Source organism: Ruegeria atlantica (assembly GCF_013032005.1).
GTDB classification, from domain to species: Bacteria; Pseudomonadota; Alphaproteobacteria; order Rhodobacterales; family Rhodobacteraceae; genus Ruegeria; species Ruegeria atlantica_A.
Genome location: NZ_WQBE01000004.1, coordinates 1 through 226,398 on the forward strand (window position 1 = coordinate 1; position 226,398 = coordinate 226,398).

General features: G+C 58.2%; 219 protein-coding genes, 4 tRNA genes, 1 other RNA gene and 1 pseudogene (1 of these 225 only partly in view). 104 read left to right on the forward strand and 121 right to left on the reverse strand.

Annotation, left to right across the window (positions count from 1 at the left end):
* Together GOX21_RS09170 and GOX21_RS09175 are read right to left on the reverse strand one after the other, a co-directional pair.
* A partial coding sequence (locus GOX21_RS09170) for a Re/Si-specific NAD(P)(+) transhydrogenase subunit alpha (RefSeq protein ID WP_170485394.1) occupies nucleotides 1-859 on the reverse strand: 859 nt, incomplete at its 3' end.
* 129 nt (nucleotides 860-988) lie between these two features.
* Nucleotides 989-1,438, reverse strand: coding sequence for a methyltransferase family protein (locus tag GOX21_RS09175; protein WP_170348100.1), 450 nt, complete (start codon nucleotides 1,436-1,438; stop codon nucleotides 989-991).
* 166 nt (nucleotides 1,439-1,604) lie between these two features.
* On the opposite strand from GOX21_RS09175, the gene kynU reads away from it, so the two are divergent.
* Nucleotides 1,605-2,798 carry a kynureninase gene (gene kynU, locus GOX21_RS09180; protein ID WP_170374576.1) on the forward strand — a complete coding sequence of 398 codons (1,194 nt, stop codon included), beginning with the start codon at nucleotides 1,605-1,607 and terminating at the stop codon, nucleotides 2,796-2,798.
* On the opposite strand, the gene GOX21_RS09185 is transcribed toward kynU, so the two are convergent.
* A complete protein-coding gene (locus GOX21_RS09185; protein ID WP_170374575.1) occupies nucleotides 2,791-3,369 on the reverse strand; it encodes a TetR/AcrR family transcriptional regulator in 579 nt (192 codons plus the stop codon). The two genes, kynU and GOX21_RS09185, sit on opposite strands and share 8 nt — an antisense overlap.
* A 99-nt stretch (nucleotides 3,370-3,468) precedes the next feature.
* Between GOX21_RS09185 and GOX21_RS09190 the strand changes: the two genes are divergently transcribed.
* Both GOX21_RS09190 and GOX21_RS09195 read left to right on the forward strand, forming a co-directional pair.
* Complete coding sequence (locus GOX21_RS09190) at nucleotides 3,469-3,933, forward strand: (2Fe-2S)-binding protein (RefSeq protein WP_170348095.1); 465 nt, start codon at nucleotides 3,469-3,471, stop codon at nucleotides 3,931-3,933.
* A gap of 3 nt (nucleotides 3,934-3,936) precedes the next feature.
* Nucleotides 3,937-6,177: a xanthine dehydrogenase family protein molybdopterin-binding subunit gene (locus GOX21_RS09195; protein WP_170374573.1), complete on the forward strand. Its 2,241-nt coding sequence runs from the start codon at nucleotides 3,937-3,939 to the stop codon at nucleotides 6,175-6,177.
* Nucleotides 6,178-6,216: 39 nt separating this feature from the next.
* Here GOX21_RS09195 and GOX21_RS09200 read toward each other — a convergent pair whose 3' ends face one another.
* From GOX21_RS09200 to GOX21_RS09210, 3 genes are all read right to left on the reverse strand, one after another.
* Nucleotides 6,217-6,996 (reverse strand): gamma-glutamyl-gamma-aminobutyrate hydrolase family protein, encoded by a 780-nt coding sequence (locus tag GOX21_RS09200; protein ID WP_170348090.1) that lies wholly within the window; start codon nucleotides 6,994-6,996, stop codon nucleotides 6,217-6,219.
* A gap of 220 nt (nucleotides 6,997-7,216) precedes the next feature.
* Nucleotides 7,217-7,642 carry a GlcG/HbpS family heme-binding protein gene (locus tag GOX21_RS09205; protein ID WP_170348089.1) on the reverse strand — a complete coding sequence of 142 codons (426 nt, stop codon included), beginning with the start codon at nucleotides 7,640-7,642 and terminating at the stop codon, nucleotides 7,217-7,219.
* A gap of 25 nt (nucleotides 7,643-7,667) precedes the next feature.
* Nucleotides 7,668-9,800, reverse strand: coding sequence for a malate synthase G (locus GOX21_RS09210; RefSeq protein ID WP_170374571.1), 2,133 nt, complete (start codon nucleotides 9,798-9,800; stop codon nucleotides 7,668-7,670).
* Between the two features lie 206 nt (nucleotides 9,801-10,006).
* Between GOX21_RS09210 and pepN the strand changes: the two genes are divergently transcribed.
* From pepN to GOX21_RS09235, 5 genes are all read left to right on the forward strand, one after another.
* Nucleotides 10,007-12,559 (forward strand): aminopeptidase N, encoded by a 2,553-nt coding sequence (gene pepN, locus GOX21_RS09215; RefSeq protein WP_170374569.1) that lies wholly within the window; start codon nucleotides 10,007-10,009, stop codon nucleotides 12,557-12,559.
* Nucleotides 12,556-12,984, forward strand: coding sequence for a hypothetical protein (locus tag GOX21_RS09220; RefSeq protein ID WP_170374568.1), 429 nt, complete (start codon nucleotides 12,556-12,558; stop codon nucleotides 12,982-12,984). Before pepN ends, GOX21_RS09220 begins: the two co-directional genes overlap by 4 nt.
* Nucleotides 12,985-13,232: 248 nt before the next feature.
* Nucleotides 13,233-14,375, forward strand: coding sequence for a hypothetical protein (locus GOX21_RS09225; RefSeq protein WP_254428515.1), 1,143 nt, complete (start codon nucleotides 13,233-13,235; stop codon nucleotides 14,373-14,375).
* 70 nt (nucleotides 14,376-14,445) lie between these two features.
* Nucleotides 14,446-15,957, forward strand: a complete 1,512-nt coding sequence (gatB, locus tag GOX21_RS09230) for an Asp-tRNA(Asn)/Glu-tRNA(Gln) amidotransferase subunit GatB (RefSeq protein WP_170374566.1) — start codon at nucleotides 14,446-14,448, stop codon at nucleotides 15,955-15,957.
* A 140-nt stretch (nucleotides 15,958-16,097) separates the two neighbouring features.
* Nucleotides 16,098-16,508 carry a DUF4177 domain-containing protein gene (locus GOX21_RS09235; RefSeq protein WP_170374564.1) on the forward strand — a complete coding sequence of 137 codons (411 nt, stop codon included), beginning with the start codon at nucleotides 16,098-16,100 and terminating at the stop codon, nucleotides 16,506-16,508.
* 16 nt (nucleotides 16,509-16,524) lie between these two features.
* Here GOX21_RS09235 and GOX21_RS21505 read toward each other — a convergent pair whose 3' ends face one another.
* Complete coding sequence (locus tag GOX21_RS21505; protein WP_226688691.1) at nucleotides 16,525-16,749, reverse strand: GDCCVxC domain-containing (seleno)protein; 225 nt, start codon at nucleotides 16,747-16,749, stop codon at nucleotides 16,525-16,527.
* 32 nt (nucleotides 16,750-16,781) lie between these two features.
* A complete protein-coding gene (locus tag GOX21_RS09240; protein ID WP_170374562.1) occupies nucleotides 16,782-17,036 on the reverse strand; it encodes a BolA family protein in 255 nt (84 codons plus the stop codon).
* Between the two features lie 108 nt (nucleotides 17,037-17,144).
* Here GOX21_RS09240 and GOX21_RS09245 point away from each other — a divergent pair, with 108 nt between their 5' ends.
* Nucleotides 17,145-17,768, forward strand: a complete 624-nt coding sequence (locus GOX21_RS09245; protein WP_170348074.1) for a J domain-containing protein — start codon at nucleotides 17,145-17,147, stop codon at nucleotides 17,766-17,768.
* A gap of 6 nt (nucleotides 17,769-17,774) precedes the next feature.
* On the opposite strand, the gene GOX21_RS09250 is transcribed toward GOX21_RS09245, so the two are convergent.
* Nucleotides 17,775-18,503, reverse strand: a complete 729-nt coding sequence (locus tag GOX21_RS09250; RefSeq protein WP_170374561.1) for a Hint domain-containing protein — start codon at nucleotides 18,501-18,503, stop codon at nucleotides 17,775-17,777.
* Between the two features lie 550 nt (nucleotides 18,504-19,053).
* Here GOX21_RS09250 and cobS point away from each other — a divergent pair.
* From cobS to GOX21_RS09275, 5 genes are all read left to right on the forward strand, one after another.
* Nucleotides 19,054-20,040, forward strand: coding sequence for a cobaltochelatase subunit CobS (gene cobS, locus GOX21_RS09255; protein ID WP_170360236.1), 987 nt, complete (start codon nucleotides 19,054-19,056; stop codon nucleotides 20,038-20,040).
* A 4-nt stretch (nucleotides 20,041-20,044) separates the two neighbouring features.
* Nucleotides 20,045-20,764 carry a sulfotransferase family 2 domain-containing protein gene (locus tag GOX21_RS09260; RefSeq protein WP_170374559.1) on the forward strand — a complete coding sequence of 240 codons (720 nt, stop codon included), beginning with the start codon at nucleotides 20,045-20,047 and terminating at the stop codon, nucleotides 20,762-20,764.
* Between the two features lie 210 nt (nucleotides 20,765-20,974).
* Nucleotides 20,975-22,852: a cobaltochelatase subunit CobT gene (gene cobT, locus GOX21_RS09265; protein ID WP_170348067.1), complete on the forward strand. Its 1,878-nt coding sequence runs from the start codon at nucleotides 20,975-20,977 to the stop codon at nucleotides 22,850-22,852.
* Nucleotides 22,853-22,925: 73 nt separating this feature from the next.
* Entirely contained in the window at nucleotides 22,926-24,707 is a 1,782-nt protein-coding gene (locus GOX21_RS09270) for an aminopeptidase P family protein (RefSeq protein ID WP_170374557.1), read from the forward strand.
* A gap of 60 nt (nucleotides 24,708-24,767) precedes the next feature.
* A complete protein-coding gene (locus GOX21_RS09275) occupies nucleotides 24,768-25,109 on the forward strand; it encodes a DUF427 domain-containing protein (RefSeq protein WP_170374555.1) in 342 nt (113 codons plus the stop codon).
* 57 nt (nucleotides 25,110-25,166) lie between these two features.
* On the opposite strand, the gene GOX21_RS09280 is transcribed toward GOX21_RS09275, so the two are convergent.
* Nucleotides 25,167-25,787, reverse strand: a complete 621-nt coding sequence (locus tag GOX21_RS09280) for a hypothetical protein (protein WP_170374554.1) — start codon at nucleotides 25,785-25,787, stop codon at nucleotides 25,167-25,169.
* Between the two features lie 219 nt (nucleotides 25,788-26,006).
* On the opposite strand from GOX21_RS09280, the gene GOX21_RS09285 reads away from it, so the two are divergent.
* The gene (locus GOX21_RS09285; protein ID WP_170374552.1) at nucleotides 26,007-27,371 is read left to right on the forward strand and encodes a DUF3179 domain-containing protein; all 1,365 of its coding nucleotides are present in this window, start codon (nucleotides 26,007-26,009) and stop codon (nucleotides 27,369-27,371) included.
* Here the strand turns inward: GOX21_RS09285 and GOX21_RS09290 are convergent.
* The 16 genes from GOX21_RS09290 to GOX21_RS09365 all read right to left on the reverse strand — a co-directional run bounded on the left by GOX21_RS09290 (nucleotide 27,368) and on the right by GOX21_RS09365 (nucleotide 45,170).
* Nucleotides 27,368-29,053 (reverse strand): chloride channel protein, encoded by a 1,686-nt coding sequence (locus GOX21_RS09290; protein ID WP_170360248.1) that lies wholly within the window; start codon nucleotides 29,051-29,053, stop codon nucleotides 27,368-27,370. The two genes, GOX21_RS09285 and GOX21_RS09290, sit on opposite strands and share 4 nt — an antisense overlap.
* A 100-nt stretch (nucleotides 29,054-29,153) precedes the next feature.
* On the reverse strand, nucleotides 29,154-30,803 hold the full coding sequence (gene recN / locus GOX21_RS09295) for a DNA repair protein RecN (RefSeq protein WP_170374550.1): 1,650 nt from the start codon (nucleotides 30,801-30,803) through the stop codon (nucleotides 29,154-29,156).
* 35 nt (nucleotides 30,804-30,838) lie between these two features.
* On the reverse strand, nucleotides 30,839-31,681 hold the full coding sequence (locus tag GOX21_RS09300) for an outer membrane protein assembly factor BamD (protein WP_170360251.1): 843 nt from the start codon (nucleotides 31,679-31,681) through the stop codon (nucleotides 30,839-30,841).
* 127 nt (nucleotides 31,682-31,808) lie between these two features.
* A complete protein-coding gene (gene lpxC, locus GOX21_RS09305) occupies nucleotides 31,809-32,729 on the reverse strand; it encodes a UDP-3-O-acyl-N-acetylglucosamine deacetylase (protein WP_170374548.1) in 921 nt (306 codons plus the stop codon).
* Between the two features lie 213 nt (nucleotides 32,730-32,942).
* Complete coding sequence (ftsZ, locus tag GOX21_RS09310) at nucleotides 32,943-34,553, reverse strand: cell division protein FtsZ (RefSeq protein WP_170374546.1); 1,611 nt, start codon at nucleotides 34,551-34,553, stop codon at nucleotides 32,943-32,945.
* 349 nt (nucleotides 34,554-34,902) lie between these two features.
* Entirely contained in the window at nucleotides 34,903-35,319 is a 417-nt protein-coding gene (locus GOX21_RS09315; RefSeq protein WP_368040003.1) for a hypothetical protein, read from the reverse strand.
* On the reverse strand, nucleotides 35,306-36,640 hold the full coding sequence (ftsA, locus tag GOX21_RS09320) for a cell division protein FtsA (RefSeq protein WP_170360645.1): 1,335 nt from the start codon (nucleotides 36,638-36,640) through the stop codon (nucleotides 35,306-35,308). The genes GOX21_RS09315 and ftsA overlap by 14 nt, the downstream gene beginning before the upstream one ends.
* 8 nt (nucleotides 36,641-36,648) lie before the next feature.
* On the reverse strand, nucleotides 36,649-37,650 hold the full coding sequence (locus GOX21_RS09325; protein WP_170348048.1) for a cell division protein FtsQ/DivIB: 1,002 nt from the start codon (nucleotides 37,648-37,650) through the stop codon (nucleotides 36,649-36,651).
* Nucleotides 37,638-38,561, reverse strand: a complete 924-nt coding sequence (locus GOX21_RS09330; protein WP_170374543.1) for a D-alanine--D-alanine ligase — start codon at nucleotides 38,559-38,561, stop codon at nucleotides 37,638-37,640. Before GOX21_RS09330 ends, GOX21_RS09325 begins: the two co-directional genes overlap by 13 nt.
* A gap of 101 nt (nucleotides 38,562-38,662) precedes the next feature.
* Nucleotides 38,663-39,592, reverse strand: coding sequence for a UDP-N-acetylmuramate dehydrogenase (gene murB / locus GOX21_RS09335; RefSeq protein WP_170374541.1), 930 nt, complete (start codon nucleotides 39,590-39,592; stop codon nucleotides 38,663-38,665).
* A 792-nt stretch (nucleotides 39,593-40,384) separates the two neighbouring features.
* The gene (locus tag GOX21_RS09340; RefSeq protein WP_170348045.1) at nucleotides 40,385-40,633 is read right to left on the reverse strand and encodes a DUF2484 family protein; all 249 of its coding nucleotides are present in this window, start codon (nucleotides 40,631-40,633) and stop codon (nucleotides 40,385-40,387) included.
* Nucleotides 40,630-40,878, reverse strand: coding sequence for a DUF2484 family protein (locus GOX21_RS09345; protein ID WP_170374539.1), 249 nt, complete (start codon nucleotides 40,876-40,878; stop codon nucleotides 40,630-40,632). Before GOX21_RS09345 ends, GOX21_RS09340 begins: the two co-directional genes overlap by 4 nt.
* 75 nt (nucleotides 40,879-40,953) lie before the next feature.
* On the reverse strand, nucleotides 40,954-42,363 hold the full coding sequence (gene murC / locus GOX21_RS09350; protein ID WP_170374538.1) for a UDP-N-acetylmuramate--L-alanine ligase: 1,410 nt from the start codon (nucleotides 42,361-42,363) through the stop codon (nucleotides 40,954-40,956).
* Nucleotides 42,360-43,457: a UDP-N-acetylglucosamine--N-acetylmuramyl-(pentapeptide) pyrophosphoryl-undecaprenol N-acetylglucosamine transferase gene (locus GOX21_RS09355; RefSeq protein ID WP_170360268.1), complete on the reverse strand. Its 1,098-nt coding sequence runs from the start codon at nucleotides 43,455-43,457 to the stop codon at nucleotides 42,360-42,362. Before GOX21_RS09355 ends, murC begins: the two co-directional genes overlap by 4 nt.
* The gene (ftsW, locus tag GOX21_RS09360; protein WP_170348041.1) at nucleotides 43,457-44,620 is read right to left on the reverse strand and encodes a putative lipid II flippase FtsW; all 1,164 of its coding nucleotides are present in this window, start codon (nucleotides 44,618-44,620) and stop codon (nucleotides 43,457-43,459) included. Before ftsW ends, GOX21_RS09355 begins: the two co-directional genes overlap by 1 nt.
* Nucleotides 44,621-44,834: 214 nt before the next feature.
* Nucleotides 44,835-45,170, reverse strand: coding sequence for a cupin domain-containing protein (locus tag GOX21_RS09365; RefSeq protein ID WP_170374536.1), 336 nt, complete (start codon nucleotides 45,168-45,170; stop codon nucleotides 44,835-44,837).
* 182 nt (nucleotides 45,171-45,352) lie between these two features.
* On the opposite strand from GOX21_RS09365, the gene GOX21_RS09370 reads away from it, so the two are divergent.
* Nucleotides 45,353-46,531 carry an NAD(P)/FAD-dependent oxidoreductase gene (locus GOX21_RS09370; RefSeq protein WP_170374534.1) on the forward strand — a complete coding sequence of 393 codons (1,179 nt, stop codon included), beginning with the start codon at nucleotides 45,353-45,355 and terminating at the stop codon, nucleotides 46,529-46,531.
* Here GOX21_RS09370 and GOX21_RS09375 read toward each other — a convergent pair.
* From GOX21_RS09375 to mraZ, 9 genes are all read right to left on the reverse strand, one after another.
* Nucleotides 46,528-46,902, reverse strand: a complete 375-nt coding sequence (locus GOX21_RS09375; protein ID WP_254428516.1) for a glycine zipper family protein — start codon at nucleotides 46,900-46,902, stop codon at nucleotides 46,528-46,530. The two genes, GOX21_RS09370 and GOX21_RS09375, sit on opposite strands and share 4 nt — an antisense overlap.
* Nucleotides 46,903-47,007: 105 nt before the next feature.
* Entirely contained in the window at nucleotides 47,008-48,408 is a 1,401-nt protein-coding gene (murD, locus tag GOX21_RS09380) for a UDP-N-acetylmuramoyl-L-alanine--D-glutamate ligase (protein ID WP_170374527.1), read from the reverse strand.
* 150 nt (nucleotides 48,409-48,558) lie between these two features.
* Nucleotides 48,559-49,641: a phospho-N-acetylmuramoyl-pentapeptide-transferase gene (gene mraY / locus GOX21_RS09385; RefSeq protein ID WP_170360278.1), complete on the reverse strand. Its 1,083-nt coding sequence runs from the start codon at nucleotides 49,639-49,641 to the stop codon at nucleotides 48,559-48,561.
* Between the two features lie 24 nt (nucleotides 49,642-49,665).
* Nucleotides 49,666-51,060, reverse strand: a complete 1,395-nt coding sequence (locus GOX21_RS09390) for a UDP-N-acetylmuramoyl-tripeptide--D-alanyl-D-alanine ligase (protein ID WP_170374524.1) — start codon at nucleotides 51,058-51,060, stop codon at nucleotides 49,666-49,668.
* The gene (locus tag GOX21_RS09395; protein ID WP_170374521.1) at nucleotides 51,057-52,538 is read right to left on the reverse strand and encodes a UDP-N-acetylmuramoyl-L-alanyl-D-glutamate--2,6-diaminopimelate ligase; all 1,482 of its coding nucleotides are present in this window, start codon (nucleotides 52,536-52,538) and stop codon (nucleotides 51,057-51,059) included. Before GOX21_RS09395 ends, GOX21_RS09390 begins: the two co-directional genes overlap by 4 nt.
* A 21-nt stretch (nucleotides 52,539-52,559) precedes the next feature.
* Nucleotides 52,560-54,347: a peptidoglycan D,D-transpeptidase FtsI family protein gene (locus tag GOX21_RS09400; protein WP_170374518.1), complete on the reverse strand. Its 1,788-nt coding sequence runs from the start codon at nucleotides 54,345-54,347 to the stop codon at nucleotides 52,560-52,562.
* The gene (ftsL, locus tag GOX21_RS09405; RefSeq protein ID WP_170348029.1) at nucleotides 54,344-54,712 is read right to left on the reverse strand and encodes a cell division protein FtsL; all 369 of its coding nucleotides are present in this window, start codon (nucleotides 54,710-54,712) and stop codon (nucleotides 54,344-54,346) included. The genes GOX21_RS09400 and ftsL overlap by 4 nt, the downstream gene beginning before the upstream one ends.
* Nucleotides 54,709-55,701, reverse strand: coding sequence for a 16S rRNA (cytosine(1402)-N(4))-methyltransferase RsmH (rsmH, locus tag GOX21_RS09410; RefSeq protein WP_170376081.1), 993 nt, complete (start codon nucleotides 55,699-55,701; stop codon nucleotides 54,709-54,711). Before rsmH ends, ftsL begins: the two co-directional genes overlap by 4 nt.
* Before the next feature lie 4 nt (nucleotides 55,702-55,705).
* Complete coding sequence (gene mraZ, locus GOX21_RS09415) at nucleotides 55,706-56,209, reverse strand: division/cell wall cluster transcriptional repressor MraZ (RefSeq protein WP_170348028.1); 504 nt, start codon at nucleotides 56,207-56,209, stop codon at nucleotides 55,706-55,708.
* 908 nt (nucleotides 56,210-57,117) lie between these two features.
* Between mraZ and GOX21_RS09420 the strand changes: the two genes are divergently transcribed.
* Nucleotides 57,118-57,342, forward strand: coding sequence for a DUF1127 domain-containing protein (locus tag GOX21_RS09420; protein ID WP_170374516.1), 225 nt, complete (start codon nucleotides 57,118-57,120; stop codon nucleotides 57,340-57,342).
* A gap of 522 nt (nucleotides 57,343-57,864) precedes the next feature.
* On the opposite strand, the gene GOX21_RS09425 is transcribed toward GOX21_RS09420, so the two are convergent.
* Entirely contained in the window at nucleotides 57,865-60,411 is a 2,547-nt protein-coding gene (locus GOX21_RS09425; RefSeq protein ID WP_170374513.1) for an ATP-dependent helicase, read from the reverse strand.
* A gap of 190 nt (nucleotides 60,412-60,601) precedes the next feature.
* Here GOX21_RS09425 and GOX21_RS09430 point away from each other — a divergent pair, with 190 nt between their 5' ends.
* The 4 genes from GOX21_RS09430 (at nucleotide 60,602) to GOX21_RS09445 (ending at nucleotide 67,607) form a co-directional block, all read left to right on the forward strand.
* Nucleotides 60,602-62,389 carry a sensor domain-containing diguanylate cyclase gene (locus GOX21_RS09430; RefSeq protein ID WP_170374511.1) on the forward strand — a complete coding sequence of 596 codons (1,788 nt, stop codon included), beginning with the start codon at nucleotides 60,602-60,604 and terminating at the stop codon, nucleotides 62,387-62,389.
* A gap of 39 nt (nucleotides 62,390-62,428) precedes the next feature.
* Nucleotides 62,429-63,565, forward strand: coding sequence for an alpha-hydroxy acid oxidase (locus GOX21_RS09435; protein WP_170374509.1), 1,137 nt, complete (start codon nucleotides 62,429-62,431; stop codon nucleotides 63,563-63,565).
* Nucleotides 63,566-63,711: 146 nt separating this feature from the next.
* On the forward strand, nucleotides 63,712-67,149 hold the full coding sequence (locus GOX21_RS09440; RefSeq protein ID WP_170374506.1) for a pyruvate carboxylase: 3,438 nt from the start codon (nucleotides 63,712-63,714) through the stop codon (nucleotides 67,147-67,149).
* 74 nt (nucleotides 67,150-67,223) lie between these two features.
* Nucleotides 67,224-67,607: an MAPEG family protein gene (locus tag GOX21_RS09445; protein WP_170374503.1), complete on the forward strand. Its 384-nt coding sequence runs from the start codon at nucleotides 67,224-67,226 to the stop codon at nucleotides 67,605-67,607.
* 16 nt (nucleotides 67,608-67,623) lie between these two features.
* Here the strand turns inward: GOX21_RS09445 and GOX21_RS09450 are convergent, their stop codons facing one another.
* Entirely contained in the window at nucleotides 67,624-67,776 is a 153-nt protein-coding gene (locus GOX21_RS09450; protein ID WP_170374500.1) for a hypothetical protein, read from the reverse strand.
* A gap of 148 nt (nucleotides 67,777-67,924) precedes the next feature.
* Here GOX21_RS09450 and GOX21_RS09455 point away from each other — a divergent pair.
* The 3 genes from GOX21_RS09455 (at nucleotide 67,925) to GOX21_RS09465 (ending at nucleotide 69,060) form a co-directional block, all read left to right on the forward strand.
* A tRNA-Gly gene (locus GOX21_RS09455) sits at nucleotides 67,925-67,999 on the forward strand.
* Nucleotides 68,000-68,033: 34 nt separating this feature from the next.
* Nucleotides 68,034-68,108 (forward strand) — tRNA-Gly (locus GOX21_RS09460).
* An 85-nt stretch (nucleotides 68,109-68,193) separates the two neighbouring features.
* Nucleotides 68,194-69,060, forward strand: a complete 867-nt coding sequence (locus GOX21_RS09465) for a GNAT family N-acetyltransferase (protein WP_170374497.1) — start codon at nucleotides 68,194-68,196, stop codon at nucleotides 69,058-69,060.
* On the opposite strand, the gene GOX21_RS09470 is transcribed toward GOX21_RS09465, so the two are convergent.
* Entirely contained in the window at nucleotides 69,057-69,296 is a 240-nt protein-coding gene (locus tag GOX21_RS09470; protein ID WP_058280212.1) for an Lrp/AsnC ligand binding domain-containing protein, read from the reverse strand. The genes GOX21_RS09465 and GOX21_RS09470 overlap by 4 nt on opposite strands.
* A gap of 154 nt (nucleotides 69,297-69,450) precedes the next feature.
* Here GOX21_RS09470 and hisB point away from each other — a divergent pair, with 154 nt between their 5' ends.
* Together hisB and hisH are read left to right on the forward strand one after the other, a co-directional pair.
* On the forward strand, nucleotides 69,451-70,038 hold the full coding sequence (gene hisB, locus GOX21_RS09475) for an imidazoleglycerol-phosphate dehydratase HisB (RefSeq protein ID WP_170348018.1): 588 nt from the start codon (nucleotides 69,451-69,453) through the stop codon (nucleotides 70,036-70,038).
* Nucleotides 70,039-70,677, forward strand: a complete 639-nt coding sequence (gene hisH, locus GOX21_RS09480; RefSeq protein ID WP_170374495.1) for an imidazole glycerol phosphate synthase subunit HisH — start codon at nucleotides 70,039-70,041, stop codon at nucleotides 70,675-70,677.
* A 4-nt stretch (nucleotides 70,678-70,681) separates the two neighbouring features.
* On the opposite strand, the gene GOX21_RS09485 is transcribed toward hisH, so the two are convergent.
* The gene (locus tag GOX21_RS09485) at nucleotides 70,682-71,083 is read right to left on the reverse strand and encodes a DUF2147 domain-containing protein (RefSeq protein WP_170374492.1); all 402 of its coding nucleotides are present in this window, start codon (nucleotides 71,081-71,083) and stop codon (nucleotides 70,682-70,684) included.
* A gap of 134 nt (nucleotides 71,084-71,217) precedes the next feature.
* On the opposite strand from GOX21_RS09485, the gene hisA reads away from it, so the two are divergent.
* A complete protein-coding gene (gene hisA, locus GOX21_RS09490) occupies nucleotides 71,218-71,940 on the forward strand; it encodes a 1-(5-phosphoribosyl)-5-[(5-phosphoribosylamino)methylideneamino]imidazole-4-carboxamide isomerase (RefSeq protein ID WP_170360311.1) in 723 nt (240 codons plus the stop codon).
* Nucleotides 71,941-71,989: 49 nt separating this feature from the next.
* Here the strand turns inward: hisA and GOX21_RS09495 are convergent, their stop codons facing one another.
* Entirely contained in the window at nucleotides 71,990-72,436 is a 447-nt protein-coding gene (locus GOX21_RS09495; protein WP_254428517.1) for a DUF302 domain-containing protein, read from the reverse strand.
* 416 nt (nucleotides 72,437-72,852) lie between these two features.
* On the opposite strand from GOX21_RS09495, the gene GOX21_RS09500 reads away from it, so the two are divergent.
* From GOX21_RS09500 to GOX21_RS09515, 4 genes are all read left to right on the forward strand, one after another.
* Nucleotides 72,853-74,895, forward strand: a complete 2,043-nt coding sequence (locus GOX21_RS09500; protein ID WP_254428518.1) for a fused MFS/spermidine synthase — start codon at nucleotides 72,853-72,855, stop codon at nucleotides 74,893-74,895.
* 99 nt (nucleotides 74,896-74,994) lie between these two features.
* On the forward strand, nucleotides 74,995-75,756 hold the full coding sequence (hisF, locus tag GOX21_RS09505; protein ID WP_170374487.1) for an imidazole glycerol phosphate synthase subunit HisF: 762 nt from the start codon (nucleotides 74,995-74,997) through the stop codon (nucleotides 75,754-75,756).
* A complete protein-coding gene (locus tag GOX21_RS09510; RefSeq protein WP_170348012.1) occupies nucleotides 75,753-76,070 on the forward strand; it encodes a phosphoribosyl-ATP diphosphatase in 318 nt (105 codons plus the stop codon). Before hisF ends, GOX21_RS09510 begins: the two co-directional genes overlap by 4 nt.
* 73 nt (nucleotides 76,071-76,143) lie before the next feature.
* Nucleotides 76,144-76,710 (forward strand): hypothetical protein, encoded by a 567-nt coding sequence (locus GOX21_RS09515; protein ID WP_170374485.1) that lies wholly within the window; start codon nucleotides 76,144-76,146, stop codon nucleotides 76,708-76,710.
* On the opposite strand, the gene GOX21_RS09520 is transcribed toward GOX21_RS09515, so the two are convergent.
* From GOX21_RS09520 to rlmB, 4 genes are all read right to left on the reverse strand, one after another.
* Nucleotides 76,707-77,177 (reverse strand): CoA-binding protein, encoded by a 471-nt coding sequence (locus GOX21_RS09520; protein ID WP_170374482.1) that lies wholly within the window; start codon nucleotides 77,175-77,177, stop codon nucleotides 76,707-76,709. The genes GOX21_RS09515 and GOX21_RS09520 overlap by 4 nt on opposite strands.
* Before the next feature lie 198 nt (nucleotides 77,178-77,375).
* On the reverse strand, nucleotides 77,376-77,828 hold the full coding sequence (locus GOX21_RS09525; protein ID WP_170374480.1) for a YHS domain-containing (seleno)protein: 453 nt from the start codon (nucleotides 77,826-77,828) through the stop codon (nucleotides 77,376-77,378).
* Between the two features lie 106 nt (nucleotides 77,829-77,934).
* Nucleotides 77,935-78,249: a hypothetical protein gene (locus GOX21_RS09530; protein ID WP_174818751.1), complete on the reverse strand. Its 315-nt coding sequence runs from the start codon at nucleotides 78,247-78,249 to the stop codon at nucleotides 77,935-77,937.
* Complete coding sequence (rlmB, locus tag GOX21_RS09535; protein ID WP_170374477.1) at nucleotides 78,230-79,003, reverse strand: 23S rRNA (guanosine(2251)-2'-O)-methyltransferase RlmB; 774 nt, start codon at nucleotides 79,001-79,003, stop codon at nucleotides 78,230-78,232. Before rlmB ends, GOX21_RS09530 begins: the two co-directional genes overlap by 20 nt.
* A 116-nt stretch (nucleotides 79,004-79,119) precedes the next feature.
* Here rlmB and GOX21_RS09540 point away from each other — a divergent pair.
* Nucleotides 79,120-79,203 (forward strand) — tRNA-Tyr (locus GOX21_RS09540).
* A gap of 34 nt (nucleotides 79,204-79,237) precedes the next feature.
* Here GOX21_RS09540 and GOX21_RS09545 read toward each other — a convergent pair.
* The 4 genes from GOX21_RS09545 to GOX21_RS09560 all read right to left on the reverse strand — a co-directional run bounded on the left by GOX21_RS09545 (nucleotide 79,238) and on the right by GOX21_RS09560 (nucleotide 82,947).
* A complete protein-coding gene (locus GOX21_RS09545; protein WP_170374476.1) occupies nucleotides 79,238-80,356 on the reverse strand; it encodes an alanine racemase in 1,119 nt (372 codons plus the stop codon).
* Nucleotides 80,353-81,600 (reverse strand): D-arabinono-1,4-lactone oxidase, encoded by a 1,248-nt coding sequence (locus GOX21_RS09550; RefSeq protein WP_170374473.1) that lies wholly within the window; start codon nucleotides 81,598-81,600, stop codon nucleotides 80,353-80,355. Before GOX21_RS09550 ends, GOX21_RS09545 begins: the two co-directional genes overlap by 4 nt.
* 87 nt (nucleotides 81,601-81,687) lie before the next feature.
* Nucleotides 81,688-82,209: a DUF2478 domain-containing protein gene (locus GOX21_RS09555; protein ID WP_170374471.1), complete on the reverse strand. Its 522-nt coding sequence runs from the start codon at nucleotides 82,207-82,209 to the stop codon at nucleotides 81,688-81,690.
* A 72-nt stretch (nucleotides 82,210-82,281) separates the two neighbouring features.
* A complete protein-coding gene (locus GOX21_RS09560) occupies nucleotides 82,282-82,947 on the reverse strand; it encodes an NnrU family protein (RefSeq protein ID WP_170374468.1) in 666 nt (221 codons plus the stop codon).
* 168 nt (nucleotides 82,948-83,115) lie between these two features.
* Here GOX21_RS09560 and GOX21_RS09565 point away from each other — a divergent pair, with 168 nt between their 5' ends.
* The gene (locus GOX21_RS09565) at nucleotides 83,116-83,778 is read left to right on the forward strand and encodes a DNA-3-methyladenine glycosylase I (RefSeq protein ID WP_170374465.1); all 663 of its coding nucleotides are present in this window, start codon (nucleotides 83,116-83,118) and stop codon (nucleotides 83,776-83,778) included.
* Between the two features lie 40 nt (nucleotides 83,779-83,818).
* Nucleotides 83,819-84,505, forward strand: a complete 687-nt coding sequence (locus GOX21_RS09570) for a hypothetical protein (RefSeq protein WP_170348002.1) — start codon at nucleotides 83,819-83,821, stop codon at nucleotides 84,503-84,505.
* A 3-nt stretch (nucleotides 84,506-84,508) separates the two neighbouring features.
* Here the strand turns inward: GOX21_RS09570 and GOX21_RS09575 are convergent, their stop codons facing one another.
* Nucleotides 84,509-84,913, reverse strand: coding sequence for a c-type cytochrome (locus GOX21_RS09575; RefSeq protein ID WP_170374463.1), 405 nt, complete (start codon nucleotides 84,911-84,913; stop codon nucleotides 84,509-84,511).
* A gap of 92 nt (nucleotides 84,914-85,005) precedes the next feature.
* On the opposite strand from GOX21_RS09575, the gene GOX21_RS09580 reads away from it, so the two are divergent.
* Nucleotides 85,006-85,443, forward strand: coding sequence for a DMT family transporter (locus GOX21_RS09580; protein ID WP_170374460.1), 438 nt, complete (start codon nucleotides 85,006-85,008; stop codon nucleotides 85,441-85,443).
* Here GOX21_RS09580 and GOX21_RS09585 read toward each other — a convergent pair.
* Together GOX21_RS09585 and GOX21_RS09590 are read right to left on the reverse strand one after the other, a co-directional pair.
* A complete protein-coding gene (locus GOX21_RS09585; RefSeq protein ID WP_170374457.1) occupies nucleotides 85,427-86,113 on the reverse strand; it encodes an ABC transporter ATP-binding protein in 687 nt (228 codons plus the stop codon). The two genes, GOX21_RS09580 and GOX21_RS09585, sit on opposite strands and share 17 nt — an antisense overlap.
* Nucleotides 86,106-87,401, reverse strand: a complete 1,296-nt coding sequence (locus tag GOX21_RS09590; protein ID WP_170374454.1) for a lipoprotein-releasing ABC transporter permease subunit — start codon at nucleotides 87,399-87,401, stop codon at nucleotides 86,106-86,108. The genes GOX21_RS09585 and GOX21_RS09590 overlap by 8 nt, the downstream gene beginning before the upstream one ends.
* A gap of 377 nt (nucleotides 87,402-87,778) precedes the next feature.
* Between GOX21_RS09590 and GOX21_RS09595 the strand changes: the two genes are divergently transcribed.
* Nucleotides 87,779-88,132 (forward strand): hypothetical protein, encoded by a 354-nt coding sequence (locus GOX21_RS09595; protein ID WP_170347997.1) that lies wholly within the window; start codon nucleotides 87,779-87,781, stop codon nucleotides 88,130-88,132.
* Between the two features lie 2 nt (nucleotides 88,133-88,134).
* Here the strand turns inward: GOX21_RS09595 and GOX21_RS09600 are convergent, their stop codons facing one another.
* Both GOX21_RS09600 and proS read right to left on the reverse strand, forming a co-directional pair.
* Nucleotides 88,135-89,046: a glycosyltransferase family 2 protein gene (locus GOX21_RS09600; RefSeq protein WP_170374451.1), complete on the reverse strand. Its 912-nt coding sequence runs from the start codon at nucleotides 89,044-89,046 to the stop codon at nucleotides 88,135-88,137.
* Entirely contained in the window at nucleotides 89,030-90,370 is a 1,341-nt protein-coding gene (gene proS / locus GOX21_RS09605) for a proline--tRNA ligase (RefSeq protein WP_170374449.1), read from the reverse strand. The genes GOX21_RS09600 and proS overlap by 17 nt, the downstream gene beginning before the upstream one ends.
* 168 nt (nucleotides 90,371-90,538) lie before the next feature.
* Here proS and GOX21_RS09610 point away from each other — a divergent pair, with 168 nt between their 5' ends.
* From GOX21_RS09610 to GOX21_RS09630, 5 genes are all read left to right on the forward strand, one after another.
* On the forward strand, nucleotides 90,539-91,903 hold the full coding sequence (locus tag GOX21_RS09610) for an FAD-dependent oxidoreductase (RefSeq protein ID WP_170376077.1): 1,365 nt from the start codon (nucleotides 90,539-90,541) through the stop codon (nucleotides 91,901-91,903).
* Entirely contained in the window at nucleotides 91,903-92,877 is a 975-nt protein-coding gene (locus tag GOX21_RS09615; protein WP_170374446.1) for an isopenicillin N synthase family dioxygenase, read from the forward strand. Before GOX21_RS09610 ends, GOX21_RS09615 begins: the two co-directional genes overlap by 1 nt.
* A 91-nt stretch (nucleotides 92,878-92,968) precedes the next feature.
* Nucleotides 92,969-94,042: an AI-2E family transporter gene (locus GOX21_RS09620; protein WP_170374443.1), complete on the forward strand. Its 1,074-nt coding sequence runs from the start codon at nucleotides 92,969-92,971 to the stop codon at nucleotides 94,040-94,042.
* Nucleotides 94,043-94,732, forward strand: a complete 690-nt coding sequence (locus GOX21_RS09625; RefSeq protein WP_170374440.1) for an HdaA/DnaA family protein — start codon at nucleotides 94,043-94,045, stop codon at nucleotides 94,730-94,732.
* A 49-nt stretch (nucleotides 94,733-94,781) separates the two neighbouring features.
* On the forward strand, nucleotides 94,782-96,326 hold the full coding sequence (locus GOX21_RS09630; RefSeq protein ID WP_170374437.1) for a Ppx/GppA family phosphatase: 1,545 nt from the start codon (nucleotides 94,782-94,784) through the stop codon (nucleotides 96,324-96,326).
* On the opposite strand, the gene GOX21_RS09635 is transcribed toward GOX21_RS09630, so the two are convergent.
* From GOX21_RS09635 to scpA, 6 genes are all read right to left on the reverse strand, one after another.
* Nucleotides 96,323-96,694, reverse strand: coding sequence for a hypothetical protein (locus tag GOX21_RS09635; protein WP_170374435.1), 372 nt, complete (start codon nucleotides 96,692-96,694; stop codon nucleotides 96,323-96,325). The genes GOX21_RS09630 and GOX21_RS09635 overlap by 4 nt on opposite strands.
* A gap of 38 nt (nucleotides 96,695-96,732) precedes the next feature.
* On the reverse strand, nucleotides 96,733-97,710 hold the full coding sequence (locus tag GOX21_RS09640) for an endonuclease/exonuclease/phosphatase family protein (RefSeq protein WP_170374434.1): 978 nt from the start codon (nucleotides 97,708-97,710) through the stop codon (nucleotides 96,733-96,735).
* Between the two features lie 4 nt (nucleotides 97,711-97,714).
* A complete protein-coding gene (locus GOX21_RS09645; RefSeq protein ID WP_170347988.1) occupies nucleotides 97,715-98,395 on the reverse strand; it encodes a molecular chaperone DjiA in 681 nt (226 codons plus the stop codon).
* 9 nt (nucleotides 98,396-98,404) lie between these two features.
* On the reverse strand, nucleotides 98,405-98,929 hold the full coding sequence (locus GOX21_RS09650; RefSeq protein ID WP_170374433.1) for a GNAT family N-acetyltransferase: 525 nt from the start codon (nucleotides 98,927-98,929) through the stop codon (nucleotides 98,405-98,407).
* Nucleotides 98,926-99,528 (reverse strand): VOC family protein, encoded by a 603-nt coding sequence (locus tag GOX21_RS09655; protein ID WP_170374431.1) that lies wholly within the window; start codon nucleotides 99,526-99,528, stop codon nucleotides 98,926-98,928. The genes GOX21_RS09650 and GOX21_RS09655 overlap by 4 nt, the downstream gene beginning before the upstream one ends.
* A 107-nt stretch (nucleotides 99,529-99,635) precedes the next feature.
* A complete protein-coding gene (scpA, locus tag GOX21_RS09660; RefSeq protein WP_170374428.1) occupies nucleotides 99,636-101,762 on the reverse strand; it encodes a methylmalonyl-CoA mutase in 2,127 nt (708 codons plus the stop codon).
* A gap of 168 nt (nucleotides 101,763-101,930) precedes the next feature.
* Between scpA and GOX21_RS09665 the strand changes: the two genes are divergently transcribed.
* Nucleotides 101,931-102,377: a DUF4174 domain-containing protein gene (locus tag GOX21_RS09665; RefSeq protein ID WP_170360357.1), complete on the forward strand. Its 447-nt coding sequence runs from the start codon at nucleotides 101,931-101,933 to the stop codon at nucleotides 102,375-102,377.
* Nucleotides 102,378-102,453: 76 nt separating this feature from the next.
* Here the strand turns inward: GOX21_RS09665 and GOX21_RS09670 are convergent, their stop codons facing one another.
* Together GOX21_RS09670 and GOX21_RS09675 are read right to left on the reverse strand one after the other, a co-directional pair.
* The gene (locus GOX21_RS09670) at nucleotides 102,454-104,499 is read right to left on the reverse strand and encodes an acetyl-CoA carboxylase biotin carboxylase subunit (RefSeq protein ID WP_170374427.1); all 2,046 of its coding nucleotides are present in this window, start codon (nucleotides 104,497-104,499) and stop codon (nucleotides 102,454-102,456) included.
* Between the two features lie 114 nt (nucleotides 104,500-104,613).
* Nucleotides 104,614-104,817, reverse strand: a complete 204-nt coding sequence (locus tag GOX21_RS09675) for a hypothetical protein (protein WP_170347982.1) — start codon at nucleotides 104,815-104,817, stop codon at nucleotides 104,614-104,616.
* 650 nt (nucleotides 104,818-105,467) lie between these two features.
* Here GOX21_RS09675 and GOX21_RS09680 point away from each other — a divergent pair.
* Entirely contained in the window at nucleotides 105,468-106,631 is a 1,164-nt protein-coding gene (locus GOX21_RS09680; RefSeq protein ID WP_170347981.1) for a DcaP family trimeric outer membrane transporter, read from the forward strand.
* Between the two features lie 87 nt (nucleotides 106,632-106,718).
* On the opposite strand, the gene GOX21_RS09685 is transcribed toward GOX21_RS09680, so the two are convergent.
* The 3 genes from GOX21_RS09685 to GOX21_RS09695 form a co-directional block, all read right to left on the reverse strand.
* Nucleotides 106,719-107,072 (reverse strand): hypothetical protein, encoded by a 354-nt coding sequence (locus GOX21_RS09685; protein ID WP_170374424.1) that lies wholly within the window; start codon nucleotides 107,070-107,072, stop codon nucleotides 106,719-106,721.
* A gap of 133 nt (nucleotides 107,073-107,205) precedes the next feature.
* Nucleotides 107,206-107,688 (reverse strand): DUF6497 family protein, encoded by a 483-nt coding sequence (locus tag GOX21_RS09690; protein WP_254428519.1) that lies wholly within the window; start codon nucleotides 107,686-107,688, stop codon nucleotides 107,206-107,208.
* A gap of 100 nt (nucleotides 107,689-107,788) precedes the next feature.
* The gene (locus GOX21_RS09695; protein ID WP_170347979.1) at nucleotides 107,789-109,321 is read right to left on the reverse strand and encodes an acyl-CoA carboxylase subunit beta; all 1,533 of its coding nucleotides are present in this window, start codon (nucleotides 109,319-109,321) and stop codon (nucleotides 107,789-107,791) included.
* Between the two features lie 183 nt (nucleotides 109,322-109,504).
* On the opposite strand from GOX21_RS09695, the gene GOX21_RS09700 reads away from it, so the two are divergent.
* Together GOX21_RS09700 and GOX21_RS09705 are read left to right on the forward strand one after the other, a co-directional pair.
* Nucleotides 109,505-110,710: a multidrug effflux MFS transporter gene (locus tag GOX21_RS09700; protein ID WP_170347978.1), complete on the forward strand. Its 1,206-nt coding sequence runs from the start codon at nucleotides 109,505-109,507 to the stop codon at nucleotides 110,708-110,710.
* Nucleotides 110,711-110,775: 65 nt separating this feature from the next.
* Complete coding sequence (locus tag GOX21_RS09705; RefSeq protein WP_170347977.1) at nucleotides 110,776-112,176, forward strand: helix-turn-helix domain-containing protein; 1,401 nt, start codon at nucleotides 110,776-110,778, stop codon at nucleotides 112,174-112,176.
* 76 nt (nucleotides 112,177-112,252) lie between these two features.
* On the opposite strand, the gene GOX21_RS09710 is transcribed toward GOX21_RS09705, so the two are convergent.
* The 6 genes from GOX21_RS09710 to GOX21_RS09735 all read right to left on the reverse strand — a co-directional run bounded on the left by GOX21_RS09710 (nucleotide 112,253) and on the right by GOX21_RS09735 (nucleotide 118,018).
* Nucleotides 112,253-112,492, reverse strand: coding sequence for a YdcH family protein (locus GOX21_RS09710; RefSeq protein WP_170374421.1), 240 nt, complete (start codon nucleotides 112,490-112,492; stop codon nucleotides 112,253-112,255).
* Between the two features lie 79 nt (nucleotides 112,493-112,571).
* Complete coding sequence (betA, locus tag GOX21_RS09715; protein WP_170347975.1) at nucleotides 112,572-114,230, reverse strand: choline dehydrogenase; 1,659 nt, start codon at nucleotides 114,228-114,230, stop codon at nucleotides 112,572-112,574.
* A 72-nt stretch (nucleotides 114,231-114,302) separates the two neighbouring features.
* Nucleotides 114,303-115,811 carry a choline-sulfatase gene (gene betC, locus GOX21_RS09720; protein ID WP_170374418.1) on the reverse strand — a complete coding sequence of 503 codons (1,509 nt, stop codon included), beginning with the start codon at nucleotides 115,809-115,811 and terminating at the stop codon, nucleotides 114,303-114,305.
* Complete coding sequence (gene betI / locus GOX21_RS09725; protein ID WP_170347973.1) at nucleotides 115,808-116,380, reverse strand: choline-binding transcriptional repressor BetI; 573 nt, start codon at nucleotides 116,378-116,380, stop codon at nucleotides 115,808-115,810. Before betI ends, betC begins: the two co-directional genes overlap by 4 nt.
* 89 nt (nucleotides 116,381-116,469) lie before the next feature.
* Nucleotides 116,470-117,378, reverse strand: a complete 909-nt coding sequence (locus GOX21_RS09730) for a DMT family transporter (protein ID WP_170374416.1) — start codon at nucleotides 117,376-117,378, stop codon at nucleotides 116,470-116,472.
* A 40-nt stretch (nucleotides 117,379-117,418) separates the two neighbouring features.
* Entirely contained in the window at nucleotides 117,419-118,018 is a 600-nt protein-coding gene (locus GOX21_RS09735; RefSeq protein ID WP_170347971.1) for a LysE/ArgO family amino acid transporter, read from the reverse strand.
* Nucleotides 118,019-118,106: 88 nt separating this feature from the next.
* On the opposite strand from GOX21_RS09735, the gene GOX21_RS09740 reads away from it, so the two are divergent.
* Nucleotides 118,107-118,997, forward strand: coding sequence for a LysR family transcriptional regulator ArgP (locus GOX21_RS09740; protein WP_170374414.1), 891 nt, complete (start codon nucleotides 118,107-118,109; stop codon nucleotides 118,995-118,997).
* Here GOX21_RS09740 and GOX21_RS09745 read toward each other — a convergent pair.
* Nucleotides 118,992-120,281 carry a permease gene (locus tag GOX21_RS09745; RefSeq protein WP_170374411.1) on the reverse strand — a complete coding sequence of 430 codons (1,290 nt, stop codon included), beginning with the start codon at nucleotides 120,279-120,281 and terminating at the stop codon, nucleotides 118,992-118,994. The genes GOX21_RS09740 and GOX21_RS09745 overlap by 6 nt on opposite strands.
* Nucleotides 120,282-120,416: 135 nt before the next feature.
* Entirely contained in the window at nucleotides 120,417-121,157 is a 741-nt protein-coding gene (locus GOX21_RS09750) for a YebC/PmpR family DNA-binding transcriptional regulator (protein WP_170347968.1), read from the reverse strand.
* A gap of 110 nt (nucleotides 121,158-121,267) precedes the next feature.
* Here GOX21_RS09750 and GOX21_RS09755 point away from each other — a divergent pair, with 110 nt between their 5' ends.
* The 4 genes from GOX21_RS09755 (at nucleotide 121,268) to GOX21_RS09770 (ending at nucleotide 126,394) form a co-directional block, all read left to right on the forward strand.
* Nucleotides 121,268-123,040 (forward strand): SLC13 family permease, encoded by a 1,773-nt coding sequence (locus tag GOX21_RS09755; RefSeq protein WP_170347967.1) that lies wholly within the window; start codon nucleotides 121,268-121,270, stop codon nucleotides 123,038-123,040.
* Between the two features lie 16 nt (nucleotides 123,041-123,056).
* The gene (locus GOX21_RS09760; RefSeq protein ID WP_170374408.1) at nucleotides 123,057-123,791 is read left to right on the forward strand and encodes a glutamine amidotransferase; all 735 of its coding nucleotides are present in this window, start codon (nucleotides 123,057-123,059) and stop codon (nucleotides 123,789-123,791) included.
* 72 nt (nucleotides 123,792-123,863) lie between these two features.
* Nucleotides 123,864-124,721: a bile acid:sodium symporter family protein gene (locus GOX21_RS09765; RefSeq protein WP_170374406.1), complete on the forward strand. Its 858-nt coding sequence runs from the start codon at nucleotides 123,864-123,866 to the stop codon at nucleotides 124,719-124,721.
* 11 nt (nucleotides 124,722-124,732) lie between these two features.
* The gene (locus tag GOX21_RS09770; protein ID WP_170374403.1) at nucleotides 124,733-126,394 is read left to right on the forward strand and encodes an FAD-binding dehydrogenase; all 1,662 of its coding nucleotides are present in this window, start codon (nucleotides 124,733-124,735) and stop codon (nucleotides 126,392-126,394) included.
* A gap of 10 nt (nucleotides 126,395-126,404) precedes the next feature.
* Here the strand turns inward: GOX21_RS09770 and GOX21_RS09775 are convergent, their stop codons facing one another.
* From GOX21_RS09775 to GOX21_RS09785, 3 genes are all read right to left on the reverse strand, one after another.
* Nucleotides 126,405-127,145: a YbaY family lipoprotein gene (locus GOX21_RS09775; RefSeq protein ID WP_170374401.1), complete on the reverse strand. Its 741-nt coding sequence runs from the start codon at nucleotides 127,143-127,145 to the stop codon at nucleotides 126,405-126,407.
* Nucleotides 127,146-127,240: 95 nt separating this feature from the next.
* A complete protein-coding gene (locus tag GOX21_RS09780; protein WP_170374398.1) occupies nucleotides 127,241-129,019 on the reverse strand; it encodes an SLC13 family permease in 1,779 nt (592 codons plus the stop codon).
* 90 nt (nucleotides 129,020-129,109) lie between these two features.
* Nucleotides 129,110-129,925 (reverse strand): TIGR00282 family metallophosphoesterase, encoded by an 816-nt coding sequence (locus GOX21_RS09785; protein WP_170374396.1) that lies wholly within the window; start codon nucleotides 129,923-129,925, stop codon nucleotides 129,110-129,112.
* Nucleotides 129,926-130,014: 89 nt separating this feature from the next.
* On the opposite strand from GOX21_RS09785, the gene GOX21_RS09790 reads away from it, so the two are divergent.
* Nucleotides 130,015-130,248 carry a putative hemolysin gene (locus tag GOX21_RS09790; RefSeq protein WP_170347960.1) on the forward strand — a complete coding sequence of 78 codons (234 nt, stop codon included), beginning with the start codon at nucleotides 130,015-130,017 and terminating at the stop codon, nucleotides 130,246-130,248.
* A 5-nt stretch (nucleotides 130,249-130,253) separates the two neighbouring features.
* On the opposite strand, the gene GOX21_RS09795 is transcribed toward GOX21_RS09790, so the two are convergent.
* Nucleotides 130,254-130,817, reverse strand: a complete 564-nt coding sequence (locus GOX21_RS09795) for a 5-formyltetrahydrofolate cyclo-ligase (RefSeq protein ID WP_170347959.1) — start codon at nucleotides 130,815-130,817, stop codon at nucleotides 130,254-130,256.
* Nucleotides 130,814-132,208 carry a magnesium transporter gene (gene mgtE / locus GOX21_RS09800; RefSeq protein WP_170347958.1) on the reverse strand — a complete coding sequence of 465 codons (1,395 nt, stop codon included), beginning with the start codon at nucleotides 132,206-132,208 and terminating at the stop codon, nucleotides 130,814-130,816. Before mgtE ends, GOX21_RS09795 begins: the two co-directional genes overlap by 4 nt.
* Nucleotides 132,209-132,348: 140 nt before the next feature.
* On the opposite strand from mgtE, the gene guaD reads away from it, so the two are divergent.
* The gene (gene guaD / locus GOX21_RS09805) at nucleotides 132,349-133,638 is read left to right on the forward strand and encodes a guanine deaminase (RefSeq protein WP_170374394.1); all 1,290 of its coding nucleotides are present in this window, start codon (nucleotides 132,349-132,351) and stop codon (nucleotides 133,636-133,638) included.
* Here the strand turns inward: guaD and GOX21_RS09810 are convergent.
* The 3 genes from GOX21_RS09810 to GOX21_RS09820 all read right to left on the reverse strand — a co-directional run bounded on the left by GOX21_RS09810 (nucleotide 133,635) and on the right by GOX21_RS09820 (nucleotide 136,293).
* Nucleotides 133,635-134,969: an 8-oxoguanine deaminase gene (locus GOX21_RS09810; RefSeq protein WP_170374391.1), complete on the reverse strand. Its 1,335-nt coding sequence runs from the start codon at nucleotides 134,967-134,969 to the stop codon at nucleotides 133,635-133,637. The two genes, guaD and GOX21_RS09810, sit on opposite strands and share 4 nt — an antisense overlap.
* Nucleotides 134,970-135,083: 114 nt before the next feature.
* Entirely contained in the window at nucleotides 135,084-135,875 is a 792-nt protein-coding gene (hisN, locus tag GOX21_RS09815; protein WP_170374388.1) for a histidinol-phosphatase, read from the reverse strand.
* A 46-nt stretch (nucleotides 135,876-135,921) separates the two neighbouring features.
* Nucleotides 135,922-136,293: a helix-turn-helix domain-containing protein gene (locus GOX21_RS09820; protein WP_170347955.1), complete on the reverse strand. Its 372-nt coding sequence runs from the start codon at nucleotides 136,291-136,293 to the stop codon at nucleotides 135,922-135,924.
* 338 nt (nucleotides 136,294-136,631) lie between these two features.
* On the opposite strand from GOX21_RS09820, the gene GOX21_RS09825 reads away from it, so the two are divergent.
* Nucleotides 136,632-137,588, forward strand: a complete 957-nt coding sequence (locus GOX21_RS09825; protein ID WP_170374386.1) for an NADPH:quinone oxidoreductase family protein — start codon at nucleotides 136,632-136,634, stop codon at nucleotides 137,586-137,588.
* Here GOX21_RS09825 and GOX21_RS09830 read toward each other — a convergent pair.
* Nucleotides 137,585-138,466 carry a LysR family transcriptional regulator gene (locus GOX21_RS09830; protein ID WP_170347953.1) on the reverse strand — a complete coding sequence of 294 codons (882 nt, stop codon included), beginning with the start codon at nucleotides 138,464-138,466 and terminating at the stop codon, nucleotides 137,585-137,587. The two genes, GOX21_RS09825 and GOX21_RS09830, sit on opposite strands and share 4 nt — an antisense overlap.
* A gap of 127 nt (nucleotides 138,467-138,593) precedes the next feature.
* Between GOX21_RS09830 and GOX21_RS09835 the strand changes: the two genes are divergently transcribed.
* Both GOX21_RS09835 and GOX21_RS09840 read left to right on the forward strand, forming a co-directional pair.
* Entirely contained in the window at nucleotides 138,594-138,803 is a 210-nt protein-coding gene (locus GOX21_RS09835; protein WP_170347952.1) for a DUF1127 domain-containing protein, read from the forward strand.
* A gap of 182 nt (nucleotides 138,804-138,985) precedes the next feature.
* Nucleotides 138,986-139,765: a Bax inhibitor-1/YccA family protein gene (locus GOX21_RS09840; protein WP_170347951.1), complete on the forward strand. Its 780-nt coding sequence runs from the start codon at nucleotides 138,986-138,988 to the stop codon at nucleotides 139,763-139,765.
* A 167-nt stretch (nucleotides 139,766-139,932) separates the two neighbouring features.
* Here the strand turns inward: GOX21_RS09840 and GOX21_RS09845 are convergent, their stop codons facing one another.
* Nucleotides 139,933-140,439 carry a hypothetical protein gene (locus GOX21_RS09845; RefSeq protein ID WP_170347950.1) on the reverse strand — a complete coding sequence of 169 codons (507 nt, stop codon included), beginning with the start codon at nucleotides 140,437-140,439 and terminating at the stop codon, nucleotides 139,933-139,935.
* Between the two features lie 206 nt (nucleotides 140,440-140,645).
* On the reverse strand, nucleotides 140,646-140,813 hold the full coding sequence (gene rpmG / locus GOX21_RS09850) for a 50S ribosomal protein L33 (RefSeq protein WP_037309480.1): 168 nt from the start codon (nucleotides 140,811-140,813) through the stop codon (nucleotides 140,646-140,648).
* A 280-nt stretch (nucleotides 140,814-141,093) separates the two neighbouring features.
* On the opposite strand from rpmG, the gene GOX21_RS09855 reads away from it, so the two are divergent.
* The 3 genes from GOX21_RS09855 (at nucleotide 141,094) to GOX21_RS09865 (ending at nucleotide 142,980) form a co-directional block, all read left to right on the forward strand.
* Nucleotides 141,094-141,729 (forward strand): DUF1326 domain-containing protein, encoded by a 636-nt coding sequence (locus GOX21_RS09855; protein WP_170374383.1) that lies wholly within the window; start codon nucleotides 141,094-141,096, stop codon nucleotides 141,727-141,729.
* Nucleotides 141,730-141,740: 11 nt separating this feature from the next.
* Nucleotides 141,741-142,562 (forward strand): DUF2182 domain-containing protein, encoded by an 822-nt coding sequence (locus GOX21_RS09860; RefSeq protein WP_170374382.1) that lies wholly within the window; start codon nucleotides 141,741-141,743, stop codon nucleotides 142,560-142,562.
* An 85-nt stretch (nucleotides 142,563-142,647) separates the two neighbouring features.
* Nucleotides 142,648-142,980 (forward strand): GYD domain-containing protein, encoded by a 333-nt coding sequence (locus tag GOX21_RS09865; protein ID WP_170347947.1) that lies wholly within the window; start codon nucleotides 142,648-142,650, stop codon nucleotides 142,978-142,980.
* A 9-nt stretch (nucleotides 142,981-142,989) separates the two neighbouring features.
* On the opposite strand, the gene rnpB is transcribed toward GOX21_RS09865, so the two are convergent.
* The 5 genes from rnpB to gatC all read right to left on the reverse strand — a co-directional run bounded on the left by rnpB (nucleotide 142,990) and on the right by gatC (nucleotide 146,640).
* Nucleotides 142,990-143,405, reverse strand: an RNA gene (rnpB, locus tag GOX21_RS09870) — RNase P RNA component class A.
* 44 nt (nucleotides 143,406-143,449) lie between these two features.
* Complete coding sequence (locus GOX21_RS09875; protein WP_368040005.1) at nucleotides 143,450-144,124, reverse strand: N-acetylmuramoyl-L-alanine amidase; 675 nt, start codon at nucleotides 144,122-144,124, stop codon at nucleotides 143,450-143,452.
* On the reverse strand, nucleotides 144,108-144,821 hold the full coding sequence (locus tag GOX21_RS09880) for a hypothetical protein (protein WP_170374378.1): 714 nt from the start codon (nucleotides 144,819-144,821) through the stop codon (nucleotides 144,108-144,110). The genes GOX21_RS09875 and GOX21_RS09880 overlap by 17 nt, the downstream gene beginning before the upstream one ends.
* Nucleotides 144,822-144,861: 40 nt before the next feature.
* Nucleotides 144,862-146,349 (reverse strand): Asp-tRNA(Asn)/Glu-tRNA(Gln) amidotransferase subunit GatA, encoded by a 1,488-nt coding sequence (gatA, locus tag GOX21_RS09885; protein WP_170360408.1) that lies wholly within the window; start codon nucleotides 146,347-146,349, stop codon nucleotides 144,862-144,864.
* 3 nt (nucleotides 146,350-146,352) lie between these two features.
* Nucleotides 146,353-146,640, reverse strand: a complete 288-nt coding sequence (gene gatC, locus GOX21_RS09890; protein ID WP_058280141.1) for an Asp-tRNA(Asn)/Glu-tRNA(Gln) amidotransferase subunit GatC — start codon at nucleotides 146,638-146,640, stop codon at nucleotides 146,353-146,355.
* 228 nt (nucleotides 146,641-146,868) lie between these two features.
* On the opposite strand from gatC, the gene GOX21_RS09895 reads away from it, so the two are divergent.
* A complete protein-coding gene (locus tag GOX21_RS09895; protein WP_170374376.1) occupies nucleotides 146,869-147,027 on the forward strand; it encodes a hypothetical protein in 159 nt (52 codons plus the stop codon).
* Nucleotides 147,028-147,176: 149 nt separating this feature from the next.
* Nucleotides 147,177-147,740: a DUF4202 domain-containing protein gene (locus GOX21_RS09900; RefSeq protein WP_170374374.1), complete on the forward strand. Its 564-nt coding sequence runs from the start codon at nucleotides 147,177-147,179 to the stop codon at nucleotides 147,738-147,740.
* Here GOX21_RS09900 and GOX21_RS09905 read toward each other — a convergent pair.
* Nucleotides 147,731-148,387 carry a ceramidase domain-containing protein gene (locus tag GOX21_RS09905; RefSeq protein ID WP_170374370.1) on the reverse strand — a complete coding sequence of 219 codons (657 nt, stop codon included), beginning with the start codon at nucleotides 148,385-148,387 and terminating at the stop codon, nucleotides 147,731-147,733. The two genes, GOX21_RS09900 and GOX21_RS09905, sit on opposite strands and share 10 nt — an antisense overlap.
* 60 nt (nucleotides 148,388-148,447) lie before the next feature.
* On the opposite strand from GOX21_RS09905, the gene GOX21_RS09910 reads away from it, so the two are divergent.
* Nucleotides 148,448-149,140, forward strand: coding sequence for a metal-dependent hydrolase (locus tag GOX21_RS09910; protein ID WP_170374368.1), 693 nt, complete (start codon nucleotides 148,448-148,450; stop codon nucleotides 149,138-149,140).
* Here GOX21_RS09910 and GOX21_RS09915 read toward each other — a convergent pair.
* Entirely contained in the window at nucleotides 149,130-149,591 is a 462-nt protein-coding gene (locus GOX21_RS09915; RefSeq protein ID WP_170347939.1) for a nucleoside deaminase, read from the reverse strand. The genes GOX21_RS09910 and GOX21_RS09915 overlap by 11 nt on opposite strands.
* A gap of 61 nt (nucleotides 149,592-149,652) precedes the next feature.
* Between GOX21_RS09915 and GOX21_RS09920 the strand changes: the two are divergent.
* The 15 genes and pseudogenes from GOX21_RS09920 to GOX21_RS09990 all read left to right on the forward strand — a co-directional run.
* Nucleotides 149,653-150,459, forward strand: a pseudogene (locus tag GOX21_RS09920) (pseudouridine synthase); the annotation flags it as partial.
* A gap of 177 nt (nucleotides 150,460-150,636) precedes the next feature.
* Nucleotides 150,637-151,551 (forward strand): 5-bromo-4-chloroindolyl phosphate hydrolysis family protein, encoded by a 915-nt coding sequence (locus tag GOX21_RS09925; RefSeq protein WP_170374364.1) that lies wholly within the window; start codon nucleotides 150,637-150,639, stop codon nucleotides 151,549-151,551.
* Nucleotides 151,552-151,581: 30 nt separating this feature from the next.
* Nucleotides 151,582-152,772: a toxic anion resistance protein gene (locus tag GOX21_RS09930; RefSeq protein ID WP_170347936.1), complete on the forward strand. Its 1,191-nt coding sequence runs from the start codon at nucleotides 151,582-151,584 to the stop codon at nucleotides 152,770-152,772.
* Nucleotides 152,773-152,815: 43 nt separating this feature from the next.
* Nucleotides 152,816-153,742, forward strand: coding sequence for a DUF2927 domain-containing protein (locus tag GOX21_RS09935; RefSeq protein ID WP_170349340.1), 927 nt, complete (start codon nucleotides 152,816-152,818; stop codon nucleotides 153,740-153,742).
* 22 nt (nucleotides 153,743-153,764) lie between these two features.
* Nucleotides 153,765-154,913 (forward strand): SPFH domain-containing protein, encoded by a 1,149-nt coding sequence (locus GOX21_RS09940; RefSeq protein WP_170360424.1) that lies wholly within the window; start codon nucleotides 153,765-153,767, stop codon nucleotides 154,911-154,913.
* A 35-nt stretch (nucleotides 154,914-154,948) separates the two neighbouring features.
* Nucleotides 154,949-156,037, forward strand: coding sequence for a TFIIB-type zinc finger domain-containing protein (locus GOX21_RS09945; RefSeq protein ID WP_170374362.1), 1,089 nt, complete (start codon nucleotides 154,949-154,951; stop codon nucleotides 156,035-156,037).
* Between the two features lie 103 nt (nucleotides 156,038-156,140).
* A complete protein-coding gene (locus GOX21_RS09950; protein WP_170374360.1) occupies nucleotides 156,141-156,809 on the forward strand; it encodes a nitroreductase in 669 nt (222 codons plus the stop codon).
* Nucleotides 156,810-156,834: 25 nt separating this feature from the next.
* Nucleotides 156,835-157,272, forward strand: coding sequence for a D-aminoacyl-tRNA deacylase (gene dtd / locus GOX21_RS09955; RefSeq protein ID WP_170347932.1), 438 nt, complete (start codon nucleotides 156,835-156,837; stop codon nucleotides 157,270-157,272).
* Nucleotides 157,272-158,375: a glycerate kinase type-2 family protein gene (locus GOX21_RS09960; protein WP_170347931.1), complete on the forward strand. Its 1,104-nt coding sequence runs from the start codon at nucleotides 157,272-157,274 to the stop codon at nucleotides 158,373-158,375. Before dtd ends, GOX21_RS09960 begins: the two co-directional genes overlap by 1 nt.
* A 51-nt stretch (nucleotides 158,376-158,426) precedes the next feature.
* Nucleotides 158,427-158,828 carry a hypothetical protein gene (locus GOX21_RS09965; RefSeq protein ID WP_170374358.1) on the forward strand — a complete coding sequence of 134 codons (402 nt, stop codon included), beginning with the start codon at nucleotides 158,427-158,429 and terminating at the stop codon, nucleotides 158,826-158,828.
* Between the two features lie 259 nt (nucleotides 158,829-159,087).
* A complete protein-coding gene (locus GOX21_RS09970; RefSeq protein WP_170360434.1) occupies nucleotides 159,088-160,674 on the forward strand; it encodes an ABC transporter substrate-binding protein in 1,587 nt (528 codons plus the stop codon).
* Between the two features lie 15 nt (nucleotides 160,675-160,689).
* Entirely contained in the window at nucleotides 160,690-161,646 is a 957-nt protein-coding gene (locus tag GOX21_RS09975; RefSeq protein ID WP_170347928.1) for an ABC transporter permease, read from the forward strand.
* On the forward strand, nucleotides 161,643-162,458 hold the full coding sequence (locus GOX21_RS09980) for an ABC transporter permease (protein WP_170347927.1): 816 nt from the start codon (nucleotides 161,643-161,645) through the stop codon (nucleotides 162,456-162,458). The genes GOX21_RS09975 and GOX21_RS09980 overlap by 4 nt, the downstream gene beginning before the upstream one ends.
* Complete coding sequence (locus GOX21_RS09985; RefSeq protein WP_170347926.1) at nucleotides 162,455-164,092, forward strand: ABC transporter ATP-binding protein; 1,638 nt, start codon at nucleotides 162,455-162,457, stop codon at nucleotides 164,090-164,092. The genes GOX21_RS09980 and GOX21_RS09985 overlap by 4 nt, the downstream gene beginning before the upstream one ends.
* 150 nt (nucleotides 164,093-164,242) lie before the next feature.
* On the forward strand, nucleotides 164,243-165,079 hold the full coding sequence (locus tag GOX21_RS09990; RefSeq protein WP_170374356.1) for an alkaline phosphatase family protein: 837 nt from the start codon (nucleotides 164,243-164,245) through the stop codon (nucleotides 165,077-165,079).
* 4 nt (nucleotides 165,080-165,083) lie between these two features.
* Here GOX21_RS09990 and GOX21_RS09995 read toward each other — a convergent pair whose 3' ends face one another.
* The 8 genes from GOX21_RS09995 to GOX21_RS10030 form a co-directional block, all read right to left on the reverse strand.
* Nucleotides 165,084-166,007: an alpha/beta hydrolase gene (locus tag GOX21_RS09995; RefSeq protein WP_170347924.1), complete on the reverse strand. Its 924-nt coding sequence runs from the start codon at nucleotides 166,005-166,007 to the stop codon at nucleotides 165,084-165,086.
* A gap of 12 nt (nucleotides 166,008-166,019) precedes the next feature.
* Nucleotides 166,020-167,909 carry an acyl-CoA synthetase gene (locus GOX21_RS10000; RefSeq protein WP_170374354.1) on the reverse strand — a complete coding sequence of 630 codons (1,890 nt, stop codon included), beginning with the start codon at nucleotides 167,907-167,909 and terminating at the stop codon, nucleotides 166,020-166,022.
* A gap of 157 nt (nucleotides 167,910-168,066) precedes the next feature.
* Nucleotides 168,067-169,887 (reverse strand): ABC transporter transmembrane domain-containing protein, encoded by a 1,821-nt coding sequence (locus tag GOX21_RS10005; protein ID WP_170374352.1) that lies wholly within the window; start codon nucleotides 169,885-169,887, stop codon nucleotides 168,067-168,069.
* A gap of 128 nt (nucleotides 169,888-170,015) precedes the next feature.
* A tRNA-Gly gene (locus GOX21_RS10010) sits at nucleotides 170,016-170,090 on the reverse strand.
* Between the two features lie 108 nt (nucleotides 170,091-170,198).
* On the reverse strand, nucleotides 170,199-171,335 hold the full coding sequence (gene nagA, locus GOX21_RS10015) for an N-acetylglucosamine-6-phosphate deacetylase (protein WP_170374350.1): 1,137 nt from the start codon (nucleotides 171,333-171,335) through the stop codon (nucleotides 170,199-170,201).
* A complete protein-coding gene (locus GOX21_RS10020; protein ID WP_170374348.1) occupies nucleotides 171,332-172,360 on the reverse strand; it encodes an SIS domain-containing protein in 1,029 nt (342 codons plus the stop codon). Before GOX21_RS10020 ends, nagA begins: the two co-directional genes overlap by 4 nt.
* Before the next feature lie 18 nt (nucleotides 172,361-172,378).
* Nucleotides 172,379-173,128, reverse strand: coding sequence for a GntR family transcriptional regulator (locus tag GOX21_RS10025; protein ID WP_170360450.1), 750 nt, complete (start codon nucleotides 173,126-173,128; stop codon nucleotides 172,379-172,381).
* A complete protein-coding gene (locus GOX21_RS10030) occupies nucleotides 173,115-173,990 on the reverse strand; it encodes a BadF/BadG/BcrA/BcrD ATPase family protein (protein ID WP_170374346.1) in 876 nt (291 codons plus the stop codon). The genes GOX21_RS10025 and GOX21_RS10030 overlap by 14 nt, the downstream gene beginning before the upstream one ends.
* A 170-nt stretch (nucleotides 173,991-174,160) precedes the next feature.
* On the opposite strand from GOX21_RS10030, the gene GOX21_RS10035 reads away from it, so the two are divergent.
* The 7 genes from GOX21_RS10035 to GOX21_RS10065 all read left to right on the forward strand — a co-directional run bounded on the left by GOX21_RS10035 (nucleotide 174,161) and on the right by GOX21_RS10065 (nucleotide 182,268).
* Complete coding sequence (locus tag GOX21_RS10035; RefSeq protein ID WP_170374344.1) at nucleotides 174,161-175,045, forward strand: N-acetylmuramic acid 6-phosphate etherase; 885 nt, start codon at nucleotides 174,161-174,163, stop codon at nucleotides 175,043-175,045.
* Nucleotides 175,046-175,068: 23 nt separating this feature from the next.
* On the forward strand, nucleotides 175,069-176,322 hold the full coding sequence (locus GOX21_RS10040; RefSeq protein WP_170374342.1) for an ABC transporter substrate-binding protein: 1,254 nt from the start codon (nucleotides 175,069-175,071) through the stop codon (nucleotides 176,320-176,322).
* A 65-nt stretch (nucleotides 176,323-176,387) separates the two neighbouring features.
* Nucleotides 176,388-177,302, forward strand: coding sequence for a carbohydrate ABC transporter permease (locus GOX21_RS10045; protein WP_170347915.1), 915 nt, complete (start codon nucleotides 176,388-176,390; stop codon nucleotides 177,300-177,302).
* A 10-nt stretch (nucleotides 177,303-177,312) separates the two neighbouring features.
* Nucleotides 177,313-178,152, forward strand: coding sequence for a carbohydrate ABC transporter permease (locus GOX21_RS10050; protein WP_170360456.1), 840 nt, complete (start codon nucleotides 177,313-177,315; stop codon nucleotides 178,150-178,152).
* Nucleotides 178,149-179,183: a Gfo/Idh/MocA family protein gene (locus GOX21_RS10055; protein WP_170374340.1), complete on the forward strand. Its 1,035-nt coding sequence runs from the start codon at nucleotides 178,149-178,151 to the stop codon at nucleotides 179,181-179,183. Before GOX21_RS10050 ends, GOX21_RS10055 begins: the two co-directional genes overlap by 4 nt.
* Nucleotides 179,180-180,175 (forward strand): ABC transporter ATP-binding protein, encoded by a 996-nt coding sequence (locus GOX21_RS10060; protein WP_170347912.1) that lies wholly within the window; start codon nucleotides 179,180-179,182, stop codon nucleotides 180,173-180,175. The genes GOX21_RS10055 and GOX21_RS10060 overlap by 4 nt, the downstream gene beginning before the upstream one ends.
* 203 nt (nucleotides 180,176-180,378) lie before the next feature.
* Nucleotides 180,379-182,268 carry a PhoX family protein gene (locus GOX21_RS10065; protein WP_170374338.1) on the forward strand — a complete coding sequence of 630 codons (1,890 nt, stop codon included), beginning with the start codon at nucleotides 180,379-180,381 and terminating at the stop codon, nucleotides 182,266-182,268.
* Nucleotides 182,269-182,307: 39 nt separating this feature from the next.
* Here the strand turns inward: GOX21_RS10065 and GOX21_RS10070 are convergent, their stop codons facing one another.
* Nucleotides 182,308-182,871 (reverse strand): tetratricopeptide repeat protein, encoded by a 564-nt coding sequence (locus GOX21_RS10070; RefSeq protein WP_170374336.1) that lies wholly within the window; start codon nucleotides 182,869-182,871, stop codon nucleotides 182,308-182,310.
* Between the two features lie 30 nt (nucleotides 182,872-182,901).
* Entirely contained in the window at nucleotides 182,902-183,390 is a 489-nt protein-coding gene (locus tag GOX21_RS10075) for an Lrp/AsnC family transcriptional regulator (RefSeq protein WP_170374334.1), read from the reverse strand.
* A 102-nt stretch (nucleotides 183,391-183,492) separates the two neighbouring features.
* Here GOX21_RS10075 and putA point away from each other — a divergent pair, with 102 nt between their 5' ends.
* Both putA and GOX21_RS10085 read left to right on the forward strand, forming a co-directional pair.
* Nucleotides 183,493-186,894, forward strand: coding sequence for a bifunctional proline dehydrogenase/L-glutamate gamma-semialdehyde dehydrogenase PutA (putA, locus tag GOX21_RS10080; RefSeq protein WP_170374332.1), 3,402 nt, complete (start codon nucleotides 183,493-183,495; stop codon nucleotides 186,892-186,894).
* Between the two features lie 42 nt (nucleotides 186,895-186,936).
* A complete protein-coding gene (locus tag GOX21_RS10085; RefSeq protein ID WP_170374330.1) occupies nucleotides 186,937-187,680 on the forward strand; it encodes a rhomboid family intramembrane serine protease in 744 nt (247 codons plus the stop codon).
* A gap of 3 nt (nucleotides 187,681-187,683) precedes the next feature.
* Here GOX21_RS10085 and GOX21_RS10090 read toward each other — a convergent pair whose 3' ends face one another.
* Nucleotides 187,684-188,514, reverse strand: coding sequence for an IclR family transcriptional regulator (locus tag GOX21_RS10090; RefSeq protein ID WP_170374328.1), 831 nt, complete (start codon nucleotides 188,512-188,514; stop codon nucleotides 187,684-187,686).
* 186 nt (nucleotides 188,515-188,700) lie between these two features.
* On the opposite strand from GOX21_RS10090, the gene bhcA reads away from it, so the two are divergent.
* The 4 genes from bhcA (at nucleotide 188,701) to bhcD (ending at nucleotide 193,120) form a co-directional block, all read left to right on the forward strand.
* A complete protein-coding gene (gene bhcA / locus GOX21_RS10095) occupies nucleotides 188,701-189,891 on the forward strand; it encodes an L-aspartate--glyoxylate aminotransferase BhcA (protein ID WP_170360466.1) in 1,191 nt (396 codons plus the stop codon).
* Between the two features lie 11 nt (nucleotides 189,892-189,902).
* Nucleotides 189,903-190,877: a beta-hydroxyaspartate dehydratase BhcB gene (gene bhcB, locus GOX21_RS10100; protein ID WP_170360468.1), complete on the forward strand. Its 975-nt coding sequence runs from the start codon at nucleotides 189,903-189,905 to the stop codon at nucleotides 190,875-190,877.
* Between the two features lie 12 nt (nucleotides 190,878-190,889).
* Nucleotides 190,890-192,053, forward strand: coding sequence for a 3-hydroxy-D-aspartate aldolase BhcC (gene bhcC / locus GOX21_RS10105; RefSeq protein WP_170374326.1), 1,164 nt, complete (start codon nucleotides 190,890-190,892; stop codon nucleotides 192,051-192,053).
* A gap of 77 nt (nucleotides 192,054-192,130) precedes the next feature.
* On the forward strand, nucleotides 192,131-193,120 hold the full coding sequence (gene bhcD / locus GOX21_RS10110) for an iminosuccinate reductase BhcD (RefSeq protein WP_170347902.1): 990 nt from the start codon (nucleotides 192,131-192,133) through the stop codon (nucleotides 193,118-193,120).
* A gap of 71 nt (nucleotides 193,121-193,191) precedes the next feature.
* On the opposite strand, the gene GOX21_RS10115 is transcribed toward bhcD, so the two are convergent.
* Together GOX21_RS10115 and GOX21_RS10120 are read right to left on the reverse strand one after the other, a co-directional pair.
* Nucleotides 193,192-193,977: an inositol monophosphatase family protein gene (locus GOX21_RS10115; protein ID WP_170347901.1), complete on the reverse strand. Its 786-nt coding sequence runs from the start codon at nucleotides 193,975-193,977 to the stop codon at nucleotides 193,192-193,194.
* A 96-nt stretch (nucleotides 193,978-194,073) separates the two neighbouring features.
* Entirely contained in the window at nucleotides 194,074-194,979 is a 906-nt protein-coding gene (locus GOX21_RS10120; RefSeq protein ID WP_170376074.1) for a LysR family transcriptional regulator, read from the reverse strand.
* A gap of 94 nt (nucleotides 194,980-195,073) precedes the next feature.
* On the opposite strand from GOX21_RS10120, the gene metF reads away from it, so the two are divergent.
* Together metF and GOX21_RS10130 are read left to right on the forward strand one after the other, a co-directional pair.
* Complete coding sequence (gene metF / locus GOX21_RS10125; RefSeq protein WP_170374323.1) at nucleotides 195,074-195,940, forward strand: methylenetetrahydrofolate reductase [NAD(P)H]; 867 nt, start codon at nucleotides 195,074-195,076, stop codon at nucleotides 195,938-195,940.
* Between the two features lie 189 nt (nucleotides 195,941-196,129).
* Nucleotides 196,130-196,792, forward strand: coding sequence for a DnaJ domain-containing protein (locus GOX21_RS10130; RefSeq protein WP_254428521.1), 663 nt, complete (start codon nucleotides 196,130-196,132; stop codon nucleotides 196,790-196,792).
* A gap of 52 nt (nucleotides 196,793-196,844) precedes the next feature.
* On the opposite strand, the gene GOX21_RS10135 is transcribed toward GOX21_RS10130, so the two are convergent.
* A complete protein-coding gene (locus GOX21_RS10135; RefSeq protein ID WP_170374321.1) occupies nucleotides 196,845-197,363 on the reverse strand; it encodes a YHS domain-containing (seleno)protein in 519 nt (172 codons plus the stop codon).
* Nucleotides 197,364-197,594: 231 nt separating this feature from the next.
* Here GOX21_RS10135 and yghU point away from each other — a divergent pair, with 231 nt between their 5' ends.
* On the forward strand, nucleotides 197,595-198,473 hold the full coding sequence (gene yghU, locus GOX21_RS10140; protein WP_170347897.1) for a glutathione-dependent disulfide-bond oxidoreductase: 879 nt from the start codon (nucleotides 197,595-197,597) through the stop codon (nucleotides 198,471-198,473).
* A gap of 46 nt (nucleotides 198,474-198,519) precedes the next feature.
* Here yghU and GOX21_RS10145 read toward each other — a convergent pair whose 3' ends face one another.
* Together GOX21_RS10145 and GOX21_RS10150 are read right to left on the reverse strand one after the other, a co-directional pair.
* Complete coding sequence (locus GOX21_RS10145; RefSeq protein WP_170347896.1) at nucleotides 198,520-199,308, reverse strand: SseB family protein; 789 nt, start codon at nucleotides 199,306-199,308, stop codon at nucleotides 198,520-198,522.
* Nucleotides 199,301-199,888, reverse strand: a complete 588-nt coding sequence (locus tag GOX21_RS10150; RefSeq protein WP_170347895.1) for a uracil-DNA glycosylase family protein — start codon at nucleotides 199,886-199,888, stop codon at nucleotides 199,301-199,303. The genes GOX21_RS10145 and GOX21_RS10150 overlap by 8 nt, the downstream gene beginning before the upstream one ends.
* A 233-nt stretch (nucleotides 199,889-200,121) precedes the next feature.
* Here GOX21_RS10150 and GOX21_RS10155 point away from each other — a divergent pair, with 233 nt between their 5' ends.
* From GOX21_RS10155 to GOX21_RS10170, 4 genes are read left to right on the forward strand one after another with little or no spacing between them, the layout of a single operon-like run.
* Nucleotides 200,122-200,781, forward strand: coding sequence for an ABC transporter ATP-binding protein (locus GOX21_RS10155; protein ID WP_170347894.1), 660 nt, complete (start codon nucleotides 200,122-200,124; stop codon nucleotides 200,779-200,781).
* Nucleotides 200,759-202,333: a capsule biosynthesis protein gene (locus GOX21_RS10160; RefSeq protein ID WP_170374319.1), complete on the forward strand. Its 1,575-nt coding sequence runs from the start codon at nucleotides 200,759-200,761 to the stop codon at nucleotides 202,331-202,333. The genes GOX21_RS10155 and GOX21_RS10160 overlap by 23 nt, the downstream gene beginning before the upstream one ends.
* A gap of 5 nt (nucleotides 202,334-202,338) precedes the next feature.
* Nucleotides 202,339-203,172 (forward strand): 3-deoxy-8-phosphooctulonate synthase, encoded by an 834-nt coding sequence (kdsA, locus tag GOX21_RS10165; protein WP_170374317.1) that lies wholly within the window; start codon nucleotides 202,339-202,341, stop codon nucleotides 203,170-203,172.
* Between the two features lie 14 nt (nucleotides 203,173-203,186).
* Nucleotides 203,187-204,683 carry a phosphomannomutase/phosphoglucomutase gene (locus tag GOX21_RS10170; RefSeq protein WP_170374315.1) on the forward strand — a complete coding sequence of 499 codons (1,497 nt, stop codon included), beginning with the start codon at nucleotides 203,187-203,189 and terminating at the stop codon, nucleotides 204,681-204,683.
* Between the two features lie 33 nt (nucleotides 204,684-204,716).
* On the opposite strand, the gene GOX21_RS10175 is transcribed toward GOX21_RS10170, so the two are convergent.
* A complete protein-coding gene (locus GOX21_RS10175; RefSeq protein WP_170374313.1) occupies nucleotides 204,717-206,675 on the reverse strand; it encodes an AsmA family protein in 1,959 nt (652 codons plus the stop codon).
* A 96-nt stretch (nucleotides 206,676-206,771) separates the two neighbouring features.
* Here GOX21_RS10175 and rimO point away from each other — a divergent pair, with 96 nt between their 5' ends.
* Nucleotides 206,772-208,160 carry a 30S ribosomal protein S12 methylthiotransferase RimO gene (gene rimO, locus GOX21_RS10180; protein ID WP_170374311.1) on the forward strand — a complete coding sequence of 463 codons (1,389 nt, stop codon included), beginning with the start codon at nucleotides 206,772-206,774 and terminating at the stop codon, nucleotides 208,158-208,160.
* Nucleotides 208,161-208,668: 508 nt separating this feature from the next.
* Here rimO and GOX21_RS10185 read toward each other — a convergent pair.
* Complete coding sequence (locus GOX21_RS10185) at nucleotides 208,669-209,025, reverse strand: diacylglycerol kinase (RefSeq protein ID WP_170374309.1); 357 nt, start codon at nucleotides 209,023-209,025, stop codon at nucleotides 208,669-208,671.
* A gap of 132 nt (nucleotides 209,026-209,157) precedes the next feature.
* On the reverse strand, nucleotides 209,158-209,346 hold the full coding sequence (locus GOX21_RS10190) for a hypothetical protein (RefSeq protein ID WP_170347886.1): 189 nt from the start codon (nucleotides 209,344-209,346) through the stop codon (nucleotides 209,158-209,160).
* Nucleotides 209,347-209,575: 229 nt separating this feature from the next.
* On the opposite strand from GOX21_RS10190, the gene GOX21_RS10195 reads away from it, so the two are divergent.
* Nucleotides 209,576-209,818 carry a CDGSH iron-sulfur domain-containing protein gene (locus GOX21_RS10195; protein ID WP_170374307.1) on the forward strand — a complete coding sequence of 81 codons (243 nt, stop codon included), beginning with the start codon at nucleotides 209,576-209,578 and terminating at the stop codon, nucleotides 209,816-209,818.
* On the opposite strand, the gene GOX21_RS10200 is transcribed toward GOX21_RS10195, so the two are convergent.
* The 4 genes from GOX21_RS10200 to GOX21_RS10215 form a co-directional block, all read right to left on the reverse strand.
* Nucleotides 209,819-210,079, reverse strand: a complete 261-nt coding sequence (locus tag GOX21_RS10200; RefSeq protein WP_170347884.1) for a DUF6455 family protein — start codon at nucleotides 210,077-210,079, stop codon at nucleotides 209,819-209,821.
* Between the two features lie 118 nt (nucleotides 210,080-210,197).
* Nucleotides 210,198-210,449, reverse strand: a complete 252-nt coding sequence (locus GOX21_RS10205) for a DUF6455 family protein (RefSeq protein ID WP_170374306.1) — start codon at nucleotides 210,447-210,449, stop codon at nucleotides 210,198-210,200.
* A 69-nt stretch (nucleotides 210,450-210,518) separates the two neighbouring features.
* A complete protein-coding gene (locus GOX21_RS10210) occupies nucleotides 210,519-210,887 on the reverse strand; it encodes a YigZ family protein (RefSeq protein ID WP_170374305.1) in 369 nt (122 codons plus the stop codon).
* A complete protein-coding gene (locus tag GOX21_RS10215; protein ID WP_170374304.1) occupies nucleotides 210,884-211,591 on the reverse strand; it encodes a M48 family metallopeptidase in 708 nt (235 codons plus the stop codon). The genes GOX21_RS10210 and GOX21_RS10215 overlap by 4 nt, the downstream gene beginning before the upstream one ends.
* 122 nt (nucleotides 211,592-211,713) lie before the next feature.
* Here GOX21_RS10215 and GOX21_RS10220 point away from each other — a divergent pair, with 122 nt between their 5' ends.
* Nucleotides 211,714-211,962, forward strand: a complete 249-nt coding sequence (locus GOX21_RS10220) for a hypothetical protein (protein ID WP_170347880.1) — start codon at nucleotides 211,714-211,716, stop codon at nucleotides 211,960-211,962.
* On the opposite strand, the gene GOX21_RS10225 is transcribed toward GOX21_RS10220, so the two are convergent.
* Nucleotides 211,950-212,225, reverse strand: coding sequence for a DUF167 domain-containing protein (locus GOX21_RS10225; protein WP_170374302.1), 276 nt, complete (start codon nucleotides 212,223-212,225; stop codon nucleotides 211,950-211,952). The two genes, GOX21_RS10220 and GOX21_RS10225, sit on opposite strands and share 13 nt — an antisense overlap.
* Before the next feature lie 138 nt (nucleotides 212,226-212,363).
* Between GOX21_RS10225 and GOX21_RS10230 the strand changes: the two genes are divergently transcribed.
* The gene (locus GOX21_RS10230; protein WP_170374300.1) at nucleotides 212,364-212,942 is read left to right on the forward strand and encodes a nitroreductase family protein; all 579 of its coding nucleotides are present in this window, start codon (nucleotides 212,364-212,366) and stop codon (nucleotides 212,940-212,942) included.
* Nucleotides 212,942-213,637: an EI24 domain-containing protein gene (locus GOX21_RS10235; protein ID WP_170376070.1), complete on the forward strand. Its 696-nt coding sequence runs from the start codon at nucleotides 212,942-212,944 to the stop codon at nucleotides 213,635-213,637. The genes GOX21_RS10230 and GOX21_RS10235 overlap by 1 nt, the downstream gene beginning before the upstream one ends.
* Before the next feature lie 3 nt (nucleotides 213,638-213,640).
* On the opposite strand, the gene GOX21_RS10240 is transcribed toward GOX21_RS10235, so the two are convergent.
* On the reverse strand, nucleotides 213,641-213,916 hold the full coding sequence (locus GOX21_RS10240) for a DUF1467 family protein (protein ID WP_170347877.1): 276 nt from the start codon (nucleotides 213,914-213,916) through the stop codon (nucleotides 213,641-213,643).
* A gap of 15 nt (nucleotides 213,917-213,931) precedes the next feature.
* Nucleotides 213,932-214,336, reverse strand: coding sequence for a methylmalonyl-CoA epimerase (gene mce, locus GOX21_RS10245; RefSeq protein WP_170347876.1), 405 nt, complete (start codon nucleotides 214,334-214,336; stop codon nucleotides 213,932-213,934).
* A 134-nt stretch (nucleotides 214,337-214,470) separates the two neighbouring features.
* On the opposite strand from mce, the gene GOX21_RS10250 reads away from it, so the two are divergent.
* Nucleotides 214,471-215,187 carry a response regulator gene (locus GOX21_RS10250; RefSeq protein WP_170374298.1) on the forward strand — a complete coding sequence of 239 codons (717 nt, stop codon included), beginning with the start codon at nucleotides 214,471-214,473 and terminating at the stop codon, nucleotides 215,185-215,187.
* A 220-nt stretch (nucleotides 215,188-215,407) separates the two neighbouring features.
* On the opposite strand, the gene aspS is transcribed toward GOX21_RS10250, so the two are convergent.
* The 4 genes from aspS to GOX21_RS10270 all read right to left on the reverse strand — a co-directional run bounded on the left by aspS (nucleotide 215,408) and on the right by GOX21_RS10270 (nucleotide 219,659).
* Entirely contained in the window at nucleotides 215,408-217,183 is a 1,776-nt protein-coding gene (gene aspS, locus GOX21_RS10255) for an aspartate--tRNA ligase (protein WP_170374296.1), read from the reverse strand.
* Nucleotides 217,184-217,261: 78 nt separating this feature from the next.
* Nucleotides 217,262-217,933 (reverse strand): CPBP family intramembrane glutamic endopeptidase, encoded by a 672-nt coding sequence (locus tag GOX21_RS10260; RefSeq protein ID WP_170347873.1) that lies wholly within the window; start codon nucleotides 217,931-217,933, stop codon nucleotides 217,262-217,264.
* Entirely contained in the window at nucleotides 217,930-218,577 is a 648-nt protein-coding gene (locus GOX21_RS10265; RefSeq protein WP_170374294.1) for an aminotransferase class IV family protein, read from the reverse strand. The genes GOX21_RS10260 and GOX21_RS10265 overlap by 4 nt, the downstream gene beginning before the upstream one ends.
* On the reverse strand, nucleotides 218,532-219,659 hold the full coding sequence (locus tag GOX21_RS10270; protein WP_170374291.1) for an aminodeoxychorismate synthase component I: 1,128 nt from the start codon (nucleotides 219,657-219,659) through the stop codon (nucleotides 218,532-218,534). Before GOX21_RS10270 ends, GOX21_RS10265 begins: the two co-directional genes overlap by 46 nt.
* Before the next feature lie 176 nt (nucleotides 219,660-219,835).
* Here GOX21_RS10270 and carB point away from each other — a divergent pair, with 176 nt between their 5' ends.
* Together carB and GOX21_RS10280 are read left to right on the forward strand one after the other, a co-directional pair.
* The gene (carB, locus tag GOX21_RS10275) at nucleotides 219,836-223,180 is read left to right on the forward strand and encodes a carbamoyl-phosphate synthase large subunit (RefSeq protein WP_170374289.1); all 3,345 of its coding nucleotides are present in this window, start codon (nucleotides 219,836-219,838) and stop codon (nucleotides 223,178-223,180) included.
* Between the two features lie 258 nt (nucleotides 223,181-223,438).
* Nucleotides 223,439-223,849 carry a VOC family protein gene (locus GOX21_RS10280; RefSeq protein ID WP_170374287.1) on the forward strand — a complete coding sequence of 137 codons (411 nt, stop codon included), beginning with the start codon at nucleotides 223,439-223,441 and terminating at the stop codon, nucleotides 223,847-223,849.
* Between the two features lie 18 nt (nucleotides 223,850-223,867).
* On the opposite strand, the gene GOX21_RS10285 is transcribed toward GOX21_RS10280, so the two are convergent.
* Nucleotides 223,868-226,398, reverse strand: the 3' portion of a protein-coding gene (locus tag GOX21_RS10285; RefSeq protein WP_170374285.1) for an efflux RND transporter permease subunit. The gene runs 511 nt beyond the window's last position; 2,531 of the gene's 3,042 nt are visible here — the last part of the coding sequence; its start codon lies off the right edge, out of view; it ends in the stop codon at nucleotides 223,868-223,870.

The window sequence follows — 226,398 nt, forward strand, 5'->3', positions numbered from 1 at the left end:
CAATGACCGAGCCCGGCTTCATCGCCTCGACCATATCCTTGGTCCAAAGCTCGGGCGCTTCGCGGTTGGGGATCAGCGCCGTGGTGATGACGATGTCCATCTCCGGGGCCAGTTCACGGAACTTGGCCAGCTGTGCCTCGCGGAACTCGTCCGACTGGACGCTGGCATAGCCGCCGGTGGCCGCGCCGTCCTGCTGGTCTTCTTCAAAATCCAGATAGACGAACTCGGCGCCCATGGATTCGACCTGCTCGGCCACTTCCGGGCGCACGTCGAACGCGTAAGTGATCGCACCCAGCGAGGTCGAGGTCCCGATCGCCGCCAGACCGGCAACACCAGCCCCCACGATCAGCACCTTCGCAGGCGGCACCTTACCGGCCGCCGTCACCTGGCCGGTGAAGAACCGGCCAAAGTTGTTGCCCGCCTCGATCACCGCGCGGTAACCGGCGATATTGGCCATCGACGACAGCGCATCCATTTTCTGCGCGCGGCTGATACGCGGCACCATCTCCATGGCGATGACGTTGGCGCCCTTGGCCTTAGCCGCTTCCATCCCTTCTTCGTTCCCTGCCGGGTTGAAGAACGAAATCAGCGTCTTACCCTTAGTCAGACGCTTCAGCTCGGTTGCGTCGGGTTGACGAACCTTGGCAACAATGTCGGCCTCTTTCCACAGCGCAGCCGCCGTCTTGACGACCTCAACGCCTGCAGCCTCATACGCCGCATCCGAAAAGCCCGCAGCAGCCCCAGCGCCTTTCTCAATCAGGCACTCATAGCCCAGTTTCTGCAACTGCACCGCAGAGTCCGGCGTCATCGCAACCCGGTTCTCGCCCTCATATTTTTCCTTCGGTGTGCCTATCTTCACTGGCAGTCCCCCTAGTTCTCACTCAAGCTGAGCGGGTGGTCGGTATTCTTCGTTAAGCAAACATGTATCTTGCGCAACATTATTTCGCAAGTGCAGCATTCACGATATGATATTATCGGTCTGTCCATCCTAAACCCACCGGCGGGTTTTACGTTCATAACGGGCAAAATCAGCGTGAAAAGTACGGCGCAGGCGGTCTTCTTCGGGCAGAATGAACCGGCGCTCAAGCACCCAGACGAAGATTGGGATAAGGATCAGAGACAGCACCGCATCGAACCGTAAAACCAAACCAGCCAGAATCAGAACATCGCCAACATAGATCGGGTTGCGGCTGCGTTTATAAATGCCTGACTGAACCAGCGCCGAAGGTGTTTCGTGCGGGATAACGGTTGTTTTGTGACGGCGAAACTCCATAATCGCCAATACGGCGAGCAGAATGCCGCCCCCGATCAGTAACCCACTTAACAAGTCAGTCAGTCCACCGTCCAGCGACAAGCCCAGGGGGAAATGACGCGCCTGCAGCCAGGCCAGAAAAGCGAACCCAACAAGCCAGACGGGCGGTATGTCGATCCGGTGCATGCGCATCCCCGCAACTGACAACATGCACAGGCATGTCGTTTCTGGCCGATGTCCTACCGCTTTCGAACCGAATTGGCAAAAGCTCAGGTTGTCGCATCAATGGACAGGCCGATACGGATCGGCTAGGCCGAAAGAAAGCAACACAACACAAAGTAGTGAGCCGCCCATGACCGACTTTGCCGCGACCAAAGCCATGTTCGATCTGCCCGAGGATGTCATTTATCTGGACGGTAATTCGCTGGGTCCGTTGCCGCTGGCTGCCAGTGATCGTGTCAGTGACATGATGGTCAAGGAATGGGGCCAGATGCTGATCACCGGCTGGAACAAGGCCGGATGGATGGGTTTGCCGACCGGCCTGGGCGACCGCATTGGCCGTCTGATCGGCGCGGAACCCGGGACGGTTGTGACCGGCGACACCCTGTCGATCAAAGTGTATCAGGCCGTGGCATCTGCGCTGGAACTGTGCCCGGACCGCAAGGTGGTCCTGTCGGATAACGGCAACTTCCCGTCTGATTTGTATATGGTGGACGGGCTGCTGCGCTCGCTGGGGCCGAATTATGAACTACGCGTTGTCGCACCCGAGGACGTGGCCGCAAACATAACCGACGACGTTGCCGTGCTGATGCTTACTGAGGTGGACTATCGCAGCGGGCGCATACACGACATGAAGGCGCTGACCGAACTGGCACATGCAAACGGGACGGTCACTGTCTGGGATCTGGCCCATTCCGCCGGAGCTATCCCAGTGGACCTGTCCGGCTGCAACGCCGATTTCGCGGTGGGCTGCACATATAAATACCTTAACGGGGGCCCCGGTGCGCCAGCCTTTATCTATGTCGCGCCACGCTTGGCAGATCGCGCCCGTCCGGCCTTGTCAGGTTGGCTGGGGCACGAGGCACCCTTCGCCTTCGACCTGGACTATCGCCCCGGCAGCGGGATCGAGAGGATGCGGGTCGGCACCCCTCCGATCCTTCAGATGACCGCCCTGTCCGCCGCGATGGACATCTGGGACATGGCGGACATGGCTGATGTGCGCGCCAAATCCATCGACTTGACCGAGTTGTTCATAGCCCGTGTCGAAGGCACCTGCCCTGAGTTGGAACTGGCCAGCCCACGTGATCCGCAGCAGCGCGGCAGTCAGGTCTCGTTTCGGTTTACTGAAGGTTACGCCGCCATGCAGGCTCTGATCGCGCGCGGCGTGATCGGAGATTTCCGCGCGCCGGATATCATGCGCTTCGGGTTCACGCCTTTGTATATCGACGCGAGGGACGTCGAGCGCGCTGTCGAAATCTTGGCTGACATTATGCAAAACCGTTTATGGGATGCACCGGAATTCAAAGTGCGGCAGCGGGTTACCTGACCTCAAGCCCCGCACCGATCAACGCCGCGATCTGCGCAACCTGCTGTTCATAGACCTCTGCACCTGCACCGATCAGCTTGAGTCCCTTAAGCGTGGCCGTAATCGTCCGACCAGTCTCGGCCGCACCGGCCAGCAGGCGCACCCGCCCGGCCCGTTCTTGTAGTGTCAGCCAATCCGCGTATAGCCCTGACAGTTTAGCCTCACCCTCCGCGATGATCTCGGCGGATAAGGATTTGGTGTTGTCCAGCATCTCAAGCCCATGAGGCGAGGCCAGTATCGCGGCCATCCCTGCCGTCTGCGCCTGAATCGCACTGGCTAGAACCTCGGACACTGAACCTGACGTTGCCAGCGCCTCGGCAACAGCCGCGCATTTTTCGACATAGTAGATCTCTGTCAGTTTACTGACGATCGCCTCTTTGTTCTTGAAATGCAGATACAGCGCCGGCCGGGACATCCCCGCCCCCTGCGCAATGTCATCCATCGAGGTTTTTCGGTACCCATAAGCGGCAAAAGCCTGAAAAGCCGAGTTCAGGATGGTTTTTTGCCGTGAATCGTCAACTGCTTCCGTCATACCAGAACCTCTGACATTTTTTGTATATTTTGTCAATTGACATACTGACACTTTGCGCTAAATATGTCAGCAACCAGCCACAGCCAGATGAGGTGCGCCATGGCGACCACACTGAAGATTAACGGTAAGCAACATCAGGTTGACCTGCCCGATGACGTCCCCTTGCTTTGGGTCTTGCGCGATGAGGTCGGCCTGACCGGCACCAAATTCGGCTGCGGCGTGGCGGCCTGTGGTGCCTGCACGGTTCATATTGATGGCGAGGCTGTGCGCTCGTGCCAGGTGAGCCTGTCGGATGTTTGGGGCGATGTCACCACGATTGAAGGTATCGGGACGCCGGGTACGATGGCGACAATCCAGCAAGCCTGGGTCGATCATCAGGTGGCGCAGTGCGGATATTGCCAGTCGGGCCAGATCATGCAGGCCGCTGCGTTGCTGGCTGAAAACCCTGCACCTTCGGACGCCGATATTGATGAGGCGATGCAGGGCAACCTGTGTCGTTGTGGCACCTACCCCCGTATTCGCGCTGCGATCCATGACGCGGCTGGCAAACTGAAGGAGGCGTAACTCATGGCTTCTGTTGGTAAAATCCTTCGCCGCACTTTCCTGATCGGCTCGGCCGCAATTGTCGGCGGCGTAGCATTCGGCGCCTATTATGTCAGCCGCCCCGCCGCGAACCCGCTAAAACCTGGCGAGGGTCAGGCGACGTTGAACCCGTTTGTCCTGATCGACCAAAACGGCGTAACCCTCTTTGCACCGCGCGCTGAAATGGGTCAGGGCGTCAAGACCACATGGGCCGCGCTGATTGCCGAGGAATTGGACGTGGATCTGAACCAGATCACTGTGCTGCACGGTCCGGCGGCAGCGGCCTACTATAACTCTGCCATGCTGGGGGAAGGTTTGCCCAACAAGGGTTATGACATCTCGGACTTCCAGCACAATCTGGGCGAAGCGCTGGGTGTGCTTGGCAAAGCTCTTCACCTCCAGGTCACGGGTGGTTCGACATCGATGAAGGATGGGTTCGAGCGGATGCGTCAGGCCGGTGCCTCGGCCCGAGACACGCTCAAACGCGCTGCGGCCCTTCGTTTGGGTGTTGACCCGTCGGAACTGGGAACTGCCGCAGGGCATGTCATCGCGCCAAATGGCGACAAGATTGCCTATACCGACTTGGCCGTAGACGCCGCCGGACTTGAACCGGTCGAAGTGCCCCTTCGCGATCCGTCCGAATGGCGTTATCTGGGCCAAACCCAGCCGCGTCTGGACATGGTCGAAAAGGCAACTGGTACCGCCGAGTTTGGCGTCGATGTTCGCCTGCCGGGGATGAAATTCGCGGCCGTGCGCATGAACCCCAAGCTGGGCGGCGCGATGAATGGTTTTGACGACAGCGCCGCGCAATCCATGCCGGGGGTCGAGAAAATCGTTGATCTGAGCACAGGTGTCGCCGTGATTGCCAACAACACGTGGCTCGCCAATCAAGCAGTCGAGGCCATCGACGTGGATTGGGGTGACGCCCCCTACCCGCCCGAGACGGATGGCATTTTCACCAAGATCGCCGAGGCGTTTGATGACTCGGCGAATTCGACAATGCGCGACGATGGCGATGTCAGCGTCACACCCGAAGGCGCAACCGAGATTACCGCAGAATATCAAGTGCCCTATTTGGCCCATGCCACGATGGAGCCGATGAACGCCACCGCGCTGTATACCGGCGATGCGTTGGAGCTGTGGTGCGGCAATCAGGCCCCAACCCTGATCCGGTTCCGCGCGGCCAACACCGCTAGTCTGGACACCGAAGCGGTACAGATCCACACCACATATCTGGGTGGTGGGTTTGGTCGCCGGGGTGAACTGGATTTCGGCGAGATTGCCACCAAGGTTGCCATGGCCATGCCCGGCACCCCGGTTCAGACGACCTGGAGCCGCGAAGAAGATATGCGCCACGACTATTACCGCCCCGGCGCCATTGCCCGGATGCGCGGGGCAGTGCAGGACGGCAAGGCAGTTCTGATTGACGGCAAAGTTTCGGCGCAATCCTGCACGCAGCAGGCCGTGACGAGATACACTGGCATGCCTGGTGCCGGCCCGGACAAGGTTCTGGTCGAAGGTTTTTTCAACCAGCCCTACGCGGTGCCGAACTACCGCATGAGCGGCCACATCCCCAAACTTGACGTCCCCGTCGGGTTCTGGCGGTCGGTCGGCAACAGCCATAACGGCTTCTTCCACGAAACCTTTATGGATGAGATGGCTTATGCCGCGGGCCGCGACCCGCTGGAATTCCGGTTGGAACTGATGAAGGGTGAACACGCCCCCTCGGCCGGTTGCCTCGAAGCAGTGCGCGAGATGTCCGGATGGACCGGGCAGACACCGGACGGCGTGGGGCGCGGCGTGGCGTTCACCTACAGTTTCGGTACTCCGGTCGCACAAGTGATCGAGGTGGTAGACGAAGACGGCACCATCCGCATCAACAAGGCGTGGATTGCCTGTGATATGGGGCTGGCTCTGGACCCCGAGAACGTCAAAGCGCAGATGTTCGGCGGCATGATGTATGGTCTGTCAGCAGCCTGCTACGGTGAGATCACCTTTGCCGAAGGTGAGGTCGAGCAATACAACTTCCCCGACTACGATGCGATCCGGATGCATACTGCTCCGCAGGTTGAGGTGCGCGTGCTGGAAACCAACCGCCACATGGGTGGCGCGGGCGAACCCGGAACGCCGCCATCAATGCCGGCGCTTGGCAATGCGTTGTTTGATCTGACCGGAGAACGCGCCCGAAAGCTGCCTCTTAATCAGCAGTTTGATCTGTTGATTTGATTGCAATGCGCCGGTCCCCTTTGTGGATCAGCGCGACATTCACGCCCGTTGCTGTACCAGACTGGCATCCGAACCGGTGGCCCATGCCCGTACGGCGGCACCGAATGCCTCGAACAAAGGTCGGGAAACGGGATCGTTCATTGCATCCCATTCAGGGTGCCATTGCACCGATAGAGTAAAGCCTGGCGCATCTTTGATATAGATCGCCTCGGGCGTACCATCAGGCGCGTGGCCGTCGATGACAACACGGTCACCGACCGTCTTGATACCCTGCCCGTGCAAAGTGTTGGTCATCACTTCGGGCGCGCCGAATAGTTGGTGGAATACGCCACCTTCGTCCAGTGTCACCACATGTCGCAAGGCAAACTTCTCTTCCAAAGTCCCGTCCGGGGGCATGCGGTGGTTCATTCGACCCGGCAAATCGCGTATTTCAGGGTAGAGCGTGCCGCCCATGGCGACGTTGACCTCTTGAAACCCGCGACAAATGCCCATGAAGGGCTGACCACGCTCGACACAGGCGCGAACCAAAGGCAAAGTGACCGCATCCCGCGCCCGGTCGAACTCACCATGCGCGTCAGTGGCATCCTCGCCGTATTCTTCAGGATGTACATTCGGGCGCCCACCGGTCAGCAGGAACCCGTCGCAGACCTCAAGCAATTCCTCAACCGTGACAAAGCGCGGGTCGGATGGAATCAGCAGCGGCAGGCAATGCGAAACATTAGCCACGGCCTCAGAGTTCATCGTTCCACCCGCATGGGTAGGGTATTCATCGTTCATAAGGTAAGAGTTGCCGATGATACCGACGACAGGTCGAGACATTCCGCATTCCTTGCAGTTTCTGTAACTAACAGGGAAGCTATCCTCAGCAGATAGAACGTGCAACAGAACACGTCCTGCATGACGGCGCAAGGACGTGTTCAACTGCGCACAAAACGTTCGGGCTATACGGCAAATGTCGGAACAGAATTACAAATGATACCAAGTTTTTGAGAGTTTTTCCCTATTCTCTGGAAAAACCAGCACCACAGGCTGATCGAAATCAGGCTTCTCCGGTCAGGCCTGCCCCCTCGACCCCGGTCATACCCGCAACGACATCATTGTCCGATGTGTCGCCTGTCACACCAATGGCCCCGATCACCGCGCCCTTGCGATCACGCAGCAAAATTCCCCCCGGAACCGGCACAACCTGACCACCATAAACGCCGTTCACCGCATTCATGAAATAAGCCTGAGCTTCGGCACGTTGCATTTGCGCAGTGCCCGCCATGCCCAGCATGACCGACCCATAAGCCTTACCATGCGCGATAGCGAAACGGCCGGGCGCTGCGCCATCTTCACGTTCAAACGCGATGACGTGCCCACCCGCATCCAAGACCACGACCGAGAGCGGCTTCAGCTCCATCTCGCGGCCTTTCTCAAGAGTTTTGCGAATGATCGTGCGGGCTTTGCGCAGAGAAATGGTCATGGTGTGTCCTAACGTTTTTGCGAAGTTAAAGGCTGGTTTTCAGTTCAAGACGGCGCGCATGCAGAACCGGCTCGGTATACCCCGAAGGTTGAATACGTCCCTTGAATACCAGATCACACGCGGCCTGGAAGGCGATCCCGTCGAACCCCGGCGCCATCGGCGAGTATTCAGGATCATTTTCGTTCTGACGGTCCACCACGGCAGCCATTTTTTGCATCGCAGCCATCAATTGTTCTTTACTGACGACACCATGATGCAGCCAGTTGGCTAGTGCCTGCGAGGAAATCCGGCAGGTTGCCCGATCCTCCATCAGACCCACATCGTTGATATCCGGCACTTTCGAGCAGCCCACGCCCTGATCAATCCAGCGCACGACATATCCCAAAATGCCCTGAGCGCTGTTTTCGATCTCACGCGTGATCTCATCTTCGCTGAGGTTGCGGCCATCCAGCAGCGGTATCGTCAGCAAATCCCGCAACGTGCCACGGGCGCCACCAGCGGCCAATTCGTCCTGACGGGCCAGAACGTCGACCTTGTGGTAATGCGTGGCGTGCAGGGTCGCAGCGGTCGGTGACGGCACCCAGGCGCAGGTCGCGCCGGATTGCGGATGGCCGATCTTGACCTCAAGCATCTCACCCATACGGTCGGGCATCGCCCACATGCCTTTACCGATCTGGGCCTTGCTCTTCAGGCCGCAAGCCAGACCGATATCGACGTTGCGGTCTTCGTAAGACGCAATCCAGGGCGTGTTCTTGATGTCGCCTTTGGGCAGCACCGGACCTGCTTCCATCGAGGTATGAATCTCGTCCCCCGTCCGGTCCAGAAAGCCGGTATTGATGAAAGCCACGCGCGATTTCGCAGCTCGGATACATTCCTTGAGGTTGGCCGAGGTGCGGCGTTCCTCATCCATGATGCCCAGTTTTACGGTGTTGCGCGGCAGACCGAGAATGTCTTCGACCAAGTCAAAAATCTCGACCGAGAATGCCACCTCTTCCGGCCCGTGCATCTTGGGTTTCACCACGTAAACCGACCCGTTGACCGAATTGCCGCCTTCGCGCTGCAGATCGTGCATTGCGATCACAGTGGTGCAGAGCGCATCCATTAGACCTTCACCGGTCTCATTGCCGTCGGCATCCAGTACGGCGGGGTTGGTCATCAGGTGACCCACGTTACGCACCAGCATCAGCGAGCGGCCTTTCAGCGTTGCCTGCTCTCCATCTGCGGTGGTGTAATCGACATCCTCTGCCAGCTTGCGTGTGAAGGTATTTCCGCCTTTGAAAACCTCTTGCGTCAAGTCACCTTTCATCAGGCCCAGCCAGTTGCCATAGGCCACAACCTTGTCTTCGGCATCAACACAAGCAACCGAGTCTTCGCAGTCCATGATCGTTGACAAGGCCGCTTCGACGACCACATCGGCGATGCCTGCCGGGTCGGATGCGCCGATCGTGCTAGACGGATCGATCACGATTTTGACGTGCAGACCGTTGTTCTTCAGCAGTACGAATTCGGGGTTTTCAGTGGCGCCGCCATATCCAACAAAACGCGAGGGGTCCGCCAGCGCGGGCACCAGTGCCCCGTTTTCCACACGCAGTTCCGAGACATCCGCCCACGAACCGCTGGCCAGCGGTGCAGCGTCATCCAGAAAATCTTTGGCCCAGGCGATCACCCGTGCGCCGCGGGCAGCGTCATATCCTATGCCAGTGGGAAGATCACCCATCGCATCAGTGCCATACAGCCCATCATACAAACTGCCCCAACGGGCATTCGCAGCGTTCAGGGCAAAACGGGCATTGGTAATCGGAACAACCAACTGCGGCCCGGGGATTGCTGCGATTTCGGGATCGACATTTGCCGTTTCAATCTGGAAATCGGGGCCTTCTTCCACCAGATACCCGATTTCTCGCAGGAATGCCTCGTATGCGGCGGCATCATGGGCCTGCCCCTTGCGTTCCAGATGCCAACCATCAAGACGACTTTGAATTTCCGACCGCTTAGCAAGCAGTTCCCGATTTTTTGGGCCAAGCTCATCAACCAAGCGGGCGAAACCGGACCAGAACACCTCGGGCGTGACACCTGTTCCAGGCAATGCCTGATTTTCGATGAAATCCGCCAGCTCCCAGGCAATCTGCAGCCCTTTCCGGGTTTCTCTGCCGCTCATAAGTCAATTCTCCCGCATTGTGTACGTTGGCATGCAGGCGTCAATTAGTGCGAAAGTTTCCGATAGGCAACAGACCCCTCAAGTTTCCGGTGGAATTTGAAGACCAAATTGACCTGCCTGGCGGCTCGGAATACCCAGCATCGGCTTGCGGCTGACAAGTGATCCCCATAACGTCACGCCAGAACTCAACCGATACGAGGCCCCCGATGCGTGACGCTGCCCCCACCACGATCTATCTGAAAGATTACACGCCTTTTGGCTATCTTGTGGACAGCGTGCATCTGACCTTTGATCTGGCAGATCATGCCACACGCGTTACGTCTCGTATCGCGTTCCGCCCCAACCCCGAGGCAACGGATCGTACGTTTTTTCTGCATGGCGAAGACCTGACCCTGATCCGGGCGGTTGTTGACGGGGTCGAAATCACCCCCAATGTCACCGACAAGGGCCTGACTGTTGAAGTCCCCAATGCGCCCTTCATCTGGGAGGCCGTCGTCGAGATCGACCCCGGTAACAACACCGCGCTTGAGGGCCTGTATATGTCGAACGGCATGTATTGCACCCAGTGCGAGGCTGAAGGTTTCCGCAAGATCACCTATTACCCCGACCGGCCCGACGTGATGTCCGTGTTTACCGTACGCATCAACGGTGACTTGCCGGTCTTGCTGTCCAACGGCAACCCCTCGGGCAAGGGAGAAGGCTGGGCTGAATGGACCGACCCGTGGCCCAAACCCGCCTATCTGTTCGCGCTGGTCGCAGGCGACCTGATCGCCCATCCCGGTCAGTTCACCACCATGTCGGGCCGCGACGTGGAACTGAACCTCTGGGTGCGCCCCGGAGACGAAGGCAAATGCGCCTTTGGGATGGAGGCACTGAAAAAGTCGATGAAATGGGACGAAGACGTCTATGGCCGCGAATACGATCTGGACGTGTTCAACATCGTGGCCGTTGATGACTTCAACATGGGCGCGATGGAGAACAAGGGGCTGAACATCTTCAACTCTTCCGCCGTTCTGGCCAGCCCCGAAACCTCGACCGATGCCAATTTCGAGAGGATAGAGGCAATCATTGCGCATGAGTATTTCCACAACTGGACCGGCAACCGAATTACCTGCCGCGACTGGTTCCAGCTGTGTTTGAAAGAGGGCCTGACGGTGTTTCGCGATGCGCAGTTTACGTCCGATATGCGCTCGGCCCCGGTGAAACGCATCCATGATGCGATCGACCTGCGCGCACGGCAGTTCCCCGAGGATAACGGTCCGTTGTCACACCCGGTTCGCCCTGAAAGCTTTCAGGAAATCAACAACTTCTACACCGCGACTGTTTACGAAAAAGGCGCCGAAGTCATCGCCATGCTCAAGCGGTTGGTGGGGGATGAGGCCTATGCGCAGGCGCTGAACCTCTATTTCGACCGTCATGACGGGCAGGCCTGCACCATCGAAGACTGGATCAAGGTGTTCGAGGATACGACCGGTCGCGATCTGACCCAGTTCAAGCGTTGGTACAGCCAATCCGGCACACCGCGCATCTCAGTTGCCGAAGACTGGCAGGATGGCACCTATACCCTGACCCTGTCACAAAGCACCAAGCCAACACCCGGCCAGACCAAGAAACTGCCGCAGGTGATCCCCGTCGCCGTGGGCCTGCTGGGCCAGAACGGGGACGAAGTGTGCGCCACCGAAGTGTTGGAGCTGACCGAAGCCGAGCAAAGCTTTAGTTTCACTGGACTGGCAGCAAAACCTGTGGCCTCGATCCTGCGCGATTTCTCGGCCCCGGTCATTCTGGAACATGACCACACGGATGCCGAACGCGCATTTTTGCTGGCCCACGACACCGATCCGTTCAACCGTTGGCAGGCAGGGCGGTCGCTTGCGCAAGATACGCTGCTGCGCATGATCCGCGAAGATGCAGCGACGGGAACGAACTATCTGGATGGTATGTTGGCCGTGCTGCGTGACGGCGATCTGGACCCAGCCTATCGCTCTTTGATGTTGGGTCTGCCAACGCAATCCGAACTGGCTGCGGCCTTGTTTGAAAGTGGTAATACCCCTGATCCGATGGCGATATGGACCGCCGTCGAAACCCTGCGCCAAGCGACCGCACAGCATGTGCAGGACCTGCTGCCAAGGCTGCACAGCGAAACACTGATCGACGCGCCGTTCAGCCCCGATGCTGATCAGGCCGGCAAGCGGGCACTTGGTGGCGCAGTACTGTACTTGACTTCGCGGCTGGATGGCGGTGCCAAAGCGGCCGAGGAATACGCAGCAGCCGACAACATGACCCGCCAACTGACCGCCCTGTCTTGCCTTTTGCGGGCGGGCGCGGGCCAAACCGAACTCGCGGACTTTTACAGGCAGTGGCAGCATGACCGGCTGGTTGTCGATAAGTGGTTCGGCCTGCAGGTGACAACGGCCTCTCCTGAAACTACGCCGGATGTTACGCGCACATTGACCGAGCACCCTGATTTCAATTGGAAGAACCCCAACAGGTTCCGGGCAGTCATGGGGGCGTTGGCGATGAACCACGCCGGGTTCCATCGTGCGGACGGGGCAGGATATGCGTTGTTGGCAGACTGGCTGATCAGGCTGGACCCGGTTAACCCCCAGACCACCGCCAGGATGTGTTCTGCCTTCCAGACCTGGAAACGCTATGACACCGACCGTCAGGACCTGATGAAAGCTCAGTTGACGCGTATCGCCGACACACCGAACCTGTCGCGGGATACAACGGAAATGGTGTCTCGCATCCTCGGCGTATGACCCCGTTTACTTTCCAACGCCACAACAGGACCCCACGCGCCGTCGTGATCCTGATGTGCGTCTACGCGGGGCTGATCGCGTTGGTTATTCTGTTCGATGCGGCGTGGTGGCTGGTTGGGTTGCTGAGCTTGCCCACCCTGCCCGCCCTTTGGGACATTGCGCATGGCACAAGTGCCGGACTAACCCTGGATCACCGCGCAATACGATGGTTTTCAGGCAACCGCGAGGCCGAGGTTGCCTTGGCCGATATCGACCATGTCCGGCTCGACACGCGCTGGGACTTTTCCGTGCGCACGTCACTGGTTCTGGCCTCGGGCAAGCGGATTCGGCTGCCGGATGAAGCCACACCACCCCACAAGACCCTTGAAACTGTCCTGCAAGACGCCGGATTACGGGTTGAACGGCACCATTTCACCGTTTTCTGAAACAATCAGTCGGAAAAGGACCAATTCCCCCGGCCTGTCACGCATCACCCCCCAAAAAGCTTGAATTTGAGGCGATTTTCGGTCAAAGTTTCAAGCTAACTTACCAGTTTGTTACGATTTCGAGTTTTACCATGTTTCGGTTTTTCAGGGCTCGTGAGGCCCTTTCTTCTTTATCTAAGGGTCAATCCACGCAAAACGTGCGGGTAACCGACTGCGCGGTGACGGCATCACTGCCGGATAAAGGGCAATTGAACATTCCAGTTGCCGATATCAGGGCCGAAGACCTGACCGCCCGTAACACCATTGAAGAAGGGCGCACACTGGCCAGACAGGACCACTGGGCCAAGCTGTCCAAAATGATGCATGCCGCCGACAAGGACCGCGCAATCGCATCGGACGCAACACCGATTGCGGATCTGTTGGCCTTTGGCGCGCGTTCCGACGTTGTATTGGCAGTGGAACATGCCCTGTCGGATGGCAGCGCGCTGTGCGAATATGACTTGCTGGGCGGTATCTCAGAGCTTGAAGACGAAATGCGTGAGCATCCGGGTGATCCGATGATTACGCTGGTGGTCGCCTTAGCACACATTGACCTGGCCTGGGCATGGCGCGGAACCGCAACGGATGCCACGTTGCCGCCCCTTCACCGGTCGCGTTGCGCGGCCCATTTCGACCGGGCCGCAGACCTTTTGCCGACATGCCGCGCTGCGTTGCCAAACAGCCCCATTGTCGCAGCCGCAAGCTGTGCCCTGTTGGCAGGTCAACGGAAGACTAACCAGCGTGTAGCCGAAGAATACGAACGCCTGATCTCCCTGGACCCGCACAATCAGCGGCCTATGCGGGCGATGGGCACGCATCTGCTGCCGCGTTGGTTTGGCAGCTATGAAAAGCTTGAAGTTCAGGCACTGCGGAACGCCGCGCGGACTGGCGATATCTGGGGCGCTGGCGGCTATACTTGGGTCCAGTTTGACGCCATCGCATTGGACGAAGAGGCCTGCGCTCGTCTGGATGTCGAGTACTTCCTGGAAGGGTTGGATGACATTCTGCATCGCCGCCCCGATCAGCAGACCGTCAACATGCTTTCGGCCTATTGCGCCATCACGATACAGAACGGTCAGGGCCTGAACGAAAAGGCCGACCTTGTGCGCTCGCAAATTCACGAAGCTGCAAACAGGCTGATCCGCGACCACTTGACTGAACTGCACCCGCTGATTTGGGCGCATGCCGCGAATGGGTTCAACAACTCGGTTCGCATCAATTCTGCCGAACGGTTTGCAGCCCGCGGCAAGCGCGATGCGTTGCGTGCCATCCGTGATCTGTTCCGCGAGGAACTGCGCAGCGGCACGGACGTGACCTTTACACCGTCTGGTCTGCGCCTGTCTCAACACTGATTCCCCCTTGCCCCTCGCCCCTGCCGGGCCTAATACGCAGGCTTAGACTTCTGCGGAAATGAGGCGCGCCATGCTCGACCTGACATATGAAATGCCCAAACCCAAAACCATTGCCGGGGCCAAACACGATTGGGAACTGGTGATCGGGATGGAGGTGCATGCGCAGGTCTCGTCCAATGCCAAACTGTTCTCGGGCGCATCGACCCAATTTGGGGCCGAACCGAACGCGAACGTAGCCTTTGTGGACGCGGCGATGCCGGGGATGCTGCCGGTGATCAACGAATACTGCGTGGAACAGGCAGTACGCACCGGACTGGGCCTGAAGGCGGATATCAACCTGAAATCGGCTTTTGACCGCAAGAACTATTTCTACCCCGACCTGCCGCAGGGCTATCAGATCTCACAGCTCTACCACCCCATCGTGGGCGAAGGTGAAGTGCTGGTTGAAATGGGTGATGGCACCGCGCGCAACGTGCGGATCGAACGCATCCATATGGAGCAGGATGCAGGCAAATCGATCCACGACATGGACCCGCATATGTCCTTTGTCGATCTGAACCGGACCGGTGTCTGCCTGATGGAGATCGTCAGCCGCCCCGACATTCGCGGACCCGAAGAAGCGGCGGCCTATATCGTCAAGCTGCGTCAGATCCTGCGCTATCTGGGCACCTGTGATGGCAACATGCAAAACGGCAACCTGCGGGCTGATGTGAACGTCTCAATCTGTTTGCCGGGCGCGTATGAGAAATACCAGGAAACGCAGGATTTCTCGCATCTGGGCACCCGCTGCGAAATCAAGAACATGAACTCGATGCGCTTTATCCAGCAAGCGATCGAGGTTGAAGCCCGTCGTCAGATTGCCATCGTCGAAGCCGGCGGCAAGGTCGATCAGGAAACCCGCCTGTATGACCCGGACAAGGGTGAGACCCGCTCGATGCGGTCCAAGGAAGAGGCGCATGACTATCGCTACTTCCCCGACCCCGACCTGCTACCGCTTGAGATCGAGCAGGCATGGGTGGATGACATCGCCGCCAAACTGCCGGAACTGCCCGACGACAAGAAAGCGCGCTTCATAAGCGAATTCGGCCTGACCGATTATGACGCGTCCGTGCTGACCGCCGAGGTGGAATCGGCCGCCTATTTCGAAGAAGTTGCCAAGGGCCGCAACGGTAAGCTGGCCGCAAACTGGGTCATCAACGAACTTTTCGGTCGTCTGAAGAAAGAAGACCACGACATAACGGATTCGCCCGTATCTCCGGCACAATTGGGTGGGATCATCGACCTGATCGCATCGGACGCGATCTCGGGCAAGATCGCCAAGGACTTGTTCGAGATCGTCTATACCGAAGGCGGCGATCCGGCGCAGATCGTCGAAGAGCGCGGCATGAAACAGGTGACCGACACCGGCGCGATTGAATCCGCACTGGATGAGATCATCGCAGCCAACCCGGCGCAGGTTGAAAAGGCCAAGGTGAACCCGAAACTGGCGGGCTGGTTCGTCGGCCAGGTGATGAAAGCCACGGGTGGCAAGGCCAACCCCAAGGCGGTGAACGAACTGGTCAGCAAGAAGCTGGGCTCGTAAAGCCTTCGAGATATCGAACAGTCGCGGCGGGGTTTGAACAAAACCCTGCCGTTTTTCTTTCCGCCACGTCCATGCGATGATGACTTTCCCAAAATCGCCAACATGTTAGATTGCCGGAACCCGGTAACCAGGAAAATCCGATGCAGCGCTACGAATACAAAGTTGTCCCAGCCCCGCAAAAAGGCACCAAGGCCAAGGGCGTCAAAACCGCCGAAGGACGGTTTGCAGCATCCGTGGAACAGCTGCTGAACGAGATGGGGCAAGACGGCTGGGAATATCAGCGGGCCGAATTGCTGCCCAGCGAGGAACGCACTGGCCTGACCGGTTCAGCCGTGAACTGGCGCAATGTGTTGGTCTTTCGGCGCGAGATCGAGCCGTCTTTTGTCTCGACCCGTAACCCAACAGAAACGCCAGACAGCGTGCCGCTGGCGCAACCCGTACCTGGACCCGAAACAGTTGTTGCCCCGGCTCCGATTGCCGAAGAGGTGAATGACCCGCCCCTGTCGCTGAAAGGGTCCGAGGCGAAATCCGAACCTCCAGAAAAGCCCTGATCGCGGCGAGCCCAAGTCAAGCGCAGCACGTTTTTCCCTGTTGTATCGGAGGGCAAGGCACCGTTGCGTATGAGCAATAGACGCAGCAATCGCCCTCCAAAGGCTTCAGCACTTGGTGGCAGGATTTGCATTCATAGAACCACTGACACGCGTCCGTGGGCATGGTTTCCGTTTCGACGTGCCCACAGGATGGGCAGGTCAGGGTGGACTCGAGCGTAAAGGCCGTCTCCGTTCTGGACATTTGATCCCTCCCCTCAAAGCACTTTGGGCCAGCTACCCCCCAATATCCAACGCTAGAGCATGAATGCGCGGCACGATATCGCCCAGCGCCTTGTGTACAGCGCGGTGGCTAGCGACGCGGGACTGGCCCTCGAACGCGCTGGCGCGGATGCGGACATTGAAATGGCTCTCGCCTCCGTCCTGATACCCGGCATGGCCGCGGTGGCTTTCGCTGTCGTCGATGACCTCCAGCTCACGCGGATTGAACGCGGTTTCAAGGCGCTGATGGATTTCGTCACTCACGCTCATTTTTTCGCTCAGCGGCAAAAAATTTACCGCTCCCCCTCTTCTACTTTCGGCTGCTTAGACTAAACTGCTGCCTCCGAGTCGAAAAGATGCCTTGTCGAGGATCAGAGCATGGTAAAATCAGACCCCTTCGGATTCGATATGTCCGTTTCCAGCGCAAAGAAAAAGAACCCGCGCGGGCGCCGGGGGATGTCGGGCGCATCTGAGACATCGACGCGAATCTGCGATCACGAGGGTTGTGAGGAGGCCGGTAAGTTCCGTGCGCCCAAGGCGCCGGACGTGCTGGACGACTTTTACTGGTTCTGCCAGCAGCACGTCCGCGAATATAACAACAAGTGGAACTTCTTCGACGGCACCACCGAGGCCGAGTTGAACGCACAACGTTCCAAGGACAAAGTGTGGGAGCGTGAGACAAAGCCGATGGGCGACCCCGAGGCACGCGCCTGGGCGCGTCTGGGCATCGAAGATCCGCATCAGGTTCTAGGCGAGAACGCCACAAAGAACCCCGGCCGCGCCAATTCCGGCGGCCGCCGCCTGCCCCCCACTGAACGTCGCGCGATTGAGATTCTTGAGGCGCAGGACAGCTGGTCCAAGGCCGAGGTGCGCAAGGCCTATAAAAAGCTGATCAAGGTGCTGCACCCGGACATGAACGGCGGCGACCGATCCCAAGAGGAACAGCTGCAAGAGGTCGTCTGGGCCTGGGATCAGATCAAGGACAGCCGGAATTTTAAGTAAGCTCTACTACGCTGAAGACGTACCCCGCAGCGCCTGCGCTTCGGGGCGTTTCAAGCAACGAAGTTTGGTTTTTGGCACCTGCGCGCTGTCACTGAGTTCGGGAAATAGCGCGCGCAGTTCGTCAACATCTTCGCGGCTGAAAGAATTCAAAGACTGACCGCCGACATACAGGCTTTCACTTTGCAGGCCATGCGAGGACAGGATGGCATGCTGCTCGCAGGCAATGTGAAAGTAGGTGACGGGCTCATCCGTTCCTATCTGACGGATCGTATCATCGTTGACCAGATGAATCGCGGCCGAGAAGACCATCGGTTCCCCAAATAGCAATTCGGCCCGCCAGCCTTCAATCACAATCCGGTGCTGCGGGGATACGTACAGGTCGCGGTTGGGCAGACCTTTGCCTAACGCGTTGCGCTGAATTCTCACTGGGCGAAACCTTGGCTGGAAGCGCAAAGTCTGAGCGCTGAGTGTTCGTTTCCCGATCCATACAATAGGAAGGGATTGACCATCAGATACGCAAACCCTGTCGCCCACCGCCAAATCCTCGACCGGTCGCGGGCCTGCGGTTGTTTCGATTAAGGTACCGGCAACAAAACAAGGCGGGTTCGACGGATCGAGATCACTCTGAGTGATCTTCCAATTGCCGGTGCTCATTGGTCCGGTTGGGTCGTTTGTGTCCCAAGCGAAAATCTGTGTGCCGACCTGAATAAATTCGCCGGAGTCGCCGTTGCTCACCCTGGTGCCTTGCCCAAGGTAGGTATAAGGCTGAAACGTAAGGCCCCCGTCGAATGAGATCGTTTGACCATCAACAATCGCTGGCTGAGTCGTGTTTTGAACGACCAAGTCGCCCGGGCCAGTTGTGTTTACGGTGTGCAGTAGGACATCAAAAGCCATCGAATTCGCCCTTTGCGCCAGCAATGGTCAAAACGGGGGCGCCATCATGCGACGGGTGGATGGGCACTCTTTCGCGACTGCTAGTCTCGTTCAATTACGCCTCACAAATTCAGACAATCGGACTATTCCCTTAAGCTCAGTCTACAAGATACTATTTTAACCCAAATTAAATATTTCGATATTTGTATTTGATTGAGAATATTCTTCCTTACAAGCACCCTCCTTGATCGCTTTAGCTATCTGTGCGCATTCATCCCGATAAGGCCAGTTTCGAAGAAACATCCTCTCAGCCTCCGCGCGGCGCCTCTTTCCCTTGCCCTTCCCGGCAATATGTTGCACCACACACGGGTTCAAACCCGGCAAAACGGGCCAAAGGATAAGGACAAGGCGAATGGCTGACGGATCGATTGATATCAACGCAAAACCCACCGAGGAAATCTCGGTTCGGGACGTATTCGGCATTGATACCGACATGGCGGTCAAAGGCTTTGCAGAGCGCAGTGATCGGGTTCCAGCCATCGACCCGACCTATAAGTTTGATCCCGAAACCACACTGGCGATTCTGGCAGGGTTTTCACATAACCGCCGGGTTATGATTCAAGGCTATCACGGCACCGGTAAATCGACCCATATCGAACAGGTTGCCGCCCGTCTGAACTGGCCCGCTGTACGTGTGAACCTGGACAGCCACATCAGCCGGATCGACCTGATCGGTAAAGACGCGATTAAACTGCGCGACGGCAAGCAGGTCACAGAATTCCACGAGGGCATCCTGCCGTGGGCGCTGCGCAACCCCGTAGCCATCGTATTCGACGAATACGACGCAGGCCGCGCCGACGTGATGTTCGTGATCCAACGCGTGCTGGAACATGACGGCAAACTGACTTTGCTGGACCAGAACGAAATCATCACGCCGAACCCGAATTTCCGCCTGTTCGCCACTGCAAACACCGTGGGTCTGGGTGACACCACTGGCCTCTATCACGGGACGCAGCAGATCAACCAGGCACAAATGGACCGCTGGTCGCTGGTCTCGACCCTGAACTACCTGAGCCACGACGCCGAGACGATGATCGTCCTGTCGAAAGCGCCGCATTACAATACCGAGAAAGGCCGCAAAACCGTCAGCCAGATGGTGACCGTTGCTGATCTGACCCGGACCGCCTTTATGAACGGCGACCTGTCTACCGTGATGAGCCCGCGGACCGTGATCAACTGGGCCCAGAACGCCGAGATTTTCCGTGACGTAGGATACGCCTTCCGCCTGTCTTTCCTGAACAAATGTGACGAACTGGAACGCCAGACCGTTGCCGAGTTCTATCAGCGTTGCTTTGACGAGGAACTGCCGGAAAGCGCTGCCAGCACAAGCCTGGGATAAGTAGGTGCAATTTGCCGCGCAAAAATGCGTGTTCATCCACGTACCAAAAACCGGAGGAAACTTCTTTACGCGCTGTTTCCTTCGGTTCTCAGACGATGCCATCGTCACCAGCGGCCACCAAGACGGCACAGACCGGTTCGAATTAAGCGGTGACGCTACCAAGTCCAAGCATCAGACACTTGCTGAATACAGCCAACTGATTGGCCCGGCCTTTGCCGAATATACCGCTTATGCCTTTGCCCGCCCCCCGGTCGAGCGGATGATCTCGCTATACTATTCGCCCCACCGCTGGATGCGCGCGCAAGAAGGGGGTGGTTTCGGCCTTGATCCCCGCAGCGAACCAATAAACCTTGAGGAATTTGAGACACTTGTGTCGGCTAACAAATCCATCTCGGACTTGTTGGATATCAAAAATGTTTCAGGTAGGTTAACCGTCAACAAAAGCGCCCGGCATGCGTCAGGGGCGCGCGTGTCGCTGTTGGATTTTGCCGATTTACGGCACGGGCTTGAGACATTTGGCCGGGAAAACGGCTTTGACCTAACCGACATGCCCGGCAAGAAAGTGAACTCCAGTGCTGTAAACGATCCCATGAAGCTCAACACCGGACAGATGCGTGACTTGACGAATATCGTTATGCGCTCGCACCACGGCAAAGATCAGAAATTGTTCCGGGAAAATGGGCTTAAGGGAGTGTTTGACGGTTTTATAGGATGGTTCAGGTAGGAACCGCCAAGTCGTTCTAGGGTGCACAAGGCTGGGCAATCTCCTAGTCCCGCAGTTTATAGTTAGTTTGACGCGCGCCACCCTTCGAGACACCCCATGATTTTACCATAGGTCCCACTCTGGTTTCATGCGAAAACGGGGTTGGCCCTATGGTCAAGGCCCTGAATTGGCACTAGGTTGCCGGGACAGAACAAGACCGGACTGCCACCGATGAGCAAACCCAACGACAACCCCGCTGATCCGTTCAAGAAGGCTTTGGCCGAAGCCACCAAGGTTATGGCCGACGACCCTGAATTGAACGTGACCTACACAGTCGACCCTTCCGGTATATCGGGCGAGTCGATGCGTCTGCCGCAAGTCAGCCGCCGGATGACGCGCGAAGAGGTTTTGCTGGCACGCGGTACGGCGGATGCTCTGGCGCTGCAGCGGAAATACCATGACGACGCCACCCATGCGCGCTATGCGCCTCCGGGTGATATGGCGCGGGATTTGTACGAGGCGATGGAAGTCGCGCGATGCGAGGCGATGGGTGCGCGGGATATGCCCGGCACCGCCAGCAATATCGACGTCAAGATTGGGCATGAGGCCCTGCGGCGCGGATACGACCAGTGCAAGCAGCCAGCGGATGCACCGTTAGCGGTTGCTGCGGGCTATCTGATCCGGCACCTGGCCACGGGGCGGGACCTGCCCCCGGCGGCCTCTAACATCATGAACCTGTGGCGTGGATTTATCGAAGAACAGGCCGGTGGCACGCTGGAAAACCTAGACGAACTGCTCTCGGACCAGGCGGAATTCGCCAAGTTTGCCCGCCAGATGATCAAGGATCTGGGTTACGGCGACCAACTGGGCGATGACCCTGATGAGTTGGACGACGAACAGGAAGATCAGGCCGAAGACGACGCCGAGGAACAGCCCGATCCCGACAGCACCGGCCAGGATGACCAAGAGGAGCAGGACGCCGACGCCACGCCTGAACAAACGCAGGAAGAACAGCAGGACCAGTCTCAGGCTCAGGTCTCGATGGATGAGATGGCCGAAGATGAGATGGGCGATGAGGCAGAGATGCCCGAAGGTGAGGCTCCGCTGGAACCCCCTGCCCCCCCGCCGGCATCCGAAGCTGATCCCGATTACAAGGTCTATCTGAACACCTACGACGAAGAGATCGCAGCCGAAGATCTGGCCGAACCGGCCGAACTGGAACGGCTGCGAGCCTATTTGGATCAACAGTTGGAGCCCCTGAAGGGCGCTGTTAGCCGATTGGCCAACAAGTTGCAGCGTCGCCTGCAGGCACAACAGAACCGCAGCTGGGAATTCGACCGCGAAGAAGGCATTCTGGATGCGGGCCGTCTGGCGCGAGTTGTGGCAAACCCGACCACGCCGCTCAGCTTCAAGGTCGAGAAAGACACCGAATTCCGCGACACGGTGGTAACGCTGTTGCTGGACAACTCGGGCTCGATGCGCGGGCGTCCGATTTCCATTGCGGCGATCTGCGCGGATGTTCTGGCGCGCACGCTGGAACGCTGTAATGTGAAGGTTGAGATTTTGGGCTTTACCACCCGCGCGTGGAAAGGCGGATTGGCGCGCGAGGCGTGGCTGAACGATGGTCGCCCGCAACAACCGGGGCGTCTGAATGATTTGCGCCACATCATCTACAAGGGCGCGGATGCCCCTTGGCGGCGCGCACGGCCCAATCTGGGCCTGATGATGAAAGAGGGGCTGCTGAAAGAGAATATCGACGGCGAGGCGTTGGAATGGGCGCATCGCCGAATGCTGGCCCGGCGCGAAGCACGCAAAATTCTGATGGTGATTTCGGATGGTGCGCCGGTCGATGATTCAACGCTCAGCGTCAACCCCGCTAATTATCTGGAAAAACACCTGCGCGACGTGATCGCCATGGTGGAAAAGCGCAAAATGGTGGAACTGCTGGCCATCGGCATCGGTCACGACGTCACCCGCTATTACGACCGTGCGGTGACGATCACTGACGTCGAACAACTGGCAGGCGCAATGACCGAGCAACTAGCAGCCCTGTTCGATAGTGATCCTCGCGCACGTGCGCGGGTGATGGGGATGAAAAGGGCCAGCTGAGGCTGGCCTTGCCCCGGGCCAAAGAATTTTCCAAAAGAATAAGGGGTGAACCCCCGCTTGGGAGAGGTATGTGATGTTTCAGTCCTTTGAGGTGACGGCGCGCCCGGAACAGGGGCCACCCCGGTTGGCGGCTCTGCGGGGTGAAATTGCGAACGAAGGGTTGGACGGATTTCTGATCCCGCGCGCAGACGCGCATCAGGGCGAATACGTGGCCGCTCGGGATGAAAGGTTGGCTTGGCTGACAGGGTTCACGGGATCAGCAGGGTTTTGCGCCGTGTTACCAGGTATAGCGGGCGTGTTTGTCGATGGCCGGTATCGAACCCAGGTCAAGGCGCAGGTCGCCGCCGAATTCACTCCGGTTCCGTGGCCCGAAGTCAACCTGAGCACCTGGTTGAAGGAACACCTTCCCGATGGCGGCAAGGTAGGTTTTGATCCGTGGCTGCATGCAGCAGGTCAGATCACAAGCGCAAAGAAAGAGCTGACCGACAGCGGCATCGAACTGGTGCGCTGTGACAATCTGGTGGACCGCGTGTGGTCCGACCAACCCACCGCCCCGATGAACCCGGTCAAGACCCATCCGATTGAGTTTGCAGGTGAAACCGCGGACAGCAAAATCACCCTTCTGGCCGAAGCCCTGCGCGAGGCAAATTGCACAGCCGCAGTAATCACGTTGCCGGATTCGATCATGTGGCTTTTGAACATCCGCGGCTCGGATATCGGGTACAACCCGGTGGCGCATGGCTTTGCTATTCTGCATGCCGGTGGCCGGGTGGATCTGTTCATGGATCAGGAAAAACTGTCCGAGCCATTGACGGATCAGGTTTCCGTCCACGCGCAGGGGGCATTTTTGGACGCCGTTACAGCGCTTGAGGGGAAGATACAGGTCGATTTGGGAACGCTGCCTCAGGCTGTGGCCGATGTGTTGCAGGATCGGATGGTGGATGGCGGAGATCCCTGCGCCTTGCCCAAGGCCTGCAAGAATGCGGCCGAGATCGCGGGCAGCGCCGAAGCGCATCTGCGCGATGCAGCAGCGGTTATTGAAACCCTTTGCTGGTTGGATGCGCAGGCTCCGGGTACCCTGACCGAGACGCAGGTGGTGACCCGACTTGAAGAGAACCGGCGCAAGGACAATGCGCTGCAGGATATCTCGTTCGACACGATTGCCGGCACTGGTCCGAACGGCGCGATCATGCATTACCGCGTGACCGAAGAAACCGACAGCCGCCTTGAAGATGGTCATATTCTGGTTCTGGACAGTGGCGGGCAATATCTGGACGGCACCACTGACATCACGCGAACTATCGCCATCGGCAATGTCGGAGATGAGGAAAAATCCTGCTTTACCCGCGTGTTGAAGGGCATGATTAACCTATCCATGCTGCGCTGGCCTGTCGGGCTGGCCGGGCGTGACATCGAATGTATCGCACGGGCCCCGCTGTGGGCCGCGGGTCAGGATTTCAATCACGGTGTCGGACACGGTGTCGGTGCCTACCTCAGCGTTCACGAAGGCCCCCAGCGCCTGTCCAAAGTCAGCCATGTGCCCTTGCAACCCGGCATGATCCTTTCCAACGAACCGGGCTATTACCGCGAGGGCGCCTTTGGTATCCGCATCGAAAACCTCGTAGTTGTTCAAGAAGCCCCAGCCCTGCCCGGTGGTGACGCGGAACGCGCGATGCTAAACTGGCGGACCCTGACATACGTCCCAATTGACAGAAGGCTAATCGTGACTGACATGTTGACGTCGGCAGAGCGTGACTGGCTGAATACCTATCACTACGACGTTGCGAAAAAACTGCGCTCAAGGCTGGGCGACGACGCGCAACTGTGGTTGGATGCCGCAACTGCGCCGATCTGACACTGACCTGTTACATACACAGAGCAGAAGAGAGGCCGAAAATAAGACGAGGGAAGAAAAATGGTTGAGATCACAATCCGCAAAGCTCCGGGCAAATGGAGCGTTCGTTCCGGTGGTGCCGTACTGGGTGAAAGCACTAGCGCGCTGGAACTGATCGAAGGTGATCTGACTCCGGTGATCTATTTCCCCCGTACCGACATCGCGATGGCCTTTCTGGATAGCACCGACAAGATCACCCACTGCCCGCATAAGGGGGATGCCTCGCATTTCTCGATCGTCAACAAATCCTCGGTGACCGAAAACGCCGCGTGGAGCTATGAAACCCCCGTTCCCGCCATGGCCGAGATCAAGGGCTATGTGGCCTTTTACCCGGTTGAATCGGTGAAGGTAGAGCAGATCTAGCGAAAGACCTTTCCGACGCTCTACCTACTGTTCAATCGGGTACTCTTCCCAAAAAGCTTATGGTCGGGCCTCATGAATAACTCGACAGGTTGTTTGCGATTTTGGAGTTTTGTCACGTACTTGTTTCTTCATGCGTGCCAACCTCTTGGCCACATTAGATTCGCATGCCAAAATTGCAGCTTCCTGTGCCTCAGTCCGGTCTGAGAACCTCCATGAATACCCAAAAGAGCCGATATCTGAGATCACGAATGCGCCCGATGAAGGTGGAGCGTTTTTCTTTTGGTATTTCCGGAACTCGGTGTTTCCATCCTGGCTAAGTGTGGTTCCCTCAAATGTCGGATCATAGTCTTTTGGCACTATAACAGCATAAACCGCGCACGTATCCGGGTATTCAGAAAGCAAACGGCAATCTCTTAGGCTTTGCTCTTTCGCGACAGCAAGCGAGTGACGGTTGGCAACCCAACCACTGCTGTTTTGTCCAGAAACAACAAATGCCGCAAAATACTCTTTGGTTTTAAATTCTCTGAACCTGGATTTTTGTCGTTTCGACAGTTTTAGATCCATCAAAACAGAAGTTTTCTTGGAAGATTTGTTAAGCTTTATCTCAGCAGAAACAGCCGGGACTGTGACCGCATTAACCGCACCCAGCAAAGCAGCCAACCTAAAGTAAAATTTCACGCACAGGCCTTTCCGATTCTCACGTAGGAAATTCTACTATTGATGGTTTCCAAGCTTCTTTCCAGAAAGAATGCTTTGTTGCTCGCAAGGTAAGATGAAACGAGATTTTTCTTAAAACGTTGGCACCAATTTAGGTATGCTTCTTTCCCTCACGCACCTGTTGCATGCATGTGAACAGCGGCCGATGCACACTGGACATGGACACCATCGGAGGATGCCATGTCGATCACGCGCCGCAATTTCACTGGTATGCTGGCCGCAGCCGCATTGCCTAACGCACTTTCAGCACAGCAAGACCCCGTGCTTGAGGCCGTGAGGTCCACCTTGTACGGCAGCAGTTCTGAATTCAAACAGGGCATGGCCTTTCTGGTGCAGCGTGGCAACCCGGATGTAGTCCCAGCCCTGCTGACCGGCATGCGTTACGGAGGGCGGCGTACCGACGAAATCGCCGAAGTGATGCAGACCCTGACCGGTCAGAACCTTGGCACTGACTGGTTCGATTGGATGTTGTGGCAGGAAAAGAACCCGCAGGTGGTCCCGCACCCTTCGTTGATCCCGTTCAAGCGTGAGGTTCTTCTGGGGATTGACCCGAATTTTGACGACTTCTTGCGCCCAAAATACTTGCAGCGCGACAAGATGATGATCCGGCTAGAGGAAATCACCTGGGGCGGCGTCAGCAAGGACGGCATCCCGTCGCTCGACAATCCGACACTGATCTCGGCCTCAACAGCCAGCTACATGAAAGACGACGATCTGGTCTTTGGCGTCTCGATCAATGGGGATGAGCGCGCCTATCCGCTGCGGATCATGGGGTGGCACGAGATGTTCAACGAGGTGATCGGTGGCGTCCCCGTAGCGCTGGCTTATTGCACGCTGTGCGGGTCGGGTATCTTGTTCGAAACACAAGTGGCGGGACGGCGGAAACCGTTTGTCTTTGGATCATCTGGTTTCCTGTACCGTTCCAACAAGCTGATGTTTGATCGCGAGACGCATTCGCTGTGGAACCAATACACCGGAAAGCCGGTCGTTGGCCCGTTGGTCGGCAGTGGAATCACGCTCCAGCAGCGCCCAGTGGTGATCACCACATGGGAAAGCTGGAAGTCCTCACACCCTGGCACGCGCGTCCTGTCTCAGAACACCGGCCATCGGCGCAACTATGGCTCCGGCGTGGTCTATCGTGAGTATTTCGCCTCGCCCGAACTGATGTTTCCAGCACTGGTTGACCAATCCGAACATCGGCAGAAAGACTATATCTTCGCTATCCGCCAGTTTGGTGCGGCGCGGGCCTGGCCTTTGGATGCGTTTAGCAAGACGCGCGTGATCAATGACGCGATTGCCAACCGGCCGTTGGTTCTGATCGGCAATCCCGACAAGCGCGCGGTACGGGCGTTTGAACGCGCCTCGCACCGGTTCACCGCGTCCAACGGCGGCCTGGTGGATCAGACCGGACAGAAATGGACTATGACCGAAGAGGCGTTGATCGGACCAGACGGAACTCGCTTGCCGCGTGTGGCTGGACATATCTCTTACTGGTTTGCATGGGACAATTATCTGGGCGACGCGGCAACGGTCTACGACGGTTAGGAATGTTCCTCGGCCGCCGTGGCGGCCAGCGCCCGGTTATAGGCCTTGAGTGCGTCGATATGAAAGAGCGCACCAACCGGGGATTCGTTACCCTCGTCGTCAATCACCACAACCGGGATGCAGGGGATGTCGTCGTGGTCGAAATAGGGCATCGCCGCCTCAAGCGTGGCACTGGCCTGTACGCATAGCCCCTGCTCTATCAACTCCTGTGCCTTTTCTTTGGTGATCGAGCGCGGATCCCCAATCGGGCGCATCACCGCCCCGGTGCGCAACATCGCCAACAAATAGGCCTGTGGTCCTGCGGCCAGATGAACATCGCGGCGCTCCAGCTGTGTCAGGAAGAACGACCGGTCCACAAGACGCGAGGCCAAGGCTGTCGACATCGAAACCGAGACCATCACCGCAATTCCGATCTGCCAATCTCCGGTCAGCTCAAAAACGATCATCGTGGTGGAAATCGGCGCACCCAGCACTGCGGCGGCCACGGCACCCATGCCTGCAAAGGCATAGAGCGTATGGGTCCCGGACACATCCGGCAGCAGCCCGGTGGCGATTAACCCAAAGGCCAATCCGGTCAGAGCGCCAACCATCAGCGAAGGAGAAAACACACCACCGCCCATGCGCCCCCCCATAGTGATCGCCAAAGCAACTGTTTTTATCACGGCGAACAAGATCGCGACGGTCAGGGTCAGATCGCCAGTCAGGGCACGGATCGTCGTTTCATATCCGACCCCGATGATATGCGGAAACCAGATCGCCAGCAGTCCCAGCATCGCACCGGACACGGCGGGGCGCAGCCAACGTGGCAGCGACAGGCGATTTTGAACGTGAGTGCCGATGTCCTCGGCAAAGAAGATCGAGCGCATCAATAGCAACGACACCAGCCCGCAGATCAGCCCAAGGATCAAAAAAGCTGGCAGCTCCACATAGAATTGCAGCGAGCCCGGGGTTTCCAGAACGAACTCGGTCACATCTCCGTATTCCAGCCGGTTGATCACTGTACCCGCGACCGAGGCGATAACGATGGGCGCAAATGCATGCACGGCAAAGTGGCGTAGCACCACCTCAAGCGCGAATAGCGCCCCAGCGATGGGTGAGTTAAAGCTGGCTGAAACCGCTGCCGCCACAGCGCAGCCCAACAGATCACGGCCAGTGATGCCATCCGCGTGGATACGGTCACTGACCCAGGTCGAGATCACCCCGGCCATATGCACCACCGGGCCTTCCCGCCCGGTTGACCCGCCAGTGCTGAGCGTAATCAGCGAGGCAAAGAACGAGGCGATTCCCGCCTTGCCCTCGACCCGGCCATTGGTCAGCGCCGAACCCTCGATCACGTCCGCGACCGAGCGCACTCGCCCGTCATCGGTGAATCTGTGCAGGATGACACCAACAATCAGACCGCCGATGATCGGCGTAATCAGGATCAGGAACCACGGCAATTTCTCAGCATGGCTGTGCAGCAACAGGATATCGTCTGTGTCGTAGACATAGGCCTGCAGCGACCGGATCGCCTTGCGGAACCCAAGGGCCATAAACCCTGCCGCAATCCCAATTGCCAACGCAATGAACCAGAACTGAATTTGGCTAGGCCCACGTCGCAACATAACCCGCCACGCATCCTTCATCGCGGCCAGAGCCTGATTGAGCTGGTTGCGCAGAACGGTGCGGGTCGTTTGGGTCATTGGCACTCGGGGATCAAGGTATATTCCTTAGTAAGCCACGGAGCCCCCTTATAAAAGTAGGATCGCGACGGTTTGAAAACCGGAAAGCGGCAAATTTAACTCAGGCGCCCAACAATGCGCGGGCGGCGGCGCGCGCCTCGTCCGTGATGGTGTCCCCTGCGACCATCCGGGCGATTTCATCCACACGGTCTGGTTCGGCCAGCGGGATAACGGTGGACAATGTCTGACCGCCAGTTACCTGTTTTTGAACCCGCCAATGATGCGCCGCGCGGGCGGCAACCTGCGGCGAGTGGGTCACGACCAGAACCTGCCCCCCCTGTGCCAAAGACGCCAGACGGCGGCCCACCGCATCAGCAGTCGCCCCACCGACACCCCGGTCGATTTCATCAAAGATCATAGTGCGGGCGCTATCGTCGCCGGTCAGACACACCTTGAGCGCCAGCAAAAACCGGCTGAGTTCACCGCCCGAGGCAATCTTGTTCAACGGGCCAGACGGCGCGCCGGGATTGGTGGCAACGGTAAAGGCCACCGCATCCACCCCCTCAGGTCCGGGATCGGCGCCCGTGATTTCGGTTTGAAATACCGCACGCTCCATCTTCAACGGTGCAAGCTCGGTCATCACGGCCGCATCCAATTGCCCGGCCGCCTGTTGGCGCGCAGCGCTAAGTGCGGCGGCGGCGTTGTCATAGGTTTCCTGTGCAGCCACAACCGCAGCACGCCGATCCGCCAAGTCGGCGTCACCTGCATCCAAACGGGTCAGTCGATCACGCAGCGTGTCGGCAAAAACTACCAATTCGTCAGGCACAACATCATGCTTACGGGCCAACGCTCGGATGGCGAAAAGACGTTCTTCTGCGGCTTCAAGCTCAGCCGGGTTAAAATCCAAAGCTTGAAGGCAGGCGCTCACCCCGTCCTGTGCTTCACCCAATTCGATCAAGGCGCGCCCCAATGCGGCTATCGCGGCCTCAAGCTGCCCGCCCGCATTGTCGGACACGCCTTCCAACCAACGCACCGCGTCAGACATCGCCACCTCGGCCCCATCTGCGCCCAACAGGTCAAAAGCACGGGCAACGTCATCGCGAATGCGTTCAGCCCCTTGCATCATGCGCCGACGGGCATCCAATTCAGCATCCTCACCGGGCTGAGGGTCCAGCTTGTCCAGCTCGGCAACGGCGTGGCGCAGAAACTCCTCCTCGGCGCGCATGGCGGCCAGCGTCGCCTCGGTCTCGGCCAAATCCTTACGCGCGCGGGACATATCCATCCACGCCGCGCGCACAGCTGCCAGAAGGTCCTCTGCCCCCGCATAGTCATCCAGCATTGCCCTATGCCCGCGCGGGTTCAGCAACCCGCGATCATCATGCTGGCCGTGCAGTTCGATCAACGTCTCGGACAGGGCGCGCAGTACCTCACCGGAACAGCGCCGGTCATTGACCCAAGCGGTCTTGCGCCCCTCGGCTGTATTAACCCGGCGCAGGATCAGCTCCTCACTACCAGGCAAGCCTGCCTCGGCCAGAATCGCATGGACGGGGTGGCCATCTGGCAGCTCAAACTCGGCTACAACCTCCCCCTGCGCAGCGCCTTGCCGAACCAATTCAGCCCGCCCTCGCCAGCCCAGCACGAAACCCAGCGAATCCAGCAAGATCGACTTGCCCGCCCCGGTTTCACCGGTCAATGCGTTCAAACCCGGCTGAAACGTCAATTCCAGCCGGTCAATGATCAGCATGTCGCGGATATCAAGGGCGCGCAGCATCGGGTCTTAGCGTCCCACGCCTTTAGCCATGACGATTACAACCACTCACCTTTGATGGTCTGACGGTAGATGGTGCTTAGCCAGTTGTTTCCACGGCTCTTCAATTCCAACCCACGAGAGGTCAGCAATGCATAGCCCGCATCGTACCATTCCGACGATTGATAGTTGTAACCCAAGATAGCACCAGCTGACTGCGCCTCATCCACCAAGCCCAGCGACAGATAGGCTTCGATCAGACGATACAGCGCCTCAGCTGTGTGGGTTGTGGTCTGGAAATCTTCGACCACGACACGGAATCGGTTGATTGCTGCGGTATAGTGATCCTGACGCAGATAATAGCGCCCGATCTCCATTTCCTTACCAGCAAGATGGTCGAAGGCCAGATCGAATTTCAGAACCGCCGACGTGGCATATTCGCTATCAGGATAAACCTCGATCACTGTGCGCAGAGATTGCAGCGCCTGAAACGTCAGCCCTTGGTCGCGGCCAACCTCGTCAATCTGGTCATAGTAGCTGAGCGCTAAAAGATACTGCGCATAGGCCGCATCTTCGTCTGTCGGATAAAAGTCGATATAGCGCTGCGCCGCTGCCCGGCTTTCTTCATAGTTCTTGTCCGTGTGGAACGAGAACGCCTGCATGATCAGCGCGCGCTTGGCCCAATCCGAATAGGGATACAAACGCTCAACTTCCGAGAAGTACCACGCCGCATCATCCGAGCGATTCTGCGACAGCTCAAACTCGCCGCGTGTGTAAATCTGTTCTGGCGTAAAGCCTTCCAGGTTCTGATTGCGGTCTGCGCCTTTTCCGCCGCATGCCGTCAAAACTGCTGTCAGAAGAATCGCGCCTGCGAATCTGACTGCCGCTTTGGTGCCAACCATTCCGCCTATCCTCGTCGTATTGCTTATCGGGGCACGCCCCGGATTGGCCTTTGGTCTAGCATAGATAATTCCGGGGCAAAACGCCTTAGTACACTCACTAGCGGAATTGTCGGCAGAGTTGATCCAATCAGGCGACTTCGGGGATTTCGTCCCAAACAAGGCCCTGACCCGGCAGACGCGCGGCCTGTTCGGGGGTACACAGTACCGGACGCACCGCACCAGGTGTTTCAAACAGCTTGCGCAGCAGCGTGTTGGTCATCGCGTGGCCGGATTTGTCGCCAGTGAAGTGACCCAGAATCGGGCCGCCCGCCAGGTAAAGGTCGCCCAGAGCATCCAGCATCTTGTGGCGAACAGCCTCATCCGCATGGCGGAATCCGCCAGGAGTCAGAACTTCGTCACCCTGTACAACGACAGCGTTTTCCAGTGTCCCACCCAGGGCCAGGCCGTTTTCGCGCATCGCTTCAACGTCTGTGCGGCGGCAGAATGTGCGGCAATCGCTAAGCTCACGCGCGAACGAGCCGTTACGCATGTCCAGCGTTTTGGTCTGATTGCCAATTGCGCCGTCTTCAAAATCGATGTGGAAATCGATGATCAACCCATCCGCAGGCGCGATTGTTGCGCTGGCGCCTTCGCGCGTAGCTGTGACGGGCTTGAGAACTTCGAACGCAAGAACAGGGCTGGCCTGACGACGTACACCCTTGGCCATGATACCGCGCACGAATTCAATCGACGACCCATCCATGATCGGGACTTCGGGTCCGTCAATCTCGATCAGCGCGTTATGCACGCCGCATCCAGCCAGCGCGGCCATGATATGTTCGACGGTCGACACCGAAACATTTGCATCGTTCACCAGACGGGTGCAAAGCGGCGTCCGCTCGACCACGTCATAGATCGCGGGGATCAGCGCATTGCCCAACTCGATATCCGTCCGTTTGAACCAGATGCCGTGACCGGCGGCTGCCGGTTTCAGGACCATCGTCGCAGGCTTGCCGCTGTGCAGCCCGACGCCTGTAAACGTGATCGGAGATTTGAGCGTATGTTGCAAGGTGAACCTCGGTGAGTGGTGTCCGGCCTTTTCGGTCCGTGTTGGACACTCACCTAAGGAAGCAAGCGTCAAGGCTCAACTCACTCTTTGTAACTGAATGAAACATGAATGTAACAGATCGGCAAAAGCCTGCTTACATACAGTTAAAGCCGTGTATTTCAAAAGAAAAGGGCCGCCAAAAGGCGACCCTAAGTCGTTAATTTGTTACCGTGATCAGTTGGCCTGACGACGCAAGAAGGCGGGAATTTCGATCCGATCCTGATCGGGGTCGGCCTCATCATGCGCAGGTGCCGTAGCGTCAGCTTGGCGCATCGGGGGCTGCTGGCGCACCGGCTGTGCCGGCGTATCGGCGGCGTGGCCGGTCATCCGGTCGATCAGGCGGTTAAAGCCGAACCGGGAACGATCCTGCCCTTCAGCCTGCGGTGCGGGGGCCGGTTGCGGTGCCTGTGGGCGCGGCGCCGCATACCCACGTTCAGAGGCCGGGACATTTTGTACAGCGGCCTGCAAACGCTGCAGCGCTTCGGGCGACGGTGTGCCTGCGGAGTGCTGTGGCTGCGGTGCGACAAAGCTTTCCGGCGCGGGCTCAATCGGTTCAGGTGTCGGCTCGAACTCAGCCACGCGGGGCTGATAGGCCGGGGGTGGCAGACCGTCATCGTCACGCTCGACCTGCGGCTGCGCCGTTTCCTCGGCGGTTTCGAACAGCGAAGGTTCACGGTTCACTTCTGGCTGGGGCGCGGGTTCCGCCACTTCGGCCACAGCAGCGGGGGTCTCATCCTGCTGCGCCTCTTCTGCGGAAACGGTGCGAGTCAGCGGCTCGGACATCGAGCGACGCGCAACCGGAACGTCGACGGGCTTTTCGCTGGCGTCGATACCAGTGGCCACAACCGACACACGCATGCCGCCTTCCATCACGGTATCCAGGGTCGAACCGACGATGATGTTGGCCTCGGGGTCCACTTCCTCGCGGATGCGGTTGGCCGCTTCGTCCAACTCGAACAGGGTCAGGTCGTGCGAGCCGGTGATGTTGATCAGCACGCCCTTGGCACCCTTGAGGCTAATTTCGTCCAGCAGCGGGTTGGCAATCGCCTTCTCAGCCGCCTGAACCGCGCGATCTTCACCGGTGGCCTCGCCAGTGCCCATCATCGCCTTGCCCATCTCGTCCATCACGGCACGAACATCAGCAAAGTCGAGGTTGATCAGACCCGGACGGACCATCAGGTCAGTCACACCTTTAACGCCCTGATACAGAACGTCATCCGCCATCGAGAATGCCTCGGTGAACGTAGTCTTTTCGTTGGCCAGGCGGAACAGGTTCTGGTTCGGAATGATAATCAGCGTGTCGACAACCTTTTGCAGCGCCTCAACGCCGTCTTCGGCCTGACGCATCCGCTTGGCGCCTTCAAACTGGAAGGGTTTTGTGACAACGCCAACAGTGAGAACGCCAAGCTCCCGCGCTGCCTGCGCGATGATCGGCGCCGCACCCGTACCGGTGCCACCGCCCATACCAGCTGTAATAAAGCACATATGTGCGCCAGCCAGATGGTCGACGATCTGCTCGATGCTTTCTTCGGCCGCCGCAGCGCCCACGGTCGGACGGGCCCCTGCCCCCAGACCTTCGGTCACTTTCACGCCCAATTGCACCCGCGCCGAAGACTGGCTTTGCTGCAGCGCCTGCGCATCAGTGTTGGCGACGACAAAATCAACGCCGTCCAGCTGTTTCTCAATCATGTTGTTGACAGCGTTGCCGCCCGCGCCACCAACGCCAAATACTGTAATCCGAGGCTTCAGTTCGTCGTGCCCGGGCATCGAAAGATTCAATGTCATGCTCTGTCCGCCTGTTTTATTGACCCGCCAAAGCGGTGTTTTTCTTACCTATCCGCTTACAATCCTACCGGTCCAAACGGCAAAGGTCACGCCAAAAATCGCCGAATCCCACAAAATATGGAGGAAATAAGGCAGTCGTCAGCGGTATTTTGCATTCATTGCCAGATGTTGCGGATTGAACTCAATCCACCACAAACCAAGCGACACACGCGCCGCGGTCAACATGCACGCCACTTGAGGGATTCACTGTTTTTTAAGATGCGGAAAACTGCTCAGGTCCTGCCGCAGGGCCTCTGACGGGCCTTGTGGATATCTTGCGGGATAAGGCCGCTGGCTGCAACCCATTTCTTTAGCTAATTGGGGTACTTGGGCAATTCAAACCGTCTTCGGTAATGCTGCGCACCTCTTGAATTTCGCGTCGGTTGAAGTTGGCAAGTCGCACCATAAGGCGGCCTTCGTGCTGAAAGGTCCACCAGCACACCGGCACGTCATCCGGGTCATCATCGTACAAAAAGCAGATCTGACCATTGGGTGTAGTGATCTGCCCATAGACACAACCCCGCCCCTCCATCCGCCAGACAGACAGTTTGGGGCTGAGAAATTCCTCGGTCCCCACCAGAAGGCCGCTGGGATAGTCGTGAAACGTAACGGTTTTACCCTGGACAGCAGCCAGAAATGCCTCAGGCGGTATCCGTGTCTGGGCGTGTGTGGCAAGCGGGGTTGCAACGACCAGCGCCGCAACGCCGACCGCTTTACCAATTGTCACGGAACCAGCGCATGGCGCGCTTGAAAGGTCGCGCGGCATAGGTATCGACCGGAATTTCGAAATCCCACCATTCGTCCTGCGGATGCGCAGCGAACAGGCTAAGCCCCACCGCTGACGAAAACCCTGGGCCTGTCGCCGATTGCGGCAGACCATGAACACGCAAGGGTCGACCCAAACGTACGCGCTGACCCAGAATGCGGGTCGCGAGGCCATCCAGCCCCATGATCTGACTGCCACCACCTGTCAAAACGATCTGCTGGCTGGGCATATGCTCAAATCCGGCGGCATCCAAACGCACACGCACTTCTTCCAGAATCTCTTCGACGCGTGGGCGCATGATACCGATCAACTCGGCCCGACTGACGGTGCGGCGGTCGTGTTCCCAATCACCGGTATCACCACCAATATCGATCAGGTCGCGGTCGTCAGCGCCAGTCGCGTGGACACCTCCGTTAAAGGTCTTGATCCGTTCGGCCACAGCCGCCGGAACACCCAGTCCCATCGAGATATCGGCGGTCACGTGGTCGCCGCCCATACGCACGCAATCGGCATAGATCATGTGTTTTTTCATGAAAATCGACACGCTGGTTGTACCGCCACCCATATCGATACAGGCGGCACCCAACTCTTGTTCGTCCTCGACTAGGGCCGAGACGCCAGACACGTAGGCCGAGTTCGCGATCCCTGCCAGTTCCAGATCGCAGCGTTTGATGCAGCGCACGATGTTCTGGATCGCGACGGCATCGACGGTCAACATGTGCATGTCGACCGCAAGGCTTTGGCCCATCTGCCCGCGCGGATCGATCAGCCCCGAGCGATTATCTAAGGCAAAATTCACCGGCTGGGCATGCAACACTTCGCGCCCTGCCCCGTAATCGGGCACGTCGCAAGCGTTCAAAACACGGCCAACCTCGGCCTCGGACACAACCTGACCTTCCAGATCAACCTGAGCGTCCAGACCATAAGAACGCGGGTTCGCGCCCGAAAAACAGGCGATTACGTGATCCACCCGGATATCAGCCATCTTCTGCGCCGCCTGCAACGCGGTACGGATGGCGCGTTCGGTTTCCTGCATGGCAGTGACTTCACCAAACTGCACACCACGCGACCGCGTGGTCGCAGCGCCAATCACCCGAAATCCGGTCTGACCGGCCAGGGACCCGATGCTGTTATCTTCGCTCAAGCGGTTTGCGCCATCGAAGCGCAGCACAAGGCAGGCAATCTTGGAACTGCCAACATCCAGAATGGCGACAACACCGCGTTGCATCGCCTGCCTGCGCATCTGCCGCATGGCCCGTTGGGACTGATAAAGATCGGTCATCATGTTCGTTACTGCCCGTTACCCACTGTCACTTTTGTATTCCACCAGTCTTCGCTGGCAGCTTTGGTCATTCTTATTGTCGGGCGCTGCCCAAGCCGCATGTCCACCACGGCCACGTCACGCTCCAACAGGTCCTGCACTTCGTTCACGGCAAGCACACGTTCCAACGCGCGCACCGGGCGTTCGGTTGGCAACATGATGCGTTGGCCGCGGTCCAGAACCAGATCCCAACGTCGCTCGCCAATCCGCACCAGACCGCGAACCCGGCCACCCAAGCTGCGGGCGGTGGTCACCAGTTGCAACGCCTCGGCCACATGGGCATCCGCACCCTTGCCTGCGATCAGCGGCAGGTTGGTGTGTTCCTTACGCGAAGCGATGCGTTCCACATGCGCGCCGGTTTCATCCAACAGTTCGATCCCGCGGCGCGTGCGCCAGACGATGACGGGCTGACGCTCTTCAACATCCACTTGCAAAATACCACCAGGGCGCACCCGGACCGAGGCGGATTTGACCGGGTCCAGCCCGGTGATCGTGTCGCGGATCTGTTCGACATCCAGATCCCAGGAGCTTATCGGGAAGTCCAACGGCACCACTTCGCGGATGTCTTCAGACAGATTGGTGCCCGCGCCATCAATCGCCATCAGATTGACCATGAATTCAGGCCGCTGCTGGATCGAGGTCTTGATGTCGGCCACATAGGCCACCACAGCCTCGCGCCGCTCGGCCGAGCCGAAATAGATCCCGGCCGCAGCGCAGAGCGCGAATATGGGCAAGCCAACCCGCAAACCCCGGCGCACACCCGGCGTCAGCATCCAACGCTGCAATCGGTAATTCAGCCGCGACGGAGCCGGATCAAACCGTTGCGATTTGCGACCGAACAGCTTGACCCCACTCAACCGCAGCTTTGGCTCCGCCTCGGACCGCGCGCCCGAGCCAAAATCCGCATCCGGTCCGGCCAGCGGCTTTGATCGGTGGATCACCGGCGCACGAGTGGCCCTTAGCGGTCGCATGAGGCGTCCTCCACCATCCACGCGCAAAGCTGGCCAAAGCTCATGCCGAAGTGCTCGGCCTGTTCCGGCACCAGCGACGTCGGTGTCATTCCGGGCTGCGTGTTGGTTTCCAACAGGAAAAGCCCGTCTGCCCCCATGCTGTCATCCCAGCGATAATCGGTGCGGCTGACACCCTTGCACCCCAACGCATCATGGGCGCGCAATGCGTAATCCAGACAACGGTCAAAAATGTCCTGCGGGATTTCGGCTGGCAGCACATGCCAAGACCCGCCCGGCTTGTATTTGGCGTCATAGTCGTACCAACCGCCATCGGTCATGATCTCGGTCACGGTCAGGGCGCGGTCGCCCATCACGGTCACCGTCAATTCGCGACCCGCGATGTATTTCTCAACCATCACGAATTCCGGCATATCCTCAGACAGCTGCGGAGGGCCGTTCGATCCTTCATGCACGATATAAATGCCGACGCTGGAGCCTTCGTTATTTGGCTTGGCGACATAAGGAGGTTCCATCACATGAACCTCGATCACCTCGACCTTGGGCACGATCACGCTGGGTACTACGGGCAGACCTACGGCCTGATACACCTCTTTGCTGCGTTGCTTGTCCATCGCCAGCGCCGAAGCCAGCACGCCGGAATGCGTGTACGGAATGCGCATCCACTCCAGCAGACCCTGCACGCAACCATCCTCACCCCAGCGGCCATGCAGGGCGTTGAAAACCACATCTGGTTTGATGTCTAAAAGGCGCGCGTAAAGGTCGGGACCTGCGTCCAGCTCTACTACTTCAAAGCCTTCTCCCCGCAGGGCGGCTGCGCATTCGCGCCCAGAGCTGAGAGACACCTCGCGTTCCGCCGAGGGGCCACCCATCAATACCGCCACTTTGGGGCTTGTCCTGCTCGACTTACCCACTTAGCGCCTCAATGTCCCAGGACCTTATGTAGTGGTCCGTACTGCGTTATGCCTTTGATCCGTCGCCTGAATTTGCCTGTTATGGTCTGACGGTTGGGGCTTTATTCTTTCAGCGGATCACCAACCCGCATGATTTCCCACTCTAGCGTGATGCCGCTTGTTTCGTAAACCTTTTTTCGCACCTCTTCGCCCAGACCTTCAAGGTCAGCAGCCGTGGCAGAGCCGGTATTGATCAGGAAATTCGAATGCTTTGGGCTCATTTGCGCCCCGCCCCGCGATGCCCCGCGCATACCGGCATCGTCGATGACTTTCCAAGCCTTGAGGTCATGCACGTCATCAGCGCGACCCGTGGACGAAAAGCCCGCCGGGTTGCGAAAGGTCGAACCGGCACTGCGGTCTTTGGTGGGTTGGGTCTCGTCGCGCTTTTGCAATTGTGCCGCCATGCAGGTGTGCAATTCCTCGGGATCACCAGCCGGACCTACGAAGGTAGCGGAAACCAATACCGCCCCGTCGGGCAGATCGGACTGACGGTAGCGAAAGTTCAGATCCTCTGGGCTCAGGTCCAGAACCTCACCCTGTCGCGTGACGATGGTGGCCTTGCGCAGCACATCCGCTGTGTAGCAGCCATAGCATCCCGCATTCATCCGTACCGCCCCCCCGATCGAGCCGGGAATGGTGCGCAGAAACGTCAGGTCCACACCCGCATCCGCCGCCTTGCGCGCCACATGCGCATCCAGCGCTGCCGCGCCAGCAGTGACGGTGTTGTCATCGACCGAAATACCGTTGAACCCGCGCCCAAGCCGGATCACCACCGCGCGCAACCCGCCATCCCGAACAATCAGGTTCGAACCAACACCCATTGGGAAGACGGGAACCTCAGCTGGCAAGTCGCGCAGGAAGTGCTGAAGGTCTTCGATATCTGCAGGCTGGAATAAATAGTCCGCAGGCCCACCGACCCGAAGCCAGGTTAAATCATTCAAAGGTCGGTTTTCAGTGAGTTTGCCACGAGGCGCAGGAAGTGTTTGAACCATGGAGCTCTGGTAGTTCGATTCTATTCGCTTGTCATCTATCTGGACTAAGTTTTGCATACGCTTTGACCGCTGTCGGCTACGCAAACCTGTACTGAATCCCAAAACCAACCCGGTTCCCAAAGGAAAGGCTGTGAACATAACGAAAAGATTATAGAAGTCTTCGGCCCGCCACCACATCGGCTCTAGCAATCCTACGTTGTCCGAAGCCAGAAACCCATAGGCACTGGACAAAACAAGAATCAACAAAAGATAGACGGGCCCACGAAAACGACCCCGTTTAACAAGATTGTGGGATGCCAGCCCGGATAAAAATACCGGAAGCGCCATCGCCAACACGACAGCGGCTACTACTTCAATTATCTCCAATCCGTGTCCTCATCTGAATGTTTGGTCAAAATGGTTCAGCTGTCCTCAACCAAGCGTTTCTCTGGAGCACAGCATTTTACCCTCTTGGGTTATTACACGGGCGCAATACTGGCATCAGACTTCAACTTCCTGAGCAAAATCCGGTGCAATCCACCAGTCAAAATTCCAAGGGTAAGACCTGGTACGAATTGGACGATCACGCTCGAGGTATAAGCGACTGTAAATAGCACAACGAACCCCTCGGCGCTTTGACTGGCGTACGCGCTAACAGGGGTCCAATACCACACGGCAAACGAAACAAACAAAAATATAAGAAGATAGATCGGTCCTCTGAACTTCCCTTTAACAATAAGAATGTGTGAGGCTATCCAAATCAAAAACAGGGGCAGAAAGAATGTGAGAGTGTAAAAGACGTATTCGACCATGTCAGTGTCCAACAAGCCGTCGCACCCAACGCCCCAGATAAATCACCGGCCAGCGCAGCACCGACATGCCTGCTGCCATTACAATCAACCCGATCCACGGTCCGTTCTGAAGCGTCACGTATCCCAAAATCGGAATCCCCACCGCAATCAGGATATAGGCGCGTGTCCAGTGATTGTCTTTGCTGGGGATCATCGCCAACACATTCGCGGCAATTCCCCAAAGCGCGGCAAGGGCAATGGACAAGTTCATTCCTGAACCTCCGCACCGGTCCACCGGCGCCAATAATAACGGATAGGATTGCGGAACATGGATGCGAAAGCGGCGCAGGCCAGCAGCGAAAACACCCAGCCGTAGTCGTGACCCAGCCAGACTATCAATGCAGGCGCAGAGATGAATAACACAACTCCAGGCGGGAACTGCAGACGCATCGGCAACATGGCCACAATCGTCGAGGCCACGACCCACAAGGCTGCAAGCATTACCGAATATGCCATATGCCCCTCCGAGGACATCCCGTCTACGATTGCGACGTCACACTTTATAGTTGCAATAGGCGAGAGTCCATTGCCTCAGACCGCCTGTTTTTGCCGCAATCGAGCGGGCAATCCGTTGGCCCAAGCACTGATCGTACCTGCCCCCAGGCAGACGACCATATCTCCGGGACGCGCCTGTTCGCGAACCAGACGTTCAAGATCGCCTTCGTCCAGCAATGCGCGGGCGTGTCGATGGCCGTGGCGGATCAGGCCCTGCACAAGATCATCGCGGGATGCGCCCTTGATCGGGTCCTCTCCGGCGGCAAATATGTCAGCGATGGCAACGACATCGGCGTCGTTGAAACACGTGCAGAAATCATCAAACAGGTTGGACAGGCGGGAATACCGGTGCGGCTGGTGCACGGCGATGACCCGTCCCTCGGTCGCCTGACGGGCAGCTTTCAGCACAGCAGCAATTTCCACAGGGTGATGGCCGTAATCGTCAATGATGGTGACCTCATCAACCTCACCCACCTTGGTAAAGCGGCGGTTCACGCCACCGAAATTGGCCAGCGCATCACGAATTTCCGAGGTCTTCATGCCTAGGTGCCGGGCCACTGCCGCCGCAGACAAGGCGTTTGAGACGTTGTGATCACCGGGCATCGGCAAGGTACAGCCTTCGATCACCGTGTCTTCGTATTGCAGGTGGATGTCGAAATGCGCGATGCCGCCTTTGTAAGTCAGGTTAACTGCACGTACATCGGCCTGCGCATTGAAACCATAGGTCCGCACGCGCCGGTCAGTGATGCGGCCAACCAGCGTCTGCACCTCGGCATGATCGGTGCAGCACACGGCCAGACCGTAGAAAGGCAAGTTCGACACGAACTCGTAGAAACCGTCGCGCAATTTGTCGAAGTCGCCCCAGTGTTCCATATGCTCGGGGTCGATATTGGTAACAATGGCAATGGTCGCAGGTAGACGATTGAACGAGCCGTCGGATTCGTCGGCCTCGACCACCATCCATTCGCCCTGTCCCATCCGCGCGTTGGAGCCATAGGCGTGGATGATCCCACCATTGATCACCGTCGGGTCGAAATCACCGGCCACCATCAACTCGGCCATCATGGTGGTGGTGGTTGTTTTGCCGTGGGTTCCGGCAATCGCGATGTTGGACTTCAGGCGCATCAATTCGGCCAGCATGTCAGCCCGGCGTACAACCGGCAGTCCGCGCGCGCGGGCACCGTCCAATTCCGGGTTGCCCGGTTTGATCGCGGTCGACACCACTACTACGGCGGCGTTTTCCAGGTTCTCGGCGCGTTGGCCGACAAAAATCTCGCCCCCCAAGCTGGCCAGACGGTCAGTGATTTTCGAGGCCTTCAGGTCCGACCCCTGCACCCGGTAGCCAAGGTTCAGCAGCACCTCGGCAATGCCCGACATCCCGATCCCGCCGATCCCTACGAAATGGATCGGCCCTACATCTTGCGGCAGTTTGGTTGCAGGATTCATGCGGTCTCCTTCTGCGCCAGTTGCTCGACAAGGGCCGTCAGACGCTCGGTTGCGTCCGGAGCTCCGGTCGAAAGGGCGGCATGGGCCATTTTTTGCGCGGCTTCAGGGTTAGTCAGAACTGCGGTGATTTGCTCGGTCAGCGAGGAAACGTCAAGGGCGTTTTCAGGAATCATGATCGCCCCACCCGCCTGTACCAGCCCGCGTGCATTGGCGGTCTGGTGGTCGCCAGCGGCAGCCGCAAACGGGATCAGGATCGAGGGTCGCCCGATGACCGAAATATCGGCAACGCTTGACGCCCCCGAGCGCGAGATAACCAACTGTGCATCCGACATGCGGCGGGGAACGTCGTGAAAAAACGGTTTGACCTCGGCACGGATGCCATGGTCGGCGTAGAACGCCGTGACCCGTTCGCCATCTTCGTCACGTGCCTGATGGGCAACGCGGATATGGCCGCGCAGCAATTCGGGCAAAGCTGCAATCGCGCCGGGCACCACATCGCTGAGGATGCGCGCGCCCTGCGATCCCCCCATCACCAGGATCGACATCGGGTAATCTCCGGGCGGAATGTAACCCGCCGCCGCGCGTTCAAGAACGGCGGCCCGAACCGGATTGCCAGTATGGATGCCCTTTGCCCCCTCGGGCAGGTCCGTGGGCCAAATACCGCAAGCTACCTGAGACACACGGGTCGCAAACAGCTGGTTTACCCGTCCCAGAATACCGTTCTGTTCATGGATCATGCGCGGGATTTTCAACATCGTCGCCGCGCCGAGCGCCGGGATCGAAGGATAACCGCCAAATCCCACAACCACATCCGGCCGGTCGCGCATCATCTGCAATGACATGCTGGTCACGCCACCCGCAATCTTGGGTCCGACCAGCGCCTTTGCGGCCAAACCACCACGCGCGAAAGTGGCCGAGGACGCCTCGACAATTTCGGTCGAGTGCGGGAAGCCACTGGTATACCGTGCGCCGCGCGTATCGGTAGACAGGCGCACGCGCCAACCTTTTTGCAGCATCGCCTCGGCCAGCGCTTGTGCCGGGAACATGTGCCCCCCGGTGCCGCCAGCTGCAATCAGAAGGTAGGGTTTGTTCATTAACCTCGTCCGCGCAGAATATCGCCAAGCTCGCCCTGTGGGCGGGTGCGGGTGAAGGCTAACAACATGCCAACCGCGATGCCGCCCGCAATCAGGGATGAACCACCATAACTGACAAACGGCAGCGTCATGCCCTTGGCGGGCAACAGCCGCACCGCAACGCCCATATTGATCATCGCCTGCACGCCGAACATGCAGGCCAGACCGGTGCCTGCCAAACGGATGAACATGTCCCGCTCGCGCATCAACCGCAGCAGCGAGCGTACAACGATGATCGAATAGAGCGCGATGATGATCAGCACCAGGATCAGGCCGTATTCCTCAGCCGCGACAGCGATGATAAAATCGGTATGCGCATCGGGCAGCGACCATTTCACCTGCCCCTCGCCCACGCCAACACCGAACAATCCACCTTCGCGAATGGCGTTGGTAGCATAGCCCAGCTGCGTGGTCGGATCGACCTCTTGGTTCAGGAACCCGTCGATGCGGCGGGCAAAGTGTTCCGAGTTCGAATAGGCCAGCATACCGCCCAGCACGACCGCCCCGGCCATACCCAGCAGAAGCAGCATAGGTGCCCCTGCCACAAAATACATCACGCCCCAGCCAAACAGGATCAGACAGGCTTGACCGAAATCAGGTTGCAACACCAGCATGCCAACGATGGCCATGCACAGCGCAAAGGACCACAACCGCCCCGGAGGACCGTTGATTTCCTGCGACGCGGCCAGCAACCACGCTGCCACGACAATAAAGCCGGGCTTTAGAAACTCGGATGGCTGCATCGAGGCAAAGCCCAGCGAATACCAACGCACCGCCCCCTTGCCGAAATCGGTGCCAAAGACCGGCAGAAACGCCAGCGCCACAAACGACGCAAGAAAGCCCAGCACTGCCAGACGCCGCACCAGTGTCGGGGACATCATCGAGGTCAGCAGCATCGCAACCAGGGCCAGCCCGCCGAAGATCGCCTGCCGTTCGACATAGTGGAACGGGTCAAACCCGTTGCGCCCGGCCAACGGCGGCGACGAGGCCAGCCCCAGCAACAGCCCAATGACAAACAGGATCAGCACACAGGACATGGTCCAGCGATCAATCGTCCGCCACCACTTTGGTAGAATCGGTTCTCCGCGCTGGTCCTGGACCGCGCCATACACCATCTCAGTCATGAGATACCGCCACTTACTGCCTCGTTCATGTCCCTTTTTCGGGATCTGATTGAGAGTCTACAGACATTTTTGCGTTTGGGCTAGCGGAATGAGCGGGTATGCGGAAAACGGCCCGTCAGTGGCGGTGACCTCAGCAATTGGACAAACGGCCCCAATCCCATCGCGGTGTCAAGGGGGCTGAATAATGCCCGCGCAGGACAGCGCAGAATTTACTTCACTCTTTAATTGGATACCGATCCGGTTCTTCAAACACGTCGATCACACGGGTCCCGGCCTTGATCTGCCCGCCGTGTTCCACCCCGGCCGGAATCGAATAGCTGTCACCGGGACGGTAGGTTTTGGTAACTCCTCCGATAGTCAGCTCGACCTCACCTTCGATGACAGTTCCCCATTGGGCCCCATGTGAATGCAATGGAAGCTCCATATCCTGAAGAAACGTAAAAAACGCCGCGAGGCCGGCGTCAGATCTTATGACCGCCGTCTGCACGACATCCTCGGGGAAAGGCACATCCAATTTGGGGAATGCAGTAATAAAGTCCGGAAATCGCATCGATTTATCCTTTTTTGAAAACGCGCGTCAAAAGGGCAGCATGTCAGCGCGTTGGGCAGCTTGCAATCTGTATTTCTACTGACCAAAACGCCTCACGATGCAATGACCCATGAAGTCTTTTGCAGTGCGCTGAAACCGCTCTGGCTCTTGCCTTCCTTCCAATTCCACGCCATGCGCAGCCCATGACATATGACACGATCATCCTCGGGGCCGGTGCAGCCGGTATGATGTGCGCGATCCATTGCGGTGGGCGCGTTTTGGTGATCGATCATGCCAAAGCGGCCGGAGAGAAAATTCGCATCTCAGGTGGCGGGCGTTGCAATTTCACCAACATGTACGCCGGGCCGGGCAACTTCCTGTCGCAAAACCCGCATTTCTGCAAGTCGGCCTTGGCGCGATACACGCAATGGGATTTCGTTGATCTGGTCGGGCGCCACGGCATCGCGTGGCATGAAAAAACCCTTGGCCAATTGTTCTGCGACGGGTCCTCGAAACAGATCATTCAGATGCTGTTGACCGAGATGGAGCGCGCCGGGGCCAATCTGTGGGTGCGTACCGAGTTGAAAGATTTGCGCAAGATCGAGGCCGGTTTCGCGCTGGAGGTCGACCGCGAAGGGCAGCGCCTCAGCCTGACTTGCACCAATCTGGTTCTGGCAACGGGCGGTAAGTCGATCCCCAAGATGGGTGCAACCGGCTTGGCCTATGATATCGCCCGCCAGTTCGGTCTGCGGATCACCGACACACGCGCAGCATTGGTGCCGTTCACCTTCTCGGACGGGAAATTCAAGGACCTTTCCGGCGTGTCCCTGCCCGCACGCCTGTCAAACGAGCGCACCAGCTTTGACGAGGCGCTGCTGTTCACCCATCGCGGCCTCAGCGGGCCATCGGTGCTGCAATTGTCTTCTTATTGGCGCGAGGGTGAGGCGATCCGGGTCAACCTGATACCCGATCTTCCCCTTTTCGACCTGCTGCGCGATCAGCGGCAGAGCGGGGGCCGCAAGGCCCTGACCACCGAACTTGCCCGCCACTTGCCTACACGGCTGGTGGAGTACCTAAGCCAGCATATTCCGATGCAGGGCAACCTGGCCGACCAATCCGACGCGGCACTGACCGATTTGATTACGGCCCTGTCCAATTGGCCACTGACCCCTTCTGGCACCGAAGGTTATCGCACCGCCGAGGTCACTCTGGGCGGGATCGATACTGATGATCTGTCGTCAAAAACGATGGAGGCCAGGGATGTCCCCGGCCTCTATGCGATTGGCGAAGCGGTGGATGTCACCGGTTGGCTGGGCGGCTACAACTTCCAATGGGCGTGGTCCTCGGGTCACGCTGCTGGAGATGCAATCGCAACCCGTTAGCCGACGACGTTATAGCCACGTCCGCGCATACAGTTGCGCACGATGACTTCTTTATTCTGGTTCTTGTTGATCACGTCCGCACCGGCACCGACCAGAGCGCCAGCGACCGCTGCACGACCCAGATTGTCGCTGCTGTCCTGAACGATCCCGGTAACCGCAGCCGCACCTGCCGCGCCGATTGCGGCGTTCCCGGCGGTGGAGCCATCAACGCTGGCTTGCGATGCAGCCAGCTGTTGGCATTGCTGCAGATCCACGTTGTAGTTCGGGCCAATCGGGCCATCGACAATCGGCTGATAATTGGCACCAACATTCGTGCAGGCACCAGCCACCAAAACGGCGGGTAGGATCAGAGAAAACTTACGGTATGGCATAGTCATTACCTCGTGTTGAATTTGCCCGGAGCCAAACGTAATTGTCACGGCGCGTCAAGCTGATAGCACTGTAGCTTGGCCCAACTGGCGGTCTATTGCAAATGACTATCCCGCCAACCGCTGCCGAACCTGTTCAGCGAAGTCCTCTCCGCGCTGTTCAAAATTGTCATACTGATCGAAACTTGCCGCTGCAGGGGCCAGCAGCACCGTCTCTCCCGGTAGCGCATCTGACATGGCCTGCGCTACGGCTTCCGCCATTGTGGTGCAGACCTGCGCCTCGGCTTCAAGTTGAAGCGCGAAATTGGCAGCTTCGCGCCCGATCACATAAGCCTTGAGCACTTGATCCGCCGCGCCGTTCAACGCTGAAAGACCACCCTCTTTTTCCAGCCCCCCACAAATCCACCGGATCTTTTTAAACGCGCTCAACGCCTTCAGCGCGCTGTCTACATTAGTGGCCTTGGAATCGTTCACATAGGTCACGCCGTCCACTTCGGCGATAATCTGGCTGCGATGCGGCAAGCCGGGATAGCTGTGCAGCGCATCCTCAATTACGCGCGGCGCCAGCCCCAACGCGCGGCAGGCAGCATAGGCGGCACAAGCGTTCTGATGGTTATGAACGCCGGGCAGGCCCTTGATCTGACGCAGGTCGATTGACCCAGCCTGCCGCCCCTTGCGGTACTCCGACAAGAACCCCTTGCGTGCAAAGACCTGCCACCCCGGCCCGGTCAGTTTGCGCGCCACCGAGACACGGATGACCCGGTCGTCAGTCGGCCCTTCGGACAGCTGGCCCGCCAGAAACGCGCCTTCGTTTTCATCCACACCGATCACTGCGCGATCCGGTCCGCCCTCGGCAAATAACCGGCGTTTGGCTGCGAAATAGCCCCCCATCCCGCCATGCCTGTCCAGATGATCCGGAGACAGATTGGTGAACACTGCCACATCCGGCGTCAGAGCGCGGGCCAGATCGGTCTGATAGCTGGACAACTCCAACACAACCACCGACCCGTCTCCACCCGGATCAATATCCAGCACCCCGCGCCCAATATTCCCTGCCAGCTGTGCCTCACGCCCGGCTTCGGTCAGGATGTGATGAATCAATGCAGCGGTGGTTGATTTCCCATTCGACCCGGTCACCGCAATAACGCGAGGCGGAGTGTCATAGTTGTTCCATTCCGGCCCGGCAAAGGATCGGAAGAACAGCCCAATATCGTTGTCCACCGGCACTCCGGCGTCCAGCGCAGCAGCCACAACCGGGTTCGGTTCGGGATAGAGATGCGGAATTCCCGGCGACACGATCAGCGACGCGATGTCGTCAAACGCCCCGTGGCGGTGCAAATCGGCGCAAGTGAAACCTTCTGCCTCGGCTGTTTCGCGAGCGGCGGGATTGTCATCCCAACAGACAGGCTCGACCTTACCTGCCCGCAATGCACGGGCCGTGGCCAGACCCGATCGGCCAAGCCCCAGAACCGCAACCTTTTGCCCTGAAAACCCTTTGACCGGGATCATGCCGCCCACCTTCTTCTGACGTCCAATTGGCCGTCACACTGCGCAGAAGAAAACTCTATTGGCAAGGGCAACAAAAGGCTCGCGCGTCAGCGCGAGCCGGGCTCAACAGGTGGCAGGTGGACCGCAGGTCCGCCGAACCTGGCGGGAGCGTTACCGGACTTTCAAAGTCGCCAGACCAATCATCGCCAGGATCAGCGAGATGATCCAGAACCGGATCACAATGGTCGGCTCGGCCCACCCCTTTTTCTCATAGTGGTGATGGATTGGTGCCATCAGAAACACGCGGCGACCGGTGCGTTTGAAGTACAGAACCTGAATAATCACACTCAGCGCTTCCACAACGAAAAGCCCACCGACAACGGCCAGTACCAGCTCGTGCTTGGTGGCCACCGCAATTGCACCTAGCGCGCCGCCCAAAGCCAGCGAACCGGTATCGCCCATGAACACAGCCGCGGGTGGCGCGTTGTACCACAGAAACCCAAGCCCCGCGCCAAACAGTGCCGAGGTAAAGATGAAAATCTCCCCCGTACCCGGCACGTAATGCACGTCCAGATATTCGGTAAAGTCGACCCGACCGACCGCATAGGCAATGATGCCAAGTGTCGAGGCCGCAATCATCGCAGGCATAATCGCCAGCCCGTCCAGCCCATCGGTCAGGTTCACGGCGTTGGCCGCGCCCACGATCACAACAATTGCGAACGGAATATAGAAAATACCCAGATTGACCAGCGTGTCCTTGAAAACTGGCACCGCCAATTGGTTCTGCAGCGCCTCAGGGTGATGCAATGTCGCCCAAAGCGAAGCCAGAACCGCAATAATCACCCCCAGCGCCATCCTTGTCTTTCCAGACACACCCTTAGTGTTCTGCTTGGACACCTTGGCATAGTCATCTGCAAAACCGATTGCCGCATATGCCAGCGTCACAAACAACACCATCCAGACATAAGGATTGTCCCACCGCGCCCAGACCAGCGTTGAGGTCACCAGCGCACCAACGATCAGCAACCCGCCCATGGTTGGCGTGCCAGCCTTGGAAAAATGCCCCTCAGGACCGTCGTCTCGGATTGGCTGACCTTTACCCTGTTTCCTGCGCAATACGTTGATCAGCGGCTTGCCGAAGATAAAGCCAAAGATCAACGCGGTCAGAAAGGCTCCGCCCGCACGGAAGGTGATATAGCGGAAGAGGTTAAAGAAATCCCCCCCATCCGACAGGGCGGTCAACCAATAGAGCATGTCAAAACCTTTCTCATGCGGAGGTCATGGGTCAAGCGCGCTCCCTTGCCCCATTTTCCGCAAACCGTCAACAATCTGAGCCAGCGCCATGCTCAGCGACCCTTTGGCCAGAACCGTATCGCCTGCCCGGATCAAATCCGGCAGATGCGCGGCCATTTCGGTGCTTGTTTCACTCCACAACCCGCGCTTGCCCTCGGGCAGCGCTGCATGCAGAGCCTTCATCAACGGACCGATACAGTGAACCTGATCGACCTGCGCCATTGCCGCGACATCCACCATTCCGGAATGCATGGCGATTTCCTGCGTGCCCAACTCTTTCATATCACCCAAAAAAGCGACCCGGCGTGTGCCCTCCGCCGCAGCCAGCACATCCAACGCGGCCTCCATCGAGGTGGGATTGGCGTTATAACTGTCATCCAACAGCTCAATCTGCCCGCCCGCCGCCAGCGGCAGCACCTCGCGCACGCCCCGCCCTTTGACCGGAGACCATTGGCGCAGACCTGCGATGGCTTCATTAAGATCAACACCCATTTCAACACAGGCCGCCAATGCACCCAGCGCATTCATGGCAAAATGCGTACCCGCCGATTGCACGTCATAGGCGATGGTGGCATCCCCAACCGCAGCTTCCGCACGCACCGAGTCGCCCCCTTGCGAGACATCAGTCAAAGCGTAATCTGCAGCCTTACGGCCAAAATCAACGATACCGGCCCCGTAGTCCTGCGCGATCTGACGCAAAATTTCTGCGTGTTCGATATCTGCATTCACGATGGCCGCTCCACCGGGCTCGAGCCCTTCGAAGATCGCGGCTTTTTCCTGAGCGATACCCGCAACCGAATCGAACGCCTCAAGATGGACCGCCGCAACTGTCGTCACCAACGCCACATGCGGGCGTGCCTGACGCGCCAACGGGGCAATCTCTCCTGGGTGGTTCATGCCGATTTCGATCACGGCGAATTCAATGTCGCGCGGCATTCGAGCCAGCGTCAGAGGAACGCCCCAATGGTTGTTATAGCTGGCCACGCTGGCGTGGGTTTTTCCCTGCTTTTCCAATATGGTCGCCAGCATTTCCTTGGTCGAGGTCTTTCCGACGCTGCCGGTAACACCCACCACGCGCGCATCGGTTCGGGCGCGGCCTGCTTGCCCCAATGCCTCTAGCCCGGTCTGAACATCATCGACTATCAACAGCGGGGCGTCTTTCGAAACACCTTCGGGAATGCGCGACACCAATGCCGCGCCCGCGCCTTTTTCCAACGCCTGCGCCACAAAATCATGCCCGTCACGCTCGGCTTTGAGAGCAACGAACAAGTCGCCCGGCTGAATGGTCCTGGTGTCGATCGATACGCCATTTACCATCCAATCGGTCGTGGCGCGCCCTCCGGTGGCCTCGGCCGCCTCGGCTGCTGTCCAAAGCGTCATGCCACCCTCCCGTCCAGCGCGGCCACACTGATACTGGCCTGTTCCACATCATCAAACGGCAACACCTGATCACCGACGATTTGCCCAGTCTCATGGCCTTTTCCGGCGATCAACAGCGCGTCACCGGGTTGCAGAGCGTCAATGCCGCGCAGGATGGCTTCGGCCCTATCGCCCACTTCGGTGGCCTCCGGCGCACCCAGCAGAACAGCGGCGCGGATCGTGGCCGGGTCCTCGCTGCGTGGGTTGTCGTCGGTGACAAAGACAAGATCCGCATGATCGGCAGCTGCCTTACCCATCAGCGGGCGCTTGGTGGCATCCCGATCCCCACCCGCGCCGACAATGGCGATCAGGCGCCCCATGACATGCGGCCGCATCGCCTTGAGCGCCGTTGCCACCGCGTCCGGCGTATGGGCGTAATCGACAAATACCGCCGCGCCATTGTCTCGGGTCGCAGCCAGCTGCATTCGGCCCCGAACGGTTGTCAGGTGCGGCAAGGTTTCGAACACACGCTCGGGCTCTTCCCCGGCGGCGATGACCAGCCCGCAGGCAAGCAGGATATTCTCGGCCTGAAACCCTCCGATCAGGTTTAGACGGGTTTGGAGTACCTTCCCTTGCCACGAGAACCGCAAATCCTGCCCCGTCGCGTCAAAGCGCTGACCGATCAGACACAGATCGGCATCGCCCAGCCCGACAGTCAATACACTTTGACCCCGCGCTTCGGCAATTTTGCGAACCTCGACACCTTTTGGGTCGCTCATGTTGATTACCACGGTGCCGTCCTGTGGCAACACACGATCGAACAATCCTGCCTTGGCGGCGAAATAGGCCTCGAAGGTTTCGTGATAGTCCAGGTGATCCTGCGTGAAATTCGAAAAGCCCGCTGCGGCCAGATGCACGCCATCCAGACGACGTTGTTCGAGCCCGTGCGAAGACGCCTCCATCGCGGCATGGGTCACGCCGTTTTCCGCAGCTTCGGCCAAACAGCGGTGCAAGGTAATCGGCTCGGGCGTGGTATGCGCCAGCGGTGCGGTCCACGCACCCTCAACCCCTGTTGTTCCAAGATTGACGGCGGCCAGTCCAAGCTCCATCCAAATCTGGCGTACAAAGGTGGCCACGGACGTTTTTCCGTTTGTCCCAGTGACAGCCACGATGTGCTGCGGCTGGGCCCCAAACCAAAGCGCGGCACATCCGGCCAGCGCTTGGCGGGGGTCTTCAACCACGATCAAAGCAGCGTCCGATGCAGCCAGTTCGCCCGCCGCTAATTCAGCGCCTTCGGCATCCGTCAGGATCGCAGCGGCCCCCATACGCAGGGCGAATTGTATGAACTCTCCACCATGTACGCGGGTGCCGGGAAGCGCAGCGAACAGATAGCCATCCTTCACCTCACGGCTGTCAACGGCCAATCCGGTAATGTCGGGATTCGCCCCGCCCCGCGCAGTCAGGGCCAGTTGGCTAAGTGTTTTCGTCCTTGTGCCCATGACCCACCTCTGCTGGACAGCCTAATTTGAGGTCAGGGTTATAGCAGCGCGCGCCTCAGGCTCAAGCCGGGGACGCAACCCAAGTAGCGGGGCAATCCGTCCGATCAGCTCGGCAGCCACGGGAACTGCCGTCCAACCCGCCGTCCGGCGCTTTTCGCCGTAGGCCACGATGGACGGTTCATCCAGAGTGACGATCAACACATATTTCGGATCATAGGCCGGGAAGATCGTCGCGAACGTCGCGATTACCTTTTCATCATAATACCCACCGCGCGGCTTGGGCTTATCCGCCGTGCCGGTCTTACCCGCCACGTCATATCCTGCAACATCGCCAAAGCTGGCAGTGCCATCTGTCACCACACGGCGCAGCATGTTCTGCGCCTGTTTCGCGGCGCTTTCGGACATGACTCGCGGCCCGTATTGAGCACCATTTTTGCGTAGAATGGTCGGGCTGACATAATGCCCGCCATTGGCTATCGCTGCATATCCGGCTGCGAGATGCATCGGGCTGGTGGATAGGCCATGACCGTAAGAAATGGTCACCGTACTCAGCTCGCCCCATTTCTTGGGCTTGAGCGGTTCACCGCCTGCGGCCTCGACAATTTCAAAGGGGGTGGGTTCGAACATGCCCAGCGCCTCAAGGAAATCCTGCTGACGACGCGACCCGATCTGCAAGGCCAATCGGCCCGTGCCACGGTTCGAGCTGTGGACGATCACATCCGCAACGCTGATCTTACCATAGTTCTTGCCGTTGAACTCACCAATCGGGAACCGCCCGATCCGCATCGGACCAGAGGTGTCGATGATTGTCTCAGAATTCACTAACCCCAACTGAACAGCCTGCGCGGCAGTAAAGATTTTGAATACCGAGCCCAGCTCATAAACGCCCTGCACATAGCGATTGAACAATGGGCTGTCCGACGGATCAAATCCCGAGGTTGGCGGGCGCGGACGGTCGTTCGGATCGAAGGACGGCAGCGACGCGGCCGAGATGACCTCGCCCGTGTGTGCGTTCATCAGCACCGCCGAGGCCCCTTTGGCGTTCATGATCTTCATGCCGCCATACAAAACCTGCTCAACCGCTGCTTGAATGGTCAGGTCCAGCGAAAGTTGCAGCGGTTTGTTGCCGTTGGCCGGGTCACGCAGATAATCGTCGAATTGCTTCTCGACCCCCGCCACGCCGATAACTTCGGCGGCGCTGACGCCTTCGCGGCCAAAGCCCGAACCACCCAGAATATGCGCGGCCAGACGCCCATTCGGATACAACCGCATCTCGCGCGGGCCAAATAAGATGCCGGGATCGCCGATATCATGCACCGCCTGCTTCTGTTCCGGTGAGATACGTTTCTTGATCCACAGGAACTTACGATTACCGGTGAAATCTTTGACCAGACGCTCTTTTTCCAGATCAGGGAAGATCGCCACCAGCTGATCTGCAGCGGTGACTGGGTCGATCATTGCAGGCGGCTGGGCATAGACAGAATAGGTGTCCAGATTTGTCGCCAGAATGCGCCCCTCGCGATCCACGATATTGGCGCGCTGCATCGCAATCGCAGCACCGGGGGCGCTTGCCAGCGGCTCTTGTGCCTCGGACGTCGCAAGCATGCCCATTCGGACCCCGACCACCGAGAAAGCGCAGAAGAAGAACAGGCCCAGCACCAGCAAACGCCCTTCGGCGCGGGCGCGGGCGCGATCTTTCATGTCTTCGTGACGCTGACGGATGTTTTCCCGCTCGATCGCCTTTGGGTTTTCCCCGCGGGCGCGAGCGTCAAGAACACGGGCCAAGGGGCGCAGAGGGGTACGGGTCATGGGATCTGCACCTCGCCCAGCGCCTGAGTACTGGTGATCGCCTGCAACTCGACCGGGTCGACGATAGGCAGGTCCGGGTCCTCGGCGTAAGAAATCTGATCAGCGCGTCCGAATTGTTCGGCGCGCAGCGGCAACAGGCCCAGACGTTCAAAGTTAAGGTCGGCCAATTCGCGCAGTCGGTCGGGACGGTTCAGGTAAGCCCATTCGGCGTTCAAAACGGCCAGCCGCACCTGCGCCATGCCAATCTCGCGCTGTAGCTTCTGTGTTTCCTTCACCACTTGCTGGGTGCGGTAATTCTCTTGATACGCCCAAAGCGCCAGTCCGAACACGGCCAGAGCAGTCAACACATACAAAACACTCTTCATTTTGCCCTTCCCCCCAGTTGCGGCATCCCAATGGCGCGGGCATCAATTTCCCCAGCCGGAGCCTCAGTTCGTACCGCCACACGCAGCTTGGCCGAGCGCGCACGCGGATTTTCCTGCAATTCCTGTTCATCCGGACCCACAGCTTTGCGGGTCTTAAGTGTGAACTGTGGCAGTTCTTGTTCCATTTCAGGTGCATAGCGATTGGCACGCCCGGTCTTGCCTGCGCGGGACTGAAAGAACCTTTTGACCATCCGATCCTCGATGGAATGGAAAGTCACAACAGCCAGTTGCCCGCCTGGCTTCAACGCGCGTTCGGCAGCCATAAGCCCATGAAACAGCTCTTCATATTCCGCGTTCACTGCAATCCGCAGCCCCTGAAAGCTGCGCGTTGCCGGGTGCGACTGCCCCGGTTTAGGGCGCGGCAAGCAAGATTCGATGATCTGAACCAGACGCAGGGTCGTCGTAATCGGCTCATCCGCCCGCGCTTTCACAATCGCCTTGGCGATCCGTCGGCTGGCGCGTTCTTCACCATAGTGGAACAGAATATCGGCCAGTTGGGCCTCGGTCGCCGTGTTCACCAGATCGGCGGCGCTCTCACCCTCCTGGCTCATTCGCATGTCCAGCGGGCCGTCCTTCATGAAGGAAAAGCCACGCTCGGCCTGATCCAACTGCATGGACGAGACGCCGAGGTCCAGCACCACGCCATCCAGATCTTGCGCGTATTCATCCATGCGGGAAAACACCCCGGGCTGCATAACCAGCCGGTCGCCATAGCCACCCGCCCAGTCTGCCGCCATCTCAAAGGCCAACGGATCACGGTCCACGCCAATGACTTTGTCAGCCCCGGCCTCCAGTAGGCCACGCGTATAACCACCCGCCCCAAACGTCCCATCAAGCCAAGCACCGGAAACCGGCGCCACAGCCGCCAGCAATGGGCGCAGCAGAACAGGGATATGAGGTTTGTCGGAAGGGGTGTCAGCGCCGGCCATGCCGTCACGCGTCCCCGACGCCATCTAGGAACTCCAGAGGATCGAAATCCTCGGGCTGTTCGTCCAGCCAATCTTCGGCGGCTGCCAGCTCTTCAGACTCATATGTCTCAGGCTTCCAGATCTGGAACGTATCACCCGCGGCAATAAAGAACGCCTCGTTTTCAAGGCCGATCTTGGTGCGCAACTTGGCTGGCAGCACAAGGCGACCCGTCTCATCCACGGTGGTTGGGAAGGACTGACCGTGGAACATGCGCTGCAACATCTTCCGCTGCATCGAACCACGCGGAAGCGCGTCAATCTTGTGATCGACCTCGTCAATCGCCTGCATGGTATAGCATTCAAGGAATTTGCGGCGGTGATCTCCATAGACGATCACCAGTTCGGGGGTATCACCGGGCTGCCAGTTCGGGTCCGAAGCCTCAAGCACACGGCGAAACGAGGCCGGGATCGACACCCTGCCCTTCGTATCCACCTTGTGGTGGCTTTCACCTCTAAACCTGCGCGCCAAGACGACTGTCCCTTTCGCTTGCGCCCCACCCAAAATTCACGTTCCCCCCGGATGAAAAACGGCGGGTTGATCTGCTGCCACTGATCAACCCGCCGCATTGACCCGCTTTGCGGGATGTCCAGCTGCGCGCGCCACCTGGGGGGATGTCTGCTCGCCCGCGCGCCGGATCTCTTGATTGATGAAAGCGAGATGCCTGTATGAAACCTGTTTTTATTGGTTCGGGGTCGTTCGGCGCCCCATGTGCCTCGTCCTCATCGGATAAACAAGGGATGCCATGGGAATTCATGGAAATCAATAGGAAACTTCAAGGTACTTAAGCAAGAATCGCAATATAAACACATGGCGATCAATTGAAAACCACCCGCGTTACACCATAATTAGAATATGTACCGAGGCAAAATACTATATATAGCTAAAAACTTGCACTGAACATCATGTCCCATGAATTCCCAAAAATTTTCCAGATTCTAGAAAATTCAATCACCCAGAGGTCAATCTCACAGCTTCCACCGTACGAATCACCTTCCATTTGCGGCCCCTATGTAAATTGCGAAGGCATTCCCAGGCGTCGCCCATGATTTCCCATGCACACCGGAACACTCTTTTAGTGAGGCAAGAGGCGCACCTTAATTAAAAGATGCTCAACTTAGAAACATCGCGCTTAAAGAAGCGGCAATTTTTACTAACCAGTAAAATTCGGAAGATTGCCACCGTGGGCAAGGCACTCATAAAACTCCTGTTTTTAAGGCCCAAATGACAACAGCACACCAACACGTTGATATCTATGCACTTGCTGCATAGCAGCATTGACGAGTTCACCTATTGTGCATGTGCAGCATTTCCTTATCTTCATCCTCAAGCAAACGCCGAGACACAACGGCAAAGACAAAACATATCGGGTAACATAGATGGCTGTAGCAACACATCAGACCGCGCTCAAAGGCGCACCGGCAACCGGCCTGGCATCACTGATTGAGGCTGCAAAAACCAGGTTCGTTCGGTACCGGGTCTACCGCCGGACCGTGAATGAACTGTCCGAACTGTCGAACCGAGAGCTGGCCGATCTGGGCCTGCACCGTTCGATGATCCGCCGCGTGGCAATGCAGGCGGCCGAAGAATACGTCGCGCACTAAGCGCGCACTGACATAACCGAGATCAGGTCCTTCCTCCTCCCTTTAGGATCTGTATTTCAGCGGCGATATCTCTCCTCCTCCCTGATATCGCCGCACCTTATACCGGCCCTGAACGCCGGACACTGACACACCGGGTACTTCTCCTCCCTTTCCCGGTGTTGAAAGCGCGCGGCGACGTCTTCCTCCTCCCTGACGTCGCCGCGACTTACACATACCGGGATCAAACCCGGATTCGGATACATCAGGGCTCTTCTCCTCCCTGCCTTGATGTTGAAAGCCCGCGGCGATACCTCTCCTCCTCCCTGGTGTCGCCGCGACTTACACATACCGGGATCAAACCCGGGTTCGGATACATCGGGGCTCTTCTCCTCCCTGCCCTGATGTTGAAATGAACGGCGGTTCCCCTCCTCCTCCCTGGGAACCGCCGTTTTTCTTTTTTCACAAATGAAACAAGGCGCCGCAGCAATGGCCGGGCGCCCCCAAAAAAAACCGAGCATATGCCGTCAGGCACATTCCTATTGATTAAAAGGGTATGTCGTCCTTGGCCGACAGGAACCGCGAGACCACCTTTTTGGTGCCCGCCTTTTCGAAATCCACCTCGACCTTGTCGCCTTCGATGCCGATCACCGCGCCATAGCCGAATTTTTGGTGAAACACGCGCTCGCCCAGGGTGAAGCTGGCGACCGCGGTTGCATCGATCACCGTGTTGCGGGTTTCGCGTGGCTGAGACATCCCGTACTGCCCCTGCCGCGCTTGCATCCGCTTCCAACCGGGCGAGTTATAAACATTTGCCTCAGCCGCGCGGGTTTCAATTCCCGCCGCAGGCTGACCGCCGCCATAAAGCCCCGGAGGTGTCAGCACCTCAACATGATCCTCGGGCAGTTCGTCGATAAACCGCGACGGCATCGAATTTTGCCACTGGCCGAACACGCGTCGATTGGCGGCGAAGGATATCGTACAAACTTCTTCCGCGCGGGTGATGCCCACATAGGCCAGCCGTCGTTCTTCCTCGAGACCCTTAAGGCCGGATTCGTCCATCGACCTTTGCGACGGGAACAACCCGTCTTCCCACCCGGGCAGGAACACGGCGGGAAACTCCAGCCCCTTGGCCGCGTGTAGGGTCATGATCGAAACCTTGGCCCCGTCACCCTCCTGCTCGTTATCCATAACCAGGCTGACATGTTCCAGAAACCCTTGCAGGTTCTCGAAGTTGCCCAACTGGTTCACCAACTCCTTGAGGTTTTCCAGTCGTCCTGGCGCCTCGGGCGTTTTTTCGTTTTGCCAATGTGCGGTATAGCCGGATTCATCCAGAACGATCTGCGCCAGTTCGATATGTGAAACTTCTGGCTCGCCGAACCGCATGGGCGCAGTGCCGTCATCAATCACCGAATCGTCGTCGACCTCAATCCGCGGCCCGCGGGTCATCGCATTCCAGCGCGCCAAACCATCGATCAACTCGCGCAGCGCCTTACCGCCCTTGCCCTTGATCAACCCATTGTCGACTGCAATCCGCGCGCCTTCGACCAGTGACACACCATGCTCGCGCGCTGTCATCTGAATCGTCTGCTGTGCCTTGTCCCCAAGGCCGCGTTTCGGAGTATTCACAATCCGCTCGAACGCCAGATCGTCACCGGGGCTGACCACCAGCCGGAAGTAAGCCATGGCATCACGGATTTCCATCCGCTCATAGAAACGCGGTCCGCCAATCACCTTGTAAGGTAAACCGATGGTCAGGAACCGGTCTTCAAACGCGCGCATCTGATGCGAAGCACGGACCAGAATGGCAATCTCATCCAATTCAAACTTGTTTCTGATTTCTTCTTTCTGGTCATCGGGAAGATTGCTTGTTCCAAGCTCTTCTTGCAAGTTCAGCTGCTTGAGAGCGTTGTAACCGCTTTTTGACCGTCTCTCTGTTTCCTGCTCAATGGAAACAGAACGGACATTCTTTCTACCGTGTGCGAGTCGAGACGTGCCAGAAGCCAAAGCATCAATCTCTTCACCAATCCAACGCGCTTCTTCCTCACCATCCCAATGTCCGATCAAACGGATTTTGTGTCCCACTTTCGCGTCGGTCCAAAGCTCTTTGCCCAGACGGTTTTCGTTTCCGCGGATGACATTCGACGCAGCGGCCAGAATATGCGGGGTCGAGCGATAGTTCTGTTCTAACCGTACCACGTAAGCGCCGGGAAAGTCTTTTTCGAACCGCAGGATGTTGCCTACTTCGGCCCCGCGCCAGCCATAGATCGACTGGTCATCATCGCCTACGCAGCAAATGTTCTTATGCGCCCCGGCCAGCAGGCGCAGCCATAAATATTGGGCCACGTTGGTATCCTGATACTCGTCCACCAGAATATAGCGGAACCAGCGTTGATATTGCTCCAACACATCCTGATGCGCTTGGAAGATCGTGACCATGTGCAACAGCAGGTCGCCGAAATCCACCGCGTTCAGCTCGCGCAAGCGAACTTGATACTGAGCGTAAAGCTCAACGCCCTTGTTATTATAGGCCCCGGCATCCGCTGCGGGCACCTTGTCTGGCGTCAGAGCGCGGTTTTTCCAGTCGTCGATGATTCCTGCCAGCATCCGCGCGGGCCAGCGTTTGTCGTCGATATTGGCGGCCTGAATCAACTGCTTAAGCAAACGCAACTGGTCGTCAGTATCTAGAATGGTGAAATTCGATTTCAGACCAGCAAGCTCCGCATGTCTCCGCAGCAGCTTGACGCAGATAGAATGGAAAGTGCCCAGCCAAGGCATTCCCTCGGCGGGCTGGCCCAGCAGGCGGCCCACCCGGTCTTTCATTTCGCGTGCAGCCTTGTTGGTGAATGTCACCGACAGAATCTCATTCGGTCGCGCCCGCGCCGTGCTGAGCAAGTGGGCAATACGCGCGGTCAGGGCCTTGGTTTTACCCGTTCCCGCCCCGGCCAGCATCAAAACTGGACCGTCCAACCGCTCAACCGCGTCACGTTGCGCCGGGTTCAACTCATCCAGATAAGGTGCGGGCCGCGCTGCCATAGCGCGTGCCGAAAGCGATGCGCCCTCAAAGGCGTCCATTTCGTCGAAACTGCTCATGACTCCAAACTACGCTGGTTCCGCGACAAGGGAAAGGGTTTGTTCACGGCTTGTTCGCCTAAAAAGCAACAAATCCTTAGCTACAGCTCTGAGCAATTCGAGCTTTTTTTGTCTGCTCCTATGCCGGTCTCGTTAACTCTCTCTCAAACTCTGGCCTCAATGCTGATGTTAGATTGCGGGAGGACGGGATATGAAACTCACGGCTCGGGGACGGCTTGCCGATCGGTTAAAATGGGCGGGGATCACCGTTTTGTTGATAGCGCTGGCGGCGGTTGCAGGTTGGGGAGTCTATTCTCTTCCGGCACCGGTTGTGGACCGGATGCTGAAAACTGACATATTAAAACAGTCCGAACTGTGGAAACGCCGCGTTGTTCTGCATCTAAAAGATCCCGAAACGGCGCTGCAAACCGGCAGGATCGACCCGCATGATGCCGAATTTCTTTCTTCGATGCCCGAAGCGTCGGATGTGTATCGGTTCAAAATGTTCGACACGGCCGGGCGCGTTGTCTGGTCGACACGTCCCGAGGAAATCGGATCCTACGAAACGCGTGCCTTTTTCCGCAGTGATGTTGCACGCGGAATGACGCATTATATTCAGGAAGCGCTCCCACTGTCTGAGATCGACGGACTCGACCTGCATTCCGAAAGTACGCGTACCGCCGTGCAACATCAGGTGGCTGAGGTGTTCGTTCCGATCACAAAAAACGGACGCTTCATCGGCGCGATTGAGTTTTTCACCGATTTCACCGATCTGCGTACAACATTTATTACCCGACTGAGGGTTTCACTTTCGATCCTTTGCGGCATTGCTCTGTTCGCTTTGGCCAGCGTCTCATTGGTGACATATCGCACCAACCGTCTGCAGGTACGCGCGCTGCAACGGCAATCAGCCAAAGAACGCAACCTGATGGATGAACAACTTAGGTTGGCGCGTGAGGTACGCCTGTTGGGCGAATTGAATGAATGGCTACAGTCGAGCCGATCTCTGGATGAACTGTTCGACATGGTTTCACGATTTATGACCCACATCCTGCCCGAGGCAGAGGGCAGCGTGTATGTCTACTCCAACTCGCGCGATGTTCTGGATGGCTGCGCAAGCTGGAACGGGGGCACTCACAAGGCGCATATCCACCCTGAAGGATGCTGGGGTCTGCGTCGCGGTCGCACATACCAATACGGCGCGTCTGAGATTGATTTTGTCTGCGAACATGCCGAACCCCATGATGGCCGCCCCTATTTCTGTTTTCCCATTCTGGCGCATGGCGAAACAGTTGGCCTGCTCCATCTGCGGGCGCATGAAGGCAGCCAAAAAGTGTTTCATTCCAATAGAAAACTGGCCCAACTGTGCGCGGAACAGATCAGCATGGCGATTGCAAACGTGCGAATGCGGGACCAATTGCATGACCAATCGGTCCGTGATCCGCTGACCGGCTTGTTCAATCGTCGGCATATGACCGACACGTTGCGCAAATCCATTAGCCGCAGCCAACAGACAGGCGCACCGCTGAGCTTGATCGCTGTGGATGTGGATCACTTCAAGAAATTCAACGACACCCATGGTCATGATGCGGGCGACATGGTGCTGCGCGCGGTGGGCTCGACCTTGGAACAGGGCTGTGACCGGGACGAGGTTGCCTGCCGCATCGGAGGTGAGGAATTCATGCTGATCCTGCCCGACAACACCCCCGAAGACGCCATGACCCGGGCCGAACAATTGCGGCAGGCGATCGAGGCTGTCTCGGTCCGCTATGGTGAGAAATCACTGCCGCGCATCACGATTTCCGTTGGCGTTGCCCATTATCCTGCGCACGGTTCTATGCCGCAGGATTTGATGCGTGCATCAGATGACGCCCTGTATGTGGCCAAAGACAAGGGTCGAAATCAGGTGCAGGTCGCCAATGGCGCTGATCCGGCACACGATAATAAAAGCAAGCCCGAGCAACCGACCAAATCGACAACTCAGACATCAGCGGCCTGAAAACCTTGCAGAATCACTGTGTAGGTCGGATCAATTCGTATGGACCTGCACAGCTCATTCCCCAGCATTGGCGATCTGAAACGCCACGCACGGCGCAAGGTTCCGCATTTCGTCTGGGAATATCTGGATAGCGGTACAGGGTCCGAGGTCACGCTGCACAAAAACAGGGCCGCACTGGATGATGTGGAGTTTTTACCCTCAATCCTGCACGGACCTATCGAATGTGACACCAGAACACAGTTTTTGGGCCAAGACTTTCCCTTGCCCTTCGGTATTGCGCCGATTGGAATGTCGGGGCTGATCTGGCCGGATGCTGAGAAACTGCTGGCCCTCGCCGGTGCCAAGGCAGGGTTGCCGTATACTTTGTCGACCGTCGCCAGCCAAAGCCCCGAAGATCTGGCTCCTCATCTTGGTCAAAACGCCTGGTTTCAACTTTACCCTCCAAAGGACCCGGATATTCGCGCGGACATGTTAGGTCGCATCAAATCCGCCGGGTTTTCAACGCTTGTGCTGACAGTTGACGTCCCGGTTGCATCGCGGCGCGAACGGCAGGTGCGATCTGGCCTGACCCATCCACCCCGACTGACGCCACGTTTGCTGGCGCAGATCGCCCAACGCCCGACTTGGGCCTTGGGCATGGCGCGACATGGTATGCCGCGAATGAGGACGCTCGACAAATACATCGATGGCGATAGCGCGCTGTCCCCCACGGCGCATATCGGATACCTGCTGCGCACATCGCCGGATATGGACTATGTCAAATGGTTGCGCGATGCATGGGATGGTCCGTTCGTTTTGAAAGGCGTGATGCGCGCCGAAGACGCGGCTCGCCTGAAACAAGCCGGTGTTGATGCGCTCTGGGTCTCGAATCACGGTGGGCGGCAGTTCGATGGCGCCCCGGCTAGCATTTGTGCGCTTCCCGCCATACGTGCGGCCACAGACTTGCCGCTGATCTTTGACAGTGGCGTTGAAGGCGGGCTTGATGTTCTGCGAGCTTTGGCGCTTGGGGCGGATTTCGTCATGCTGGGGCGGGGTTTTCTTTATGGGTTGGCTGCCCTTGGGTCACGCGGCCCGGCCCATGTCATCGACATTCTGCGACAGGACATGCTGGCGAATATGGGCCAGATGGGTTTGGCAAAGTTGGATCAACTTACGCTACGTCAATACAGCAATTGATGCTGCAGCGCAGAATTGCTAGTAAGTTTGCGCCACCAAGCGGCGTTTGCGAGCGTTAACATGCCGGTTCTACCCAGAACGACTGATATACGAGCGCGTATTGTCCGCCTATGAATACGGCCAAACCACCAAGACCGGGACCTGATATGACCAACTTCAACAAGATCCTGATCGCCAATCGCGGCGAGATAGCCATTCGCGTGATGCGCGCAGCAAACGAGATGGGCAAACGCACCGTCGCTGTCTTCGCCGAAGAAGATAAGCTGGGCCTGCACCGGTTCAAGGCGGATGAGGCCTATCGCATCGGCGAGGGGATGGGGCCGGTTGCCGCCTATCTGAGCATCGACGAGATCATCCGCGTGGCCAAGGAATGCGGCGCGGACGCGATCCACCCGGGCTATGGCCTGCTGTCCGAGAACCCCGATTTCGTGGATGCCTGCGTTCAGAATGGCATCACCTTCATCGGCCCCAAAGCTGAAACCATGCGCGCGCTTGGTGACAAGGCCAGCGCACGACGTGTGGCTATCGCGGCGGGCGTACCCGTCATCCCGGCGACCGAGGTTCTGGGCGATGACATGGATACGATCCGCAAGGAAGCTGCCGAGATCGGTTATCCGCTGATGCTCAAGGCGTCTTGGGGCGGCGGCGGTCGCGGCATGCGCCCTATCGAATCCGAGGACGAGCTGGAAGAAAAAGTGCTGGAAGGCCGCCGCGAGGCCGAGGCAGCCTTTGGCAACGGCGAAGGGTATCTGGAAAAGATGATCACCCGCGCCCGCCATGTCGAGGTGCAAATTCTCGGCGACAAACATGGCGAGATTTACCACCTCTATGAGCGCGACTGTTCGGTCCAACGTCGGAACCAAAAGGTCGTGGAACGCGCCCCTGCCCCGTATCTGTCCGAAGAACAGCGCGCGGAAATCTGCGAACTGGGCCGTAAAATCTGCGCGCATGTGAACTATGAATGCGCGGGCACCGTCGAATTCCTGATGGATATGGAAACCGGCAAGTTCTACTTCATAGAAGTGAACCCGCGCGTGCAGGTGGAACACACCGTCACCGAAGAAGTCACCGGCATCGACATCGTGCAGGCGCAGATCCTGATCGCCGAGGGCAAAACCCTGGCCGAGGCCACAGGTGCCGCCAGCCAGGCCGATGTGCATCTGAACGGTCACGCGCTGCAGACCCGGATCACCACCGAAGACCCGCAGAACAACTTCATCCCTGATTACGGCCGCATCACCGCCTATCGCTCGGCCACGGGTATGGGCATCCGTCTGGATGGCGGCACGGCTTATGCGGGTGGCGTGATTACGCGGTATTATGACTCGTTGCTGACCAAGGTGACCGCAAAGGCCCCAACGCCCGACGCGGCGATTGCCCGGATGGACCGGGCCCTGCGCGAGTTCCGTATTCGCGGCGTCAGCACCAATATCGACTTTGTCATCAACCTGCTGAAACACCCGACCTTCCTGTCGAATGAATACACCACCAAATTCATCGACACGACGCCGGACCTGTTCACCTTCAAGCGTCGTCGCGACCGCGGCACCAAGGTTCTGACCTATATCGCGGATATCACCGTGAACGGGCATCCCGAGACCGCAGATCGTCCCGCCCCACGCGCTGATCTAAAAGAAGCCAAAGCCCCCGCGCCCAAGGCCGAGCCGCAAATGGGCACCCGCAATCTGCTGGAGCAAAAGGGCCCACAGGCTGTAGCCGACTGGATGAAGGCGCAGCGTCAGCTGCTGATTACCGACACCACTATGCGTGATGGCCACCAGTCGCTGCTGGCCACCCGGATGCGCTCAATCGACATGATCAAGGTGGCACCGACCTATGCGGCCAACCTGCCACAACTGTTCAGCGTCGAATGCTGGGGCGGCGCAACTTTCGATGTGGCCTATCGCTTCTTGCAGGAATGCCCGTGGCAGCGCCTGCGTGACCTGCGCGAAGCGATGCCGAACCTGATGACCCAAATGCTGCTGCGCGGGGCGAACGGGGTTGGCTACACCAACTATCCAGACAATGTGGTACAGGAATTCGTACGTCAGGCGTCCAAGAATATCGACGTGTTCCGCGTGTTCGACTCGCTAAACTGGGTCGAGAACATGCGCGTTGCGATGGATGCAGTGGTCGAGAATGGCAAAATCTGCGAAGGCACCGTTTGTTATACCGGGGACATTCTGGACCCGGACCGCTCCAAGTACGACCTGAAATACTATGTCGGCATGGCGAAAGAGTTGCGCGATGCAGGGGCACACGTTCTGGGCCTGAAGGACATGGCGGGTTTGCTGAAACCGGCCTCGGCCAAGATTCTGATCCGGGCGCTGAAAGAAGAGGTCGGGCTACCGATCCACTTCCACACGCACGACACCGCCGGCATCGCCAGCGCCACCATTCTGGCCGCATCCGAGGCTGGCGTAGACGCGGTGGATTGCGCGATGGACAGCTTCAGCGGCAACACCTCGCAGGCGACGCTGGGCACTGTGGTCGAAGCGCTGCGCCATACCGAGCGCGACACCGGGCTGGATATCAAGGCAATCCGGGAGATCAGCGATTACTTCGAGGCAGTGCGCGGCCAGTACGCGGCTTTTGAGTCCAGCCTTCAAGCCCCCGCGTCTGAGGTGTATCTGCACGAAATGCCAGGTGGTCAGTTCACCAATCTCAAGGCACAGGCGCGCAGCCTCGGCCTTGAAGAGCGTTGGCACGAAGTGGCGCAGATGTATGCGGACGTGAACCAGATGTTCGGTGATATCGTGAAAGTAACACCGTCATCCAAGGTCGTCGGTGACATGGCGCTGATGATGGTCAGTCAGAACATGACACGTGACGATGTGGAAAGCCCAGATTCTGACGTGGCCTTCCCCGACTCGGTCGTCGACATGATGCGTGGCAATCTGGGTCAGCCTCCTGGAGGGTTCCCGGACACCATCATCAAGAAGGTGCTAAAAGACGAGGCCCCGAACACCGACCGCCCGGGCAAGGACGTGCCGGCGGTTGATCTGGAAGCCACCCGCGCCGAGCTATCCAAGCAATTGGAAGGCAAAGAGGTCGATGACGAGGATCTGAACGGCTACCTGATGTATCCCAAGGTCTTCCTGGACTACATGGGCCGTCACCGCGTCTATGGTCCGGTCCGCACCCTACCCACGCGCACGTTCTTCTATGGCATGGAGCCAGGCGAAGAGATCACCGCCGAGATCGATCCGGGCAAGACATTGGAAATCCGCTGTCAGGCCATCGGCGATACGGATGAAAAGGGCGAGGTCAAAGTCTTCTTCGAACTGAACGGCCAGCCCCGCGTGATCCGGGTACCGAACCGCATGGTCACTTCGACCACGCAGGCGCGGCCCAAGGCCGAGGCGGGCAACCACGACCATGTCGGCGCACCGATGCCAGGTGTTGTGGCCACTGTCGCCGTCACAGCTGGTCAGCAGGTCAAGGAAGGCGACATGCTGCTGACCATCGAAGCGATGAAAATGGAAACCGGCATCCACGCCGAACGCGACGCGACGGTCAAGGCCGTTCACGTGCAGCCCGGAGGCCAGATTGACGCTAAGGACCTGCTGGTCGAACTGGAATAACCGGTTTAGCTTTCTAAATTAACAAGGGCCGCGCGGGGAACCGGGCGGCCTTTTTTACGCCGAGGAGGATCAAGATGCTGTCCGTCACCCCAATCTATGCCGCACTGCTGGCGATTTTGTACGTCGTGCTGAGTGCCAAGGTCATCAGCCAACGTCGCAGCGACAAGATTTCCTACGGCGACGGCGGGAATACGGCGATGCTCAAAGTGATGCGGACGCATTCCAACTTTGTCGAATACACACCCTTTGCCCTGCTGCTGATCGCGATGGTCGAACTGCAAGGCGCGGGTGGGCTGCTGCTGAACCTGCTGGGACTGGCGCTGCTGAGTGGGCGGGTGATGCATGCCTATGGCTTCGGTCGCAGTCCGCAGATCGTGATTCTGCGCCAGATCGGGATGCTGCTGACCTTCACGGCCATTCTGGTGGCCGCAATTGCAAATCTCGTGCTGGCGCTCTGATCCGGCTGGCGGGGGCTTATCCCGCCAATATCTGCGTCTCAATCAGTGGTGCTTTCATTAGGACCGGCTCAACCTCGACCAGTTTGTCCTCATCTTCCGCACAGAACACGGCCGTCAACACGATCAGTGCGGCCAGCAGTGCCATTTTCATATCTGCAACCCGTATCATTTCCTCTCCTCGAACCCTCTTGTTTTATAATGCTCTGTGGTTTGAACGTGCGGCGGCGGGGTTTCCGTCGAAAGATTTTTCCGCCTTTTTGTCTTTTTCTGCTTGCAGGCCCGCGTGGGAATTTATACATCCCTCCTCACTCAACGGCGCGGGCGTAGCTCAGGGGTAGAGCATAACCTTGCCAAGGTTAGGGTCGGGCGTTCGAATCGCCTCGCCCGCTCCATTGAGAGGTCTTCGGACCAACATATGTATCTGATGCGGGCGTAGCTCAGGGGTAGAGCATAACCTTGCCAAGGTTAGGGTCGGGCGTTCGAATCGCCTCGCCCGCTCCAGATACAAACCCTTTCAAACACACTGGTTTCTTCGTAACCGTTGCGCCATTCTGGCCGTGATTTCAATCATGCACGGAATTCGCCCATGTCGGACTATGTCATTCGCCCCCTTACTGCCGCCGAAGTCGAACACGCCGTGGATTGGGCCGGTCGCGAAGGGTGGAATCCGGGCAAACATGATGCCGAGTGCTTTCGCACGACAGACCCGGATGGGTTTCTGGGTGGGTTTCTGAATGGCGAGATGATCGCGTCGGTATCAGCGGTAAATTACGACGAAACCTTCGCATTCCTGGGGTTCTATATCGTCAAACCCGAGTTTCGCCACCATGGCCACGGGCTTGAGATCGCTCAGCATGCGTTGGCCCATTGTACCGGGCGCAATATGGGGCTGGATGGCGTGGTCGAGCAACAGGACAATTACCGCAAGTCCGGCTTTACCTTTGCCTATAACAACTATCGTTTTGCCGGCACGAAAAGTCGGATGTTGGCTAAGCTGGGAACCAGACAGAACGATCAAATCACCGATCTGACCCAAGCATCCGACGCCTTGAAAGACTATGATCGCGAACTGTTTCCCGCGCCACGCGACTTGTTTCTGGGCAACTGGCTGAGTGCCTATAGCCACGTATCGAAAGTCTTTACCGAGAATGGCAGAATAAGAGGGTACGCAACACTTCGCCCCTGCCTCACTGGGTATAAGGTTGGCCCCCTGTTTGCGGATAACTCGGACATCGCAAGGGCTTTGCTGGCCGCAATTCTGACTGCAATCCCTGAGGATCACAATGAGCATGAGGTTTTCGTGGACATGCCTCAACCCAACCCATCAGCGTTCGCGCTGGCCGATGAACTTGGGTTGGACAAGGTGTTCGAAACAGCCCGGATGTATTCAGACTACGAACCAGACATCGATCTGAGCCGCATCTTTGGCGTCACGACCTTTGAGCTTGGTTAAAACGCCTTGAACGTCATCGTGGTCAGCGACCGTTCGATATTAGGAATCACCAGCAGATTTTCATTGATGAAATGGCCTACATCTTCGGTCTCGGGGATGTAAAGCTTTAGCAGCAGGTCAAACTCACCGCTGGTCGAATACAGCTCAGAATGGATTTCGCGCAGGGCGATTTCCTCGGCCACCTTGTAGGTAGAGCCGGGTTTGCAGCGAATCTGGATGAAAACGCAAGTGGACATGGGCCGTGCCTTGTTGGTTCAGTTTCCCGCAGGCTGGCATGGGCCGCGACCGGGCGCAATCCCCTGCAACAGTTTGCGGTGAATGCCACGCTTGGTCTGGATAAGGCGGGCCATCCCCGTCTATAAGCGCGCCTGTAGCAAAAGGAATTCGCCCATGCGCAGCGCAAAGATCAGCCGTCAAACCGCCGAGACCGAAATATCGGTCGAGGTCAATCTGGACGGCACCGGCACCTATGACAACCAGACCGGCGTCGGTTTCTTCGATCATATGCTGGACCAGCTGGCGCGCCATTCGCTGATCGACATGACGATCCGTGCCAAGGGTGATTATCACATCGACGACCACCACACGGTCGAGGATACCGGCATCGCGCTGGGTCAAGCGTTGACCCAGGCCCTAGGCGACAAGAAAGGTATCCGCCGCTATGGCGAATGCCACCTGCCCATGGATGACGCCCAGGTGCGGTGTGCGCTGGATCTGTCGGGCCGTCCGTTCCTGATCTGGAACGTGGACCTGCCGACGCCCAAGATCGGCGCGTTCGACACCGAACTGGTACGCGAGTTCTTTCAGGCGCTCAGCACCCATGGCGGCATCACGTTGCACATTGACCAGTTGCACGGCTTCAACAGCCACCACATTGCCGAGGCCGCGTTCAAAGCCGTCGCCCGCGCCCTGCGTCTGGCGGTTGAGACTGACCCGCGCAAGGCCGATGCGATTCCGTCGACAAAGGGCGCGCTGTAAATGCTCACGGCCATTATCGACTACGAAAGCGGCAACCTGCACTCGGCCGAAAAGGCGTTTCAGCGCATGGCGAGTGAGATGGATGCCGGTCAGGTCGTTGTGACCTCGGACGCGGATGTTGTGGCGCGGGCCGACCGTCTGGTTCTGCCCGGTGACGGTGCGTTTCCGGCTTGTGCGTCCGAACTGCGCGGCCACAAGGGCATCTATGACGCGATGGTCGAGGCGGTGGAACAAAAAGGCCGCCCGTTTCTTGGCATCTGCGTCGGGATGCAGCTGATGGCCTCAAAAGGTCATGAATACACCGAGACCGACGGCCTGGATTGGGTGGCCGGTGATGTGCTGCGGATCGAACCCTCGGACGATGCGCTGAAAGTGCCTCATATGGGTTGGAACGATCTGGTGCTGGAAAGCGATCACCCAGTGTTCAGTGGCGTCAAAACGGGTGATCATGTCTATTTCGTCCACTCCTACCATTTTCGGGTGACAGACCCGGCAGAGCGGTTGGCTTTTGTGGACTATGGCCAAGAGGTCACGGCCGTGATTGGCCGCGACACAATGGTTGGCATGCAGTTCCACCCCGAGAAAAGCCAGGACGTGGGCCTACGCATGATCGGAAACTTCCTGACCTGGAAGCCCTGAACGGTTACTGAACCCGCGTCCAGGTCTGCCCACGGCAGACCAGACCACCAGCAACACAGCCTTTGACAGTCAGCTCATTCTGACTGTCCAGTGTCATTTTCGAGTTGTAGGTCTTGTCGCGGTCTGGCGCCCAGATTTTTCCGCTGTCGTACTGACCATCCCCCTCGGGCACCATATCCCAGATGATCTGTTTGCCCAGGTTTTCATATTCCAACTGCTGGTTGCCATCACCGTCGAAGGCGCTGTCAATTGTGCCGCAAATCGCACTGCCACATTCCGCAATGGTTACATGCAGATAGCCGCCCGTATCCCCCGGCTGGGTCTTCCACAGCCCATCAACCGGGTCAGCCGCAAAGGCGGTGGTCGCCATGGTGGCAAAACCTGCTGCAAATAGAAATTTCTTCATAATGCTCTCCCTGTGTTGCGATCACTCTGGCCCGGCGACCGGCTTCGGGCAAGAATGACTTTGCGTCGCGTTGCATCCCCTGCCCTGACTGTGCGATATCCCGCGCGACTGACCAAGATATAGGGCCGCCCGACATGATCCTCTACCCCGCCATCGACCTCAAAGACGGCCAGGCCGTGCGCCTGCTGCGCGGTGAAATGGACAAGGCCACCGTGTTCAACGACGATCCGGCCGCGCAAGCCCGCGCCTTTGTCGAGGCCGGGTGCGAGTGGCTGCATCTTGTCGATCTGAACGGCGCTTTTGCGGGTGAGCCGGTCAATGCCGCGCCGGTCGAGGCCATTCTGAAAGCCTGCAACGTGCCCGCGCAGTTGGGTGGCGGCATTCGCGACATGGCCACAATCGAAACCTGGATCGAAAAAGGCCTCGCTCGCGTAATTCTGGGTACGGTTGCAGTGGAAAACCCCGATCTGGTGCGTGAAGCAGCAAAGGCATTCCCCGGCAAGGTCGCTGTGGGCATTGACGCGCGGAACGGTATGGTTGCCACCAAGGGCTGGGCCGAAGAGACCGACGTTCAGGTCACCGATCTGGCCCGCAGTTTCGAGGATGCAGGCGTCGCAGCCATCATCTACACAGACATCAACCGCGATGGCGCGATGCAGGGCCCGAATATTGAAGCAACCGCCGATCTGGCCCGCGCCGTCTCAATCCCGGTCATTGCCTCGGGAGGTGTCAGTTCGCTGGATGATCTCATCGCCCTGCGCGATTGCGGCGTCGAATTGAACGGGGCGATTTCTGGTCGGGCGCTCTATGACGGAGCACTCGATCTGAAAGAGGCCCTGGCCACCCTGAGCAACTAGAGCGGGCCCAAATGCGCCAGCAAGAAGTGCAGCTGGCGCATTCCTGATGTTATTGAGCCGCGACCGAAGTCAGTTTGGCCAACGCACCGCGCATCTTTTCGATGACCGGAGAATTCTCGACGTCGTCAAGCTCATCCATTGTCTCTTTCGGGTCTTCATAAGCCAGCCAAACCTGACCGTTTTCATCCTCATAGGCTTGAACTTTCAGTGGCAGGAACAATCCCGCCCGCGGGTCGATCTGCATCGCGGGCGTTCCCAGCGCCGGATTGCCGAAGATCAGCACCTGATTGGCTGGGATACTCAGCCCGACCTTTTCCGCACCAGCCGCGTGATCAACGCGCGCAAATACGGTCGCGCCTGCATTGCCAACGGCGGCTTCAAGTGCATCCATTACCTCGGGCACGGATTTAGCTGTGTTTACCTTGATGATATCGTCTGCCATCGCTGCGACGGTCCCCCCAAATACAAAAGCGGCTGTCAAAAAAAGTTTACGCATCTCTTTGATCTCCTAATGAATTTGGGCGCAGTGTTCACAGTTTTGAACCGGGTGGCAATCACATCTCCGGCATCGGCGAGGCCTTGCCGGTTGCGAATTAAATGGGTTTCAATGGGCTCGCCGCGACCGATGACAAATCGTGAACAATTCCACGTTTACGGTAAGAGTTTGCACATATCAGCCGCAAAATAGTCTTATTCCGTCGCTAGGGCTGAACCGCAATCTAATGCCGGAGTTTCATTGTGTCCGTTTCAAACGTATCTCAACCGACTGAAAATTGGCGCTATTATGCTCCGGTCATCAGTTTTTGCGCGACAATTTTTGTCAGCGCCAGCCTTCTGTTTTTTGTTCAACCACTTTTCGCAAAACTCGTCTTGCCCAAAATCGGCGGTGCACCGGCGGTTTGGACAACAGCTATGCTGTTTTTCCAACTTATGTTGATCATGGGATATCTGTACGCCCATATCCTGACCCGGTGGTTTAGCCTGCGTTGGCAACTTGTTACACATCTGGCCCTTTGGCTGATCGCCCTCAGCTTTTTGCCCTTGGCCACGCAAGAAGGCTGGAGATTCGATTCTTCGCAATCTATTGCCCTTCAAACGCTGATTCTGTTTGCGGCAGGGGTCGGCGTTCCATTTGCAGTGCTGTCCGCAAATGCCCCGCTTCTTCAGGCATGGTATTCGCGCTCTGGCGGTCCATCGGCCAACGATCCATATTTTCTGTACGCAGCCAGCAATGTTGGATCGCTGCTGGCCCTGTTGGCGTTCCCACTGATGGCCGATCCTTTCTTTGGTGCGCAAGACATCAGCCTGTTCTGGTCCGTCGGATTTGTCGTGTTTGGTATTCTTATGGCCGTCAGTGGTGTGTTTGCCCTTCGTGGTGGAACCGAACCTGTCGCCGTACATGAACCGCAAACGACAGGCAGCGCCCTGAGCGTCAAGACAATTTCCACTTGGGTGTTCATTGCATTCATTCCGTCATCCCTGATGCTGGCCACAACAACCAAGCTCAGCATCGATCTTGGTGCCATCCCGCTAATCTGGGTACTGCCACTGGCGACATATATCCTGACCTTCATTCTCGCTTTTACCAAATGGCGTCGAGTCACCCTGGATAGTCTGAAAGTTCCGGTTTTGATCGCGCTGGCAATCGCTGTGGTCCTGCTGTCCAAGGTTGCACCGACGCACAAGGCCTTGGCGTTGATGATGCTGTATGTTCCGATCCTCTTTCTGGTCGCCCTGTTTGCGCATAGGCTTCTGTATGAACTTCGGCCACCAGCCGAGCATCTGACCGTCTTCTATCTGGCGCTTTCGGTTGGAGGGGCTTGTGGAGGCCTGTTCAACTCGATCATTGCGCCGGTCTTCTTTGACCGCGAGATCGAATTCGCCCTGACACTCATTGCGACCGGTGGACTGTTTCTGCTGCACGCAGGTACTTTCAGTATCCGTCACGTTGCCATGGGAATCATTGCGTCGATTCCGCTGTTGTTCGTGACAGGCGCACTGCGCTTCAGCCTCGTGTTCGACTCTCGCACACTTGGTATCTTGGTGGCGTCCTCACTTGTTGCCGCAGTGCTACTGGCCTTTAGAAATGCCCCGACCCGATTGGCAACAGTTCTGCTGATCGTTTTGGCACCGAACCTGATCTCGAAGACTCAGGTCTATTTCCGCGATCGCAGCTTTTTCGGAACCCACGCCGTCTATGATTTCAAAGAGTTCCGGGTCTACAAGAACGGAACCACCGTACACGGCTGGCAAAGGCAAACACCGCCTGGTACACGGCCGGTTGGGTCCTCGTATTATCATCCGAACGGGCCAATGGCCGAAATCCTGACATCGGAATACGGCCAGAAATCGGACAATATCGCAATTGTCGGCCTTGGGACCGGTGCGTTGGCTTGCTATGGGCAACCGCATCAGACGTGGGATTTCTTTGAGATCGACCAAACCGTTGATCGCATTGCACGCGACCCTGAACTGTTCACGTATATGTCCACATGTGCACCGGACACGACCACCCATCTGGGCGACGCCCGGATCGTTCTGGAATATCAAAAGTTCGATTTTGATATCATGGTGCTGGACGCCTACAGTTCAGATGCGATACCGCTCCACCTGATCACGCAGGAGGCAATCGAGGTCTATCTGAACCATCTGGATCAGGATGGCACGTTGGTCTTCCATATCTCGAACCAGTATTACGATCTTTCACCGCAACTGGCGCGAGCCGCAGCAACGCTGAACCTGCACGCAGCACTTCAAATGGACGATGCCACCGAGGAAGAAGAAAAAACCGGCGCGTCTGACACGCATGTCGTCATCCTGAGCCGAGACAAAAATCGCATCGAATCGTTCATCGATACCGGCAAGTGGGAGCCTTTGGTCACCGACGGTCAGGTTCCGTGGACGGATGACAAGGCGAACCTTCTGTCGGCCCTCAAGATACTGCACACAAACTGATTGCACATAACGCAACCTGTGCCCCGCCACAGTCAGGCTGTTCAGCACTGGCATCGGCGGGGCTTTGTAGGTAGAGGTGCGGCAACAAAGGATGCCGACATGCTGAAAACCCGCATCATTCCCTGTCTGGATGTCGCTGATGGCCGTGTGGTCAAGGGCGTGAATTTCGTTGGCCTGCGTGATGCTGGTGACCCGGTTGAATCGGCCAAGGCCTACGACGCCGCCGGCGCAGATGAGATCTGCTTTCTGGACATCCACGCCACCCATGAAAACCGCGGTACAATGTTTGACGTGGTACAACGCACCGCCGAGCAGTGCTTTGTGCCCCTGACCGTGGGTGGCGGCGTGCGTACTAAAGATGACGTGCGCGCCCTACTACTGGCTGGTGCGGACAAGGTCAGTTTCAACTCGGCCGCCGTGGCAAACCCCGATGTGATTGCGGAATCGGCTGATCAGTTCGGCAGCCAGTGCATTGTCTGTGCCATCGACGCGAAGACCGTCAGCCCCGGCAAGTGGGAGATTTTCACCCACGGCGGCCGCAAACCCACCGGCATTGACGCGGTGGAATTCGCCAAAACCGTCGTCGCCAAAGGTGCTGGGGAAATCCTGCTGACGTCAATGGACCGCGACGGCACCAAAGCCGGGTTCAATCTGCCCCTGACCCGCGCGATTTCCGACGCAGTGGATGTACCAGTGATCGCTTCGGGCGGGGTTGGCAACCTTGACCACCTGGTCGAAGGCGTCACTGAGGGCGGGGCAAGCGCGGTTCTTGCCGCCTCGATCTTTCATTTCGGCGAATACACCATCCGCGAAGCCAAGGAACACATGACCGCCGCAGGTATCCCGATGAGGCTGACATGAGTATTCTACACGATCTGGCCGCCACAATTGAGGCCCGCAAAAACGCTGATCCTGACTCCAGTTGGACCGCCAAGCTACTGGCAAAAGGGCCCGAGAAATGCGCCGAAAAATTCGGCGAAGAGGCCGTCGAAGCCATTATCGAGGCCGTCAAGGACAACAAGGCCGCGCTTACGGCAGAGGCGGCGGATGTGCTCTATCATCTGCTTGTCATGCTGGCTGCGCGGGATGTGGCACTGGATGATGTGCTGGCGGAATTGGAACGTCGTCAGGGCACCAGCGGCATCGCCGAAAAATCCGCGCGCCCCAAGGGGTAATTGGCAGGGTTTCGTCATACCGCTCAACCCTTTATCATCGTGTTTCATGCTTTGCAGATCGAAGGGCACGCAGATGATCAAAGCTTTGGCCTTGGTGCTGGCCCTTCTGACGTTGGGGGCATGCGCGTCCCCTCCCCCTTCGACCGGAGATGAAGTTCAACGGCTGGCCAGCGAAATACGCAGCCTCGGCCCCGATATCGACCCGGAAGAGGCTGACCGCGCCGCGCGCATTGCCTATTCCTATACGGCGCAATTGGTGCAGGAATACGAAATCACCGACCCTCCGTTGATCCACAACGCCAAGGTCAACAAGGGTCTGCGCCCGCGCGGGCTGTGCTGGCACTGGGCCGAAGATATCGAGCGCCGCCTGAAGCAGGAAAACTTCCAGACGCTTGACCTGCACCGCGCCATCGCCAACGCCGACAACCCGTTCAGAATCGATCACAGCACGGCCATCATCAGCCGCAGAGGGGAAACGATGTATGACGGTGTGGTGTTGGATCCGTGGCGCTATGGCGGAGTGCTGTTTTGGTCGCCGCTGATCGAAGACACGAAATACGAATGGGTGCCACGCAACGTCGTATTGGAAAAACGCCGTGTGGAACAATACGGTGAGTTGTTGCCCTATGTCGGCGGCTAGATTTTGGACGAGATGACACCAGTGGTAAATCCGCCCATGCGCAACTCACCAAACAGGCGCTGATATTCGATCTTGGGGCAACGGTTCATCACCACATCCACCCCGCGCGCCTGTGCCTTGGCGGCAGCATCAGCGTTTTCGACACCGATCTGCATCCAAATGGTGCGCAGGTTCGGGAATGCGTCCAATGCCTCATCCACAATCGGCGGCACGGATTCGGAGCGGCGGAAGATATCGACCATATCTACGGGTTCAGAAATCTCGGACAACGACGCCCTGACGGTCTGACCAAACAGCTCTTTGCCTGCGTGGCCCGGGTTGACCGGAATGACCGTAAAACCCTTCAACGACAGATATCGCGCCACATAATAACTGGGGCGTACCGGGTTCATTGACACACCCACAACAGCGACAACTTTGGTGCGCTGCAGAATCTCTCTAAGGTGCTTATCGGAATAGTCGGCCATCTGCGCACCCTATGCCGTCCTTAACAAAGAAAAAAGCGCCCAGGTCGAACCTGAGCGCCAGTTGTTGGAACGAGGGACAGTGAAATGACCCGCGGCAGTTCCGTTCCGCGGTCACTGTGACATTTAGGCATAAATTGAGAGAAAAAAAGAGGGGGTGCGCATTTTTGTGATGACAGATCACGAAAAGCGAAAACCCGCCTATTGCTCGTAAAGAATTGCAGGCCAATGCGCCTCGGCCATACGGATATATTCCGTCCTGGCTTCACGCCACATCGCTTCGATTTCGGGTGAGTGGGTCAGATACAGCCGACCGTCCACGACCTGCCATGCCTTGGGATCGGTGCTAACAAGCGATCCATGCGCCATGGCATAGGCGCAATATCCACCGAATTGAGGGGCAAAGGCACGTGGGTCACGTTCAAACGCGTCACGGTTCTCAGCGGTTGCAAAGTGCCATTGGGCCCCTTTCCAGACGACGGCGTATTTCGGCTGACCATGAACCGGAGCATCGCCATTGAAATACGACACCACGTCATACCCGGACATCGCGGTGCCATCGGTCACGTAGAAGACAGGTATCTCCTGCGCTGTTGCGGCAGGAGTGATCAAAGCGGCGGCAATCGCGCCCAGAAGAAAACGTCGGGTCAACATCACAGAAATCGGAACAAGGTCATCAGGGTCTCAAGATGCAAGTTTTATGACCAAGTGACACCCCACTTAACGGGCTTGTGATCACCTGTGTCGCCCAGGCGCCACATCAATCAAAGATGTCTTCGATGACATCCCATGCCTCATCCAACACGCGTGAGAAGACACTCTTTTTCTTTTTCTGCTTCTTTTTCTTGTGGCTTGCAGTCGGCTTTGCCGCACCACGCATTGATTGGCTTTCGGACAATTTACGCTTGGGCATCATCTTGAGGTTATGCAATGGCGCCCCGCAGCTGGAACAGCTCAGCTCATGACGGTCCTGACCTTTCAGAACCAGCGCAGCGCGGGTCCCGCAATAACAACAGGTGGCGATTTTGGACGGGCTGGGAATGGCACTCTCCTGTCTATCTGTGCCTTGAGGCATATAGGGCAATTGCGGCAGCATTTGAGACGTTAAGTGACCCAAACCCGCCCGCTGCGTCGATTTTCACCAGTTGATCAACTGTTTCTTTGGTTTTTTGCCGCAAGCCCGGCCCCTCGGCCCCCAATACCAACGCAACCGGCTGATCAAGTTTGCCGCCCAACGCTGTCTCGATGGTTTCTTCGGCCTCACCATCCAGACCAAGAACCAGAAATCCCATGTTCTGAAGCTCGACGATGGCGTCGGCCAGATTGCGAACCCGCAAATACGGCTGACGTTCCAACGCGCCGCTAGCGGTTTTGGCCAGCGCCCCGGTTTCCGGCGCCGAATGGTGCCGCGTGCCGATCACCGCACTGGCCCCCAAAACCTCGGCTGAGCGCAGAATCGCCCCGACGTTATGCGGGTCGGTCACCCGGTCCAGCAGAATCACGCGAGGATGTTCGCGCCCGATGCAATTCTCGGCCAGCCCACCCCAATCCAGCGGTTTAACCTCAAGCGCTGCGCCTTGATGGACAGACCCCGGATCAATCGGCGCGGTGAATTTGCGCGGATCGACCATTTCGGCCTCAATCCCTGCAAAATCAATGGCCTCTGTCAGCTTGTCCTGCGCATTTCGCGTCACGATCAAACGCAATTTTTGCCGCTTCGGATTCATCAACGCATCGCGTACAGCGTGAAGGCCAAACAGCCAGACAGTTTCGGACGCAGCCGCTTTACGGGCTTGTTCTTTCTCAACGACCCACTTGGGTTTCTTCATTTCTTGGGCCTCCGGGCCGGGAAATCGGTTTCCTGCGTCAAAGCGGTATTTTCCTGTTGACGCTCCTTTAAGGCGCTAGTAATCACGCCTCCACGTCAGGTGCAACGCCTGACAGTGGGCGACAGGCCGCAAGGTGTGGCAGGGGACTGTAACTCCCTCGCGGAGACGCACGCCTGGTTCGATTCCAGGGTCGCCCACCATCTTCTTCTGATGGTGACAAAGTGCAAGGGGCCGTTAATTCGGCAGGCATTCCCATTCTTCTACCACCTGACCACCCCTAACCGCCAATACGATCCCGAACTGGTTCAGCACAGCTTCGCTCTGGCTTGGGTGTAGCAGGGCGATGTCGCCGGGTTTGACGGGCGCATCTGGTGGGCCTGTCCAGACCTCCTGATTGGTTGAACGTCCGAAAATGGAGGAATTCCCAAAGCCGTTGGGAAATACCGGTTTAGCGCGGAAATACCCCCCGAAAATCGCAAGATCGGTTTTTTGCCGGGCCAGAAAATCCAATCCCGGCAGCGAATTACCGGGCATGGTTTTCAAAACCGGAGTCGCGATGAACGCTGCGGGTTTAAATCCCTGTGTCGTTTTGTGGTCGAAATCTGTGGGTTTCACGAGGACCGACCCAAAAGCGATCTCGGTGGTCTTACCTGTTGTGCGGTAGGACTGAAAAGTCAGACTGCCACCTGTGTTCAGGCACAGCCCCTTGGCCTCATTCGGCAGGCTGGAAACAGCGTGATCGAACGCATCCGCGCTGGCCCGAAAGGCACGTTTGCGCAAGAAATGCGGCAGTTTGGCCAGATGCGCCTCGTACCCCATAACACCGGACAACCGCGCATTAGGGTTTGTCTCAATTTCTTGCGCAATGCGCGCAACTTGATCTGGTTGAAAGCCACCGCGATGCAGGCCGATATCAACCTCAAGCGACAGGCGCAGGGCTAACTGACGATCCGCTGCAAGGGCCAGATAGGATTGCAACCGTTCCGACGAGTCGATCAGCCATTGAACCCGCGCAGCAGCGTCTGGACATTCGCTCAGAACCCGCGCAGCTGACCGGATCGGCAACGGTTTGCCGATCAAATGGTCGGCTTTCGGCTCGGCCTTCAAAAGCGCCAGCAGCATGGGCTCGGAAAACGTCATCAGGCCCGAGGTCTGGATTAGGCCCCGAACATGATCCAGCAGCGGCAAACAAGGCAGGGATTTGGCGACCAATCGACGGTCCAACCCATCATCCGACCTGTCCACCGCCAAGGCACAATTCGCATCGAGCCTGTCCAGATCAACCACCGCGACCGGCTTGTCCACGCCATACGCACGCAGCGTTTCAGAGAGGGATTGCAGATAGTTCGTCATGGTCGAAACAGCCTGGCAAGCGCGGGCATTAGGAACTTGCCCGACGGGTCCAATTGTTCCCGCAGCGCGCAGAAACGGTCGAAATCAGGATACATGGTGGATAGTTCTGCGTAGGCGAGGCTGTGCATTTTGCCCCAATGCGGTCGTCCGCCCGCTTCGACAAATAATGGCTCAATCGCGTCAAAGTATCGCCGGTGATCCTCGTCCGCATCTGTGTGGATTGCTATTGAAATGCGCGGCCCGCCTTGAAATGGGGATAGGCAGGCCGAGTCGCCCGCAGTTTGGCGGACTTCAATTGGGAAATAGATATCCTTGTGGTCGCGATGCAGCCGGGTAATGACCTCTTGCAGAACATCTTGGGCGACGTCAGGCGGCAGGTGGTATTCCATTTCTTTGAACCGAATATGCCTGTCACTGCACAGCACCCGCCAGCTTTCGCCCACATAGTCTTCGTCCGATTGCGCCATGGTCAGTAGTCGCAACAGCAAATCGCGTAGCCCACTGCTGAGCCGACCAACATTGCGCGCCAGCTTCAGCACTTTGACGGCAATCATGTCCAGATCACGTGGTGCCCTGCTTTCGGCTGCGTCTGAAATTTCATGGCACAGCTCGACGGCCTTACCGGTGAAAGGGATATAGAAGAACTCGAAATTTCGGTTCTGTGCCCAGTTCTGGTGCATGTTGGCGATGCAGTCCTGCAGATCAGCCAATCGTACCCTTCGGCGCAGGTTGTATTTCGGCACGACCGAGATTTGGGCCTCGGTCAAAATGCCCAACATGCCCAAAGTGACTTGCGCCATCTCAAGCGGAAGGTCGTCGGTTGTCAGAATATCCCCACCCGCGCTGACCAGTTTTGCGGCGGTGATTTCCGCTGCCAGACAGGGCAGCGAGCGTCCGGTGCCGTGTGTGGCGGTTGATACTGCCCCGGCCAAAGACTGTGTGTTGATGTCACCGAGATTGCGAAAGGCCATCCCCTGCCCCGCCAAGGCCGGAGACAAGTCGCGCAGCCGGGCATTTGCGTTCACCCAAACCTTGTCTTCCCCGACTTCTCCGACCACTGGCAAGTCGATATCCGACAAGTCCAGTATCCGATCCCCACCGGCAACAATGGGTGTGAACGAATGACCCGCGCCTACAACCCGCAGCGTGCCTGATTGTGCCACGGCTTGCTGCAACTCGGAAATCGAGGTTGGGTGTTTGATCGGCGTCTGCGTACGCTGGTTTCCGGCCCAGTTGGTCCACATATGCAATCTCCTCCGAAATCGAAGATTGCAGCACAGGTGGAACGAAACAAGTCAGGATTACAGAGGTTTACCCAACGAGAGGTTAACTCAGGCCGCAGCCGCGCGTTGCGCGTTGACCCGGTCGAACCAAGCAGAGATGGCTTCGAGGTTCGGCTCCAGCTGCTCGGCCGCGCCGCCGGTGAACTCTTGAAACTTTTCCTTGTTCAAACCGTTCACGCCGACCAGCACGGGGATATCCAGTGTCAACGCTTCGGCGATCACCGGGCGAAAACCGCGCCCGTCAGCCTCATGCTTGCCGAACTTGTTGATGATCAGCAACTGCGGCGCATCCTCAAGCGAGTTGGTGACATACCCCACAGCCCGCTCCAACGCAGCCGGGTCCAGCCGACAACCGCGCGAATGCTCGCCCAGAGATTGCGAGATGCGGATGGTCTCGCCATCTGGCAGCACACGGACATCCATGTCGCATTTGCTGCTGTCGGCGCATTCGGTGTTAGTTTGAACCACGCCGACCAGACGGGCATCGTTGGCCAGAAGATGTTCGGCAACGGCGCTCAGCAGGCGGTCGGTCGCGCCGCGATCGGTGGTGGTAACATAGGCCAGATACATTGAAAGACCCTCATAGTCCTAAAGTGTGACTTTCCAGATAGCACGCATGACCCGGTCCGGCCACTCCTTGCGTTATGGCAGGGGCGAAAGGCCGATCACAGGCGCGTGCAGGTGAAGCAGAACCACAAATGCAGCCAAGGAAATCAGCGCGATCCCCAAGCCAGGCCAGGGTTGCGGCGCGCGCAGGGAAAACCGCGCCGTATTGCGGGACAGGCGCACCCATTCGATCCCCATATCGCGCGCCTTGCGCTGATCGATCAGCGCCATGCCCCACGCCGCAAAACCTGCAAAAAGACCAAATAAGATGACATGCGACAGGCTGCCATTCGCCAGAAGATGCGCCAAGGCCCACAGCATCATGGCAGCGAGAAGCGGGTGACGCGTGGTGCGCAGGATACCGGGGTTTTCGGGGTCGAACCGACGGTGACCCAGGCCGCCAAAAGAAAACGGATTTTGGATTGTCAAACCTGCTACCGCCAACCAGCATACCACAGGCATGGTCAACAGCGGCACCCAACGCAGGATGGGAAGCGGTGGAATTACTTCAACATAGGGCGCTTGCGCTGCGGCGACGATCAGCCAGCCCAAAACTAGCAGGGACAACGCGGAATAGGCCGTAAAATACCCCCTGCGTCCCATCACGTCGATCAACCGCCCGCGCACGACGGGTCGGGCGGGGATGGCGTGGGTCAGCAGAAAGGTGATCAGTGCGGCAAGGAAAAGAGCCCAACCCAGCATGGTATTCTCCGTCAATTTTGGCCCCTATTTAGGTCCGTGACGCGGCATGATCCTTGTCCGAAATCAAGTCGGGTGCGGCGCATGGGGTTTCCGCGCATGTTCTGGGCATATTGTTTCAACGCTTGCAACCCGACGATGAACAGGCAACCCTGCCTGCGGAGGACACCGATGCACCATTTCGATGAGATCTACACCATGGCTGCCAATCGCCACGGTGGGCCCGACGCGTTGCGGGCCAAGCTGAGCAAACCTAAAAGCATGGCTGAGTTGACCGCCCTGCCCGATGATCGCTGGCTGTCGATCATCACGAAATGCGTCTTTCAGGCCGGGTTCAACTGGAAGATTATCGAAAACAAATGGGATGGGTTTGAAACTGCCTTTGATGGTTTTGACGTCGGCCGCTGCGCCTTTATGGATGATGAGAAGTTCGACGCCCTGCTGCAAGACACCCGCATTGTCCGCAACGGCACCAAGATCGCCTCGGTCCGCGAAAATGCCGCGTTTCTGTTGGAACTGCGTCAGGAAGGTGGTGTGGGAAAGGTGCTGGGCGGCTGGCCCTCGACTGATTACGTCGGCTTGCTGGCGATGCTAGGCAAGCGCGGGTCGCGTCTGGGTGGGGCCTCGGCGCAATACGCCATGCGATTTGCCGGGCGCGACAGTTTCATCCTGTCGCGGGACGTCACCGCCCGATTGATTGCTGAAGGCGTGATCGACAAAGCGCCAAGCTCCAAGAAGGCGATGGCTGCCGTTCAAGACGCATTCAACACCTGGATGGACCAATCCGGGCGGTCGTTGACGGAAATCAGCCGGGTTTTGGCGATGAGCCTGTAAAACCGGTTGCAGTGCGGGTGCTTCACACTAGGCTCACTTCATGACCTGCCGCATTTTGATGATGGTTCTCCTTCTGCTTGCATCCTGCGGTCGCCCGCTGACCGAGCAGGAACGTGCTTTTGCCAGCGCTGTTCAGGGCGAGTCGCTGAATCTGGATCGGGTGCGCCTGGTCGAGGGGGCTCCGGTCGCGCCAATCACGTTTTACCGCAAGGAACGGCCCCGTCTGGCCTGCCGTGAACGCATATTGCCAGCCCCGACCGAAGGGGTCGTCACAGCAAAGCCCGCCGCCGTAGCCCTGTTCAACAAGGTCTATTTCACGCGTGAGTGGTATCTTGAGGACTATATGTCCGACTTCCCCGAGCAGATGAACCTAATCGCCGGAATGCTGCTGGCGCATGAGCTGACACATGTGTGGCAATGGCAGAACCGGAAAACCACAGGCTATCACCCTTTGCGTGCAGCGGCCGAGCATGGTGGCAACAAGGACCCCTATCTGTTTGATATCGAAACCTCGTCCGACTTCCTATCCTACGGGTTTGAACAACAAGGCGCGATTGTCGAGGAATATGTCTGCTGCCGGGCACTGGACCCTCAAGCCCCCCGCACCCAACGCTTGCACGACATGCTGGGCGCGCATTTCGACATTTCACCCCTGCCGAACCAACCGCGTGAGCGCGATATCGTCATCCCCTGGAGCGGTGCAAAGACCGAAGGCATTTGCCGCTAGACGTTACCCGCCTTGCAATGTTTCAAGATAGGCGATCAGATCCACGATCGGCTGGCTGGTCAGAATCGGCTGCCCCTCGGGTGTTTTCATCGAGGTATCCTGCCCGTCGAAATAAGGACCATAGACTGGCATCGGGCTGCCGTGGCTGACCAACGGATCGCGCCCGTCAATCCGCGCAACGACGCGCGCTGTTGGGAAAACACCGTCTTCTCCGGCCAGCTTGGTCAGATCAACCGGCTGAATGACCAATATCCCCGCCATCGGCCCATGCCCGGTCGCATCGATTCCGTGGCAGGTTGCACAATAGTGCTGATACAGCTCGGCCCCGGTATCCACGTCCTGCGCCGCGACCTGCGCAGCGGTCAAAAGCACTCCGAACGAAACGGCAGTCATTAGGGGTCTGGGCATCGCATCCTCCTGTCACGATTGACATATACAGGCTTGCCGGAGGACCGTCTTGGCGCAATGATCCAGATCAACGAAGCAGATGGGTACGGGCAATGACACAATATGCAGTTATCATGCTGGCCGCCGGGATTGGCGTTCCAATCCTTGCCGCTCTGAACGCGGCGCTTGGAAAGCTGATCGGATCACCGACCACCGCCGCCGTCATCTTGTTTGCCATCGCGTTCGCAGCATCCGCGCTGGTGATGGTTTTTTTTACCGGCACGGGCGCGCTGCCCAAAGTCACGCAGGCCCCGAAACACCTGCTATTGGCCGGTGTCCTGATCGCCTTTTACGTCCTATCCATCACCCATGTCGCACCGCATTTCGGTGTCGGTAATGCGGTGTTCTTCGTTTTACTCGGGCAACTGATCAGCACGGCAGCCATCGACCACTTCGGACTTTTCGGCGCGCAAGTCACGCCACTGACATGGATACGCGCAGGTGGGATCGCCGTGATGGCCGCGGGCGTTGCGATCACTCAACTGGCCTAAGTATACCGCCCTCCAACCGCAGCTTGCGGTCCATCCGCGCGGCAAGTTCCATGTTATGCGTGGCGATGAGTGCCGACAGCCCCTCGTCCCGCACCAGTGCCATCAGCGCGTCAAACACCTGATCCGAGGTTTCGGGGTCCAGATTGCCTGTCGGCTCATCCGCCAGCAACACGCGCGGCTTGTTGGCCAGCGCCCGGCAAAACGCGACCCGCTGTTGTTCTCCACCTGACAGCGCCGCCGGACGGTGATCAGCGCGCGGTGCCACGCCGACGCGTTCCAGCAACGACATCGCCCGCGCCTGTGCTGCCGTCTCGGACACCCCGTTGGCCAGTTGCGGCAAAGTGATATTCTCCAGCGCCGTGAATTCGGGCAGCAGATGGTGGAACTGATAGACGAACCCCACGTCCTGACGCCGCAAAGCGGTGCGGGTCCGGTCGCCCTTACCCTTGACATTCTGACCCGCAATCTCGACCGAGCCGTCATCCGGCGTGTCCAGCAAACCGGCAATGTGCAAAAGGGTCGACTTGCCCGCGCCGGATGGTGCAACCAGCGCCACCGCTTCGCCCGCGCGCAATTCCAGATCGGCCCCACGCAGCACCTGAACCTCGCCCGGTGTGCCCTTCAGATAGGTCTTGGTCAGACCGCTCAATCGCAATGTCACATCATTCATAGCGCAGCGCCTCAACCGGATTCAGCCGCGCCGCGCGGCGGGCGGGGAAATAGGTGACGAAAAAGGACAGGCCCAGCGACAAGCCGATTGCCTTCAACACGTCCGACAGGTGCAGTTCGGCGGGCAGGGCATAGATGCCGCGAATGGAAGGGTCCCAGACACCGCCACCCATGACGTAGTTCACGAACGAAAAGATCGGGTCGATATAAATCGCGAACAAGCAACCCAGAACAACACCCATCACGGTGCCTATGATGCCGGTGAATGCACCGCAGATGAAGAACACCCGCAGTACGGATCCCTCGCTCAGACCGATGGTGCGCAGGATGCCGATATCGCGCCCCTTGTTCTTCACCAGCATGATTAACCCCGAGACGATATTCATCGCCGCAATCAACACGAGGATCGACAGGATGATAAACATCACGTTGTCCTCGACCTCTAACGCGCGCAGGAACCCGCCCGAGGCGTCCTGCCAGGTCCAGATCTGACTTCGTTCGCCGGCGGCCTCAAGAATAGGGATCAGGATCGGTGTCAGTTCTTCAGGGCGGTCAACCATCACCTCGATCTCATCCGCAACGCCCTCGCGGTTGAAAAAGCCCTGCGCCTGTTCGAACGGCATATAAACGCGGGTGCGGTCGATATCATAGCGCCCGGCTGAGAAGACATAGACCACCCGATAGGCATTCACACGAGGTGAGGTACCAAAGGCCGTCTTCACCCCGTTAGGGGACGTCAGTTTGACCGTACCCCCCACAGTTGCCCCAATACTGCGCGCCACGCCCGAACCGATGGCGATAACGTCCTCTCCATTCTGGAATTCGGAAAGATCCCCCACCGCCTGTTCGCTTTCGGCGACGCCGGGCAGGTCCAGCAGGTCGTCAGGCTGAATGCCAAAGACCTCAACCCCGCTGCTGCGCTCGCGATTGGTAATCAGCACCTGCCCTTTGACCAAGGGCGCGGCGCGTTCAACGCCGGGCACCTGCGCAACGCGCTCAGCCACTCCGTCATAATCCGCGATGGTGCGGTCCAGGTTACCCTGCGCATCGAAATTACCCGCCGAGTAGACAGTGACATGCGCATTGGCCCCCAGAATGGTACCCACGAACTCGGATCGGAAGCCGGACCGAACGGCCAGCGTCGCGATCAGGGCAAACACCGCCAGTGTAATTCCGATCAGTGAAATCCAGGTCATCACGCTGACACCGCCCTCGGCACGGCGTGCGCGCAGGTATCGCCAGGCGATCTTCCATTCGAATGGGGCAAAGGGCGGGGGCGTCTTGGCCATGTCTGCTCCGGGGCTTTTTGGTTTGCGCGACCCTTTCGGCATTTGCCGGGATGGTCAAGGTGGTTATGCGCGTCCCGCCCGGTGATAGGCAATCCTGCGACTTTTGTTGACATGGCCCAATGCGAATCACTCTAAGTATCGGGAAGGCCGTTCTGGCGGAAGGAGATGGAAATGGCCCAAGTTATACCCTTGGTTGTGACCCCCTTCACAGACAACCCCCAATTGTTTCAGCTATGAAGTCAATAGGGCCGTTGCGTGAGTTACTGAACTCAAAATGCAACATTGATTAAGCAATATTCTTTCGCCTTTTGCTTATTTTTTAAAACTTTGTCACCCTAGATGTAAGGGGGATATCATTTTTAGAGCGGGGGTCGCTCATGTTTGTAAAGAGTAATAAGGAATTGTTGGACCCGATTTTGGTCCGAAACGCATCTTCAGAACTGGATTGTGAAACAGCAGCATTGTTGCGCGCAGTCATTCGCCCTGTTTTCGATACAGCGGCAAGCTGGGCAAGTTTGACCGATATCCTGAAAGACAAAGGATACCGATTGGCGTTCCGTCAGGGGCGGCTGTGCATTACGGATCGCACGACCGATCAACGGGTTTGTGGGATACGCTTTCTAGGGTTCGAATACAAAGATCTGGTCAGACGTCTGGGCCGTCCGATTGTCGTTGCACGCGGCAACAGTGCGGATGGTGAAATTCTGACGGAACGACCGGAACCGCAGTGAACCTAGAAAGACCGCCAGAACTGAGCCTTGCGACGTAACGTCTTTGTCAGGCTGTAAAGCGCGGCACGCGCGATAGCAGGCTGCGATAGCGATTTCAGCAAAATGGCGCCTGAAACCCGAACCGGCAAATGGCCTTGCTTGTACCACCCAAAGCGCTGCGCGTCCGAGTACCCGGACAGATCGCAGAACTGACTGTAGTTTTTCAGCCAACATGCGGCCATTTCGGCCCCGGCAGCGTCTGTGTCTGCTGATACTCCACCGATCCGAAACAGTGATATTGGGGCCTGCAACCGCTGGCCGGAATGGCCAGACAGGATCATTCGCAAAACCATGTCATAGTCCGCGGCGATACGGAATTGCAGGTCGTGACCGCCCAATTCCTGAAACAACGCCCGTTTCAGGACCATCGCATTGTGACCGAATGGTAAGCGCTGCAAGATGGATTTCGGGGTTAGCCGACGGGCATGACGGCGGTTGCCCTCATCATCGAAAAAGACGGTTTCACCATACACAAAATCGGGCTTATCGGGCTCGATAGCTTTTTGCACCCTCAACAGGCTGTCAGGGTCAGCAATCAGATCGTCCGAGTTAAGAAACAAGACATACTCGCCGCGACACCGATCAACCGCCTGGTTCATCGCGTCATACAGGCTTTTGTCTGCCTTACAGAAATACCGCACCGGAATGGGGTCGCCCGACTCCGAGAATTTCTGAATCGTGTCTTTCAGCAGGTCCTGCGTTCCGTCATCGGATTGGCCGTCCCAGATCACATGCTCGATGTCACGGAGCTTTTGCGACTGCACGCTGTCCAGGGCGGCGAGGACTTGCACCTCGCGCCCTGCTTCGATCAGGTTCCGCGTAACGGTGACGACCGAGATCAGCGGCCGATGATCCTGTTCAGGCGATTTGCTCATAGATTTCGGCAACTTTCGTGACGGCAGCTTCGGGGCTCAACTCCTCGCTTTCACCGGTACGGCGGCAGGTCAGCTCAACGACGCCGTTTTTCAGACCCCGCGGCCCGACGGTGATACGCCACGGCAACCCGATCAGGTCCATGGTGGCAAACTTGCCCCCTGCCCGTTCGTTGCGGTCATCATACAGCGGCTCAAGACCCAGTGCGGTCAGCGCGCCATAGAGTTTGTCGCAGGCGGCGTCAGCCTCATCATCACCCTGCTTGAGGTTTACGATACCGCAATGGAACGGTGTTACGCCCTCGGGCCAGATGATGCCCTTATCGTCATGGCTGGCTTCGATGATCGCACCGATCAGACGACTGACACCGATGCCATGGCTGCCCATATGGACCGGCGTTGGTTTGCCATCGGGGCCCTGAACGGTAGCGCCCATCGCCTCGGAATACTTGGTACCGAAATAGAAAATCTGCCCCACTTCGATCCCGCGCGCCACACGGCGGCGATCTTCGGGCACCTGATTGAACAGCGCCTCGTCATGGGTTTCGTCAGTGCGGGCGTATTTCGAGGTAAACTCTTCCAGAATGGCCTGACACTGCTCTCGGCTGTCATAGTCGATCTGACGGTCGCCAAACGTCAAGTCAGTGACGGCGCTGTCATAGAACACCTCGGATTCACCGGTTTCGGCCAGCACGAGGAATTCATGGGTGTTGTCTCCGCCGATCGGGCCGCTGTCCGCACGCATCGGGATCGCCTGCAGGCCCATGCGTTCATAGGTGCGCAGATAGGTAACCAGATGACGGTTATAGGCGTGCAGCGCGTCTTCCTTGGTCAGGTCGAAATTATACCCGTCCTTCATGTAGAACTCGCGCCCCCGCATCACGCCAAAGCGCGGGCGGATCTCGTCACGGAACTTCCACTGGATTTGGTACAACGTCAGCGGCAGGTCCTTGTAGCTGCTGACGTGGCCGCGGAAGATATCGGTGACCAGCTCTTCGGCCGTGGGCGTGAACAGCATATCCCGGTCATGCCGGTCCTTCATACGCAGCATTTCCTGACCGTAGTCATCATAGCGCCCGGATTCACGCCACAGGTCTGCCGATTGGATAATCGGCATCTGGATCGCGATATGGCCTGCGCGCGCCTGCTCTTCATGGATGATGTTTTCCAACTTACGCAGAACTTTGAAACCCAGCGGCAGCCAGGAATAAATCCCGGCCGATGCTTGCTTGATCATCCCGGCGCGCAGCATCAGCCGGTGGCTGACGATCTGGGCCTCGGACGGGTTTTCCTTGAGAACGGGCAGAAAGTAACGGCTGAGGCGCATTGTATGACCTTCACGGGTGAGAATTCGACTTCAAAGGTCCTTATTCCAAAGCCCCGCCGGGGGCAATCGGCCATTGGTTATTTTGCGACCTCGGGACGGTCGGAATTTTGATTGACCCGCCAGCCAAGGTTTTCAATGGTGGCTAAAATGCAAACCCATGAGGCGCCGATGCAAACCATTCAGGAACCCGCCCGTCAAATTCCCGTCGTTCACAAAACCGACGTTCTAGTCGTGGGCTCCGGCCCCGCGGGGCTGGCCGCTGCCTTGGCGGCAGCGCGCGCAGGGGCCGAAGTGTCTCTGGTCGACCGCTTTGGCTGCATGGGTGGCAATATCACCGCCGTGGGAGTCGAAGGATTTGCCTGGTACCGCCATGAGCAAACCGTCGAAGCAGGCGGCATTGGTCTGGAATTTGAAACCCGCGCCCGGGACATGGGGGCAGCGGTGCCAGAGAGCCAGTCGCTCAGCTATGAGTTGGACAGCGAAGGGTTCAAACTGGTTGCTGACAAGCTGGTCGAAGAGGCCGGGGTGCATCCGATGTTGCACCGTCAATTCGTTGCCCCAATCATGGATGGTGACCGGATCACCGGCGTCATCACCGAATCCAAAGCCGGACGTGAGGCGATTTTGGCCAAGGTAGTGATCGACGCCACCGGGGACGCGGATGTAGCCCATCGCGCAGGCGCGCCCACCTACAAGACCGCGCGCGAGGATATGATGGCCGCTTCGGTCATGTTCCATCTGGCAGGCGTCGACAAGCGCGCCTTCATGGAGGGCGTCAAGGCCGACCCGCAGACCTATAAGGACTGGGGCGGCGGTGGCGAGTGGAACATTGAAACCAGTGGTAAAGAGGACGACATGTTCTCACCCTTCGTCAAGAAACCGTTCCAGCAAGCCATCGAACAGGGTCTGATCCCACCGCATCTGAACACCATCGCCGGCACTTGGGGCGCGGTCCACGATACGGGTGAGCTGACTTATATGAACCTGATCCATATGGACGGGATAGACGGCACTGATCCCGACAGCCTGACCCGTGGCGAGATCGAGGGCCGTCGTCAATCGATGCTGGCCATCGAGGCGCTGCGCCGTTTCATGCCCGGCTGCGAAAACGCGCGTCTGCGGAATTTCGGCATGACCATCGGCATTCGCGACACCCGCAAGATCGATGCGATCTACAATATGACCGAGGACGACGCCCGGCATCAGGGTCGGTTCGAGGATACGATCGGCATCTATCCCGAATTCATCGACGGCTATGGCATCCTGATCCTGCCGACCACGGGCCGGTATATGCATGTGCCCTACCGTTCAATGCTGCCGAAAGGCGTTAAGGGTCTGCTGGTTGCAGGCCGGTCGCACGGGGCGGACAAGGTGGCCCATGCCGCCACCCGCAATATGTCCTGCTGTGCGGTCATGGGTCAGGGTGCCGGGATTGCAGCCGCCCTGTCTCTGAAAAGCAATCAGGACTTGCATGGGCTGAACCTAGCCCCGGTTCATGCTGAACTTGACCGCCAAGGCGTCAGGGTTCACTGATGGGTCGCATTCCCACTATAGACATCGCCCCGCTGTTTAATGCGTCCCATGCGGATTATGAGCAGACCGTTCAGCAGGTCATCAGCGCCTGCACTGATATCGGTTTTTTGTCGATCACCGGAACCGACATACCCACTGACACGGTTCAAAACATGCGCGCCTGTGTGCAGGCCATCTTTGACGTTGAAGAAGGTGCCAAGTGGGATCAGGCCATCACCCGCGACAATTATCGCGGGTTCATCCCGCTGGGGTTCTTCACCCCAAATGACGGGTCTGGCAAGGCGGACAAATACGAAGGCTACAAGTTGCACTATGAGGTCGCCAGCGATGCGCCGATCCGCAACGATTGTGCCTTGTACGGCCCGAATGTCTGGCCGTCGCAGGTGCCAGACGCTCGCGGAATGATCCTTGACTACTGGTCCCAACTCGACCGCGTTGCAGATGCCTTGCTGGGTGCATTGGAAACAGGACTGGGCCTGCCCGCGCGCCAATTGCGGGACGCTTTCCGCGATCCCATGACCAACATGACTCTGCTGCACTATCCGCCTCAAGCCCCCGATGAGGGCGGCTATGGCATTCATCCCCACAAGGACACCGATGCCCTGACTATCATCGCCCCTGATCCCGTCGGCGGACTCGAGGTGCAAACCATGGACGATAGTTGGATCAGCCCTGATTGCCCGCCGGGAGGATTTGTCGTCAATATCGGAGACATGCTGGAACTATGGTCCGGCGGGAGGCTGAAATCTACGCCGCATCGGGTGGTGAATCGCTCGGGACAGGAACGTTACTCGTTTCCTTATTTTGCCGTGCCCCGCCATGACGTGGTGGTTACACCTCTGGTCGACCCCCTGCCCGGCTTTGATCGGCCCGCGGTACATTGCGGCCATTGGTCTGCGGAAATCTGGCGCACCAACTGGCCGGACGAGGCCGCCCATGACGCCACGCCTGAACTGGGAACGCTTAGCGATTAGCGCCCGGGAAATGTACGGGCGATGAAGCGCTTGCATCATGGGGCTGCATGCGCCAAGAACACTGGCAAGAGCCGAAAACAAGGGGACAGCCATGGCTTTGCCGGTGAAGGATCAGCTCAGGTACTGGGGCATAGCCGCTGTAGTTTTTGTGCTTCTATTGTGGGCACTTGGCGACGTTCTTTTGCCCTTTGTGATTGGCGGAGCAATCGCTTACTTCCTTGATCCAATTGCAGACCGGCTGGAAAACTTGGGGCTGTCGCGAATGGCCGCAACTGGGATCATCACCATTGTCGGCGTTCTAGGATTTGTGCTGATGATACTGATGGTTGTACCAGCACTGATCACTCAGTTGATTGACCTTGTCGAAGTGCTGCCCAGCCTGTTCAAAGAGCTGCGCGGCTTCATCGAAAAACAATTCCCATCCCTGCTGGATCGCGAATCCAGTTCGCATCAGGCGCTGGTCTCAATCGGTGAGACGTTGCAATCCAAGACCGGCGATGTGCTGCAATCGGTCGTTTCATCGCTTGGCTCAGCCATAAACGTGGTGGTTCTGCTGGTGATTGCCCCGGTTGTGGCCGTTTATCTGCTGATGGACTGGGATCGCATGATGGCCCGCATCGGAGAGCTGCTGCCCCGTGACCATGCCCCGACGATCAAGCGGCTGGCGGGTGAGATTGACGATGTTCTTGCCTCATTCGTCCGCGGCATGGGAACCGTCTGTCTAATCCTGGGCACTTATTACGCGGTTGCGCTGATGATCGTTGGTCTGCAATTCGGCCTGATCGTGGGCTTCATCGCAGGGCTCGTGACCTTCATCCCCTATCTGGGTGCGCTGATTGGCGGCACGTTGGCTATCGGCCTTGCGCTGTTTCAGTTCTGGGGCGATTGGCTTCATATCGGCCTGGTGGCAGGCATCTTCGCGCTGGGACAGGTGACCGAGGGCAATTTCCTGACGCCCAAGCTGGTTGGCAGCTCGGTCGGGTTGCACCCTGTCTGGCTGTTGCTGGCCCTGTCCGTCTTTGGCGCGCTGTTCGGCTTTGTGGGTATGCTGGTTGCTGTTCCGGTTGCCGCAGCGCTGGGCGTGGTCGCCCGGTTCCTGACCTCAATCTATCTGGACAGCCGCCTGTATACCGGCCTCGACGGGTTGAAGCAGGAAGACGAATAAATGGCCCAACAACTCAGCTTTGATCTACCGGCCAAAACCGCACTGGGCCGCGAAGATTTTTTTGTCTCGCCCGCCAATGCGCTGGCTGTTGCGATGATCTCGGCGACGTCGTGGCCCGGCAACAAGCTGGTCCTCAGCGGCCCTGCCGGGTCTGGCAAAACGCATCTGGCCCATGTCTGGGCTGCCGAAACCGGCGGGCGGATCATTCAGGCCCGCGATGTGCGGTACGAAGACGTGCCCGCCTTGGCCAGCACTCCGATAGCGGTCGAAGATATTCCGATGGTCGCAGGCGACCTCGATCAGCAGAAAACCCTGTTTCACCTGCACAATCTGGTGCTGGCAGAAGGCCATGCGTTGTTGATGACCGGGCGGTTGGCGCCAAAGCTGTGGGAACTGCCACTGCCCGATCTGCAAAGCCGGATCGAAGGGGCGCATCACGTGGCGCTGGACCCACCGGACGATGCCCTTTTGGGGGCCGTTCTGGCCAAGCTGTTTGTCGACCGCCAACTGAATCCCGGACCAGACGTGATTGCCTATCTCGTCAAGCACATGGATCGGCGGTTCAAGACCGCAGCCGAGGTCGTAGCCCGGTTGGATCATCTGGCCTTGTCGGAAAAGCGGGAAATCACCCGCGCTCTTGCGATCCGGGTGCTAAACGCGGACATGACAGATGTCGCATCCGACAATTGACCCGCACACTGCGATTTCGCATTCTGCCACCCGAATATCTGGAAAAGACATGGATCAGATCGCAGAAGCCAAAATCCCGGACTGGGGATCGTTCGGCAAGCCCTTGTTCGACAACCCCGAGGCCCGCGCCCTGTCGCGGGTGGGCGTGGTCGATGTTGGATCGAACTCGGTCCGGATGGTAATCTTTGACGGGGCCGCGCGATCCCCGGCTTATTTCTACAATGAAAAGATAATGTGCGAGCTGGGTGCGGGCCTGTCGGAATCCGGGTGCCTTAACCCGCGCGGGCGCAAGCGTGCGCTGTCCGCTTTGCGCCGGTTTCAGCAATTGGCCAATGATCTGGACCTACCGGGCCTGCATGTCGTGGCAACCGCTGCAGTGCGCGAAGCCAAGGATGGACCGGATTTTTGCAATCAGGTTCATTCGGAAACCGGTTTGACCGTTCAGGTCATAGACGGCGGCGAAGAGGCGCGCTTGTCCGCGCAGGGTGTGTTGCTGGGCTGGCCCGGGGCTTATGGCCTGATCTGCGACATTGGCGGTTCATCCATGGAACTGGCCGAGATTGGCGACGGTCAAGTCGGGCGCCGTCTGACCTCGGCCCTGGGGCCATTGAAACTACGCGATATCAAGGGCGGGCGGCGCGCGCGCAAGGCCCATATCAAGGCCACCATGGAAGAACTGCGGGATCAGCTGGGACCGCAGCGGGATCGCCTGTTTCTGGTGGGCGGCAGCTGGCGCGCCTTTGCACGTCTGGACATGCTGCGCCGGGGTTATCCACTGAACGTGCTGCATGAATACCGCATGACCACAAAGCAGGTCCGTGAGACCATAAAGTTCATCGAAAAAGGTGATCCGGATCAGCTGCGCAGTCAGGCGGGCGTGTCTAGTTCCCGCATGGCGCTAATCCCCTATGCGATGGACGTTCTGGCGCGGCTGATCCGCACCTTCAAACCCAAGGACATCGCGATCTCAAGCTATGGCATCCGCGAGGGGCTGCTGTACGAGCAAATGCCGCAAATCCTGCGCGACCGTGACCCGCTGATCGAAGCCAGCTACTTCTCCGAAGCCAAAGATGCCCGTCTGCCCGGATTTGGCAAACACCTTTTTGATTTCGTCATGCCGTTGTTCAAATCCGCTCCGGAGGCACGCGTGCGCCTGATCAAGGCAGCCTGCCTGCTGCATGACGTCAGCTGGCGCGCTCATCCTGATTACCGGGCCGAGATCTGTTTCGACAATGTCACCCGCGCCAATCTTGGCGGGCTGAAACATTCAGAACGGGTTTTTATCGGCCTTGCGCTGCAACACCGATATCGCAACAAGCGCGAGGGCAACCGGTTCGAGCCACTTTATAAACTGCTGGACGAGAAAGATCAGAAACAGGCTGAAATTCTGGGCAAGGCCATGCGCTTTGGCGCCATGCTGTGGATGCACCACGATGTCAAAATGGGCACGCTGCGATTCTATCCCAAAAAGCGTCAGCTTGAACTGCGGCTGCCCAAAGCCGCAGAGCCATTGTTCAGTGAGGTGGCCGAAGCGCGCCTGAATTCCTTGGCGAATGCCCTAAAGTCAGAGGTTCACGTCACTATCCGAGGTTAGATTTCCGTCGCTCCGTCGGCTTCTTCTTCGATTTGCTCGGGCTCTTCTGGTTGATCCTCAGGCTTTTTGCGGATGATGATATCCCCATTGGGCAATATCTCAGGTGCTTCATAGGCGCTCCAGTCCTCGATCTCACCCGCCAGTTCGGCCAGGGCTGGGCCCATCTCTTCAAAGAATGACTGCATTGCTGGGCCAAATTGGCTGACCAGCCCCTGCAAGTCTTCCAGCGCGGGTTCCATTTCCTTGCGCAAACCTTCAAAGAACAGCTCGGCCCCCTGCTCCATCAAGGATTTGCCGGTATCTTCCTCGGCATGTGCGGGCAAGGCCAGCGCGACCGATAACGCGCAGATCGCAATGAGATGTTTCATGTCAAAGAATATAAGCAGAGCCTTCCGTCGATAAAAGGTCACAACGCGATATCCAGAGTAACGGGGAAGTGGTCGGACGCGGTCAACAAGGCCTGATGCAAGTCCTCTGACGCACGAAGGCCTGCGTCTTTGAAAGGGTGCCAGATACGCCACGCCGGACGTTTGGCGCGCAGGTTTTCACTGACCATGATGTAGTCCAGCAGCGCCTCAAGATACCGCCCACCCTCGCGGGCAAACCGGGCGGTTGACGGCTCTGCGTCCGTCCCCGCAGCATGCGGGTCAAACAATCCGGTCTGCAGCAGTATTTCGACCGAGGATCGGCCAAACAGGTGTTCAAACTCATCCAGCCCCGGCCCATCGTTCAAATCGCCCAGCAGGATGACCTGTTCCTCGGCCTCGACATGCGCTTTGACACGCCGAGACAACCACACGGCCTGCGCCAGTTGCTTGCGGCGATTCGCGATCGAGATGCGGATCGCCTCATCCCGCGATCCCGCCCCGTGCGGGGCCTTGGATTTCAGATGCGCCCCGATCAGGCGAAGCTGCGCGCCGGATCGGATCTGCACCGCCAGTTCCATCGGGGGTTTGGAAAAACGCACAAGATCCTCGGTCGCATCGATATCGAGGTCGATATGGAACACGTCGTCGAACCTGGGGGCCGCATCGTTGCCCGCAACCGGGTCGTGCCGCGCTTGCAGCACATTCGGATCGTAAAGCAGCGCCAGCTCTTGATGGGTATCGTTGGGAAACCCCATCACCGCGTGTGAGGTGCGCAGATCAAACGCCTCGGCAAAATTCTGCAAAGCACGGATGGTGTCCTGCGATTTCCCAGAATTGGGGGCTTCGACAATCAAAACTGCATCCGCGTCAATTGCCGTCAGAACCTTGGCGATGGCCTCGACCTGCTGCGCTTTGGTGACGTTGTGACGACCGGACCAGCGATCATTGACGACCAAATTATCATTGCGGTCAAACAGGTTGGCGAACCATTCTATATTGTAGGTCGCCAACCGCATTCGCCTACGCCTGTGCGCCGTTGATCTCGTCCCAGGCGCGATTGATGTCGATCATCTTTTTCTCGGCCAGACGGATGGCTTCCTCGGGCACGCCGCGGGCCATCATCGCGTCGGGATGGGTATCACGAACAAGTTGCCGCCAGATCTTGCGGATTTCAGGCAGCGGCATGTCGTGCGGCACTCCCAACACGGTATAAGGGTCATTGGGTGCGTCAGGCACAAACCGCGCGCGCAAGGCCATGAACTGCGCGTCGGTCTGACCGAAAATGCGGCTGACCTGTTCCAGAAATTCGTTCTCGTTTGGGTGATAGAACCCGTCGGCCATGGCGATGTGAAACAGCCCCTCCATCAGGTCGCACAGCGTGGTGCTGTCATCGGCAAACATGCGGGCAATCTTGCGGGCATAGTCCTGATAACCGGCAACGTCCGTCCGGGCCATGTCGAAAACACGTGCGGCACCGGCCTCATCATCGCGGGCAATCTGGAAGACATCGCGAAAGGCGGTGACCTCATCCCGCGTCACCTGCCCGTCAGCCTTTGCCATCTTCGCACCCAGCGCGATCACGGCAATTGCAAACGCAACCGAGCGTTCCGGCGGCGTGCGCAGTTTTTCAAATACGTCCGTAAGGCTTTCACCCTGGGCAAGCGCACTTAGCGCATCGGATATGCGGGTCCAGATCGACATGGGCGCACCCTAGCGTCCGAAATCGCGACTGTCAGGTACGACAGGTGGGTCAGAGGAAATAATTTTCTGCATCAGCACAAGATCCAACCGTTTGCCCCATTTGAATCCAACCTCTGGCATGTGCCCCACTTGCTTAAACCCCAGCGCCGCGTGGAATGCGACCGCCCCAGGATTCGCCGAGGATATCCCGGACACCAGCACATGCACACCTTCCACCCGGGCGGCGGTCTCAAGCGCCGCCATCAATGCCCTCCCAACCCCTTGCCCCCGCGCATCAGGGGCCAATTGGATCGTGAGCTCGCGGCACTGCGTGTAACCTGGCCCGGAGCGGTATGGGCCGTAGGTGGCAAAACCCACAACTTGCTTGCCTTTTCCCGCAACCCAATAGCCGTCCCCACGAGAAACGATATCCTTGGCGATGCTTTCGACGCTGCGCTCATCCGTGGTGAAGGTCACAAGCGTATCGCGGATGATCGTGTTGGTGATTTCCGCGATTGAGGCGGCGTCCGCGACCTTTGCGCGCCGTATTTTCATTCCAGCACGCGGGGGCCATGCGGGGTTTCGAACTCGGCCCGCAAGGCGGCCGGACCGGCATCGAACACCACGGTTTCCAGATTACCCAGCAACCGCGCCAGATCCACAGCGTCAGGATGAAAAACCACCAAACGTCTCAGGCGGCATCCACTGCCTTGCAACATACGCGCCGGGTGTAGATCGCCGTGCCATTGAATGAGCGCAGGAAACAGATTGTCGAATGGCAGCCGCCCGTTGGGCGGGACCGCCATTTGCCACCTCAGCGCGCCTCGGGTCAGGTCAATTGGTTGGCCTACGCCATCTGGGAATATGGACAGTGCGGCCTGGATATCTGAGACCCGGCATATCCAGTTTGTTAAGCGCGGCTGGCCAGAAAATCGATCCAGATCGAACCACCGTGTGCGCTTTAGTTTTGGTGCCTGCGGATCAATCGCGATGGCCTCGAGATAAAGCTCATCCCGCAAACCCAGTAACCGGTTGTGCGTGCCGAAAGCATCATGTTTACCACCCGCCTGCAGTGGCACTCCCAATGCCTGTTCGATATGGGCCGAGGCTTCTTCCAATGTCTCGCCCGCAACGGCCAAATGATCCAGTAACACGTGCGCTGCCTCCAACAAAAAACGACCAGATCCTGATGGATCTGGTCGCATGTTTTCGCCAACGGCGGTGAATCACAAGATTTTTCGGCGAAAAATCTTGGCGGGCCTCAGCCTTTTGCTTCTCGGATCAGACGCAGGATATCCTGCGCGGCCTCGGGGATATTGGTTCCCGGACCAAAGATCGCCTTCACGCCATGGTCATAAAGGAACTGATAATCCTGCTGCGGGATCACGCCGCCACAGATTACAATGATGTCCTCTGCCCCGGCTTTCTTGAGTTCCTCAACCAGTTGCGGCGCCAGTGTCTTGTGCCCCGCGGCCTGCGAGGAAATGCCAACCACATGCACATCGTTATCAACTGCGTCTTGCGCAGCTTCGGCAGGTGTTTGGAACAACGGGCCAACGTCCACGTCAAACCCAATATCGGCAAAGGCTGTGGCGATGACTTTGGCACCCCTGTCATGCCCGTCCTGCCCCATCTTGACCACCAGCAAACGGGGGCGACGGCCTTCGGCTTCGGCGAACTCCTCAATGGATTTCTGGATCGCAGCAAAGCCCTCATCACCTTCGTAAGCCGCGCCATAGACACCGGCCAAAGTCTTCACCTCGGCGCGGTGGCGGCCGAATTCTTTCTCCATTGCCATGCTGATCTCTCCTACGGATGCGCGGGCGCGGGCGGCCTCGACCGCAGCAGCCAGCAGGTTGCCACCCTCGCGGGCGGTCTTGGTCAGTGCGTCCAGCGCTTGTTGGCACGCAGCTTCGTCGCGGGTGGCGCGAATGCGTTCCAGACGTGCCACCTGAGCCTCACGCACGGCGACATTGTCGACGTCCAGGATGTCGATCGGATCTTCCTGTTCCTTGCGGTATTTGTTGACCCCGACGATAACCTCGTCACCCCGGTCGATCATCGCCTGACGACGGGCGGCGCTTTCTTCGATCCGCAGTTTCGGCATACCCGAGGCTACGGCCTTGGTCATACCGCCCATTTCCTCGACTTCTTCCATCAATGCCCAGGCCTTTTCGACCAGTTCATTGGTCAGGCTTTCGATGTAGTAGGACCCGGCAAGCGGATCGACCACATCGGTCACGCCGGTTTCTTCCTGCAGTACCAACTGAGTATTCCGCGCGATACGTGCCGAGAAATCGGTGGGCAGCGCAATCGCCTCGTCCAGCGCGTTGGTATGCAGCGATTGGGTACCGCCCAGAACCGCACTCATCGCCTCATAGGCGGTGCGGATCACGTTGTTGTATGGGTCCTGCTCTTGAAGCGACACACCAGAAGTCTGGCAGTGGGTGCGCAGCATCTTCGACCGCTCGGATTTTGCTCCGAACTCGGTCATAACCCGGTGCCACAAGGTGCGTGCGGCACGCAGTTTGGCAATCTCCATGAAGAAGTTCATGCCTATGGCAAAGAAAAACGACAGGCGTCCAGCAAATTTGTCCACATCCATCCCGGCCTGCGTTGCGGCGCGTACGTATTCACGCCCGTCCGCCAAAGTATAGGCCAGCTCCTGCACCAAGTTCGCTCCGGCTTCCTGCATGTGATAGCCGGAGATCGAGATCGAATTGAATTTGGGCATCTCATTCGACGTGAATTCAATAATATCCGAGATGATCTTCATCGAAGGATCGGGCGGATAAATATATGTGTTGCGCACCATGAACTCTTTCAGAATGTCGTTCTGAATGGTGCCCGACAGGACGGATTTGTCGTGCCCCTGCTCTTCGCCCGCCACGATAAAGCTGGCAAGGATGGGGATCACCGCACCGTTCATCGTCATCGAAACCGAGACCTTGTCCAACGGGATGCCATCGAACAGGATTTTCATATCTTCAACGCTGTCGATGGCCACACCAGCCTTGCCGACATCACCAACCACGCGCGGGTGGTCACTGTCATAGCCCCGGTGCGTCGCCAGATCGAAAGCAACCGAGACGCCTTGTTGGCCCGCAGCCAGATTGCGGCGGTAAAAAGCGTTCGATTCCTCGGCCGTCGAGAACCCGGCGTACTGGCGAATTGTCCACGGCCGCCCCGCATACATCGTCGCCTTCACCCCGCGCGTAAACGGACCGAAACCGGGCAACGATCCCATATGCGGAAGATTGGCAGTGTCCTCCTGAGTATAGAGCGGTTTGACGTCGATGCCTTCCAACGTCTCTTTCGTCAGATCCTCCAACGGACGCCCGCGCAGCTCTTTTTCGGCTAGCGCGTGCCAGTCTTTCGTATCGGTCATAGCGATATCCTTTTTTTAATTCGGGTCGCGCTGGGGCCTGGCCTGCGCGTTGTGGTGTTCGGACGGGTTGGTTCAGACAGCGCTTTACGCAAAATTTTGAACCTTTGATGCAATTCGCCGGTCGCATTCACCGACGCAGGGGCTATATTCAATTCAACAGGAGGCCCCATGATACGAACGCTTGCCCTTGTTTTCTCGGCACTATTCCCGTTGGCCGCCTTGGCTGCCGACGGGTCCGCACCGGTGGAAGACGAATTTGTTCGCCCTACTGGTGACAGCGATCTCAGTGAGTTTCTTTGGGTCAAACGGCCCATCGTCGTTTTTGCCGACACACCAGCCGACCCGCGGTTCCAGCAACAGATCGATATGCTGATCGAAGGCGAGGCAGCGATGCGCGACCGTGATGTGGTCGTGCTGACCGACACCGACCCTTCGGCGCGGTCTCCGATCCGGTCGCAGTTGCGGCCTCGCGGGTTCCAAATGGTATTCGTCGACAAGGACGGCGTGGTCAAACTGCGCAAACCGTCCCCATGGAGCGTGCGTGAAATCGGCCGGTCCATCGACAAAACCCCCCTGCGCGAACGCGAGATTCGCGAGCGGCGCCAGGGCGGCTGAACGCATTCGCCACGCCCAAAGCACCCGGCGCAAAACGCCGGGACCATTTGGATATATGACGATAGCGCGGACATGATCACTCGAACTCGATGATCACGTCGTCCACGGCTAGACTGTCGCCCGGGCCTGCGTTGATCTTGGCGACCACGCCTTTCTTCTCGGCGCGCAGGATATTTTCCATCTTCATCGCCTCGACCGTACAAAGCGCCTGACCTTCCTGAACTTCTTGACCGATTTCGACGTCGATCTTCACGATCAGTCCGGGCATCGGGCACAGCAGCATTTTTGAGGTATCAGGTGGCAACTTCTCAGGCATCAGCTTGGCCAGTTCCGCCTGACGCGGTGTACGGACATGAACTTTCAGGTCAGCACCTCGATTGCGAATACGGAAGCCGCCAGAGATTTTGCCGACCTTCAGAACAAGCGGAGCGCCGTCTACATCTAGCAACGCAAGCTGATCGCCCGGTGTCCAATCTGATGCAACACGCATCACCGCACCGTCAGTGAACGTAACCGTTGACCCGTCATGATCCGCCTCGATGGCAAGTTCGAAATCCTGACCTTGCAGGGTGACGGTCCAATCGGTTCCGACCTTACGCTCGTGATTATCCATGCGGCCCGAAACACGGGTGCGGCGAATCTCAGCAACACGATGCATCGCCGCGCATGAGGCCGCGATGCGACGCAAGTCGGTCTCGGGCAAGGTTACACCTTCAAACCCGTCGGGATATTCTTCGGCGATGAAGGCCGTTGTCATATCGCCGCTGACGAATTTCGGGTGATCCATCACAGCGGACAGGAACGGCAGGTTGTGACCGATGCCTTCGACCTCGAAACTATCCAGCGCTACACGCATCGCCTCAATCGCGGCTTCACGGGTCGGGGCCCAGGTACACAGCTTGGCGATCATGGGGTCGTAATACATGCTGATCTCGCCGCCCTCATAGACGCCGGTATCGTTACGCACGGCGGCCTCACCATTGGGCGCGTCACCCTGCCACTTGCCGTTGACCAACATCGGACCAGCAGCGGTTTCCTGCGGCGGGCGATAGCGGGTCAAACGGCCAATCGACGGCAGGAAGTTGCGATACGGGTCTTCAGCATACAGACGGTTTTCGATGGCCCAGCCGGTCAGGGTCACGTCGTCCTGCGTGATGGACAGAGGCTCACCCGCAGCAACGCGGATCATCTGTTCGACCAGGTCGACGCCGGTGATCAACTCGGTCACTGGGTGTTCCACCTGCAGGCGTGTGTTCATTTCAAGGAAGTAGAAGTTCTTGTCGCCATCCACGATGAATTCCACCGTACCCGCGCTGGCGTAGTTCACAGCCTTGGCCAGAGCGACAGCTTGTTCGCCCATCGCCTTGCGGGTTTCGGGGTCAAGGAAGGGCGACGGGGCTTCTTCCACGACTTTCTGGTTCCGGCGCTGGATCGAACATTCACGCTCGCCCAGATAAATCCCGTTGCCGTGGCTATCGCACAGCACCTGAATTTCGATATGGCGCGGCTGGGTCACGAATTTCTCGATGAAAATCCGGTCATCGCCAAACGAATTCGCGGCCTCGTTCTTGGAGGACTGGAACCCTTCGCGCGCTTCTTCGTCGCTCCACGCGATCCGCATGCCTTTACCACCGCCACCGGCGCTGGCCTTGATCATGACCGGATAACCGATTTCGTTCGAAATCTTCACCGCCTCATCGGCGTCTTCGATCAGGCCCATATAACCGGGAACAGTCGAAACACCCGCATCCTGCGCGATTTTCTTCGAGGTGATCTTGTCACCCATGCTTTCAATCGCACCAACCGGGGGACCCACAAAAGCCACGCCTTCGGCATCCAATGCCTCGGCGAATTTGGCGTTTTCAGACAGAAAACCGTAACCCGGATGCACCGCCTGCGCCCCGCTCTGGCGGATGGCATCCATCACCTTGTCGATCACAATATAGGACTGGTTCGCGGGCGGCGGGCCGATGTGTACGGCCTCATCCGCCATCGATACATGCAACGCTTGTCTGTCCGCGTCCGAGTATATGGCAACTGTGCCGATACCCATCTTGCGTGCAGTCTTGATGACCCGGCAGGCGATCTCACCCCGGTTGGCGATCAGGATCTTGTTGAACATGGAACGTCCTTTGTCTTGATGTTCTGGAAACGCAAAACGCCGCCGCAGGGCGTAAACCCTGCGACGGCGTGATGCGCAATGGCAACCGGAGCGGCGGGCGCCCCGAATTCTTGGTTAGTAACAGTTCTTCTGTGTTTTGCAGTACAGCACGTTGCCCGCAGCCCCGACTGCTGCGCCGACAAACGGATCCGCTCCGATGACCGCCGAACCCAGTGCCCCTGCGCCGCCGCCAAGCAACGCCTGTTCACCGAATGAGTCGCCGCAGGCAGCAAGGCCCGCGCAGGTCGCAACGGCCAGGAAGAATTTTGAGATTCGCATGTGTTCTGCCCCTTTAGATTTCTTGATGCATTGGGGCGCAGATGCCGGAACCAAGCGCTGTTATTCAATAACAAGCGCTGGAAATGGGTGTTTTGCGCAGATTTATGCCGCATTAAGCCTGCATTGTGCGCAAAGAAAAACGCGGGCAGGATTTTGTGGGTTTCACAAACCTGCCCGCGGAAGGAAGGGGTACGGAATAGTAGGTGCTTGTGCGGCGCAGGCAAAGTAGAGCCGCACGGCCCGATCACATTGCACGGCACAAATGAGGCCGCAAACAAAGTATTGTTTCCACCCAAATTTCCGGCCAGAATTCGCCCATAAGGCGAATTCCCGCGCAAAATCGTGCCGACACCGGGTCGTCCCGACTGGAAAACGCCATCCTCTGAATCAGTCACACTTCCGTTACAATTCGCGCTTCCGAGGCAGTTTTCTGCATGTGCAACATCACGTCTCAGTTCGCTGTTCCCATTTGAAAAAGTCTTTGCGAACGTATGGTTAACAGATCTGTTCACTTTGCTGTGAAAAATATCGACTCTTTGCACAATTTTGCTTGAGGAAAACGGCGCTTTCTTTGCCGTTCTCGTGATTTCCCCCACTGACGTTTGCGTGAAACTTTGCGTGGGCACACTCGCACACAAGGAATCAACTGCATGATTACAAATAGAAAAAAGGCACTCTTGCTTGCTGCCTCTGCGCTTAGCGTCACGGGCACGCTCGCGCTCGCTCAAGATGCCGGAACCCAGGCTGAACTGGATGCGCTGCGCGCCCGCGTCGAGGCGCTGGAGACCGCAAATACCGGCTCTGGGGGCGGAGACGGAGACCTGAGGATCGGAAACACCACCTTGGATCTCTATGGCTACGTCAAGGCCGACTTTTTCTACGATACGGATTTTGAACTTGGCGATTTGGCCGATACGTCGCGGATTGGTGAGCCCCAATTTGCCACGGATGGAACCTTTGGCGCCACGGTTCGCCAATCTCGGGTCGGATTGCGCACGACGACGCCAAGTGCGTTGGGCGATATCGGTGGTCAACTGGAACTGGATCTTTTCTCCGGCGGTACGGACGGTCCGGCCGAATTGCGTCTGAGACACGCCAACATCACAATCGGTGACCACTGGTTGATCGGTCAGTACTGGACCAACTTCCAGCCGCTGGATACCTACCCGACCTCTGTGGAATTCAACGGCCCCGTTGGTATCCCCTTCGCGCGTGTCCCTCAGGTGCGCTTTACGAATAAGATTGGCGGCAACGCAACCTTTGCCCTGTCGGTTGAAGAAAATGTCGGCGCTTCGAATTCCGACGATCCGGTTCTGACGGCGTCGGCGGAATACAATGACGGGAAATACATCGCCCGAGCCTCGGCCTTGTACGGCAGGGCACAATCCGGTGATGTCGAAGTTGATCAAACCGGCTTTACTCTGTCGGCTGGTATCCGTCCCTGGGAAGGTGGTCTGTTTCAGGTCAACTACGTCGACGGCGAAGCGCTTGGCCCCTATCTGATCGGCTTCGGGGACGCCATCGTCAGTGGAGAGGCCAACGACGTTGACGGCTTTACCGTCGAATTCCGGCAGCAAATTAGCGAAAAGTGGAATGTCGGCATTGCCTATGGCGAAGAAGATTACGACCTGCCCACCTCGACCGGAACTCTGGCTTTTACCGAGCTTGAGACAATCCACGTCAATGCCTTCTACAAGGCAACCGACGACCTGACGTTCAGCGCCGAATATTTCTTTGGCGAACGCAACGACGCGTCTACAGGCCGGACATTTGACTCGGACCGAGTTCAATTCGCGGCCCAGCTGAATTTCTAGGCACACAAATCCACCCTGCCCGATCCTGGGCAGGGTTTTTTCCGAAGTTTCCCCCGAATGGATATGCGCGACAGCGGGTTGCACGGATCAGCGTATCCCGTCGAAGATATCGGGGAACGACATGCGCGCCGCGTCCAAATCAATCACCAGCAGCGCATCATAGCTGGCCGGATCGAACGGATCTTCGGCCGCGATCACCTCACGCTCGAACAACCAACTTAGGCGACCGGCGTCCAGGTTGCCACGCTCGAACGGCTGGTCTCCGAAATTCTGCCACAGCGCTTCCATAAACGCCGCATCCGCACGGCGATCGGCGGGTTTGCGGTCACGGAACCGCTCGCGCCGGGCAATCGGGGTTACGCCCTTGGGATTGGCGCGGCGAATGGTGAACTGAAAATCAGTTCCGGCCAGACGTCCGGGGAATCCGCGGTGCTTTAGCATGCCAGCACCTCATTGTTCGATGTATTCGGGGAAACAAACTCGTACCTGATTGCAGACGGGGTCATTTCGCGCACCTCCAAAGTCGCTTTGGTGTCTAGGAACGCTCGGACGTGGTGAAAACGGGGTTTCATGGTCAGAGCCCCTCCCAGATACATTGGGATTGCTCCAACCGGTAGGCTTCAAAGTACTGAGTTGCGTCAGGTGAAGATCGCCCGAATTCAAGGGGTCGATCAGACAAGGAGATTACGACCCGCGCCGGATCAAGCTCGTATTTCGCGACATAGGCCACCGCAAGGGTTTGGCACAGATGTTCCATGTCCACCGAGGCCACATCATACCCGATCCGTCCAACGTCCGATCCGATCTTGGGCGCGATAAAACGGAACCTGACCCACAGCTCGCCCGGGTTGTTGTCCAGCAGCACATCACTCAGATGCACGGGCTGACCAGAGGGGACAGGCAACAGGTTTTCGGGTTGAGCGATTGCTGGGGAAGTCCATGCCAGAAACGCCAGTACAAAAGCGCGATCCCAGACCCACAAGTGGGCTCCTCTCTCCGGGATCGCGTGCGCATGGCTTTCGGCCGGCGCGTGTTTGTATCTGGTAAGACGTCTCATCTAGCAGCTTTGGCCTCAAAGTCAAACGTAACGACAGTTACCCTTGCCACGACCCGCCCAAGGAGCATTCTGCAAAGGGCAGGTCATTCAGCGCAGTCCGTTACAGCGGAATGTTGTCGTGCTTTTTCCACGGGTTTTTCAGCTGCTTGTTGCGCAAGCTTGCAAACGCGCGCGACACTCGACGGCGGGTGGATTGCGGCATGATCACCTCGTCGATGAAACCGCGCTCAGCCGCAACAAAGGGGTTGGCAAAGCGATCTTCGTAGTCCTGCGTGTGCTGCGCGATCTTCTCGGCATCGCCCAGATCGGCACGGTGGATGATCTCAGTCGCGCCCTTGGCACCCATCACCGCGATTTCAGCTGTGGGCCAAGCATAGTTGAAATCGCCGCGCAGGTGCTTGGAGGCCATAACGTCATAGGCGCCACCATAGGCTTTGCGAGTAATCACGGTGACCTTTGGAACCGTCGCCTCACCATAGGCAAACAGCAGTTTGGCGCCGTGCTTGATCACCCCACCATATTCCTGCGACGTCCCCGGCAGGAATCCGGGCACGTCCACCAGCGTCAGGATCGGGATTTCGAAACAGTCGCAGAACCGCACGAACCGTGCTGCCTTGCGCGAGCTGTCGATATCCAGACATCCGGCCAGAACCATCGGCTGGTTCGCCACGACACCCACAGTCTGTCCTTCCAACCGGATGAAACCAGTGATGATGTTCTTGGCGTAATCTTCCTGAATTTCGTAGAAATCGCCCTCATCCGCCACTTTGGTGATCAGCTCTTTCATGTCGTAGGGCGTGTTGGGATTGTCCGGGATCAAAGTATCCAGCGAGGTTTCAACCCGTTCGGGGCTGTCAAAGAACGGACGAACGGGCGGTTTCTCTTGGTTGTTCAGCGGCAGGAAATCGACCAGACGGCGCACCTCGGCCAGTGCTTCGACGTCGTTTTCAAACGCGCCATCAGCGACCGAGGACTTCTTGGTGTGGGTCGACGCACCACCCAGTTCCTCTGCCGTGACAACCTCGTTTGTCACGGTTTTCACCACATCGGGGCCGGTCACAAACATGTACGACGTGTCTTTGACCATAAAGATAAAGTCGGTCATCGCCGGGCTGTAAACCGCACCGCCCGCACATGGCCCCATGATCACGCTGATCTGAGGAACGACGCCCGAGGCCATGATGTTGCGCTGAAACACTTCGGCATAACCGGCCAGCGATGCCACGCCTTCTTGGATTCGCGCACCCCCCGAGTCGTTGATTCCAATTACAGGCGCGCCGTTTTGGATCGCCATATCCATGATCTTGCAAATTTTCTGCGCATGGGTTTCCGACAGCGAACCACCAAACACGGTGAAATCTTGGCTGAACACATAGACCATGCGGCCATTGACTGTGCCCCAGCCGGTGACCACACCATCACCCGCAGGCTTTTGATTTTCCATCCCAAAGTCAGTGCAACGATGGTTGACGAACATGTCGAACTCTTCGAAACTGCCCTCATCCAACAACAGTTCGATCCGCTCGCGTGCTGTCAACTTACCGCGGCCGTGCTGCGCGTCGATACGCTTTTGCCCACCCCCAAGACGGGCGTCGTTGCGGCGGTCTTCAAGCTCAGTCAGGATGTCTTTCATGGCGCTAATTCCCTGTGAAATTTAGGCGGACACTATACGCACGGATGCCGTTGCCAAAGTACATTTCGGCAAATTTGCAAACCTTTGGCAACAAAGTTATGGAAAACTGTAAAATTGCTAAGTTTTATACTGAAACACGGTCTTGGATAGCATTCCCTGAAACGGTCACTATACATGTGAACCATGCAGTTTAGTTCGCCTATGGCGCGTCGATCGCCACCCACCATTTTCACGCTGGTTTTGCTGTCGGGGCTGTCTGCCCTCAGCCTGAACCTGTTCTTGCCCAGCCTCCCAAATATGGCGCTGCATTTTCAGACCGACTACAAGGTCATGCAACTTTCCATCGCGCTGTACCTGCTGGTCAATGCGGTGCTGCAGGTACTGATCGGCCCGATTGCGGATAAAGCGGGGCGTCGCCCGGTTTTACTATGGGGATTGGCTCTGTTTCTGATCGCCACGCTGGGCTGTATCTATGCGCCGACGGCCGAGGTTTTTCTAGCCTTTCGAATGTGCCAGGCCATCGTGGTGGTCGGCATGGTGCTGAGCCGAGCAGCCGTCCGGGATCTTTATGATCAGGATCAGGCGGCCTCGATGATCGGCTATGTGACCATGGGCATGGCCATCGTACCGATGATCGGCCCTGCCATCGGCGGCCTGCTTGAGGAAAGCTTTGGTTGGAAAGCCAATTTCTGGCTGCCTTTCGGCCTGGGCGCTTTGACGCTGGCCTTGACCTTTGTCGACTTTGGGGAAACCTCCGCCAAAAGCGGTAAAACGCTGGTACAGCAATTCCGGGAATATCCAGAGCTGCTGCGCTCACCTCGGTTCTGGGGCTATTCCTTGTCCTCTGCCCTGTCTTCGGGCGCGTTTTTTGCCTATCTGGGCGGCGCGCCCTTCATCGGTACGGAATTGTTCGGCCTCAGTGCCGCGCAGGTCGGCATCTATTTCGGCGCTCCTGCTGTCGGGTATTTTGTCGGCAATTTTCTCAGTGGTCGATACTCGGTCAGATTTGGCGTGAACCGGATGGTATACTGGGGATGTTGGCTGAACGCGATGGGTGTTGCCTTGTCGGCCATCCTGTTTCTGGCAGGTTTTGGCACCGCGCTCAGCTTCTTTGGCCTCATGACCTTTGTGGGCCTTGGCAACGGCATGACGATCCCCAACGCGACCTCGGGCGCCCTGTCGGTTCGTCCGCATCTGGCCGCCACCGCCTCGGGCCTCAGTGGCGCGATCATGCTGGGCGGTGGTGCGGGCCTCAGCGCCCTGGCCGGGACGCTGCTGACCCATGAAACCGGCGCCATGCCCCTGCTTTGGCTGATGCTGGCAACATCGGCGCTGGCGATCTGCGCGATTGCGTCCGTCATCCGACGCGAGAGGCAACTGGGCTTGTAACACAGCTTGCACCGCATGGTTTGCAAAGTTAGCTTGCCACAACGGAAAAGTTGCAAAGAAACGCCATGGCCACTCAAAAGCTATATGCCGGTGCGAAACTGCGCGAAATGCGCACGCGCCTGACCCTGACGCAAAAGGAATTCGCCACCAAATTGGGCGTCTCTTTGCCCTACTTAAACCAGATGGAGAATAATAACCGGCCGATCTCGACCACAGTTGTTCTGGCTCTGGCACAGGAATTCGGTATGGATGTGACCGAGCTGAGCACCGGCGACAGCGAGCGTCTGGTCTCGGACATGCGCGAGGCTTTGGCCGACCCGGTTTTCGATGACGCCATACCACCACTGGCCGATCTGCGCCTGACGGCCTCGAACGCCCCTGCGCTGGCGCGCGCGTTCATCGCACTGCACCGCACCTATCGCCAAACCCATGAACGGCTCGCTTCGCTGGACGAAGCTTTGGGTCGCGAGGACGCGCAGATTCAGGCCAGCCCCTGGGAAGAGGTGCGTGACTTTTTCCATTATTGCGACAACTACATCGACGCGGTCGACCGCGCGGCCGAACATTTTTCGACCCGCGCTGGTAAGGCCGATGGCATAAGGGCGGAAGCGATCAACAGTCTTAATGAGCGCGACATTCGGGTGCAATTTGTCGATATCCCCGAAACACGGAAATACGACGCTGACAGCAAGACACTGCAACTCTCGTCCCGTATCGCGCCGCAAACACAAGTGTTTCAACTGCTGCTGCAGTTGGCGCTTATCAGCCAGGACAAACTGCTCGAAGCCACCCTGGACTTCGCCAAGTTCCAAAGCGAGGAAGCCCGCGCCATCGCCAAGATCGGTTTGGCCAACTATTTCGCCGGGGCGTCGTTGATGCCTTACGACGCCTTTCTGACTGCAGCGCAGGATTATCGCCACGATCTGGAACTGCTCAGCAACCGGTTCGGCGCGTCAATCGAACAAGTGGCACACCGGCTTTCGACACTGCAACGCCCCGGTGCCAAAGGCATCCCGTTCTTCTTTGTCCGCGTTGATCAGGCTGGTACGATTACCAAACGCCATTCGGCCACTCGCCTGCAATTTGCACGTTTCGGCGGTGCCTGCCCCCTATGGAATGTCCACCGTGCCTTTGAAACGCCCGGCCATTTCCTGCGGCAACTGGCGGAAACACCCGACGGCGTACGCTATATCTCTCTGGCTCGGGATGTTTCGAAATCGGGCGGTTCCTATGGCGCGCCGGTACGTCGCTATGCCATCGCGCTTGGTTGCGAAATCCGCCACGCCGAAGCGCTGGTCTATGCCGACAATCTCGACATCAATAACGCCAGCGCCTATGAGCCCATCGGCATCTCGTGCCGTATCTGCGAACGGCAAACCTGCCACCAACGCTCGGTCCCGCCACTGGAACGCCGCCTGTCGATCGACGCCCACACCCGTGGAACCCTGCCATATAAGGTCACCTGATCTTCACCTGGCCTGAAAGTACTTCGGGGGGAGACGCGGCCTGCGGCGACGGGGGGCATCGCCCCCGCCTTAAGGTTTAGGCTTTCGACAAGATCGCCCAGATCTCATCCTTGAGCGCCGCGCGCTTCTTGCGCATTTCACCCTCGGTTAGATCTTCGACGGGTTCGATGTTGGTCTCGGCCCGATGCACGATGCGGTTGATCTCGTGATACTCATCCGCCAGCCGGGCAAAATGTGCATCTGCTTGCTTGAGCTGGCTCATCAGCTCGACCTTGTCCGGAAACTCTTCGGCCAGTTCATGCGGGGTGTGGGACATTCCTGTTCGCTCCTCAAAATATGTCGTTGCGATTCAGGTCTATACGTCTTTTCCACACCCTGCTTTGACGCGGATCAAATCACCGCTGCGCTGTTGCCCATGCCGGATGAATCCACGGACGGTCATTGGCTTTTGGCAGGGCTTCTTTACCCAACAGATGATCCGACATTTTCTCACCGACCATGATCGACGGCGCGTTGAGGTTGCCGTTGGTGATCTGCGGAAAGATCGAGCTGTCGGCGACGCGCAGGCCGTCCACACCAATCACACGACCCTCAGGATCGACCACCGCATTCTTGTCATCGGCCCGACCCATGCGACAGGTACCGCAGGGGTGATAGGCGCTTTCGGCATGTTCGGCGATGAAGCCATTCAGCTCTTCGTCTGTCTGCACGTCGGCACCCGGCTGGATTTCCTTGCCCGCATAGGGTTTGAACGCATCTTGCCCGAAAATCTCGCGGGTCAGGCGGATACATTTGCGGAAGTCCTCCCAATCCGTTTCGTGGCTCATGTAGTTGAACCGGATCACCGGCGCGTCCTCGGGCTTGTTCGAACGCAGCGTGACAGCCCCGCGCGAAGGCGAACGCATCGGCCCTACATGCGCCTGAAAGCCATGCCCCTCGGCCGCCGCCTGCCCGTCATACCGGACAGCAATCGGCAGGAAGTGATACTGGATGTCCGGGTATTCGACACCGGGGTTCGACCGGATGAAGGCCGCGCTTTCGAACTGGTTCGACGCGCCAAGGCCGGTTTTGGTAAACAGCCACTGCGCCCCGATCAAGCCCTTGCTGATCAGGTTCCAGTGCTTATACAGCGTGATCGGCTGCAGCGAAGCCTGTTGGATATAAAGCTCCAGATGGTCCTGCAAATTCGCCCCCACACCGGGGCGATCAGCGACAACTTCGATCCCATGTTCGGCCAGATGTGCCGCCGGACCAATGCCCGACAACATCAGCAGCTTGGGCGAGTTGATCGAGGATGCGGCCAACACCACCTCGCGCCGCGCACGGATAATTTCCTTTTTACCACCACGCACCAGCTCAACACCCGTCGCACGGCCGTTCTCTATCACCACGCGCGCGGCCAGCCCGCGCACGATATCGCAGTTTTCACGATTGAGCGAAGGCTTCAGGTAAGCATTCGCAGCCGACCAGCGCCGCCCTTTCCAGACGGTCTGCTCCATCGGGCCAAAGCCTTCCTGTTTTTCGCCGTTATAATCTCCAGTGACTTCATAGCCAGCTTGCTGACCAGCATCTACAAAGGCCTGAAACAGCGGATTTTCACGGGGACCGCGCGAAACATGCAGCGGCCCATCAGTGCCGCGCCATTCAGGATCACCACCATGGCCACCATCATGCCAGGTCTCCATACGCTTGTAGTAGGGCAGCACATCCGAATAGGACCAGCCATCAGCCCCCATCTCGGCCCAGGTGTCAAAGTCACGCGCATGACCGCGTACATAGACCATGCCGTTGATCGAGGATGACCCACCGATCACCTTGCCACGCGGACAGGCCAGACGGCGGTTATTCAGGTGCGGCTCAGGCTCGGAATGATAGCCCCAGTCATAGCGCGACATATTCATCGGATAGCTCAGCGCCGCGGGCATCTGGATGAACGGACCGGCATCGGTGCCGCCATGTTCGATCACCAGAACCGAGGCCCCAGCCTCGCTCAGGCGATAAGCCATCGCGCATCCTGCGGATCCTGCGCCAACGATGACGAAATCTGCTTCCATTATTTGGTCTCCATGCCCCGCCGAACCAAGTTGCGAATTTTCGGCGAGGTATCTTCGATTAGGTTGATAAGTCTATTCGCCACGCGGAAAACGAGCGTTTTCCTCGACGACATTCAGATCCATGTGATTGCGCATGTAGCGTTCCGACGCCTTTTGCAGCGGCTGGTAATCCCACGGGTAATACCCACCCTGCCGCAGCGCCTCGTACACCACCCAGCGGCGGGCCTGGCTGGCGCGAATATCCGCGTCGAACTGATCCAGATCCCAACGGGCCTCGGACTTGGCGCGCAGCGTTTCCAGCGTTCCGGCATGCGATGGGTCTTCGGCCAGATTGGCCTGTTCGTGCGGGTCGGCTTCAAGATCGAACAACTGGTCCGGGTCCAGCGCACAGCGGTTATATTTCCACTTGCCATAGCGCAGCGAAACCAGCGGGGCATAAGACGCCTCGGCCGCGTATTCCATTGCTACGGGCGCGGTGCGCTCAACGCCCTTGGCCAGCGGCACGAGGTCTTCCCCATCGGTCCAAGGTTCGATCTCGGCCATGTCGACACCTGCCAACGCACCCAATGTCGGCGTCACGTCGATTGTCGAAACTGGCGTGCCGATCCGGCCGGCAGGCAAGTCAGGGGCCGAAATCATCAGCGGAACACGGGACGAGCCCTCGAAGAAGGTCATCTTGAACCACAATCCACGCTCACCCAGCATATCGCCGTGATCCGAGACAAAGAGGATGATCGCCTCTTGCCGTGTACTTTCCAGCACTTCAAGAATCTCGCCTATCTTGTCGTCCAGATACGAAATATTGGCAAAATAGGCGCGGCGGGATTTGCGGATATCTTCTTCGGTGATGTCGAAGCTGCGCCAGTCATTGGCGTCAAAAATCCGTTTGGAGTGCGGGTCTTGGTTGTCATAGCCAAGGTCCGCGACCTCGGGCAGCAGATGTTCGCAATCCTCGTACAGGTCCCAATACTTGCGGCGCGCCACATAGGGATCATGTGGATGGGTAAAGCTGACGGTTACGCACCAGGGTCGGTCATCCTTACCGCGCGCCAGATCATACAGCTTGGTTTTGGCGTTATAGGCGACCTCGTCGTCGTATTCCATCTGGTTGGAAATCTCGGCCACGCCTGCGCCCGTCACCGAGCCCATATTGTGATACCACCAATCAATCCGTTCACCCGGTTTGCGGTAGTCGGGCGTCCAGCCGAAATCGGCCGGATAGATATCGGTGGTCAGGCGATCCTCGAACCCGTGCAACTGATCGGGGCCGACGAAATGCATCTTGCCGGACAGGCAAGTGTAATACCCCGCACGGCGCAGATGGTGCGCATAGGTGGGGATGTCGCTGCGGAACTCAGCGGCGTTGTCGTAGACGCCGGTCCGCGACGGCAACTGGCCCGACATAAAGCTGGCCCGCCCCGGCGCGCATAGCGGCGAGGCCGTATAAGCATTGGCGAACCGTGTCGACCTTTCCGCCAATTTCTTCAGATTGGGTGCATGCAGCCAATCTGCGGGACCATCTGGAAAGAGTGTCCCGTTGAGCTGATCCACCATCAGGATCAGAATGTTCGGTTTTGTCATTTTTCAGCCTCGAGCAGAGTGTTGAGGACACGCAATGCGTGATTAACCGCCAGTTGCGGCTTTTTCGGCGCGCTCAGCGCGGCGCGGATATACAGCCCGTCAATCAGAGCAATCATATTCTCGGCCGCTTCGACCGGGTCGCTCATCAACGGGCGCAGGGCATCAATAAGATTGGAACGGATACGCGCCTGATAGATCTGCCACAGGCGCAGCGCGTCATCGTTGGTTTGGGCCAGAACGTAAAACGTCATCCATGCGGCAATGACATCGGGCGTAAAGCACGAGGGCGCAAAACAGGCCCGGATGATGGCCTGCGCCCGCTCCTGCGGTGCGGCTGCCTTAAGCTCGCTGCGCGCCTCGGCGCCGAAATCGGACAGGATGCGTTGCATCGCCGCCAGAAAAATCTGGTCTTTGCCACCGAAATAGTGATGCGCAAGGGCGCTGGACATGCCGGCCCGCTTAGCGATTTGGCTGACGGTCACATCTAGGGATTTCTTCGACCCAAGCTCGGCAATCGTCGCCCGGACGATTGCGTCTCGGCGGATCGGCTCCATTCCGAGTTTCGGCATAGCTATCCCCTCCCTATGACTGGTAGGAAAACGCTACGGTGTTTTTATTGACTCGTCAATCAATAACCATTTCCGCACGCTGAAACCTGCTAGAGTTTTGGGGCTATACTGGGCGTGGTCAGGTTGCTGCGGTTCAGAACCGCTTCGCGCCAGGCGATGAAGCTGACGGCAGACAGGATTAACGTACCCCCGGCAACAACCCAGATGTCAACACTTTCGTGAAAAACCAACGCACCCAGCAGCGTGGCCCAGATCAATTGCAGGAAGGTCACCGGCTGCGTGACCGCCACCGGAGCCGCCTGCAAGGCCAGCGTCATGAAATAGTGCCCCGCGGTGGCAAAGCAGGCGACCAGAAACAAAACCCAGATGTCACGCAAGCTGGGCGGCTGCCAAACGGCGATGGCAAAGGGTATCAACGCCAGTGTCACCCAAATCGACAAATGCGCCACGACCACCGATGGTGGAATATCGCGCACCAGCAGTTTGGCCAGCAGGTAGGACCCTCCAAGCAGCAGAGCAGTTCCTAACATGGCCAGGTGACCGGTCGAAACCTCTCTGAACCCCGGGCGCAGGATGATCACCACTCCGACCAACGCCACCATTATCGCCGCAATCCGGCGAAAGGCCAGCGGCTCACCCAAGAACAGCGCCGCACCCAAAGTGACATAGACCGGCGTCATATAGTTCATCGCAGTGACCTCGGCCAAGGGGATCTGGGTCATTGCATAGAACCACAGCATCACAGCAAAGGCGTGAATGATCCCACGCAGCCCGAACAGGGTCAGATGACGCTTTGTGACATGGGTCGACAGGATCAAACGCAGGGCCGGCAACAGAAATACCAACCCCAGAGCATAGCGTATGAATGCCGCCTGGATCGGACTCATTGTTGTACCCAGCGATTTGACCAAGGCCGTCATCACCACAAAGGACAGCCCGGCGGCAAACATCCAGAACATGCCCGCAAGGGGCCGGTATGAGGTGGCAGACGTTTTCATGCCGAAACCTGAACACTGAAAGCTGCGCAGGTACAACCCTTCACATGGCAACAAGTTTCAGTGCGATCCCCAGCATGACAATACCGATGACCACATCCAGAATCTGCCAGGCACGCGGTCTTACAAAGACCGGGGACAGCACCCTGGCCCCATAACCGAGGGAAAAGAAGAACACGAAGCTGGACAGCATCGCACCGCTCGCAAAGGCCAGACGGTCATCATACTGGGCCGAGATCGATCCGATCAACACTACCGTATCCAGATAGACATGCGGGTTGAGCCAGGTAAAAGCCAGCACCGTCAGCAGTACCGACCGAAGGCTGGCGCGTTGGCCTTTGGTCACGTCCATCGCCGCCCCGCCCTGCCACGCAGATTGCAGGCTGCGCAGCCCGTACCACGTCAGAAAGATCGCCCCTCCGTATCGCATGACGGTTTCAAACCAAGGTGCCGCTTCGGCCAGCGCACCAAACCCCGCGACACCTGCGGCAATAAGGATGGCATCCGACACTGCGCAGGTCAGACACAGGGGAAAAACGTGTTCGCGTCGCAATCCCTGACGCAACACAAAGGCGTTTTGTGCCCCGATGGCTAGGATGAGGCTGAAGCCCAGTAAAAAACCGGCGAAAAGGGATGCGGACATAATGCCTCCTGTGCGTTCAGGGGCATTGACTATGCGCATTTTGGCATCCTATCAAATTAAAGATGTTGATCCCAATTAAGTTTAGCTAATGATACTCGACCCCAACCACTTGTCGGCTTTGTCGTCGATTTTGCGGCACGGCAGTTTTGAGGCAGCTGCGACGGAACTTACTGTGACGCCTTCAGCCATATCCCAGCGGATCAAGGCACTGGAAGATCGCGTGGGGGCAGCATTGATCAATCGCGGACCGCCTTGCACCGGAACACCGGCGGGGCTGCGTATTGCCCAGCATGCTGAGGATATCGGTTTGCTCGAAGCGAAGCTGGCCCGCGAACTGACATTGGATCAAGGCACCGGCCCGGCCCGTGTCCGCGTGGCAGTGCCTGCCGACGTTCTGGCCACGTGGTTCATTGATGCCATGGCACAGGTGGATGGCTTGTTGTTTGACCTGGTGGTGGATGATCAGGATCACTCGGCCGAGTGGTTGCGTCGCGGCGAGGTCAGCGCTGCAATCACGGTAGGCGGTCAGCCGGTTTCGGGGTACGACACCTATGCCTTGGGCGCGCTGCGCTACATCGCGACCGCCAGCCCGGCCTATATGCAACAGTGGTTTGCCGAGGGTGTAAACGAACGCTCGCTGGCCCTTGCCCCTTGCTTGACCTTCAACCGCAAGGACAACCTTCAACGAACGTGGATCATCGAACAGATGGGGTGCCGGATTTCCCCACCCTCGCATTTTCTGCCGTCTCCGCAAGGGTTTGTGGATGCGGCCATAGCTGGGTTGGGTTGGGGCATGAACCCTGTCGGGCTGGCGAAGAGCGCACTAAATGATGGGCGACTACGTCCGCTGCTGCCTGACGCCCCTCTTGACGTGGGTCTGACTTGGCAGGTGGGGCGCGTTCTGTCCTCTGCGCTGGTTCCGCTGACTCGCGCGGTCAGACAAACCGCGGCAAAGGAGCTTCTTCCGTCGCAATCATGACTGTCCCGGTTGCGCGCCCTTGGCCTTTTCCGCGTTGGGAAGGACCACGCGGTAACAGGTGAGGGCAGCAAACAGACTAACCATAGTGATGAACACAATGGCCCACGCAACCTCATGCATATGGGCGACCCCGGCCAAGGCCGCCGACAGGATCACCGCCGTGATCCGGCAAATACTTTTGATCGCCGCCGCGCCTTTGACACGTTGATCCTTTGGGGCCACGTCCAAATAATACAACTGCCGCGCACCGCTTATGCCAGTTACGGCCACGGTCACAACGAACAGCGCGATAGCATGCAGATGGACTGCGTGATCAATACCCAGAAAGTGGACAGTGACCAACGTGGCTCCTGTCGCGGCAACCATCAGGTTTCCGGCCACCATGACGGCGCGGTGGGATTTCATGTTCACCAGCTGCCACAGCGGTGCCGAGACCAAATATCCCGACGCGGATGAGATGATCATGGCCGTCAGTCCCTTGGCTGAGGCATGATGTGCCTCGGCCGCGATCAGGGCAAAAAATGGCACCGACAGGGAGACCACGACCAAGGGCAGCCGCATGACCAGATACCGACGGAACCAAGCCTGGTCGAACATGGCGGCAATATCGGTAAAGTTCTCTGAAAATTTCCGTTTCCGCACCCTTTGCGGTGTGTCCTTGACCTCATCCCCTCGTGCGATTTCTGAGATCGCAAGAATGGACAGGCCAGACAGAACGAAAAAGGCCACCGAAACCGCAATCACGGTGGAATGGCGGGAAAACGGTGGGTTTTCCTTGGTGATCTCATGCACCAGCAGCGCCAATCCGATGGCTCCCAACCCGCCGATGCCCAATTGAAGATAGTGCATGATCATCCGCGATTTGGATTGCACTTGATCCCCTATCAGATCCGTTAACATCAACGATTGAATTTCTTCGATCAGGCCGATCACGAAGAACGCTGCGACAAAGGCCAGTGCAATTGCAGGAACAAACCCTGTCGCGGCCACCAAAACAGCCATGACAAGGCAGGCGCCTATACAAACCTCGGTTAGGGCAATCCCGCGTTTCTTCTGCTGTCGCGCCGAAATCGGCTGTGCCAGAAAGATATCCGAAATCATGCTGCCGACCATCCGAATGGACACCAATGCGCCTGCGATGAACATGGGCAATTCAAAAGAAACGGCCAGAAACGGCAGGACGATTGAAGGGCTGCCAAGCGTCCACGCGACCTGAGACAGGATGCTCTGACCGGTCAGAACAGGAATATTGCGTTTGGGTTGGCTGGCTGGGCTGTCCGTCATTCGCTCAATCAGATTATGTGCCGTTTGGGCACAGATATTCTGGTCAAGCCTATCGGGTTCTGTCCAACCGGCCAAGAACCCACAAAGCAAAAAACCCGACCAGAGGCCGGGTTTTCCAACAGAAATTCAAAACGCTTAAAGCTGCGCCATGACCTCGTCTGTGGCCTCGAAGTTCGTGGTCACGCGCTGTACGTCATCGTCATCTTCCAGCGCATCGACCAGCTTCATCAGCTTTTGCATGTCTTCCAGCCCCAGCTCGGTTGTAGTGGTGGGTTTCCAGATCAGCTTGGTAGATTCGGATTCGCCCAGCGCGCCCTCCAGTGCGTTCGACACATCATTCAGGTCGGTGTCAGCACACCAGATGATGTGACCGTCTTCCGAGCTTTCGACGTCTTCGGCGCCGGCATCGATGGCGGCCTCAAAAACGGTGTCCGCATCGCCTGCAGTGGCCGGATACACCACCTCGCCCTTGCGGTCGAACATGAACCCGACCGAGCCGGTTTCACCCAGATTGCCGCCATTCTTGGAAAAGGTTGAACGCACGGTCGAGGCGGTGCGATTGCGGTTGTCAGTCATCGTCTCGACGATCACAGCCACACCGTTAGGGCCGTAACCCTCATACCGGATTTCTTCGTAATCATCGCCTTCACCCGCAACCGACTTTTTGATCGCCCGGTCGATCACGTCCTTGGGGACTGAGTTCGACTTGGCCTCTTTAACTGCCAAACGCAGGCGTGGGTTCTTTTCGGGATCGGGGTCGCCCATCTTGGCGGCGACGGTGATTTCTTTCGACAGTTTGGAAAACAGCTTGGACCGCGCGGCGTCCTGACGTCCCTTGCGGTGCTGGATGTTGGCCCATTTGGAGTGGCCTGCCATGGTGCGTCCTCGTGATAGTGATTGCGTATTCGGCGCTCATATAGACGTTTGCAGGGCATGGGATCAAGAGAGCGGCTTGCGAGACGCCCCCTTGCGGGTATGGTGGCGGGATGACGACAGATCAGATTATTCTTTTCACCCTTTTTGCCACTGTATTCGGAATGCTTCTTTGGGGGCGGTTTCGCTATGATCTTGTGGCGTTTTCTGCGCTGTTAATCGGGGTCGTTCTTGGCGTCGTGCCGGTGGACAACGCCTTTGCCGGGTTTGGACATCCGGCAACCATTATTGTGGCGTTAGTTCTGGTTGTCTCAGCAGGGCTGGTTCGGTCGGGGGCGGTGTTTCTGATCACGCGCACGCTGGTTGATGCCTCGCGCGGGCTTGGCGCGCATATCGCACTGATGGGCGGGATCGGAGCTGTTCTGTCGGCTTTTATGAACAACGTGGCCGCACTGGCCTTGTTGATGCCGGTCGACATTCAAACCGCGCGCAAGGCGGGGCGGTCGGTAGGCCTGACCCTGATGCCGCTGAGCTTTGCCACCATTCTGGGCGGTATGGCCACCCTGATCGGGACGCCGCCTAATATCATTATCGCCTCAATCCGTGCCGAAACCTTGGGCGAGCCGTTCCGGATGTTCGATTTCGCCCCTGTCGGCGGGTTAGCGGCCATTGCCGGGCTGGCCTTTGTGTCTTTGATCGGATGGCGTCTGATCCCGAACCGCGGCCCGCAAGAGGAAACGTCCGAGGCGCTGGCGGAATACATCGCCGAACTGACCATCCCTCCGGAATCAGCGCATATCGGCAAGCGGGTCAGCGAATTGTATGAGGCCGCCGAGAAATCCGACGTCGCCATCATCGGTTTGATCCGCGATGGCAAGCGGCGCTATGGACGATCGGCCCATGCTACCTTGAAACCGGGCGACGCGCTGGTGCTTGAGGCGCGGCCCGAGGCACTGGATGAATTCCGTGCAGCGCTGAATCTCGATTTTTCGGACACGCGGAGGCAGGAGTTGCTGACGGCCGAGGGCGACGGGCTGGAAGTGATCGAGGTTGTTGCCACCGAAAGCGCCCGCATCACCGGACGCACCGCGCAAGGGTTAGGGCTTGCCTGGCGGCAAAGCACTGTGCTGATGGGCATCTCGCGCCAGGGTCGCCGTATCACCGAACAGGTCCGCAAGACCGAAGTCGAGGCAGGCGATATTCTGCTGCTGCTCTGCCCTCGTGACCGCAGTGCCGACGTGACCGAATGGCTGGGCTGCCTGCCGCTGGCCACGCGTGGCCTGAACGTCACCGCTAATGACAAGGCCTGGCTGGCCATCGGGCTGTTTGTCGCTGCGGTATTGGCCGCAAGTGTCGGGCTGATCTACCTACCGATTGCTCTGGGGTTTGTCGTAGTCGCCTATGTGCTGACCAAAATCTTGCCGATTGCCGATCTCTATAACCATATAGAATGGCCGGTCGTTGTGCTGCTGGGATCGATGATCCCGCTGGGCAGTGCTCTGGAGACATCAGGCGGCACCGAATTGATCGCCAATGCGCTAGTGCAACTGACGGATGGCCTGCCCGCATGGGCGATCCTGACGGTATTGATGGTTGTTACAATGACCCTGTCGGATGTGCTGAACAACACCGCCACAGCCATCGTCGCCGCCCCCGTTGGCATCCAAATGGCTCGCACGCTTGAAGTCTCTCCCGATCCGTTTCTGATGACGGTTGCCGTGGCAGCCTCGGCCGCGTTCCTTACCCCGATCGGGCACAAGAACAACACGCTGGTGCTGGGGCCTGGCGGATATCGGTTCGGGGACTACTGGCGCATGGGTCTGCCGCTGGAAATCCTCATCGTTGCAGTTTCCGTTCCTGCCATCCTTGTCTTCTGGCCGCTTTGACGGGTAAGGGCACTGCATGAAACGATTTCTGATCCTGCAACTGCGTCCCGAGACCGAAGCTTCGGACGCCGAATACGCCTCGATACTGGACAAGACTGGCCTGTCGCCGGACCAGACCCATCGTATCCGTCTGGATTGTCAGGGCCTGCCCGCGGGTCTGGATGTGACAGATTATGCCGGCGTTATCGTAGGTGGAGGCCCCGGCTGCGTCAGTGATGATCCGGCGACGAAATCCGAGATGGATGCAGGTATCGAAGCGGCCATCATGGGTTTGATGCCGCAGATCACCGCGAATGATCACCCTTTCATGGGCTGCTGTTACGGATTGGGCATTCTCGCGGCGCATCTGGGCGGCGATGTCAGCAAGAAACAGTTCGGAGAACCCGTCGGCCCCTCGACCTGCCAACTGACAGATGAAGGCGCGCTTGACCCGCTGACCGCCGGGCTGGGCGACAGTTTTGAGGCTTTCGTCGGCCACAAAGAGGCTGTGCAATCCCTGCCCGACGGATGTGTCCACTTGCTGTCTTCGGACCCCTGCCCGTTTCAGATGATCCGCTGGGGTCAAAATGTGTATGCCACGCAGTTCCACCCCGAGGCCAACGCGCAAGATTTCGAACAGCGCATCAATATCTACAAGGATTTCGGATACTTCCCGCCCGAAGACGCCCAGCGCCTGATCGATATCTGTCACGCCGCCGAGGTCACCAAGCCCGGCGAAATCCTGCGCCGTTTCGCCCAACGCTACATATGACCTAACGGCGCGGTTGCCTGCGCCTTGAACACTCGCTTAGGCTGATCCGAACGGCTGAGGGAGGAGTTGTTCTTGGATTTGCTAATAAATGTCGGGCTGCCGTTGTCGCTGGCCATTATCATGCTGTCCCTTGGTGTTGGGCTTCAGGTATCTGACTTCCAACGGGTGCTGCGCCGGGGTTATCCTTTTGCCATAGGCGCGCTAAGCCAAGTTGTTTTGCTGCCCGTCGCAGCCTTCATCATAGTCAAACTCTTCGCTTTGCCGCCCGAGATCGCGGTGGGGTTCATGCTGCTTAGCTTTTGCCCCGGAGGGGTCACCAGCAACATCCTGTCCAAACTGGCCAAGGCCGATGTCGCGCTGTCGGTTAGCCTGACTGCCGTGATCAGCCTGTTGTCCATGATTACCGTTCCCGTTTTGGCGGCTTGGACCATCGCTCACTTCATGGGCGAAGACGCGCCCGACGTGTCGATCACCGGGCTGGCAATTGCAATGTTCCTGATCACCACACTGCCCGTCGCCATCGGTGTCAGCCTGCGCCATTTCGCAGCCGGATTTGCCGAACGGATCGACGCGCCGCTGTCCAAGACGGCCACCGTTCTTTTCGTTCTGATCGTGATCGCCGCGCTTGCCGGGAACTGGCAGTTGTTCGTCGACAACCTTGGGATCATGGGCGCGAGTCTGATCACGCTGAACGTTGCGCTGTTGGCGATTGGATTGGGAATTGCCCGTGCCGCGAAGCTGTCGTGGACGGAAAGCAAAACGGTCTCAATCGAAACCGGCATTCAGAATTCGACGCTGGGGATCACGTTGGCGGCGCTGATCACCGGGACAGACAGCGGGTTCAGCCCGCTGGCTCTGCCCTCGGCCGTCTACGGGATCATGATGTATGTCGTGGCCCTGCCCTACATCGCCTGGCTCCGCAGCCGCTGAAAGGACAAGACATGACCAACACTACTGCTGACGCCATTGTCGTGGGCGCCGGACTGGCTGGGCTGGCCGCTGCGGCTGAGTTGGGGGATCGTGGCAAGAAGGTGATCGTGCTGGATCAGGAGCCTGAGCATTTTCTGGGCGGGCAAGCGCATTGGAGTTTAGGCGGTCTTTTCATGGTCGACACGCCAGAACAGCGCCGGATGGGCATCAAAGACAGTCAGGACCTTGCGCTGCGCGACTGGATGGGCAGCGCGCAGTTTGACCGCGAAGAAGACGCATGGCCCCGCAAATGGGCCGAGGCCTATGTGGAATTCGCCGCAGGTGAAATGCGTCCGTGGCTGTATGAGATGGGCCTGCGCTGGTTCCCTATCGTTGGCTGGGCTGAACGCGGTGGGTCCTATGCGGATGGTCATGGAAATTCAGTGCCGCGGTTTCACATCACATGGGGCACCGGACCGGGCGTTCTGAAGAACTTTGTCCGCCGCGTGCGCGAACATGTCAGCGCCGGTCTGATCGAGTTGAAATTCCGCCATCAGGTCAGCCACATCATTATGCAGAACGGGTGCGCCAAAGGGGTCTCGGGCGAGGTTCTAGCCGATGACACGGCACCCCACGGTGCCAAAACCAACCGCGATGAAGTGGGTGAGTTCGAGGTCTATGCGCCCTCGGTCATCGTTTCCTCGGGCGGAATCGGCGGCAATTTTGAGATGGTGCGCAAAAGCTGGCCCCGCGATCGGCTGGGTGAGCCGCCCAAAGATATGGTGGCGGGCGTTCCGTTTCACGTGGATGGTCGTATGATTCCAATAAGCGAAAAGGCCGGCGGGCACGTCATCAACGGCGACCGGATGTGGCACTATACTGAGGGTGTGCGGAACTGGAATCCGATCTGGCCCGCGCATGGCATCCGTATCCTGCCCGGCCCCAGCTCATTGTGGTTTGACGCGCGTGGCAATCGGTTGAAACCGCCCTTCATGCCGGGGTTCGACACGCTGGGCACGCTGAAGGAGATCCTTAAAACAGGATATGAATACAGCTGGTTTGTGCTGACCCAAAAGGTGATCAAAAAGGAATTCGCCCTGTCCGGGTCTGAGCAGAACCCAGACATGACTGATGGCGGCTGGCGCGAGGTGTTGTTTCAGCGCATCCTGACCGGCTCAAAAGCTACTGCGCCGGTCGAGGCCTTTAAGGAACATGGAGAGGACTTCATCGTCGCCAACACCCTGACCGAGCTTGTCAGCGGTATGAACCAGATGGGCGGTGGTCTGATCGACGAGACCCATTTGCGGGCGCAGATCGAGGCGCGGGATTCACAGGTCGACAACCCCTTTACCAAAGACGCGCAGATGGCCGCCATTCTGGCTGCTCGCAACTATCGTGGCGACAAGCTGATCCGCACCGCCAAGCCGCACAAGTTTCTTGATCCCGCAAACGGCCCGCTGATCGCCGTGAAACTGCACGTGTTGACACGCAAAACGCTGGGTGGATTGCAGACCAATCTCGACAGCCAGATGATCGGCGCCGATGGTCAGGTTGTGCCCGGCCTGTTTGCGGCAGGCGAGGTCGCTGGGTTCGGCGGCGGTGGCTATCACGGCTACAACGCGCTGGAAGGCTCGTTTCTGGGCGGCTGTATATTCTCGGGCCGCAATGCCGGGCGATCAAGGGCCGTCGCCTGACGGCCCCGCCTTACCGGGTGCGCACGAATTTGATAACCGGTTCGCCTGCGGCATCCAGAAAGGCCAGCGCATCGCCTTCAACCGCGTAAGTGGTGACGCTTTGCAAGGCTTGAAAGAATTGCCGCTCAACCTCTTCCAAGGCCGGAGGACACGCCATCAGCGTGGCAGCCATATTGTCAGGGAATGCGATAGTCACACCGGAAATGTCGGCCTGTCCGTTGAACCGGTTGCAGCCACCGCTGCCTGAAAAGGCACCATCTTGGGCAAAGTTAATCTCTGGGCGGCGCTCTGCTTCAATCGGTGCGCCGTTCAGGGCGGCGGCCGTCCACTGCGTGTTGTTCAGCATGTTTCCCCCCTGCACTTGCACCAGCATAAGGTCTGCGGAATTTCCTGCCCCATCGGTCAGGACCGGATAGGCCGTATCGGTGGTGAACAGCAGGTCTTGCCCCTGGCTGATCGAGGCCCGCACCACATAGCGGTGCCCGTCTTTGATCAGCGCGTCATCGAATGTCAGCTCGAACTGCGCGGGAACGCTGTCCATTGCATAGCGTTTTGCAGCAAGGGACACTGCCGGTGCATCGGCCAGAGAGACATCCTGAAGCTCGACATATAGCGTCGCATCGGGCGGCACGGCAATCCGCTCGCGATAGGCAGCGGTTCCCGTTACGGTTCCAGCATGGCTTTGGCTGCCCAAAATAGTCAGGACAAGAGCGCAGACAACGATGGCCTGGCCGAGCTTTGGAAATGGCATGACACAATCCTTTCACTTCCACTTTGGTGAAAAGATCGTGGCCAGATCAGTATTTACAAGACCTAGTGATCCAAATCGGCGATTCCACGCCTGATTTACAGGGGCCAGATCAGCGGGATCAACAACGACGCCAGCAGCCCAACAGTCAGGTTCAGCGGAATGCCGACCTTCATGAAATCGACAAACCTGTACCCGCCCGGACCATAAACCATCATGTTGGTCTGATACCCGATCGGCGTCGCGAACGAGGCTGAGGCCGCCACCATCACCGCCACCACCAGCGGGCGCGGGTCAATCCCGACCGCCTGAGCCAACCCGATGGCAATCGGTGTCACCACCACGGCCACCGCGTTGTTTGATACCAGTTCGGTCAGCACCGAGGTCAGCAGGTATACGGCCCAGATGATCAGGAAGGGCGGCAATGAGCTGAGGCCCGGAGCAATCGCCTCGACAATCAGCGATACAGCGCCGGATTTATCCAGCGCGGCCCCTATGGCCAGCATCGAGAAGATCAACGCCAGCAAGCGGCCCTCGACAAAAGAAAATGCCTCATCCGCGTCGATGCAGCGCGTGATCAGGACCACCGCAACTGCCAGAACCGACAGCAACAGGATCGGCGCGACACCCAACGCGGCCAAGGCGACGATACCGACCAGCGCGCCAATCGCAATGGGGGCATGGCTTCGCCGGAACGCACGTGCCGACGGTTGCGAAACGTCGACCATGTCCATGTCGGCGGCGAGTTTCTGAATGTCAGCGGGCGATCCTTCCAGCAGCAGCGTGTCGCCGACCCGCACCACAAGATCATCCAGTTGACGCCCGATATTCTGGTTCCGTCGGTGTACAGCCAGCACATAGACACCATACCGACGCCGCAAACGCAGCGTACCCAGCGTCCGACCCACCATGCGGCAACCTGGGGTGATCAGAACCTCGACCGTCTTGGTCTCAACGGCCGAGACCTGATCGACGCGCTTTAGTTCCTTGTTGCTTTGCAAGCTCAGCAATTCGGTCATTTCAGTTCGCAGAACGACACGGTCGCCAAGTTTCAGCTCAACACCTTTCAGATTACGCCGCAGCGACTCATCCCCGCGGATTACGTCGATCAGCCGCACACCGGGGCGCTTGAACAGCTGAACCCCTGTGACCTCTCGACCGATAAGGTTGCTTTCAGGCGGAATGACGGCTTCGGTAAAGAACTTCATCTTGGACCGGTCGGACAGCAAGGTTGCCATGCTGTCCCGATCCGGCAGCAGGCGCGGCGCGATGAAGCGCAGGTAGACCATACCGTAGATCACCAGAGCGATGCCCAACGGGGTCACCTCGAAAATGGTGAATGCAGTCATCCCCTGCGCACGGGCCACACCATCCACCAACAGGTTGGTCGAGGTTCCGATCAACGTCAGCGTGCCGCCTAAAATCGCTGCATAGCTCAGCGGAATCAGCAGTTTCGAGGCCGGAACATTCAGCGTGCGCGCGATCTGCACAAATACCGGGATCATCACGACAACCACCGGCGTATTCGACACCACGGCCGACGCCAGCACAACAAACGCCATCAGCAGCCCGATGGCGAAACGCGGGTTTACCTGTGCCTGCTTTTGCGCGGTCGAGGTAAATGCGTCCAGCGCGCCAGTGCGCACCAGAGCCCCCATGATGATGAACATCGCCGCAATCGTCCACGGCGCCGGGTTGGATAGAACCGCCAGCGCGCTTTGATACGGCAAGATACCCGTCACCAGCATGATGGCGACACCGCCGATGGCAACGACTTCGGTCGGATAGACCTCACGCAGGAACATGACGAACATGCCCGCGACGACCAAAAGCGCCAGTATTGCGCTGCCTGTTTCTGTCAGTTGAAGGAATTGCATTCTTGGTATTCTGTCCGAACCCTAGCCTGGCTTGCGCGCCCGGCAGCCAGTTTCACGCATTGCGCGCGGCAGAGCAAGCCTGACATCGCCTTATTGCGGCCCGGCCTGCTGCAAACGCCCACCGACGCGCACCATTTGCACAGATTTTGCTCGCCCGTCGCGGTCATCGGTTTCAACGAACACACCGCTCAGCGTTGCTTCGCCATTGGCCGGGGTGAACCGCGCCTTGGGCATGCCGGTGATAAAACGGCGCATCGGCTCGACCTTGTCCATCCCGATCACTGAGTCATAGTCGCCACACATCCCCGCATCGGTCAGATACGCCGTGCCACCCGGCAGGATCTGTGCATCCGCAGTTGGAACATGCGTGTGCGTGCCGACCACAAGGCTGGCACGTTTGTCACAATAATGGCCCATCGCCATCTTCTCAGACGTGGCCTCGCAATGCATATCGACGATGATCGCCTGGGCCTGCCCGCCACGCGGGTGGGACTTCAGAATGGGCTCAACCGCCGAGAACGGATCGTCAAAGGGCCGTTTCATAAAGACCTGCCCCAGAACCTGCACCACCAGAACCTTGCGCCCGCCCGGCGCGGTGTACAGCCGATGCCCCCGCCCCGGCGCACCCTTCGCAAAATTCACCGGGCGCACGATACGCGGTTCGCTCTCGATCAACTGCAGCATATCTTTCTGATCGAACGCGTGATCGCCCAGCGTTAGACAGTCCGCGCCCGCGTCCAGTAGCAGCTTGGCATGATCGCCGGTCAGACCCATCCCGTTCGAGGCATTCTCGCCATTGACCACAACGAAATCCAGCCGCCATTCGTCGCGCAAACGCGGCAAATGTTGCTGAATGGCCGTGCGTCCCGCACGGCCCATGACGTCACCCAGAAAAAGTATCCTCATCCAACCTGTCCTAAGTGTGGTAATGACCAAGCACAAGTGATTAAGCTGCCTGCATAATCTGCCAAAGCCTTTAAAACAGGAGAATCTTGATGACTCGCATCCTTTTGGCCGTTGCTGGCCTATTCGCACTTGCCGCCTGCGACGAAACCCCAGCAACCGATTCCACCACGCAACTGGCGAACCCCGCGGCGACCTATTGCATCGACAGCGGCGCACAGTACGAGATACGCGACGGTGACAACGGCCAAACTGGCGTTTGCATTCTGCCGGATGGGCGCGAGGTGGATGCCTGGGAGTTCTTCCGTGAGAACCACCCGAGCTAAGGCGATCAGCCCGAGAACGTCAGAACCCGGCTCTCGGTAATCACCATATCCAGCGGCTGATCCGTGGGCTCCAACGGCAGCTCTTTGGCCTCTTGCGCGTCAAAGGCAAAGCCAATGGCCAGTGTCGGGCGCTTGGCGCGCAGACCCTGCAACGTGCGGTCGTAAAAACCGCCGCCATAGCCCAGCCGCCCGCCCAGCGCATCGAAAGCAACCAATGGGACAATCAGAATTTCGGGGTCGAAGTAATCGTCGACCTCGGGCACCTTGGCCCCAAACGGGCCGTCCTTCAGCGTGCCTTCAGGCGTCCAGCGCGAAAACTTTAGTGGCTGACCGGCAGCCTGAATGACCGGCACACCAACCGGACCATAGGCCGATGCTTCTGCCATCGCCGCCACTGGATCAATCTCGGTACGGATCGGCATATAACCGGACAGAGGCACGCCACGGTGTCCGGCCAGAACCTCGGACAAGCGCCCCGCAGCACCGGGCAGGCGGGTGTCAAAAGCTACCTTACGGCGTGCAAAAGCCGCCTTGCGCGCAGCGGCTTTGATTTCGGTCAGATCGGTCACAGTAGCACCACGCTGGCAAGCCCCAGGAACAGGAAAAACCCCATGACATCCGTTGTGGTCGTCACGAAGGTGCCGGAGGCAAGCGCCGGGTCAGCGCCCAATCGGTCCAGCACCACAGGTACTACCGTACCGATGAACCCAGCGATGATCATGTTCACGACCAAGGCAGCGCCGATCACGACACCCAGCATCGCAGAATCGAACCACATCATCCCCACGGTTCCCAAAACGATGGCGAAACACAGGCCGTTCAGCATCCCCACCAGCAGTTCCCGCCGGATCACGCGCAATACGTTCGACCCCGTAAGGTCGCGCGTCGCCAAAGCCCGCACCGCAACTGTCAGCGATTGAGTGCCCGCATTGCCGCCCATCGACGCCACGATCGGCATCAGAATGGCCAGCGCCACCAACTGATCAATCGCCGCCTCGAACTGCGAGATCACCAACGAGGCGCAAATCGCCGTGCACAGATTCACCGCCAGCCACGGCAGGCGACGCTTGCTGGTCGCGGCAACGCTGTCGGACAGCGAGCTCTCGTTGCTGACACCCGCAAGGTGCAGCATGTCCTCTTCGTATTCCTCATCCAGAACAACCATCGCGTCGTCGATGGTGATCACACCGACCAGCCGCCCGTCTGCATCGACCACGGGCGACGAGATCAGGTGATACTGGTTGAACGCATATGCCACGTCCTCTTCGTCCTGATCGACAGGAATAGTGTGGAACTCTTCTTCGGCGATGTCGTGCAGCGGCACCTCACGCCGAGCGGCCATCAGCTTGCCCAGCATGACCTGCGCTACCGGCTTCAACCGGGGATCGACCAAAACAACGTGATAGAACTGTTCCGGCAGGTCGTCATTGGCCCGCATGAAGTCGATGGCCTGCCCAACTGTCCAATGTTCGGGGGCCATGACAACCTCGCGCTGCATAAGGCGACCGGCCGAGTTTTCGGGGTAGGACAGCGCCTGCTCGGCCGCGATCCGTTCGGAATCCTCCAGCGCGTCAAGGATGGCCTCTTGCTGCGGTTCTTCGAGGTCTTCCAGAAGGTCGACAACATCGTCGCTTTCCATGTCCCGTACAGCGTCGGCCAGAACGTCCGGGCGCAGAACCTCGATAACCTCTTCACGAACGGCCTCATCCAGTTCCGACAAGATATCGCCGTCGAATTCCTTGTCGTACAGACGGATCAGTTGGGCGCGTTCCTGAGGGCTGATCTGTTCCAGAAGGTCGGCGATGTCCGCAGCGTGCAGCGGATCCATCAGCTCGATCAGTTTGTCGCGATCATCCACTTCGACCGCGTACAGGATATCCGCCACAGTCTTGCGATCCAGCGCATAGACGTCTTCGTCACTTGTGGACTCGGTTACGGGTTCATCAAAGCCTGTTGTCATGTCTGCCCCCGTTTCGCGCGCTCATTGCCCCCTAATTAGAAGAAGCAGCTACCGGAAAACAATGACAATGCGCCGATTTACCGGCAAGTTTCGCCCGCCTATGCTGTTTCACAGTCCTATTCAGGCGGAGATGGATGAAAATGGCGCAAAAAACGCTGCTGAAAGGTCGTGTTCTGAGCTTTACGGGTTCCCCTTTTGAAGGAGAACCGACCGAGGCCGTGAAAATCAGCGGGGCCGTTCTGGTTGAAGACGACCGAATATCCGCTGTTGGGGATGCCGAAAGCCTGCGCGCCAACAACCCCGAGGCCAACGTGGTGGATCACGGCCAGAACGTGATCATGGCAGGTTTCGTCGATGCGCATGTCCACTATCCCCAAACCGCAATGATCGCCAGTTGGGGCAAACGTCTGATCGACTGGTTGAACACCTATACCTTCCCCGAAGAGATGAAGTTCGGTGATCCGGCCTATGCCGGTGAAATCGCCAATCGCTATCTTGACCTGACAGCTGCGCACGGCACCACGACCATGTGCAGTTTCTGCACCATTCACCCCGAAAGCGTTGATGCATTTTTTACCGCCGCGCAAAAGCGCAACCAACGGGTTGTGGCAGGCAAAACCTGCATGGATCGCAATGCGCCCGAAGGTCTGAGGGATACAGCACAAACGGGTTATGATCAGTCTCAGGCGCTGCTTGAGAATTGGCACGGGGTCGACCGCCTGTCTTATGCCATCACCCCGCGTTTTTCACCCACGTCCACGCCGGAACAACTGGAAGCCATGGGCGCGCTCTGGGCCGATTACCCGCATTGCCTGATGCAAACCCACCTGAGCGAACAAACCGATGAGATCGCCTGGGTCCGCGGGCTATTCCCCGAGGCACGCGATTATTTGGATACCTATGAAAAATTTGGCCTATTAGGGTCGAACGGCCTGTATGGCCACGTTATCCATCTTGAGGCACGCGAACGCGATCGCCTGCGCGAGGTCGACGCGGCGCTAATCCACTGCCCGACTTCGAACACATTCATCGGCTCTGGCTTATTCGATATGGCGGGGTTGATGCGTGACGGCCATCGCGTCGGGTTGGCGACGGACACCGGCGGCGGGTCCAGTTTTTCGATGCTGCGAACGATGGCAGCAGCTTATGAAATCGGACAACTGCGCGGGGCGCCGCTGCATGCCGCGCAACTTTTGTGGCTAAGCACGGTTGGCTCAGCACGCACGCTAAGGATGGACGATTGCATCGGCAACGTTGCACCGGGGATGGAGGCTGATCTGATCGTGCTCGACCTCGCCTCGACCCCCGCCATTGCCCAGCGCGAAGCCTGCGCCGAGAACCTGTGGGAGGCCATCTTTCCCACCATCATGATGGGCGACGACCGGGCGATCACAGAGGTCTGGATCGCCGGTCAACGTGTTTCCAACTAGACTTGCAGGGCGCGGGCCAGCTGGTTCTGCCGCTCGATCACGCGGGGCATGTCCAAACTGGTGACATGCCCGTCACACACGATCTGGCGGCCCTCGACGAACAGGTGCTTGACCTTCACCGGCCCGGCCAACAGCAAAGCCGCCGGATCCCAACTGCCGGCGCTTTCGATACAGCTTGTGTCCCAAATCGCGATGTCAGCGCGTTTTCCGGGCTCCAGACGTCCGCAATCAGGACGGTTCAGCACATCTGCACCACCGCGTGTCGCAATCTCTAGCACTTCGCGCGACGACATGGCATCCGCGCCGTTGGCTACCCGTTGCAACAGCATGGCCTGACGCGCCTCGAGGATCAGGTTGCCGCTGTCATTGCTGGCTGAACCATCCACACCCAGGCCAACAGGCACGCCGTGGTCTCGCATCGCGCGTACCGGTGCAATGCCCGAACCCAGACGGCAATTGGAACAAGGACAATGCGCAACGCCGGTCTGAGTTCTCGCGAACAGGTCAATCTCAGCTTCGTCCAGCTTGACGCAATGTGCATGCCAAACGTCCGGGCCGGTCCAGCCCAGTTCCTCGGCATATTGGCCCGGGCGGCATCCAAATTGGGCCTGCGAATAAGCGATATCCTCGTCGTTTTCCGCCAGATGGGTGTGCAACATAACGCCCTTGTCCCGCGCCAGAATCGCCGCATTGCGCATCAGGTCGCGGCTGACGGAAAATGGCGAACAAGGCGCAAGCCCGACCCGGCACATTGCGCCTTCGGACGGGTCATGAAACGCGTCGACCACACGGATCATGTCGTCCAGAATCGCTTGCTCTTTTTCGACCAAGGCGTCGGGCGGCAGACCTCCGTCGCTTTCCCCGATACTCATCGCACCGCGCGTCGGATGGAATCGCATTCCGATCTCGGCGGCGGCAGCAATCGTGTCATCCAGCCGGGCACCGTTGGGGTACAGGTAAAGGTGGTCGGAACTGAGTGTACACCCTGACAGCGCCAGCTCGGCCAACCCGATCTGAGCCGAGACAAACATTTCTTCGGGCCCAAAGCGGGACCAGATGGGATACAGCGTCTTAAGCCAACCAAACAACAGCGCATCCTGCCCACCGGGCACCGCACGGGTAAGGCTTTGGTAAAGGTGGTGATGGGTATTCACCAGACCCGGCGTGACGACACATCCTGTGGCGACATGCACCTCTCCGGTTGTTTGCAGTCCGTGGCCGATCTGGTCGATCTGTCCACCGCGGATCAGGATATCCGCGCCGGAAAGCTCGCGGCGTGTGTCATCCATCGTCAGGATGGTCTCTGCGTTCTTGATCAGGATTTCGGTCATGTCGCCCTCCTTGCATCCGCCCGTTTCGTGCAAGAAGGTAAGGGCTGGCGGAAAACGGGCATAAGAACCAGCCGGGCAGAGATTACCTGACCAGCCTTAACCCGACAACCTGTTTCAGTAGTTGCGCAGAAGCTTTAGCGCCGCCGCATGTAATTCGGCATTTGCCGCAGCCAACACCCGTCCGCCCTCATGGGCTGGACCACCTTGCCAATCTGTCACGATACCACCTGCGGCCTCGATCACCGCAATGGGGGCTTGAACATCATAAGCATTCAGGCCCGCTTCGATCACCAGATCGACCTGCCCCGCCGCCAGCAAAGCGTAAGCGTAGCAATCCATGCCATACCGGGTCAGTTGCACCTGTTGGGCCACAGCCTCGAACCCGGCGCGGTCTTCAGGGGTGCCGACCTCGGGGAAGGTCGTGAACAGAATGGCCTGATCCAGGCTGGAGGTTTTGCGAGTTTTCAGCGGCATAGTTCCGGTCGGCCCAGTCGCCTGTGCAACATCCGCTGATCCAAGGAAACGTTCGCCGATATAGGGCTGATCAATGACGCCCAAGAATGGCCCGTTCTGGTTGCTCAGCGCGATCAGCACGCCCCATGTCGGTGTGCCGCTGATAAAACCGCGGGTGCCATCGATCGGGTCCAACACCCACGTCCGGCCGGAATTGCCCTGCGTCTGGCCGAACTCCTCGCCGAAAATGCTGTCATCGGGGCGGTGCTTGGCCAGAACCTCGCGCATGACCTTTTCCGCATTCCGATCCGCGACCGTGACCGGATCAAAGCCGTCGACCAGCTTGTTCGAAGTCTCAATATTTGATTGTCTAAAAAACGGAAGAATGGCCGCACGCGCCGCGTCGGCCATTTCTTCGGCTACATCCAGATCACTTAAAGTTGTCTCTTGCATGCGCTACCCGTGCGGATCACACGTGCCAGAGTCAACCCCGGTTCTCTCAGGCGACGTCGCTCAGGACGCGGGCAAGTTCGAACAAGCGGCGGCGCTGGTTTTCCGGAATCGCATAGTAAGAGCGCACCAGATCCAGAGCTTCCTTGTCCCCCATCAGATCGGCCGGAACCGATTTTTTGCCGGCTGTTTCCTTTTCAGATTCTTCCAGACCTTCAAAGAAAAAGCTGACGGGAACATCCAATGCCTCGGCAATGTCCCAAAGGCGCGACGCGCTGATCCGGTTGGCCCCGGTCTCGTATTTCTGAATCTGTTGAAACTTAATACCAACCTGCTGCGCCAACTGCTGTTGGGTCATGCCAATCAGCCAGCGGCGATGCCTGACGCGTTTGCCCACATGGACATCGACGTGATGGGTCATTGGTATTCTCCTCTTAACTACACACACAACTAATTCGGGTGTGCGACATGCATGTACTACCGCAACACTAGCGAGCCGCCCTTAACCACTCCCTAATCAGGAACATGCCCCCCAAATCAGCACCTGGGACAATATTGCTCTTTTTGGGCTTTTTTTCAAGAAGGTTGAATCTGTTTCGCCATGCACAGGACTAAGGTTGTGCCCTTTCGATCCCGCACACGCAGTTAACGTAGGCAAGCCTGAGACGTCATCCACACAGTCCTTTCCGCCGCGCCGGGTAAGCGATTGACATTCCCCGGTCAGCACGAACCTATGCGCCAAACCACAGGAGCCCGACCATGCTGGCCTATAGAATTTCATCCACGGACGCCGCCGCCCAGCTTTGCGACATTGACGTGCCGACCCCACAAGAAGGCCAGGTCCGTGTCGCGATCAAGGCATGCGGTCTGAACTTTGCCGATCTGCTGATGCAGAAGGGAACGTACCAGGACACGCCGCCCGCGCCGTTCACTCAAGGAATGGAAATCGCCGGCGTGGTCGAAACAACAGGTCCTGGCGTTTCGCATCTAAGCCCAGGTGACCGGATTGCAGTCTATTCAGGTCTGGGCGGTCTGGCGGAATTCGGGGTGTTTGACGCTGAACGCGCAATTCCCCTGCCCGATTCGGTCAGCTTTGAGGACGCCGCCGCGATTCAGATCGCTTATGGCACCAGTCACATCGCCCTGGATCACCGCGCCCAATTACAACCCGGAGAAACCCTGCTGGTCACTGGCGCGGCTGGCGGTGTTGGGCTGACCGCCGTCGAGATCGGCAAGCTGATGGGGGCAACCGTAATTGCGCAGGCGCGCGGCGCAGACAAACTGGCGGTCGCTCAGGCAGCGGGGGCGGATCACCTGATTGATGCGTCCGAGGATTTACGCGCGCGTGTCAAGGAACTGGGCGGAGCGGACGTGGTGTATGACGCCGTTGGCGGCGACGTGTTCAAAGCCGCCTTTCGCGCCGCCAACCCCGAAGGCCGCCTGCTGCCTATCGGTTTTGCAGGCGGAGATGTGCCGCAGATTCCGGCCAATCATCTGCTGGTTAAGAACCTGACGGTGATCGGCTTTTACATCGGTGGTTATCTGACCTTTCGGCCGCAGATCGTTCAGGACAGTTTTGACACGTTGTTTCGGTGGTGTGCCGAAGGGCGGATCAAGCCGCATATCAGCCACGTGCTGCCCCTGTCGGATACCGAGAAAGGCCTGCAATTGTTGCGCGACCGCGCGGCAACCGGCAAGGTCGTGATTACGCCCTAACCGACCACAGCCTTCAAAGGCGCACTGCCGAGCATGCGGAAATTCTGTCGAACCAAAGCTGCAAGTGCCTCAACCAACGGTCCGCGTCCAGTATCGCCTCCGTACAGGTTGATCATATGTTCGGGCAGCTCAGGCAATACACCGCCATCATCGATTTGAACCAAATGCGCAGCCTCGGTTCCGTCGAGCATGGCGTGGACGGCCAAGTCAGCGGCAACGGTCGCCTCGATGGTGCGATCATTTTCGGTTTCAACCGACAGCTCCCACGGGATGCCAGCCTCATCCAATGCCGCGATGACCTGTGGCCGGAACATGCAGCGACGGCCAAGCGCTATTGGGATCGGCCGCTTGCGCCACGCCGACCCACCCGGCGCCCCGATCCAGCGCAACGGCAATTCGGCGATGATTTCGCCCCCCTCGCCCGCACTTGCCTCAGTTGTGAGGATCAAATCGCATTCGCCGCGTTTGAACATTTCCTTCAACTGCATCGTGTACGAAGAAATCAACTGCACCCGCACCCGCGGGAAATCCACGTTGAAACGCTGCAGGACACGCGGAATAGCCGGGTAAACGATGTCATGCGGCACACCCAGAACGACTTCGCCCTCAAAGGCTTGGTCAGTGAGTTTCGAGATCACCTCATCGTTCAACGCAATCATCCGGCGGGCATAAGCCAACAGTTGTTCTCCGGACGCTGTCAGCGCGATGGTCCGGCCACTGCGATCCAGCAGTTCCAGTCCCAGCAGCTCTTCCAGACGCTTCAACTGCATTGAAACGGCGGATTGCGTCAGGTGCAGGAACCCGGCGGCACGTGTCACTCCACCCTGATCCGCCACCGCCACAAACGATCGCAATGTCGTAATGTCCAAATTCCGCATGTTCACGAATCCTTATGCATCACTTCAAAAACATTCATTTTTAAAATGTCTCATAGTGCGCCATATAAATCAAGGAACTTGATGAGAAACCAAAAACTCATCGAGGATCAATGAAAGGACATATATTATGACCCAAATTGCAATTCACAGACCTTGCCCGCCCCGTCGTCGTTTTGGCCTGACCATGTTGTTGGATGCGTTCTCGCTGCGTCGCCAGCGTTGCACGCTTGCCAGATTGGATGCACGAGCACTAGAAGATATCGGAATCACCCGCGAACAGGCTGATGCCGAAGCCGCTCGCCCTTTCTGGGATGCACCGGAATTCTGGCAAAAATGACCCTGACACTCATGTTTACCTACTGAATGGCGGCCCGCTGACGCAGGTCGCCATTTTGTTGCATGTTTTAACCGGTTTCCCACTCTAAACTCTTGAAACACGGCCCGCAGTTGCCGATATTTGCTGGGAACGGGGTCCGGGTTTCGGACCGCGAAAAGAATTATGTGAAGGGAGACCCTTTAATGGCACAATTTGACACGATCCGGACGGCTGCCGGTACGCGCGCTGCCCAGATTGACGAGGGCCTGCGCGCCCATATGAACAAAGTCTACGGCACGATGTCCGTGGGCATGCTGATCACGGCGCTCGCCGCATGGGCGATTGCCGGTCTTGCTGTGACGTCTGATCCGACCAACGCAGTGGCCCAGATCGGCGCTGACCGTTACCTGACCAGCCTGGGTGGGGCACTATTCATGTCGCCGCTGAAATGGGTTGTGATCTTCTCGCCTCTGGCCTTCCTAATCTTCGGATGGGGCGCACTTATGCGGCGCGGGTCGGCTGCAGCCGTACAGCTGGGCTTTTTCGTCTTCGCCGCCGTAATGGGCGTGTCGATGAGCTCGGTGTTCATGATCTACACCCCCTACTCGATCGCACAGACGTTCATCGTGACCTCGATTGCCTTTGCTGGCCTAAGCCTCTTTGGCTACACCACCAAGCGCAACCTGAGCGGCATGGGCACGTTCTTGATGATGGGCTTGATCGGCCTGCTGGTGGCGATGGTCATCAACATCTTCCTGCAATCGCCTGCAATGATGTTCGCAATCTCGGCAATCGGTGTACTGATCTTTGCTGGTCTGACCGCGTTCTACACGCAGGACATCAAGAACACCTACATTGCGCACGCAACCCATGGTGATCAGGAGTGGTTGAACAAAGCCGCTATTGACGGCGCGCTAAGCCTGTACATCTCGTTCCTGAACATGTTCCAGTTCCTGCTGATGTTCATGGGGCAGCAAGAATAGCGCGCTTCAACACTGCACCAATCAAACAGGGCGGGTCCAAAACGACCCGCCCTTTTCTTTTGCCTATTTAGCCGTTTCACAGCCCGGTTGACACCTCGACCGGTGCCCCAAAAAGACAAAGGCCCCGCTCAAATGGCGAGGCCTAGGAAGATAGAATGAACGGGGTCTTAGCTGCAGTTCAGCGGCACCGCAAAACCCGAGCTGCTGTCGGAAGAGCCCTTGCGGTAGACGTCACCCGCAGGCAGACAGCCGGTAAACTGTTCCGCGTTGCGACCAAAGTTGGCACCGATCTGATTATCGACGCGCGTGCTGTTGTTCGGGGTGCGCAGAACACCATAGAGGGTGCCGTTCACATTGACGGTGCTGAGGAACAGATTGGTGTCCTGCCCGGTCAGAACCACCGAGTCCGTATCGCTGCGCCCACCATTTTCAATTGCAACTCGGGCAACTTTCTCTGCCTCAGTCTCATCCGTCGTGACGGCCACGGCAGGCAGAACGGCCAGTTCAGCCGGCACATTCGTTGCAGGCGGAAGGATGCCCACTGCACCGGGTACATCCGAAAGCGAGCGCGGTTCACCATCGATACCCGTGAATCCGATGCCTTCGCGGTTATAGGGATCTTCACAGGCCGCTAGGGCCAGAATGATCGTAGAGGAAAACAAGATTTTTTTCATGACGGCCAACATTTTGGAACGAGTTGTTGAAGCGTAGAGGCAAGCTCTTGCAAAAAGCAACCCGTCGACGATCCGATTGCCCCAATCGCTGATGCTTCGTTGCAACGGCGCGAAGCGCCACAAGCCCGACCCCAGTGGGTCATGCGCAAAGAAAAAGGGCCCTGCCACAGCAGAACCCTTCGTAACTGTCCAAGCTGGACGGCAGATTACTTAATCTTGCCTTCCTTATACTCGACATGCTTCCGAACGACCGGATCGTATTTACGAATGGTCATTTTCTCGGTCATGGTGCGCGCGTTTTTCTTGGTCACGTAGAAGTGGCCCGTGCCCGCGGTCGAGTTCAGACGGATCTTGATTGTCGTCGGCTTCGCCATGGTTATCTCCTGCGTCCGGAAAGGCAGGGGCCTTTCGGTTGAATTCCTATGAGCGTGCGCTTTTACTCGGTCGCGCAGCCGAGTCAACCAGATTCCGCGCACAACGCGCACAATTCCTGCAGTCGCACCCTGCTCCGGTTTGGCGCGATCACGGTTCTGTGATAAGGTCCCGCCGTTCTATCCCACAAAGAAGCCGACGACAGGCTCGTATTTCGAAACGGCAGCAACAGGCGAAACCCTCTGCGAGCAGAGGTTTTAAGCATGTTTTTGGGGGGCTATCATGACGGAATGGAAACTTCAGGGTGAAGAATTGGCCAATTGCAATTGCAACTTTGGTTGCCCGTGTCAGTTCAGCGTCCTTCCAAGTCATGGCAATTGCGAGGCTGTTGTCGTGTTCGACATTGAGTCCGGGAACTATGGCGACACCGATCTTGCCGGAGTGCGCGCGGCTGGCGTGTACCACTGGCCTGGCCCCATTCACGAAGGCAACGGCCAGATGCAGCTGATCATAGACGAGGCCGCCAGCGCCGACCAGCGCGCCGCTATTGAGGCCATCATGAAAGGTGAAGACACCGACGAAATGGCGACCATGTGGTACGTGTATAGCGCCATGGCCCCGACAAAACATGAAACACTGTACGCCCCGATCGAACTGAAATGGGATCGGAATGAGCGTGCTGGATACGCCAAAGTTTCGGGTATCTTCGATGTAGAGGTCAGCCCGATCCCGCATATCGTCTCGGGCATGCCGCATCGTGCTTCGATACAGTTGCCCAACGGGTTTGAGTATCGCCACGCCGAGGCAGCCTCAGGGACTGCCAAGACTACGGGCGGCGCGATCAATCTAACCTTTGATGCTACACACGCGCATTTGGCGCATCTCAACATCTCAGGCCACGGAGTCCTCGGCGCATAGCGGAGGCTGACATGAGCACGTTCCCTCCCCGACCCGGAGTCGTAGATCGGGTGCTGCGGCGCGACCGCGGCATCGTTGTGTTCTGCGTTCTGCTGATCATTCTGGGCGCGTCCTGGTACACGGTTGCGGGCATCGGTATGAACATGTCCGCCATCGACATGACCCGAATGGCTGGCCCGATTGGCGAGCCGATGAGTATGGCGACTGAAACACGCTGGACACCGATCTACGCCGTTCTGATTTTCCTAATGTGGTGGGTCATGATGATTGCCATGATGACCCCCAGCGCTGCCCCCACCGTTCTGTTGTATACGGCGATCAAACGAATGGGGCCTGACGAGTTGCGGGCGTCGCGTCTCAGCCTGCTTTTTTTGACGGGCTATCTGGTTGCCTGGGCGGTGTTCAGCATCATTGCAACCGGGGCGCAATGGGCGATGGAATGCGTCGGACTGTCCGATGGGCCGATGATGACGATCCACTCGAAATTTTTTGCCGGATGCGTACTGGTCGCTGCCGGTTTGTACCAGTTGTCCAGCTTGAAAACCGCTTGTCTGCGCCACTGCCGCAGCCCCGCCCAATTCCTGGCCGACCACAACAGGCCCGGTGCCTATGGCGCGTTTCGTACCGGCGCGCTGCATGGTGCGTTTTGCCTGGGATGTTGCTGGGCGTTGATGTTGCTGCTGTTCGTGGGCGGAGTGATGAACCTTTATTGGATTGTGGGCATTGCCGTTTATGTCGCGTTGGAAAAGCTGATGCCGCGGGTGCGGTGGTTCGTTCCGCTCACTGGTGTTGCGTTGATCGTCGTGGGCGTTTGGCTGATCGCAGTCTCATAGATCGCGACAGGCTGAAACGTTCATAAGGGCTGAAGGACCGGCCAAATTTCGGGTTCTGCATTAACTTTTTTGACAGGAGGTAGTCATGCCTATTTTTATCACCTACGCGTCCTATTCGCCGGAAGGCGTTAAGGGAATGCTCAAGAAACCCGTGGACCGTTCGGGCGCGGTCAGGGCATTGCTGAAAAAAGCCGGCGGTAAGCTGGTGGCGTTTTACATGACCTCTGGCGACAATGACGTGGTGGTTGTCAGCGAATTGCCGGAAAGCACGGATGCAGTTGCTATAGGCATGGCCGTTGCAGCATCAGGCGCGGTGTCAAAAGTTGAAACCGTGCGCGCATGGAAGGCAAAAGACTTTGTCGCTGTGACCAAAAAAGCCGCAAAACTGACCGGAGCCTACAAGGCGCCGGGCCGTTAATCGGGATCTACGCGCGGAGGGCCTGTAAGCCGGATCTTGTTCCAGGGTTACCCCCTTCGATGACCATTCCTCTAGGCCGTGCATTGCTGCGCGGCTCAAGCTGCCAACCCGGTCCCTCTCGGCCAAGACGCGCTTAGCGGCGGTATCGGCTGACGCCGACCGGCCCGCGCGAGGACCCTATTTGGCATTGCTCCCGGTGGGGCTTGCCGTGCCGCCGCTGTTGCCAGCAGCGCGGTGGGCTCTTACCCCACCGTTTCACCCTTACCGCGTATTGCCTGAGGCGAACCTCTGCAATGGTGCGGCGGTCTGATTTCTGTGGCGCTTTCCGTCGGGTTGCCCCGCCCGGGCGTTACCCGGCACCGTTGTCTTGTGGAGTCCGGACTTTCCTCTCGGGCATACGCCCCAGCGGCCATCCGGCCCTCCGCGCGGGGTGTGGGTATGCTTTGGGTACGGCGGCGTCAAGGGTGGATCAGGTTTTCTTGATCAAGGGTATAAGGTCAGCCGGTTCCAACGGGCCGTCACCCCATGGACGATATCTGAGGCGCACCGCGGCCAGAAGCGTGTCATGGTCCGTCTCCGCCGAGTAGCCTGCGGCGCGCGCCAACGCATTGAACGTATTTAAAGGGGTTTTGCCGGGGTCGTGTTGAGAGCGCTTTCCGGCAAGGGCCATGTGTTCCAGCCGCTGCCAAGGGAAGCGCGGACCGGGATCGGACTTACGGCCCGGTGCCATGTCGGAATGGCCAATTACATGTTCAGGGGGGATAGCCCACCGGTTCATGATCTGGTGTAACAGGGTTTCCAAAACGTCCAACTGCAGCTCGGAAAAAGGGTGCGCGCCGGTGTTGTCCAGTTCAATTCCGATCGAACGGGAATTGATATCGCTCTGGCCATGCCACTCACCCGCCCCGGCATGCCAGGCCCGATCCTCCTCGCGAACCATCTGCCAGAGTGTACCATCCCCACCGATCAGGTAATGCGCGGATACTTCATGGACAGGGTCGCACAGCCGGTCCAGCGCCTCGGTTGCGCTGTCCATCGCGGTATAGTGCAGCACGATCAGCGACGGGGTCAGCCCATCCCTGCGTTCGCCAAAGTTAGGGGACGGGTGCCAGTTAGGCGTCAGCGGCTCAGTTGTTGACGGCACTGCGGAACGGGCTGGGGTCCCAGCCACAGGCGTAGCCATCGCCATCCGGGTCAAGTCCCTTGCGGTCGCGTTGCGGGCCACCATTGGACAGGAACTCAATCTGAGCTTGATCCGGGGATGGAAAGCGGGCGCAATTGCGCTGCGCCTTGGCTTGCAGGTTCAGACCTGCACGGCTGTATAGCTGGGTCCCGACCGGGTTCGATGTGTTCAGCGCGTATTGCACGATATTTGGCTGGCCGCCTGTTCCACGTTCCGGAACGGCGGTGGGCGCGACCACCTCATAGGTCTGGCGGTTCTGTTCGATCAATGCGGCGTCGGATTCGATGGTGCGACGGTCAGAGACCGCTCCGAAATCCTGCTCATCGGAAATCGCGTTGTTGATGGGGTCTTCGACGGGCGACGGTGCCGGAGTGATCGTGCCTTGTCCTGAGGTGCCAGCCAGCGCAGCCGCGGTCGCCGAAGCGATGTCGGCATTTTCGCCGGTTGGCAACGGGGCTACTGTGCCAGGCGCGCCCAGCTGCTGTTCTGACACGTCTGGCGGGCCAAGCAGCGGGTTACCAGTATATCCCTGCCCCGCCAGCTGCGCTTCGCGCTGAGCTTGATAGGACGGCGTGTTGAAATCCGTGCCACCTATCGGGGCCACCGTATTACAGGCGGCCACGAACCCGATTGCGGGGATCAGAAGCGTAAAGCGCATCCAGCTGCTCCGTCTTGCGTTGTCTTGCCTGACTTGAGGATTACCACCATTTGCCAGGCTTGGCCACAAACCCGGCGGCGTTTTCCAGCGCATAGGCCGTGTTGAGCAGATCGCCCTCTTCCCACGGGCGACCAATCAGCTGCAGACCCAGCGGCAGGCCCTGTTTGTCCAGACCAGCAGGCACAGAGATGCCCGGCAAACCGGCCAGGTTCACTGTCACCGTAAAGACGTCGTTCAGATACATCTGAACCGGGTCCGCCTCGGTCATTTCACCCAGACCGAAAGCGGCCGACGGCGTTGCCGGGGTCAGGATCGCGTCGACACCTGCGGCAAAGACATCTTCGAAGTCTTTCTTGATCAGGGTGCGGACGCGACGCGCGCGATTATAGTAAGCGTCGTAGAAACCTGCGGACAGCACATATGTACCGACCATGACGCGGCGCTGCACTTCGTGACCAAACCCTTCGGCGCGGGTCTTTTCGTACATCTCGGTGATGCCGTCGCCCTGCGCCAACTGCGCGCGGCGGCCATAGCGGACACCGTCATAGCGCGCGAGGTTCGACGAGGCCTCAGCCGGTGCGATCACGTAGTACGCAGGCAGCGCGTATTTGGTGTGCGGCAGCGAGATATCGACGATCTCGGCCCCTGCCGCTTTCAGCATTTCGGCCCCTTCAGACCACAGCTTTTCGATCTCGGCGGGCATGCCATCCATGCGGTACTCTTTTGGGATACCGATTTTCTTGCCTTTGATGTCACCCGTCAGCATCGCCTCGAAATTCGGAACGGCCAATTCGGCACTTGTCGAATCCTTGGCGTCGTGACCGCACATGGTTTCCAACATGATCGCCGCATCACGTACGTTCTTGGTCATCGGACCGGCCTGATCCAGCGAGGATGCAAAGGCCACGATACCCCAGCGCGAACAACGACCATAAGTCGGCTTAATACCGGTGATGCCAACAAAGGCGGCAGGCTGACGAATCGAGCCGCCTGTATCGGTGCCGGTTGCGGCCAGGCACAGGTCGGCTGAAACAGCCGAAGCGGACCCACCCGACGAGCCACCCGGTGTCAGCTGCGCGTCATCATTACCGCGACGCCACGGGCTGACCGCGTTGCCATAAACCGAGGTTTCGTTGGACGAACCCATGGCAAATTCGTCCATGTTCAGTTTGCCCAGCATCACGGCACCCGCATCGGCCAGTTGCTGCGACACGGTGGATTCGTATTCAGGCTTAAAGCCATCCAGAATCTTTGACGCGGCCTGCGAAGGCACGCCCTTGGTGCAGAACAGGTCCTTGATACCAATCGGTAGACCACACATTGACGGCGCGTCGCCACCCTTGATCCGCTCATCAGCCGCTTTGGCGCGTTCCAACGCAATCTCGGGCGTTTTATGGACAAAAGCGTTCAGCGCGTCCGCGTCATCAATAGCCTTAAGGCAGGATTCGGTCAGCTCGACCGAGGTCACATCACCCTTACGCAGCGCGTCGCGGGCCTCGGCCAGGCCAAGTTTATTCAGATCGCTCATGTCTTACTCCACCACTTTGGGGACTGCGAAAAAGCCTTCGCGTGCGTCGGGGGCATTGGCCAGAACCTTGGCCTGCTGATTGCCGTCGGTGACCACATCCTCGCGACGTTTAAGGCGCATCGGCTCGACCGAGACCATCGGCTCGACGCCTTCAACATCGACCTCATTCAGTTGCTCGATGAACCCAAGAATGGTGTTGAACTCGGATGCCAGCGCGGGCAGCGCGTCATCCTCGACCTTGATCCGGGCCAGTTTGGCCACCTTGGCGGCGGTGCTTTGGTCAATCGACATCGGAAAACCTCATATGCGTTAGGGGGCATTTACCCGTCTGATGCCCGGGTCGCAAGTCCGCCGAAGAGCGGATGTGACCCTGTTTCCGTCGTGGGCGCGTCCAGCCATTCAAAACTGAATAACCAGTATACGCAAAAGTAAACCAATTAGTTCAGTTTTCGCCTTGAAAAAGTGAACCAAACTGTTCACCTCATGATCCATGGCACAGCCAGAAACCGGAGAAAGAAAATGAAAACCTTCATTACCGCAGCCCTTTTGACCGCAACCATTCTGAGCACCCCCGCCATGGCCTTCGGCCCTACGACGCGAACCCTGATCCCCGACGTCTCGTTCCCGACCCCCTCGCCCGAGACGGTGACACAGGATAGCGCCAAAGTCGGCAAATAAGGTGCCTTTTGCCGCCGGGCCAGAATCCCCCCGACTGGCCCGGCTAGGATGCAATTGACTGCTGCATCCGATGAAACCAACCGCTACGATGGTGCGAACTAACCGGTCGGATTGCATCGCAAATCCGGCAAAAGCCAACGGAGCAGAAAATGAGCGCACGCAAGCAAGCGGTTCTGGACGCAATAGATGCGGCCAACAGGCAAGACCCCACAATCGAAGATGGCCAACCCGCTGCCCTGCTATACGGCCAGAGGATGAGCACCGAGTTGGACCGGCTGTTTCCAGACGCGTCGGACCCATTGCAGATCGCGGCACGCGGTCAGCATGTGGAACGCTGGAAGCTGGCGCGCAGCGAATACCCCGAAGGCCGAACCGGATACCTTACCTGGCGCAAGGCACAGGCTGAATATCACGCCGAGATTGTCATGGGGCTGATGGAGCAAGCTGGATACAGCAAAGACGAGGCCGAATCCGCCGGTCGCATGCTGCGCAAACAGGGCATCAAGCGCGATGACGAGGTTCAGGCGCTAGAAGACGTCATCTGTTTCGTTTTCCTCAAGTGGTATTTCACGCCTTTCGCGGAAAAACACTCGGCCGAGAAAATTCAACGCATTGTGGAGAAAACCGCGCGCAAGATGTCAGGCGACGGACGGGCGCGGGTGCTGTCCGAATTTAACCTCCCGGAACATCTGGCCGCTGCGTTTCAGGTCTGAGACACGCGCGCCAGATACCTACGATAGACCTCGATCATCCATCCCAGCATGGTGGCGTTCAGGATGTGCCACATGAAATGCGTGCCCAGCGGCACCTGCGCACAAATGGGGTCATCGAGCGCACGAAATGCAATCGAGACGATAAGGATCACCGCCCCGACGGCCAGTCCCTGCGCTGTATCCGGCGCCCGATTGCGCAGCAGGAATGCATAAATCAGGATCAGCAGCGGAACCGGAGCGTAAGCCGCTGATCCGCCCAGCCCCGGAACAAGCTGAAACACGGGCACGGTCAGCGCCGCGTAAGGTATGAACAGGGCCGTCAAGATTGCCGCGATCATCGGTCTAAACCGCCAGACATCCCGGTTGATGGCAAAGATATAGACCAGAATGTACAGCAGGATCGGCACGACATCCGCCATGGCCGCCCAGGTCTGCGCATGGGTATGGAACAGAAAACTGCCAACACCGATGGTAGCCAGAATGACCACAAGCGCCATTGCCAGCGGCATCCCCCGCCCCTGAACGCGCCGCCACATAACAAACGCCGCGATCAGAAACGCCGCGTTTGTTACAGCGTTGATCGGCTCGGCCCAATAGGCGGGCGACAGACGCTCACAATAGCCGTCAATTTCCTGAAACCAGTCCATGCACTTTTACATAGCCGATGCTAGGTTGATGCCAACAGTATGATCAGGAGGATTTTTTCAATGAATATCATCTGGCTGGGCCACGGCAGTTTCCGTATTGAAACCGGCGGGCAGGTTCTGCTGATTGACCCATGGCTGACCGGCAACCCGGTGCTGTCCGAGGACCACCACGACAATGCGCTGGATGGTGCGACGCACATTCTGCTGACGCACACACATTTCGATCACGTCGCAGACGTGGTGTCGCTGGCCAAGCATCTGAAGGTTCCCGTGGTCGGCCAATACGACCTGATGGGGTATTGGAGCGAGACCGAAGGGCCGGAAACCATCGGCTTCAACAAAGGCGGCACAGTGGATTTGAACGGGGTCAAGGTATCCATGGTCCCTGCCTCGCACAGCTCGACCTTTTCAACACCGGACGGGCTGCGGACCGGAGGCAGCGAGGTCGGCTTCATGGTCGCCTCGGAAGATCACATGCTTTACGTGTCAGGGGACACCGACATCATGGCGGATATGGAGTGGATGGGCGATTACTACAAACCCGACATCGGCATCCTGTCAGCGGGCGGACATTTCACCATGGACATGAAGGGCACGGCCTATGCGGCCAGACGTTATTTCAACTTCAAGACGGTGATTCCCTGTCACTACAAAACTTTCCCAATTCTGGAACAGTCTGCTCAGGCGCTGATTGATGGGTTGCCGGGGGTGGACGTGATCGAACCTGAGTTGATGAAACCTATCACTCTTTAATATCACGGCGTGCAGCGAAGAAGGCTCTCAGAAGATCGGCGGCTTCTTGAGCTGCGATGCCGTCGTAAATCTCGGGGACATGGTGCGCCTGTGTGTGGGTGAAAACCCGCGCGCCATGTGCCACACCGCCAGATTTCGGATCGGCAGCCCCATAATAAATGCGCCGGATACGCGCCGCGGCCAAAGCTGCCGCGCACATTGCGCAGGGTTCCAGCGTGACGTAAAGGTCATGATCCGGCAGCCGTTCAGACCCGGCCTCGGCACAGGCTGTGCGCAGGGCCAGAATCTCGGCATGGGCAGTGGGATCATTCATTTCGCGTGTCCGGTTACCCGCCGCAGCCACGATCCGGCCGTCAGGCGCGACAATTACGGCCCCAACCGGAACCTCTCCGCGATCTGCCGCAGCGCGCGCCTCGACCAACGCCTTATCCATATGTGATTTGAACGTCATGCCTCTGACTGCATCAGAAACCTGTCTTTCGCAAGCGGGCGGGATGCGCTATGGGCTGCGGATGACAAAAACCCCTCCTCCCGGCGACCGGATCGCCAAAGTGCTGGCCCGCGCGGGCGTTGCCTCGCGCCGTGAAGCGGAACGCATGATCGAAGCTGGCCGCGTGGCAGTGAATGGCAAGCTTATTGATAGCCCAGCCCTAAACGTGACCGCCAAAGACAAGATCGTCGTCGACGGCAAACCTGTGTCGGAACCTGAACCCTCGCGTCTGTGGCTGTATCACAAGCCGTCCGGTCTGGTGACAACGACCCGCGACGAAAAAGGCCGCGCCACCATTTTCGACAACCTGCCCGAGGATATGCCCCGCGTCATGAGCGTGGGTCGGCTTGACCTGAATTCCGAAGGGTTGCTGCTACTGACCAATGACGGCGGCATCAAACGCAAGCTTGAGCTGCCTTCGACCGGTTGGCTGCGCAAATACCGTGTTCGTGTGAATGGCCGCCCCAAGGACGAAGACTTTGCGCCGCTGCGCAAGGGGCTTGTGATCGACGGAGAACGCTTTCTGCCGATGGACGTGTCTCTGGACCGCCAGCAAGGCGCAAACGCATGGCTAACCATCGGCCTGCGCGAAGGCAAGAACCGTGAGATTCGCCGCGCAATGGAGGATATCGGCTATGCCGTGAACCGCCTGCTACGGGTATCTTACGGACCGTTCCAGCTGGGCAGTCTGAAACCCGGCGAGGTTGAAGAGATCCGCCGCCGCGTTATGCGCGACCAACTGGGGCTGGACGCTGAGCCCGAAACCAAACCCAAACGCCCTGCTCGTCCGCAACGAAAACGACCGCCGGTCGGCAAGAAATCTCGCAAGTGACGCGGGTTTAGCAACCTTCCCCCTAGCGCCAAGCCCACGTATCGCCTAAATTTTCCGTAAGTTATTCCACGGGGGAACGCCATGTCAGGGACCGGAGTGCAAAAACTGGCCTATGCGGCCCTTCTTGTACTGATGTTTGGTGTTTGCACCGGCGTGCTGGGGGGCCTGTAGCGCATGGCTAAGCGGTATGGCGGAAAATTCAGCCCCGAAGGCGGCAGCTCTGACGACGACCAACCGCAGCGCGGGCAATTTCATGGCGCGCGCGTCGAACCGGCAGGTGCGCGGGCCAATATCCTGTTTCTGCCTGCCATTCCCCTGGTGTTTCTGTCGCTGAACGATGGTGCAGTCGGGATGACGATTGGGCTGGTCGCCGCTGGCCTGCTGACCGCCGCTGCCTTTCTGTTGCGCGAAGGGTTGCGCGCCGAGGCCGAATTTAACACACGTCGCACCGCGCGACGCCCGGCCTTTCCACGCAAGATTTTCGCTAGCGTGTTGACCGGTATTGGTGTCGCTGTGGCCGCGTACCGGACGGAATACCTGGATGCCGAAACTGCTGCTCAGGCCGGCCTGCTGGCCCCGATCCTGTTCGGGGTGGTGGCAACGGTCCTGCATTCCGTGTCCTTCGGTCTGGACCCGATGAAAGACAAGGGCATGGAAGGGATCGATACCTTTCAGCAAGACCGCGTGGCCCGTGTGGTTGAAGATGCCGAAACCCATCTGACCGAGATGACCGACGCCATCAAACGTGCGGGCGACCGCCGGATCGAGGCGCGCGTCGAACGGTTTCAGGACACCGCCCGCGATCTGTTTCGCACGGTCGAAGAAGACCCACGCGATCTGGCCGGTGCCCGCAAATACCTGACCGTCTACCTAGAGGGTGCCCGTGATGCGACGGTGAAATTTGCCGATGTCTATGCCCGCACACGGGATGCGCAGGCATTGGCTGACTATTCGTCCCTGCTGGACGATCTGGAACAGAATTTCGCTGCCCGCACCCGCAAGATGTTATTGGATGACCGTAGTGATCTGACGGTCGAAATTGACGTGTTGCGCGAACGGCTGCAGCGCGAAGGCGTCCGGTTGGACTAACCGGCCCATTTTTTGAGAAAGGATTACCCCATGTCCGATGAGATCAAGAACAAGGCGGTCGAAGCAGAAACGCTGGTACAGGAAGTGACCGCCGTTGCGTTGCCTGAACCCACGGCCGAAGTCATCTCGCTGGAAGACGCAGACGACCCTGTCGGCGCTGAAATCCGCAAACGCATGGACGAGCTGGATATGAGCAACACGAATTCGATCGTATCATTCGGTTCGTCCGCTCAGGCAGAATTGCAGGAAATCAGCCAGGCCATGCTGGCAGATGTGCGCAACAAGGATGTGGGGCCCGCTGGTGACAGCCTGCGCGATATCGTCACCTCGATCCGGGGCTTTTCGGTTAGTGAACTGGATGTGCGCCGTGAACGCAGCTGGTGGGAAAAGCTGATCGGCAAAGCTGCGCCCTTCGCCAAGTTTACCGCACAATACGAAGAAGTTCAGAGCCAGATCGACAGGATCACTGACGACTTGCTGGGTCATGAACACACGCTGTTGAAAGATATCAAGTCACTGGACTTGCTGTATGAAAAGACCCTTGGGTTTTACGATGAGCTGGCGCTTTATATCGCGGCGGGCGAGGAAAAGCTGACTGAACTGGACAGCCAGGATATCCCTGAAAAAGAGGCTGAGGTTCAGGCTGCGCCCGAGGATCAACAAGTGATGAAAGCGCAGGAGCTGCGCGACATGCGCGCTGCGCGGGACGATCTGGAACGCCGCGTGCATGACTTGAAACTGACGCGGCAGGTGACAATGCAATCGTTGCCCTCGATCCGGTTGGTTCAGGAGAACGACAAGTCGTTGGTGACCAAGATCAACTCGACGCTGGTTAATACTGTACCACTGTGGGAAACCCAGCTGGCCCAAGCCGTGACCATCCAACGCAGCGCCGAGGCCGCCTCGGCCGTGCGCGATGCAAATGACCTGACCAACGAATTGCTGACTTCGAATGCTGCGAACTTGCGTGAATCGAACAAGATGATCCGCGAGGAAATGGAACGCGGCGTGTTCGATATCGAAGCGGTCAAACAAGCCAATGCCGACCTGATCGGCACCATCAATGAAAGTCTGGCCATTGCCGACGAGGGCAAGGCCAAGCGTGCCGCCGCTGAGCAAGAGCTTCAGAAGATGGAGGCAGAACTGCGCGATACGCTGGCCGCGGCCAAAGCCCGCAAGGATGGTATTGGCGACAATGCCGGTACGGCAGTACCGGGCTGACGGCGGGCGAAGGGTGCGGTTTTCGGGATATCTGAAGCCGGTCATGGGCTTTCTATTGCTATTGGCTCTGGCCAATTGCGATGAAACGCTGACATCCTCTGTCGTTCCGCAACCGCGCCCAGAGGCACTGGCGCCTGCCGCCAATGCCTATGTCCCCCCATCCGCTGCCAGTCAGGACCTGGCCCGGTTCTATCAGCGGGTCGAGCGAGATCTGCTGACCCGCGGTTTGCTGCGAACAGACGGAGGAGGCCCAGACACACCGTATGACGCTGATGATTTAGCTCGCAATTTTGGCAAAATTGCTTTCATCAACGAACACTCCGGCAAATCCGCCGCATTTGTCAGCGGCCCGAGCGAGATTAAGTTAAATCGCTGGAAGAGCCCGATCCGCATCAGGACTGAGTTTGGTCCGAGCGTTTCTATGGAAAGCCGCGAAGCTGATCGGCAAACCATTCAAAACTATGCCAAACGGCTGCAAAAAGCGACCGGGCACAACGTTCGAAGTGTAAATGGTGACGGGAACTTTCTTGTTTTCATAGCAGGTCAGGACGACGTGGCTTACGCTCAGGATAGATTAAAATCACTTGTTCCGGGTATCCCTGATGACAGGTTGAATTTGCTGAGGACGCTGGACCGGCCGTTTTATTGTTTTGTCTTTACGTTTTCCGGCCAAGAAGACACCAATACCGTAATCCGTGCCGTAGCTTACATACGTGCAGAACTACCCAATCTGCTGCGGTTGAGTTGCATCCACGAAGAAATAGCGCAGGGACTTGGCCTTCCAAACGACAGCCCCGCAGCGCGGCCTTCGATTTTCAACGACGATGATGAGTTTGCGCTGCTGACCAGCCATGACGAAAAACTACTGACCATGCTTTACGACCCGCGCCTTCAGCCCGGGGTGACGGCGGATGACGCCCGCCCCGTGGTGCGGATCATTGCACGCGAATTGATGGGCCAGCAGCTCTGAGCCCAAGGAAAGGAGACCCCAAATGGGTATTTTCGATTTTCTGACCGGAGAATTTATTGATGTCATTCACTGGGTCGACGACACCCGAGATACGATGGTCTGGCGGTTCGAGCGTGAGGGCCATGAAATCAAGTACGGCGCTAAGCTGACGGTGCGCGAAGGTCAAGCCGCCGTGTTCGTGCATGAAGGGCAGTTGGCGGATGTGTTCACGCCGGGTCTCTATATGCTTGAAACCAACAATATGCCGATCATGACGACCTTGCAGCACTGGGATCATGGCTTTCAGTCGCCCTTCAAGTCCGAGATCTATTTCGTCAATACGACCCGGTTCAATGACCTGAAATGGGGCACCAAGAACCCGATCATGCTGCGGGATCCCGAATTCGGCCCGACGCGCATCCGGGCTTTTGGTACTTATACAGTACGGGTAAAGGATGCCGCGAAGTTCCTGATCGAGATCGTTGGCACCGACGGTGAATTCACGATGGATGAGATCAGCTTTCAGATCCGCAACATCATCGTGCAGGAATTCAGCCGAGTGATCGCCGGATCAGGCATTCCGGTTCTGGACATGGCCGCAAACACCGCCGATCTGGGCAAGCTGATTGCAGCCGAGGTTTCCCCAGTGCTGGATGGCTACGGTCTGGAGATGCCGGAATTCTACATTGAAAATATCTCACTTCCGCCTGCAGTTGAGGCGGCATTGGATAAGCGCACTTCGATGGGGTTGGCGGGCGATCTGGGTAAGTTTACCCAATATTCAGCAGCCGAGGCGATGACAGCCGCGGCCAACAACCCCGGTCAAGGCGGCGGCATGGGCGCCGGGCTTGGCATGGGTATGGGAATGGCCATGGCGCAACAGATGTCGAATATGGCAGCGGGTCAACCCAGCGGCCCGTGGGGCAGTTCCGCCCCCGCTGCACCGCAACCGGCAGCACATGCCGCACCGCCACCTCCACCTCCGGTCGAACATGTGTGGCATATCGCGGTGGACGGGCAAACCAGTGGGCCGTTCTCAAAAGCCAAGATGGGACGTATGGCAACGGACGGAGAGATCACCCGCGACACCCATGTCTGGACCGCCGGTCAGGACGGTTGGAAAAAGGCCGGAGACGTGCAGGAACTGGCGCAGCTGTTCACCATACTGCCGCCGCCACCGCCTGGAGCCTAATGCGCCAGTCACCGGCGTAAGAATAAGGCTACACGATGAACGAAGAACACAGATTTCCCTGCGAGCAATGCGGCTCTGACTACCGATTCAACCCCGGCGATGGCAGCCTGACCTGTGACCATTGCGGGCATTCCGAAGCGATTGGCGCAGGCCCCTGGGGCGGTGCCAGTTTGAAAGAACTGGATTTCAACGCCGCCATCGCGGAACAGCTTCCGGACAGCGAGATCGAGGAAACGCGTGTTCTGTCCTGCCCCAATTGCGCGGCTCAGGTCGAGTTCGACCCCGCCACCCATGCCGCCGAATGCCCGTTCTGCGCGACACCCGTAGTAACGGATACCGGCGTCAACCGGCATATCAAACCGCGCGGTGTGCTGCCCTTTGCGCTGGATGAACGCACGGCGCACAAGGCGATGGGGGATTGGCTGGGACGGCTCTGGTTCGCGCCCAACGGGTTGAAAGAATATGCCCGAAAAGGTCGTAAAATGCAGGGAATCTATGTGCCGTATTGGACCTTTGATGCGGACACCACATCCAACTATCGCGGTGAGCGGGGCGTTGTTTATTACGAGACCCGCACCGTCATGCGCGACGGAAAGCGCGTACAACAGCAAGTGCCCAAGGTGCGGTGGTCTCCGAAATCCGGGCGGGTCGCGCGATTCTTTGACGACGTGTTGGTGCTGGCATCACAGTCTTTGCCCAAAAGCTATACCGACGCATTGGAGCCCTGGGACCTGCCGGCGTTGGAACCTTATCAGCCAGAATATTTGGCCGGCTTCCGGGCCGAGGCCTACACCGTGGAACTACAGGAGGGTTACACCGAAGCCCGCGGGTACATGGCGCGGGTGATCGAACGCGACGTGCGCTTTGATATCGGTGGCGACCGTCAGCGGATACACGCGATTGACACCGATGTGCGAAACGTGACCTTCAAGCATATCCTGCTGCCGGTCTGGATGGCGGCCTACAAATACCGTGGGCAGACCTATCGGTTCGTCGTGAACGGACGCACGGGCCGCGTTCAGGGAGAGCGCCCCTGGTCCGCCAAAAAGATCACCATTGCCGTTGTACTGGGCCTGCTTGTAGCGGCAGGCGTCGGGTATCTGATGGCAACCGGCCAACAATGATAGAGCTGTCGGCAAGCCAATAAATCAGTCGATGTTAGCGCTTGAACTTCCCGCTGCGTGACGCCATCCTCCACGGCGTCGACGCCTAAGGGGAGAGGCCAGAGTGACACTATCCGATCTGAACCGGTTGCTGGCCTCGCGGTATTCCTGCCGGGCCTTTCGCCCCGATCCGGTGCCCAAGGATCAAATCAAACAAATCCTGAACAGCGCCGCGCGTGTGCCTAGCTGGTGCAACGCTCAACCCTGGCACGTCACTATCACCAGCGGCGCAGAAACAGACCGGTTTCGCACGGCAATACAGGCCGAGGCCGCAACCGGCACCCCCTGCCCCGACATTCCCTTTCCAACCTCTTATTCCGGTGTATACCAAGATCGCCGTCGAACCTGTGGTTGGGCTTTGTACGAGGCTGTCGGGGTTGAGCGCGGTGACCGCACTGCTTCGGCTCGGCAGATGATGCAGAATTTCTCTCTGTTCGGGGCACCCCATTGCGCCATCGTCACAAGCCCGGTCGAGCTTGGCACTTATGGCGCGCTGGATTGCGGCGGGTTCATCACCGCATTTTCACTGACCGCGCAGGCGCTTGGCATCGCCACAATCCCGCAGGCCGCACTTGCCACCTACAGCCCGTTCCTGCGTAGGTACTTCGATATCCCGGAAGACCGGTTGATTTTATGCGCGATTTCCTTTGGCTATGCGGATACAGATCATCCCGCCAACGGCTTTCGCACCGACCGCGCCGATCTCAGTGAGATCGTAAACTGGGTCGGATGACAAGCACACCAAGCGGAGAACAATTTTGCGCGCTGTTCTACAACGAGTTTCACGTGCCAACGTCTCGGTCGACGGTCAGGTGATCGGTCAGACCGGACCGGGGTTGATGATTTTGATCTGTGCCATGCAAGGCGACGATGAAGCCAAGGCAGATCAGCTTGCCGCCAAGGTCTCCAAGCTGCGCATCTTCAAGGATGACGCCGGGAAAATGAACCGGTCCGTGAAAGATATCGAAGGGTCCGCGCTGGTGATCAGCCAGTTCACGCTGGCGGCCGATACCTCTCGCGGGAACAGGCCGGGATTTTCCGAAGCCGCCGCACCGGATGTCGGCAAACATTTGTATGAGGTCTTTGCCCAGCGGTTGCAGGGGCATGGTGTGCCGGTAGAGACCGGACAATTCGGTGCTGATATGGCCGTGGAACTGGTCAATGACGGGCCCGTCACGATTTGGATGGAAAGCTGATGGACAGGAAAGAACAGGCAATTCGCATCTGGCAGGCCGGAGTCGATGCTGTGGGTGGCCACGTAGCAACCACCAAGGTTTTGCAGGACGTCCCCGAACCCGATCACATATTGGCGGTCGGCAAACCCGCCGCGTCCATGGCTCGTGCGGCCCTTGAGCATTTCGGCCCGCGCCCAACACTGGTTGTCACCAAGGATGACCACGGGCGTGATCTGCCGGATTATGTGACTGTGATCGAAGCCTCGCACCCCGTTCCGGACGCGCGCAGCCTTCAGGGTGGTCAGGCATTGCGCGAGGCGGTTGAGGTAATGAAGCCGGGCTCGCATCTGTTGTTGCTGGTTTCGGGCGGGGCATCCTCGCTGGCCGAGGATTTGCTGCCGGGTAAGACATTGGATGATCTGGAACAGCTGAACAAAAAACTGCTGTCCGAAGGGCTGGACATCACCACGATGAATGCGGAACGGCGCAAGCTGTCGCGGATCAAAGGGGGCGGATTGCTATCCCATTTCCAGGGCGACAGGGCGACCGTTCTGGCGATTTCGGATGTACCGGGCGATGATCTGAATGTTGTCGGGTCTGGCATCGGAGCGCTGCCGGGTAAGGTTGACTTTGCGGCGACGACTCAGATCGTGGCCTCAAACGCCCACGCCCGCGCAGCCGCTGCTGAATTGGCAAAAGACGACGGCATCCCGGTACACGCCAACGAAGAATGCCTGCACGATGATTTCCTGAAAATTGCCGAAGCGCTTGGCGAACGTATCCGCACCATGCCCAAAGGGGCATTGATCTTCGGCGGTGAACCAACCGTCGTACTACCCGACAATCCGGGGCGCGGCGGGCGCAATCAGGCGCTGGCACTGGCACTCGCGCGCGAGATTGCAGGGTACGACGGAATCACGGTGGTAGTCGGCGGCACCGACGGCACAGACGGGCCGACGCAAGCCGCCGGAGCTGTCGTCGACGGCACCACTTGGGGCGACGGCGCCGAGTTGGCGTTACAACAGGCAGACAGCGGCAGCTATCTGGATCGCGTTGGCGCCTTGCTGGTGACGGGTCCGACCGGAACAAACGTGATGGACTTGCTTGTCGCGATCCGCACATGATTTGACGGTTTTCGGACTGCCCGGGTTATAAAACACCCGGACAATATCTGAATGACGCCGCCCTCAAACGCGCTACACAACATGCAAGACCTTTCCAACGTAGGCACTAGTGTGCGCGATGATTGTCGCCGGTCGGCCCGCGTGTCTCGCCCCTCGCATGCTCTGAAAACCTCTGCCCCCGCCATTTTTGGCATTCTGCTTTTTGAGAAACGCGACGGCGTCTCGATATGGGATACGCTGGCCCCTTTGCAGTTCGCGAAACACGGCTGTGGTCACATTCGTTTGGATATGCGCGGCAATGACAGCAGTGAAGACCTGATAAGAAAAGTTTACACCCGCCAAGCGCTAGGCAACAATAGGTGGCGCTGCTCGGTCTGGGAAAGGTTCGGGGCAATCAAAGCCATGAATAATACCGCCGCAGGCAGGAAATCAGTCGGATTGGTATCGATTTGAGAAAAGGGACGTCTTGCGAATTGCAGGAAGAAGAAACGACATTCTACCCTTTGGCAGAAATGAATGCCTTTGATGGTGAATGCTTGCTATCAACAAAGCAGGTGGAGGATACCAATTCACGCGATCAAATATAAATCATTCGCCGGATTGAGTCAGACATTTACCCTTGCTCGGCTGACCGAAATGCGCCTACTTTGACTCATGCGTCAATAAAAAGCCCGCAAAGGGCTAGTAATCCAATCAACTGGGAGATCTTTGAATGAACGAACAACTCACTCACATGACCAAGCAGGTCACAGCGGGCAAGCTGACCCGCCGCGAATTCATGGGGAAAGCGGCGGCTCTGGGTGTCACCGCAGCGATGGCAAGCACCATGTTTGCAGATGCCGCGCGTGCGGCAGGCCCGAAAAAAGGCGGTGATCTGAAGTTCGGTCTTCAGGGCGGTGAATCCACCAACTCGCTTGACCCAGCAACCTATGCAAGCTCGGTGCCATTCCAGAACGGCAAGCAATTTGGTGACCAGCTGGTAGAGGTTGCACCCGACGGTTCGATCGAACCTCGTCTGGCAGAAAGCGTAGAAGGCAGCGCGGATGCCAAGGTCTGGACCTTCAAACTGCGTCAGGGCGTCGAATTCCACAACGGCAAGACCATGACCAGTGAAGACGTGCTGAAGACCATGGAGCGCCACTCAAACGAAGATTCGAAGTCCGGTGCTCTGGGCATCATGAAAGGCATCGAGTCGATGAAGGCCGATGGCGATAACTTCCAAGTCACCCTGACAGAACCCAACGCCGACCTTCCCTATCTAATGGCCGACTATCACCTGATCATTCAGCCAGACGGCGGTATGGAGAACCCAGGTGCGGGTATCGGCACTGGACCATACAAGGTAGAAGTGGATGAGCCCGGTGTACGTCACCTGTACACGAAGTTTGAAAACCACTGGAATCCCGACTTCGGAAATTTCGACAGCGTCGAAGTAATTGTCATCAACGATGCGACCGCCAGAACGGCTGCTCTCCAAGGTGGGCAAGTTCACGCGATCAACCGCGTTGAGCCGAAGGTTGCTGACTTGCTGGGTCGTGCACCGAATTTGACCGTGCATTCGACGGCGGGACGCGGGCACTATGTGTTCATCATGCACTGCGACACCGCGCCGTTCGACAACAACGAACTACGTCTGGCACTGAAACACGCCATTGACCGTCAGGACTTGGTCGACAAGGTTCTGCGCGGGTACGGCACAGTTGGCAACGATATGCCTGTTAACGCAGCATACCCGCTGTTTGATGGGTCAATTCCTCAGCGCGAGTTCAGCCTTGAGAAAGCGGCTGAGCACTACAAGAAGTCGGGCCATGACGGTTCGCCGATCGTCCTGCGCGTTGCAGATGGCGCCTTCCCAGGTGCCGTGGATGCTGCGGCCCTGTTCCAGCAAACAGCAGCACAGGCCGGTATCCCACTGGAAATCAAGCGCGAGCCCAACGATGGCTACTGGTCCGAAGTCTGGAACGTGCAGCCCTTCTGTGCTTCCTACTGGGGCGGTCGTCCGGTGCAGGATCAGATGTACTCAACCGCTTATCTGTCTAGTGCTGATTGGAACGATACCCGTTTCAAGGTTCCAGAATTCGACGAGATGTTGTTTGCAGCGCGCGCTGAGTTGGACAACGACAAACGCAAGGACATCTACAGCAAGATGGGCATGATGGTCCGTGACCAAGGCGGCCTGATCTGCCCAATGTTCAATGACTTTGTCGAAGGCGTCACTAATCAGCTGGAAGGTTGGGAAAACGATCCGACCCAAGAGATGATGAATGGCAACATGTCGCGCAAGATGTGGTTCTCCTGATAGGGCCCACGGATAATGCATCCTATCATTAAATTGGTTTCCCAGCGCCTTGCGCTGGGATTCCTGCTTCTCTTCGGTGCATCGGCTCTGATATTCGGCCTCACCGAAGCCCTTCCTGGGGACGCTGCGCAAGCGGTCCTAGGCCAAGCTGCAACCCCCGAGGCGCTGGCAAACCTGCGCGAGGAAATGGGCCTCAACCGGCCCGCCCTGACCCGTTATTTCGAATGGTTGGGCGGCATTGTTCAGGGTGATCTTGGTCAATCCCTGACCAATAAACTGGATATTGCTGACTCTATTGGCAGTCGTCTGGGCAACACGCTGTTTCTGGCCTTCTGGGCCGCCGTTGTATCGGTTCCGCTGGCCATCTTTCTGGGCCTGCTGGCCGTACGTTATCGCAACCGCTGGCCGGACAAGCTGATTTCAGCGGTTACACTCACAACCATCTCGATCCCCGAGTTTCTGATCGGTTACGTGCTGGTCTATTTCGTTGCCGTTAAGCTGGGCATGTTCTCGCCCCTGGCGATGATCAATGACAGCATGTCCTTTTGGCAAAAGCTGAATTCGATCGCTCTGCCCGTTATCGTTCTGACGCTCGTGGTTCTGGCGCATATGATGCGCATGACCCGCGCCGCGATCCTGAACGTGATGCAGTCTGCATACGTCGAAACCGCAGAGCTAAAGGGTCTGAGCAATTTTCAAGTTATCTATCGCCACGCCTTCCCGAACGCCGTCGCGCCCATCGTCAACGTGGTGATGCTGAACCTGGCCTATCTGGTCGTCGGCGTCGTCGTGGTTGAGGTGGTGTTCGTCTATCCCGGAATGGGGCAGTACCTTGTGGACCACGTGACCAAGCGTGACGTTCCGGTGGTTCTGGCCTGCGGCGTCATCTTTGCCGCGATCTATATCGGACTGAACATGATTGCAGACATTGTTGCCATTCTGGCCAACCCAAGGCTGAGGCATCCGAAATGAAGAACATCCCTATCTCTGCAATGATCGGGCTGGCCTTTACAGCCCTGTACTTCATCATCGCCCTCCTCGCCCCTCTGCTGGCTCCTTATGGCATGGCAGAGGTCGTGGGAGATGTATGGGAGCCGTCCAGCTCGCAATTCTGGCTGGGTACCGACAACATTGGCCGCGATCTTCTTAGCCGGATGATCTATGGCGGGCGCACGACGATCTTTATCGCCACGGCGGCCACGATCCTTAGCTTCGTGACCGGGTCCATCCTTGGTTTCCTGGCCGCGGTGCTGGGTGGTTGGGCCGATCAGGTCATGTCGCGCGCGGTGGATTTGATCATGTCGATCCCGACACTGATCTTTGCGCTGGTTGTTCTGGCCATGGTGCCGGTGACAATCCCGGTTCTGATCCTTGTCATGGGCCTGTTGGACGCCACCCGTGTCTATCGTCTGGCCCGCGCCGTTGCCGTGGATATTGCGGTCATGGACTATGTCGAGGCCGCGCGCCTACGTGGTGAGGGCCAGGTCTGGGTCATCTTCCGTGAAATCCTGCCCAACGCCCTGTCGCCGCTGGTTGCGGAACTGGGCCTGCGGTTCATCTTCATGGTTCTGTTTGTCTCGACCCTGTCGTTCCTGGGTCTGGGCGTTCAGCCGCCGCTGGCGGACTGGGGCGGCATCGTGAAGGAAAACAAGGATGGCATCGTCTATGGCATCGGCGCAGCGCTTTATCCTGCTGTCGCTATCGCAACGCTGGCGATCTCGGTCAACCTTGTGGCTGACTGGGTCCTGAACCGTACCACATCGCTGAAAGGAGGCCGGGGATGACAGAAGCCCTTCTCAAGGTCCGCGACCTCAAAATCGGCGCGACCGTCTACCCGCCGGGTGAAAAACCCCATGACATCGAAATCGTGCACGGGGTCAGCTTTGACCTCGCGCCTGGCAAGGTGCTGGGGCTAATTGGCGAATCCGGTGCCGGTAAATCGACCATCGGCCTGGCCTCGATGGCTTATGGCCGGGGTGGCGTGGAAATCACCGGTGGTGAGGTTTGGGTCAACGGGCGCGATATCCTCAAGACATCCCATGGCGATATCCGCAAGCTACGCGGGGGTGAAGTCACATATGTGTCCCAATCCGCCGCAGCCTCCTTCAATCCCGCTAAAAAGATCATGGATCAGGTGGTTGAAGCCGCGGTCGAACAGAAAAAGTTCAGCCGTAAAGAGGCCGAAGGCCGCGCCCGGGAACTGTTCGCCAAGCTGGGTCTGCCCGATCCGGATAACATTGGTGATCGCTATCCGCACCAGGTCTCGGGCGGTCAGCTGCAGCGCTGCATGACGGCGCTGGCGCTATGCCCCGAACCTGATCTGGTGGTGTTCGATGAACCCACCACCGCGCTGGACGTGACGACTCAGATCGACGTTCTGATGGCCATTAAAGAGGCCATTGCAGACACCGGCGTTGCCGCGCTTTACATCACCCATGACCTTGCGGTCGTGGCGCAGGTAAGTGATGACATCATGGTGCTGCGGATGGGCAATACAGTCGAATATGGCAATACCGACCAGATCATCAACAACCCGCAGGAAGAGTATACGCAGGCTCTGGTCTCAGTCCGCTCGATCGAGCACGAAGAAAAGAAACCCACACCAGATCCCGTGCTGAGCGTTGACGGCATCACCGCGCGCTACAAAGGGTTGAATTTCGATGTGCTGCACAACGTAAATGTCGAGCTTCATCCGGGGCAAACGCTGGCTGTTGTGGGCGAATCCGGTTCGGGCAAGTCCACGCTGGCGCGAGTAATCACCGGCCTGCTGCCGCCGCGCGATGGTGAGATCACCTTTGCCGGTCGCAAGCTCAGTGGCGATCTGAAAGGCCGTACCCGCGAAGACCTGCGCGAGTTGCAGATGATCTATCAGATGGCTGACGTGGCGATGAACCCACGCCAGACCGTCGGCACGATCATCGGGCGTCCCTTGGAGTTCTACTTCAACATGCGCGGCGCGGAAAAGCGCAAGCGGATCATCGAACTGCTGGATGAGATCGAGCTGGGCGAAAAGTTCATGGATCGCTATCCGGCCGAGCTGTCCGGTGGTCAGAAACAGCGTGTCTGTATCGCGCGGTCGCTGGCAGCCAAGCCCAAGATGATCATCTGTGATGAGGTCACCTCGGCGCTTGATCCACTTGTGGCGGACGGCATCCTCAAGCTGTTGCTTGACCTGCAAAAGATCGAGGACGTGGCCTATCTGTTCATCACCCACGATCTGGCGACGGTTCGAGCGATCAGCGACAGCATCGCGGTGATGTATCAGGGCCGCGTGGTCCGCTATGGTCCCAAAAGCCAGGTGCTGAGCCCACCGTTCGACGATTATACCGACCTGCTGCTCAGCTCGGTGCCCGAGATGCATCTGGGTTGGCTGGAAGAGGTTGTCGCCCATCGCAAGATGGAGAGTGCGGGGAACTGACCCGGTTCGCGACAGGTTGAAAAAACTGAAAATCCCGGCGCTTTGTCTGATGACAGGTGTCGGGATTTTGCTATTGGGGGCGGGAACAGGCAGCCCATATGCAACGAATCCCCTAGGGTCGCCTGAGGGACTTTAAGAAAGGGTCAGGGAATGGACCGAAAACTCCTCCTCATCATTCTAGACGGTGTTCCGTGGCGCAATTTTCGCCGCCTGTTCGGCAACCTGGAAGGGTGGGTCGACAGTGGCGAGGCGCAGGTTTGGAAGCATCGCGCGGTGCTGCCATCGATCTCGGCAAGTTGCTATGCCTCGATCCACACCGGCGTCACGCCGCAGGAACATGGTTGTACCGGCAACGGCAACGTCTTCCGCCTAAGCCACAAGGACGTCTTCAGCCAGGTCCGCGAAGCAGGCGGTGTGACCGGGGCGGTGACCCACAGCTTTTGGTCGCAATTCTTCAACCGTCACCCGTTCGATTATGTCCGTGACGTCGAATATGACGAGCCCGAGAGCAAAACGATCAACCATGGCCGGTTCCACTCGATGACCGGCTACAGCAAAGTGAACCAGATGACGCCGTCGGACGTTGATCTGTTTGGCACTCTGACCAATCTGTGCCTGCGCTTTGGGCTGGATTACGGCGTCCTGCACACTTGCACGCTGGACAGTATGGGTCACCGGTTTCATCACGACTGCGAGGAAATGGACCACGCCTGTTTTGTCATGGACGAAATGCTGGCCCCTTTCATCCCGCGCTGGCGGCAACTGGGGTATGAGGTCATCGTGACCGCCGATCACGGTCAGGACGAACGTGGCCATCATGGCGGGCGCAGCCCGCTTCAGCAGGAAACTGCATTGTATTATTTCGGCGATGCCGAAGGCCCCGAGGCTGATGCGGTGATCGACCAGCTGCAACTGGCACCCACGATCCTGAACCGCATGGGCGCACCGATCGCCGAGACGATGAAAGCCAAGCCTTTCCTGAAGTAACGGATCAATCGTAGGGCCAGATCTGCTGGCCCAGCGCCTCGATCGCAACTGATATCCGTTCAAAACTGTCTGCAGCGCGTTTCACTGAGGTGCGCGCCCGCAGGTACCCGTGCACTAGGCCGGGCTCATTCACCCAATGCGCCCTCCCGCCCGCTTCGGTGATCTTAGTGCAATAGGCCAGGCCATCGTCGCGCAACGGATCGCAATCGGCGGTGACCACCACAGTAGGCGGCAGGCCCGAGAAATCTTGATCCTGCAGCGGCGCAAACGTGGGATCGTTCTGCGGCGCAGGTCCGCCACAGCGCACTTTTTCGTAGAACCGGATTTCTTCCAGCGTCAAAAGCGGTGCCTGGGCGTGCTCGATATATGACCCTGTGGATGTGTCCCCGCCCAGACCGGGATAAATTAGGACCTGCCCCAGCACTCCATCAAGCCGCCCCCGTGCGTGCTGCGCCACCGCGGCGGCCAGATTGCCACCCGCGCTGTCACCGGCCAAAATCAACGGGTCGCCGTATTGCTGCACCACCCAATTCGTTGCGGTCCAGCTATCCTGAAACTGTGCCGGGTGCACATGTTCGGGGCACAGGCGATAGTCTACGGCAACAACCCGATACCCGGTCTGAACGCAAATCTCAGCACAAACGTCATCATGGCTATCCAGCCCACCAACGACGAAACCGCCGCCATGAAAATAGACGACGGTTCGGGTCGGATCTCCGGCGGTGTAAACCCGGACAGGCACGCCATTGGCGGACCTGTCCTGCACATCCAGACCTGCAGGCCGGGGTTGGCGAAAGTCCTGACACATCTTGTTGTAGACGCGGCGCTGATCTTCGATCGAAAGGTCGACAGCGTCATCAGGATAGCTTTCAGCCGTTCGTCTAATGAACGCCCAAGTCTCTTCATCAATCAGACGTTCATAATCCATTGTCCCTCCCGGTCAGGCAGTCCATTCCCATGGCCGGGTAAACGTTCCCAGCACCTTACCGACATCGTCGTCCGAGCAGCCGTTCGCGTCAAGCTGCGCGACAAGCCCGCGCTTTTTGTCGTCAAGCACGGATACGACGCGCGCGTCCAGCCCGGCCTCTTCCAGCGCGCCATTATAGATGCGGGTGATTGCCCGCTTGCGTAGTTCGGGTTTGAAGACCTTGCCCACGGCGGTTTTCGGCAACTCGTCCAGAATGGTCATATGCTTGGGTCTTGCCGCACGTTCGTGGACATGCACACCGCAGTAATCCATCAATTCGTTCTCGGTCACACTGGCCCCGTCGACCAGTTCGACAAAGGCGCAGGGCACCTCGCCCGAGTGCGCGTCGGGTTGACCAATAGCGCCGGCGAAGGCAACGGCGTCGTGGCCCAGCAAAGCCTCTTCGATTTCGGCTGGGTCGATATTGTGGCCGCCGCGAATAATCAGGTCCTTGGCGCGGCCGGTGATCCACAGATAGCCATCCTCGTCAAACCGACCCAGATCGCCTGTGCGCAGGTACTTGTCGAAATGGTACAGATCAACGTTCTTGTCCGCCTCGGTATAGGTGTTGCCCGCATAGACGCCGGGATTCGAGATACAGATTTCGCCGATCTCATCCGCGCCGCATTCCTTGGGGCCGTCCGGCCCGTCCCGCAGGATTTTCACATCCGTATAGGGGAATGGAATCCCGATCGATCCGATTTTCTTTTCGCCATCCACCGGGTTGCACGACACCAGACAGGTTGCCTCGGTCAGTCCATAGCCTTCGACGATGGTCACGCCCGTCGCTTCTTCGAACCGGCGGAACAGTTCGACCGGCAGCGGGGCCGAACCCGAGAAGGCTGTTTTCACGCTTGAGATATCGGCATCCACCGGGCGTTGCATCTTGGCGGCAATCGCGGTGGGGACGGTGATGATGAAACTGACCTTCCAGCGCTCGATCAACTTCCAGAAGTTATCAAACACGCCATCGCCCCGATACCCGGCAGGGGTCGGGAAGACCACATGCGCGCCCGACGACACCGCGGCCATCACGATCACATGCACAGCAAAGACATGGAACATGGGCAATGGGCACATGATCACGTCTTCGTCCGAGAACAACAGCGTGTTTCCAAGCCAGCCGTTGTAGATCAGGCCCGAGTATTTATGCTGCGCCACCTTGGGCATACCGGTGGTTCCGCCGGTGTGGAAATAGCAGGCGACACGATCTTCGGTGCTGTCCTCGAAGGTCAGCGTAGTAGGCTGTTTGGCCAGTTCCTTGTTGAAGCTCTTATAATCCGCATGCGCAAGATGTTCCTTGTCGCCCATCTTGGGACGCAGGAGCGGAACCAGCCAGGATTTCGGTGGCGTCAAATAGCGGTTGAGGTCGATCTCAAGAATGGTTTTGACGTTGGGCGCATGGCGCACGGCCTCTTCGACCTTTTGCGCCACATCGGCCTTGGGGAAGGATTTCAGCGTAACCACCACCTTGGCGCCGGTTTCGCGCAGGATCGCGGCTATCTGCTCGGGCTCCAGCAACGGGTTTATAGGGTTCACGATCCCTGCAACCGCGCCACCCATCATGGTGATCAGCGTCTCGTTACTGTTGGGCAGCACGTAGGCCACCACATCCTTTTCACCGATCCCGAGCGAGCGGAACAGGTTGGCGGCCTGGTTGACCTTACCCAGCAGCTCGGACCAGGTCAGCGTTTCGGCCTTGTCGGTCGGCCCGGACAAAAGCTGAAAACTGATCGCATTGCTGTTGGGGAACTTGCTTGCCGTGCGCGACAACAACTGATGGAAGGTGACCGGAACATCGCGGTCCTCCCACGGCATTTCCTGCTCCATCCTTGCCTTGTCTTCCAAACCCACAAAGGCCATATGACTCCTCCCTTATCTCTCCCGTGTCCGGCACGGGTTTTGTATCCACCGCCAAGATGGAAGCAAAACCGTGCATGATCAAGAAAGGGCTTAGCTGTGAAGCCCGGAAAGAGGTAGAATTACGCTGCGGAGCGAATTGCCCTGCCCCAGCGTCACTTTATTCTGCCGCCATGCCGTCGGTGAACTGCAGACGCGCCAATCTGGCATACAGGCCGTCCTGTGCCACCAGATCGTCATGGGTGCCCTGCGCCACGATACGGCCGGCCTCCATCACCACGATCCGGTCAGCCTTTTTCACCGTCGCCAGCCGGTGCGCCACGATCAACGTGGTGCGCCCGGCGCGCATCTGATCGACAGCGCCTTGAACCGCACGCTCGCTTTCGGCATCCAGTGCCGAGGTCGCCTCGTCCAACAGCAGTACCGGCGCGTCCCGCAGGATCGCACGAGCGATGGCGATACGTTGCTTTTGCCCGCCAGACAGCATCACACCCCGTTCACCAACGAAACTGTCGTAACCTTCGGGCAAGGCCGAAATGAAATCGTGTGCGGCGGCGGCCCGGGCGGCGGCCTCAACCTCGGCATCGGTGGCGTCCAGACGACCAAACCGGATGTTTTCACGCGCCGAAGAGGCAAAGATGATCGGGTCCTGAGGCACCAGCGCCATGTGGCGGCGGAACTCGGCCCGGTCGATGTCACGCAGATCGACGCCATCCAGACTGACCTGCCCCGAGACCGGATCATAAAACCGCTGGATCATCTGGATGACGGTTGTCTTCCCCGCCCCCGAGGGGCCGACAAATGCAACCGTCTCGCCGGGGTTAACCTGCAATGACAGATGTTCCAGCGTGACAACATCGGGGCGTGACGGATAGCGGAAGGTCACATCGTCAAAGCGGATCTCACCCCGAACCGGTAATGGCAGCGTCTTGGGATTGGACGGATCGGTGACGGTGTCCTGTGCATTCAGCAATTCCACCAGTCGTTCAGTTGCGCCTGCGGCGCGCTGCAATTCACTCCAGATTTCAGACAAGGCCGCCACAGAACCCGCCATGATAATCGAATAGATCACGAACTGGATCAGTACGCCTTCGGTCATCACGCCATTGCGGACATCATTTGCGCCCATCCACAACACGCCGACAATGCCCGAAAAAACCAAAAAGATGACGATAACGGTCAGAACCGCGCGCGTCTGAATACGCCGCAGCGAAACGACATAGGACGTTTCCGTCATATCCGCGAATTGCTTGCGGCTGGCCTGTTCATGAGTAAAGGCTTGCACGGTTTGCACCGCGCTCAGCGCCTCACCTGCATTACCGGACGAGGCTGCGATCCAGTCCTGATTTTCGCGGCTGATCACCCGCAGGCGGCGTCCCAGCACCAAAATCGGCACCACCACCACCGGGATCAACAACAAAACCAAACCTGTCAGCTTGGCCGATGTCAGCAGCATCAACACCAGCCCGCCGAAGAACAACAACATGTTGCGCAGCGCGATGGACACAGACGAGCCAAGCACTGACTGGATCAGCGTCGTGTCGGTGGTTATCCGGCTCAGGACCTCGCCGGTCATGATACGTTCGTAGAATTCGGGGCTCATTCCGATGACGCGGTCGAACACCGCCTCGCGGATATCGGCGACCACCCGTTCGCCCAGCCGGGTCACCAGCGCATAGCGCAGGCCGGTGCCCACGGCCAGAACCCCGGCGATGCCCAGCGCGGCCAGAAAGTACCACTCTAACAACTCACCATCTTCGATGCGGAAATTGTCAACCACACGGCGCACGGCCAGTGGCAGCGCAAGGGTCATGCTTGCCGTCAGCACCAACGCCAGTGTCGCCCCGGCCATCAACATCCGATAGGGCCGCATGAAGGGCCACAACGACGCCAGAACGCCAATTTTCTTGGACCGGGCGCGCTCTTCACTGGCGCCGGGTGCGGGTTGTTGTGCTGGACTGGCTGGGGCGGTTTTTGCCATGCGTGGCCCTTAGTTAAAATTCGCAATCAGGTGGTCGCTTCTTGGCGGCAGCAGACGGCGGGGTCAAGCAGCGCGTCACCAATTCACGGCCTGTAAGGGCCATTTGACGCAGAATTTCGGGGCTGATTTGGAGCGGGCGGCGGGAATCGAACCCGCTTCATCAGCTTGGAAGGCTGAGGTAATAGCCAGTATACGACGCCCGCTCAGCGCAGGTCGGTTTAAGGGATGCGTCTGGTGTCGTCAAGCGCCCTTCGGCGCAGGACATCAATTTCTGCAATCACGCTCTAATGCAGGAGACAGACGCCCTTTCCTCAACCCTGTGAACATATCCAAGAACAGGATTCGAGGTCCGAGGAAATCCGGATCATCGACTCGGCACGCAGCGGTTGGGCAACCGGCTGGCCGATCAGAGACGCCGGATAGGTCGTGACTGCAGCCAGCGCCTCCTTAAGCGGCACGTCAGCATGTATGACCAGAATGCGGATCGCAGTGGTCAAGTCCAAATCGGCCCCGGCCAGCGTTCCATCCTCAAGTGTCAGGCGTCCGTCCGTCCGCGTGATCCGGCGACCCTCCAGCTCGAACGCGGCCTGATCCGTACCCGCAACAGCCATGGCATCGCTGACCAGAAATATCTGGCCGGGCGCTTTCTTGGCAGCCCAGGCCGCGCGGATCACCTCGGGGTGGACATGGATACCGTCGGCGATCAACCCCGCCGACAGCCCTCCCGTCGCCAGTGCCGCACCCACCAGACCAGGTTCGCGGCTGCCCAGTTGGCTCATGGCGTTGAAAAGGTGTGTGACGCAGCGCGCGCCCGCCGCGGCATAGCGCTGGCACGTCTCGAAATCTGCATTGCTATGTCCCAGCGACACCAGAATCCTGGCGTCCGACAAAGCTTGCACTTGCTGCAGAGACACGGATTCGGGCGCAAGGGTCACCTTCATGCACGGCAATTGCTCTGCTGCCGCAATCAGCATGGTCAGGTCCGCGTCCTCCATCGGACGAATTAGCGCCCCGTCATGCGCCCCCTTTCGCGCCACCGACAGGTGTGGCCCTTCAAGATGCAGCCCAGCCACACCCGGAACCCCCGCGCGAACCGCCTCTATCGCGGCTGCTACGGCGGCTTCGGTTTTCTCGGGCGTGTCGGTGATTAGTGTCGGCAGCAAGGACGCCACACCTAGACGGCGATGCGCTTCGGCGATCTGCCGGATCGAATCAACCGAGGGGTCGTCGTTGAACATCGCGCCGCCGCCGCCGTTCACCTGCAGGTCGACGAAGCCGGGGCACAAGATATCCCCGTTCAGGTCGATGACTTGCCCTTCGATCTGTGCGGTCTCCTCAGCCGCAAGCGCGGCAAGGACGCCGTTGCGAAAGGTCATGACCTGATCAAAATGCAGGCGCTCACCATCGAACAGGACACCATTGCGAAATGTCATGGAGTCTGAGGTCATACCGTCTCTGTCACCTTTCTCAAATGGCGCGGAGTATCTGGGTCGATCCCGCGCGCCTGCGCCACGGCTTCGACCATGCTGTAAAACGACGTGATCGTGGCAATGGGGTCAGTCAACCAGTGATCGGTTCGGGTTACCGGCAGGCTATGCGCTTTGGTGACCTTATCAGTGGCCGCGAAAACAGCCGCACCTTTGCCTGCCAACGCATCAGCCGCCTCGGCTGTCGTTTGCTCGGCGGCATCTGCGGCGGCAAAAACGATGGCGGGAAACCCCTGTTCAACGATTGAGACCGGACCATGCAGAACCTCGGCCGCCGAATAGCTTTCGGCGTGAATCTGGCAGGTTTCCTTGATTTTCAGAGCAGCTTCATTGGACATCGCAAAGGACGGACCGCGGCCCAGCGTGAACAGTGACCGGCCGGTGATTGCATCAGCCGCCGCCGACCAATCGCATTGCGCGGCCTGCCCCAAATGACCGGGCAAGGATCGGATCGCGGCCGTCAAATCACCATCCCCCTTGATTTCAGCCAACAACCACAACCCCGCCACAAGCGAGGTGACAAAAGTTTTGGTCGCAGCGACACTCAGTTCCGGCCCTGCGTGCAGGGGCAAGACCGCATCCGTCACTTCAGCAAGGCGCGAGGCCGTGTTGTTGGTGATCGCAACCGTCACCCCGCCCGAAGATTTCAGCGTTCGGGTCATCCCTACAATGTCAGGACTTTGGCCCGATTGCGACACCGAAAGGCACACCGCCCCAGCCGCACGCAGATCAGACCCATAGATCGAACTGACCGACGGCCCGACCGAGGCCACAGGCAGGTTCAGCAACAATTCGGCAGCGTATTTCAAATACGCGCAAGCGTGGTCCGACGACCCCCGCGCCACTGTGATCAGAAACCGGGGATCGGCCTCTTTCACCCGCCTTGCCGCATCCTGAATATTGGCGGCACCCTGGCTTAGCAATCGGTCAACGGCGTCGGGGATTTCCAAAACCTCCTGACGCATTTTCGAACTGTGTTCTGACATGCTCACTTGCCTTTCCGGCTACAGCCGCAACTCGGCGACAAAGTCATAGGTGTCGCCTCGGTAGAGGGATCGGGTCAATTCCGCGACCCTCCCGTTTTTAAGAAATGAAACGCGTTCGATGTTCAGTCCGGCAGCCCCTTCGGGCACCTCCAGCAACTCAGCCTCTCGCGCTGCGAGGTTAAGGGCCGATATCTTCTGTACCGCGCGCACTGGTCGTCGCCCCAGACCGTCTAGCACCTCATAGAGCGAGGTGGTCACCTCGATCGGGTTTGGCAGGATGTCCAGCGGCAGCGCAGCACGTTCCAGCGCCAGCGGGCGGCCATTTGCCTCGCGCAGGCGATAGATTCGGGAAATTTGCTCGCCCTCTCTCAGGCTCAGGGCCTGGACCTCCTCGGGGGTAGGTGCAAAGACGCCGCGTTCCAGCCATTTTGAGGTGGTCTGCATCCCGCGGCTCGACATGTCCTCGGTGAACGAAGTCAAATGAGTCAGCGATTGTTCGACCCGCGCCACACGTTCGCGAATGAACGAGCCTGACCCCTGACGTTGTTCGATCACACCTTCCTGCACCAGTTCCTGAATCGCTTTACGAACGGTAACGCGCGAAAGATCGGTGATTTCAACCAACTCGCGTTCCGACGGCAGCGAGGAATTCGGTGGCAACACGCCGGTGTCGATCCCCTCTTGCAGCCTGTGCCTTAGCTGAACATAGCGCGGCCCTTTGTCCGGGCTCAGCCACAAATCGGCGCGCAGGAAGTCAGAGATGCTCATGTCGGATCTCCTTCGCAAGGGCCAAGGCCCCGGTCAGCGGCTCACCCAGCGAAGGGCGAATGGCCGATTGCATGTCATCAGGTAAATAGTGCGCATATTGCCCCGCAATCCCACCGGTCAGGCAGATCGTCTGACCCGCCTGCCAGCCCAACTGTTTGGCGATATCCGCGATATAGCCAGCCCCCGCTCGTAGAATATGTACGGCAACCGCATCGCCCTTTTTCGCAGCGGACGTCACTGTAGGTGCGAGCACTCCGAATTGTGCGGGCGTGGCCGTTCCAGCAAAGCGCACAATACCAGCCGGGCCCTGAAGGTCAGCCAACAGCATTTGCGTCAGATCGGTTTCGGCTTGCGTGCCATCATATGCACGCAGCGTCTCAGCCAAGGCTCTGCGCCCAACCCACTGGGCCGAGGCCTCATCCCCCAGAATCGAACCCCAACCTCCGGCAAAACGCATCGCGCCATCCGCCTGCACCGCAAGAAAAGACCCGGTGCCGCAATGCGCGATCAAACCGTCCTGCGCGCCCAATGCCCCCCTCACGGCGGCGGGCCGGTCATCTTCGACCCGCGCGCAGGTCAGGCCCAGCGCATCCCGCAACCGCCCTGCGATCGCGGCATCAGTAACGCCCGCCAGTCCCACAAAAGCAGGCAGAGTGATTAAATCCCCTATGGTCACCTCGATCTGACGCGACAATTGATCCAACCCAGCCCGAATCTGCGCCAGCGCGCTGTCAAAATCGGTCGAAACATTGGCCGCTCCGGTCTCGACACTATGGACCGCACCCCAGATTTCACAGGCGACGCGGCATCGCGTCCCCCCGCCATCAACGGCCAACACAGCATTATCTCGAGACTCATTCATAACAATACCATTATAATACCTTTCAGCGATAGAAAAGGCCAAATTCAACACCGAATGGCCACATCGCCAACTAAATGGATGAATTACTTCGATAAGTCTCAGTCAGAAATAAAATTCTAGACAAGTGGTATTAGATAGGTATTGTATTAGGGAAACGTGGGAGGATTCTCTTGGCGCTGCCGTCAACCGAACAATTACACCCTGATGCCGCGCGCCTGTCACCAGGCGATCTGGCCACTTCGGCTCGTGCGTTGGCCGAAGGTCAAATCAAAGCTGCCGCAGCCGTTCGCGACGCCGAGGACAACATCGTCCGGGGCGCCAAGGCCATGGCAGAAACCATGCGCGCAGAGGGGATATTGCACTTTGTGGCCGCCGGGTCATCTGGCCTGATGGCAGCTGCTGACGCGCAAGAGCTGGGCGGCACATTCTCGATCCCCCCTGCCCGTCTGCGCATACATATGGCAGGTGGCCTGCCCACCGGGGTTGAAATGCCGGGCGGGGCCGAGGATGCGACCGAAGGGTTGGAACAAGCCTTGGACAGCTTACAAGCCAAAGACACGGTGATTGCGGTTTCAGCAAGCGGCTCTACGCCGTACACCGTGGCTGCCATGAACATCGCCCGCACCAAGGGCGCAACTGTGATCAGTATCGCCAATAACGGCGGCAGCCCCTTGCTGCTGGGCGCTGACATTCCCATCCTGTTGGCGACGCCGCCCGAGCTGATCTCAGGCTCCACACGCATGGGCGCTGGAACAGCGCAGAAGATTGCGCTGAACATGCTGTCTTCGCTTATGGCGGTTGAGCTTGGCCATGTGCATAGCGGCATGATGGTCAATCTACGTGCCGACAACGACAAACTGCGGGGCCGCGCCGCCGGGATCGTCGCCCGCATCGCCGAAGTGGATACAGAAACGGCGCAAAACGCACTGAACGTTGCGCATGGCGACGTAAAACCCGCCATTCTAATTGCCGCACAAGACCTGTCGTTGGCGCAAGCGGATGCTCGCCTGCGAACCACGAAGGGAGTTCTGACCGCAGCATTGGCCAAGGATTAACAACTAAATAACGGGAGAGAGAGATGAAACATAAAAGCCTGAAGCTGGCCTTATTGGGGACAACCCTGATGGCCACAACTGCCTATGCCGAAGACGTAACCCTGACCATCGAAAGCTGGCGCAATGATGACCTGACCCTGTGGCAGGACCAGATCATTCCCGCGTTCGAAGCGCAGCACCCCGGAATCAAGATCGATTTCACCCCGTCAGCACCAGCAGAGTATAACGCCGTTTTAAACTCGAAACTGGACGCGGGTTCAGCCGGTGACCTGATCACCTGCCGCCCCTTTGACGCCTCTTTGGCGCTGTATGATGCAGGACACCTGACCGATCTGTCCGGAGTCGATGCGATGAGCAACTTCTCGGACGTGGCAAAATCGGCCTGGCAGACGGATGATGGCGCGGTCACATTCTGCGTTCCGATGGCTTCGGTAATTCATGGGTTCATATATAACAAAGACGCATTTGCTGAACTTGGGATCGAAGTTCCAACGACCGAGGATGAGTTCTTTGCCGCGCTCGACAAGATTCGAGAAGATGGCAACTATATTCCGATGGCGATGGGCACTAACGACCAGTGGGAAGCCGCCACGATGGGTTACAACAACATCGGGCCGAACTACTGGAAGGGTGAGGAAGGCCGTCAGGCCCTGATCGCGGGCGAGCAAAAGCTTACCGATGAGGCCTGGACAGCCCCTTATGCCACATTGGCACGCTGGGGTGAGTATCTGGGCGACGGGTATGAGGCACAGACCTATCCCGATAGTCAGAACATCTTCACACTAGGTCGCGCGGCGATCTATCCCGCAGGCTCATGGGAAATCTCGGGCTTCAACACACAGGCCGATTTTGAGATGGGTGCATTCAAGCCGCCAGTCCGTAACGCTGGCGACACCTGCTACATTTCGGACCACACCGATATCGGCATCGGCATGAACGCCGCGACTGAACATCCCGAGGCCGCCGAGACATTCTTGACCTGGGTCGCAAGCCCGGAATTTGCAGAAATTTTCGGCAATGCCCTGCCCGGCTTCTTCCCACTTTCCAACACGCCTGTCGAATTGCAAGATCCACTGGCCAAGGAAATCGTGGGCTGGCGCGACGAGTGTGAATCGACCATCCGCTCGACCTATCAAATCCTGTCGCGCGGTACACCGAACCTTGAAAATGAAACCTGGGGCGCATCGGTTGCCGCCATCAAAGGCGCCAAATCCCCCGAGGATCTGGGTGCAGAATTGCAGGAAGGCCTCGCCTCCTGGTACGCACCACACCAGTAAACCCAATCATACCCGGGCGGCGGTGATCGCCCGGGTAAACCCGACACCCCATTGAAAGCAGTCCAATGAACCGCCCCCGCTTCCGCTGGCATATCGTCGTGTTTCTGGCACCGGCCGTGCTGGTCTATACCGCGGTTATGATCTTTCCGCTGTTCAACACGCTGCGTCTGGCGCTGTTTACCGAGGTCGATCAGACCCGTGTGTTCGTAGGCCTACAGAATTTTCGAACGCTGTTCTTTGACCCGATCTGGTCCGAACAGTTCTGGAATGCACTGGGGAATAACTTCTGGTTTTTCCTGATCCATATGCTGGTGCAAAACCCCATTGGCATCGCACTGGCAGCGCTTCTCAGCCACCCACGGCTTCGATTTGCGGCCTTGTACCGGTCGGCGATCTTCATCCCTACGATCCTCAGCTTTGTGATTGTCGGCTTCGCCTGGAAATTGATCCTGTCGCCGATCTGGGGCATCGCTCCGTCAATGTTGGACGCGATTGGGCTGAAATCCCTGTTCGCTCCGTGGCTGGGAAAAGAGGAATACGCCCTGACCACGCTGGCGCTGATCTCGGTTTGGCAGTTCGTGGGCATACCGATGATGCTGATCTATGCCGCCTTGTTGACCATACCCGAAGAAATCCTTGAGGCAGGTGAGATTGACGGCATCACCGGGGCCTCGGCCTTTTGGAAAATCAAGCTGCCGCTGATCCTGCCGTCGATCGGGATCATCTCGATCCTAACCTTCGTAGGCAATTTCAACGCGTTCGATCTGATCTATGCGTCTCAAGGCGCGCTGGCCGGGCCGGATTTCTCGACCGATATTCTGGGTACATTCATGTATCGCACTTTCTTTGGCTTCCAATTGCAACTGGGCGATCCGCATATGGGATCAGCCATCGCCGGGGCCATGTTTGCCATCATCCTGGTGGGTGTCTGCATCTATCTGTTTGGCATCCAGACCCGGATGCGCCGGTATCAACTGTGAGGGTGAACGGATGAACAAAGCACGCCAAAATCCCTTCAACACCGCCGCGATGCACGGTGCGTTGATCCTGTATACGCTGATCGCCCTGTTCCCGGTCTTTGTCATTCTGATCAACAGCTTCAAAACCCGCCGCGCGATCTTTCGCGAACCCCTGGCCCTGCCCAGCGCAGACAGCTTTTCACTGATCGGGTACGAGACGGTGATGAAGCAGGGGGATTTCTTCCTCTACTTCCAGAACTCGATGATCGTCACGGTCGCATCGCTGTTCTTCATTCTACTGCTTGGCGCCATGGCGGCCTATGCGCTGTCTGAATACCAGTTCAAAGGCAACCTGCTCATGGGGCTTTATCTGGCGCTGGGGATTATGATCCCTATCCGCATCGGCACTGTGGCGATCCTTGAGATGATGGTGGCGACCGGGCTGGTGAACACGCTGTGGGCGCTGATCCTTGTCTACACAGCGCAGGGGTTACCGCTGGCCGTATTCATACTGTCTGAATTCATGCGGCAGGTCAGTGATGACCTGAAAAACGCAGGCCGCATTGACGGTCTGTCGGAATACACGATCTTTTTCCGACTGGTCCTGCCACTGGTTCGTCCGGCAATGGCAACTGTAGCCGTGTTCAACATGATCCCGATCTGGAATGACCTGTGGTTCCCGCTGATCCTTGCCCCGGCTGAAGAAACCAAAACACTGACGCTGGGCAGTCAGGTCTTTATCGGCCAGTTCGTGACCGACTGGAACGCGGTTCTTTCGGCCCTGTCGATGGCAATCCTGCCAGTTCTGGTTCTCTACGTAATTTTCTCGCGCCAACTGATCCGTGGCATCACATCCGGAGCTGTCAAATGACCCGTGTACTGATCGCAGGTCTGGGCAATATGGGGCTAAGCCATGCGCTGGCCCATCACCACCACCCCGATGCGCAAATCGTCGGGCTGGTGAACCGATCGGGGCGCGTAGATCACACCGAACTTTCGGATTATCCAGCGTATTCGGATTTCGAAACTGCTCTGAATGAGACCCGCCCCGATATGGCTGTGATCGCGACCTATTCCGACAGCCACGCCGATTACGCCTGTGCGGCGATGCAGGCAGGCGCGCATGTCTTCGTCGAAAAGCCGCTAGCCACCAACGTCGCTGACGCGCGGCGGGTGGTGGAAACCGCCACGCGGCTGAACCGCAAGCTGGTCGTGGGCTATATCCTGCGCCACCACCCGTCTTGGATGCGCTTGATCACCGAGGCGCGCAATCTCGGCGGGCCATATGTGTTCCGTCTGAACCTGAACCAGCAATCCTCGGGCGCGGAATGGGAAACGCATAAGGCGCTGATGCAAACGACCTCACCCATTGTCGATTGCGGAGTTCATTATGTCGACGTCATGTGCCAGATCACCGATGCGCAGCCTGTCCGGGTTCATGGGATGGGTCTGCGCCTATCCGATGAAATCGCCGAGGACATGTACAATTACGGTCAGTTTCAGGTGGTTTTCGATGACGGCTCGGTCGGCTGGTACGAGGCCGGATGGGGCCCAATGATGTCTGAAACAGCATTTTTCGTGAAAGATATCGTGTCGCCCAACGGATCGGTTTCGATCACCGATGGCAATAAAGGCGCATCTTCCGATATTGATGGGCATACAAAGGTCGGTGGCCTTCTGGTCCATACGCCACAAGGTGATCGAACCATCGATATGCCCGATGAACCCGGCCATCAGGAACTCTGCGATGCCGAACAAGCCTATATGCTGCGCGCAATCGCCGAAGACATCGACCTGACCCGTCATATGAATGACGCCGTTCAATCCCTCGCCATTTGTCTGGCTGCGGATGAAAGCATCCGCACCGGCCAGCCCGTTTCCCTTGAGGAGCCCGCAAAATGACCGCCCTGACGCTGAGCAATGTGAACAAATCCTTCGGCAATGTGCATGTCCTCAAGGACATCACGCTTGAGGTTGAAGAAGGCGAGTTTGTTGTCTTCGTCGGCCCCTCGGGTTGCGGCAAGTCCACCCTGCTACGTGTGATTGCGGGGCTCGAAGATGCCTCCTCGGGCGAAATCAATATCGGTGGTCAACAGGTCAATCTGGTGCCGCCATCCAAGCGTGGCATAGCTATGGTGTTTCAAAGCTATGCACTTTACCCGCACCTCAGCGTGCGCGGGAACATGACGCTGGCGCTGAAGCAGGAAAAGCAGTCCAAAGCGGTGATAGAGGAACGCGTTGCCAATGCCAGCCGGATGCTGAACCTCGAGCCTTATCTGGATCGCTATCCGTCTGAATTGTCGGGTGGTCAACGCCAGCGGGTCGCTATCGGCCGCGCCATTGTTCGGGAACCCAAGCTGTTCCTGTTTGACGAACCGCTATCCAATCTGGACGCCGCCTTGCGGATGAACACACGGATCGAGATTGCGAACCTGCACCGGGCACTGGACGCCTCGATGATCTATGTCACTCATGACCAGACCGAGGCGATGACACTGGCCGACAAGATCGTCGTTCTGCGTGACGGGCGGGTGGAACAGATCGGCAGCCCGATGGAGCTGTATAACAACCCTGCAAACCAGTTCGTTGCCGGATTTCTAGGCTCACCGTCTATGAATTTCCTACCCGAAAGCCTGTTGGGGGATAGCGGCCAGAACATCATTGGAATCCGCCCCGAAGACCTGTTTCTGTCCGACGACGGCCCGCTGACAGCTCAGGTCAGCCACGTTGAAAAACTGGGTGGGGACACAAACGTCATCGCCAAAATACACGACCAATCCGTGACCGCGCGGCTATTCGGTCAGCACGCCATTTCCGAAGGTCAGGAATTGCGGCTCGCCTATACCGCTGACAAGGCCTATCGGTTCGACGCAGCTGGTCAGCGTTTGCGCTAAATGTCGCAGGCACGCGTGTTTTTCTGCGGAATAATCGCGCACCAGAACGCGCGGATTCCCGCAGAGAAAAGGCCTTTTCCCTTTTCATTGCACGCAAAATTCTGAAAGATCAGGCCTCTCCCTTAATGGGGTTGTTATCAAGCTGTCACAAAGAAATTCTAATTGCCTTTCATCTGCTATTTTCTGACAGCCAGGAGCTATCCATGAAAGACATTGATCCCACCACCCTGTCCGCCGACGATTGGGACGAGCTGCATTTCCCCCGCCCCGAAGGAAACGACTTTGACCGTATTGTAGAAAGCGCCATTTCGCGCCGAGGTTTTCTGGGTGGTGTGCTAGCATTTGGATCAGGCGCTGCCGCTATGGGCGCGGGTCTGATGGGGTCGACTGCCGCTCATGCCGTCACCACGTCGCGCTTTGCATTCACGCCGATTGCTGCGCAGACCGATGGCACCGTGCAAGTGCCCGAAGGGTATGAGTGGAAAATTCTGATGCGTTGGGGCGATCCACTGTTTTCCGATGCCGATGGCTATGACCTGACGGATGGCGGCCCATTGGACAAATCAGACCGTATCTTCGGTGAAAACACTGATGGGATGGAGACATTTTCGTTCCAGGGTCATGAGCTGATCGCCATCAACCACGAATACCCGAACCGCAAGATCAACATGCCAGCTGCGCAGGAAGGCGTGCCCGCCAACGCGGACGATGTTTTGAAGCTGCAGAACATTCAGGGTGTGACCGTGATGGAGATCGCCGAAGGCCCCAACGGCTGGTCGGTTGTCAAAGACAGCCCATTCAATCGCCGTATCCACCACAATACGCCGATGAAGATCGTAGGCCCCGCTGCGGGTCACGATCTGCTGAAGACGCAGGCCGACCCGACCGGCACGGCGTCTCTGGGCACCATGAACAACTGTGGCGCGGGTAAAACGCCATGGGGCACATACCTGACCTGCGAAGAGAACTTTAACGGCTATTTCGGATCGTCCGATGAAAACGCCAGCTACGACCAAAAGGTGGCAGACGGCTTCAAACGTTACGGTGTCAAATCCGAAAGCTGGAACGGGTATGAGCTTTTCGATCCGCGTTTCGACACGTCAAAAAACCCAAACGAACCGCACCGCGCGGGTTGGATCGTGGAAATCGACCCGACCAAGCCGAACAGCACGCCGGTCAAGCACACCGGCCTGGGCCGCTTCAAACACGAAAACGCCGAGGTGACACTGGCCGCAAATGGCCGTGTGGTTGTCTATATGGGCGATGACGAGCGCGGCGAGTACTTGTACAAGTTCGTCTCGAACGGCACCTATCAGCCGGGTGGCGAAACCGAGAGCTTGCTGAATGACGGAACGCTGTACGTTGCCAAGTTCAACGACGATGCGACCGGCGAATGGCTGCCACTGACGCCGGAAACGACTAGCATGGATGATGCTGAAATCCGGATCTTTACCCGCATGGCAGCGTCGGCCGTAGGTGGCACCACTATGGACCGCCCAGAATGGGTGGCGTCGAGCCCGGTAGCGGTCGAGGCCTACTGTTGCCTCACCAACAACAAGAACCGTGGTGTCAAACCGAATGCCGGTGGTGACGACACGTCGGTCAATGCCGCCAACCCACGTGAGGCCAACAAGTACGGTCAGATCGTCCGCTGGCGACCCTCGAATGACGATCACGCCGCAGACACGTTTGACTGGGATCTCTATGTCATGGCGGGCAACCCGACGGTGCATTCCGACAACCGCGCTGGTTCGCCGAATGTGAATGAGGGTAACCTGTTCAACTCGCCCGATGGCATGGTCATCGACTCGACAGGCCTGATCTGGATTCAGACCGACGGTAAGGACAACAATGAGGGTGACTTTGCTGGCAATGGCAATAACCAGATGCTGGTCGGCGACCCGGTGACCGGCGAAATCGTACGGTTTATGACGGGCCCCAATGGTTGCGAGGTCACCGGCTTGGCCTGGTCCAACGACCTGCGCACCATGTTTGTGGGCATTCAGCATCCGGGCAGCAACTGGCCCGATGGCGGTACACCGCGATCATCGGTCATCGCCATCAAGCGCTCCGACAACGGTTTGGTCGGCTAAACGTCAAAAAAGCCCCCACTCTATAGTTAGGGCGTTTTGTCAGATATCCTCACCCGGAGGCGCCAGTGGCCCTCCGGGTGCCAGAAGATGACGCTCCGAAAGCCACGGGTTCAGTTCCAGCGCTTGGTTCAAAGCTTCGCGCGCCTCATCAATCCTTTGCAATCCCAACAAGGTCAGGGCGCGCCCGCTGATGGCCGCCACATGGTTAGGCGACAGTTCGATCGCCTTGTCCAGATCGGGTAACGCGGCCTGAAAATCCTGCCGCAAATAATGCGCAAAGGCGCGCTGGTTGTACCCTTCGGCATATGACGGGCAATAGGCGACCAGCTTGTTGAAATCCTCGATAGCGCCCAGCAGATCCCATGCGTTTCGGCGCGTCATGCCTCGGTCCAGAACCGCCTGCGCGCTTTCATCAGGTGCGTCCGTCCAAAACTCCCACAATTGGTTCGACAAGAGACGGGCGGCCTGTTCGTTTTCGGCCTGTTGTATCTGGGCGATTACGCCACTGACATCGGCGCTGTGATCCGGCGCAACAGGGCATTCATCGGCATGCGCTGTTGTGGATGTTATTAACAGGATGGCGGCATAGGTGATCTGTTTCATGACCCAATGGTGACGCGTGCGGGGTTTTCGTCAACCCATCCCGTCAATGGCACCGGACACGCCCGTCTCTTTCACCGCTTCCATAGCGACGAAGGTCGATGTGTTGGCCACATGCGGCAGGGATGAGATTTTCTCGGCCAGCACCGCGCGGTATTCCGACATCGAGCCGGTACGAATTTTCAACAAATAGTCAAAATTTGACGCAATCATATGGGCTTGCTCGATCTCGGCCACCCTACGCACTGCCGCGTTGAACTCGGCAAGGGCCTTCTCGCGCGTGTCGGTCAGGCGCACCTCGACAAAGGCGACGTGATCCAGACCAAGACGGATCGGGTCCAGCAGGGCACGGTATCCGGTGATGATACCCTCGGCCTCAAGTCTTTTCACACGTGCTTGAGTTGGAGATTTCGACAACCCGATCCGCCGCGCAAGGTCGGCAACCGAAATGCGCCCGTCCTCGGCCAGAATCGCCAGGATCGACCGGTCGAACCGATCCAGATCGGGATTATCTTTTTGCATCGCTGAACCTCGAAATTTCAGAACATTCGCCTACCATTTTTTGAACTTAAGGCGATTGTCCTGAAAAATCGACTGTATACTCCCCAAAAGCCCGGAGGATACATGACACACAGCCTGCGCACCCATATCGACGGCCAGACCTATGCTGACCAGTCTGCAGTATTGGATCAGTTGGTCGAACATGCCAACCTACCCCAAGCCGACCGCACGGCGATCTGCGCAGCAGCGGCTCAGTTGGTGCGTGACATCCGGTCCAGTACTTCGCCCGGCATGATGGAGGTGTTTCTGGCCGAATACGGCCTGTCCACCGACGAGGGCATCGCGCTGATGTGTCTGGCCGAGGCGCTGCTGCGCGTCCCTGATGCCGACACCATCGACGCGCTGATCGAGGACAAGATTGCGCCGTCGGATTGGGGCAAACATCTGGGGCAGTCATCGTCTTCGCTGGTGAACGCGTCAACTTGGGCGCTGATGCTGACCGGAAAGGTTCTGGACGAGGGCAAAGCGTCGCCCGTCGGCGCCCTGCGTGGGGCCATCAAACGATTGGGCGAACCGGTGATCCGTACGGCCGTTGGCCGCGCGATGAAAGAAATGGGCCGTCAATTCGTACTGGGTGAGACTATCCAGTCCGCCATGGACCGGGCCGCCGGGATGGAGGCAAAGGGTTACACCTATTCCTACGACATGCTGGGCGAGGCGGCGCGCACCGAAGCTGACGCCGCCCGTTATCACCTGTCTTATTCCCGCGCTATCGCGGCCATTGCCGATGCCTGCACCCATGACGATATCCGGGCCAATCCGGGGATATCGGTAAAGCTGTCAGCCCTGCATCCGCGCTATGAATTGGCGCAGGAACAACGGGTGATGGAAGAGCTTGTCCCTCGCCTGCGCGCCCTGTGTCTGTTGGCCAAAGCCGCCGGTATGGGCCTGAATGTAGACGCCGAGGAAGCCGACCGCCTGTCGCTTTCCCTGCAAGTGATCGAAGCCGTTATGGGCGAGCCCGCATTGGCCGGTTGGGATGGTTTCGGCATTGTCGTGCAAGCCTATGGTCCGCGTGCGGGGCTTGTTCTGGACACGCTCTATGACATGGCAGAACGTCATGACCGCAAACTGATGGTCCGACTGGTCAAGGGGGCCTATTGGGATACCGAGGTCAAGCGCGCGCAGGTCGAGGGTGTCGACGGTTTCCCGGTTTTCACGCGTAAGGCGGCGACCGATATCTCGTACATCGCCAATGCCCGCAAGCTGTTGGGTATGACCGACCGGATTTACCCGCAATTTGCCACCCATAACGCCCATACGGTCAGCGCAATCCTGCATATGGCCGACGCGCAACCGTTCGAGTTTCAGCGTTTGCATGGCATGGGCGAAACTTTGCATCAGATCGTTCGCGATCAAAGCAACACTCGCTGCCGAATTTACGCTCCGGTCGGAGCACATCGCGATCTTTTGGCCTATCTGGTGCGGCGTTTGCTTGAAAACGGTGCGAACTCATCCTTCGTGAACCAGATCGTCGATGAAAATGTGCCACCCGAGGAGGTCGCCTCGGACCCATTCGACACCATTGCAGAACCAAAATCACCGCTGCCAACCGGCCCTGAACTGTTTCAACCCGAGCGACCCAATTCTAAAGGGTTCGATCTGCAACACACACCGACGCTCGATCGGATTGACGCCGCCCGCGATGCGTTTCGCGCGCATCACTGGTACGCACAGCCGCTTCTGTCACAAGACGCGCATCCCGACGCTGACGAACCCGTCACCAATCCGGCGCATCCACAGGACCGTCCGGGCGCAGTCGCCCCGGCCAGCGCGCAGGATGTCGAACTTGCCTTGGCCACGGCGGCTCAGTGGAATGCTCCGGCTGAACAACGGGCGCAGGTATTGAATACAGCAGCTGATCTGTACGAAGCACATTATGGTGAGCTTTTCGCTCTGCTGGCGCGAGAGGCTGGTAAATCGATTCCCGATGCGGTCGCTGAACTGCGCGAGGCGGTCGATTTCCTTCGTTATTATGCTGCTAATATCCCGGCGGCCGAACCGGCGGGCACGTTTACTTGCATCAGCCCCTGGAACTTTCCGCTGGCAATCTTTACCGGGCAGATTTCGGCGGCTTTGGCCACCGGCAACGCCGTTCTAGCCAAGCCTGCGCCGCAAACGCCGTTGGTCGCGCACCGGGCTGTCCAACTGCTGCACGAGGCCGGAGTACCGCGCGACGTTCTGCAACTGCTGCCCGGTGGGCCGTCCGTCGGGGCGGCGTTGACGTCAGACCCGCGCGTGTCTGGGGTCGCCTTTACAGGCTCGACCGCCACCGCATTGAAAATTCGTTCAGCAATGGCAGAGAGCCTGAAACCTGGCACGCCTTTGATCGCGGAAACCGGCGGATTGAACGCCATGATTGTGGACAGCACCGCACTGCCTGAACAAGCCGTGCAATCCATTATCGAAAGCGCATTTCAATCTGCGGGTCAGAGATGCTCGGCCCTGCGCTGCCTCTATGTGCAGGAAGATATCGCCGACGACTTGCTGACCATGCTGACCGGCGCGATGGAGGTTTTGCAGGTCGGTGACCCATGGCTTTTGTCGACCGATTGCGGCCCGGTCATTGATCAGGACGCGCTGCAAGGCATTGCGGACCACATCGCGCAAGCGCGCGCAGAAGGCAGGGTGGTGAAGGAACTGAACACGCCCCCCGAAGGGACTTTCATCGCCCCTACCCTGATCGAAATCCCCGGTATCAGCGCACTGGAGCGTGAAGTGTTTGGCCCGGTTCTGCATGTCGTCCGCTTCAAGGCTGCTGAGATTGATCAGGTCATCGCCGACATCAATGCCACAGGTTATGGGCTGACTTTCGGCCTGCACACCCGCATCGATGACCGGGTGCAGCACATCACTGAGGCCGTTCACGCGGGCAACATTTATGTCAACCGCAACCAGATTGGGGCGATCGTGGGATCTCAGCCCTTTGGCGGCGAAGGTCTGTCGGGCACCGGACCCAAGGCGGGTGGGCCGAACTACATGGCACGCTTCTGTGCTCCGGATCGTCAACACAGCACGGCGAATTGGAACAACACGATGGGCGATCTACCCGATCCGCAAGGCCAGCCTGCTGCCGTACGCACGCAATCCCTGCCCGGTCCGACCGGCGAGTCCAACCGACTGAGTGAATTCCCCCGCGCGCCATTGTTGTGCATGGGGCCAGGACCCGAGGCCGCACAAGCGCAGGTCGAAGTAGTCGCAGCCCTGGGCGGCACCGCCATTCTAGCGACCGGCATGGTGGACCTGCACAGGCTAGAGAACATCGCCAATATCTCAGGAGTTCTGTGGTGGGGAGATGACGAAACCGCGCGCGAGATCGAACGCCACCTAGCCCGCCGTGACGGCCCGATCCTGCCGCTGATCCCCGGTCAACCTGACCGGGCGCGGGTTCTGGGCGAGCGTCACGTCTGCGTCGACACCACCGCCGCCGGAGGCAATGCGGCCTTGTTGGGAGGTGCGGCGTAACCGTACCTTGACGCTGGGCCGGGAAAAGCCCAGCGTCCCCCCATGTTTCCGATCCGTGACCACAATCCATCGGGGCGCACGCCCTATGTCGTTTACCTACTGATGGCAGCCAATATCCTGATTTTCTTCAGCTATGTGGGGATTATGGATAATGCGCCGCTGATCAACAGGCTGTATTTCGACTATGCTATCATCCCGGCGCGGATCACCGATGGATTTGCGTTCGAAACCCTTGTGACGTCGATGTTTCTGCATGGTGGATGGATGCATCTGGCCGGGAACATGCTGTTTCTCTGGATTTTCGGGGACAATCTTGAGGATGAGATGGGCCACCTGCCCTTCCTGCTGTTCTATTTGCTGGCTGGTGTCGGCGCAGGCCTGATCCACGTTGCCACCGCGCCGAATTCGGTGGTGCCGACCATTGGAGCCTCGGGTGCGATTGCCGGGGTGATGGGCGGCTATCTTTTGCTGTTCCCCAAAGCGCGCGTAGACGTTCTGCTGATTCTGATCGTCTATTTTCGGATTTTCACCATCCCGGCTTTCATCATGCTGGGCATCTGGTTGGGCCTTCAATTCATGGGCAGCCTTGCAAGCAACCCAGACGAAGGTGGAGTTGCCTATTGGGCGCACACGGGGGGCTTTTTGGTCGGCCTGGTCCTGTGCCTCCCGCTTTGGCTGAAACGAGGTGGTCCCGCGTTTTGGGGCCGCACCCATGGCCACCCGCCCCACCCCGAACACAAATACAAATTATCCCAATCCCGCATTCCACGGGTCCCGCGAAAATAGGCGCTAGTCTTCAGGCGGCTTCGGTAATCGACCACCGCTGAGCTGCGTGATCTCTTCTGCGGCGTCCCGAACCAACGCACCCAGTTCTGTTGCCCGGTCGGCAACGAACCGGACAGACGGCCCAGACACGGAAATCCCGGCACAGGGTTCGCCCCGGTCATTGTAGATGGCGGCACCGATACAGGACATGCCTTCGTACCGTTCCTCATGATCATGCGACCAGCCGCGGGCATGGGTTTTAGCCAAATCCGCCTCTAACCCTTCGTTCGGCAGCAACGTATGTGAGGTGAAACGAACAGCGTCAGCCGCCAATGCTTTGCTGGCCGCAGACTCGCTCATCGCGGCCAATATCGCTTTGCCAGTGCCGGACGCGTACATCGGCGTCCGCGCACCCGGTGGGAAAAACGCCCGGATCGGGTTCGGCGTTTCAACCTGTCCGACAAAAACCACTTCGGACTCGTCTGGCACGGCCAAATTCGCGGTTTCGCCACTTTCTTGCATCAAACGCCGCAAGATCGGTCGCCCGATTTCAATCACGCTGTTTCGACGCAGGAACGAAGCGCCGGTGCGATACGCTTCAATCCCGATCATCCATTCCTGCCGCTCGTCATCGAAGGCGACAAACCCATGTTTCTGCAACGTCGCCAGAATGCGGTGCGTAGTGGCTGTAGGTACATCCACTTCGCGCGCAAGATCGCTTAGCGCAGCGCGTTCCATTCGTGCCACTGCGGTCAGAACAACCAGCGCCCGATCCAGTGATTGCATGGTCCCGGCCGAGCTTTCCTTGAACAACGATTTGGGCCTGCCGCGCGGCCTTTTGGGGGTGTCCGTCACTGATTTCTCCTTTCAGCCCGGCAAAGTTTTTTTCATCCCGCTTTCTGAAACTCAAAAATGAAAAACGGAAAATCACATCTATTCAATGGATTATTTATTTAATTGCAAAAATGAAAATATTTTTCAAGAAAATTGCGCCAAGGAGCGATTTCGACAACACTCTTCTTCAAATCGGAGGATCTAGAAATGTCCAATCAAAACCCGGTATTCATTCCCGGCCCCACCAATATCCCGGATCGGTTGCGCCTAGCGATGCAGGTCCAGACACAAGACCACCGCGCGCCTGATTTTGTCGAAACCTTTGCCCCTGTGCTGGAAGACACCAAAAAGGTGTTTGGAACCAAAGAAGGGAAGATCATCACCTTCCCGGCCAGCGGAACAGGCGGCTGGGAGGCATCGGTGACCAATACGCTCAGCCCCGGCGACAGCGTACTGGTTGCGCGCTATGGCATGTTCAGCCATCGCTGGATCGACCTGTGCCAACGGCACGGCCTGGATGTCCGCATCATCGAATGCCCCTGGGGCAGCGGCGCGCCCGCCGATAAGTTTGCTGAAGCTCTTGCCGCAGACAAAGAGCATAAGATCAAAGCAGTTCTGGTAACGCATAACGAAACGGCGACCGGCGTACGCTCGGATATCGGAGCGGTGCGCAAGGCAATGGATGCCAGCGACCACCCGGCGATGCTGTTTGTGGATTGCGTCAGTTCACTGGCCTCGATGCCGTTCGAGTTTGATGGCTGGGGCGTCGATATCGCGGTGTCGGGTTCGCAAAAGGGCTTCATGCTGGCAACCGGTATGGCGATCCTGTGTGTCAGCCCCAAGGCGCTGGCTGCGATGGAAACGGCCCAACTGCCGCGCACCTTCTTTGATTTCCGCGACATGATGAACGCAAATGCGTCGGGCGGGTTTCCCTATACCCCACCACTGCAGCTGATCTATGGTATGCGCGAAAGCCTGAAGATGCTGTTCGAGGAAGGGCTGGACAACGTATATGCCCGCCATTTCCGTCTGGCCGAAGGGGTCCGCAAGGCAACTGCCGCCTGGGGGCTGGAGTTGGTGGCGCAATCGCCCGACCTGTATTCCGATACCGTCAGTGCGATCTACGTACCTGAAGGCTTTGACAGCAATGCGCTGACCGATCACGCCTTTAATGCCTATGGCGTAAGCTTTGGCATCGGGTTGGGCGAAATGAACGGCAAAGCCTTCCGTATCGGCCATCTGGGCAGCCTGACGGATGTAATGGTTCTGTCCGGTCTGGCCACGATCGAAATGGCGATGGCTGATCTGGACTATCCGATCACGTTGGGCAGCGGTGTTGCAGCAGCGCAGGAGTACTTCCGCAGCGGCAGCGCCACACCGATGCAATCCGCAGCTTAAGGAGGAGCTTGATGTTGGACGCACTCACCACAGCTGAAAGCCTGACGCTGGCCGACATGCGCGAAGCGCACGAACGGATTCGGCCACATATCAACCGCACCCCAGTGATGCGTTCGGACTATCTGGACGAACTGACCGGCGCACAGCTGTTCTTTAAATGTGAAAACTTCCAAGAAGCCGGGGCCTTCAAAGTGCGCGGGGCCTGCAATGCGGTCTTTGGGCTGGATGACGACGCTGCAAAGCGCGGCGTGGCCACCCACTCTTCGGGCAACCATGCGCTCAGTTTGTCATATGCAGCCGGACGGCGGGGTATTCCCTGTAACGTCGTGATGCCGCGCACGGCACCGCAAGCCAAGAAAGACGCGGTGCGCCGTTATGGCGGGATCATCACCGAGTGTGAACCTTCGACCACCTCGCGTGAGGCCGTGTTTGCCGAAGTGCAAGGCCGGACGGGCGGTGAGTTCGTACACCCCTACAACGACCCGCGCGTAATTGCAGGGCAAGCCACCTGTTCGGCCGAGCTGCTTGAGCAGACCGACGGTGTGGACGCTGTAGTCGCACCCATTGGTGGCGGCGGCATGATCTCGGGCACGTGCCTGACCCTGTCGAACGCGGCCCCCGAGGTAAAGATATACGCCGCCGAACCGGAACAAGCCGACGACGCCTATCGCAGCTTCAAGGCCGGGCACATCATCGCGGATGACGCGCCGATCACTGTCGCCGACGGTCTGAAAGTGCCGCTGAAGGAAAACACCTGGCACTTCGTGTCCCGCTTTGTCACCGACATTCAAACCGCCAGTGAAGACGAAATCGTCGAGGCGATGAAGATCACCTGGAAATACCTGCGTGTCGTGATGGAGCCCAGCAGCGCCGTGCCATTGGCCACCATCCTGAAACACCCCGAAGTGTTCAAGGGCAAACGCGTCGGCGTGATCATCACTGGTGGCAACGTGGATTTGGATAAATTGCCCTGGATCAAGGGCTGAGGAGGAAGAAATATGAACAAGCCTGTGAATATTGATCAGCTTGAAGTTGGCTTTGACATTCCTGCCGCGATTGGCACGGACGAGGCCGAAATTCAGACGCCGAGTCTGGTGCTGGATCTGGACGCGCTAGAGCGCAACATTAAAAAGATGGGTGACTATGCCAAGGCCCATGGGATGCGTCACCGGGTGCATGGCAAGATGCATAAATCCGTCGATGTGGCAAAGCTGCAGGTCGAGCTGGGCGGGGCCTGTGGGGTATGTTGCCAGAAAGTCTCTGAGGCCGAGGTCTTTGCCCGCGGCGGTATCAAAGACGTTCTGGTCTCGAACCAAGTGCGCGACCCGGCCAAGATCGACCGCCTTGCGCGCATGCCCAAGCTGGGCGCACGGACGATCTGCTGTGTCGACGACATCGACAATGTCGCCGATCTGTCCGAGGCGGCACAACGCCATGGCACCCAGATCGAATGTCTGGTGGAGATTGACTGCGGCGCAGGTCGCTGCGGCGTGACGACGACGCCCGAGGTAATCGCCATCGCCAAAGCCATCGACGCGGCTCCGGGGCTGAAGTTCTCTGGCATTCAGGCTTACCAGGGCGCGATGCAGCACATGGACCTTTATGAGGACCGCAAGGCCAAGATCGACGTTGCCGTGGCACAGGTCAAAGACGCAGTGGACGGGTTGGCCGCAGAAGGACTGGAGTGTGACATTGTCGGCGGTGGCGGCACCGGGTCTTACTATTTTGAAAGCACTTCGGGCGTATACAACGAACTGCAGTGCGGTTCCTACGCCTTCATGGACGCCGATTATGGTCGTATCCTTGATCAGGACGGCAACCGCATCGACCGTGGAGAATGGGAGAACGCGTTCTTCATCCTCACCAGCGTCATGAGCCACGCCAAGGCCGACAAGGCCATTGTCGATGCAGGCCTCAAGGCGCAGTCGGTGGACAGTGGCTTGCCGGTGATTTTTGGGCGCACCGATGTGGAATACGTCAAGTGTTCGGACGAGCACGGTGTTGTCGCTGATCCCGATGGTGCGCTGAAGGTGAACGACAAACTGCGCTTGGTTCCGGGTCACTGCGATCCCACCGCCAACGTCCATGATTGGTATGTTGGGGTGCGCAACGGCAAGGTCGAAACCCTCTGGCCAGTATCCGCTCGCGGTAAGGCGTATTAAGCCGAACCGCATTGATCCGGGCGGCGGTTCTTCCCTTCCCTGCCGCCCGGACCTGCCCTCAAGCTAAGGAAAAGGTCATGAAAGATATGTCGGAAAAACCCTTGCTGATCGTCGGAGAAGATCTGTGCCAGCAACTGGTTGGCCGCAGCGACGCGTTTGACGCGGTGCAGGACGTGTTCGCCGCAATGGCGCGCGGAGATGCTTACAACTTTCCGGTCATCCGTGAAGCGATTGGCTATGCCGATGCGCTTTATGGATTCAAATCCGGCTTTGACCGGGCCGGTCAGGTGCTGGGTGTCAAATCTGGCGGCTACTGGCCGGGCAATCTGGACAAAGGGTTGACCAACCACCAATCCACTGTCTTCCTGTTCGACCCGGACACCGGGCGTCTGTCTGCGCTGGTCGGCGGCAACTACCTGACCGCCGTGCGCACGGCTGCATCGTCTGCCGTTTCCATCGCCCATCTGGCCCGAAAGGACTCCAAGGTTCTGGGCATGGTTGGCGCTGGCCATCAATCTGCCTTCCAACTGCGCGCCGCAGCCGAGCAACGCGACTTTGAAAAAGTCGTTGCCTGGAACCCCCACCCCGAGATGCTTCCGCGTCTGGGTGAGGTCGCGAAAGAAATCGGCCTCGACTTCGAAGCTGTTAGTCAAGAAGAGCTGGGCGCACAGGCGGATGTCATCATCACCATCACGTCGGCATTTGAACCCTTGCTGATGAAAGACTGGATCAAACCGGGCACCCATCTGGCCTGCATGGGCACCGATACGGTAGGCAAGCAAGAAGTCGACGCCGCGCTGGTTGCCAGTGCAACGGTTTACACCGACGAAGTTGCCCAATCGGTCACCCTTGGCGAAGCTCAGCATGCCATCGCAAACGGCTCGTTGACCGAAGATCAGATCACCCCAATCGGTGCCGTCATCAATGGCGACCATTCGGGGCGGGCAAGCGCGGATGAAATCACCTTGTTCGATGGAACCGGTGTTGGGCTACAGGACCTGGCGGTTGCATCCGTTGCCGCACGGCTGGCGGATGAAGCCGGGCTGGCGCAGCGCGCAACCCTCTGAATCCAGTCTCTTTGAAACGACAAAGCGCGCCTGTAACAGGGCGCGCTTTTTTTAATGGATTTGCAGGAAGCTTAGCCCCGGATCACCTTGGCGAACTGGTCAAAGATCGGCTCATTGGCGCAGATCACCTCGCCATCCTCAAGCACGTTGCCTTCGGGGTTCAGGGCTTGCACAAAGCCACCGGCCTCTTTCACGATGATGATCCCAGCGGCCACGTCCCAGGCGTTCAGGCGACGCTCCCAGAACCCTTCATAGCGGCCTGCGGCCACATAGGCCATGTCCAGCGCCGCAGCGCCCCAGCGGCGCACACCAGCGCAGGCAGGCATCAGCCGGGCCAGATCCTGCAACGTGGCAGGCAGGTCCGAGCGGCCCCCGAATGGCAAGCCGGTCGAAAAGATCGACTCGATCATGCGATGACGGCCCGAGACACGGATACGGGTATCGTTCATCCATGCGCCTTCACCTTTTTCGGCAAAGAACATCTCATCCTTGGCGGCGTCATAGATCACTCCGGCCACGATCTTGCCCTTGTGTTCCAGCGCAATCGACACCGCCCAGTGCGGCAGGCCGTGCAGGAAGTTGGTTGTGCCGTCCAACGGGTCTACGATCCAACGGCGGGTTGGGTCCTCACCATCAATCGCACCGCCCTCTTCGGCCAACCAGCCATAGGTTGGGCGCGCACCCAGCAGTTCCTCTTTCAGGATTGCCTCGGCGGCAATGTCGGCCTTGGAGACAAAGTCGCCCGCGCCTTTCATCGACACCTGAAGGTTCTCGACTTCACGAAAATCCTTGACCAAAGAACGCCCCGCTTTGCGCGCGGCTTTGATCATGATGTTGAGGTTTGCACTGCCAACCATTGTCCAAAGGCTCCTGTCCGGTCAAACCGCGCGTATACTGGTGCAACGCGCCCTTGCCAAGAGGAATGATGCGCATAGCAGACCCGCGTTTTTGACCTATTGCGCTTGCAGCTTGCGCGCCTCGATTCCCGCCAGCTCGATCAGTTCCTGCACATAGGGTTTTTCCAGGTCTTCCGAGCGCACCGCCGCGTACAATGTGCGGGTAATTCCGTTTTCCGTCAGCGGGCGGGTGACATAGTCCGAGTTGTATTTTACCTCGCGCACGACCCAGTCAGGCAACGCAGCAACGCCCCGGTTCGAGGCCACCAGCAACAGGATCACTGCCGTCAATTCCACCTGCCGAATTGCGGCCGGTTCAACGCGTGCCGGGATCAGCAATTGGCTGAACACATCCAGACGTGTGCGTTCGACCGGGTATGTAATCAGGGTTTGCCCTCGGAAATCCTCGGCCTCGATGAACTCTTTCTGCGCCAAGGGGTGCGAGGACGACGCGACAAAGACCGCGTCATAGTCAAACAGTTCGATGAACTCTATACCCGGCAGCTCCTCAGGGTCGGACGACACCACCAGATCGACCTCTTCCTTCTGCAGGGCAGGCAAAGCGTCAAAGGCCAGACCCGGGCGGATATCGACATCTACATCGCCCCAGGATTTGCGGAAAGACTCCAGCACCGGGAACAGCCATTCGAAACAGGCGTGACATTCGATGGCGATATGCATCCGCCCCGTGCGCCCATCCCGCAGAGAGGAAAATTCCTGTTGCGTCGCCTCAAGTTGCGGCAGAATCTGCTCTGCCAGCCGTAACAGACGCAAGCCCGCCGCCGACAGTTTCATCGGCTTGGACCGGCGCAGGAACAATTCGACCCCCGCCTGATCCTCCAACCCCTTGATCTGATGGCTCAGCGCGGACTGCGTGATGTTCAGCTGATCCGCCGCACGGGCCAGGCCACCGCATTCATGGATGGCCTTAATCGTACGCAGGTGTCGGAATTCGATGTGCATTGTAGTGTGGCTCATGTTGTTCTTGAGTAATATGAGTTTGTCTCACAATGCGCAAACTGGCACAAGGGCCACAGATAGGACCAGTGAGGCAGCCATGACGAAACCAGAAATTTCATTCGAGTTTTTCCCGCCGCAAACGCTCGAGGCCTCATTCCGCCTGTGGGATACGGTTCAGACGCTGGCCCCGCTTGAGCCGCGCTTTGTCTCGGTTACCTATGGGGCGGGCGGTACAACCCGCGAACTGACCCGCGATGCCGTGGCCACCCTGCACAAATCATCCGGCCTTCCTGTGGCCGCGCACTTGACCTGCGTTGATGCTTCTCGCCAGGAAACTCTGGAAATCGCCGACACATTCGCGCGTGCCGGGGTTCAGGACATTGTCGCCCTGCGGGGTGATCCGCCGAAAGGTCAGGATCGGTTCGTGCCGCATCCCGATGGGTTCGCAAACTCGGTCGAGTTGATCGAAGCCCTGGCTGAAACCGAAATGTTCAGCATCCGCGTCGGCGCCTATCCCGACAAGCACCCCGAAGCACAGGATTTTTCGGCTGATGTCGACTGGCTCAAGGCCAAGCTGGATGCTGGTGCGGACGAAGCCCTGACGCAGTTCTTCTTTGAGGCCGAGACCTTTTTCCGCTTCCGCGATGCCTGCGAAAAAGCCGGGATCGACAAGCCCATCGTGCCCGGCATCCTGCCTATCGAGAACTGGAAAGGTGCCCGCAATTTTGCCCGCCGCTGTGGTGCGCATATCCCTGACTGGGTCGAAAACGCCTTTGAAAAGGCGATTCGCGATAATCGAGAGGATCTGCTGGCCACAGCACTATGCACCGAACTGTGTTCGAACCTGATCGACGAAGGCGTGGACAAGCTACATTTCTATACCCTGAATCGGCCTGAACTGACGCGCGACGTGTGCTTTGCACTGGGTATTACTCCAAAGGCCGAATTGCAAAACGTCGCCTGATTTGATCCCTGTTGGTTACTTTGCCCGGACCCTGCCAAGGCTCCGGGCTTTTTTGTGGGATCACAAGTGCAAGCGGGAAGTGAACAATAGCGCGCGCCCGCTCGAACTGTCCCCCAAATAGCGATAAATTTTTGATAAAGTTTGACAAATTCGTGAGCCTCCACACACTGAGTTCGTAGTGTTTGTATAATGAGTGTTTTGGCTATGGAGCCTGTTGAAAAGATAAATGCACGCGCTGACGCGCTCGAAGCTTTGGGCTTGGACCAGAATGCAGGGTCCGACGATATCCGAGATGCTTGGCGCCACATCGCATTTCACGCACATCCAGACCACAGAAACGGCGATTGCACACATTTCGCGCGCGCCAAAGAGGCGTATGATTTTTTACGCCGCGAAGGGCTGACCGTCAAAGGACGTGCCACCGGCATGCCGCGCCGGCCGAAGCTACGCAAACGTGTCATTGAATTGGAAAGCGGCGATATCGACGCCTGCCGCGTGTTGCTGAACACAGCTCTGGCGCACAGCCCGGATGGCGCAAACCCGGATTCTCAGACCTTAATCGAAGCGGACCATGTCCCCGAAGCCGTTGGGTTTTATGGCCGTCATCTGACTTATTTTGTTCCAACACCAGTTTGTGAGGGGTCCAACCGGGTGGCGCTGCCAACCTCGGTTCTTGCCTCGGCCCGGCGGACGGAAACCGAAGTTCTGAGCTTTCAGTCGAACGATGCAGGGGCCGGTGAAGTCGTGGTTCCCGACACGATCACCGAACGAAAGTTTCCCGGCGCAAAAAGCGTTCGCATCAAGTTCGACGCGGATCAACAGATGCGCGACGACTTCTGGCTGGCTGGCTAACAGCAAAAACCCGGCCTAGTGTGGACCGGGTTTAGCTTCGGTGAGTAGCGTATTAGTTTGCGATCGGACCTTCCGAGGTGAATTTCGGAATAACGCTGGTCGATGCGTCATCGCCTTCGATCCCCGGCCAGTTGCCTTCGGCCAGATTGATGTTGCCGGGGATATCCTCTTCAAAAAAGCCGACAACAACATCAGTGATGTTCAGGTACAGCTTGTCATCGACAATCCGCCACAGGTTCGGGTTCGCCGGAACCTTGCCACCACGCGATACACCGTAAGCGCAATGCCCATCATAGGCCGGGGCGTAATAGGCGGGGTTTTCAAGAAACTTATCGCGGTTCTCTTCGGTCGAGAACGCCCAGGTGGCACCGTTATAATCCGCTGTAATATCAGAACGGCCACGCACGGCCTCGGGCTGGGCTTGGCCAACCGGCGCCTGATCCAGGCCACGATAGGCGACAACGTCGTAACCCGACACGGCAAAGCCGGTGCCGTCTACATACTGATCACCGGCGAAAGCCGGCACGGCAAAGGCCAAAGCTGTCACGAAAGTCAGGGCAAAGCGTTTCATGTGGTAAATCCTTTTGTCCTCGGGGTTGGGCACTTGCTGAGAGAATAGATATTTTCGCCCCAATGGGCAGTCCTGCTCGCGCCGCTGTGACATCGCATGAAGAAATGTGAGAGGTCCGATCCCGAATGTTACAAAACTGCCCCAACATCCGGGGTTGGACTCGGGGCTTTGCAACATTAGCTGTTGAGACGGACATAAACTTTACCAGAACGTAGCTGAGAAAGACGACAGATGAGCGAGCAATCCCCATACACGCCCCCCGCAGTCTGGACATGGGACAGCGAAAGCGGTGGTCGATTTGCCAATATCAACCGACCCATTGCCGGGGCGACCCACGACAAGGACCTGCCGGTCGGAAAACACCCATTGCAACTTTATTCACTGGCCACCCCAAACGGTGTCAAAGTCACAGTGATGCTGGAAGAACTACTGGCGCTGGGTCACGAAGGTGCCGAATACAACGCATGGCTGGTTAATATCGGCGAGGGGGACCAGTTCAGCTCGGGCTTTGTCGACGCCAATCCGAACTCAAAAATCCCTGCGCTTTGGGACCGCTCGGGTGATGCGCCTGTGCGTGTTTTCGAAAGCGCCTCGATCCTGTTCCATCTGGCCGAAAAGTTCGATGCTTTCCTGCCGAAATCGGGTCAGGAACGCACCGAGGTGATGAACTGGGTGTTTTGGCAGATGGGCAGTGCGCCTTATCTTGGCGGCGGCTTTGGCCATTTCTACGCCTATGCGCCTGAGAAATGGGAATACCCGATCAACCGCTTCGCGATGGAGGCCAAACGGCAGTTGGACGTGCTGGACCGGCAACTGGCTGAAAACGCTTATATTGCAGGCGAACACTATACCATTGCTGATATGGCCATCTGGCCCTGGTATGGCCAACTGGTGTTGGGCCGCCTCTACAGCGCCGCCGAGTTCCTGGATGTCGAGTCCTATAAAAATGTGATGCGGTGGGCCAAGGCGATCGACGCGCGCCCCGCTGTTCAGCGTGGCCGCATGGTCAACCGTGCGTTTGGTGAGCCGCATACGCAGCTGCACGAACGCCACGACGCAAGCGATTTCGACACCCGCACACAAGACAAGCTGGAAGCAGCAGCAGAATAGTCGCGACGCCCCGCGGTTCGTTGGATCGCGGGGCTTGCCTGACCACCTATTTCAAAATTGGTGGCTTATCCGGGTTACTGCCCGGCGTAACCTGTTCGATGACCCGCGCCTCGGGTTGTGGCAAGTCGAACCGTAAGCCAACCCGTGCCAGTGCCGCTGATGCTGGATCATGCGGGCCAAAAAAACCAACATCCATCGCCCCAGCCTCGATCCCGGAAAAGGTCAGTGCCTCGGACGCGGCTTTGGCCAGTGCGGGCTCAGCCCCCTCAACCGCGCCGACAAAACCAAGAAGGTGGCCCATGCCGCCCTCTTCCGTCTTGGTCCCAACAAGAAACGCAGCTTCGGCCAAGCCGACGGCTGTGGCCAGCTTCGTGTCCAGCGCTGTCAACAGATCATCCGGCATGCCCTTTGGCGGCAGGAACTCTGCCAGACGTTGCTGTACCTCTTCTGGTGCATGTTCCAACGTGGTGGCCAGCCAGCCCAGCGCTTCGGGCGGGATCAGCATGGATGAAGGTGCGACCTCAAGGTTCAGACCCAGCCCGATCCCCTGCCCTGCCAGCATCGTCGACAGCACCCGCCCCGACAGCGCGACGTAAGGCACGGGACGTTCCGCAAATCGGGCCAAACGGTCGTGGCGATCAAAGGCCAGTACAAAGCGGCCATCCGCAACATCGAACAGCTCGGGCGAGATATTCTCGTCCTGCGCTTCTTCAGCCAGCAACAGAAACAGCTCAGAGTCTGCCAGGCGCTCAAAAAACCGCAGACGCGCCGCGTCATCCTGCGGACTGGCCTCCATCGTGGCATGGGCGGCGTCAAGCGCCGTGGCGTTAGTCATTCAAAACCTCTTGCACCCGCGCACGCAGAACCGGCAGCAGTTCAGCTTCGAACCACGGGTTTTTCTTTAGCCATGCCGTATTCCGCCAAGACGGATGAGGCAAGGGAAAGACGCGCGGCGCATGGCCTCGCCAGTTGCGCACGGTTTCGGTCACGGTCGTACGTACACCCAAGTGATATTTGTGCGCATGCCCCCCGACCAGAACCGTCAGCGGTACCTCCCCTAACTCATCCATCACCCTGTCATGCCATGTCTTTCCGCAGATGGGCGGCGGTGGTAGGTCGGCTTTGCGCTCGTTATATCCAGGAAAGCAAAAGGCCATCGGAACGATCGACACGCGGGCGCGGTCATAGAATACGGCCTCGTCAATCCCCAGCCAGTCCCGCAGACGGTCGCCAGAGGGATCGGTGAACGGACGCCCCGAGGCATGGACCCGCGTGCCAGGTGCCTGCCCTGCGATCAACAATGGCGTACCAGACCGAAACCAGACCACCGGACGCGGCTTATGCGCGGTAAACGTGGTCTGAAACCTGTCTGCGCAAATACGGCAGGCCTCAATTTCTTTCTGTAGCGAATTCATCAGATCGCAAGACTTCCTGCATCAAATTGGTTGACGGTCGAAAGGAAAGATAGTCAACGGACACCCCAAGGCCAACAGATGCAAAAGTCACAAAACCAACAGCACAGCGACGGTACGCATTGATCATTTGTTTCACAATTCGACATAATGTAGCCAACATGGACCAATAAATTTGTCGATGGTTTACCAACCTGGGCGGTGTACCAAACAAACGCCCGAGCAGCAGGCCGTGAATGCTTGAGTTTGAGAATGTCAGTAAGTCCTTTTGGACCGGGACCCGCCGCAAGGTGATCCTGGATCGGGTCTCGTTCCAGATCGAACTGGGCCGGTCGATTGGCATATTGGCCCCAAACGGCACCGGCAAGACGACATTGATCAACATGATGGCCGGGCTGGAAAAACCGGATGAGGGTGTGATCCGCAAATCCTGCCGCATCTCGTTCCCGATGGGGTTTTCCGGCGGTGTGGTCAAAAAGCTTTCGGCCCTGGAAAACGCCCGCTACATCGCCAAAATCTATGGAATGGATCCCGACTATGTCGAGGCGTATTGCAGCTGGCTGTGCAATCTGGGTGAGTATTTCAACCAGCCTATCGGGACCTATTCATCCGGCATGCGGGCTCGCTTTACCTTTGCCCTGATGCTGGCGCTGGATTTTGACATGTACCTGATTGATGAGGGCATGCCCTCATCCACGGATGTAGAATTCAATCGAAAAGCAGGTGACATCCTGCGAGAGCGTTTGCGGACAACCACACTGGTGATCGTGTCCCACAATCCCGACGTTCTTGAGAAATTTGCACAGCAGGCGGCCGTTCTATTGGACGGTCAGCTTTACATGTTCGACACCTTGGAAGAGGCACGACAGTTATATGACTACCAAACCCAAGGCTAAAAAATATCGCTGGCGCCGCAATCGTCAGGGCTCGGATTCCGCAGACGCACGGGCCGACGCTATTTCGCGCATCAGAAAAGCGACGCAACCGTCTGAGGCGGCAAATAACCCGTCTCCCTCGACCGATATTGAGGCGATCAAGCGCGAAGGTCTAACCGGTCGCCAACTGCGTGTGGCACGTCGTCTGGCCCAGAAAAACGGGCTTGCTGCAACGTCGGATTACGACGCGGTGCGGCTATTACGTAAAAAGGGCATCGATCCGTTCGAACGTGCCAACTTGCTGGATTTAGCAGCCGAAAAAACAGGTTCGAATGATCAAGCAAAGGACAAGATCAAGATCCAGTTGCCGCAGACGATTTCGGACTCTTCCCAAGGCCTTACCGGTCCGGAGCTAACGCCAGCCGAGCGGCGAAATCTTGAAATCGGTGAAATTCAGAAGGACATCGCACGCCGCCGCAAACGCAAGCTGTTTGCGCTGTTTGCGCGTCTGGCAGCCTTTGTACTGCTGCCGACCCTGATTGTGGGCACCTATTTCTATCGGTACGCAACACCGATGTACGCCAGCGATTCCGCCTTTTCAATCTTGCAGGCAGACGGCGGCGGGGCGTCCTTTGGTGGGTTTCTTGCAGGCACTCAATTCGCCACTGCACAAGATTCCGTTGCCACGCAGGAATTTTTGGAATCCAAAGACGCGCTGGTGCGACTTGAGAACGACACCAATTTTTCCGAAATCTTCAAGCAGGATTGGATCGATCCGATTCAACGCCTGCCGCAGGATGCATCTCTTGAGGATACCTATAAGCTTTACAAGCGGATGATTACCATTGGGTACGACCCCAGCGACGGCATCATCCGGATGGAAGTTGCGGCACCAAGCCCCGAGATTTCAGTCGAACTTTCCAGTCTTCTACTGTCCTATGCCGAGGAAACCATCAACGGTCTGACCGAATTGAAACGCGAAGACCAAATGCGCGATGCCCGGGCCGGTTTTGAATTGGCTCAGAACGAACGCCGGAAAGCTCAGGAGGAACTGATCGAGCTGCAGCTTCAGGGGGCGGTTTTGGACCCAGAAAACGTCCTCCTTGGCCTGCGCGAACGGATCAATGTAATCGAAATCGAGTTGCAGGAAAAAGAACTGCAGCTGGCCGCACTTTTGGACAACTTGCGCCCGAACCAAGCCAAAGTGGATGGTGTCCGTGCGGACATTCAACGACTTGAAGTTGCCCTGGCAGAACTGAACGCCGAAATGCTGGACGCGTCAGCAGGCGAAAACTCGCTGGCGCGTTTAAGCGTGCGAATTCAGATGGCCCAGGCCGACCTTGTGGCTCGTGATTTGATGCTGCAAACCGCAATGGAACAGATGGAAACCACACGGACCGAAGCCAACCGCAAAGTGCGCTATCTGACGGTTTCAGTGAACCCGGTCGCCAGTGAGGAACCCAGCTATCCGCGCAAGTTTGAAAATACGATTTTGGCTTTCCTATTGTTTGCTGGTATCTACCTGATGATCTCGCTTACCGCGTCGGTCCTTCGTGAACAGGTATCCTCGTAAGACACATGAAACATGTAAAAATCTCCGATCTCACGGTCGGTAATGATCTGCCTCTGACGATCATTGCCGGCCCCTGCCAACTTGAAACCGCCGATCACGCCCAGATGATCGCTGGCAAAATGAAAGAGGCCTGCGACGCCGCCGGTGCTCAGTATGTGTTTAAAGGCTCGTTCGACAAGGCTAACCGCACCTCTGTAAACGCAGCTCCTGCACTGGGCCTCGACAAAGGTTTGGCGGTGCTGCAATCGGTAAAGGACGGCATTGGCGTGCCAGTCACCACGGATGTGCATGAGAAAGAACAATGCGCGTCCGTTGCCGAGGTGTGTGACATCCTGCAAATCCCCGCTTTCCTTTGCCGTCAAACCGCCCTTCTAAAATCCGCAGGCGCAACAGGCGCGGTGGTCAACGTCAAAAAAGGTCAGTTCCTGGCCCCTTGGGACATTCAGAACGTCGCGGCCAAGATCGAAAGCACCGACAATCACAACATCATGCTGACGGAACGTGGTGTCAGCTTTGGCTACAACCGCCTCGTGGTGGACATGCAATCTCTGCCGGAAATGGCTCGCACCGGGTACCCGGTGATAATGGACGCCACCCACACTGTGGCTCAGCCCGGTGGATTGGGTGGTGCATCCGGTGGTCAGCGCGAATTTGCGCCCGTTATGGCACGCTCGGCTGTTGCCGTTGGAGTAGCCGGTGTATTCATGGAAACACATCAAGATCCGGACAACGCCCCCTGTGATGGCCCCAACATGATCTATCTGGATCAAATGCCTCAATTGATTGACACATTGATGCGCTTTGATGCATTGGCCAAAGCCAACCCGATTCAGATTTAAGCAAGAGCGATAGTATGACCAAACCCATCCCCGAGGTGACTCCGAACACCTGGAGTTTTCTGCGCGACCCGATGATCAAACCCACCGGGTTTCGCGAATATGACGCCCGTTGGAAATACCCCGAAGAGATCAATCTGCCGGGCATGACGGCGCTAGGGCTGGGTTTGGGCACTCAGATGCGCAAGCGTGGAATCGCGCCTGTGATCGCGGTCGGCAACGACTATCGCGACTATTCGCTGGCAATCAAGAATGCGTTGATTCTGGGCCTTATGCAGGCTGGAATTCAGGTCAAGGATATCGGCCCGGCACTGAGCCCTATGGCCTATTTTGCTCAGTTCCATCTGAACGTTCCCGCCGTGGCCATGGTCACCGCCAGCCACAACCCGAACGGCTGGACCGGCGTGAAGATGGGCTTTGAACGCCCGTTAACCCACGGCCCGGACGAGATGTCGGAATTGCGCGACATCGTTCTGAATGGACAAGGCGTCCCCCACGAAGGGGGCTCGTACGAATTCGTGGACGGCGTGAAAGAGGCTTATATCGACGACCTGGTTGGTGACTTCAAAATGTCCCGGCCGCTGAAAGTTGTCTGTGCGACGGGTAATGGTACAGCGTCAGCCTTTGCGCCCGAGATTTTCGAACGGATGGGGGTCGAAGTCGTGCCCAGCCACAACCGGCTAGACTACACCTTCCCCAACTACAACCCTAATCCCGAAGCCATGGAAATGTTGCACGACATGGCCAACACCGTGAAATCCAGCGGCGCCGACATGGCACTGGGATTTGACGGTGACGGAGATCGCTGCGGTGTTGTTGATGACGAGGGTGAAGAGATTTTCGCCGACAAGGTCGGCGTGATCATGGCCCGCGATCTGGCCAAGCTGTACCCGAACGCGACTTTTGTCGCGGACGTTAAGTCAACCGGTCTTTTCGCCAGCGACCCCGAGTTGCAGGCCCACGGCATCAAAGCCGATTACTGGAAAACCGGCCATAGCCACATGAAGCGCCGGGTTAAAGAAATCAATGCTCTGGCAGGGTTCGAGAAATCGGGCCACTACTTCCTGGCAGAGCCGATCGGGCGCGGCTATGACTGCGGCATGCGGGTCGCGGTCGAGATCTGCAAACTGATGGATCGCAACCCGGACAAAAGCATGTCGGACCTGCGCAAGGCGTTGCCAAAAACCTGGTCGACGCCGACCATGTCGCCCTATGCCTCTGATACCGAGAAATACGACATTCTCAAACGGTTGGTGGACAAGCTGGTTGCCAAGGCCGATGCGGGTGAAACCCTGGCAGGCCGCGCGATCAAAGAGGTCGTCACCGTCAATGGCGCCCGCGTCATTCTGGACAATGGCAGCTGGGGGCTGGTGCGGGCGTCCTCGAACACGCCAAACCTGGTTGTGGTCTGCGAAAGCAGCGAAAGCGAAGAAGAAATGCGCGCCATATTTGCCGATATCGACGCCGTCATCCGGACTGAGCCCGGCGTTGGCGATTACGACCAAACCATCTGATTTGGGATCGGGGCGCCTAAGGCGCCCCGCCCTTTAATTTCCGCCCAACAGTTTGAACAAGCCTTTCTTGGCCTCTTCTTCCAGCTTATTTTTCAAAGCATCCTCAACACTTTCCCTGTCAGTTACTACCGTGCCCAGTTCATCGCCCACTTTGTCCAGAACCTTTTGCTTGGCGTCGTCCTCAAGGTCTTTTAGCTGACCTTCGGCGGCGGCCTCGATCACTTTGGACAAATCGGGTTTAATCGAAGGGTCGCTCCACGGCCCGACAATCCGCACTGGCACCGACAGACCCTGCCCCGAGTTGGCCCGCAGCGCGGTTGGGGTAAACAGATAGTCGATCCTGCGCGCGCCGATATTGACCTTGCCCGTCCCATCTGCACGGAAATTGTCCAGTGACATCAGCAGGTCGTTATTGCTCAGCACACCCTGATCAATGGTAAAACTGGCTGTCAGGCTGTTGAACACGGTTGTCCCACCCGAACCTTTGCCGCGCCCCATCAGACGATCCAGATCAAAACCCGAAATCACGCCATGCCCCACATTCAGATTGCCCGTGCCACTGAGGGATCGCATGATCTGGTCTTCGGTCTGCCCGACGCCTAGAAATTCAAACTCACCCGTTCCTGTACCCGTAAAACGCTCAATCCCCGCGAGGGTGGACAGGGCTTGTTGAACGTTCATGTTTTTCGCCTTCAGCTTACCGCCGACTGACAGGCCATTGCGATTGTTGGCCACCACCTGCCCGTTAACCTGACCCGAGAACAAAGTGGCCGGGTTCATCTGCAACACAGCACGGGACCGGTCGAGTATCAGCGTCAGGTCGCTGGCTCCCAGTTCTAGGTCGGGCAGGACAATGGACGAGGCCGTCAGGCGTATTTCCCCATTGGCCAGCGACAGGGCCGAGGCATCAATCGGGGCCTTGGACCACCCACTGTCGGGCGAGGACGCCGTTCCCGACCCACCCCCGCTCGATGCCGGCGCGTCATTGAAACGTGACAGGTCAATATCACCACTCTTGAGCCGCGCGGTGATTTTCGGCGGATCCGAAATCTCGATATCCGTTTCTCCGGTAAAGCGGTTGTGGTCCAACTGCGCCACCATGTTGCGCAGTGAGATACGGCCCTCGCTGGTATAGGTCATCTGCCCAGACACATCGGCCTTGCGGCCCAATCCCAGCGGCACCCCGACACCCGCCTGTCCAAAAGCGGCCAGCATTTCCTCGGTGTTCCTGGTTTTGACCGCAAGCGCGCCGTCCATTTCTCCAGCAAGGTTGACGCGGCCATCGAACCCAACCTCGCCGCCCGGCGCGGTCAGAGCCAATTTCAAAGGTGCGACAGCCCCGGATGCATAGGTCGGCAGGTCCGGTATTTCGAGGTCAACTTTCACGTGGCCGCCCGGCACTGCCATCCGCGCCTCCATGACCATGGGTGAGGTCGGCCCCGGCCAGCTGGCCGACAGATCAACGTTTGAGAAGTTGAATTTCGTTGCGCCATTTTCGATGTAAACCAACTGTGCATTGGTCAGTTCCAGACGGTCCAGCGTCACGGCACCTTGCGGCGATGCAGATGACGCGCTGGTATTGCTTCCGGTCGTCGCCTGCGAGGCAACCGGAGCGCTTAATTCCCAATTGCCGCGTCCATCGGATAACTCGAGCCTCAAAACCGGATTATCCGCGACAACCCGCCTTATCCGTAAATCTCCGTTCAGCAGCGCCGAAGCATCCACGCCGACGGCAAGGCTTTCGGCGCTGAGCATCGGTTCGGACCCGGCCCAGGGTGCGTTGCCAAACGTGACAGGGCCGGTCTCCATCCCCAGAACGGGCCAGAACGACAGGTTCACATCCCCCGACAATGTCAGGTCGCGCCCCGTTTCGCTTTTGACCTGTTCCGCCAGAATCGCCGCCAGCTTATCCCCCGGCATCAGCAATAAGGCGCCGATGACCAACCCGATTGCGGCCACGAATAAGAAGAGTATGCGCACCAGCCACTTCATTTTTCTGCTCTCCGCTTATTTGGCATGCGTTGAAAAGATCATCCAAAGCCCAGCCCGTATTTGCAAGAGGAAGCGTTCCCCACTATATGCCGCGCCATGAGCACGAACCCACCAAACCTCCGCCCTGACCTGGCGCCCGCCGCCAGGATGCCTGATACGCCACGTACCAACCAACCAACCATTGGTATGGTGTCGCTGGGCTGCCCCAAGGCCTTGGTCGATAGCGAGCGGATTTTGACCCGTCTTCGTGCAGAAGGGTACGGCATTTCGCCAGATTATTCCGGGGCCGATGCCGTAATCGTGAACACTTGCGGGTTCCTTGACAGCGCCAAGGCTGAGTCTCTGGACGCCATTGGCGAGGCTTTGGTAGAAAACGGCAAGGTCATTGTGACCGGCTGCCTGGGGGCCGAGCCCGACTATATCCGTGAACACCACCCGCGTATTATGGCCGTGACCGGGCCGCATCAATACGAACAGGTGCTGGATGCGGTGCATTCAGCAGTTCCCCCCGATCCTGATCCATTCGTTGATCTACTGCCCGCCGCCAGCGTGCAGTTGACCCCGCGCCATTACAGCTATCTCAAGATATCCGAGGGCTGTAACCACAAGTGCAAATTTTGCATCATCCCAGACATGCGCGGGAAACTGGCCAGTCGTCCCGCCCACGCCATATTGCGTGAGGCCGAAAAGCTGGTCGACAATGGCGTGCGCGAATTGCTGGTGATCTCGCAGGATACCTCGGCCTATGGGCTGGACCGGAAATACGATGTGAACCCGTGGAAGGACCGTGAGGTGCGCAGCCAAATTACCGATCTGGCGCGTGAGCTGGGGCAGCTGGATGCCTGGGTTCGTCTACACTATGTCTACCCCTACCCGCATGTGCGCGAGCTGATCCCCCTGATGGCCGATGCCGGGTGCAACATCCTGCCCTATCTAGACATTCCGTTCCAACATGCCCACCCGGACGTTCTGAAACGCATGGCCCGCCCGGCGGCAGCGGCGAAAACACTGGACGAGATCGCAGCATGGCGCGCGACCTGCCCCGATATCACCCTGCGCTCGACCTTTATCGTCGGCTATCCCGGCGAGACCGAGGCTGAGTTCCAGACGCTTTTGGACTGGATGGATGAGGCGCAATTGGATCGCGTGGGATGCTTCCAATACGAAAACGTGGATGGCGCACGCTCGAACGATCTGCCCGACCATGTTCCGGCCGAGATCAAACAAGAGCGCTGGGAACGGTTCATGGAGAAGGCACAGGCGATCTCCGAGGCAAAGCTGGCCGCAAAGGTCGGCCAGACCATCGAGGTGATCGTGGACGAGGTCGATGGCGAAGCCGCCACTTGCCGCACCAAATCCGACGCGCCCGAGATCGATGGGAATCTGTTTATCGACGAAGGGTTTGAAACCCTCAACCCTGGCGACATCGTCTCGGTCGAGGTCGATGAGGCTGGCGAATATGACCTTTGGGGCAAGCTGACCTGATCCGGTCACCCCAGTTGGGCAAAGCGTGAGCCAAGTTTATTGGTGTTTTTCGCCAGACTCGTGGATTATGACGGGACATACCGCCTTATAGGAAGGAAGTTCCAATGTCCTGCCTACGCCCCTTTGGCCTGAAATGCATAACGGTTATCCTTGCTGCCCAACTTTATGCCGTTCCCGCTGTTGCGGACAAAGTCCGCGCGGGCGGTTTCATAATTATTGGGTCCGAACCGCTGAGCCTGCACCTGCGCAGCAAACACCATGTGCAGCGATACTATGGCGCACCTAAAGTCTATCATCGGTCCAGCAAACACAAACATCAAACCAAGCCGAAAGTGTACCACCACAAGAGCAAACCCAAGGTTCATTACGTCAAACCGGTCAAACGACACCACCGGTCAAGGCAAGCGTTCAGCAACAAACATGCCTCGCCTTATTACCTTCCACGGAGTTACCGAATTCAAAACCGAGGATATCGCTATGGTATAAAACGGCGGAGGTATTGATGGCTTCAGAACAGGCTTAGAAGCCCGATGACCCATGCCAATCCCGCCGCCAAAGCCGTTAACGCAACAGCGGCACTGGCGGCGTCCTTGGCCTGCCCCGCCAGTTTATTGTGATCGGTCGAGGTGTGATCGACAGCGCGCTCAATCGCGGTATTGAACAGCTCGGCCACCAAAACAAGCAGGCCAAATATCAGGATCAGGGCGCGTACACCTTCACCGAGCGGCAAACAAACGGCCAAAGTAGCCGAGACCAGATTTGCCCAAACCCAGGCGCGGAACGAATACTCTTCACGCCAGGTCGCGACCAGCCCTTGCCAGCTCCAACGCGTTCGATCCTTGAGATGTGTAAGAAGGTTTCTCATCAGCCTTCAACTTTTCGGTGTACGGAACTGAAGCCGCATTGATTTATGGCAGGCAAGAAAAAACCGCCCCGAAGGCGGTTTTTTTGTCGAGAATGTGCGGGCAGCCTTAAAAACGGGCCACCCGCGGAATAGTTATTGTGCGACCGGATTACAGACGGTCTGGCCTGCTTCTGTCGTGGCCAGCTCAGTTCCTGCCGGGCAGCTAGGTGTGCCGAATTTGTCGTACTCAGGCGTGATATAAACCGGCGCCGGTTCTTCCTGCTGCGAGCAAGCAGCCAAAACAAGGGCAAATGCACCAACGGCAGCAAATTTGAGTTTCATGTCCGTCATTCCTCTATTAATTTCCTGATATTGCCCAAGAATCCGGGGCCGGTCTCACAATACGACTTGAATGGCATATTTGCAACGAATTCGATCACGCGATCGTGAAGAAAGGCGAAACAACGCCGGTAACCCCCTCAGAAACAGCGGATTTATGAGCATAGGCTACCGATTTTCGCGTATCGCTCTACACTGGTAGAGTGACATCAGCAAAAGACGGAGTAGCCACATGTCTGACAGCCCCACCATCGCGCAAAAAGGTCCCTTCCCGGTCGAGGTGATCGAAGGGAAAAGCTATTTCTGGTGCGCATGCGGCCAATCCAAACGGCAGCCGTTTTGCGATGGATCGCACAAAGACACCGGGTTCGAACCGGTCAAGTACACGGCAGACAGTAGCAAAAAAGTCTTTTTCTGTGGCTGCAAACACAGCGGGAATCCTCCGCAGTGCGACGGGTCGCATTCCAAACTGTAATCAGGTCTTCAACGCGTTCAACAGATCAGCGTTGGCACAGAATTCGGGTGCGGTATGGGCCTCGGATTGTTGTTCAGACAACCAGATGGCACATTGGTTGCTGCACTGCGATGCCCGGCAGCGTGTTACCAGTTCGGCATAGCGATCCGGTGTCAGCCGTTTCTCTGCCATGGCTTCGGTCAACGAGATTTTCATACATCGCGCCACCGAACGGGTTAGCCAAAAGTGTTTTTCGACATCCCCCAAAGAATTTCGCGCCATCAGTTTTCCTGCTTTGATCATGTTTTCAACACAGCAAACCGGTGTTGGTTTCTGCTAGTCTGTAGGTCACCTATCGCGTCCGGTGACCACTCTCATGCGGCATGAAATCTTCCTGTCGTTAAGGCTGCAGTTTTCGGAGCATTTCCTGATTGCGGCAGTATTCCGGCGTTTGGCCCGCCTGCGCGGGCTGCTGTAGGAAGCTCTGGCAATGATTGGGATTTGCACAGCCCGTACACCTCAGAACAGCATCGGAAAGCTGATCGATCGAAACATCACCTTCAATCGCGGATTGCTGCAGATCCACACCAAGTTTCGTAGCCATCTGATCTACAAGACCTGCATGGAATTTCAAGACTTCTTGATCGGGCATGAGAGGTCCTTTCCTGCCATCTGTCCGCAGCAGGATATCTCAGCCCGGTGCTTGGGCCTTTGACTCACATCAAGGCCCGACGCCGATATGATCCAGATAGGCTCGGGTCGCGTCCTGCACGCGCCTAAGTCGATCCCCACCCAGCTTTTTTCCGCCGTACCAGCGGGTGACGATGACCACATGACTGTCCAGCCCGGCCCGTTCAAGCATCCTTAGAATCACCATGCCCGCACCGCTTTCCCCGTCATCGGCCTTCAACGCCCCGGTCGGCAAAATGGCCGCCCAGGTGTTGTGCGTGGCTTTGGCATAAGCCTTGTCTGACTTGAGCTCCTGCAAGACTGCATCAACATCGGCCCGCGTGCCAACGGCTGCGCCTGTTACCGCGTATTTCGACCCCCGGTCCGTCAGGATCACGCCCAGCCGTGTCAAAGCGGTCATTGCGTCAAACCCAATTGTCTTGCGGTTTCAAGAACGATCTGAACCCGGTCGGTATTTGGGGGGTGCGTTCCCAGAAACTGATCCCCCGGATCGGGAAGGCGATCAAAGTATTTGGCGCCGATTAAAGGGTTGTATCCCGCGTTATGGGTGATGATCGTGCCCAGTTGGTCCGCCTCAAGCTCAAATGCTTTCACGTTCACCTGCACACCTAATTCGGCCCCCAATTTCTGCGTGCGTTCAAGGTCTTTGCCTTCCTCGCCATGCAGCTTGCCCAATTCGCTGAAGATTGCGGCACTTTCCTGGGCGTTTTTCGACTGCCGGGCGATGTGTCCCAAAACATGATGCGCTGCCTCGTGCCCCATGACGAAGGCCAGTTCATCAGGATTCTTCGCAGATTGGATCATCGAACGCGTGAATATGATTACCGGCTGATTGTCATCATCCAGAGTCTGAAAGGCATTTGCCGGTGCGCGCGGGTTCAGGTCGACCAATATCGTGAAATCGCAATTTTCGACCTTGGCCTGGCGCAAACATTCGGCGCGGGCTTCGTCGCCGACCTGACGGCTGATATCCCGAAACGAGGCGGCGTCGACCTGAAATTCACTCGAATCCAGCGACCATTCATTTGCCGGTTGCACACGCAGAACACCAGCACTGCAGGCCGTCAGCACCAGAGGAAACAGCAAATAGATCAGACGGCGCATTTATATTCCTTTGAAACGGTGGTCCCGTTTGAAAAACCATAGCGCGACACCTGGGGGACTGCCACCGTCGGATTGCACGGGAACGGGTTGCATTGCCGCCTTGCTCCCTGCACTCTGCCTATATGTTTTCGATTGAGCATGAATTCGACTCGACAGTCATTACTCTGGTGGACGAAGGCCCCAAACCTTTGCAAGAGGATGTCGTCATCAACAGCTTCGCCGAATGTGTGACGCTTGAACAACTGGACCCACGCACAGACAAGATACAGAAAATAACTCTGTCTCCTGAGCAAGTCCGCGATCTGGCCGCCGCGCTGGATCTGCCGGAAGGGGTGTATCAAATCCACGAAAGACCCAGTCAAGGCGCATAGAAAAACAGCTTGTCCCGCGCAGTCTGCCCTTGTTTTAGGGTCAGCGTCGAAGGGGCCACCTGCATGGCCGTGGCCAGTATCCGGCGCACAGCTTCGTTGGCTTTGCCGTTTTCGGGCGGCACAGTGACCGTAATGCGGATTACGCCCTTGTCCATCGTGATGCTGTCCTTTGCGGCTTTCGGCGTGACCCGAACCGGAACCGCCGTGCCAGGGACGGCATGGGCGCTTAGGTCGGGTATGTCGCGCAGTTTTGGCCTGGCCATCTTTTCACCTCTTGCCTGTAAACACCCTTGCATGGGGCACCGGGGAATGAAAATGATCCGGCCTATCCAGCTGATTGCACTTGAAACGCGCCAGATACTCAACCAGATACAGACTGCTCATGTAAAGGAAGTTAACATATGTCCTTGAAAAACCCGGCTGCCCTGGAATTTCTGCAATCGCGCCGGTCCCGCCCTGCCAAAACGCTGATTGCTCCGGCCCCGACGCGGGATGAGCTGTTGCCGCTTTTGACCGCCGCCGCCCGCAGCCCCGATCACGGCAAGCTGGAGCCGTGGCGCTTTATCGTGCTTGAGAAAGGCGCAATGCCGCGCCTGTCCGGGTTGACGCACGAGCGGGGCGTTGCCCTGGGCAAGACGCCCGAGGACATCGCAAAAGCGCAAAGCCAGTTTGACATGGGCCATCTGGCCGTTGCCGTGGTCGAGGTGCAGAAACCATCCGAAAAAGTCCCGGCGATTGAACAGACCTATTCGGCTGGTGCAGTCTGTCTGGCCTTACTGAACGCGGCGCTTGCAGCGGGTTGGGGGGCGAACTGGTTGTCCGGCTGGCAAACCCATGATCCCGAATTCTGCCGTCAAGCCTTTGGCTTGCAAGACAACGAGCGCATCGTTGGCCTGATCCACATTGCTACCGAAGGCACGGCCCCGCCAGAACGCCCTCGCCCGGATGTGGCAGCGCTGACCGAATGGGTCGAGGAATGATGATCCTCAACGCGTTTTTTGCGGCGCTTGGTCAGATCGGAGACCCCAAGTTCCGCGCAGTCATACTGCGTGGCATAGGTCTGACGGTCGCGCTGTTGATCGCGGCCTGCGCTGGTGCAATCTGGTTAATAAACAGGCTGTCCGGGGATGAGATTTCACTGCCTTGGATTGGCGCCGTGCCGTGGTTGAACGATGTACTGAACTACTCCGGCATTTTTGTGGTGTTGATACTGCCGGTTTTTCTGATGATGCCAGTCGCCTCGGCGATTACGTCTTTGTTTCTGGAAGAGGTCGCGCAGGCGGTCGAGGATAAACACTATCCCACCCTGCCCGCCGTTCCAGGCATCCCGTTCAACGAAGGGTTAAGGGATGCGGTTAGCTTCATGGGCGTGCTGGTTGTGGCCAACCTGCTGGCGCTGATCCTCTATGCGATGTTCCCACCACTGGCGCCGTTTATTTTCTGGGCAATGAACGGGTTTCTGCTGGGTCGGGAGTATTTCACGCTGGCCGCGATGCGAAGGATCGGGCGGGACGGCGCGCGCAAGCTGCGCGCCAAGCATTCCACCACCATCTGGCTGGCCGGCACCTTGATGGCCATTCCCCTCTCGGTGCCGCTGGTGAATCTGGTGATCCCAATCCTCGGGGTTGCCACTTTCACCCATATCTATCACAAGCTGTCAGGTCTCTCGACCTGACGCTCAGTTCCGCGGTTCCAGTTGGTTCAGCCAGTCGAAATCGCGCACCGAGATCACACCAGAGATGATAATCCCGGCAATAACAGCCCAGAGCACCACCGAAATCCCGGTGGTGATCCACATCTTTTTCTTCATGTGATGCACTTCCGGCGCGCCCGCATGGGTGCCTGGAACGATATCACCCAGATCGCCCTGCGTTTTGATACGGATAGGCAACACAACCAACAGCGTCATGAACCAGATGACGGCGAACAATACCAGTGCAGCAGTGATCGTCATGACAGCCTCGCTTGATTAAACCTGTTCTAGTTCGACCAGACAGCCGTTAAAGTCCTTGGGGTGCAAAAACAGTACCGGCTTGCCATGCGCGCCGATCTTCGGCTCGCCCGATCCCAGAACGCGGGCACCGGTTTCCTTTAGGTGATCACGGGCAGCGATGATGTCTTCAACCTCATAGCAGACATGGTGGATGCCGCCTGCCGGGTTCTTTTCCAGAAAGCCGTTGATCGGGCTGTTTTCACCCAGCGGGTACAGCAATTCGATCTTGGTGTTTGGCAGTTCGATGAACACTACGGTAACGCCATGATCGGGCTCATCCTGCGGCGCGCCGACCTTGGCGCCCAGTGCATTGCTATATTGCGCGGACGCGGCCTCAAGATCGGGTACGGCAATGGCGACGTGGTTCAGACGACCAATCATTGAACTCTCCTGTGTTCTGCGTTGCCGCGGTTATGGGGGCAGTTTGGCCAAAGAACAAGTGCGCCAAATTGCCGTTAACCCTGTGTTAGCCAGAAGTTCCTAGCTTAGGGCATCTGCTGATTAGGAGTTCTGCCATGGACGATTCGAGCCCCTTCGCCTCACCCGCGCAGCCGACGGCCACGCGGCCTCTGCTGGGTCAAACCATTCTGGTTGTCGAAGACAGCCGCTTTGCCTGTGACGCGATCCGGCTGATGTGCCTGCATAGCGGTGCGCGTATCCGGCGGGCGGATTGCCTGACCTCGGCCCGGCGCCACCTGCAGATCTATCGCCCTTCTGTCATTCTGGTGGATATCGGCTTGCCAGATGGGTCCGGTGCCGACCTGATTGCCGAATTGGCCGAAGCAACCCCACGTATCGGCGCTATTCTGGGCATGTCCGGCGACGATCACAGTCAGGAGGCTGCGTTGCACGCAGGTGCCGATGGGTTTCTGAACAAACCCCTGAAATCACTTTCTCATTTTCAGCAGTTCATTCTGGAAAACCTGCCCCAGGATCGTCGACCCAACAACCTGCACGCCATTCGGGATGAGGTTATCCACCCGGACCCGATGGCCTATCAAGACGACATGGCCCATATCGCAGATGTACTGGCCGGGCCGAACGATCATCGCACTTTGGATTATGCGGCCCAATTCCTGATCGGCGTTGCCCGGGATGCCGAGGATACGGTTCTGGCGGATGCCGCGCAGAAACTGGTCGAAACGCGCGCAGGCGGAGGACCAGTTACGGCGCTGGCCGCAAAGGTCGCCGGCATCGTTCAGGCGCGACTGGAAAAGCGCGAGGCGATCTGAATTGATAACGGCGTATTTTCTGTCATCCACGATCCTGACGATCTGGGCCTATTCTCAGACCCGTGCAACAGCCCGGAACATCCGTGTTGCACGCGGATCAAAATCCTGTCCGTTGACCGACACTGAAGCAACACAGCAATTACCGCAGAATATTAACCACAGGCTTGTGGCACCTGATCCAAAGGAAAAACCCGCCGCAGGGGCTGCGGCGGGTGATTGATCAATCCTGTGGGATGATCCGCAATCCCAATTCCATCAACTGATCCGAGGTCGGATCGGATGGCGCGTCCATCATCAGGTCTTCGGCGCGCTGGTTCATCGGGAACATCATTACTTCGCGGATGTTGGCCTCATCAGCCAATAGCATCACGATCCGGTCGATCCCCGCAGCACAACCACCGTGCGGCGGAGCGCCATAGTGGAAGGCGTTGAACAGCGCACCAAAGCGGCTTTTCACCTCATCCTCGCCATAGCCTGCCAGTTCAAAGGCTTTCAGCATGATCTCAGGCTTGTGGTTCCGGATCGCACCCGAGACCAGCTCATACCCGTTGCACGCCAGATCGTACTGATAGCCGCGCACGTCCAGAGGATTACCTTGCAGGGCCGCCATACCACCTTGCGGCATCGAGAATGGGTTGTGTTCAAAGTCGATGGTTCCGGTTTCTTCGTCCTGTTCGTAGATCGGGAAATCTACGATCCAGGCAAAGGCAAAGCGGTCTTTCTCGGTCAGACCCAACTCCTCACCGATCACATCGCGCGCCTTACCCGCCACCTTTTCAAAGGCTTTCGGCTTGCCGCCCAGGAAGAACGCGGCGTCACCAACACCCAGACCCAGTTGTTGACGGATTGCCTCGGTCCGCTCGGGGCCGATGTTCTTGGCCAACGGACCTGCGGCCTCCATGCCTTCGCCCTGATCGCGCCAGAAGATATAGCCCATACCGGGCAGACCCTCTTTCTGGGCAAAAGCGTTCATGCGGTCACAGAACTTGCGGCTGCCACCCGTCGGCGCAGGAATGGCGCGGATTTCGGTGCCTTCCTGCTCCAACAGCTTCGCGAATATCGCGAAGCCAGAATCGCGGAAGTGGTCGGAGACCACTTGCATTTTAATAGGATTACGCAGGTCCGGCTTGTCGCTGCCATACCAAAGTGCCGCGTCCTTGTAAGAGATATGCGGCCACTCCTGATCAACCTTGCGACCACCGCCGAATTCCTCGAACACACCGGTCAGAACGGGCTGGATCGTGTCGAACACGTCCTGCTGTTCAACAAACGACATCTCAAGGTCGAGTTGATAGAAATCGGTGGGTGAGCGGTCGGCGCGTGGGTCTTCATCGCGGAAACACGGCGCGATCTGGAAGTATTTGTCAAAGCCCGACACCATGATCAGCTGCTTGAACTGCTGCGGCGCCTGCGGCAACGCATAGAACTTGCCCGGATGCAGACGCGAAGGCACCAAGAAGTCACGCGCGCCTTCCGGCGAGGACGCAGTGATGATTGGCGTCTGATATTCGCGGAACCCCTGATCCCACATGCGACGGCGCATGGACGCCACAACGTCCGAGCGCAGCGTCATGTTCTGCTGCATCGCCTCGCGGCGCAGGTCCAGATAACGATAGCGCAGGCGGGTTTCTTCGGGGTATTCCTGATCGCCGAACACCATCAACGGCAGCTCATCAGCGGCGCCCAGCACTTCTAATTCGCGCACGTAAACTTCGATCTCGCCGGTGGGCAGTTTCGGGTTTACCAGCTCCGCGTCGCGCGCTTTGACAGTGCCGTCGATACGGATACACCATTCCGAGCGGACCTTTTCCAGCTCGGCAAAGGCGGCGCTGTCACCATCGCACAGCACTTGCGTGACGCCGAAATGATCGCGCAGGTCGATGAACAGCACGCCACCGTGATCTCGGACACGATGCACCCAACCGGACAGGCGGACGGTTTCACCGACATTGGCGGCGGTCAGAGCGGCGCAGGTGTGGCTGCGATAGGCATGCATGAAAATATCCCTTCGGGCGCAGAATTCGTCGCGCCGATACACCCTGTCGGGCATGGAAAGTCAAGGCAGGTCGCGCTGTCAAAACGGCCTTTGCACGTTGCCCGAGTAGAAATAGATGCCCAGACCGGCGGCAAAGATGATGTTTCCCGCAATTGCGTGCAATAAGACCGCGTAGAAAAACGATCCGCGTTTGCGATAGGCCCAGGTGAACAGCAACCCTCCGGCAAAGGTCATGACGGCGACGATCCAGCTCCAATACATCAGATGTGCCAGTGAAAACAGCGCAGCGTTCAGCAGATAGGCCGCGCGTCCGTTTGGCAAGATTTCGTGATAGCGGCGGAAGAACAGGGACCGGAACAAAAGCTCTTGCGGCAGGGCCGACAACAATGGGTAACCAATCCAAATCACCAGAAGGAATTCGGGTCGATTTCGCAGTAGGAAAAACGCCGCCTCGGGTCGCATTGCCATCACAACCACGGCGCAAAAGATCGTCATGGCAAAGGTAAACAAAGCAACCTCGCGCCAGGACCAGTTGCGCCAGTTGTACCGCAGTTCAGCCCAGGCAAAGCCGGGTGTAATGTGCAGCAACACAATCCCGATGGCCGTGAAGGTGAATAATGACGGGAACATCCAGTCGGGTGGAAAGAATACCGCGATCAGCACCGGCGCAGCGATAAAAAACAATCCAAATTCCAGCCGCAATCGCAGATACGGCACCCCGCTGTCCGCCCAATCGGTTTGTTTGCTCACTGTATTGCCAACTCCGCCCGGATCAGGCCACGCAACGAATTTCCCATATAGAGTTTTTCTGCGTTTTTCAGGTCGGTCAAGGTCAGCGTGGCTTCGGTAACCTCTTTATTACTCAGTAATTCTTCGCGCAGAATGCCGGGTAGAACGCCGCTGGACAACGCAGGCGTTAGGCGACGGCCATCCGACATATGCAGAAACAGATTGGTGATGGTGCCTTCGCACAACTCGTCGCGTTCGTTCAAAAACAGGACCTCGTCTATGCCATGAGGCAAAGTCGCCCGAGTGGTGTCGTATATGGCACGCTGTGTTGTTTTGTGCTGCAACCAGATGTCAGACGCGGTCAGGCGCGGTTCGGCAATGGCGATCCGCCAGATCGTCGGATTATCGGCCAATGCTCCGGTCGTTATATCCAGCTGACCACCTGCGGCCAGCGTCAGTCGACACCTAAGCGGCGATGAGCCACCCACGACGTTCAACAGATCAATGGCGCGGTCCGCGTCAAAGGAAATCCCAAAGGCTTGAGCTGATCGGGCCATCCGGGCCAAGTGTTGATCTCGCCGTACAAACCCTTGCTCAGGCCGAAAGGCCAGCGTTTCGATTATGCGGAAGTCAGAATTAGCTGGTGGGCAAAGCGGGCTTTCCATAACGCTTCCTCGTATTCCGACGGGGCTGTGCTGTCCCAGACCAGGCCACCGCCCACGTTCAGAGTGGCTCTGCCATCCTCAACCATTAGCGTGCGGATCGCTACGTTGAATTCCGACCGACCGTCCGGGGCCGCCCAGCCGATGGCGCCGCAATAAATGTCGCGGGCCCAAGGTTCCAAATCGGCCAAAATCTCCATCGCACGGATCTTGGGCGCACCGGTGATTGAACCACAGGGGAACAGCGCCATCAGGATATCGGACAGCTCGGCCCCCAAATGCAGATGCGCCTGCACCAACGAGACCATCTGATGCACAGTCGCATAGGTTTCGACTTTGAACAGCTCGGGCACTTTGACCGATCCGGGCAGCGCAACACGGCTAAGGTCATTTCGCAGAAGATCGACAATCATCAGGTTTTCGGCCCGATTCTTTTCGTCAATCGACAGAAAGGCCCGGCGTCGCGCGTCCTCGGCCATATCATCGCTGCGAGGTTGCGTGCCTTTCATCGGGCGGGTTTCAATCCCTCGATCCGCATCGGTACGAAAGAACAACTCGGGCGAGCGGCTCAGCAGATCAGGCAAGCCGTCCTGCTGTACCAGCGCGCCGTGACCCACCGCTTGCCCGGAAGCCAGAGAGGCATAGAACGCGGCGCTTTCACCCTGGATGGTCAGGTCGATAGGAAAGGTCAGGTTGGCCTGGTAGATATCCCCGGCCCCGATGGCGTCATGAACCTGTTGAAAGGCGCGCGTATAACGTGCCTCATCCCAGCGGGGCTCAAATCCGGTGACGCCACCAGCTGCCGAGGGAAGATCGCGTTGCACTGGGGCCTCATAAACGCCAAAGCACAGCAAAGGCAGACGGCGATCCGCGGGCAGTCGGTCAGCCAAGCGCGGCTCAAGCACATAGCCCAGCTCATAACTGGCATAACCGGCAAGCCACGCACCGTCGGCGCGCGCCTCATCCAGCGCCACCAAGGCCTGGGGCACGTCGTCCGGCTTGTCTGCACGGATCACACTGGCTAGCCGGTCGAAACTTGTTCCGGGTCCGGCTGGCCCCTGATCGAAACGAATACGCAATTGCATCCTCATTTGTCGTGCTGCGCGGTATAGAGAATACGACGGCAAGGGAAGGAGGGGAAAGCGGCAATTTCGTCACCGTTTCCGATACCCCTTGAACCTTTTCGCGCGGTCCCTATAACGCAGGACAATTTGGGCGCATGGGGGCGCCCTGACTCGCAGTTAACCGAAGGAACCAGGCCATGCCCAGAAGAACCGACATCCAGTCGATCATGATCATCGGAGCGGGGCCCATCGTCATCGGTCAGGCCTGCGAGTTTGACTATTCCGGCGCCCAGGCCTGCAAGGCGCTGCGCGAAGAAGGATACCGGGTCATCCTGGTGAACTCAAACCCGGCCACCATCATGACCGACCCCGGTCTGGCTGACGCCACTTATATCGAACCGATCACCCCCGAGGTTGTCGCGAAGATCATCGAAAAAGAACGCCCCGACGCCTTGCTGCCCACCATGGGCGGGCAGACCGGCCTGAACACCTCGCTGGCGCTGGAAGAGATGGGTGTGCTTGAAAAGTTCGGGGTCGAGATGATCGGCGCCAAACGCGACGCCATCGAAATGGCCGAAGACCGCGCCCTGTTCCGCGAGGCGATGGACCGGCTGGGGCTGGAAAACCCCAAGGCAACCATCGTGACCGCTCCCAAGCGCGACGACGGTTCCACCGATCTGGACGCCGGTGTGCAGATGGCGCTGGATGAGCTGGAAGAAATCGGCCTGCCCGCCATTATCCGCCCTGCCTTTACCCTGGGCGGCACCGGTGGCGGCGTGGCCTATAACCGTGAGGACTATATCCATTTTTGCCGCTCGGGCATGGATGCCTCGCCCGTCAACCAGATCCTCGTCGATGAAAGCCTGCTGGGTTGGAAAGAGTATGAGATGGAGGTGGTGCGCGACACCGCCGACAACGCCATCATCGTCTGCTCCATCGAAAACGTCGATCCGATGGGCGTGCATACCGGCGACTCGATCACCGTGGCCCCTGCCCTGACGCTGACCGACAAGGAATACCAGATCATGCGCAACGGTTCGATTGCCGTTCTGCGTGAGATCGGGGTCGAAACCGGCGGTTCGAACGTACAATGGGCGATCAACCCCGATGATGGCCGCATGGTTGTGATCGAGATGAACCCACGTGTGTCGCGCTCCTCGGCGCTGGCGTCCAAGGCGACCGGTTTCCCGATTGCGAAGATTGCGGCCAAGCTGGCCGTTGGCTATACGCTAGACGAGTTGGACAACGACATCACCAAGGTCACCCCGGCCTCGTTTGAGCCGACCATCGACTATGTCGTCACCAAGATCCCGAAATTCGCCTTTGAAAAGTTCCCAGGCTCCGAGCCTTACCTGACTACCGCCATGAAGTCGGTGGGAGAAGCCATGTCCATCGGCCGCACGATCCACGAATCGATGCAAAAGGCGCTGGCCTCGATGGAATCGGGCCTGACCGGGTTTGATGAGATTGAAATCCCCGGGCTGAACGTCGGTGTCTGGGAAGAAGCCAGCGACAAAGCTGCCGTCATCAAGGCGATCAGCAAACAAACCCCCGACCGTCTGCGCACCATCGCGCAGGCCATGCGTCACGGTCTGACCGATGACGAAATCTTTGGCGTCACCAAATTTGACCCATGGTTCCTGGCCCGTATCCGCGAGATCATCGAGGCTGAGCGCGTTGTCCGCAAAGATGGCCTGCCGGTGACCGAAGACGGCATCCGCAAGCTGAAAATGCTGGGCTTTACCGATGCTCGTCTGGGCAATCTGACCGGCCGGGATGAGGACAACGTCCGCCGCGCCCGCCGCAATCTGGGCGTCAACGCCGTGTTCAAGCGCATCGACACCTGCGCCGCCGAGTTCGAAGCACAGACGCCTTATATGTATTCAACCTACGAAGCGCCCATGATGGGCGAGGTCGAATGCGAAGCGCGCCCGTCTGACCGCAAAAAAGTTGTCATCCTTGGCGGAGGCCCGAACCGGATCGGTCAGGGCATCGAGTTCGATTATTGCTGCTGCCACGCCTGTTTCGCACTAACCGAAGCGGGATATGAAACCATCATGGTCAACTGCAACCCCGAGACGGTCTCGACCGACTATGACACCTCGGACCGGCTGTATTTTGAACCGCTGACATTCGAACACGTGATGGAAATCCTGACGAAAGAGCAGGAAAACGGCACGCTGCACGGTGTGATCGTTCAGTTCGGCGGCCAAACCCCGCTGAAACTGGCCAACGCGCTTGAGGCTGAAGGTATCCCGATCCTTGGCACCACGCCGGATGCGATTGACCTTGCCGAAGACCGTGAACGCTTTCAGGCGCTGGTCAATGATCTGGGCCTGAAACAGCCCAATAACGGCATCGCCTCGACCGATGAGCAGGCGCTGGAGATTGCCGACGAGATTGGCTTCCCACTGGTCATCCGCCCCTCTTACGTTCTGGGTGGCCGCGCGATGGAAATCGTGCGCGATATGGAGCAGCTGAAACGCTATATCAACGAGGCTGTGGTGGTCTCGGGCGACAGCCCGGTTCTGCTGGACAGTTATTTGGCCGGTGCGGTTGAGCTGGACGTGGATGCCATTTGCGACGGTGAGGCCGTACATGTCGCTGGCATCATGCAGCATATCGAAGAGGCTGGCGTTCACTCGGGTGACTCGGCTTGTTCGCTGCCGCCCTATTCGCTGTCGAAAGAAATCCTGGATCAGATCAAGGATCAGGCGTTCAAGCTAGCCAAAGCTCTGAATGTCGTCGGCCTGATGAACGTGCAGTTCGCCATCAAGGATGGCGAGATTTATTTGATCGAGGTCAACCCGCGCGCCTCACGGACCGTACCGTTTGTCGCAAAGGCGACCGACAGTGCCATCGCATCGATTGCCGCGCGTGTCATGGCTGGTGAGAAGCTGGCGAACTTCCCGCAGCGCCCGCCTTATCAGGACGGTCAGGACACCAAGATCGCAGACCAGATGACACTGGCTGATCCGGACATGCCGTGGTTTTCGGTGAAAGAGGCGGTGCTGCCCTTTGCCCGTTTCCCCGGCGTCGACACCATTTTGGGTCCGGAAATGCGCTCGACCGGTGAGGTCATGGGCTGGGACCGCGACTTCCACCGCGCTTTCCTCAAGGCACAGATGGGGGCTGGTATGGTACTGCCGTCCTCGGGTCGTGCGTTTATCTCGATCAAGGATGCCGACAAGACCCCCGCGATGCTTGAGGCCGCGCAGGTTCTGACCGGGCAAGGTTTTTCTCTGGTGGCCACACGCGGCACCCAGTCCTGGCTGGCTGAACAGGGTGTAGCCTGTGACGTGGTCAACAAGGTCTATGAAGGCCGCCCTGACGTGGCTGACATGCTGAAAGACGGTCAGGTGCAATTGTTGATGAACACAACCGAAGGCGCACAGGCGGTCGAGGACAGCAAGTCCATCCGTTCAATCGCGCTCTATGACAAGATCCCCTATTTCACCACCGCGGCCGCCAGCCATGCTGCCGCGCTGGCGATCAAGGCACAGGCCGAAGGCGATGTTGAGGTGAAGTCGCTGCAGGGCTAACTTCCCTGGGGTGAAACCCGCGCATTTTGAACCAAACACGCCGCGCCCGTTGACCCCGTGTCTTCGGGCGCGCATCTTTTTTGCAAACGAGCAGAAGGAAAACAAAATGCGCAGGTTTATGGTTCTCGCCGCTTTGATGACGCTTGCCGCGTGTGATGTGCCGCTGATCCCACTGATCTGACGCGAACGGCAGCGCCGTTTTCGCTTTCCCTGTGTTGTCGCGGGCAGCATGATGCTGTTCTGACAACCGGTGAAACCATGCGCCTTTACACCACATACGGAACCAATAACTTGTCCCGGGCCATCCGGTTCTATGACGCGATCTTTTCTGTACTGGATCAGCCGCGCCTTCCGGGGTGGTCAAAGGATCGCGCGGGCTGGGGAAACCATCCCGATACCGGGACAGGGTTTTGGGTCTGTACGCCATTTGATGGTGGGGCGGCCTGCGTGGGCAATGGAACGATGATTGCTTTTCCGGCCAGCAGCGCAGCGCAAGTTCGGCGTTTTCACGCGGCAGGTCTGGAAAATGGGGGCACAGACGCAGGTCCTCCGGGCATTCGGGACTATTACACGCCTGATTTCTATGTCGCCTATCTGCGCGACCCGGACGGAAACAAGCTATCCTGTTTTTACTATCATTATGATCCGGAAAAGGACCCGGGCGACTGAAACGCCGCCCGGTACCAGTCAGGCCTGTGCAAACTCGCGTTTTTCATCGCGTGCAAAGAACACCATGTAAAAGACCGGAGCCGCGACCATGGTCAGGATCGTGGCAAAGGCCAAACCGCCCATAATCGTCACGGCCATCGAGCGGAAGAACGCGTCCGTCAGCAACGGTGCCATCCCCAGAATTGTGGTGATCGCCGCCAGCATCACAGGGCGCAAACGCGAGACCGAAGCTTCGACAATCGACTCGCGCAGGGGCTTGCCGGTGGCGCGGACCAGATCAATCTCTTCGACTAGAACGATCCCGTTCTTGATCAGCATCCCCGACAAGCTCAGCAGCCCCAGCAGCGCTGTGAAGGTGAACGGCAGACCCGTCCCCAACAGCCCGATCACGACGCCGTTCACCGACATCGGCACCAACAGCCAGATGATGATCGGCTGGCGGATCGCGTTAAAGATTAGCACTGAGATCAGCACCATGATCAGCAGGCTCAGGGGCAACTGACGTCCTAGGCTTTCGTTGGCCTCGCCAGCGTTTTCGAACTCGCCCCCCCATTCCATGCGATAACCAGGTGGCAGGTCCATGTCTTCGATGGCCGCGCGTACCTCAGAATGGACCTGTGCCGCCGTCATGCCGGGCGGGATATCAGCCCCGACGGTGATCGTCAGCACGCGGTCACGACGATGCACCAGCGTGTTGAGCGGCTTGTATTCGAACCCATCGACCATTTGCTCGATTGGAACGAACTTTTGCGATTCTTCTGAAAACACCACCTGATCGACGATCGAATAATCCCCGTCCGCGGGACGGCGTATGATGATGGGGATCAGACGGTCCCGCTCGCGGAATTCTCCGGCGGTGATCCCGTCCGTGGAAAACTGCAAAGTCGCGGCGATATCTTCACGGGACACACCTGCGGTCTGCGCCCGCTCGGTCGCATAGATCGGCTGCACTGCCAGCTCCTGCTCGCGCCAATCATGATAGACGTTCAGCGCATTAGGGGAAGCCTCGCGCATTTTCCACACCGCCTCATCGGCCAGCTGGCGCAATACCTTCGGATCACTGCCCGAGAACCGCGCTTGGATTGGGTCTCCGCCGCCCGGGCCGAAGATCAGGCGTTTGGTGCGGAATTTGCCCTCGGGGAATTGTGCCTGCCCAAACGCTTCCAAATCCGCCTGCAAAACCGGAATGTCATCCAGCGTTTCAGTGCGAATGATCATGTGCCCATAGCTGGGGTTTGGTTTTTCGGCCGAATAGGTTAGCAGGAACCGAGTTGCGCCCTGCCCGACAAAGGTGGTGACGGACACGACATCGTCGCGCTCGGCCAGCCAGTCTTCGAAGACCGCCATATCCTCAGCCGTGCGTGCGATGGGCGTGCCTTGCGGCAGGTTGTAATGCACGAAGAACAGCGGTGTGTTCGAGTCAGGGAAAAACTGCTGTTTTACCAAGCCAAAGCCCGCGAAACAGGCCACCGTTACCCCGACCAGCGCGGCAATCACCAGCCAGCGCATCCGCAAGGACCACCGCAGGATCGCACCGTAGACACGGAACATGATGCCGCCATAAGCGTCCACCTCGCCCTCTTTTCCCTGCTTGAAGAAGTAATGCCCCAGCATCGGCGTCACCGTAAGCGCCAGAACCCAACTAAGCAGCAACGAGATACCAATTACCGCAAACAATGAGAACAGAAACTCACCCGTCGCATCCGGGCTGAGGCCAATACCGGCAAAAGCCATGATGCCGATGACCGTCGCCCCCAACAGCGGGATTTGCGTTTTCGACGCCGCCTCATCAGCCGCATCGCGGGAATTTTTACCGCGCAGCATGGCGATCTGCATTCCCTCGGCCACCACGATGGCGTTGTCCACCAGCATCCCCATCGCAATGATCAGGGCGCCCAGCGATATCCGCTCCATCTCGATCGAGAAGATCGACATGAACAACAGTGTCCCCACTACGGTCAGCAGAAGGGTCGAGCCCACGACCACCGCCGCGCGCCAGCCCATGAAGATAGCCAAAACCGCCACAACGATGCTGACTGACATGGCCAGGTTCACCAGAAAGTCGTTCGAGGCCTGTTCGACCACCACATGCTGCTGATAGATCGGCAGGATTTCGACCCCAAAGGGAATCTGAGGGTCCAACTCGGCGAATGTGGCATCGGCACGCTGGCCGACTTCGACGATATTCTCGGTCGACAGACCCGCGATGCCCAGCGTGAACGCCTCGGTCCCGTTGAACCGGATCATGACCTCGGGGTCGGTCTGACGGCCACGGAAGACGTGCGCCATGTCGAATAGGTTGATCACCTGCCCCTGCGACCCCAACGACAAACCGGCAATGGCAGAAACTGTATCTGACCCTTCGGCCGTCAGGATCGTGGTGCGGTCATTCTCAGTTCGGACCGATCCCGACGCATTAACCGAGTCCGCGTTGGCAATGGCCTCGTTGATGGACGGGATAGGCACGTTCTGGTTGACGGAAATGGCCAGATCGGGTTCGACAAAGATCGCCTCGTCCGGCAGGCCCATCACCTCAACATCCGCGACAC

Excerpts from the sequence above, each read along its gene's own strand:
- GOX21_RS09175 (WP_170348100.1), bottom strand. The coding sequence starts at position 1,438 with ATGCACCGGATCGACATACCGCCCGTCTGGCTTGTTGGGTTCGCTTTT.
- kynU (WP_170374576.1), top strand. The coding sequence starts at position 1,605 with ATGACCGACTTTGCCGCGACCAAAGCCATGTTCGATCTGCCCGAGGAT.
- GOX21_RS09185 (WP_170374575.1), bottom strand. The coding sequence starts at position 3,369 with ATGACGGAAGCAGTTGACGATTCACGGCAAAAAACCATCCTGAACTCG.
- GOX21_RS09190 (WP_170348095.1), top strand. The coding sequence starts at position 3,469 with ATGGCGACCACACTGAAGATTAACGGTAAGCAACATCAGGTTGACCTG.
- GOX21_RS09195 (WP_170374573.1), top strand. The coding sequence starts at position 3,937 with ATGGCTTCTGTTGGTAAAATCCTTCGCCGCACTTTCCTGATCGGCTCG.
- GOX21_RS09200 (WP_170348090.1), bottom strand. The coding sequence starts at position 6,996 with ATGTCTCGACCTGTCGTCGGTATCATCGGCAACTCTTACCTTATGAAC.
- GOX21_RS09205 (WP_170348089.1), bottom strand. The coding sequence starts at position 7,642 with ATGACCATTTCTCTGCGCAAAGCCCGCACGATCATTCGCAAAACTCTT.
- GOX21_RS09210 (WP_170374571.1), bottom strand. The coding sequence starts at position 9,800 with ATGAGCGGCAGAGAAACCCGGAAAGGGCTGCAGATTGCCTGGGAGCTG.
- pepN (WP_170374569.1), top strand. The coding sequence starts at position 10,007 with ATGCGTGACGCTGCCCCCACCACGATCTATCTGAAAGATTACACGCCT.
- GOX21_RS09220 (WP_170374568.1), top strand. The coding sequence starts at position 12,556 with ATGACCCCGTTTACTTTCCAACGCCACAACAGGACCCCACGCGCCGTC.
- gatB (WP_170374566.1), top strand. The coding sequence starts at position 14,446 with ATGCTCGACCTGACATATGAAATGCCCAAACCCAAAACCATTGCCGGG.
- GOX21_RS09235 (WP_170374564.1), top strand. The coding sequence starts at position 16,098 with ATGCAGCGCTACGAATACAAAGTTGTCCCAGCCCCGCAAAAAGGCACC.
- GOX21_RS21505 (WP_226688691.1), bottom strand. The coding sequence starts at position 16,749 with ATGTCCAGAACGGAGACGGCCTTTACGCTCGAGTCCACCCTGACCTGC.
- GOX21_RS09240 (WP_170374562.1), bottom strand. The coding sequence starts at position 17,036 with ATGAGCGTGAGTGACGAAATCCATCAGCGCCTTGAAACCGCGTTCAAT.
- GOX21_RS09245 (WP_170348074.1), top strand. The coding sequence starts at position 17,145 with ATGGTAAAATCAGACCCCTTCGGATTCGATATGTCCGTTTCCAGCGCA.
- cobS (WP_170360236.1), top strand. The coding sequence starts at position 19,054 with ATGGCTGACGGATCGATTGATATCAACGCAAAACCCACCGAGGAAATC.
- cobT (WP_170348067.1), top strand. The coding sequence starts at position 20,975 with ATGAGCAAACCCAACGACAACCCCGCTGATCCGTTCAAGAAGGCTTTG.
- GOX21_RS09270 (WP_170374557.1), top strand. The coding sequence starts at position 22,926 with ATGTTTCAGTCCTTTGAGGTGACGGCGCGCCCGGAACAGGGGCCACCC.
- GOX21_RS09275 (WP_170374555.1), top strand. The coding sequence starts at position 24,768 with ATGGTTGAGATCACAATCCGCAAAGCTCCGGGCAAATGGAGCGTTCGT.
- GOX21_RS09285 (WP_170374552.1), top strand. The coding sequence starts at position 26,007 with ATGTCGATCACGCGCCGCAATTTCACTGGTATGCTGGCCGCAGCCGCA.
- GOX21_RS09290 (WP_170360248.1), bottom strand. The coding sequence starts at position 29,053 with ATGACCCAAACGACCCGCACCGTTCTGCGCAACCAGCTCAATCAGGCT.
- recN (WP_170374550.1), bottom strand. The coding sequence starts at position 30,803 with ATGCTGCGCGCCCTTGATATCCGCGACATGCTGATCATTGACCGGCTG.
- GOX21_RS09300 (WP_170360251.1), bottom strand. The coding sequence starts at position 31,681 with ATGGTTGGCACCAAAGCGGCAGTCAGATTCGCAGGCGCGATTCTTCTG.
- ftsZ (WP_170374546.1), bottom strand. The coding sequence starts at position 34,553 with ATGACATTGAATCTTTCGATGCCCGGGCACGACGAACTGAAGCCTCGG.
- ftsA (WP_170360645.1), bottom strand. The coding sequence starts at position 36,640 with ATGACCGATCTTTATCAGTCCCAACGGGCCATGCGGCAGATGCGCAGG.
- GOX21_RS09325 (WP_170348048.1), bottom strand. The coding sequence starts at position 37,650 with ATGCGACCGCTAAGGGCCACTCGTGCGCCGGTGATCCACCGATCAAAG.
- murB (WP_170374541.1), bottom strand. The coding sequence starts at position 39,592 with ATGGTTCAAACACTTCCTGCGCCTCGTGGCAAACTCACTGAAAACCGA.
- GOX21_RS09340 (WP_170348045.1), bottom strand. The coding sequence starts at position 40,633 with ATGAACTTGTCCATTGCCCTTGCCGCGCTTTGGGGAATTGCCGCGAAT.
- GOX21_RS09345 (WP_170374539.1), bottom strand. The coding sequence starts at position 40,878 with ATGGCATATTCGGTAATGCTTGCAGCCTTGTGGGTCGTGGCCTCGACG.
- murC (WP_170374538.1), bottom strand. The coding sequence starts at position 42,363 with ATGAATCCTGCAACCAAACTGCCGCAAGATGTAGGGCCGATCCATTTC.
- GOX21_RS09355 (WP_170360268.1), bottom strand. The coding sequence starts at position 43,457 with ATGAACAAACCCTACCTTCTGATTGCAGCTGGCGGCACCGGGGGGCAC.
- ftsW (WP_170348041.1), bottom strand. The coding sequence starts at position 44,620 with ATGACTGAGATGGTGTATGGCGCGGTCCAGGACCAGCGCGGAGAACCG.
- GOX21_RS09365 (WP_170374536.1), bottom strand. The coding sequence starts at position 45,170 with ATGCGATTTCCGGACTTTATTACTGCATTCCCCAAATTGGATGTGCCT.
- GOX21_RS09370 (WP_170374534.1), top strand. The coding sequence starts at position 45,353 with ATGACATATGACACGATCATCCTCGGGGCCGGTGCAGCCGGTATGATG.
- GOX21_RS09375 (WP_254428516.1), bottom strand. The coding sequence starts at position 46,902 with ATGCCATACCGTAAGTTTTCTCTGATCCTACCCGCCGTTTTGGTGGCT.
- murD (WP_170374527.1), bottom strand. The coding sequence starts at position 48,408 with ATGATCCCGGTCAAAGGGTTTTCAGGGCAAAAGGTTGCGGTTCTGGGG.
- mraY (WP_170360278.1), bottom strand. The coding sequence starts at position 49,641 with ATGCTCTATTGGTTGACCGCCCTGTCGGATGGGGGGGATTTCTTTAAC.
- GOX21_RS09390 (WP_170374524.1), bottom strand. The coding sequence starts at position 51,060 with ATGACGCTTTGGACAGCAGCCGAGGCGGCCGAGGCCACCGGAGGGCGC.
- GOX21_RS09395 (WP_170374521.1), bottom strand. The coding sequence starts at position 52,538 with ATGGGCACAAGGACGAAAACACTTAGCCAACTGGCCCTGACTGCGCGG.
- GOX21_RS09400 (WP_170374518.1), bottom strand. The coding sequence starts at position 54,347 with ATGACCCGTACCCCTCTGCGCCCCTTGGCCCGTGTTCTTGACGCTCGC.
- ftsL (WP_170348029.1), bottom strand. The coding sequence starts at position 54,712 with ATGAAGAGTGTTTTGTATGTGTTGACTGCTCTGGCCGTGTTCGGACTG.
- rsmH (WP_170376081.1), bottom strand. The coding sequence starts at position 55,701 with ATGGCCGGCGCTGACACCCCTTCCGACAAACCTCATATCCCTGTTCTG.
- GOX21_RS09420 (WP_170374516.1), top strand. The coding sequence starts at position 57,118 with ATGGCTGTAGCAACACATCAGACCGCGCTCAAAGGCGCACCGGCAACC.
- GOX21_RS09425 (WP_170374513.1), bottom strand. The coding sequence starts at position 60,411 with ATGAGCAGTTTCGACGAAATGGACGCCTTTGAGGGCGCATCGCTTTCG.
- GOX21_RS09430 (WP_170374511.1), top strand. The coding sequence starts at position 60,602 with ATGAAACTCACGGCTCGGGGACGGCTTGCCGATCGGTTAAAATGGGCG.
- GOX21_RS09435 (WP_170374509.1), top strand. The coding sequence starts at position 62,429 with ATGGACCTGCACAGCTCATTCCCCAGCATTGGCGATCTGAAACGCCAC.
- GOX21_RS09440 (WP_170374506.1), top strand. The coding sequence starts at position 63,712 with ATGACCAACTTCAACAAGATCCTGATCGCCAATCGCGGCGAGATAGCC.
- GOX21_RS09445 (WP_170374503.1), top strand. The coding sequence starts at position 67,224 with ATGCTGTCCGTCACCCCAATCTATGCCGCACTGCTGGCGATTTTGTAC.
- GOX21_RS09450 (WP_170374500.1), bottom strand. The coding sequence starts at position 67,776 with ATGATACGGGTTGCAGATATGAAAATGGCACTGCTGGCCGCACTGATC.
- GOX21_RS09465 (WP_170374497.1), top strand. The coding sequence starts at position 68,194 with ATGTCGGACTATGTCATTCGCCCCCTTACTGCCGCCGAAGTCGAACAC.
- GOX21_RS09470 (WP_058280212.1), bottom strand. The coding sequence starts at position 69,296 with ATGTCCACTTGCGTTTTCATCCAGATTCGCTGCAAACCCGGCTCTACC.
- hisB (WP_170348018.1), top strand. The coding sequence starts at position 69,451 with ATGCGCAGCGCAAAGATCAGCCGTCAAACCGCCGAGACCGAAATATCG.
- hisH (WP_170374495.1), top strand. The coding sequence starts at position 70,039 with ATGCTCACGGCCATTATCGACTACGAAAGCGGCAACCTGCACTCGGCC.
- GOX21_RS09485 (WP_170374492.1), bottom strand. The coding sequence starts at position 71,083 with ATGAAGAAATTTCTATTTGCAGCAGGTTTTGCCACCATGGCGACCACC.
- hisA (WP_170360311.1), top strand. The coding sequence starts at position 71,218 with ATGATCCTCTACCCCGCCATCGACCTCAAAGACGGCCAGGCCGTGCGC.
- GOX21_RS09495 (WP_254428517.1), bottom strand. The coding sequence starts at position 72,436 with ATGCGTAAACTTTTTTTGACAGCCGCTTTTGTATTTGGGGGGACCGTC.
- GOX21_RS09500 (WP_254428518.1), top strand. The coding sequence starts at position 72,853 with ATGCTGTTTTTCCAACTTATGTTGATCATGGGATATCTGTACGCCCAT.
- hisF (WP_170374487.1), top strand. The coding sequence starts at position 74,995 with ATGCTGAAAACCCGCATCATTCCCTGTCTGGATGTCGCTGATGGCCGT.
- GOX21_RS09510 (WP_170348012.1), top strand. The coding sequence starts at position 75,753 with ATGAGTATTCTACACGATCTGGCCGCCACAATTGAGGCCCGCAAAAAC.
- GOX21_RS09515 (WP_170374485.1), top strand. The coding sequence starts at position 76,144 with ATGATCAAAGCTTTGGCCTTGGTGCTGGCCCTTCTGACGTTGGGGGCA.
- GOX21_RS09520 (WP_170374482.1), bottom strand. The coding sequence starts at position 77,177 with ATGGCCGACTATTCCGATAAGCACCTTAGAGAGATTCTGCAGCGCACC.
- GOX21_RS09525 (WP_170374480.1), bottom strand. The coding sequence starts at position 77,828 with ATGTTGACCCGACGTTTTCTTCTGGGCGCGATTGCCGCCGCTTTGATC.
- GOX21_RS09530 (WP_174818751.1), bottom strand. The coding sequence starts at position 78,249 with ATGCCTCAAGGCACAGATAGACAGGAGAGTGCCATTCCCAGCCCGTCC.
- rlmB (WP_170374477.1), bottom strand. The coding sequence starts at position 79,003 with ATGAAGAAACCCAAGTGGGTCGTTGAGAAAGAACAAGCCCGTAAAGCG.
- GOX21_RS09545 (WP_170374476.1), bottom strand. The coding sequence starts at position 80,356 with ATGACGAACTATCTGCAATCCCTCTCTGAAACGCTGCGTGCGTATGGC.
- GOX21_RS09550 (WP_170374473.1), bottom strand. The coding sequence starts at position 81,600 with ATGTGGACCAACTGGGCCGGAAACCAGCGTACGCAGACGCCGATCAAA.
- GOX21_RS09555 (WP_170374471.1), bottom strand. The coding sequence starts at position 82,209 with ATGTATCTGGCCTATGTTACCACCACCGATCGCGGCGCGACCGACCGC.
- GOX21_RS09560 (WP_170374468.1), bottom strand. The coding sequence starts at position 82,947 with ATGCTGGGTTGGGCTCTTTTCCTTGCCGCACTGATCACCTTTCTGCTG.
- GOX21_RS09565 (WP_170374465.1), top strand. The coding sequence starts at position 83,116 with ATGCACCATTTCGATGAGATCTACACCATGGCTGCCAATCGCCACGGT.
- GOX21_RS09570 (WP_170348002.1), top strand. The coding sequence starts at position 83,819 with ATGACCTGCCGCATTTTGATGATGGTTCTCCTTCTGCTTGCATCCTGC.
- GOX21_RS09575 (WP_170374463.1), bottom strand. The coding sequence starts at position 84,913 with ATGCCCAGACCCCTAATGACTGCCGTTTCGTTCGGAGTGCTTTTGACC.
- GOX21_RS09580 (WP_170374460.1), top strand. The coding sequence starts at position 85,006 with ATGACACAATATGCAGTTATCATGCTGGCCGCCGGGATTGGCGTTCCA.
- GOX21_RS09585 (WP_170374457.1), bottom strand. The coding sequence starts at position 86,113 with ATGAATGATGTGACATTGCGATTGAGCGGTCTGACCAAGACCTATCTG.
- GOX21_RS09590 (WP_170374454.1), bottom strand. The coding sequence starts at position 87,401 with ATGGCCAAGACGCCCCCGCCCTTTGCCCCATTCGAATGGAAGATCGCC.
- GOX21_RS09595 (WP_170347997.1), top strand. The coding sequence starts at position 87,779 with ATGTTTGTAAAGAGTAATAAGGAATTGTTGGACCCGATTTTGGTCCGA.
- GOX21_RS09600 (WP_170374451.1), bottom strand. The coding sequence starts at position 89,046 with ATGAGCAAATCGCCTGAACAGGATCATCGGCCGCTGATCTCGGTCGTC.
- proS (WP_170374449.1), bottom strand. The coding sequence starts at position 90,370 with ATGCGCCTCAGCCGTTACTTTCTGCCCGTTCTCAAGGAAAACCCGTCC.
- GOX21_RS09610 (WP_170376077.1), top strand. The coding sequence starts at position 90,539 with ATGCAAACCATTCAGGAACCCGCCCGTCAAATTCCCGTCGTTCACAAA.
- GOX21_RS09615 (WP_170374446.1), top strand. The coding sequence starts at position 91,903 with ATGGGTCGCATTCCCACTATAGACATCGCCCCGCTGTTTAATGCGTCC.
- GOX21_RS09620 (WP_170374443.1), top strand. The coding sequence starts at position 92,969 with ATGGCTTTGCCGGTGAAGGATCAGCTCAGGTACTGGGGCATAGCCGCT.
- GOX21_RS09625 (WP_170374440.1), top strand. The coding sequence starts at position 94,043 with ATGGCCCAACAACTCAGCTTTGATCTACCGGCCAAAACCGCACTGGGC.
- GOX21_RS09630 (WP_170374437.1), top strand. The coding sequence starts at position 94,782 with ATGGATCAGATCGCAGAAGCCAAAATCCCGGACTGGGGATCGTTCGGC.
- GOX21_RS09635 (WP_170374435.1), bottom strand. The coding sequence starts at position 96,694 with ATGAAACATCTCATTGCGATCTGCGCGTTATCGGTCGCGCTGGCCTTG.
- GOX21_RS09640 (WP_170374434.1), bottom strand. The coding sequence starts at position 97,710 with ATGCGGTTGGCGACCTACAATATAGAATGGTTCGCCAACCTGTTTGAC.
- GOX21_RS09645 (WP_170347988.1), bottom strand. The coding sequence starts at position 98,395 with ATGTCGATCTGGACCCGCATATCCGATGCGCTAAGTGCGCTTGCCCAG.
- GOX21_RS09650 (WP_170374433.1), bottom strand. The coding sequence starts at position 98,929 with ATGAAAATACGGCGCGCAAAGGTCGCGGACGCCGCCTCAATCGCGGAA.
- scpA (WP_170374428.1), bottom strand. The coding sequence starts at position 101,762 with ATGACCGATACGAAAGACTGGCACGCGCTAGCCGAAAAAGAGCTGCGC.
- GOX21_RS09665 (WP_170360357.1), top strand. The coding sequence starts at position 101,931 with ATGATACGAACGCTTGCCCTTGTTTTCTCGGCACTATTCCCGTTGGCC.
- GOX21_RS09670 (WP_170374427.1), bottom strand. The coding sequence starts at position 104,499 with ATGTTCAACAAGATCCTGATCGCCAACCGGGGTGAGATCGCCTGCCGG.
- GOX21_RS09675 (WP_170347982.1), bottom strand. The coding sequence starts at position 104,817 with ATGCGAATCTCAAAATTCTTCCTGGCCGTTGCGACCTGCGCGGGCCTT.
- GOX21_RS09680 (WP_170347981.1), top strand. The coding sequence starts at position 105,468 with ATGATTACAAATAGAAAAAAGGCACTCTTGCTTGCTGCCTCTGCGCTT.
- GOX21_RS09685 (WP_170374424.1), bottom strand. The coding sequence starts at position 107,072 with ATGCTAAAGCACCGCGGATTCCCCGGACGTCTGGCCGGAACTGATTTT.
- GOX21_RS09690 (WP_254428519.1), bottom strand. The coding sequence starts at position 107,688 with ATGAGACGTCTTACCAGATACAAACACGCGCCGGCCGAAAGCCATGCG.
- GOX21_RS09695 (WP_170347979.1), bottom strand. The coding sequence starts at position 109,321 with ATGAAAGACATCCTGACTGAGCTTGAAGACCGCCGCAACGACGCCCGT.
- GOX21_RS09700 (WP_170347978.1), top strand. The coding sequence starts at position 109,505 with ATGCAGTTTAGTTCGCCTATGGCGCGTCGATCGCCACCCACCATTTTC.
- GOX21_RS09705 (WP_170347977.1), top strand. The coding sequence starts at position 110,776 with ATGGCCACTCAAAAGCTATATGCCGGTGCGAAACTGCGCGAAATGCGC.
- GOX21_RS09710 (WP_170374421.1), bottom strand. The coding sequence starts at position 112,492 with ATGTCCCACACCCCGCATGAACTGGCCGAAGAGTTTCCGGACAAGGTC.
- betA (WP_170347975.1), bottom strand. The coding sequence starts at position 114,230 with ATGGAAGCAGATTTCGTCATCGTTGGCGCAGGATCCGCAGGATGCGCG.
- betC (WP_170374418.1), bottom strand. The coding sequence starts at position 115,811 with ATGACAAAACCGAACATTCTGATCCTGATGGTGGATCAGCTCAACGGG.
- betI (WP_170347973.1), bottom strand. The coding sequence starts at position 116,380 with ATGCCGAAACTCGGAATGGAGCCGATCCGCCGAGACGCAATCGTCCGG.
- GOX21_RS09730 (WP_170374416.1), bottom strand. The coding sequence starts at position 117,378 with ATGAAAACGTCTGCCACCTCATACCGGCCCCTTGCGGGCATGTTCTGG.
- GOX21_RS09735 (WP_170347971.1), bottom strand. The coding sequence starts at position 118,018 with ATGTCCGCATCCCTTTTCGCCGGTTTTTTACTGGGCTTCAGCCTCATC.
- GOX21_RS09740 (WP_170374414.1), top strand. The coding sequence starts at position 118,107 with ATGATACTCGACCCCAACCACTTGTCGGCTTTGTCGTCGATTTTGCGG.
- GOX21_RS09745 (WP_170374411.1), bottom strand. The coding sequence starts at position 120,281 with ATGACGGACAGCCCAGCCAGCCAACCCAAACGCAATATTCCTGTTCTG.
- GOX21_RS09750 (WP_170347968.1), bottom strand. The coding sequence starts at position 121,157 with ATGGCAGGCCACTCCAAATGGGCCAACATCCAGCACCGCAAGGGACGT.
- GOX21_RS09755 (WP_170347967.1), top strand. The coding sequence starts at position 121,268 with ATGACGACAGATCAGATTATTCTTTTCACCCTTTTTGCCACTGTATTC.
- GOX21_RS09760 (WP_170374408.1), top strand. The coding sequence starts at position 123,057 with ATGAAACGATTTCTGATCCTGCAACTGCGTCCCGAGACCGAAGCTTCG.
- GOX21_RS09770 (WP_170374403.1), top strand. The coding sequence starts at position 124,733 with ATGACCAACACTACTGCTGACGCCATTGTCGTGGGCGCCGGACTGGCT.
- GOX21_RS09775 (WP_170374401.1), bottom strand. The coding sequence starts at position 127,145 with ATGCCATTTCCAAAGCTCGGCCAGGCCATCGTTGTCTGCGCTCTTGTC.
- GOX21_RS09780 (WP_170374398.1), bottom strand. The coding sequence starts at position 129,019 with ATGCAATTCCTTCAACTGACAGAAACAGGCAGCGCAATACTGGCGCTT.
- GOX21_RS09785 (WP_170374396.1), bottom strand. The coding sequence starts at position 129,925 with ATGAGGATACTTTTTCTGGGTGACGTCATGGGCCGTGCGGGACGCACG.
- GOX21_RS09790 (WP_170347960.1), top strand. The coding sequence starts at position 130,015 with ATGACTCGCATCCTTTTGGCCGTTGCTGGCCTATTCGCACTTGCCGCC.
- mgtE (WP_170347958.1), bottom strand. The coding sequence starts at position 132,208 with ATGACAACAGGCTTTGATGAACCCGTAACCGAGTCCACAAGTGACGAA.
- guaD (WP_170374394.1), top strand. The coding sequence starts at position 132,349 with ATGGCGCAAAAAACGCTGCTGAAAGGTCGTGTTCTGAGCTTTACGGGT.
- GOX21_RS09810 (WP_170374391.1), bottom strand. The coding sequence starts at position 134,969 with ATGACCGAAATCCTGATCAAGAACGCAGAGACCATCCTGACGATGGAT.
- hisN (WP_170374388.1), bottom strand. The coding sequence starts at position 135,875 with ATGCAAGAGACAACTTTAAGTGATCTGGATGTAGCCGAAGAAATGGCC.
- GOX21_RS09820 (WP_170347955.1), bottom strand. The coding sequence starts at position 136,293 with ATGACCCATCACGTCGATGTCCATGTGGGCAAACGCGTCAGGCATCGC.
- GOX21_RS09825 (WP_170374386.1), top strand. The coding sequence starts at position 136,632 with ATGCTGGCCTATAGAATTTCATCCACGGACGCCGCCGCCCAGCTTTGC.
- GOX21_RS09830 (WP_170347953.1), bottom strand. The coding sequence starts at position 138,466 with ATGCGGAATTTGGACATTACGACATTGCGATCGTTTGTGGCGGTGGCG.
- GOX21_RS09835 (WP_170347952.1), top strand. The coding sequence starts at position 138,594 with ATGACCCAAATTGCAATTCACAGACCTTGCCCGCCCCGTCGTCGTTTT.
- GOX21_RS09840 (WP_170347951.1), top strand. The coding sequence starts at position 138,986 with ATGGCACAATTTGACACGATCCGGACGGCTGCCGGTACGCGCGCTGCC.
- GOX21_RS09845 (WP_170347950.1), bottom strand. The coding sequence starts at position 140,439 with ATGAAAAAAATCTTGTTTTCCTCTACGATCATTCTGGCCCTAGCGGCC.
- rpmG (WP_037309480.1), bottom strand. The coding sequence starts at position 140,813 with ATGGCGAAGCCGACGACAATCAAGATCCGTCTGAACTCGACCGCGGGC.
- GOX21_RS09855 (WP_170374383.1), top strand. The coding sequence starts at position 141,094 with ATGACGGAATGGAAACTTCAGGGTGAAGAATTGGCCAATTGCAATTGC.
- GOX21_RS09860 (WP_170374382.1), top strand. The coding sequence starts at position 141,741 with ATGAGCACGTTCCCTCCCCGACCCGGAGTCGTAGATCGGGTGCTGCGG.
- GOX21_RS09865 (WP_170347947.1), top strand. The coding sequence starts at position 142,648 with ATGCCTATTTTTATCACCTACGCGTCCTATTCGCCGGAAGGCGTTAAG.
- GOX21_RS09880 (WP_170374378.1), bottom strand. The coding sequence starts at position 144,821 with ATGCGCTTTACGCTTCTGATCCCCGCAATCGGGTTCGTGGCCGCCTGT.
- gatA (WP_170360408.1), bottom strand. The coding sequence starts at position 146,349 with ATGAGCGATCTGAATAAACTTGGCCTGGCCGAGGCCCGCGACGCGCTG.
- gatC (WP_058280141.1), bottom strand. The coding sequence starts at position 146,640 with ATGTCGATTGACCAAAGCACCGCCGCCAAGGTGGCCAAACTGGCCCGG.
- GOX21_RS09895 (WP_170374376.1), top strand. The coding sequence starts at position 146,869 with ATGAAAACCTTCATTACCGCAGCCCTTTTGACCGCAACCATTCTGAGC.
- GOX21_RS09900 (WP_170374374.1), top strand. The coding sequence starts at position 147,177 with ATGAGCGCACGCAAGCAAGCGGTTCTGGACGCAATAGATGCGGCCAAC.
- GOX21_RS09905 (WP_170374370.1), bottom strand. The coding sequence starts at position 148,387 with ATGGACTGGTTTCAGGAAATTGACGGCTATTGTGAGCGTCTGTCGCCC.
- GOX21_RS09910 (WP_170374368.1), top strand. The coding sequence starts at position 148,448 with ATGAATATCATCTGGCTGGGCCACGGCAGTTTCCGTATTGAAACCGGC.
- GOX21_RS09915 (WP_170347939.1), bottom strand. The coding sequence starts at position 149,591 with ATGACGTTCAAATCACATATGGATAAGGCGTTGGTCGAGGCGCGCGCT.
- GOX21_RS09925 (WP_170374364.1), top strand. The coding sequence starts at position 150,637 with ATGGCTAAGCGGTATGGCGGAAAATTCAGCCCCGAAGGCGGCAGCTCT.
- GOX21_RS09930 (WP_170347936.1), top strand. The coding sequence starts at position 151,582 with ATGTCCGATGAGATCAAGAACAAGGCGGTCGAAGCAGAAACGCTGGTA.
- GOX21_RS09935 (WP_170349340.1), top strand. The coding sequence starts at position 152,816 with ATGGGCTTTCTATTGCTATTGGCTCTGGCCAATTGCGATGAAACGCTG.
- GOX21_RS09940 (WP_170360424.1), top strand. The coding sequence starts at position 153,765 with ATGGGTATTTTCGATTTTCTGACCGGAGAATTTATTGATGTCATTCAC.
- GOX21_RS09945 (WP_170374362.1), top strand. The coding sequence starts at position 154,949 with ATGAACGAAGAACACAGATTTCCCTGCGAGCAATGCGGCTCTGACTAC.
- GOX21_RS09960 (WP_170347931.1), top strand. The coding sequence starts at position 157,272 with ATGGACAGGAAAGAACAGGCAATTCGCATCTGGCAGGCCGGAGTCGAT.
- GOX21_RS09965 (WP_170374358.1), top strand. The coding sequence starts at position 158,427 with ATGACGCCGCCCTCAAACGCGCTACACAACATGCAAGACCTTTCCAAC.
- GOX21_RS09970 (WP_170360434.1), top strand. The coding sequence starts at position 159,088 with ATGAACGAACAACTCACTCACATGACCAAGCAGGTCACAGCGGGCAAG.
- GOX21_RS09975 (WP_170347928.1), top strand. The coding sequence starts at position 160,690 with ATGCATCCTATCATTAAATTGGTTTCCCAGCGCCTTGCGCTGGGATTC.
- GOX21_RS09980 (WP_170347927.1), top strand. The coding sequence starts at position 161,643 with ATGAAGAACATCCCTATCTCTGCAATGATCGGGCTGGCCTTTACAGCC.
- GOX21_RS09985 (WP_170347926.1), top strand. The coding sequence starts at position 162,455 with ATGACAGAAGCCCTTCTCAAGGTCCGCGACCTCAAAATCGGCGCGACC.
- GOX21_RS09990 (WP_170374356.1), top strand. The coding sequence starts at position 164,243 with ATGGACCGAAAACTCCTCCTCATCATTCTAGACGGTGTTCCGTGGCGC.
- GOX21_RS09995 (WP_170347924.1), bottom strand. The coding sequence starts at position 166,007 with ATGGATTATGAACGTCTGATTGATGAAGAGACTTGGGCGTTCATTAGA.
- GOX21_RS10000 (WP_170374354.1), bottom strand. The coding sequence starts at position 167,909 with ATGGCCTTTGTGGGTTTGGAAGACAAGGCAAGGATGGAGCAGGAAATG.
- GOX21_RS10005 (WP_170374352.1), bottom strand. The coding sequence starts at position 169,887 with ATGGCAAAAACCGCCCCAGCCAGTCCAGCACAACAACCCGCACCCGGC.
- nagA (WP_170374350.1), bottom strand. The coding sequence starts at position 171,335 with ATGACCTCAGACTCCATGACATTTCGCAATGGTGTCCTGTTCGATGGT.
- GOX21_RS10020 (WP_170374348.1), bottom strand. The coding sequence starts at position 172,360 with ATGTCAGAACACAGTTCGAAAATGCGTCAGGAGGTTTTGGAAATCCCC.
- GOX21_RS10025 (WP_170360450.1), bottom strand. The coding sequence starts at position 173,128 with ATGAGCATCTCTGACTTCCTGCGCGCCGATTTGTGGCTGAGCCCGGAC.
- GOX21_RS10030 (WP_170374346.1), bottom strand. The coding sequence starts at position 173,990 with ATGAATGAGTCTCGAGATAATGCTGTGTTGGCCGTTGATGGCGGGGGG.
- GOX21_RS10040 (WP_170374342.1), top strand. The coding sequence starts at position 175,069 with ATGAAACATAAAAGCCTGAAGCTGGCCTTATTGGGGACAACCCTGATG.
- GOX21_RS10045 (WP_170347915.1), top strand. The coding sequence starts at position 176,388 with ATGAACCGCCCCCGCTTCCGCTGGCATATCGTCGTGTTTCTGGCACCG.
- GOX21_RS10050 (WP_170360456.1), top strand. The coding sequence starts at position 177,313 with ATGAACAAAGCACGCCAAAATCCCTTCAACACCGCCGCGATGCACGGT.
- GOX21_RS10055 (WP_170374340.1), top strand. The coding sequence starts at position 178,149 with ATGACCCGTGTACTGATCGCAGGTCTGGGCAATATGGGGCTAAGCCAT.
- GOX21_RS10060 (WP_170347912.1), top strand. The coding sequence starts at position 179,180 with ATGACCGCCCTGACGCTGAGCAATGTGAACAAATCCTTCGGCAATGTG.
- GOX21_RS10065 (WP_170374338.1), top strand. The coding sequence starts at position 180,379 with ATGAAAGACATTGATCCCACCACCCTGTCCGCCGACGATTGGGACGAG.
- GOX21_RS10070 (WP_170374336.1), bottom strand. The coding sequence starts at position 182,871 with ATGAAACAGATCACCTATGCCGCCATCCTGTTAATAACATCCACAACA.
- GOX21_RS10075 (WP_170374334.1), bottom strand. The coding sequence starts at position 183,390 with ATGCAAAAAGATAATCCCGATCTGGATCGGTTCGACCGGTCGATCCTG.
- putA (WP_170374332.1), top strand. The coding sequence starts at position 183,493 with ATGACACACAGCCTGCGCACCCATATCGACGGCCAGACCTATGCTGAC.
- GOX21_RS10085 (WP_170374330.1), top strand. The coding sequence starts at position 186,937 with ATGTTTCCGATCCGTGACCACAATCCATCGGGGCGCACGCCCTATGTC.
- bhcA (WP_170360466.1), top strand. The coding sequence starts at position 188,701 with ATGTCCAATCAAAACCCGGTATTCATTCCCGGCCCCACCAATATCCCG.
- bhcB (WP_170360468.1), top strand. The coding sequence starts at position 189,903 with ATGTTGGACGCACTCACCACAGCTGAAAGCCTGACGCTGGCCGACATG.
- bhcC (WP_170374326.1), top strand. The coding sequence starts at position 190,890 with ATGAACAAGCCTGTGAATATTGATCAGCTTGAAGTTGGCTTTGACATT.
- bhcD (WP_170347902.1), top strand. The coding sequence starts at position 192,131 with ATGAAAGATATGTCGGAAAAACCCTTGCTGATCGTCGGAGAAGATCTG.
- GOX21_RS10115 (WP_170347901.1), bottom strand. The coding sequence starts at position 193,977 with ATGGTTGGCAGTGCAAACCTCAACATCATGATCAAAGCCGCGCGCAAA.
- GOX21_RS10120 (WP_170376074.1), bottom strand. The coding sequence starts at position 194,979 with ATGCACATCGAATTCCGACACCTGCGTACGATTAAGGCCATCCATGAA.
- metF (WP_170374323.1), top strand. The coding sequence starts at position 195,074 with ATGACGAAACCAGAAATTTCATTCGAGTTTTTCCCGCCGCAAACGCTC.
- GOX21_RS10130 (WP_254428521.1), top strand. The coding sequence starts at position 196,130 with ATGAGTGTTTTGGCTATGGAGCCTGTTGAAAAGATAAATGCACGCGCT.
- GOX21_RS10135 (WP_170374321.1), bottom strand. The coding sequence starts at position 197,363 with ATGAAACGCTTTGCCCTGACTTTCGTGACAGCTTTGGCCTTTGCCGTG.
- yghU (WP_170347897.1), top strand. The coding sequence starts at position 197,595 with ATGAGCGAGCAATCCCCATACACGCCCCCCGCAGTCTGGACATGGGAC.
- GOX21_RS10145 (WP_170347896.1), bottom strand. The coding sequence starts at position 199,308 with ATGACTAACGCCACGGCGCTTGACGCCGCCCATGCCACGATGGAGGCC.
- GOX21_RS10150 (WP_170347895.1), bottom strand. The coding sequence starts at position 199,888 with ATGAATTCGCTACAGAAAGAAATTGAGGCCTGCCGTATTTGCGCAGAC.
- GOX21_RS10155 (WP_170347894.1), top strand. The coding sequence starts at position 200,122 with ATGCTTGAGTTTGAGAATGTCAGTAAGTCCTTTTGGACCGGGACCCGC.
- GOX21_RS10160 (WP_170374319.1), top strand. The coding sequence starts at position 200,759 with ATGACTACCAAACCCAAGGCTAAAAAATATCGCTGGCGCCGCAATCGT.
- kdsA (WP_170374317.1), top strand. The coding sequence starts at position 202,339 with ATGAAACATGTAAAAATCTCCGATCTCACGGTCGGTAATGATCTGCCT.
- GOX21_RS10170 (WP_170374315.1), top strand. The coding sequence starts at position 203,187 with ATGACCAAACCCATCCCCGAGGTGACTCCGAACACCTGGAGTTTTCTG.
- GOX21_RS10175 (WP_170374313.1), bottom strand. The coding sequence starts at position 206,675 with ATGAAGTGGCTGGTGCGCATACTCTTCTTATTCGTGGCCGCAATCGGG.
- rimO (WP_170374311.1), top strand. The coding sequence starts at position 206,772 with ATGAGCACGAACCCACCAAACCTCCGCCCTGACCTGGCGCCCGCCGCC.
- GOX21_RS10185 (WP_170374309.1), bottom strand. The coding sequence starts at position 209,025 with ATGAGAAACCTTCTTACACATCTCAAGGATCGAACGCGTTGGAGCTGG.
- GOX21_RS10190 (WP_170347886.1), bottom strand. The coding sequence starts at position 209,346 with ATGAAACTCAAATTTGCTGCCGTTGGTGCATTTGCCCTTGTTTTGGCT.
- GOX21_RS10195 (WP_170374307.1), top strand. The coding sequence starts at position 209,576 with ATGTCTGACAGCCCCACCATCGCGCAAAAAGGTCCCTTCCCGGTCGAG.
- GOX21_RS10200 (WP_170347884.1), bottom strand. The coding sequence starts at position 210,079 with ATGGCGCGAAATTCTTTGGGGGATGTCGAAAAACACTTTTGGCTAACC.
- GOX21_RS10205 (WP_170374306.1), bottom strand. The coding sequence starts at position 210,449 with ATGCCCGATCAAGAAGTCTTGAAATTCCATGCAGGTCTTGTAGATCAG.
- GOX21_RS10210 (WP_170374305.1), bottom strand. The coding sequence starts at position 210,887 with ATGACCGCTTTGACACGGCTGGGCGTGATCCTGACGGACCGGGGGTCG.
- GOX21_RS10215 (WP_170374304.1), bottom strand. The coding sequence starts at position 211,591 with ATGCGCCGTCTGATCTATTTGCTGTTTCCTCTGGTGCTGACGGCCTGC.
- GOX21_RS10220 (WP_170347880.1), top strand. The coding sequence starts at position 211,714 with ATGTTTTCGATTGAGCATGAATTCGACTCGACAGTCATTACTCTGGTG.
- GOX21_RS10225 (WP_170374302.1), bottom strand. The coding sequence starts at position 212,225 with ATGGCCAGGCCAAAACTGCGCGACATACCCGACCTAAGCGCCCATGCC.
- GOX21_RS10230 (WP_170374300.1), top strand. The coding sequence starts at position 212,364 with ATGTCCTTGAAAAACCCGGCTGCCCTGGAATTTCTGCAATCGCGCCGG.
- GOX21_RS10235 (WP_170376070.1), top strand. The coding sequence starts at position 212,942 with ATGATCCTCAACGCGTTTTTTGCGGCGCTTGGTCAGATCGGAGACCCC.
- GOX21_RS10240 (WP_170347877.1), bottom strand. The coding sequence starts at position 213,916 with ATGACGATCACTGCTGCACTGGTATTGTTCGCCGTCATCTGGTTCATG.
- mce (WP_170347876.1), bottom strand. The coding sequence starts at position 214,336 with ATGATTGGTCGTCTGAACCACGTCGCCATTGCCGTACCCGATCTTGAG.
- GOX21_RS10250 (WP_170374298.1), top strand. The coding sequence starts at position 214,471 with ATGGACGATTCGAGCCCCTTCGCCTCACCCGCGCAGCCGACGGCCACG.
- aspS (WP_170374296.1), bottom strand. The coding sequence starts at position 217,183 with ATGCATGCCTATCGCAGCCACACCTGCGCCGCTCTGACCGCCGCCAAT.
- GOX21_RS10265 (WP_170374294.1), bottom strand. The coding sequence starts at position 218,577 with ATGGAAAGCCCGCTTTGCCCACCAGCTAATTCTGACTTCCGCATAATC.
- GOX21_RS10270 (WP_170374291.1), bottom strand. The coding sequence starts at position 219,659 with ATGCAATTGCGTATTCGTTTCGATCAGGGGCCAGCCGGACCCGGAACA.
- carB (WP_170374289.1), top strand. The coding sequence starts at position 219,836 with ATGCCCAGAAGAACCGACATCCAGTCGATCATGATCATCGGAGCGGGG.
- GOX21_RS10280 (WP_170374287.1), top strand. The coding sequence starts at position 223,439 with ATGCGCCTTTACACCACATACGGAACCAATAACTTGTCCCGGGCCATC.